This window comes from Rhodococcus sp. 4CII (assembly GCF_014256275.1).
Lineage (GTDB): Bacteria > Actinomycetota > Actinomycetes > Mycobacteriales > Mycobacteriaceae > Rhodococcus_F > Rhodococcus_F wratislaviensis_A.
This window is the reverse complement of sequence record NZ_JACCFE010000002.1, coordinates 2,518,163-2,746,082: the sequence shown is the minus strand read 5'-3', so window position 1 is coordinate 2,746,082 and position 227,920 is coordinate 2,518,163. Positions and strand designations below refer to the sequence as shown.

The window sequence follows — 227,920 nt, the reverse complement described above, 5'->3', positions numbered from 1 at the left end:
CCAACTTCATCAGCACCCCCTGACCGTCGAGCCCCGCAGCCAGGTGGTGCGGGGCTCGACCCCTGATTCCCGCAGGAGTGCGCACGATGCGGGCCTTTGGAACCATGAGACACGGCGATACACCCGTCCCTGGTGGGGTGAACTGGCGACTGGCGGCTCTGTACCGGATCGTCAGCCCCGCACTGTTCTTCCACCCCATCAACGAGCGCGGGCCCAAACGGCACAAGCGGATCGTAGAGGCGAAGAAAATCTGCTCCCAGTGCCCCGTCCAACAGGCATGCCGCGACCACGCGTTGACCCTCGGGACTGTCAGAACATCGGTGGATCCAGTTCTGGCGCATGAATCTAGATCACGGTTGGGGTGATTCGGCCTTCGAATGTGATAGCAAACGCGTTGAGGGCCGGCTTCCACCTCGTCACCCATCGTGCTCTTCCCTTACCCGTCGGGTCCAGCGACCGGGTGGCGAGGTAGAGGCACTTGAGCGCGGCCTGCTTATTAGTTACGTGGAATCAGAACGAGGCTGGAACGATCTCGGCCAAGGAAACCACGGAACTGGGAGGCAGGCTTGGGAACGGTGGTGCTGGAGGAGAAGTGGCCGGTGCTCGGCAGACACGAACGCGCGGCAGGCTGGTTGCGAGTGTGGGTCGATCTGGGTCGAGCACCGCGGACGATCGACGCGTATGCGCGCGGGCTGGCGGAGTTCCTGCAGGTCTGTGAGGACCATGGCATCGACCCGGTCGCCGCGAACCGGGCGGATGTCGCGGTGTTCGTTCGCGAGCTGACCGGGCGGGCCAGCCGTCGCGGCAGGAACGTGGTGTCGATCGATTCCGGGTGTGGATTGGCAAATGCCACGATCCAGCAGCGGCTGGTGCCGGTGCGGTTATTTTTCGACTTTTTGGTGGAGGAAGGTGTTCGGGAATCTAATCCTGTTGGTCGAGGCAGGTATACGCCAGGGCGGAAGTGGGGTGGACAGCAGCGTGGCCTGGTGCCACGGCTCGTGAAACTTCCGTGGATTCCAACCGAGCAGCAGTGGCTCGACATCCTCGCCGTCGCCGCGGCCGAGCCGCCGCGTAACCGGCTGATGCTCGCACTGGCCTACGACGCCGCGCTGCGCCGCGAGGAGTTGTGCTCCCTGCGCACCGACGACCTGGATCCAGCTCGTCGGATGTTACGAGTGCGGGCGGAGACGACGAAGAACCGGCTCGAGCGAATAGTGCCGTATTCGGCGCCAACCGGGGTGTTGCTGCAAAAGTATTTGACGCATCGAGCGACCATAAGCCAGGCCCGAGGACCGCTGTTTCTGTCCGAGTCACGCCGCAACCATGCCGATCCGTTGAGTTTGTGGACATGGTCGAAAGTGGTGCGACGCATCGCAGTCGATGCGGGAGTGCCGCAGTTCTCCACCCACACGACCCGGCATCTGTGCTTGACGGACCTGGCACGGACGGGTTGGGAACTACACGCGATCGCCACCTTCGCCGGACATCGCAGCACCGAAACCACACTCACCTATATCCACCTGTCCGGGCGGGAGCTGGCCGACAAGCTCGCTCTCGGCATGAACCACATCCACTCATGGCGGGTGGAGATGCTGGCTCGCCTCGACGAGCAGGAGACCAGTCGCCGATGACAATGATGATGAATTCGCAGACAGCACCATCCGTTTGGGAGTGGCCGCTACGGCTGGATCGTTTCCGTCGCCACGGGCGGCTCTCGAAGAACGAGTCCGATGCGCTGCAGACCCTCGGTTTCGACCTGCTACGGCTCGACCGGGAGCGCGAACACCCGCAGTGGCAGGCGATTGCGCGGTTGACCGCACCACTGGACGAGGCGATCGCGGCTCTGCACTGGCATCCCGACACCGTGTTCCAGCGACGGTTCGCCCGCTACGCCACCGCGATCGTCCTGCATCGCTGCGGTGAGCTGGGCCGCGACTTCTGGTCCTGGTCGACGCAGGAGTGGGCCGAGCTGCTGCGCCCACAGCAGCTGCGGGAGCGTTTCCGGGGGCAGGTCGGCATGCAGGCACGTCCCTATCTGCTCGTTCATGCCTATTTGCTCACCGGGTTCACCGCATTCGATCTGGTCGGCCCGTTCGCGCGGCAGACGTTGGCGCAGCGGATATTCGGTTCCGTCAGCGTCGATCAGGCGGTCGAGCCGGTTCGCGCGGTGCTGAACGGATGGGGATATCGTGCCGCGAATCTGGAGTCGATGATCTGCACCTTGTTGCTGCTCAACCGCAGCCCGATGCTGAACGAGCTCACCTCATCGGCGCTGGACCGGCTGCGGGCGGACGCGGCGATCGAACGGCACTTCCACGGCCGCCACCTGCACGGCGTTCACCGGGCTCTGGCCACGCTCGGCCACACCGGCCCTCCACCGGCACCGCGATACGGGGACGGGCCCGTCCCCATCACCGGCACCGCCCCGGGCTGGGCGCAGGCGGTCGAACGCTGGCACGCCACCGCGACGGTCCAACCGAGTACCCGCGACACCCATCGCGTCGTGCTGGCCAAGATCGGCCGTTGGCTCGCCGCCGACCATCCCGATATCACCGGGCCCGCTGACTGGACACGGCAGACCTGCTCGGCCTGGATCGCCGCCGTCGACCGCATGCATGTCGGCGACCACATCCAATCGGAGAGCTGGCGTGAGAGCCGCATCGAACAGCTCGGAAAACCATTGTCGGCGAAAACGAAACGCACCTACATCCGGATCGTCCGCACTTTCTTCCGCGATATCCAGGACTGGGACTGGATCCCGCGTCGATTCGACCCCGCGCGAGCATTGGAAACCCCGCGCAGCATCCGGGCACTGCAAGGACCCGACCCGCGAGTGATCGCCGATGACCTCTGGGCCAAACTTCTCTGGGCCGGCCTCAACCTCGATCCCGGCGACCTGCCCGCAGGACCCGGGGCCCACCCGGTCGACATGGTCCGCGCCGTCACGCTGACCTGGCTGTTCGCCGGCCAGCGCAGCGACGAAATCGCCCGGCTTCGGGTCGGCTGCATCCGCTGGCAACACGATCAGCCCGCCGTCGTCGATGACCGACAGCAGACCGACTCATCGGTCTGTCTGCTCGATATCCCTACCCACAAGACTGGCACCGCGTTCACCAAGCCCGTCGACCCGTTGTTGGGCCGGGCGATCGAAGCATGGCAGGCCCTGCGCCCCGCGCAACCACCGATGCTGGACCGGAAAACCGGTGAGAAGGTGCACTTCCTGTTCGCAGTCCGGGCCGGGCGGATCAGCAAGAACTACATCAACGACACGATCATCCCCGCGCTCTGCCGCAAGGCCGACATTCCTGCCGCCGACGTTCGCGGGCCGATCACCAGCCACCGCGCTCGCTCCACCATCGCGACACAGCTCTACAACGCCAAGGAACCGATGACGCTGTTCGAGCTGCAGGCTTGGCTCGGGCACCGCAGCCCGGAATCGACCCAGCACTACGCCAGAATTACCCCGAATACCCTGGCCAAGGCATACAACGACGCCGGTTACTTCGCGCGCAACGTCCGCACCATCGAAGTCCTCGTTGACCGCGACGCTGCGACTTCCGGCGCTGCCGCCGTTGGTGAGCCTTGGCAGCACTACGACCTCGGCCACGGATTCTGCAGCTACACCTTCTTCGAGCAATGCCCGCACCGCATGGCCTGCGCCCGCTGTGACTTCTACATACCCAAAGAGTCCAGCAAAAGTGAACTCTTGCAGGCGAAATCGAACCTTCAGCGCATGCTCGTCAGCATCCCACTCACCGACGATGAACAAGCAGCCGTCGAAGACGGCCAAGCCGCCCTCGACCAGCTACTGCAACGCCTCGCCGACGTTCCGACCCCGGCCGGAACAACACCACGCCAACTGACCGCCACCCCGTTGCCGATCGTCGCCGTCAACCATGGCCGACCAGCACGAACTTGACAATCTTGATTCCACAGAACGCTGGGGAAGTGGCCCCTCGCCCGCACCGCCCGCCGGTAGCGCGCGTTGAGGGACTCGATCGCGTTCGTCGAGCAAATGACCCGGCGGATCTCGGGGTCGTAGTCGAGGAAGGGCACGAACTCGCTCCAGGCGCTTTCCCACAGCCGGACGATCGCCGGATACCTCGGCCCCCATTTGTCGGCGAACTCGGTGAACTGCTCCTTGGCCGCGGCCTCGTTGACAGCGGTGTATATCGGCCGCAGGTCCCGTGACATTTCGTCCCAGTACTGACGCGATGCGTAACGAAAGGTGTTACGCAAGAGGTGAATCAGGCAGGTCTGCACCACCGTGAGTGGCCACACGGTAGTGATCGCGTCGGGCAGTCCCTTGAGTCCGTCGCAGACGGCGATGCACACGTCTGCGACCCCGCGGTTGCGGATTTCCGTCAGGACGGCGAGCCAGAACTTGGCCCCCTCCCCGCCGTCACCTGCCCACAGCCCGAGGATCTCGCGTTCCCCGGCGGTGGTGACGCCGATGGCGACATAGACGGGCCGGTTGGCGACCTGACCGTCGCGGATCTTGACGTGGATGGCATCGATGAACAGCACCGGATACACCGGGTCGAGGGGACGGACGGACCATTCGGCCATCTCCGTGAGGACCTTGTCGGTGATCTTGCTGATGGTCTCCTTCGAGACCGATGCGCCGTAGACGTCGTCGAAGTGTGCTGCGATTTCGCCTGTGGTCAGGCCTTTCGCCGAGAGGGACAAAATGATTTCGTCGACCCCGGTCAGGCGTCGCTGCCGTTTCTTGACGATCTGCGGATCGAACGAGGCATCGGTGTCTCGTGGCACCTGGATCTGTACCGGTCCGATTTCGGTGAGCACGGTCTTCGTCCGCCTCCCGTTCCGGGAGTTTTCTCTGTTTCGTCCCGTGACGTGGTGTTTCTCGTAGCCGAGGTGCTCGTCCATTTCGGCTTCGAGTGCGGTTTCGAGGACGTTCGCGGTGAGCTGGTTGAGTAGTCCGTTCGGTCCGACCAGCTCGACGCCCTCGGCTTTGGCCTGGGCCAACAGTTGTTGGGCCAGCTTCTGGTGGTCAATCTTCGACTGATCCATGTGATCAAGTGTTTCGGTCATCGTCTTGCCTTCTCGCCAAGAGAACTCGGCGTGTCGGCCAGATCCAGTTCAACCGTTATCCCGACAGTCCCTGACCCTCCGAGAACCCTTCGGCATCTGGGGTGGCATGTCCGAAGAGGACCGCGATTGTCTATCTCGGCGGAATTACGAGAACTGTGCCTGTTCCGGTGGCGACGAGTTGTCCGTCCTTGTCGGCGATTTCCGCTTCGGCGAAGACGATGCGTGATCCGTTTTTGATCACTCGACCGGTTCCGCGTAACGGGCCGCTGGTATCGAGGATGTTCCGCAGGTAGCTGACGTTGATGTCGATGGAGGTCATTGCGGTGCCGGCGGGCAGTGTGGTGCGGGCTGCGCAGCCGATGAGTGTGTCGAGAACTGCAACAGGATCGCGATCGGCGGCGGTGGCAGCTCGCCGCGGATCAGGGTCTGCATGATCTCGAGTCCGCTCCTGCGGGATGCCTCCCGCAGGACTTCGCCCGGGTCGACCCAGGGAATGTTTTCCGAGCGCTGATGTTCGGCGGTGATCGTGTGGAACCTCTCGGTGCGGTGCGGTGCGGTGCGGTGCGGTGCGGTGCGGTGCGAGCTGGAGCTCTAGTGGTGGCCGGCTTTGCCGGGGACGAGGAAGGCGGTGGGGATCGCGACGACGATGAATACGGCCGCGGCGACCACGGCGCAGGTATGGAAGGCGGAGGTGAAGGCGGTGTCCGCGGGTTGGGTCGGCAGGGCTGTCGACAGTTGCGCGGTCAGGATCGATCCCATGACGCTGGTGCCGAGAACGCTGCCGAGTTGCCTGAACAGGTTCAAGGTTCCACTGGCCATACCGTGCTCGGCCGGGGTGACACTGTTCATCGCCGCTGCGGTCGCTGGCGCGATGAGTGTTCCGATTCCGAGGCCCAGGACCACGAATGCGGTCGTCATCGTCGCCCAACCCTCGTGCGGTTGCACCCGTCCCAGCAGCAGGGCGCCAGCGGCGGTGATCACCAGTCCGCCGGTCAGCATGAATTTGAATCCGGTGCGCTGGTGAAGTCGCGGCGCTATCGCGCTGACGACGACGTAGGTCATCATCAGGGCCAACAGATGCAGGCCGGTGGTCCACGCGCTCAGCCCGCCGACGCGTTCGAAGTACAGCACCGAAATCAGGGACAGTCCCGTGAAGCCGAACAATGCGGTGGTGCTGACGAGCATGACGGCGGAGAACGATCGGGACCGGAACAGGTCGAGGTGGAGCATGGGCGCGCGGACAGATCTTTCGATGGTGACGAAAAGGCTGAGGGCGCAGACGAAGACGATCATCGAGATGACGGTGCGTGGGGATCGGAATCCGTTGTGGGAGCCGTCGATCACCCAGAATGTCAGCGCCGCGATTGCTGTCGTTGCGGTGATCAAACCGGGGAGATCCAGCCGGGCACCGGGCAGTGTGCTCGACGGGACCACTGCTGGCGACACCAGTGCGACGACCAGAGCCGCGACGGCGTTGACGAGGAAGACCGCGTTCCAGGAGAACGAGTCGATGACTGCGCCCGCCGACAGCGGCCCGATGGCCAGTCCGAGGCCGGAGCTCGCCGCCCAGATGCTGATCGCTTCTGTGCGCTCTCGGGGGTCGGCGAAGCTACTGCTGATGATGGTCAAACTATTCGGCAGGACCAGCGCCGCCCCGATGCCTGTGACGGCCTGTGCTGCGAGGAACCAGGCGCTGGTGTGGGCGAGGAAGGTGGCGAAGCTTCCGACGGCCATGGTCGCGGCGCCGCCGACGAAGGAGACTCGACGTCCGATCACGTCGCCCAGGGTGCCGGCTGAGAGCACCAGGCTCGCCACCACGAGCACGAACATGCTCGGAATCCACACCGTGGTCGCTGCGTCCGCGTTCAGGTCCGACCCGATCGCCGGTACGGAGGCGATGGTGGCGGTGGTGTTGAGGAAGGTCAGCATCATGCCGAAACACACAGCAGCAAGGGCGATCCACCGTGATCTGTCGGTATGGACCGGTACGGCGACCGAGGGCGGCGAGGTAGTCATCGGCTCACCGTAGAACCCTGGCTATGGTTTACGCAAGTCAGTATCTCGACGAGAAGATGCGCTCCCAGGTCCAACGGGTGGACCGGGCCATTCGGACCGCCGAACAATAGGGCGTGGCCACATCCTGTACTGCGCGGTCACCCTCCCGCATCAGGTGCCGCCTGCCCTCGACGCTGCAGCCGGGATCCCGTTTGGACTTCGACCGCCACTGCGGCCACCCACGGCGTCCACGAACTCGATGTCACGCTGGGGGAGCGGGATGTGGTGTTCGAGATCGAGACCGCGCGGGCCAACGCCGTGGGTTCCTTCGGGTTGAGCGATTACGAGTGGATTCTCGCCTTCGAAGCTCCTGCGGGACCTGCGGGTCACCGACGCGTGCCGGCACGTACGGCCCGAGGCGCCGTTCTCCCCTGGTGGGCGAATCGGCCTCGAACCCCTCGTTGCACGGCTACCGTGACGACCCCTCACTGACCAGGATAATTCGTGCAGTAATAGTTATTGCACGAATCATTCTGGTATCATGGTCGTATGACCGCAGACATCCGACAAGGTACGGCTGGCGACGACCTACTCGCGCTCGACCGGCAGGTGTGTTTCGCGCTCGCGATCGCGAATCGGGCAGTCCTCGCCGTCTACCGTCCCCTGCTCGAACCGATGGGGCTGACGCATCCGCAGTATCTGGTCATGCTCGCTCTCTGGGGGAAGGCCCCGATGGCGGTCAAGGAGATCGGGACCGCATTGCAGCTCGATTCCCCGACCCTCTCACCACTCCTCAAGCGACTCGAAGCGTCCGGACTGATCACGCGCACCCGCAGCCGGGCCGACGAGAGGCAATTGGAAGTCGAGCTGACCGAAGCCGGTGCCGCGCTGCGCGCGGAAGCCGAGAAGATTCCGCCCGCCGTGATCGATAAACTCGGGGTCAGCCTGGCCGAACTCGAAGAACTTCACGATGTTCTCACCCGCGTCAATCAGGCTGCACTCAAAGCGGGCGCGCTCGATCAATGAGGACAACCATGACGAATTCAGCTACAGCACAACATGAACAGGCAGTTGTCATGTCTCGAAACACGCAACGAACCAGGCCCGGACCCATCCAGTGGCTGGGCTATGCGGTCGGTCGCAAACTTCCCGACTCCATGCAGGACTGGGTCCGCAACGACCTGGTCGGTGACTGGGCGGTTCCCCGGCACCTCGTTCGTAGCATGGTCCCGTTCGTTCCGGTCTTCGCTGCGTTCTTCCTGTTCCCGGGACCGGTCGGTCTGCGAGCGTCGATGGTCTTGCTCGGAGTGCTGCTCGCCGTGTTCTATGCAGTGTCGTACATGGCGCAAAACCGGTCTCGACGCCTGGAGCGGCATGGATTGCCGCCCGATCTGGTAAACCCGAAGAAAGCGTCCCGGCATGACGCCGAAAAAACTGCGTATGAAAAGCTCCATGGGCCTTCTGTTTCAGGGGACATCGAACGGCCGAGCGGCAACGAACTCTCCTGAAGACAATTCGACCAACTGCTGCCAGGAACTCGGCACCTGTAACTTCCCGCGACGACGTCGACGAGTGTCACCCTGAGCGATCGAGGCTGGGGCAAATGGCGCCCAGCGACGCGACTGTCCCATGTCATGGCTGCGCCGCTTCCAACAGCGTTTCCTCGGCCGCGCCGTCCGTCTTACCGGGGATGACGTGCTCGTCCGCGGTGCCGGGGCGCAGGTGCTGGGCGGTGCTGATCCGTACGGTGATCAACGCGCCGAGAGAGAACACCATGACGGCTGTCGCGAACACGGTGATGGCCGCGCCGAAGGGCATGTTTTGGATCAGATAGCCCGTTCCCACAGGTAGCAGCGCCGCGGGAATGTAGCCGGCAATGTTCAAAGCCGCGTTTGCTTCGGCGCGATGATTCGTGGGGATCCGGGTGCCGATCAGCGTCAGTGCCGCAAGCTGGCCAAGGCCCTGTGCGGCGCCGGCTAGCAGTGCAGCGAGGACGAACAACGCCGGCGTCGGGGAGATGGTGACGCTCGCCGTCAGCGCCACCATCGAGGCAAACGCGGCAGAAGAGCTCAGCGCGAGATGGGTTCTGGTACGTAGATGCGCGAGGGCGAACTGGATTCCGGTCGCTACCAGAAACATGCCGCATGCCGTCGCACCCGCGAGCAGCGGGCTGGGGGAGTCGATGCCGGTGGCAAGGACTGAGGGTCCGAGGGAAAGGAAGAAGGAGGTCGACGTGATGCCCGCAGCAAATGCGGCTGCACCCCAAGCAAATTCACGGCGATTCGGGCGGGGCACGGAAGGCCACGACCAGAGTCGCTCGGCAGGTCGGTCCTGGTCGAATTCGCGGTGGAGTGGCAACCGTACTGCGATGACCAGTGTCAGCGCCGCCACCGTGAGCACGATTCCGAATATCCAGGGCTGAGGTGTGTCGATGAGCTGAGTGAGCGTCCCCGACAGAAGTGGTCCGAGCCCGGCACCGAATACCATTGCAGCGGAAGCGATCATGGATCCAGTCCGACGCCGGTGACCGGGTGTGAGGTCGATCGTCGCCGACATGCCCGCGGTGACGGCCGCGCCGACTGCGGCGCCCGCCAGCAATCTGGCCGCCAACAGCCATATCACGTTCGTGGCCAACAGGAGGAGCCCTGCTGCGATCACCGCGGCGATCAATCCGCCCGTATCGATCAGCGAGCTTGCCCGCGACGAGAAGCGTACCGATCAACCCGACCATGTACACGATCGTCAAGGGTCCGGAACTGAATCCCCATTCCCGCTGCACGAGCGCGCGCACCTATTGACGCTGGCGGGCGTCACAGAACCGTTGAGTGGGACGGAATGCAATGCCGTTGTGCCTTCGATGAAGGCGATGATGGCCAAGCTCGACCCATTTCGGTGAGCGTGCGCAATGCGCGGGCGGAGCACGTCAGTGAGCCCTCGTGGAAATCCTTGGTGAAGCGACTGACCGCGGAGTCGCCGGTGTTCGAGCAACTCGGGAATCGATGCGACGTGACCCGGGAGCCGGTAAGGACTCGGCGTTTCGTGCACCCGAGTGCGGGACCGCTGACCTTCGATGTGACCTACCTGAACGCTGGACTTCATTCGAGATCACGATGTCCACATTCACACCAGCGGACGCGGACGCGGCAGCGAAGCTGCCGATCCTCTCGCGATCATCCAGCGCATCACCAAAGCCGTCACGACCTGACGTCGTTGACGTTCGGGCGGCCGCTACCCTCGAGTGATGGCGGCGATCCCGGATTCGACGGTGGGTATGAACACAGCAGTAGCCGGCCTCGCGAGCACCTTCGCCGATGAGCTGGGTGCCCTGACGGTGCCGTGGCAGGGTGCGCACGTGCCGGAACCGAGGTTGCTCGTGCTCAACGAGCAACTCGCGGCGTCGCTGGGGTTGGACGTGGCGGCACTGCGCAGCGACGACGGGGTCGGGGTCCTGTCCGGATCGACGGCGCCGGCCGGGGCCAAGCCGGTGGCGATGGCGTATGCGGGTCATCAGTTCGGTGGGTACGCACCGTTGCTCGGGGATGGTCGGGCGTTGCTGCTCGGTGAGTTGGTGAACGGTGATGGTCGACGAGTGGATTTGCATCTCAAGGGCTCGGGGCGCACGCCGTTTTCTCGGGGCGGCGACGGGTTCGCGGTGGTCGGGCCGATGTTGCGCGAGTATCTGGTCAGCGAGGCGATGTATGCCCTCGGCATCCCGACTACCCGTGCGTTGTCGGTGGTCGCGACGGGCCGGCAGGTTGTCCGGGGCGGTGCCGAGCCCGGTGCCGTGCTCGCACGGGTCGCTGCCAGTCACCTGAGGGTGGGTACCTTCGAATTCGCGGTCCGTCAGGGCGACGTCTTGGTGCCGCTCGCCGACTACGCGATTGCCCGCCACTACCCGGAGCTCGCCGACCTCCCGGCGACGGGGGAGAGCTCTCGCTATGCGGCGTTCTTCGAGGCGGTGGTCGAGGCGCAGGCGTCGCTGGTGGCGAGGTGGATGCTCACCGGGTTTGTGCACGGAGTGATGAACACCGACAACACGACCATTTCGGGGGAGACGATCGACTACGGTCCGTGCGCTTTCCTCGACGCGTTCGACCCGGCCGCAGTGTTCAGTTCGATCGACCACAGCGGACGTTATGCGTACGGCAATCAGCCCGCGGTCCTGAAGTGGAACCTGGCGCGTTTGGCGGAGACGCTGCTGACGCTCATCGACTCCACGCCGGATGACGCGATTGCCGCGGTATCGGCAGTCCTCGATACCTTCGACGCGCGCTACGAGGGCCACTTCGCAGCCGGTATGGCAGCCAAGCTCGGCGTGGGCGAAATCGTCGATCGCACGCTGATCGACGATTTGCTGACGCTGATGGCCGAACACGGCGCCGACTGGACGGGCAGTTTCCGCGCCCTGGCGGACGAACTCCGTGGAAATCCGGTGCCTCTCGACGGTCTCGTACCGCGCGAGCACATCGGGCCGTGGCTACAGCGCTGGCGCGGTGCCGTGGCGCATCAGGGCCGCGCGGCAGCGCAGATCGCGGACGCGATGGACCGCATCAACCCGTTGTACATTCCGCGCAATCATCAGCTGGATGCTGCGTTGCGCGCCGCGACCGACGGTGAGCTCGCTCCGTTCGAGAAGTTGCTGGAGGTTGTCACGCATCCGTTCGACCGCCGCGACGAGTGGTCCGACTACACGACACCTGCACCGCGGCTGTTCAGTGAGACATTCCAAACCTTCTGCGGTACTTGATATCCAAGTGATCGGTCGCTGACTCAGCCTCACATTCCTGTCGAGCACATTTCGTGCCGACTATTGATTGCCGGAAAACGAGGAGTTCGGCCAGTGCGGGGTGGGGACTGTGCGCACCACCCGCCGCGGAGTGGCTGCTCTGAATCCTGTCTCCGCGGTGGACGACGAGCCGTGGGACGGTGGCAGCGTGAACTGAGAGTGGACTGCCGCTACTGTGTGGGTTCACGGTTGTCGGCGAATGGGGAAAGCAAGATGGCGGTATCAGCGAGGAGTTCTGAAGTTTTGACGAAGGCGGCAACGAAGGAAATTCGTGAATGGGCGGTCGCGGAAGGTCGCGAAATATCCTCTCGCGGCAGAATTTCGGCGGATATACAGCAAGCCTTCTATGACGCCCAGGCAAAGAATGCGCAGGCAAGCAAGATTCAGGACAAGGCGGCTCGGACGAAGAACGTAGCCGCGAAGAAGACCGTCGCGAAGACGGCCGCTGTGAAGAAGACCGTCGCGAAGAAGGCTGCCGTGAAATCGGCTCCGACGAAGAAGACGGCAGCCGCGACCAAGGCCCCGGCGAACAAGGCCCCGGCGATCAAGGCTCCGGTGACGAAGGCGGCCGCGAAGAAGGCTGCGGCGACGAAGCCGGCTGTGGAGGAGACTGCGGAGAGGAGGTCTCCGTCGAAGAGCGTGCCGGCGAGCAAGGCTCCGGTGCGGAAGACGACCAAGGAGATTCGTGAGTGGGCGCTGGGGGAGGGGCGTGCTGTGTCGGCCCGTGGCCGGGTCTCGGCGGAGATAGTGCAAGCCTTCTATGACTCTCAGGCCGTGAAGGTGCAAGCAAAAGCGGCGCCGGTGAAGACTGTCGCGAAGAAGGCCGCTGTGAAGAAGGCTGCCGTGAAATCGGCTCCGACGAAGAAGACGGCAGCCGCGACCAAGGCCCCGGCGAACAAGGCCCCGGCGATCAAGGCTCCGGTTAATAAGGCGCCCGTGAAGAAGGCTGCGGCGACGAAGCCGGCCGTGGAGAAGACTGCGGCGAGGAGGGCTCCGTCGAAGAGCGTGCCGGCGGCGAAGGCTCCGGTGCGGAAGACGACCAAGGAGATTCGTGAGTGGGCGCTGGGGGAGGGGCGCGGCGTGTCGGCCCGTGGCCGGGTCTCGGCGGAGATAGTGCAAGCCTTCTATGACTCTCAGGCCGTGAAGGTGCAAGCAAAAGCGGCGCCGGTGAACACTGTCGCGAAGAAGGCCGCTGTGAAGAAGGCTGCCGTGAAATCGGCTCCGACAAAGAAGACGGCAGCCGCGACCAAGGCCCCGGCGAACAAGGCCCCGGCGATCAAGGCTCCGGTTAATAAGGCGCCCGTGAAGAAGGCTGCGGCGACGAAGCCGGCCGTGGAGAAGACTGCGGCGAGGAGGGCTCCGTCGAAGAGCGTGCCGGCGGCGAAGGCTCCGGTGCGGAAGACGACCAAGGAGATTCGTGAGTGGGCGCTGGGGGAGGGACGTGTGGTGTCGTCCCGCGGCCGGATCTCGGCGGAGATCGAGCAAGCCTTCTATGACGCCCAAGCGAAGGAGTCGGCCGCCTGAGGGGCCTCACCCCCTAATGGTCCCCGAGTCGTCATGTCGCGACGAGGGCAGGTGCCGCGGGATATCCGTTCACTGCTCGGCGCCGAAGATCGTGAAGCGGGAGTCGACAGGTGAGCCACCGTCGTCGTCATCGACGCCGACGGTGGTGGTGCGGCGACCGGGTGTGAATGCCGGCATCGGGGTTGCCTAGCACGGCGGCCAATTCTCCGCCCTCCCCGTGACCACCACCGGCGGGGCAGGTCGGGGCCGAACCGGCCGCAGTGAGACGGCAGGCGCCTACGCGGCGCCGGCGCCGGCCTGTGTGCAGAGCGTTGCGGCGCGGGCTCTCCGATTGCGGGGATGGCATACTCTTGAAGTCGGCCATGGTGATGGCATACGGGATCCGGAGTTCCTGCGCCGCATCATATTTCAGCTGACAGCACCGTCTCGGGAATTCGGGCCGTCATCGTCGACTGAAGACGTCGATGGCGGTGGGTTGTAACCGCGGGTGCGGACGAGATCGCGGGTGAGCTGGGTGAAGGCGCGGGCGGCGGCGCTGCGGTAGGCGCCGCGTCGATGCAGGAGGGTGACCGTGCGGGTGGGCAGGGGCGGATCCAGGGGGATCGGGAGGAGATGGGGGTGGTCGTGGGTGATGGCGTCGGGCAGAACGGTGGCCACCGGTGTGCGTTGGACGACCTCGGTGAGGGCTTGAATGGAGTTGGCCTCGAACGTGGTTCGGGGGGTGATGCGGTGTTCGGCGAAGTAGGCGTCGATATGGCCGCGGGTGGCGAAGTCGCCACTGAGCAGCGCCAGTTGGCGGTCCTGCAGTTCCTGCACCGGTAGGGGTTCGGGCGTCGTCGGGGTGCGCGGGATGCTGGTGACGAGGCTGAGAGTTTCGGTGAAGAGCGCGGCGGCGGTGATGCCGGGGAGGTGGGAGCCCGCGAAGGCGATACCGAGGTCCAGGTCGTCGGCGAGGAGGGCTGCTTCGATGCGGTCCTGGGGCGATTCGGTGAGGGTCAGGCCGATACCGGGGTGGCTGGTGTGGAGTTCGGCGATGAGCGGGCCGATGAGGTAGGCGGTGAAGGTCGGGGTGATGCCCAGTCGTAGGTGGCCGCGGGAGAGGTGGTGGACGTCGTGGACCGCCCGTTCCGCGGCGTTCAGGTCACGCAGTGCGCGCCGGACGTGGTCGGTGTAGACGGAGCCGGCGTCGGTGAGCCGGACCGTGCGGCCGGTCCGGTCGAGCAGCTGCACGCCCACGATTTGCTCGAGTTGCTTGATCTGCTGGGAGAGCGTGGGCTGAGAGACGTGGAGGTCTTCGGCAGCGCGGGTGAAGTTGCCGTGCTCGGCGACGGCCAGCAGGTAGCGCAGGTGACGCAATTCGGGAACGGCCATGAACCCGACTATAGATGAGACCAATAGTGCCGATGGATAGTAAGTCTTGGACACTATAGGGCCAGGTCATGCACGATGGTTTTCGCCAGCCCATCCCGGGCCGATCACCACCGAAAGGGACGTGACCCATTGCAAACCCTCACCGACGGCGTCACCCGCTTCCAGAAGGATGTCTTCCCGGCGAAGGCGGAGCTCTTCGCCCACCTGGCCACCCATCACACACCGCACACGCTGTTCATCGGCTGCTCCGACGCCCGCGTCGTCCCCGAGATGATCACCGGCACCGAGCCGGGTGACCTTTTCGTCATCCGCACCGCCGGCAACCTCGTGCCCGCCTACACCCCCGAAGCCGACGGAGTGGCCGCGAGCATCGAGTACGCCGTCGCCGCGCTGGGCGTGAACGACATCGTCGTCTGCGGTCACTCCGCCTGCGGAGCGATGACCGCACTCGCTCAGGGGCACGACCTCAGCGCTGCCCCTGCGGTCGCCGCATGGCTGCGGCACGCGGACGCTTCCCAGGCCCGCACCACCGCGACCGCCGTCGGCGACGTCGACTCCCTGGTGCGCCAGAACGTGCACGCGCAGCTGGCGAACCTGTCCACCCACCCCTCCGTTGCCCGCGCCCTGGCCGAGCAGACACTCACCCTCCACGGCTGGGTCTTCGACATCGCCACCGGCCGTGTCGAAGAACTGTCCGCCACCGGCCCCGCGCTCACCGCCTGACCTACTACCACCCACGTCCCACTCCGCGATCCTCGTGAAGTGGTCCACCCGAGAAAGACGAGATACCGATCATGATCCAGGCCCAGTTCGACCCCACCGCCCGCCAGGCCCTCGCCGCCGCCGCTGTCGAGGCCAAGGCCCGCAGGGACCTTTCCTGGCAGCAGATCGCCGACGCCTCCGGCCTGTCGGTGGCGTTCACCACCGCCGCCGTCCTCGGCCAGCACCCGCTGCCGGAGGAGTCCGCCAAGTCCGTCGCCACGCTGCTCGGTCTCGACGAGGACGCGGCCCTGCTGCTCCAGTCCGTCCCGACCCGCGGCTCGATCCCCGGCGGCATCCCCACCGACCCGACCATCTACCGCTTCTACGAGATGCTCCAGGTCTACGGCACCACACTCAAGGCACTGGTGCACGAGCAGTTCGGGGACGGCATCATCTCCGCGATCAACTTCACCCTCGACGTGAAGAAGGTCGCCGACCCCGAGGGCGGAGAGCGTGCCGTCATCACCCTGAACGGCAAGTACCTGCCGACCAAGCCGTTCTGACCCGTATCCACCCACCTCCGGAGGACTCTTATGGACTTCGTCCAGCACACCATCGATATCGCCCGCCAGAACGTCACCGAGGGCGGTCGCCCGTTCGCGACCGTCATCGTCAAGGACGGCAAGATCCTCGCCGAGAGTCCGAACAAGGTCGCGCAGACCGGCGACCCCACCGCCCACGCCGAGATCCTCGCCATCCGTGAGGCCTGCACGGAGCTGGGCGCCGAGCACCTGACCGGCACCACCATCTACGCCCTCGCCCACCCCTGCCCGATGTGCCTGGGCGCGCTCTACTACTGCTCCCCGGACGAGGTCGTCTTCCTCACCACCCGCGACGCCTACGAGCCCTACTACGTCGACGACCGTAAGTACTTCGAACTCGCCACCTTCTACGACGAGTTCGCAAAGCCCTATCAGGATCGCCGCCTGCCCATGCGCTACGAGCCGCGCGAGGACGCCGTCGACGTATACCGGTTCTGGAAGGACACCTCGGCATGACCCAGGATTCCGCCGAGGCGAGGGTGGTATCGCCGATCCCTGGGTAGCCGGCGGCGACACCCCTAACGTGGAGCCATGGAACTTGGACTGCACATCGCCGACTTCACATTTCCGGGCGGCCCGTCGACCCTCGCACACGACTTGGGCCGCATTGCGGTCACCGCCGAGGATGCGGGCTTCACCAAGCTCAGCGTCATGGATCATCTTTGGCAGATAGAACCGGTGGGGCCGATCGACACCGAGATGCTCGAGGCCTACACCACTCTCGGTTACCTCGCCGCCGTCACGACCAAGGTGGATCTGCTGGCCTGGGTCACCGCCACCGTCTACCGCGAGCCGGGCCTGCTGGCCAAGGCCGTGACCACGCTGGACGTGCTGTCGAAGGGGCGGGCGTATCTGGGCATCGGTGCCGCCTGGAACGAGGACGAGAGTGTGGGGCTCGGGCTCGATTTCCCACCGACGGCCGAACGCTTCGAACGGCTGGAGGAGACACTGCGGATCTGTCTGCAGATGTGGAGCGAGGACGACGGGCCGTTCGAGGGAACGCACTACCGGCTCGGCCGCACGATGAATGTGCCACAGCCGCTGCGGCGTCCACACCCGCCGATTCTGATCGGCGGTGGGGGAGAGAAGAAGACGCTTCGGCTGGTCGCGCAGTACGCGCAGGCCTGCAACCTGTTCGGTGGACCCGAGGTCGCGCACAAGCTGGCGGTCTTGAAGGGGCACTGCGATGCGCTCGGAACCGACTACGACGCCATCGAGAAGACCGTGATGTTCCCCCTCGACCCGGGTGCGGACGGAGCGAACGTGGACAACCTGCTGGGTCAGCTCGAGGGCTTGTCGAAGTTGGGGGTCACTCACGTTCACGGGTGGGTGCCGCAGGTGGCGTCGATCACCCCGATCGAGATCTTGGGTGAGCGTGTGGTTCCGGTGATCGCGGACTGGTGATCCGAGCGTGCGCAACGAGGTCGATAACACCCGGCCCCGAGTCCCGCTTTCGGTGTCGGGTGGGCGGTTGAGCTGGGTGCCGTCCCGATGGGCTGTGTCGGATATTCTCACGCGATGAAGGTGGCGCCGTCACGGTTGCGTTCGTCCTGGGGGTCGTTGACGGTGCTGGCGGTGGCGATGACTGCCACCGGCTGTGTGGGGGCTGTCGACCGGGCCGATTTCGATACGGCGATGGAGTCGCGCGGTGGGGGGATGACCACGACCCTCGTCGGTGACGGACTCGCGGCGCTCGCCGTCCGGTACGGCGTCGACGAGGTGCAGGTGACGAGTGTGAATGTCGCGCCCGTCGAGACGCTGGATGTGACGGTCCGCAATCCGGCGAAGCCCGATCAGCTCGACAGGTTCACATTCGACGGCGAATGGCTGAGCGACCCGAGCCCGGTGATGGTCTCGGCTCTGGAGGATCTCGACGCGCGGGCGTTCGGGATCGGCGACGTTCCCGCGCTCGGTCGTGTCGAGGCCTTGGTCGATGATGCTCTCGCGCACACCGGTTTCGAGGAGGGACACGTAACCGGCATCGCGGTGAACAGGACGGAGGGGTTGTGGCCGACGGCGATGGTCGAGTCGCCGCGGTCGCGGTCACTCGTCGTGTTCGACGCCGAGGGAGCGGTGATCGGGGTGCAGCGGCTGTGACAGAACCCGTGGAATTGGGTGTGGAGTCCGCACGACCGAAACGGCCTCTCGTGATGCGGACGGTCGCGTGGGTGATCGGTGTCGTCGCGGCCGCCGGTATGTTCACGTTGATCCTCTCGGTGATCTGGCCGGGCCAGGCCGTCTACCTTGCCCCGGTGTTCTGTGAGCCACCGGTGAGCGAGGCAATGGTCGTATCGGACACCTACGCCACCGGAGACGGGACCTCTACCGACTTCGCGTTGTATTGCGTCGGAGAGCGTGGCCAGACCCTCGACGAGGGGTGGCTGCGGCCGTTCCTTCTGCTCTGGGCGGTGTATCTGGCGGTCGTGGCAATCGTGTTCGTGGTCGCACGCATATCGAGTTGGCAGCGGGCGGTACCTGAGGATCAGTTCAGAGGGCGTTGACGGGGTTCACCGGTCGGCAGGGGCCGTCGATGGGTCCGGCGATACCGGCGGCTGGCGACAACCTGCCGCCCGCGAGCGTGGTCGCCGGACTGATGCGCACCCCCGCCCGGCGGCCGGTGAGGAAGGCACGTACCGCGTCGCGGGCGGCCGGTTTGCCGGAGCGGATGACGGCGTCGGCCGGCAGGTGGTCGCGGCCGCGAAGGTGTCGGGCCGGGCACCGACAGCAGTAGCCAGGACCGGGCGTGCTCGGCCGGATTCGTTCGGCCTTCAGAGCGGGCGCGACCGTTCTATTCGGTGTGTTTCCGCACCGACGCCGAGTTTGGTGTTGGCCTTCCCGCTTGGGTGCGGCGTCTGCGGCGGAGACCTCACCGGTGCCCTGATCCTGCTGGACTTCCTCCGTCACGTCGACCTGACCGACTTCCGGTGTTAGGGGACTTGTCCGGACCCGCTGTGAGGCAGTCCGATTGGCGCAATGGGTCAGTGTGGTGTACAACATCCACACGCATGGATGTGAAGCAGATCACATCACCTGTAACCGATGGACACAGGCAACGCGTCGCAGGTTGCCTCGCCCCGGCGCCACAGTGAAAGAGGAGTACATGAACACAGCCTCGACCGTCCGGACGTCCCCGCTCGCCGCGCGCCCACTCCGTGGCGGCGGCTCGATGAGCACGGCGGAGATCAAATCCAGGATCGAGGCCATGTTCGCCGACCGCCGCCCGGCCGCTCAGACAAGCGCGCACTGAAAAGACGAGGAGAAGACATGAATGTGCTGCTCCTGCTCATGTTGCTGCTGACCGGGTTCGCTGCGGTTCTGGCGATGCAGACCGACGAACAATCCCGTTCTCGCCGCTGAGGACGGGTCGCGGACGCGATCCCAGGCCCAGCACCGGAGGTGCCGCATTCGAACGAGTGCAATGCGGAATCACCGAGAGGGGATGAGTCCCCGGTGAACAGTTTCCGAATTCCGCGGTTCGAGTCCTCTCGAACGCTTACCTGTCGGCGGGGCTGGGTAGGCGCGGTAGCGGTGCACGTTGCGCCGACCCGATGCCGTCAATGCCGAAGGGGCGAAACCCGCATGAGCACACCCGACACCACCACCTTGCTGGCGCAGCTGCGCACAGTCCTCGACCTGACCCACACCGAGATTCAAGTAGCCGAAACCCGGATCGTGCAGGCCCGGACGGATGCGGTGCGCCGGGAGTTGTCCGAGAATGCCGACAACGGTCGCGCCCGCGCACAGGCCATCGAGTCCGCGATCCGCGAACTCGGCGGTGTCCCCGAGTTGATCGGACCGTTCCTCGGGCGGGCCGCCGCCGCGGTCAAGGCGATGGTCGAGCAGGCGCAGCCGTTCGACGAGGCCTTGATCGGTGATCTCGCGCTCGAGCACCAACTCCTCGACCGAGCCCGATACATCAAGACCCTCGCCGTCGCGGCCGGGAACAAGGACGTCGAGAATCTGGCGTTCCGGTTGATCGCCGCTCACTCGGCGACCGTGGACTGGCTGACCACCGTCCTCGCGGAGGACGCGCTCGGCGGGCCGGCGGCGTTGCGTCGCACCCCGCTGCAGGCGGCCACCGGAACCGCGGTGCGACTGGTCAATGCGCCGGTCATTTGGTCGGCCCGCGGCCTGGACCGGGCACTCGACACCGTCCGCGCCACGCCGCCGGCGCTCAGCGAGTTACTGAACCGGGGCGCGCGCGCCGGCGACGTTGCCGTCAAAACTCTGACAGCGTCCCGCGATGCCGCCCTCGAGACCGCAGAGCAGGTCACCCGCCGCGAAGGGGCCGACGGGGCAGCGGGAGTGCTGCATTCGGCCCGTACCGCGGCCGGAGTTCTCGAACCGGGTGAGCTGCCCATCGACGGTTACGACGACCTCAATGTCTCCGAGGCGGTGGCGGCGGTCAAGGAGTTGACCGAGCCGGCGGATGTGCGCGCCATCGTCGCGTACGAGGAAGCGCACAAGAACAGGCACGGCGTCGTCTCCGCATCGCAAACTCGTCTCGCCGCGATCGCTCAGAAGGTCGCCGGCCTCAGCTGACCGGCCGGTAGGGCGTCCGATCGAGGTCCCGCGGGTTGACCGTTGAAACAGCCCGCGGGACCGTCTCCCCGATCCGTGAGGCCGGCGACGATCCGTTCGGCGACGGCCCCGTCGACGGTGCCCTTGCGGTCGCGGCGGCACAAGTCGGTTTGTGGAACGCGACGTCGGGGCACTCGCGCCAGAGCGGTGCGAAAGGTGTTCGAGCCGAGCGAATTTTGAGGTGGGATGGTTGTGAATCTACTCGAGCGAAGTGTGCGCCGACTCGAACACGCTCACTCCTTGGATCGACCCACCGGCGCGGTCGTGGACGCCATAAACAAGTGGCTACCGGCGGGCCGGGTCAAGGGTGCGCTGTCCGGCACCGATCTGGGGCACCCTCTGCACCCCCTCCTGGTCACGGTGCCCATCGGGGCATGGGTCAGCGCCGGCTTCCTCGATGCGATGGGCGGTCGGAGCGCACGGCCGGCCGCGACGAAACTCGTGGGGCTGGGCGCGCTTGCCGCGTTGCCGGCCACTCTCACGGGGGCGTCGGACTGGGCCGACACTCTCGGTGCCGAGCGCAGGATCGGCGCCGTCCACGCGGCCTCCAACTATGCGGCCATTGCCGCATATCTCGCGTCGTGGACGGCGCGACGTCGCGGTCGTCACGGCGTCGGCATCGGTCTGTCGGCAGCGGGGGCCGGACTGCTCGGAGTCGGCGGCTGGCTCGGTGGTCATCTGACCTATGCCGCCGGAGTCGGCGTCGACACCACCGCGTTCTCCACTCTGCCCTCGGAATGGACGGACGCGGCCCCGGAAACGGCATTGGCCGACAGAGAAGTGGTCGCCGTGCTGGTCGGTACCGTATCGGTGCTGTTGGTAAAGCGCACCGACTCCGTCGTCGCGTTGAGCAACCGCTGCACCCATCGCGGCGCTCCCCTCGACGACGGAACTCTCGCCGAGGGATGCATCGAATGCCCCTGGCACGGGAGTCGTTTCGGTATCGCGGACGGTGCAGTGCAGCGAGGTCCCGCGACCCGACCTCAACAGGTCTACGAGGCCCGGGTGCGGGACGGTCGTATCCAGGTCCGGCAACCGGACGAGCAGCGGACGCTACGGACAAATCCTGTTGCCAGCGGCAACGATTGACGGCGCAGTCCACACAGAACAACAGACCACACAGAACAAGTAGCGGACAGTCTCCCGCTAGTGATTGCGAAGCGAGTCGATGAGATCCTTCTTGTTCAGTTTCGAATAGCCTTCCAAACCCAACTCTTTGGCGCGCTTCTTCAGGTCGTCGACCGTCCAGTCCTCGTAGGAGTGGGACTTCCCGCCCGACTTTCCGACGTTCTTGCGACCACGATTGGCTGCCGCATTGGAGATGCGCGCCGCCTTCTCCTTGGAATCACCCTTGTCGCGTAATTCCTCGTACATCTTCTCGTCTTTGAGTTGGGGTTGCGAATCGCCGCGTGCCATCTCGTGCTCCTCCCATCATCGACCGTTCGGCGCCTCTTTTCCGCCTACCCGTGGACGTAAAGTTCCAAACGACGACTCGAGATGTGTCCGGTCGCGGGGATGTGCAATCTCCCCTCCTTTTCCTCGAACGCAATGTCCGGGAATCCAGTCGAAGACTCCGTGACCGATCGGCTGGCGCACCCCGGATAGTTCGACATGGCGAGAGGGCACGTGCCCGTCGCTGTTTTCGCGCAGGGATGCAGGGGTAACACTCGAGAAGGACATTCGAGTCCGGCACCGTCCCTTTCAGAAAGGCACTCCCATGACTCGGCCCGCTGCATCAGCCACGCGCTCCCCACTCCAACTCGCCGCCCTGATCGTCGGCGCAGTATTTCTCCTGGTCGGCGTCCTCGGCTTCATCCCGGGCATCACCGCTGATTACGACATGCTCACCGCCGCCGGTCACCACTCCGAGGCCAAGCTCCTGGGGGTGTTCGAGGTGTCCGTACTGCACAACATCGTGCACTTGGTGTTCGGTGTGGCCGGTATCGCGATGTCCAGACGGGCCGACACCGCAAAGTTGTTCCTCATCGCCGGTGGTGTCATCTACCTCGTTCTATGGATCTACGGCCTGCTCATCGACCAAAACAGTGACGTGAACTTCGTGCCCGTCAACAGTGCCGACAATTGGCTGCACTTCGCGCTCGGTGTCGTCATGGTTGCGCTCGGTTTCCTGCTCTCTCGCAACACCTCCGCGACCACACCGCGAGCCCGGACACTGTGAACACGACGACCGTGCTGATCGACAACGTCGAACTTGGAAGCCGGTCGACGTCATCCCGCAACAGGAAATCGAGCGACCGGAAGGATCGCGCCTTGTGGACCTGACAGAGCACACCCTCGACACGGTACGAACGGCGCTCGTGGTGGCGCCGTTCCGCGTCGCCGCCTCGTTGCGGGGCGGCGCCCGGGTCTTCCATCCGCGCGGCCTGGTGACCGCCGGGCACCTCGAACTCGACTCTCCGTGGTGGCCGCCGCCGACGCGTACCCCGGTCGACGTCGTGGCCCGGATGTCCGGCGGCGTGGGAACACCGGCCGGTCTGCCCGACGTGCTCGGACTTGCCGTGCGAGTACCGCTCGAACACCCGGGTACACACTGGGATCTACTCCTGGCAAGCTCCGGTACCGCAGCGGCGACACGACTGCTACCCCTCCCCGCACGGGGCTGGGCCGGCGCCCGCTACAGCAGCCTGATGCCGTACTCGTCGAGGGGAACGGACATCAGATGGATCGTCGCCACCCCGGTCGGCCCGCACCCGCCGTCTACGACTTTGAACGCGCTGCGTGATGCACTAGCTGCTGCGCCACTACGGTTCCGGCTCGAACTCGTCACTTTCGCCGGTTCCCCCGTCCCCGCCGGTCAGCTGACGCTGACGCAGGCCCTGGGACTTCCGGACGACGAGCAACCGACCTTCGATCCGGTACTGAACTGTCCGCCCGAGGTGGCGCTGCGACCCGGATGGCTCGCCGCCGTGCGGGTCGGCGCATATCGGGGAAGCCGACACGGCCGCGGCAACCCGCCCCCGTAAACCATTCCGCCGGAAGCAACACCACGAAATGGTGCATGCGGCGACGTGTGGTCGGACGGGGCGGAAGGGAGTCGGGCCGCCGCGCGGATTTCGCGTTCGCGCCTCGAACACGGGACGAATGCGTTGCGGCGGCCGGGGGTCGTGCGCGACGGTTCGGGGTACTTTGTGCGCTACCGCATGAGAAAGAGGGCTTTCGGGTATCCGTTGCTCGTGGAGATCATTGGGATACTTATTCTGGTCGGTGTCATCGCCTATGTCCTATACAAGAAGTGGGGACAGCGACGGCCGTCGGAGCGCGACTGAGCCACCACCCATCCGTCACCGCGGGGGAGGGGATGCGGGCATCGCTCGTGGGCGTTGCGGCAGGGGGTGTTTCGTGGACGCCACGAGTCCGTTTCTTCGGTATTGCCCGTCAGGAACTTCGACGACCGCGTTCTTCGTAGAGAGGATGTGCAGATGATCCGGGTCGCCTCGGTGCCGGCGTCGCACGTGTATGTGCGACACCTCGCGGATCCCGACGGCCATGATCAGGTGGTCCGGCTTCCGGATCCGGTGCCGGCGGATGGACGGAAGGTGCCGGGTGGATGGTGGCCGCCGGTGATGCTGGATCCGCGGTGGATCAGCCGGCACCACCGCGAATTCGATGTGTTTCATATCCATTTCGGCTTCGACGCCATCTCCCCGGACGTCATGAACGATGTTCTGCACGAATTGTCGGTTCGGCACGTCCCGGTGGTGTATTCCGTGCACGATCTGCGTAATCCGCACCAACGCGATCCCGAACAACATCTCGAATTGCTCGATGTGCTGGTTCCCGCCGCAGCACAGGTGATCACCCTCACCACCGGTGCGGCGGCGGCGATCGATCGGCGTTGGGCCCGCACGGCCGCGGTCCTTCGTCATCCGCATGTGGTCGAGCGCCCCCTCATCGACCGGCCCAGAGCCCGCGGCGGTGAGTTCGTGGTCGGCGTGCACGTGAAAAGTATGCGCGCGAACATGGATCCGTTTCCGATCCTAGACGTTCTGGCAGACACGGTTTCCCAGCTCGAGTGTGCCCGTCTGCGCATCAACGTCCATGACGAGATCTTCGAGCCGGCCAATTACTGGTACGCCCCCGACACGGGTGCGCGCCTCCTGCGCTACCGCGGTCGGAAGAACGTCGACGTGGTCGTCCACCCGTATTTCTCGGACGAGCAACTCTGGGACTACCTGTCGTCGCTGTCGGTGTCGGTGCTTCCGTACAGGTTCGGTACCCACTCCGGTTGGCTCGAGGCCTGTTACGACCTCGGCACGGCGGTAGCAGCACCGAGCTGCGGCTTCTACGGCGAACAACAGGACTGTGCGGTATTCGGATTCGACGAGGAGCATTTCGACGCGGACTCGTTGGACGGCTGCATCCGGACGCTCTACGACGCCGAACCGGTGCGGGCGACCGGGGCCGAGCGCGCATCACAGCGGCGCGCCCTGGCCCGCGCACACCATTCCATTTACCAGAAGGCTCTTTCATGAGCGGCCCACCACTGCGGATCGCCCTTGTGGCTTCCTGCCGATTCCCGATCCGGCAGCCCTTTGCCGGCGGCCTCGAATCGCACGTGTGGTGGTTGGCCCGCTCGTTGTCCGCGGACGGGCATCAGGTGACGTTGTTCGCCGGACCGGGCTCGGATCCGGCGCTCGGGTGCACGCACCTCGACGTCCGGACACTCGACGTCAGCGCTGCGGCACGCGCGGATACGTCGATGCCGTCTCACCAGTTCATGGCCGAGCATCATGCGTATCTGCAGCTGATGCTCGATCTCGCCGGACCGCTGGCGGGAGCGTTCGACGTGGTCCATAACCACAGCCTGCACTACCTGCCGGTGGCCATGGCGGCGACGGTGGCCACCCCCATCCTGTGCACGCTGCACACACCGCCGACGCCGTGGCTGGAGTCGGCCATCGCGGTCGGCGCCGGACCGGGCGCCTATTTCGCGGCGGTGAGCGCCCACACCGCCGCGGCGTGGCAGCACGTGGTCGGTGAGATCGACGTCATCCCCAATGGGGTCGATCTCGCGGGATGGCCGGCCGGTCCGGGTGGGCGGCAACTGATCTGGTTCGGTCGTCTGGTGCCCGAGAAGGGTGCGCACCTTGCGATTACGGCCGCGCAGCGGGCCGGGCGTCCTCTGGTGCTGGCCGGTCCGGTCAGCGACGCTGAGTACTTCGCACAAGCCATCAGGCCGCGTCTCGGAGCGGATGTCACGTATCTCGGTCACCTGGAGCAGCCTGCGCTGGCCGCGGCGATCGGCAGTTCCGCGGCGGCACTGGTGACGCCGGTATGGGACGAGCCCTACGGGCTGGTGGTGGCCGAAGCACTCGCGTGCGGGACGCCCGTCGCCGCGTTCGCGCGGGGCGGGATCCCGGAGGTGCTCACGCCCGACTGCGGCCGCCTGGTACCACCCGACGACCTCGACGCCCTGGTCAGGGCAATCCCAGTGACCGTCGGACTCTCGCGCACGGCGGCCCGCGCCCGGGCCCGGGAACAGTGTTCCGAACGGATCATGGTCGACGCGTACGTAAACACGTACCGGCGACTGACACAGGCGCACCACAGCGGCGCGACGGCGCGGCCCACCGGGGTGACACTGTGATCGGCTACTACATCCATCACCACGGGCAGGGGCACCGCGCGCGGGCGCAGAGTATCTGCGCCGCTCTCGCCACTCCCGTCACCGCGCTGTCGTCGGCACCGCAACCGCACCCCGAGCGTTTCGCCGATGTAGTCTGCCTGGCCCGGGACGACGACGGCGACGCGGCCGAGAATCCGACCGCGAACGGCGTTCTGCACTGGGCCCCCGCGCTGGATCGGGGACTTCGATCACGGATGAATCAAATAGCCTCCTGGGTCGATACCGTCCAGCCCAGTCTCCTGGTGGTGGACGTGTCGGTGGAAGTGACGGTGTTCGCCCGACTGCTGGGCGTGCCGGTCGTCGTCATGGCCATGCCCGGCGACCGAACCGATCCAGCCCATCGACTCGGCTATCAGCTTGCCGAGCACATCATCGCGGCGTGGCCGCAGGAGATGTACGACCCGTTGTGGCTCAGAGAATTTGCCGGCAAAACGACCTTCGTCGGCGGTATCACCCGGTTCGACGGTCGCGTGGCCGGCGACACCGGACCGTCACGGCGTCCTCGGGTCCTGGTGCTCAGCGGCACCGGCGGGACGGATCTGTCGATGGACGACGTCCGGTTGTGCACCCGTCGGCATCACGAGTACGAGTGGCAGGCGCTCGGCATCCCGGGTGCACCCTGGGTGGACGACCCGTGGCCACAGTTGTGCAGTGCCGACGTCGTCATCTCGCATGCCGGTCAGAACGCCGTCGCCGACATCGCCGCCGCGAGGCGGGCGGCGATCGTCATCGCCCAATCCCGTCCCTTCGGCGAGCAGGACGCCACTGCGGCGGCGCTCGCTGCCAACGGGCTGGCCGTGTCGGTGCCGCGGTGGCCGTCCGTCGCTGCGTGGCCGCACCTGATCGACGCTGCCATGACGCTGGGCGGTCGCCGGTGGGCTCGCTGGCACACCGCAGGGGCGGCGGCGCGTGCGGCACGGGTCATCGACAGCCTCGCATCGAGAGCCGGGGCAGTGCGATGAGGACCGCGCTCGTCACCATTGCCGCCCACCGGGACACCCATCTCCGGTTGCACCTGCAGTCCCTGCAGCGAAGCACCATGCCCCCGTACGTGCACGTGGTCGTCGCGATCGGCGACCCCGGGGTGGCGCACGTCGTGGCCGCCGAGAGCAACTCGGCGCGCGTGCTGTGGGTCGAGCACGACCGGGGCCCACTTCCACTTGCCCACGCCCGCAACGCCGGTGCGGCCTCGGCCGTGGCTGCGGGGGCCGAACTGCTGATCTTCCTCGACGTGGACTGCATCGCGGGGACCGCACTGCTCAGCCGATACGTCGACGCAGCACGACAGCGCCACAACCGCGCTGCACTGCTGTGCGGTCCGGTCACCTATCTGCCCCCGCCCGACCCGTCAGGGTACGACCTCGACCATGTTCATGAACTCCACCGCCCTCATCCGGCGCGGCCGGCCCCGTCGGCGGGAACAGTGCTGACCGGCACGGACTACGACCTGTTCTGGTCGCTGTCGTTTGCCGTCACCACCTCCGCCTGGAACCGGATCGGCGGATTCTGCACCGAGTACGCCGGCTACGGCGGCGAAGACACCGACCTCGCGTACACCGCCGCCGCTGCGGGGGTGGGTTTGCGGTGGGTGGGCGGCGCCGACGCGTTCCACCAGTACCATCCCGTGTCCGACCCACCCGTCGAGCATCTCGACGACATCCTCGTCAATGCGCAACTGTTTCATCGCCGTTGGGGCCGTTGGCCGATGCCGGGCTGGCTGCGGGCATTCGAGGAGCGAGGGCTGATCACTTACGATCCAGGATGCAGATGCTGGGTCCGGTCGACGTGATTGTCCCCCTTCGATATCCGACGTGTCAGCGGCTCCTGGTCGAGGCGAAACAAGCGCAGCCAGTCGGCCGTCACGCCGGCCACCGGTCATTCGACGAGTTCGGCCTTCGCGGTGGCCACGGAGGCGCAACCGGGGCACAAGACCATGTCGTCGATACTCCAACCGTTCAACCGGGCCTGCGTTGCGGCGGCCGTACGGTCGACGGCAGGGGAACGGTACAGGTGATCGCAACGGCTGCAGCCGAACACGTGCTGCGGGTGCGCCGATTTCCGTGACCCCGTCATGTCGACCGCCGCTCACCGAACAGGATCTGCTGCCACCACTTCGTCAGTGGACTCGGGTCCGGCCACAGCACCGGTTCCCCTGACAGAACCGCGTCGTCAGTGATGTAGTCGTCGGTTTTGCTGCGACGACGATCGTCCGTGCGCACAGCAGTACACCTCCCCTCGACGTCGTGTGCCCGCGAGCCGGCGGGCACCCCCACTGTGCACTCCTGAAATTAGCACTCTCCGTTGTGGAGTGCCATGGTCCGAGTGGACCGTCTCGGAGTGGTTACTGACTGATTGCGACGTCGGCCGCGGAAGATTGCCTCGTGCGCCGACCTGCTGAATCTTTGCTGTCGAAGCAGTCGATGCGGTTGACGTGATCTGTCCGACAGAATTGCCGGTCAGTAGCCTCATCGACCCTCGGCGACGGTCGCGCGGTGCCGGACTCGGCCTCCGTCCGGTGCGACGTGTCGTCGAAGCATTGTCTCGTCGATCCGATGAGGGACATTCATGTGCACCCGGTGGCCCGCGGTCGGGTATCGCCCCCGGGCTGATCTTCCCGGTCTCGGCGTTGCCCAATCGCTGACGCGTTCCGCCACTCGGAGCTCAGGCGGGTGTTGTCGGCGGTCAGTTGGTCGTTACGGGCGGTGAGCTGGTTGTTGTCGTGGGTCAGATCCGCGGTGCGCTGCTCGAGCGCGAGAATCTGACCGATGCCGACAAGGTTGACGCCGTCGCCGATGAGTTCGGCGACACGGCGCAATCGGGCGATGTCGAAGTCGCTGTAGCGGCGGGTGCCCCCGTCGGTCCGGGTAGGTGCGACGAGGCCGTGCTGCTCATACAGCCGAAGTGCGCCGACCGCGAACCCGGACAATTCCGCGGCCACCGAGATCCCGTACAGCGGGCGCCGCGACGGCCCGTCCGAACGCGGCTGCTCAGCGGGGTCGTCCGGCGATCGGATCGGCATCGCCGCACCTTCCGTCGAAAAATTCTCCAGAAATCTTGTCAACTTCTACTGCGAATGCTATACCAGATCTACAGAATCTGCTGAAGGTTAACCGTCACAACGAGGTTCTTCTGGAGGTGGTCACGATGTTGATGCGCACCGATCCGTTCCGCGATCTGGAACGACTCACCCAGCAAGTGCTCGGCACACCGGCGCGGCCGGCGGTCATGCCCCTCGACGCCTGGCGTGAAGGCGACCGGTTCGTCGTCGAGTTCGACCTTCCCGGAGTGCAACTCGATTCCCTCGATCTCGATGTCGAGCGCAACGTGGTCACAGTGCGGGCCGAGCGCCCCGCCCCCGACGAAAATCGGGAGATGGTCGCCGCCGAGCGGCCCCGCGGCATCTTCAGTCGGCAACTGATCCTCGGCGACAACCTCGATACCGACAAGATCGAGGCGCACTACGACGCCGGGGTGTTGCGCCTGGCAATCCCTGTCGCCGAGAAGGCGAAGCCGCACAAGATCGAAGTGACCGGCAACGGTCATCAGTCCCAAGCCATCAACGCCTGATCGACGCGAGTCGCAACCGGGAAGGAGGTCGAGAGGCGATGACGACCGCGATTCCGTTCGGTGCTATCGCCAGTTCTGCCGACCCCGCGATTCGGCCGTGGCACGAACTCGAATACGCTGTGCTCGAACTCGATTCCGACTTCATCCTGGCCGACGCGTTGACGCCGCGGGCCGTGGCTCTGCTCAGTCGGATCGGAAGCGCCCACCTCGACGGTGCCGTGCCCCGGCAGGGATGTTCCAAACGCTGGCCAGTCATCGCAGCGGATCCAGTGGAACGCTCTGCTACGCAACGCTCTCCGCCGACCAGGTGAGGTCGCGGCGTCGGTTCCACAGATTCGCGAAAGGACGGTGATTATTCGAAACGGCATCCGGCACACACATGCATCCGCGGCAGGCAATCGCCCGTCTCATGAATTCGTCCGGCGTCCAAGTCGGGGTCTCGAGGAGAGGGCGGTTCGCCTGCCGCTTCCGTGTTCCTCACGGGGTCGTGAACCCCGTCGGTTCGCTCAGTCGATCGAGTCGACGCGCGGTCTTGACACAGAGTTCGCCACGGCGTTTGACTTGGACGCAAGCTCGTGTTGGCTCGCCCGATGGTGTCCTGGGAGGTTGACGTATGCGCGGCATAGGGTTGGCGGGTTCCGGGCATCGACGCGGAGCGACTCCCCATCGCAGGACCGTCTGGGTACTGGCACTGGTGGGAGTGTGCCTTCTCCCTCTGGCGGCTACCGAGACGGCCGGCGGCGAACCGGCGGCTGACGTCGACACCGGGTTCGCGATCCCGTTCTCGGGGGCACCCGGCTACGAGCCCCTGGCACCCACGCAGATGACCCGTCCGGATCAGCTCAACCAGCCACTCGGTCAGCAAGCGGCGGACGAGATTGCCGGCCAGGTTGGGCTCAACCGGGCTGACGCTTTGTCCGAGCAGCAGTATCACGACCTCATCACCGGAGGCGGAGTCGGCGGCAGCCGCGACGCTGCCGAGGTGATCGAAGCATGCGCTGAGATCCTCACGAATACGACCGGCCGACCCCTCTATTCGAATGTCGATGGCAATTCCACACCGTCGGTGCTGGCCAGCTACGGGCTCTACGTGAACCCCAGCGGACTGCTGGAGAGCCCGGCGAACGCGGACGCGCCGACGAGGCAGGTGAACTCGCTGATCGCTCCGGGCGGTTTCGTGGGCACCTGGTTGCGGGACAACGGTGCGACACGAACCCTGATAGCGCTCTATCAGTCGGCATATACGGTGCAGGCGGTCTACGGCTTCGCAGCGCAACAGATCTCGGGCGCAGCACAATTGGTGACCAACACCAAGGGTGGCGTGAGTTCGGAGGTCGGCATGTCGATGGCGCCGCCGCTCTGGATAGTGAACTTCGCCCTGCTCTACATCTTGAATCCCTCCCTGGCAGCCGCGATGCCTGCCCATTGGGCTCCCATTCCGTCGGCGGTTGCCGACGCCGTGAAGGCGAGCCCCACCGGCCAGGTTCCGTTCAGCGACTACGCATCTTACTTCCAGTAATCGATCAGGAGCCTGGCGAGTCCTAGTCCTAGTCCTAGTCCTAGTCCTAGTCCTAGTCCTAGTCCTAGTCCTAGTCCTAGTCCGACCGGTAGGTGCAACGCGGCGGCTCTCGCCGCTGCGATGAGGCCGCCGCGTCCGTCGGATTCGCGGTTGCGATCAGCTGCCAAAAATTGTGCCGAGATCCGCGAGTCCGGGAAGGTTCTCGGCCGCGGGAGGTGCGGGGTCGACGCCGGGGATGGTCACGACGGTGGAGACTTGTTGGACCGTGTAGGCGGTCGTGGGAATCATATGCGTCCTGAATGTCCTGTTCGTCAGGTTGAAGTGTTCGGTGAGAATGGTGCAGGAAAAACCAACCGATCGGCATGGTTTGGGTGAAACTGCCCGCGAGCGAGCAAAGGTAGGTGACAGGATGGCCGGATGGGGAGGCAGATCGGGATTTTCGGGGGAGTGGGCTTGGTCGCCGGGCTGTCGCCGACCCTGATGTTGCTGTACGTCTGGTTCACGGCCGCTGTCGGAGTTGCGGTGGAGATGTCGCTGATGCTGGCGCTTTATGCGCTCAGTGCGCTCGCTGCGACCGCCGCAGGTGTCGCCGTGGCGGCATTCGGCTACTACACCGACCCGGTCACCTTCGTGTGCGTGATCCTGACAGTTGTGATGGTGTTGGTCGCGATTGTCGGTGCCGCGCGGGTCTCGGTGTCTCCGTGGAGGGAGTGGCTGCCATTTCGAGATTTCGACGTGATCCGCCGCGGACGAGTCGGATGGCGTGCTAGAACCAGATAGTGACTCTGTGCGAGCAGATCGAGATCGACGACCGAACACGCATGATCGTCGGTCAAGAGCTGGATATGGTCGCCGGCCAGCCGGACGTGTGCAATGTGATCGTTCACCGAGCCGGGGATCTGCTGGTGCTCGTCGACAGCGGTGTGACGTCGGTGTTCCGCGACGCGATTCGGTCCGCTGCCGACGATCTTGCTCCGTGGTCGAACATTCTGTTACTCACGACCCACGGTCACCCTGATCATGTCGGGAACAACGACCTCATTGCAGAGCTGGGCGACGGGATTGATCGCGCGAACGTGCATCATTTCGTCAGCGCGCATGACGCGGTCCAGTACCGCGATCACGGGATATCCTACTGGATAACGAGTTTGGGTCGGGTGTCCGGCTTGGTGCCGGGGTTCGAAGATCCTTCCGCGGCGGCTCGTCAGTTGCTCGCGATGTACCGGCCCTACGTTCCCGTCACCGACATCACCCGGACCTACGAGGAGCTCCCGCTCGAGCACCTCGTCATCGGCTCGCAACATGTGTCGGGCTGGTCGTTCGGCGACGGTGCCGTTCAGGTCATCCGCACCCAGGGGCACTGCGCCGGCCAGGTGGTCGTCCACCTTCCCGAGGCGCGGTTGTTGCACCTGTCCGACGAACCGAACGGCCCGTGCGGCGCCATGCACGACGCCAACCAGATGAACATCTTTGCCGCGATTGCCCAGGCTCTGACGCTGGTCGAGACCGGTGCCGTCGACGTTGTCACGGAGGGCCATGCGTTCGAGGTGTTCGATCGTCGGACCGCAGTCGAGCGCCTGTCGACGCTACTCGATCAGGCTGCGGCGCTCGACGGCGCCGCACAGGAACTGCTCGCCGGTGGCATCGACGACCTACCGGCGTTCGTGGAAGCCTTCATCGCGCGCTCGCAGGAGCTCGGCGCCTCGGGTGCGAACCCGAATCCCATGTTCAACACCATGATGACGATTGCCAAGCTCCGCGATCTCGGTCTCGTCGTGGAAGGTGAAGGCTCGCAACAGACATGGAGCCGACCCGTGCTCGGCGACACCCCGCGCGCACCCTGATCGCCGGAGCCCCTCCCGGCTCTATTTCGAGGTGATCCGCCCCGGGTCTCCAGCGCCCACACTTGCCCGGGCCGGGGTCGAACGGTGCAACTCGCACCATCCTCGTCCGGAACCCGGTGGGAGTTGACATAGATCGCAGCGCAAATGCGGTGCATGGTGGAGACCTTCGCCATACCAGTGCCGGAACCGCCCGCCACGGCGGAGCCCATCCACCGAGTCCGGTGACTGGGGCCGACGGAACAGAAGTCCCAGATGCTTTGGCGAGCACAGAGATCAGAGAGGCAATTTCCCATGACGAGCATCAAAGGCAGTATCCTTCGATCGGTGCCCAACTCGACACCCGTGAACGACATCATGACCATCGTTCACGAAGACGGCGGTGTCATCATCGAGGACTTCCTCACGGAAGGCCAGGTCAGGGCGCTCAACTCCGACATCGATGTCGCAATCGGCGCGATCGATCCCGGGGCGAAGTATGACGACTCGTTCATGATCGATTTTCATGGTCGCAATACGAAGCGTTTGACGCGGATGTTCGAAACCAGTGAGACCTTTCGGACCGAAGTTCTGGATCTCGACCTCTTTCACGCGCTGGGTGACGCTGTCTTCCTGGAGGAGTCCGGAACTTTCTGGATGACCACGGCGCAGGTGATCGAGATCGGCCCGGGAAACAGTGCCCAACCGCTGCACCGTGACCTCGAGAACTGGCCGTTGTTCGTCACCTTGGGCCCATCCGGCCCGGAGGCCGGAATCAATTTTTTGACTGCGCTGACCGACTTCACCGAGGAGAACGGCGCGACGCGCATCATTCCGGGCAGTCACACATGGCCGGACTTCGAGGATCGTGGCACGCCGGAGATGACAGTTCCGGTGGAGATGAAAGCCGGTTCCGCGGCGCTTTATCTCGGCAAGACCGTGCACGGTGGTGGTGAGAACCGCACCAAGAATCAGTACCGGCGCGCCATGTCCATTGCACTGCAGGCGAGTTACCTGACCCCCGAGGAGCCTTGGCCGTTCCTCGTCGATGTCGAAGACGTCCGCCCACTGCCCGAGCGAGTGCAGAGCATCCTCGGATTCCGCTCGCAGTACCCCAAGGGTTCGCCCGGTCTGTACAACGTGGACTTCGCTGACCTCGCCGACCATTTGAAGCTGACCAGCAGCGGCGGATAGCAGCGCCGCTCGCCTGCCGACAACCTCCGAGCGCGGGCCTAATGCCGGCAACGGGTGCGCGAGAACTACCGTGCCCCATGGCAACCGCGGCTCGCGCAGTCAGGCGCGCAAACCCACAGGCCACATGCCTCGATATGAGCCGTTCTTCCCAGAAGGATCGATCACATGATGTCCACCTCGGTAAGCAGCGTCGCTGCGCGAGCAACAGACCACGACGTGGCGGTCATCGACTGCGGGCTGATGGGGGCCGCGCTGGCGCGAACGCTCGTGGCCGGTGGATTCTCGGTTACCGCCTGGAACAGGACTCCCGAACGAGCTCAGGCACTCGTACCGGACGGCATTACCCCAGCACGATCTGCCGAGGCGGCGGTGCAATCGTCGCGACTGGTGATCGTGTGCACGACGAGTACCGAGTCGACACTGTCGGCGCTTGGTGCGGTTGACCTGGACGACGTCACGCTGGTGAATCTCACCAGCGGCACGCCGGACGAGGCCGAGGCGATGGAACGCTGGGCCGCCGAACAGGGCGCGGCATACCTTGATGGCGCGATCTTCTGCTACCCCCACGAGATCGGCGCGGCCTCTACGATGATCGCCTACTCCGGGACACCCAGTGTCTGGGCCGCGCATCGTCGCACCCTGATGTTTCTCGTCGGGGCTTCGGACCATGTGTCCGGCCAGGTCAGAGCCGCGAATCTACTCCTCCTTGGCAACCTTCCGTTCTTCGTGGGCGCGTTGGAAGCTTATGTGGAGGCGGCGACCTACCTGCAGCGCGAGGGTTTGTCGGCGGCCGAGATGCGCGTGACTACTCTCCAATGCCTCGACCTTCTACGGCATGCCACGGAGGAGGTGGCGTCAGCGATCGAGAGCGGGAACCACGCAACGGAGCAGGCGACGATCACCACCTTCGCCGAGGGAGCACGGTCGGCGCTTGCGGCTATCCGACAAGCCGGGGTGCACGCCCTGATGCTGGCGGTGGCCACCGAGAACATAGAGGGAGCGCAGGCTGCAGGCCTGGGGAGTCTCGGATTCTCCGCCCAAACCAGGCTGGCAATGCCCGACTCGCCGAGTTGTCCATGATCGCCGCATTGCCGGGGCAAAGTGTCAGTCGTCCTCTTGCAGTTCGACGAGGGCGAGCGCGGTGTCGACAGCAGTCTGATTCTGTGCCAGAGGGCGCGGCAACAGCTCATCGACCCGCGCGAGCCGTCGGTCGATTGTGTTCCGGTGTGCAAACAGCTTTTCGGCCGCCTTGGAGATGTTGGACTGCTCAGCGATGAAAACCCGCACTGTATGGCGAAGTGCGCGGTCTGCGGTCGCCAGTGCACCGAGCGTGTCGGTGATGAAGAGCTGTGCCTCTGGGACGTCGGACGTCAGCAGGGAGATCAGCTGGACGTCCTCGAATCGAACGGTACGGCGGCGGGATCCGAGACGCGCCAGGAGGTTCTGCGCCGCGGCGGCGTCGAGATGACTGCGCCGAAAGCCGTTGATATCCGGCCCGGCCCGGCCGAGGGCTATGCGAACCCCGGGGATGTCCGCGACGATTGCAGAGAGGTCGGCCCCGAGGGGCGCCTGGGTCACCGGTAGCCACACCCACAGAGCGGCGAAACCGGCAACCAGCGTCAACCGGCGCTCCGCGCCACACACGCGCATGAGTTGTTCCGCCGCCATCTCGAGCCCACCGACGTGGTCCTCCGAGTCGACCCACACGATCGCGGCGAGGTGGTGACCGGTCAGCGCGTAGCCGAGCTGCGCTTCTGCCCTACCACGGGTGATCGACGCTCCCTGAAGCAGCAGTTGCACCGTGGCAAGACGTTGGACCAGCGGTCCGCGAGCGAGCTCGGTCCGCACCTCGTCCACATGGGCGGACACCGCTGCCATCAAATCGTAGAAGTAGGTTATGAGCGAGTTCGCTGAGATCTCGACCAGCTCTCGCAGGTCCTCGAGGTCATCCGTAGCGTCGAAACACCCCTTCAACCACCAGCACCACGTGACCCATTGCGATGCGCGCCACGCATCGACGTCGTCGGTGTCGACGCCGCGCAGCACCAGGTCGCGCGTATGCGTCACCAAGTCCGGGATGAGCGTCGGCTCGACCAGCTGCCCCGGACGGTCGATGTTGGCCACGAGCCAATGGGCCAAAGTGGAGTGGGTGAAGCGTCGATCCAGCTCGGCGAGCATGGGGTCCTCGGCGAATGTCGGATCCTTTAGGCTGCGCTGCCCTGCGTCCCAGGCTTCGTCGGCGACCGCGGCCACGGTCGCCTGCATTCGCGTGGCGAGGTTCCGGAACAGCTCGCACACCCGAGGAGAGGGTGTCGGTCCCGGTTGGCCTGACTTCTTCACCATGCCTCCCTAGCCGGCGGATCCGAAATTGCGTGGTCCGCCTCGAACCTATCGCCCCGAAGCGCGCCCGAGGCGCCCTTCCGTGTGAAAACTGGACACGGGGTGGGCGTCCCGGGCGGGGCACTCAGGCGTTGTGAGATTCCGAGCGCGAACCGAGCGGCTCAGAGCTCCAGATAGTCTGCGAGCTCGTGGTAATCGCTCATCCAAAGGCCTGCGGTGCCCGTGGGATACTGGGAACGGAAACCGATGAGACTCTGCACCCGAGGCGAGAGTGAGCGGGCCGTGTCCATGGAGACGAGAAACGGGTAGGCCTCCTCGCCGGTGAGGATGCTCGGCCCCAAGCCGATGCTCAATGCGCGGCGGTGGAAGTCTGTGGTCAGGTTCGCGCCGCCACCGTGCGCCACCTTGCTGCTGAAGAGCAGGACATCACCGGCATTCATGGTCGCCGGAATCGTCTGTTCCGGGGTGCCGCGATCCTCGTAGTCCGGCCAGTGGTTGCTGCCAGGGATCACCCTGGTGGCGCCGTTCGCCTCGTTGAATTCGGTCAGGGCGATGAAGAAGTTGACCCCGGTCTGTGGTCCCTTGGGGCCCAGGCTGAGGAACGGGTACCAGTTCTCCAGGTCCCGGTGCAGGGGTTGTGCCGGGCTTCCGGGACCGATCTCGATCACCTGAGCCGTGACCATCCAGTAGCTCCCCGCCTCCTCGAGGAAGATGGCATCGCCGAGGGCGTGGAGGAGGTCGTGGTCGACGATCTCTTTCCGAAACACCTCGCTGTGGGTGACCATGTTGGTCAGCCGCTTGGTCTGGGAACCGAAGAACTCCTGGACGGTCTCGTCGTCGATCTTTGCCCCCGGCGCGATTGCGCCTATGGCGGGCTCGACCTCCGAGTTGAAGCGCTCGACCTGCTCGGGGGTCAGAAACCCCTCGATGATGACGCCGCCATCCTCGTGGACGACGCCGACGATCTCGTCGATCGGCGCGTCGCTACTCACCCTGCGCAGACTTGCTGTGGTGGTTCCAGTCATGGTCTCTTTCCAATCTCATTCGTGTCCAAGGCGAATCGGCTTCGCCTGACTACCGTCGTGCTGTGATGCCGCTCTCAGATTCGCGGTCCGACGCGCTGCGATCCACACCATTGCGCATCAGCCTGAGTGCAGAGTGCACCATCGCCCGATGCAGGGATTTCGACATGATCGGATGGCGTGAGCGGTTGGGCTGGCTAGTCCCAAGCCCGCGCCCTGTAGCTGTGGCCCGGATCTGGTGAAAGATGCTGTGCGCGTCAGTAATCAACCGAAATTGGGGGTGTGGCTAGCGGGAGGCCAGGACGTTGGCCGGCTCGGCGTCGGTCAGTGCAGCGACCTCGGTCGCCGCGCGTTCTCCGGCTATGACCGCACCCTCCATCGATCCGGGCCACGTGGGCGAGGCTTCCGATCCGGCGAAGTGCAGACGCCCGGCCGGGGCGGCGTAGCCCGGCCCGCACGTCGTGAGAAGTCCGGGCGGCCAGGTCGGGATGCACCCCGTCGTCCAGCGCTCATCGGTCCAGTTCATCTCGTGGTATTCGTCGGGGTGCAGGGCTTCCTCTCCGAACGCACGGGCCAAGCCCGCGAGGACGGCGTCGCGACGCCGGACCGCGTCGTGAGGCATCGGGTCGGGCAGATCGGCAGAACTCCCGCCATCGCCTCGCGCGAACCCGACGAGGACGCCCTGCTTCTCGCCGGGTGGAGTGTCATCGAAGGTCAGCATCAACGGCGCGGTGTCGCTCATGGTCGCGCCGCTGAGACCCTGGCTCCGCCAGAAGGGCTCCCGATAGACCACATGGACCTTGTAGGCGTGCATCATCGACATACGCTCGCCCATGGTCCGTTGGGGTAGCGGGAGCTGGGGATCCACGCTGATGGCGGCGCGGTCGGCAGGGCTCATCGCGATCACCACGCGGCGAGCGTGATGGGTGTGGCCGGGCGTGTCGACCTCGACGTGGTCGTCGTACTGGCGGATTGCGAGGATCGGAGAATCGAGCACGACTCGGTCTCCGAGATCGGCAGCCATCCTAAGGCTCAGTTCGGCTGAGCCGCCGGTGAACGAGCGCTCGTTGCCGCCGGAGAGAGACGCAAGAAGGGTCTCCACACCGCCGATCGAGCGCAGGTGGCGAAGGACGAAAAGCAGAGACAGGTCGCCCGGCCGAGCCCCGAGGGTCAACGTGGCGATGATTGCCCACAGTGTGCGCGCCGTACTCGACTTGGCAGTGCGGTGCACCCATGATGCGAAGGTGAGGCCGTCCAACCTCGCCGCCTCGGGCGCCGCCAGCGCGTCGTCTGCGGGGCTGTGCTTGCACAAACGGTCCAGACGGATCAAGGACTGGGTGAAGTCCGCCGAACCGATCGGGTCCGCTGACCACGGCATCGAACCGCTGAACTTGATGACGCGCCCGCGGCGCTCGAACACCGCCTTTCCGTGCTCGTGGTGGTGCCAGGTCGACACGCCGAGTTCTTCTCCGAGTGCGATGAGCCGTTTGTACTCGGGACCGACCAGCTGACCGCCTTCCTCGACGAACCGACCGTTCCCGAGCTGGTGGACCTTGGTACGCCCACCGACCCTGTCGCGGGCCTCGAGGACTCGCAAGGACTTGATGCCTGCCTGGTCGAGGCGACGTGCCGCGACCAGACCTGACAGGCCGGCCCCGACCACGATGACGTCGCCGGTTGCTGTCTCGCGTTTCATGAATACCTGCTCCATCCAAAAGCTGTGTGATTGTGTATTTTTCGGGCCGCGGCCGGTGCAGTCGGCAGACCTGCGGGGCGGTGGGAGGGCCGGGTTGAGGTTCAGGCGGCGATGAGATGAGGCGTCGGCGTCGGAGGCAGTCGAAGCGCCGCGAGGACGCCTGGGATCGACAGGGCGGCGAGGAGGACGAATATCACCCTCGGCGTGTCGAGGAACATCTGCGGGGCGAGCACGAAGACCACGCCGCCGAGATTGCCGACAATCGTGAGGAACGCGGTCGCTGATGCGGCGTTCGCGATGCCCGCGTGGATCTCCGACCACTCGAAGGCGATTGGCAAGGCGGCCATCATGAAGAAGCCGACGACGACGGCGAGCACCAGCAGGATCACCTGATTGCCTGTCGCCGCGAACGCCAGGAATCCGAAGACCTGGACCACGCTGATGACGATCAGGGCGGTGCGCCTGGCATCGCGCCTGGCCGCGAGACCGGGGATGGTGATGGCGCCCGTAACGCCTCCCAGGGTCAGGGCGATCACGAGTGGTCCGCCGAATCCGGCATTGCCGAGGTGGTCTTGGACCGTCTCGATCCACGTGATGAATGCGTTGAACAGGCCGAAGAGGACGAACATCACTCCTGCGAGCATCCAGAGTTCCCGGGTTCGGCGGAGGTGTCCCCGGGCGACGGCAGGCTCGGGGTCCACCACGGCCACGGGCACCCGGACCACCGTCACCATGATCAGTAGCGCAACGCCGGCAGCGGTGCCTACGGCCGCGTGGACTCCGACCAGGAGCGTGATTCCCCCGCATTCGTACAGTGGTTGTCCGGTGACGGCGGCCAGCAGTACACCGAGGTAGAACGCTGCCGAGAGTAGAGCGATCACTGTGGGCCGCTCCTGCGCGGAGAAGTACCGGGCCGGGTACTTGGTGATCGCGTTGGCGACGAACGGGGTGCCGGCGGTGATCAGAACCTGTCCGGCGAGGGCCCATCCGTAGGACGAGGGATCGACGAGGCGGAGCAGTGGTCCCACCGCGATCATGGCGGCGCCCACCGCGAGCGTTGTGTCGAACCGTCGGTCCAGGAAACGGCCGGAGACGGCGCCGAGGAGCACCAGGAAGAGAGGGGAGAGCAGCGCGAGGTTCCCGACCGACGCCTCGGAGACTCCGAAATCCACTCGTACTCCCGACGTGACCGTGGCGTAGGTCAGGAACGTCATGGTGCTGGTGGTGAGCGCCGCAGCGTAGGCGGCCATGACGGTCCATCGTATTGCCGACGGCTTGGTGGCGGTGTGGTGGTGATTCTTTGTGGCGCCCTGTGTCATCGGGCACTCCTTCCGGCGCAGCGAATGTGAAGTAGAACACTCCATCTGCGGCCCTACCTGGGACTACACCAATACGCCCCGTTCTCCTCCGCCGCGCGGTGCGATCTGCCCTCTGCGAACTGCCGCGCTGTCCAGCACCTCCCGATCGGGCGGGGACGAGGCGCACGGTGGACCGACCGAACCGAACCTGATGACGATCGGCGCGGTTCGTATCGGCACGGTGTTCAGGCGGTGATCTCCTCGACCGCGACCTCGACGACCTCGGTCGGGCGCTCGCGGTCGGGGTCGAGGCGCGCATGCTGGGCCAGGTTGCCGAAGAAGGTGCGAGCGGGGATGACCTCGGGGCCGTGGACGCCCGGTTTGTCGACCTGACCACGCGCTGCCATGAGCGTCGCCACGGCCAGGGGGATACCGGTCATCGTGCCCATGCTGTCGTCGGGTACGACGAGAGGCCGGGCGCCGACCCGGACGCGCTTGCCGTTCTTGGTCCCCTCCGCAAGCGCGAAGAGCACCGGCAGCGACGGCGCGGGACCCGCCGCGGATCCCATCGTGCTCGGCTCGAGCACCAGGGTTTGGCTTGCCGCAGCCACGTCGAGTTCACCGGAACGGACCCGGTCAGCCGTGCGGATCACGGCCTCCATCAATCGCGGGCGAGAAGTCATGAGGTTGAGGGATTCTCGTACGCCGCTGCGCGTCCGGGGAAGCGTCAGAGGCTCGGGATGACCACAAACCCAGACGGGCGCCTCGCCCCAACCCGGGTAGCTGATAGTGCGCTCCTCGAGCGGCCGAGCGTCGGCGAGGCCGCCGTCGCGCCATACCTTGATCGTCGCGGTGCAGTTGTGGATCCAGTGCTCGATCGCCGCGGAGGATTTCATGCTGGTGTCGACCTCGGCGCGCTGGAAACCAGATGCACGCCAGGACGTGTAGACGGTCTCCACCTCGTCGCATTCGTCCATTGCCAGGACGCCGAGGAGATTGCTGATGCCGGGACTCGCGCCGACCCCGATCACCGCAGTGATGCCGGCTTCGCGTGCTTCGGCGTCGAGTTCGAGCATCGCGAGCGTCGGCTCGAAATCGTCACAGATGTCGAGGTAGTGCGTACGCGTCGCGATCGCGGCGCGCAGAACGAGCGGCCCGAACCGGTAGAACGGTCCCGTCGTGTTGAGCACGATGTCGATGTCGGCGAGTGCGTCGGCGAGCCCGTCTGGGTCGGAGATGTCGAGCGCGAGCGGTGTCGCCCGGGGGCCGAGCTCGTCGGCGAGTGCTTTGGCGGCCTGCTCGTTCCGATCGGCGACGAGGACCTCGGCGATCTCTTCGGCGTTGGCCAGCACTCGGCAGGCGTGGGCACCCATCTCGCCCGCACCGCCTGTGACGAGAACCCTTGTTCTGGTGGGATATTCAGCAGTCATAGTGGATTTCTGTCTCCTGTGTGTCGGCAGGGATCGGACCCTGCGGAGGGTTGAGGGGCGGGCGTGTGATCGACGTCGTCCTCGAGCGCATCACGCTCGCCCGCGGTGAGAGGCCGCGGGCCGCGCGCCTCGACGTCCCAGGCCACGAGTGTCGCCTCCGAGCGGTTGCACACGGTGCCTTTGGCGTCGAGGAGCAACTCGGCGAGATCGATGCTCGATCGGCCCAGGCGCACCGGTCGGATCACGACCTGGAGCGGGGCGTCTTCCTCGAGGATCTCCCGGAGGTACCGCATTCGATGGGCGGCAACGACATACGCGGGACTGCGGGTCTTCCAACGACCGCGCAGGTACTCCACCCGCGCCTGTTCGAAGGCCTTGGGATAGACGGCGGCGGTCAGGTGGCCCAGGTAGTCGAAGTCATACGACCACGGGTGCACGGTCGTCGTCCAGGTCATGGCGATCTCCATCAGGTCTTGACAGCGGATGGTCGAGTACCGTTCTATAACAAACGTCTCAAATAAGAAACCCCCACAAAGAACGGAGCACCCCGTGAACGACGTCAGCAGGCCTCGACCGCTCACGGTCGACCGCGTCAGCCCGGTTGACGACCTGCTGCGCGCGGTCGCCAGGGACCCCGGTCGCCCGTTGCTGCGGTCCCACCACGAGGTCCTCTCCGTGGGTGAACTGGCCGACCGTGCGCGCCGCGTGGCAGCGCAACTCGGGCACCGCGGCGTCTCGGCAGGGGACCGGGTGGCCCTGGTCAGCGGCAACTCGATCGACCGGGTCGTGTGGATGTTCGGCGTCTGGTGGCTCGGAGCGGTCGAGGTGTCGGTCAACGTCGAGCTCCGCGGCCCGATGTTGTCCCATGTCCTGACCGACTCCGACCCCAGCCTGATCGCCTGTCAGGACGACCTCCTGGAGCCGGTCCGCGACGCGGCGGCCGGGGGCATCCTGCCGATGAGCGAACTGACGGCCGAGCCGATTCACCAGGCGATGCAGGAAGAACTCGATGTGGCGCAGCGCGGCTTCGGCCCCGGCGAGCTCGCGACCATCCTCTACACCTCGGGAACGACGGGCCCGGCCAAGGGGGTGATGCTCCCGCGGGCGTACTTCTCCAACCTCGCCGAGGTGTGGATCGACCGGCTCGACCTCCGCGCCGAGGACATCGGTTACTTCCCGCTCCCGTTCTTCCATGTCGATGGTCATGTCCAGCTCACGGCGTGTATACAGTCCGGCAGCTCGATGGCCTTCCGCGACAGGTTCTCCGTCTCGGAGTATTTCACCGACGTCCGCCGGTTCGGAGCGACGTGGGCATCGGGTGTGGGTGCGATGCTCTCGATGCTGGCCCAGGCAGAGTTGCCCGAGCCGGGCTCGCACCGCCTGACCCGTCTGGTCGGGGCCCCGGTTCCGCAGGTCGCCTACGAGACGTTCGAGGACCGGCTCGGTATTCCCGTGCTCACGCTCTTCGGTCAGACCGAGTGTGACGGCATCGCGATGGACAGCGTCGAGCAGCGGCGCCGCGGCGCCGCCGGGCGTATTCACGACGCGATCGACGTTCAGGTGGTCGACGAGAACGACCGACCGCTACCCGTGGGCGAGACGGGCGAGATCCTCTACCGCCCGCGGCGCCCGCACCTCTCAGCCCTGGGGTACTGGCGGCGTCCCGAGGCGACGGTCGAGGCGTGGCGCAACCTGTGGTTCCACACCGGCGATTCCGGACATCTAAACGGCGACGGCTTCCTCTACTTCGACGGACGCCGGACGGACAGTTTGCGCCGGCGCGGCGAGAACATCTCGGTGTGGGAGCTCGAGCACAGCCTGAAAACGGCTGGCGGTGTTCAGGACTGCGTAGTCATCGGTGTCCGCGACGAGCACGGCGGCGAGGACGAGATCAAGGTCTTCATCGTCCCGGACGGTGAGTCTCTGGTGCTCGAGGAGTTCATCGAGCACTGCCGCAAGGTGCTTCCCCGATTCGCCATGCCGAGATATCTCACTGTCACCGACGGCTCCGAGTTCGTCCGCAGCGCAGGAACCGGCGTGGTCCAGAAGCACCTGCTCTCCCGTGACATCACGTCGCCCGAAGTAATGGAAGTGCCCCGATGAGCGCATCTAATGGATTCAACTGGTCTGACGCATTGTCCGAGTTCGACGTTCGCCGCACCCAGGCTCGCAACCTTGGCGGCGAGCGCCGGGTGGGGCGTCAGAAAGAGCAGGGCCGGTACACAATTCGCGAGCGGATCGATGCCATCGCCGAGAGCTTCAGCGAGATCGGTGAGTTCGCCGTCTTCGAGGAGTACGACGCGCTCGGCAACAGGTTGGGCACCCTTCCTTCGAGCTACGTGTGCGGCCTGGCGAGAGTGGACGGCCGACCCGTTGCTCTGGGCGGTGAGGACTTCACGGTCCGCGCCGGCGCTCCGCAGTCCTATCTCGACCGCATGAAAGGCGGGATGGGTGGCTTCGTCGAGGACCTCGCCCACGAATACAAGATCCCGCTTCTGATGTTTGTCGAAGGCATCGGCGGCGACGTCGCGGCGCAGGAGGACAAGGGACACGCCTACCTCACCAGTTCCTTGAGCTGGACTCGTTCGTTCGAGCTCCTCGACGAGGTACCGGTCCTGACCATGGTGAGCGGCGCCGCCGTCGGTGCCAGCGCGGCACGGGCCGTGGCCAGCCATTTCTCGGTGATGACCAAGGATTCCGTGATCTTCGCCGGGGGCCCGCCGCTGGTTCGGCGCGCTCTGGGCCTCGACATCGACAAGCACGAGCTGGGCGGTGGGCCGGTGGCGACCAGCTCGGGCGCCGTCGACAACCTGGCGCGGGACGAGGACGACGCAATAGCTCAGATCCGCGCGGTGCTGAGCTATCTACCCCAGAACGTCTGGGAGCTCCCGGAGCGCACGACGTGCGAGGATCCCGTCGACCGCCGTGCGCCGGAACTCCTCGAGATCATCCCGGAGAACCGACGGCAGACCTATCGTGCGACCAAGGTGATCAAGGCTGTGGTCGACGAGGGGTCATTCTTCGAGATCGGCTCCAGGTGGGGCAAGAGCCTCGTCACCGGTCTCGCCCGGATCGATGGGATGCCCATCGGTGTTCTCGCGAGCAACCCGCTGCACCTCGGTGGCGCGATGGACTCGGCTGCTGCTGAGAAGCAGGTGCGGCTGATCAACCTCTGCAACACCTTCCACCTTCCCGTCCTCTACTTCGTCGACGTTCCCGGTTTCATGGTCGGTCCGCAGGCCGAGCGGGCGAACGTCATGCGATGGGGAGTCCGCGCGATCCAGTCGGTGGTCGAGGCGACGGTGCCCATCATCACGGTGCAGGTGCGCAAGGCGTACGGCCTGGCTGTTTCTGCGACGGCGAATCCCGACCGGCTCGGGCTGCGTCTGGCATGGCCCAGCGGCGAGTGGGGCGACCTTCCCATCGAGGGTGGCGTCGAGGCCGCCTACCGGCGAGAGATCGAGGCGGCGGACGACCCCGCCCGGATGCGGGCAGAGATCGAGGCCCGAATGGGCTCCCTCGTCGATCCGTGGCGGACCGTCGAGGCGTTCGGCGTGGAGCACATGATCGACCCGCGCGAGACCCGCGAGGTCGTGGCCTCATTCCTCGATGCCAGCCAGGGAGCGCTCGCGGCTGCCGTGAGCCCGGCGCGCCGAGACCGGCGCCGGGGCCGATGAAACCCAACAGGTGCGAACTGCGCACCATCGGAACGGAGAACAACCATGAATGAAATCGCTGCCGAATGCGCGGCTACCGTGTGGAAAGTCGTCGCCGCACCTGGTGACCAGGTCAGCGAAGGCGACGTGCTGCTCATCCTCGAGTCGATGAAGATGGAGATCCCGATCGAGGCCGAGGACGTCGGAGTCGTGGCGCAGATCCACGTCGCAGTCGGAGCCAGCATCTCCGAGGGCGACCTCCTCGTGACGCTGGAGGGCTGATCTCATGTTCGACAAGGTTCTCGTCGCGAACCGCGGAGAAATCGCCGTACGCGTCATCACGACATTGCGGCGTCTCGGCATTGCGAGCGTCGCCGTCCACTCCGACGTCGATGCGGACAGCCTGCATGTCCGGATGGCCGACGAGGGGGTGCCTATCGGTGCAGCCCCCGTCGCGGAGAGCTACCTGAGGATCGACCGCATCATCGAGGCAGCCCTCGCCACCGGCGCCCAGGCCATCCATCCCGGCTACGGCCTGCTGTCCGAGAATCCGGAGTTCGCCCGCGCGTGTGCGGCGGCCGGGCTGGTGTTCATCGGTCCTAACCCCGAGTCGATGGAGATGATGTCGTCGAAGATCCGGGCGCGGGAAACCGTGACGGCCGCCGGCGTCCCCGTCGTCCCCGGGGATACCGAGCCGATCCACCCCGGTCCCAAGGCCTATGCGATTGCGGAAGCCATCGGCTATCCCGTCGCCGCCAAGGCGGCGAGCGGTGGTGGCGGCAAGGGGTTCCGCGTGGCTCGTGGCCCCGACGAACTCGCTGCCGCGGTCGAAGGCGCGTCGGGTGAGGGCGAACGCTTCTTCGGCGACGCCACTGTCTACCTGGAGCGTTACCTCGAGAACCCACGTCATGTCGAAGTGCAGATCATCGCCGACACGCATGGCAACATGGTTCACCTGTTCGAGCGGGACTGCTCGGTGCAGCGGCGGCACCAGAAGCTGGTCGAGGAGGCGCCCTGTCCGCTGCTGACGGACGCCCAGCGCAGGCACCTCGGTGAGATCGCGGTGCGGGCAGCGCGAGCCGCGAACTACTACTCCCTCGGCACGGTCGAGGGACTGCTCGTCGGCGACGACTTCTACTTCCTCGAGATGAACACCCGCATCCAGGTCGAGCATCCGGTCACCGAGCTCGTCACGGGGCTTGACCTCGTGGCGGAGCAGATCCGCATCGCCGCAGGTGAGCCGCTGAGCTTCGGCCAATCCGACGTGCGGATCAACGGCCATGCGATCGAGTGCCGGGTCAATGCCGAGTCGGCCGCCAAGGGCTTTCGCCCAGGACCGGGCCGGATCGAGCGGTTCGTCGCACCGGTCGGAGATCGAGTGCGGGTCGACACCGGGGTGGCCGAAGGAGACGACGTCCACCCCTACTACGACCCGATGATCGCCAAGGTGATCACCTGGGGCGAAGACCGCCGCGCTGCCACCGATGCGATGCGCAAGGCACTCGACGAGACCGTGATCGCGGGCATACCGACGCTGATCCCGTTCCATCGCGCGCTGCTCGCAAGTGAGGAGTGGGAGCGCGCGAGCACATGCCGTGAGCTGGTCGAGAACCCGTCCTGGTTGAAGTCCACCGGCGCCTGGGACGACAGCTCCGGGTGAAGGGGTGCAGTGTGCACCACGGAGCGTCCCTGAACGCCCCAGATATGTGTGGCGCGAAGCATAGCCGCTGGCGAATCATTGCTACCGGGCCGGGCGATGGGCCCCGCGGATCGAACTCAGGAGTGCAACTATGGCCGGCAACGAGGCTCAGTGATGTGCCGAGTCGAGCGCACTCATCGCGAGCGCGGAGTCGACCCAAGTCCTGACAGGGGGCGGGACGGTGGGATCGCCTGTGTCCCAGAGGTTCGAACCGAGCACCGCATAGCTGGCGTAACCATCGATGAGCGCCACCAGGTAGTCACCGATCTCGCGCGCTCGGGACGTGGGCTGGTCGCGGGAGGCCAGCGCCACGCGCACGTGTTCCTCGACGGTCGAGCGCCACGACGCGAGATAGTTGATCATCTCTCGCCCCAGCTTCTCCGGGGAGCTTGCTGCCTCGGCGTAGAAGAACAGGGTGATCCGGCTGAAGGCCACCGACTGCCCGTCGAGCGGAATATGCGCGGTCAGTATGCGAACCAGCCGCTCGATCGGGTCCAGTCCGGTGTCCTCGGCGATCGCGGCCAGCCGACGGCCTGAGAGCCAGAAGGAATGCCGGAAGGCCAACTGCAGCAGGTCGTCTCGACCACCGACGTAGTGGCTCAGCACGCCGGTGGACCAGCCACTGCGGTTCGCGACGTCCCGCACGGTGACGCCGGAGACGCCGCCCTCGGCGACGATCGCGAGGACGGCGTCAGCGATCTCGGCACGCCGCTGGCGGTGGTCGACGATCTTCGGCATGCCCGTATTTAAACACAACCGATCGACTTAAATACCTACCCCACAAGGAGCGCGCTCATGACCATGACTGGCACGCCTGCCAGGAGCGACGTCGATGCGCTGATCATCGGCGCAGGTCCGTCCGGCGTCACTACTGCCCGACTGCTGGCCGAGAGCGGGTTCCGGGTGACCGTCCTGGAACAGGGTGACTGGCCCGATGTCGCCGACTACCCCAGCGAAAGGCTCGAACGGGAACTGCTCGTCGCCGGCCGCTGGAACCCCAACCCCAACCACCGCCGTGGACCGAGTGACTATCCCGTCAACGACGCCGACTCGGACGTGCACCCGTTCATGTTCAACGGAGTCGGCGGCAGCAGCGTCTTGTTCTGGGCGGAGTGGCCTCGAATGATCCCGTCCGACTTCCGGGTCCGCACCCTGGACGGTATCGCCGACGACTGGCCGATCACCTACGAAGATCTGCAGCCCTATTACGAGGCTGTCGACGAGATGATCGGCGTCTCGGGGCTGGGCGGCAACATTGCCTATCCGCCCGGCTACGTGCCTCCTCAACCGCCGCTACCCATCGGCCGCATGGGCCGGATCGCAGCCGAGGGCATGAACAAGTTGGGCATCGGCTGGTGGCCCGGTACGTCCGCGATCCTGTCCCAGGGCGTCGGCTCCCGCGGAGCGTGCGCTCGCTGGGGGACCTGCGGGAGCGGCTGCCCCGAGGGGGCGAAGGCGTCCTTCGACGTGGCGATGTGGCCCGGTGCACTGGCCGCGGGTGTGAACCTGGTGGTAGGGGCGCGGGTCAGGGAGATCACGGTTTCCGCCAAGGGTCTCGCGACCGGCGCCACGTGGATCGACCGCGAAGGAGTCGAGCAGCACACGTCTGCGCCGATCGTGATCGTGTGCGCCAACGGAATCGGCACGCCTCGCCTGCTGCAACTGTCCACCTCTTCGCTGTTCCCGGATGGGCTCGCGAACTCCTCCGGCTACGTCGGGCGCAACCTGATGATGCACCCGGTGGCGACGGTTCTGGGTGAGTACGAGCACGACGTCGAGCCCTGGCTCGGTCCGGAGAGCCACCCGATCTGGTCCATGCACTTTGCGGAGACCGACATCAGTCGCGGATTCCGCCGCGGCGCCAAGTGGACTTCGGTCGTGCTTCAGGGGCCGGTGAGCCTGCTCCAACGGTTCGGAGAGCTGCCGCTGTCCGAGCGGAGCGGTCTGGCCGGGCACGAACTCGTCGAGCGTCTGTACGGCAATTCGTTCGAACTCGCGGCCTCGATCGAGGACCTGCCCGTCTTCGAGAACAGGGTGACCCTCGACCCCGAACTCGTCGACAGCGACGGCATCCCGGCGCCGAAGATTCACTACAAGATGTCGGACGAGAGCAAGCGTGCCCTCGACTGGAACCTGGACCGGATCGTCGAGGTTCACGAGGCCGCCGGCGCCATCTCCACCAAGCGGGTGGACTTCATGGGCGAGACCGGGTGGCACCTGCTCGGCACCGCCCGTTGCGGCGATGATCCGAAAACGTCGGTGGTCGACGGCTACGGACGGTCGCACGACGTTCCCAACCTCTACATCTTCGACGGCAGCGTCTTCGTGACGTCGTCCGCCGTGAATCCGACCCCGACGATCACCGCCTTCGCACTGCGGGCTGCCGAGCACCTGATCGAAACCGCTGCCGAGCAAAGGACCCCGCTGTGATCGAACTTCCCGATGACAACGCCCGTAGCGGGGCGGCACGAATCGCCGACCTGTGGTTCCCCGGGAGCGCGCGGTCGCCCAGGTTGACTGCGCTGCCCGGCTATGACGCTCTCCTGAGCCGAGCGCTCCAGGCGGATCCCGCGCTCTCCGAGGCCTTCATTCAGGTCGCCGAGCTGGCCGCCGGGGTCGACGACCTCACCGCCGAGGTGGTCGCGGACTGGCCGGAGGAGCTCGCCGAGGCGGCCTTCTATTTCCTCAGCTGCACGTACTACATGGCGCCCGAGGCGCGACACGCAGTCGGCTATCCCGGTCAGACTCGGACGCCCTCATCGGAGGCCACGCCGGACCAGATGCTCGACGACGACCTGATCGCACCGGTGCTCGCGTTGGGCCCGACCTACGTCCCGACCCCCACCACCGACTGAAGGAACAACCTTATGACCCCCGAGAAGATCCTGGCAGATGCGCAGCGGCGGATCGACGACCTCGCGCCGGCCCACTACATCGGCGGAAGCTTCGTCGCGAGCACGGGCACCGAGACGATCGAGGTGACGAGTCCCGGTGACGGCGCACGGCTGGGTGCCACATCGAACGGCACCGCGGCCGACGTCGACGCCGCGGTCGCTGCGGCGCGCGCGGCACTTCCGGCCTGGGCGCGACTGACCCCCAGTTCCCGAGCTGAGGCGCTGTTCCGGCTCGCGGACGCCATCGACGAGCACGCCGATCTGCTGGCCGCACTCGAATCGCTCAACGTCGGCAAGTCCTATGCCTATGCGGCGTATGAGATTCCACTCATCTCCGACTGCTTCCGGTTCATGGCCGGTGCCGCGCGGACAACCCAGGCGCCGGCACCCGGCCAGTACGCCGAGGGCCGGCTCTCCTACGTTCGGCGTGAACCCGTCGGTGTGGTCGGTGCCATCACGCCGTGGAACTTTCCGCTCCTGATGGCGGCGTGGAAGATCGCGCCGGTGCTCGCTGCAGGAAACACCATCGTGCTCAAGCCGGCCGCGTTGACGCCGTTCAGCACGCTGATCCTCGCCGACCTCGCAACGGGCATCCTGCCGGACGGCGTGCTGAACATCGTGGTCGGCGAAGGCGCAACGGTCGGTGACGCGATGAGTCGTCACGACGACATCGACATGATGGCTCTGACCGGCAGCCTCCGCTCGGGCCGGCTGGTCGCGGAGGGCGCGGCGACCACAGTCAAACGGGTCCACCTCGAGCTCGGCGGCAAGGCGCCCGTCGTGGTGTTCCCGGACGCCGACCTCGACAATCTCGTCCAGACGCTGATAGAAGCGGGTTACGGAAACGCGGGCCAGGACTGTGGCGCGGCGACGCGGGTGATCTGCCACGAGGATGTGCGGGACAAACTCCTGGAGGCCCTCGTCGAGGCCGCAGGAGAGCTCCGCAGCGGAAATGCCTTATCGGGCGGAGATTTCGAACTCGGTCCCTTGATCAGCGCAGCCCAGCGCGACCGCGTCGCGGACATGGTGGACCGGGCACGAAAGGACGGTGCCCGAGTCGTCCTGGGCGGCGAGGTGCCCGACGGCCCCGGCTTCTTCTACCCCCCGACAATCCTCGCCGACGTCACCTCCGGATCGGAGATGTCGCGCGAGGAGGTCTTCGGTCCGGTGATCTCGGTGGAGACCTTTGCCGCCGACGCCGAGGCACTGGCCAAGGCCAACGACGTCGACTACGGCCTCGCGGCTTCGGTGTGGACCCACGACTCTGCGCGTGCTCTTCGCTTCACCGAGGACCTGAACTTCGGTTCGGTGTGGGTCAACACCCACCTGAACTTCACCAACGAAATGCCGTGGGCCGGTTTCGGGAAGTCGGGCTACGGCCGCGACAACTCCACGTACGCCCTCGACGACTACACCCGCACCAAGCACGTGATGCTCCCGATCGGGGCACCGCTCGACGCCTGAACGCAAACCCCGCGGGAACCCCCGACGGTGCACTCTGCACCGGGCGCCGTCCCAGAACACCACAGATGTGTGTGGCGGCGGTCATACCCGCTGGCAGACCATGACAACAGGGTCGAAGGTCCGGCCCGTGCAGATCGAAATTAGGAGTTCTCTATGACCGTCACCAGTGCCCCTACCGAGTCCGTGGACATCGTGATCATCGGAGCCGGGGTCTCCGGTGTGGGATCGGCGTGTTACCTCCGAGACGCCTTTCCCGGCAAGAAGATCGTCGTCCTCGAGGGGCGCGGCCGAATCGGTGGTACCTGGGACCTCTTCCGTTACCCGGGCGTCCGGTCCGACTCCGAACTCCACACCTACGGTTACCAGTTCAAGCCGTGGAGCCACGAACACGCGATCGCAGACGGACACCTGATCCGCGAGTACCTCGAGGAGACCGCTGCCGAGAACCATATCGATGACTTGATCCGGTACCACCATCAGGTCGTGTCGGCCGACTGGTCCAGCGCCGAGGGCGTGTGGACCCTCCAGGTTCGGGTCGCTGTTCCGGGGCAGAAGGCGAAAATCGTTTCGATCAAGACGAACTGGGTTTACGGCGCCACCGGCTACTACCGCTACGAGGAGGGATTCACGCCTCAGTTCGAAGGCCGCGAGGACTTCGCCGGCGACGTCCTGCACCCGCAGTTCTGGCCCGAGAACTACGACTACGCGGACAAGAAGGTCGTCGTGATCGGAAGCGGCGCGACCGCCATCACGATGGTTCCGGCGATGACGACGGGTCCCGGTGCAGCAGAGCATGTCACGATGCTGCAGCGCACCCCCACCTACGTCATGACGCTCCCGCGGATCGACAAGGTCGCCAAGTTCCTCTACCAAATCCTCGGGCAGGAGCGCGGATACGCCGTCACGCGGCTCAAGAACGTGTGGCGGGACTTCTTCTTCGTCGGCTACATGCTCAAGTTTCCCGACTCGGGCCGCAAGCTGATGCGCAGCCTCACCCGGAAGGCGTTACCCGACGGCTACGCCGTCGACACTCACTTCAACCCGCCGTACAAGCCCTGGGAGCAGCGGCTGTGCATGACACCCGACGGAGACTTCTTCGAGGCGATCTCCGACGGCAGGGCCTCCGTCGTGACCGACAAGATCGACCGCTTCACCAATACCGGCATCCGGCTGGCTTCGGGTGAGGAGATCACCGCGGACGTGATCGTCACCGCCACCGGGCTCAACATGCGCATGTTCGGCGGCATCCCGCAGACGGTCGACGGAGAGAAGCTCGCCATCGGCGACTCGGTCACCTACCGCGGAATGCTGCTGTCGGGTCTGCCGAACTGGTCCTTCGCGTTCGGTTACACGAAGTACTCGTCGTGGACCCTCAAGGTCGGCCTGACCGCGCAGTATGTCATCCAGCTGATTCGGCACATGGAGGCTCACGGATATAACCAGGTCGTGCCGGTGGCCGAACCCGGAATGGCGACCGAGCCGCTCCTCGACCTCAATGCGGGCTACGTGACCCGCACGGCAGACACCCTGCCCAAGCAGGGAACCGAATTGCCGTGGCGAATGCTCACGTCGTATCAGGCAGACAAGAGGCTGCTCAAGAGTGACGTCGCTGATGACCACTTGCAGTTCAGCTCAGGGAGCGATCGGCGGGGCCATGGACGAGCGGTGGCCGCCACGGGGTCCGCGAGCAGGGTGCAGGTGCGATGAGCACCGCAACTGCCGCGACCCGCATCTCGGTCGGGGAGTGGGTACAGCGACGCGTCGGGATCGGAATGGGTCAGCTTCCTGCATCGCTGCTGAAGCGTCTGGTCAAGGTGCCCGTGAACGTGGACGGTGAGCAGATGGCGCCCGAAATCGCGGTCCTCATGTCTGCCGTCGCAAAGGCCCCCGACTTCAGCGATCTCAGTCCCGGCGAAGCGCGAGCCGCCGAACTGAAGGATGCCGGGATCTACGGCGAGCGGCCCCTGCCGATGCGACAGGTGGAGGAGCTCGCGTTGCCAGGAGGCCTCGCAGCAACCCGATACCGCGCCGGCATCTCGTCCAATGGGCTCGTGGTGTTTTTCCACGGAGGCGGATTCGTGCTCGGCAGCAGGGCCGCGTACGACGGTCCCGTGCGTCTTCTTGCACAGCAGACGGGCATGGACATCCTTTCCGTCGAGTACCGGCTCGCGCCGGAGAACCCCTACCCAGCACCGCACGACGACGCAAAGGTCGCCTGGGAGTACGCCTTGGCCAACGCCGGCAGATGGGGCATCCCGCTTGACCGTATCGTCGTCGCGGGCGACAGTGCAGGAGGGAATGTCGCTGCGGCACTTGCCCAGAGGTTGCGCGCCTCCGCGCGGCAGCCTGCGCTTCAGGTGCTCATCTACCCGGTCACCGACCTCGCCGGCTCCCGTCCCTCGAACGAGGAGTTCGCCGACTCGCCGGCGCTGACCGCCAAGCAGATCGCATGGTTCCTCGACCAGTACCTGCCACCGGCCGTCGACCGCACCGACCCGCGCGTTTCACCACTGCTCGCCGCCGACCTGACCGGCCTGCCGCCGACTCTCGTCACAGTCGCAGGCTTCGACCCGCTCCGCGACGACGGCCTCGCCTACGCCGCCAGGCTGACCGAGAGCGGCGTCCCCACCGAGCTGATCAGGGAGCCGGGTCTCGTACACGGCTACCTCTCGCTCACCGCGCTGAGCACGACGAGTCGGGAAGCTGTCGAGCGAATCGCGTCGGCCATCGTGCGGGCCTTGGCGTAACTCACCGGGTGGGCCTCCCGGACAACTGACCCGTGCCTATGAAGAGGAGAACCCATGTCCACTTCCAAGTTGGCTCTATACACGCAGAAGATGAATGAGATCTGTGCTGCCGTTGCTGCACGCGACCTCCAGGCAGTGCTCGGCTACTTCGATGACGAGTGCGTTGTCGTCAACGGCGCGAGCGGGACCGTGGGTGACAAGTCGGCCCTCCTTCCCGGGTTCGAGGAGATGTTCGCGACCTTCCCCGACTGGACCCCGCGTGTGGCTACGTCTTTCCTGGAAGGCGATACCGTGGGTGTTCTATTCGAGGTGACGGGGACCGCTGGTGGGTCCGGTCCGAAGGTCACGTGGATCGGCACCGGGTATTCCACGTTCGATCCCCAGACGCTGAAGATCGTCCGTGACGTCTACTTCATGGACGAGGCCGCCCTGGAGCAGAAGATCAGCGACTCCGGGCTGGTCGGCTGATCCCCTCCCGCTCGAGGCCCACCGCTCAAATCGCCGGATCCAGCTTCAGCGCCGATCGATTACAGCATGCTTCTGCTCTGTCATCCGGCCGAATGCCTGAGTAGTCCAATATGTTCCGGGCGCATATATGGTCAGGATGGGAAACTGCGTGGGCCTCGCGCGTGGCCGCGGCGCCCGCGGCTCACCGCGCACCAAGACCGGGGCTCCCTTATTTTGACGACCCCTTTCTCAATAACTACCGAGGCATAACAAGCATGAGGCAAACAATCGTCGACAGCGAGATGCTGAATCTTGCACGCAGGTGGGCACCTTACGGAGGTGTCCCCGCCAGCGAAATTTGGATTACCTTCGGGATGGGCCCCGAGCGGTTCTTTGCACATCTCATCCGGATATTGGGCACGCTCACTGCTCGCGAGCTCTCACCAGATCAGCGCCAATCACTGCAGTACCTGGCCAAGCGTCACGTCCGAGGACCGTACCCGCCCGCAGGGGCGGCATCAATTGGCGAGAAGACAAGACGATAACCGACCGAAACACGCTTTGATGTTTGTCCATGGGCGACGGAGGCGTTCAAGGCGCGGGTGAGAGGACACATCCGCCATCGCGTGAGAACGATGTCATGCAGTGCCCGGTTGAGGTGGCGGTCGCCGCCTCGGCCGGGCACTGTCTTTGCTTGCGACCGCCCGGGCGTGAAGTACATCCATCTCCAACGCCGTCCACGTCCGTGATAGGACGTGCGAGATCTTTGTGGACGCTACTTTCCTACGGCCTCGCTCGCCCGCAGATCCTTGCGGAGGATCTTGCCCGCGGCGGACTTCGGGACGAGGTCGATGAACTCGACCTTGCGGACCTTCTTGTGCGGGGAGACCCGCTCGGCGACGAACGCGATGATCGCGGCTTCGTCCAATTCGGCGCCCTGCTGCTTGACGACGAACGCCTTCGGGACCTCCTCGCCCTCGTCGTCGAGGACACCGATGACGGCGGCGTCGGCGACCTGCGGATGGGTCAGCAGCAGTGCCTCGAGTTCGGCGGGCGGCACCTGGTAGCCCTTGTACTTGATCAGTTCCTTCATCCGGTCCACGATCGTCACCACCCCCTCGGCGTCGACGGTGGCGATGTCCCCGGTGTGCAGGTATCCGTCCGCGTCCAGGGTTTCCGCGGTCGCCTGCGCGTTGCCGAGGTAGCCGGCCATGATGTTCGGGCCCTTGCACCACAACTCCCCCGGTGCACTGACCCCCTCGGTGGGGTAGTCGATCTCCGCACCGGTGGCGGGGTCGACGAGTTTGCATTCCATGTTCGCCACCGACGGGCCGACCGAGTCCAGGGCGATGTCGTCGCGGTCGAACGGGATCGCGTGCGAGACCGGGCTCATCTCGGACATGCCGTAACCCTGCCGCACCCGGCAGCCGAGCCGGTTCGCGACGGCCTTGCCCAGTTCCTGATCGAGGGGGGCGGCGCCGGAGAAGATCGAATGCACCGACGACAGGTCGTACTCGTCGACCAGCGGATGCTTGGCCAACGCGACCGCGACCGGCGGGGCGATGAACACGTACGTGCACTTCTGCGCGGAGACGATGGACAAGAACTCGACCAGGTCGAATTTCGGCATGGTCACCAGCGCGGCCCGGTTGTAGAGGGCGGCGTTGAGCAGCACCGTCATCCCGTAGATGTGGAAGAACGGCAGCACCGCGAGGAGTTTGTCGTCGGCGCCGATGCCCATCCGCGGGTTGATCTGGCAGACGTTGGCGACCAGGTTGCGGTGGGTGAGCATCACCCCCTTCGGGCGGCCGGTGGTGCCGGACGAGTACGGCAGCACCGCCAACTGGGTCGCCGGGTCGAACGACACCTCCGGGGCGGGGGCACCGGCGGTCAGCAGATCGGCCAGCGACGGGTGCCCGTCGGCGCCGTCGAGGACGATCACGTTCTCCGCCGGGATCCCGACCCTCGCGGCGGCGTCCCGGGCCTGTGGGAGCAGCGGGGAGACGGTGAACAGGAACTTCGCGTGCGAGTCGGTGAGCTGCTTGGCGATGTCCTCGGCGGTGTAGAGGGCGTTGACGGTGGTGGCGACACCACCGGCGCGCAGGATCCCGTGGAACACCGACGCGAACGCGGGCACGTTCGGCGAATGCAGGCCGACGACCTCGCCGACCGCGAGCCCGCGTGCGGCCAGCGCCCCGGCCACCGCATCGATCTGGGTGGTGAGGGTCCGGTAGGTGGTGACCGCGCCGGAGGCACCGTCGATCAGCGCGGGCCGGTCCAGGTCCGCCGGGTCGACCCGGCCGAAGAGGAACTCGTAGACACTGAGGTTCGGAATCTCGACGTCCGGAAACGGGCTCTTGAAACTCACTGGGACATCCTTCGTTGACGTGGCAGCGCGCTCGAACACGCGAAATGCGATGGGCATTGTCGTGTGATCGAGCAACCATAGGCCGTGACGAGCGTCGCGGGCATCGTGGTGCGACGCAGAAGATACCTGTGGTCGAACCACAACGGGGCACCGCCGAATGTTCACGGGTGTGGTGCCGAGCTGTACTGTGTCACAGCGGAAACATCGGAGGTCGGTGGATGACGACGGAGAACGGCGCTATGTGGTCTTACGACGACGGCGCGGTCGGTCTCGCGACATGGGTGCAGGACCGCATTCCCACTATCGCGCGCGCCGCCACGGACGCGATCTGGGCGGAACTGCCCTCGTACCGCGCCACCGGCTTGTACGACGACGTGGTCACGCACGTCACCAGCATCTTCGGGGTGTTCACGACGAGCATCATCGAACGACGGGTTCCGTGCGTGGGCGATTTCGCGTTCACCTCGACGCATGCCTCGGAACGTGTCGCGAACGGTATCTCCCTGATCGACTTCCTGCAGGCTTTCCGCATCGGGCAGATGGTTCTCTGGTCGTATGTTCTCGAGTCCGTCCGGTCGACCGAGGGGCAGGAGGAAGCGGCACTCAATCTCGTCGAGCATCTCATGCGCACGATCGAGTTGGGCAGTTCCGCCGCAGCGACGACCTACTTTCAGGCGCAGCAGTATCTCGTGGCAGATCAGGAGCGCATCGCGCGCGACTGCCTCGAGGATTTGCTCGCGGGGAACCTGCCCCGGATATCGGTCCGCCTGGAGGCGATGCGCAGGGCCGGTCTCGAGCCCGGGGCCGATTTCGTCGTCATCGTGTGCCGGGCAACCTCGGAGGCTGCCGGAGCAGACCTGATTCTCGACGCGCGCAAAGCGCTCGCTCGGCATCTCCCGGGCATGTTGGTCCCGTGGCGGCAGGATCTCGTCGGGCTGGTCCCGTCCGGACGGTTCACCCTCGCCACGCTGTCGCAGAAGGTCGCGCGCGCGGTCAGAGACCTCGGGAAGGGCAAGATCGCTGCTTCGGTCGGGATCAGCTCGACACACGACGAGTTCGCCCAGACCGCGGCGGGGTTGCTCGAGGCGCAGGTTGCCTGTGACCACCTGGGGGGCCGAAGGGCGGTCCAGGTTTTCGATGATCTCTCGCCCCTGGACTACCTGGTGCGCCGTCCGGATCCGACCGCGCGCCGGCTCATCGATCCTCGGCTGCGCGCGTTCATTGCGGAAGACCTCTCGTCGGGCTCGATCTATATCGAGACGTTGTCGGCATACGTAGCCGCCGACATGAACGCGACGGAGGCCGCCGCGGCGCTACGGATCCACGTGAACACCATGTACTACCGGTTGGGTCGGATTGCCGAGCGCACCGGCAAGGATCTTCGGCACGTCGAGGACGTCGTCAATCTCCTTCTCGCGGTGAGGATTGCCTCGATAGCGCCGACACGCTGAGTTGGCCGACCGGCGTCGTGTGGTGCAACGTGCACCCAGCCCGGCCTGCACCCTGGTGAATGTGATGTAGCTCCCGACGTCGATGCAGCGCAAAGGTAGAGACCTCAGCCGCACCTGTGCTCGGGGCGTCTATGACGTCGATGAAGACCTCATGCAGGTCGCCGGCGGATGGATGGGCGACCGTGCCCTTGCGCCCCGGGCGATGGTGCTCTTCGGCGCCGCAGCGATCATGACGGGGCACGTGACCCTGTCGCTGATCCCGGGGATTCCTGGACTCGTGGCAGGGCTCGCCTTCATCACGGTCGGCACCGGCGCGCTCGAGGCGAATATCACGGCGATAATCGGTGCAACTCCGCCCGAGGACAGGTCGATACGCGATGCCGGGTTCTCGTACTTTGATGGCCGTGAACACCGGGTGCGTTCTGGGGCCGATTGTGACCGGCTGGGTGCGCAGTGTGTGGGGATTCCACATCGCCTTTCTCGTAGCCGCGGTCGGAATGGCAGTGGGGCTTTCGCAGTACATTATCGGCTACAAGAATCTTCCCGCAGAGTCGCGAACGGTGAATGAGTGTGCATTGCCGTTGCTGCCAGCGCAATGTTCGTCACGATTCTGCCTTCGCCCGCGGTGCATCCGAGGAGAAGCGGCGGGTCGCGGGGTATCTGCCGTTATGGATCGTCGGTGTTCTGTACTACGGAATCCTGTTGCAGACTTTCACGACGATGACGATATTTGTCACGGATCGCGTGGATCTGGAAATGTTCGGTTGGCAGCTCCCGGCCACGTGGCTGATAGCCAGTGATGCCACTGGTTGGTGTGGTTTCTACACCACTCATTACGCGAATGTGGGCACGCCAGGGTGCGCGCGAGCCGAGTGTGACCCGAAAATTCGCAATCGGATTGGTCATGGCGTCGAGCGCGTACGCACTCCTGATCTTCAGCGAGCTGACCCCGGGTAAGGGTATTCCTCCCGTACTCGTGTTCGTGTGCATGGCCATCGCAGGCCCCTCGGAGGTCATTGTCAATCCGGTGACGTTGTCGCTGGTTACCCGAATAGCACCACGACAGTACGCAACTCAGCTGACGGTGCTTGGCGTTCTCTACACGGTTATGCCGTTGACACCCTATCTGCTCATCATCGGGACCAGCTGTCTGGCGACAGCCGCGGCAATTCGGTTGATGTCTTGCCGGATCGAGTCGTTGATCGCCTGACGCTGCCGATTGGGTCCCGGGAGCCCGGGGTAGTCGCAAAGTGTGCATCACGTGCACCCACGCGTCCACCAGTCGACGACACGGCCGACGAGATGCGTAATCACGAACAACCGGCAAAGTGGGTTCGATCATGAAAATCAAGAAAATTGAGCTGGCCGCCGCTATCGGCGCGGGATACCTCCTGGGTCGCACCCGCCAGTTGAAAACGGCAGTGAAGATCGCGAGGGTGGGCGGACCCCAGGACCTGCTCTCCCAGGGCAGCAAGTTCCTCACCGCGACTCCGGAGACCGCTCAACTGAGCGAGCCCGCCCGGGAAGAGCTACTCGACACCACGGCGGCCGCCAACGAGCACGTCGAGTCGGTGCGAGCCCGTATTCGCTCGCGCGGGGAGACCGTCCGGGCCGGCGGTGCGCATCTCGCTACCGAAATGAGGAACAAGACCCGTCGCCACCGGCATCCCCCGAAGGATGCCGCCGAAGAGAAGGAAGCGAACAGCAACGGAACCGTCCGGACCGACTCCTGAGCGCGCAGTATCGCCTGGGCGATCCGCAGGCCTGATTCTCAGCCGTAGGTGGCGAAGAAGCGGTGCAGGCACTGGTCCCCATAGGAGCACAGGGTGGTACCCGAATGGGCGGGGGTTCCGATCGGAACGGCCCTCGGTCTCGGCGCGGGCCCGGTGTGTACAGGACTGTTCGCCTGGTGGTTGTCGTACCCGGTGCACTTCTTCGTGGGCAGCTACGAACCGCTCGGCGCCGGGGACAGTACCGGGCACATGGAATCGGTGGACCCGATCCCGTTCCTCGCCGGCGGCCTGGCCCTCAGCGCGGTTCTCGGGGCGGCCGCGGGCCTCGTCGCCGCGCGGCGCGGGTACCGGTTGGTGCGGTGAAGCGTCGTTGATCCGCACGACCACCACCGGAGAACCCCGAGGGCCCTATTTCGTGGAGGCCAGCGACCGGAGGAAGAAGGTCAGGTTGGCGGGACGTTCGGCGAGTCGGCGCATGAAGTAGCCGTACCACTGCTGGCCGTACGGCAGGTACACCCGCAGGTGCTTGTCGTCGCCGATCAGTCGAAGTTGCTCGGCGTCGCGGATGCCGTAGAGCATCTGGATTTCGAACTCGTCGTCGGTGCGGCCCGTGGCCTTCGCCTGTTGCAGGGCGGCCTCGATCATGGCCGGGTCGTGCGAGGCAACCATCGGGTAGCCCTGGCCGTTCATCAGAATGCGCAGGCAGCGCAGGTAGGCGTCGTCGACCGCCTCCTTACCCTGGTACGCGACCGAGGCGGGTTCCTTGTAGGCGCCCTTGCACAACCGGATGCGCGATCCGGGGCCGGACAGGTCCCGGCAGTCGTCCTCGGTGCGCTCGAGGTACGCCTGCAGCACGGTGCCGAGGGACGGGAAATCCTCGCGGAGTTCGCGGACGATCGACAACGTCGAGTCGGTGGTGGTGTGGTCCTCGGCGTCCACGGTCACCCACGCGCCGGCCTCCTCGGCGGTGGTGCAGATCTTGTGCGCGTTCTCGAGGGCCACCTTGTGTCCGTCCCGGGGCAGGAACTGGCCCAGAGCCGACAGCTTCAACGAGACCTCGACATTGCGAACGGAGGCGGGTGACGACGATGCAGTGTTCTGACTGAGGGCCGCCAGATCGGACAGCAGGGTCAGGTAGTGCGACACTGTGGCGTCGGCCTGTGCCGAATCGGTGGTGTCCTCGCCGAGGTGGTCGATGCTGATGTAGCGGCCGGAGCCCAGGATCGACCTGGTCGCGGCGATCGCCTGGTCCTCGGTCGCGCCGGCGACGAACCGGTCGACGAGGCTTCGGGTCACCGGGATCTTGGTGACGGTGCGCTCCATCTTCGGGGAACGCGCGGCGGCCAGCAGGGCGGGGCGAAGCAGGGCGGAGAATGCCATCAGATCTCCTCGGAGGTGTCGGCCGCCTGGTGCGGGTAGCGGTGGTCGGTGGCGGGGACAAACGTTTCCTTGATGGTGCGGGCGGACGCCCAGCGCAGCAGGTTCTGCGGGGATCCGGCCTTGTCGTTGGTACCCGACGCGCGAGCACCGCCGAACGGCTGCTGTCCGACGACGGCGCCGGTCGGCTTGTCGTTGATGTAGAAGTTGCCGGCCGCGAACCGCAGGTCGTCGGTGGCCTGGGCGATCGCGGTGCGGTCGTCGGCGATGATCGACCCGGTCAGCGCGTACGCGGACCCCTTGTCGACGAGGTCGAGGACCTTCTCGAACGATCCGGCGGCGGAGTCGTCGTAGACGTGCACGGACAGGATCGGTCCGAAGTACTCGGTGCGGAAGGCCTCGTCGGTGGGGTCGTCGCCGAGGAGCACAGTGGGGTCGACGAAGTAGCCGACGCTGTCGTCGACGTGGCCGCCGGCGGCGATGGTCAGGCTCGGGGTGGCCTTGGCGCGGGCGATGGCGTCGGCGTTGCGGTCGAAGGCCCGCTTGTCGATGACGGCGCCGCCGAAGTTCGAGAAGTCGGTGACGTCACCATATTTCAGCGTCGATGCCTTCTCGATGAAGTCGTCACCCATCCGCGCCCACACCGACTTCGGGACGAACGCACGGGAGGCCGCGGAGCACTTCTGGCCCTGGTAGTCGAACGCGCCACGCAGCAGCGCGGTGGTCAGGGTGTCGGGGTTCGCGGAGGAGTGGGCGAGGACGAAGTCCTTGCCGCCGGTCTCGCCGACCAGTCGCGGGTAGGAGTGGTAGTTCGAGATGTTGTTCCCGACCTGCTGCCACAGGTGCTGGAACGTGGCGGTGGAACCGGTGAAGTGGATTCCGGCGAGGCGAGGGTCGGCAAGAACGACGTCGGAGACCGCGGCGCCGGAGCCGTTGACGAGGTTGATCACACCGGACGGCAGGCCGGCGGCCTCGAGCAGCTTCATCGTCCAGTACGCGGCGACGGCCTGGGTCTGCGACGGCTTCCACACCACCGTGTTGCCCATCAGCGCGGGCGCGGTGGGCAGGTTACCGGCGATGGCGGTGAAGTTGAACGGGGTGATCGCGTAGACGAAACCCTCGAGTGAGCGGTACTCGAGCTTGTTCCACACGCCGGGGGAGGAGATCGGCTGGTCGGCGAGGATCTGGCGGGCGAAGTGGACGTTGAACCGCCAGAAGTCGATGAGCTCGCACGGGGTGTCGATCTCGGCCTGGTACGCAGTCTTCGACTGTCCGAGCATCGTTGCGGCAGCGAGGGTTTCGCGCCACGGCCCGGACAGCAGGTCGGCTGCGCGCAGGAACACCGCGGCCCGGTCCTCGAACGACAGTGCCCGCCAGGCCGGGGCGGCGGCGGTGGCCGCGGCGACCGCGTCCTGGATGTCCTGTGTGCCCGCGTTGTTGAAAGTGCCCAGTACCGCCGAATGCCGATGCGGCTGGACGACGTCGACGACCGGTCCGGCACCGCGGCGATGCGCCCCGCCGATCACGTGGTGGATCTCCGTCGGATTCGACCCCAGTTCGGACAGCTTCGCCTGCAGCCGCGCCCGCTCCGGGCTCCCCGGCGTGAAGAACCCCACCGGCTCGTTGACGGGCTGCGGGGTGGTGGTGATGGCGTCCATGAAAACCTCCTACGGGATGTGGCGGCGAATACGGCCGCCGCAACGAACTAGCCGTAGTCAACACCGGCACGGCGGCAAAAGAATGAGCCAGTAGAACAAATCTCTATAATCGAAGTTGTACTATCAGCCAACCACTCCTGTGATCCCGAAGTGAGATCGTCCTGTGAAAACTGATGGCGGAACCCGTACGGGTTCAACCGAATCGTCCGGACGTGCCGCCGGAAGCATTACGCTGCGTGAGCTTCTCAGCGCTCTCGACACCTCCGTCGTCGAGCTGATCGATGCGCCGGCAGGCACCGAGATCGCCCTGGCGTCGGTCGCACTGGTCGACAGCTCGGACCTGGCCACCGAGACCGATTCGCAATCTCCACTGCCGGACCTGTACCTGCACGTCGGAATCGGCAGGGCGGAGGCCGTGCGCTGGTTCGACGATGTTGCCCTCCGCCCGTCCGACCACCGGGCCCGGGCGGTGATGTCCAAGAATGCGGCGACGTCGACGGCGCTGCAGGCGGCGGCGCGCCGCGCCGGGGTCGCGTTGGTGGCCGTGCACCCGAAGGCCCGCTGGGACCACGTGTTCCCGCTGGTGCAACGCATGCTGGACCGCTCTCGCCGCAGCACGGGACTGGGGGATCCGGATCTGCTCGCCACCGACACCGACCTGTTCGGGCTGGCGCAGATCGTCGCCCAAAACGCCGGCGGCATGGTGTCGATCGAGGACGCGCAATCGCACGTGCTGGCCTACTCCGCCTCCGACGAGGCCGCCGACGAGTTGCGGACGCTGTCCATCCTCGGCCGCGAAGGACCCCGCGACTACCTGCGGGCATTGCAGCGGTGGGGAGTGTTCGACCGCCTCCGCAACAGCGACGAGGTGATCGACGTTCCCGCCCATCGCAAACTCGGCACCGAGCGGCGGCTGGTGGTCAGCATTCGGCAGCCCTCCGAGGACGCCACGACGTCGGCGCGCACGCTCGGGTCCATCTGGCTGCAACAGGGGGTGGCACCGTTCGCCGACGATGCCGAAGACGTGCTGCGGGGCGCGTCCGCGATCGCCGCGCGGATCATTTCCCGCAGTCTCAACGCGCCGTCCACGGAGGGCCTGCTGATCCAGCGGCTGTTCGGGGCCCGCGGGGGTGGTGTGGACGTCCCGTCCGTGGTCAGTGCCCTCAACCTGCCGGCGACCGGGCCTGCGGCGGTCGTGGGCTTCGCTGTCAGTGCCACCGAGACGGTCGGCGGCGGGCTCACGGGACTGGGCAGCATGTTGCGCCTGCAGGCCAGTTCCTTTCGCCGCGACTCCGTCGCGACGATCATCGGTGAGCGCGCCTACGTGCTGCTCCCGCGCTTCACGAGCGCGAAATCGGTGACCACCTGGACCCGGCAACTCGTCGAGCAGTTCGAGGCCAAGCGGTCGATCGCCTTGCGTGCCGCGATCGCGATCCCGGTGCCCGATCTCGGGCAGGTCGCGGGAGCGCGGGTGGAGGTCGACCGCGTTCTCGACGGCACCGCGGCGACGTTCCCCGAGGGCCGGGTGACCACGCTCGCCGAATCGCGGACCGCAGTGCTGTTCGGGGAGATTCTCGACCTCCTCGCCGAGCACCGGGAACTGCACGACCCGCGGCTCGACGCCCTCGTCGACTACGACGACAAGCACGCGTCGAATCTGCAGGACAGCGCCGAAGCCTATCTTGCGGCACACGGCGACGTCCGTGCCGCCGCCGCTGTCCTGCAAGTACATCCGAACACGTTGCGCTACCGGATTCGCCGCGTCGAGGAGATCGTCGGTATCGACCTGCACGACGCCTCCGACCGAATGCTGTTCGAACTGCAGCTCGCCTTGCGGCGCCGCGGCGAAGCGGATTCCACACACTACTGAGAGTTGGCCGAGAGAACAAAAACCGGAAAACCTTTTCTCACATCGAGCCCAAATCTTTCGACGGACGCAGTCGGTTTACCGACTGGGGCACCTGATTCGCGAGCACGAGTACCCGTCACACTCTCGCCGATGTGAGGGTCGACTCGACGGCTGGGCGACGACTCAGGAACCACTTGTTGGCAAAGAACAACACCAGGACCACGGCCCAGGACAGCAGGCTCAGGACCAGTTGCGACCGGGCGCTGTCTTCCACATACATCTGCAACAGCACGCCCAGGATCGCCGCAGTGGTCAGCAGCGACAACACCGGGAACAGCCACATCTTCACGCGCAACTCGGAGTCCGGGGTGCGGAAACGAAGCACGATGTGCGAGACCGCGATCAAGAGGTAGACGAACAGGATGATCGCGCCGCTCGAGTTCAGCAGGAACGTGAACACGGTGTCCGGGGAGATCGCGGCGGCAATGACACAGAGGAATCCGACGACCGAGGACACCAGGATCGCGGCGGCCGGCACGCCGCGCCGGGTGACTCGGGTGAGGTGAGGAGGTGCCTCGCGGCGTGCTGCCAGGACGAACAACATTCTCGAGGAGGTGTACATCCCCGAGTTGAGACAGCTCAGCACCGCCGTCAACACGACGGCATTCATGATGTTGTCGGCGTACGGAATGCCCATCTCGGTCATCGCGGCGACGAAGGGGGAGGCCGCCAAGCCGTTGTCATTCCAGGGGAGGATCGTGACCAGCAGGAATACCGCGCCGACGAAGAAGACCGCGATGCGCAGGATCACCGAGTTCGCGGCTTTGGCGACTGCCTTCTCCGGATTCTCCGACTCGGCAGCCGCGATCGTCGCGACCTCGGCTCCGACCATCGAGAAGATCACCGTCACCACGCCGACGGTGATCGCGGCGGGACCGTGCGGCAGGAAACCGTCGTGGGACCACAAGTTGGAGAAGTCCATCGTCTTGTCCGGCCAGATGCCGAACACATAGAGCGAGCCGAGCCCGATGAACAGACAGATCGCGCACACCTTCACGCCCGCGAACCAGTACTCGAACTCGCCGAAGGACGAGACGGAGAACAGATTGGTTGCGGTCATCAAGACCATCAGCACCAAGGCGCACAACCACAGCGGGACGTCGATCCAGAACTGGATGATCTTGGCGCCCGCGATCGCCTCGAAGCCGACGACGATCACCCAGAAATACCAATACAGCCAGCCGACGGAGAAGCCGGCCCAGTTGCCGAGTGCGGTGCGCGCATAGTCCGCGAACGATCCGGTCGACGGGTTCGCCACGGCCATCTCGGCCAGCATTCGCATGACCATGATGATCAAGATGCCGCTCGCGGCATAGGTGATGAAGGCCGCGGGGCCGGTGTCGGAGATGACGACGCCGGATCCGACGAACAGGCCGGCACCGATCACACCGCCGATGGCAATCATCGTCAGCTGCCGCTGGCTGAGCGCCTTCTTCAGTTCCGGTGCGCCGCTCATGACCGAGCGGTCCGGGTCGAAGTAGCGTGTCGCGAGAGTTGGTCGCGTAATTCGGCGATGGACATGGGGTGTTCCCTTTCGTCGTCTCCGCAAGACCTAGTTTGCAGAGAGGCACGTGACGTGCCTCATACCAAGCTCTCTGCTACTAAATACGATCACTACGGCAGTGTGATCGGCGGATCGGACGAAAATAATCGCAGCTACTTGGCCGATCGAACGGATCGGCTGGATTCCGCGAGGGTTGGAAGCGTCACCGGTGAAGTCGACTCACTCCGTTCGACGGCGTGCGCTCGAGTGGTTGCACCATGATCTCGGGATTGCCGGGGAGCGCGTCCGGCACGTCGCCTGTGGCGGTTACGGTCGGTTTCGGACAGCCCGCCCCAAATTCCGTAGGGTTCGGCGGCGGTGAAGGCGTGGGTGCGGCATTCGGTGAGCACCGGGCAGTCCTGGCAGATTTGTTTGGCGGCGCGTTCACGCCGGGCGCGGGCATGTCCGCGTTCACCTTCGGGGGAGAAGAACATGTCGGTGTCGGTGCCGCGGCAGGATCCGCGGTCTTGCCAGTCCGATGCGGAGACCGGGGTGGGTGCGGTCGGTCGGGATGCAAACGTGTTCATCATCGTCTTTCCAGCGAGAGCAGAGAACGGGATGCGTACCGGCCGCGATCTCGGAGTTGTTGTGCGACATGACCCCTCGACATATCGCACTTCGCTGGGTGTCGTCGAGGCATGCAGGCACGATCAGCGACGGGCGGGGGCACTTCGAGGATTCCGCGGCCGGTACACAACGAGGCCACGGCGAGAGTTCGCCGGGGTCGGTGTGCTGATGCCTGGTCTCGACATCGTTGACAGAAGCGGCACCGGTTGTCGGTACCGAACACCGTCGCCGAGTCGAGTAGGGAAAGGCTGCGACGAGGTGCGATATCTATGGTATCGAGACACTGTTTGAAGACTCAATGGATTCGACGAGGAGTAAGCGGCATCACACGTCTGGGCGCGTCCCGCGAAATGTTCTGACGACGCGGCGGCGGACGTCGGACTGCCGCACGGAACGCCGTGGGGAAGCCGTTCACCTGCGTTCGACGATCTGCTGCGCAACGGCGTTGAGACGGATGTTCATCTGCTGCGACAGTTTGGCGAGCAGATCGAAAGCCTCGATCGCGTCGATGCCGAACCGTTCCATCAGCATGCCCTTGGCCTGGCCGATGATGTCGCGGGACGAGATCGCGGACCGCAGCTGTTCCTCGGTACGCGCCGCTGTCAGCGCCAGCGCGGCATGAGCTGCCAGGACCTCGACCGTCGCTTCGTCCTCCGGAGCGAATGCGTTCGGTTCGAATGCGAAAAGGTTCAGCGCTCCCATCTTCTCCCGGGAGGTATACAGCTGGAAAGAGATGGAACTGAGGATTCCCACCTCGACGGCGGCCGCGGCGAATTCCGGCCAACGGGTCTCGGCTCGAAGATCGTCGCTGCGCACGACGAGATTCTTGATCGCGGCCACCACACAGGGCCCCTGCCCGAGTTGCTCCTGCACGGCGTCGAGTTTTCCGAGGAGCGGTGAGGTGGGTGCCACCGTCTCGAACCTATTTCCTTTGGACACGAGGAGTATGCCCGCACAGGTGTCGGACGGCATCAACTCGACCACGGAACCGGTGATCGCGCGGAGCCGCTCCTCGACCGTGCGGGGGGCGGAGAGGCTGCGTGCGAGCGCTGCCATGGACTGACCGAGGTCCCCGGTAACCGATTCGTTCATCACAACTCCCTTTGTCGAGCGTGGTCCACACCGTCCGGACGGACCTCCGTTGATCAGGCCAGTTGGGTGCGCAGGGTCGCGAGGGTGCGGGCGAGGATCCGCGAGATCTGCATCTGGGAGACGCCGATTCGGGCGGCGATCTGGGTCTGGGTCAGGTTCTCGTAGAAGCGCAGCAGCAGAACGGTGCGGTCGAGTTCCGGCAACTCCGCGAGGAGCGGTCGCAACGACATCTGTATGTCGACCCGGTCGAGTGCGGGGTCGACGGTGCCGACAGTGTCCGAGACCAGCTTGGAATCGGTTTCACCACCGATGGGGAAATCGATCGACAGTGTCTGGTATGCGTCGGCGACCCGCAATCCCTCCGCCACTTCCTCGATGGTCAGTGACAGAGCGTCCGCGAGCTCGCGGGCCGTCGGTGCGCGTCCGAGAGAGGTGCTCAGTTCGGTGGTGGCGGCGGTAAGTGCGAGGTGGCGTTCCTGCAGACGCCGGGGAACGTGCAGCGTCCAGCCGGTATCGCGGAAGTGGCGACGGATCTCGCCGGTGATGGTGAGTACCGCGAAAGCAACGAACATCGTGCCCCGCCGAATGTCGAAACGGTCGACGGCTTTGACGAGCGCCAACCGGGCTACCTGCTCGAGGTCCTCACCGGCTTCGCCACGATTGCGGAACTTGAGTGCGATGTGCGCCGCCATCGGCAGGCACCGTTCGATGATGTTCGTACGCAGCCGGATACGGTCACGGTCGGTGTCGGGGAGTGCCGCCATCGAAGAGAACAGCTCGAGCACGTCCTCGTAATCGTCGCGGTGTCGGGACGCCGTCGGTCCGCCTGGACGCCACCGCGACGTCGAGTCGGTGTCGGTGGACGTGCGGTCGGGTGACGAGGCGGTGAGCGTACTCATTCGTTCGGTCCCTTCGGCGGGCATTGGGCACTATTCGGTGTGCACGGTGGTTCGGTCGTCGGTCTCGTCGGCGAACATCGAAGCGAGATGGGCCTTGATCTCCTCGGTGCTCATCGATCCACCCGTTCGGGCAGGGGTGGTGGGGACAACGGGGGACGTCGACATCGGTCGGTGGTTCCTTCGGTAAGAGACGGGCAAGATTCAGTGGTTTTCGGTGGTCGGGACGAACCCGGGGTCATTCGGGATCTTCGAGGCGCTGGGCGGTGTTCCGGCGTGGGAGAGTTCGGCCGCCCGGTGTGCCAGTTCGGGTGTGATGTCGATGTCGGGAGCCGCCGTTGCCGCGTCGGTGAGTCGTGCCAGAACGTCCGGTGTCGGCCGCTCGGCGGCAGGGATGTGCGCGATCTGTTCGGCGGTGAGATCGCTGTCGAGCTTTCTGGCGGCCTTCGCGTTGAGTTCTGCATTCTCCGCGTGATCGAGGTGCGCGGCAGGCGTGTTCGGCTCGGCGGTCTCGTCCTCGGGGCCGAATTCGACGAGGGTCATTCGCGCTTCGTGAGGCGAACCCGGCCGACCGTGGACGGTCTCGCCGAGGACGGCGCCGACGACGCCGTCGAGCACATCGAGACTGCGTTGATAGAGCCGTCGGGCCGGGCCTTCGGGTGTCAAGCGGGACAGGAGTTGGTCATCGATCAAAGCCAGGGGAATGCGGACGATCGTGTATTGAATACGCAACACTGCGAGGGGCAGCGTGGTGACGATGTGCATGGGACGCTCCGTGGTTCGAATGACGGTCAGGGCTGGTCGGTGTCGTTCCCAGGGCTTCGGCGGCGGACGAACCGGGAGCGGGCGAGCGTGCTCCGTGAGGTGCTCGTGGTGAGGAGAAGCCGCATGGTGAAAACCTTTCTCGACATCAAGAGTCGATACGTGGAAGCAGTAGTGCGTACCGGACGGCGGCTGTCGTCATCACGGCCACGGCCACGGCCGCACCGACGGCCGCTGTCGTCGTCGACGCCAGTACGGTCAGGACGATCACGAGTGCGGCAAGCGCGGCGACGTCGAGGACCGTTCGCACGCCGGGTATATCGACAAGGCACGACGGCACCGTGTGCGCCGGGTCGTTACCGAATGCAGGCACGAGAGACTGCGATGCCGGAGGGCGGGGAACGTGCGCGATTTCGGTTTCGAGGGACCGGATTTCAGTCTCGGGCCAGGACGGCCGTGCGCGGGCGTCCGACGGAGAGCGGGCGAGCACGGCGGGTATGCACGGAGATCATCGATGACTCCTTCGGTTGGGCGCCCGATTCGCGATCGGATCGCCGTAGACGTCGTTTCGAACGAGCGGACGTGTGGCGAGTGCGACCCTCTGCTGGAGCGAACCCATACACCGTAAGTATACGGAGCAGTGCCTACAGTGCAAGCGTTAGGTGTAACTTTGGTTCCGACCGGTAGCGGCAGGTACTTCGAGATGGGGGCGACCACTATGGGGCGCGCTGACACAGCCGGGTCGGATACCGAGACGGGTGCAACGGTGCGCACCCGCCTGACCACGGAACGAGTTCTGACCACCGCTCTGCGCATCGTCGACGCCGAGGGAGTCGAGGCGCTGTCGATGCGCAGGCTGGCACAGGCACTCGACCGCGAGGCGATGACGCTGTACCGCTATGCCCGCAACAAGGCGGCACTGCTCGACGGTGTCGTCGAACTCGTCCTGAGCGAGCTCGTCATCGATCCCGGCGCCCCCGACTGGGCCGCCGAACTGCGCGGGCTGGCGCACAACTACCGCAACCTCGCCCTCGCGCATCCGCACGTGGTCCCGTTGCTCGTGACCCGGCCGTTGTCCACTCCGTTGGCGCTGCGGCCTGCCGGGACGGTGCGCCCTCTGGAGGATTTCCTCGAACTCCTCGTCCGCACCGGATTCGCCCCACGTGATGCGCTTCGCGCCTATCGGCTCTTCTTCGGATTCCTGCAAGGGCACATCCTCGACGAGTTGCAGGAACTGGTCGAGGACCCGGAGGAGTCCGAAGACATCCTCCGGCTCGGGTTGCACCGGTTACCGCGCAAACGATTTCCCCAGTTGCGCGGTCTCGCTTCCGAATTGGCGCACTACGACGGTGAAGGGCTTCTCGACGACGGTCTCGACCTCGTGCTCGGTGGCCTTCAAACCCGATTCACGACGCAGCGGGCGACGAATCTTCCCTGACTGCCACGCCATCGTGAGGGGTGCGGTTCGACGAGCCGGCCGGCACCTAACTGGCCTTCGGCGTCGAGGTCTACGACGCCGAAACCGCCGGCGTTCGCCGCGCAAACACACCCGTGCTGTCTACGGATGTGGTCGGTCTCCCCTGAGCCGGGCGTGCAGTTCGTCATCGGCGAGCAGGGCGGCGCGAAGGAGCGAGGCGCCGGACGGCGATGCGCGTCGATCGGGTTGTTCCAGCGCGCCAAGTCTGCGTGACTCTGAATGACTGGGGCGGTGGGTGCGTCCACGCCACCGCCACCGGCACATACGCCTGTCGGCCCGTCGGTGGTCGGGAGACCTCGCACACGCATGCGACCGCCACCCCGGGTGGGGTGGCGGTCGCGGTCTTCGCTTGTTCCTAGAACAGCGCCGGGGCGACGACCAGGATGAGCCAGCAGAGCGCCGGTGCGACGGCGACGACGATGCCCGCGTTGAGCAGGAGTTGGCGGTAGAAGGCGGGCCGCTCGATGTTCTGGGCGCTGGCGAGAACGAGCGCGCCGTTGGTCGAGAACGGGGATACGTCGACGACGGTCGCCGAAATGGCCAGGGCGGCGACGACACCGACGACGGGGAGCGCGCCGGTCTGCAGGAGCGGCAGGGCGAGGGGAATGATGGCGGTGAGCAGTGCGGTCGACGATGCGAATGCCGACGTGACTCCGATGACGTAGCAGAGGACGAACGCGACCAACAGCGGCGCGCCGACGGTGATCGCCATCTGGGCGAGATGATCGATGGTGCCCATGCCCTCCATCACCGAGATGTAGGTGACCATTCCGGCGACGAGCAGAACGGTGGACCAGCTGATGCCGGCGATGGCCTCGTTCTGCTTCGACAGGTCGGTGAAGGCGAGAATCGCCCCGGCAGCAATGGCGACGAAGCTGATCGGCAGGTGCAGGACCAGCACCAGGACGAGGACAGCCGCGATGAGGACGAGGGTGAGTTTCTGGACGGCGGTCACGGGGGCCGCGTCCGGAACGATGCTCGTCGACCTGCGCTCACGGGTGAGCACCTGCGTCCCGCCGGACGTGCCCGCACCGCCGGCCGGTGCCCAGTCGGGTGCCGTGCCTCCGGTGGGATTCGTTGGTGCACCGACGGTTCCGTCGCTGGTGCCGGTGGCGGTGTACTCCAGATCCCGCACTCGGGCGAGAACCGAGTATCCGACGACGGTCAGCACCGACAGCAGCAGGTTGATGCCGTAGCTGGCGAAGAACAGCGTCCACGGAGGGATCGACAGACCGCTGGACTTGACGATGTCGGTGACGAGGACACCGGAGACCGAGATGGGTGAAAATGCGCCGGCGTGTGCGCCGTTGATCGTCAGGATGCCCATCACGAGCGGGCTCATCCGGGTGCGGGCGGCAAAGGACATCGCGGCGGGCGAGATCAGCGCCACCGCAGCCGGACTGAACGTACCCAACGCGGTCAGTACCGACGCGGAGAAGAAGAACACCCAGGGAACGACGACCGTCCGGCCGCCGACCGCGCGAATGCAGGCATTGACGAGGAGATCGATCGTGCCGTTCCTCTTGGCCATGCCGAAGAAGTAGGTGACGCCGATGATCGTCAGGACGATCGAACTCGGGAACGCCTCCAGTATTTCCTTGTCGTCGTAGCCGAGAGCGAAGGCGCCGACGAGGAATGCGCCGATGAAGCCGAGGATTCCGATGTTGATGGGGAAGATCGTGGCGATCACGAACATCGCGACCAGAGCGATCAGGGGGACTATCTCAATGGAGGTCATGGTCGTTCTTTCGCTTGCAGTGCGGCAGGAGCGCCTGCCGGGTCGACGGCTGTTCCTGTTGAAGGAACTCGCAGGGCTCGCGACTTCCGACCGACACGTTCGCTGTCGGGCGACTGGCTCGGGATTCGCATGTCACATCCTCTCGTCGATCATGGCCTACATCACGTTAGAGACGACCGTTCTTCAGAACAATGTCGAGTTTCTAGCCGGGGGTTTAGTTCAGCTAAAGTCGGACTGCCTTGTGGGTCGGGGTGGTGGCCTGCCTGTCGTCCTGGCCGCCCGCAGCGTCCGGATGCCCTCGACATTTAAGTAGCTCTTAAGGGATGTCGATACTTTCGTAATTGTGCTCCAACCTGGGGTGGCGCAGGCTTGAGCTGTCACCGCTGGAGATTCAGTTCCTCTACCCGATCAGAGCCTTCGGCGGTGCCTCACACTTCGTCACGAACGAAAGGCGGCCGAACGGTGTTCACACTCCGTGGAACCTGGATGCGAGGGGGCACCAGCAAGTGCTGGCTCTTCAACGCGGTTGATGTCGACCCTCTGCTCGAGGAGGCGGGCGGGCTCGACGCCATTCTCACCTCCGCCTTCGGCTCGGGCGATCCCCGTCAGCTCGACGGCGTGGGCGGCGGCAGTTCGACCACGTCCAAAGCCGCGATCGTGCGGCGATCCGGGGAATCCGGCATCGACGTCGAGTACCTGTTCGCACAGGTGGCGATCGGCGACCGACGGGTGGAATGGGGCAGCAACTGTGGAAACTGCGCCACCGCGATCGGGTTGTATGCGCTGCAGTCCGGACTCGTCCCCGTCGACAGCACGACGACCACCGTGCGGATGCGCAACACCAACACCGGCGCAATCCTGACCGCCGAGATCGCCACCCCGGGCGGGATGGTCCCAACCGAAGGCGGCGCGGCCGTCCCGGGGACGAGCGCGCTCGGCGTTCCGGTCTCGCTGACCTTCACCGACCTCACGTCCGGTGCCGCTCTGCTGCCCACCGGTTCGGCGTCCGATTCGATCGCGCTCGGGAGGTCCCGCTACCGGGGCACCATGGTCGTCGCGGGCGCGCCCGCTGCGTTGTTCGATGCCGCGGATCTGGGGCTCACCGGGGCAGAAAGCAATTCGGAGATATCCGAACATCTCGACATTCTCATGGCCCTGCGGCGGGAATCGTCCCTGCGGATGGGACTGAGCAAGCCCGGTGACCCGATCTCCCATGCAATTCCGAAGGTCGGCGTGGTCGGTCCGCCGCGGGACTATCGCACCAGCGCGGGCATCGACGTCGCCGGAGAGGACTACGACATCTCGGTGCGGATGCTCTCGATGCTCGCACCCCATCCCGCGATCGGGCTGACCTCGGCAGTCGCCGTTGCTGCCGCCGCCACCGTGGCCGGGGGAGTGGTGGCCGACAACGCCCACGTGCGATGGCCCGGATCGCTGCGCCTGGGGACGGCCGCGGGGGTTCTCGACATCGACCTCACCACCTCGCCCGACGGGGTGGTGAAGGCAGTCTCGCTGCACCGGGCGGCACGGCGTATCGCTGCCGCCGAACTCTTCGTCGCCTCTCCCGCCGCCGTGCTGGCGGGGTCTGCTCGGTAACCGGTCGACCCGGAGTCCTAGACGTCGGCGAAACCCTCCTCGAGGCGCCGGGCCGCCGCCATACACTGCGTGATGGCTTCCTGAGCGGCCGGGCTCAGCCGCCGCTCGGTCAGGTGCGCCACCAGGATGCGACGCTGCGGAGAGCGGGTGGCGAGCGGGATGGACCGGACATCGGGGCGGGGATTGAGAACGGCCAGTCGCGGTGCGATGGCAACCCCCAGCTCGACTCCCACCATCGCCTGAACCTCACCGTAGTCGTGGGCGAGGAAACTCGTCCGTGGCGTGAATCCGCCTTCCTGGCACAGCCGTTCGAGGGTGTGGGCCACCGGGTGGTCGTCGGCGCGCACCACCCAGGATTCGTCCCGCAGTTCGGTGATCCTGATCGACTTCCGATCGGCGAGCCGGTGTTTTTCCGACACCAACAGCAGCGTCGGATCGTTCATCAGGTGGTGGTAGGTCAGCAGGGGATCGTCGATCCGATTCCACTCGTAATCCCACAGCAGCGACAATTCCGTCTCCCGGCGGCGCAGCGACTCGACCAGTTGCGCGAATCGTCCACTGAGGACGCGTAAGTCGATGCCGGGATGATGGGTCTTGAATTCCTTGACGACCAGCGGCAGCAGCGTCGATCCGGCGGTGGGGAAGGTTCCGATCGCCAGCATTCCCGCCCGCAGGCCGCGGATCTCCGCGAGCTCGGCGTCCGCGGCGTCGAGTTCGACGATGATCCGTTCGGTGTGTTTGACGATCGAGCGGCCGGCATCGGTGAGCATGATCCCCCGCGCGTGCCGTTCCAGCAGCGGCTGCCCGGCTTCCTTCTCGAGCTTGGTGATCTGCTGCGAGACCGCTGAGGTGGTGTAGCCGAGCGCTGCGGCGGCCGCGGTGATGGAGCCGTGTTTGGCGACCTCGCACAGCGTGAACATCCTCGTCGTGTCGAGCATGCCCGCCACCTGCCTTTAGAAGAAGTTAAAGGGAGTCAAGATAGTTGTGATTGTACTTCACTCAAGACGGTGAAAGGTTGGAGACCGCGCCACGCGGAGAACCATTTCGCCCTGCCCCCATCGCTCTCGACAACGCCGAGGACAGCCCATGACTGTGTACCCGCACGACGCCGCCCCCACCGCACCTTCCGCGGGAAACCCCGACGGTGCAGCATCGCCGAGCCCCGGCCCGCTGCACGGGGTCCGCGTCCTCGACATCAGCACCGTCTACGCCGCACCGATCACCGCCATGCTCCTCGGCGATTTCGGGGCCGAGGTGATCAAGGTCGAGCACCCGACGGGTGACCCCGCCCGCTCCCACGGAGCCGACAAGAACGGCCACGGCCTGTGGTGGAAAGTCATTTCACGCAACAAACGGTGCATCACCCTCGATCTCGGCACACCCGAAGGCCAACAGCTCCTGCGGGATCTCCTCGTAGACGCCGACGTGCTCGTCGAGAACTTCCGCCCCGGCGTGCTGGAGAAGTGGGGACTGGGGCCGGACCGGCTGAGTGACATCAACCCGGGGTTGATCACATTGCGTGTCACCGGCTTCGGCCAGGACGGCCCCTATGCCCACCGTCGCGCCTTCGGCACCCTCGCCGAGGCGATGAGCGGATTCGCGCACCAGACCGGCGAGGAAGCCCGCCCGCCGACACTGCCCCCGTTCGGCCTCGCCGACGGCGTAGCCGGCATCACCGGCGCGTTCGGTGTGGTCACCGCCCTGCTTCACCGCAACAGCCCCGAGGGCGACGGGCACGGGCAGGTGATCGACCTCTCGCTCCTCGAACCCCTCGTCGGGATCCTCGGCCCCGGACCCACCGCCTTCGACCAACTCGGCACGATCGCCGGCCGGCATGGCAACCGCTCGCCCAACAATGCTCCCCGCAACACGTTCCTGACCAAGGACGACCGGTGGGTGGCGATCTCGGCCAGTGCCACCTCCGTCGCCGAACGGGTCATGCGTCTGGTGGGACGAGCGGATCTGGTGGACGAACCGTGGTTCGCGTCCGCCGGTGAACGCAGCCGTAACGGCGACCTCCTCGACGAGGCGGTCGGCAAATGGATCGCCGCCCGCCCACTCGACGAGGTGGTCGCCGAGTTCGATCGCGTCGGCGCCGCACTCGCACCCATCTACGACGTCGAGCAGTTGATGAACGACCCGCACGTCATTGCCCGCGACACGATCACCACAGTCGAGGACGAGGATCTCGGCCCCCTGAAGATGCAGAACCTCATGCTCCGCATGCTCGGCACTCCCGGCGCCATCCGATTCCCCGGCCGCCGACTCGGGCAGGACAACACGCAAATCTATGGTGACACACTCGGTTTGGACGCCCCGAGTATCGAGGTCCTGCGCGAGAGAGGTGTTATCTGATGATCCGAAGTTACCTCTTCGCGCCCGGGCACAACGACAAACTGCTCGGCAAGGTCTTCGAAGCCGGCGCGGACGCTGTGATCCTCGATCTCGAGGACGCGGTCCCGCCCGAATACAAGCCCGCCGCCCGCGCACACGTCGCCGCCGCGCTTCCCGCTCACCCCGCATGGGTACGAATCAACGCAGTCGGCACCTCGCTCGCCGACGACGACCTGGCTGCGGTCGCGGCCCACGCCCATGGCATTCGAATCCCGAAGGTCGAATCGGCCGATGACGTGCGCTGGGTGATGGAACGGGCACCCGCGAAGCCTTTGATCTGCGCAATCGAGACCGCGAAGGGTGTTGCCAACGCCCTCGCCATCGCTGCCGTACCCGGAGTTCGACATCTCGCCCTCGGCGGCATCGACCTTCAGAAAGACCTCGGTGTCGACGATGGGGACGCGCCTCTGCAGTATGTGAGATCCCACCTCGTCATCGCGTCCCGGGCTGCCGGGATCGCACCCCCCATCGACAGCGTCTACCCGCACCTGAGGGACACCGACGGACTTGCCAGGCAGGCGGCTGGTGCGCGCTCTCTCGGCTTCGGTGGCAAATCCGCAATTCACCCCACGCAGTTGCCGACCATTCATGCCGCCTTCGGCCCGCGCGAGGACGACCTCGACTGGGCCCGTCGAGTCGTGCGCGCCTTCGAGAGGGCAGGCGGAGCTGCGGTGCAACTTCCCGACGGCGAATTCGTGGATCTACCGGTCGCCGAGCGGGCCCGCAGAATTCTGCAGTCCCGATAGTTCCCAGAATGGCCTCGCGTCGGCGGCAGTGCCGCGCCTCGCGTGGGTGGAGGAATTCAAGAGCGGGATCATCGTGTGGCGCAACCAAGCGCAGCCCCCGCCAACGATGGATATCAGCTGGCAGGGGCGCTACACGGACAGCCTGCACGTCGTGACGAGCGGCGTAATAGTGATCTTGGCGAGCCGGAGCGCGGAAGTCCAGCGAGTGTGATCCATGCCATTGCACTAATTTTCGCTCCCGAATTACCGACCGGTAAGTGCGATTTCGGAATCGATGTATTCGTGCGTGCGAGCACGGTTCGCCGGTGTCGCTCTGCCGCAGCGCGTCCGGCCGGAATTAGAACCGATTGTGTGATGTCTAACACATCGGTTTCTGTGGAGAAACCCGACATTCGGGAACGGGGTGTGGTGTCGGACCTGCGGTGGAGCAATTGCGGGTATGGGTGTAGGTATATCGGCCGCTGTGCGGGTACCGAGTTTGGTCGAAAATATGTGGTGCACCGTCATCGACGTGGCCGATAAACCAAACCCTGTACGTGAAGGAAGATCTGGCATGGCACGAATCAGCAAGAAACTGGGGGCCGACCTACTGCATACGTTGCGTGTCAGTGTTGTTGGCACCGTTGTATGGGCGGGACTGGTGATGGGCGTGATGGTCGTGGCGATGTGGAAATTCCCCATTCCCGGGGTGTAGACCCCGCACGACATGTGGTCCGTCGCCGGTGCCGCGGTTATCGGGATGCAACACCGGGCGTCGCTGCGGCGATATAGCTGACAGGGATCGGTTGTGCCCGTGGGTTCGGGTGACCGTGTGATGCGAAAGGAACGGAAAATGCTCGGGACTGGTATGGGCGCGATGGTTGGGCTACTGGTGGTTGCATTGCTGGTGGTCCCCGTCTCGTTCGGTGTGGCGGCACGGGCGGACGTGAAAGCCCGCCGCCTTTCGGAGTCGCGAGTGTCCGATACGAGTTCTCGACCCTTGGCGGTCGTGGAGGCGGACGGTCGGTGTGATCAGTGGCGGCAGCTCGCGACGCAGGCGTGGCTGATCTGCGGCGGCGCCTCGCTGATCGCGGTAGCGGTCGTGGGTATGCTGATCTGTTTCGGCTGAGGGCCGCACTGCCCGCACGCGCGTCGGGGGCGCCCGGGTTCCGAAGTCTCCGAAAACCATTCGGCCGTAGTCCAATACACGACGTGGGGTCGCCAAGGAATGCGCCGGTTGCGGTAGGCGACCCGAAGCAGCCCGGTCGGAGTGCATGTAGCGCTCCGGCCGGGCCTCGCCGGGACGTATTGGGGCAGTGAGGTTTCGGCTGTCCGGCTCGACTTCGGCACCGTGTGAGTTGTGTGTACCGGTGCCAGGAAATGGTAGATCCGCCGGCCGGCCGCCGAGTGAAGGTGTGATCCACGCCACACAGGTATTTAGCGGCGAGTTGGGTGCGCAAGGAGAAGCTAGCATTCGCTGGTGATTCTCGAACACGCAATTCTGCAGGTGAAACCGGGTGTCGCTACCGAATTCGAATCGGCATTCGGTCAGGCGAAGCACATGATCGCCGGCATGCCCGGTTTCCGGAGCCTGCGCCTGTCGCGTTGTCTCGAACGACCCGATTGCTTCCTGTTGCTCGTCGAGTGGGACACCCTGGAAGACCACACGGACGGGTTCCGCGGATCGGTGGAGTATCAGGAGTGGCGCCGGTTGTTGCACCACTTCTACGACCCGTTTCCGACGGTCGAACACTACGAGCAGGTGGACGGTGTCCGCGCAGTGTGAGAGGACCGCTGCGCGAGCGCGGCCGCTCGTAGCTGTCGACGTCGATCACCATCCAGCCGGCGATCAGGTCCTTGGTCTCCGCGAACGGACCGTCGGTGACCGGCGGGCGTCCCGCACCGTCGGACCGGACGAACGGCGATCGTGGACGTCTCACGCACCCTCGGCGGCGGCTCCGAACCAGGTCGGCAGGTGGCGGAGCAGGTCGTTCCGGTCTTCGCCGATCCACGCGACGTGGCCGTCCGGTCGGAGCAGGACCGCGGGCGCGTCCAGTTCTCCGCTGACGTCCGCGACGTAGTCGATCCGATCCGTCCACCCTGTCACGGACAGTGCGCCGGTCTGGTCCAGTAGGAGCCCGCGGCCGTCACGAGTGAGCTCGTAGAGACGGCCCCGTGACAGGGGGATGTCGCGCAGTCGTCTGCCGAGCAGCTCGGGTCCGTCGCCGAAGTCGTAGCGGATCCCGATCGCGGTGACCTTCTCGGCCAGGAAACGGCGGACGTCGTCGAAGTCCATCAGCTCGGTCAGCAGCCGGCGCACGGCCTGCGGGCCGGGCTCGGGGGAGAGCAGCACGCTCTGCGCGCGGGTGAGGGTCAGCACCTCTTCGGCGACCGGGTGTCGCTCGACGAAATAGCTGTCCAGCAGACCGTCCGGTGCCCACCCGTCGACCTCGGCGGCGAGCTTCCAGCCGAGGTTGAAGGCGTCCTGGATGCCGAGGTTCAGACCCTGCCCTCCCAGCGGCGGGTGAACGTGCGCCGCGTCGCCGGCGATGAGAACCCGGCCAACCCGATATCGTTCGGCAAGCCGGGTGGCGTCGCTGAAACGGGACAGCGAGCGCGGTGAGTGCACACCGAAGTCGGTGCCCGCGTATGCCCGCAACTGCGTCCGGAACTCCTCCAGGGTCGGCGGGACCGAGCGATCCTCGGCCACGGTCGCCGCGGGCACCACGGCGCGGTGCAGGCCGTCGCCCGCGGGACCGATGCCGAACCCCTTGTGGGTTTTGCGAACCTCCTCCGCCACCGCGGCCAGCACGTCCGGCGGCGCGGTCACCTCCATCTCACCGAGGATCCACTCGGTCGTGGCCGGCTCGCCGGGGAATCCGATGCCGAGCAGTCTGCGCACCTGGCTGCGTCCCCCGTCGCAGCCGACCATCCATCGCGAGCGCAGAAGTGTGCCGTCGGCGAGCTCGACCCTCACCCCGTCCTCGTCCTGCTCGACACCCGTCACCTCGCAGCCCCGGCGGACCTGTGTGCCGAGTTCGCCTGCGCGCTCGGCCAGCAGACGGTCGGTGACCGGCTGGGGGATTCCGAGGATGTAGCCGTGGGCGGTGTCCAGGTTCGCCGGCGGGGGCTTGCCGATCCCGGCGAAGCGCCCGGCGCCGCCGGGATACTGCTTCCCGTGGGCGAGGAACCGGTCCAGCAGACCCCGCTGGTCCATGATCTCGATGCTGCGCGGGTGCAGGCCGAGCGAACGGACCAGCCGGGTCGGCTCCGTGTCCTTCTCCAGCACGAGCACGTCCACGCCATGCAGCCGCAACTCGGCGGCCAGCATCATCCCCGTCGGCCCGCCGCCGCTGATGATCACGTCGAACATGTGAAACCCCAATCCGAAACCCACCTTCCGGCCTGCGACTCCAAATCGCGGACGCGACCGGAGCAGTCCCCATTTCCGCAGGTTTTTGGCCGCGGCCCGACCATTCTGGTCGTGGGTAGGGGCCTTGCGGCAAGCCCCCCGTCGAGCGATATCCTGAAAGTGGCAGGGAGAGTCATTCTCCCGGCCACGATCGAACCTAACTGGACCCGATCAGTCCGGCGAGGGGGTTGGTCGTCGGGGCCGGGTCTGATTGTCGGTCTGTGGAGACCAGGGGACGAGGTCCTGCCAATCCGGGTGCTGGTCGTCCGGCCAGTTCTGGTCTTGGTTGCCGCGGTAGTTGTCGTCATGGTGGTCTTGTCCTTCGTGCCAACCTCGGTCTACCTGTACCTGCACCTCGGTCTACCTGTACCTGCGCTGTCGTGGCGGCGAATGCCGGCGCCGTGACCGCGGCCATGGGAATCGCCGCGAGCACCCCCGACGACCGCAATCCGTGAGAGACGTCGCCGTGTTCCTGTGCTCGTGAAATGGGTGATCATCATCGATCCTTTCACTGAGCAGTGCACGCCCGGATCCTGGCGGTCGGCTGACATGACCCCGGCAATCTCCTGGCAGCATTCGCTGTTGTCAAAACCGCAGTGCTGCAATGTTGTTCGCGGGTGGAGCGAGTGCGAGTCCCTACGTCGGGCGGGAGGCGGTGACCAGGGTGATCGAGGGCAGCATCGAGGCGCCCACGGTTCCGGGTTCGGTGGGGATGTCGGCACCGATGACCGTGAGGTAGTCGGTCAGGACGGTGCGGTGGGCGTACCAGCCGTGTTCACCGAACCAGTGCGTCGCCTCGCTGCGCGGCTCGTTGTAGATCAGGCCCGCCCACTGAGCGCCCGCGTGGTCGTCGCCGTCGTCCGGTGCGGTCATGGCGGTATACGAGTCGGTGTCGAGCATCTCCATCTGTTCGATACCGGCGAAACTGCCTGGTGTCGAGAGGGTGTCGACGGCGGCGAACAGCTGGTCCTGTGCGGCCGGAGGCAGGTACAGCAGGAGCCCTTCGGCCAGCCAGGCGGACGGGACGGCGGGGTCGAAGCCGCTCTCGCGGAGCGCTCGCGCCCAGTCCTCGCGCAGATCTGTCGCAACCTCGCGGCGTTCAGCGATCGGCCGGGCACCGTGGTCGGCCAGGGCGCGGCGCTTGAAATCGAGTACCTGGGGCCGATCGAGTTCGTACACGACGGTGCCGTCCCGCCACGACAACCGGTACGCCCGCGAGTCGAGGCCCGCCGCCAGGATCACCACCTGTCGCACGCCGGCGTCGATCGCGGCATCGAAATAGGCGTCGAAATACTTCGTCCGGGCCGCCTGAAATACCTGAAACGATTCGCCGAAATCGGGTGACCGCAGGGGGTGATCCCGCGTCTGTTCCTCATCGGCATCGAACAGTGCGGCCCATTCGTCGCCGGCGGCGCGGCAGAACACCTCGGCGAACTGATCGACGACAATAGGGTTCGGTCGGCGTGCCGCCAGCCCGCGGGCCGCCGCGACCATCAGCGCCGTCGAGCCGACGCCGGTCCTGATATCCCAGCTGTCGCCTTCGGCGCGCATGCTCCCAGCGCCGTCGGGTGAAGTCATCGGCCGCTCCAATCACCGGGGAGGCATTTCAGACTATCGCGATGTGACTGCCGCTCGGGGTCCACCATCGCCGACGCGGATGGCTCGGGGCGCGTCCTGGTCGGTCAGGTGTTGATGCCGGCGAGGGCTTCGAGAAGGGCGGCGGCCGCATCCTCGGCGGCGGACAGGTCTCTGGCCGGCGAGTGGTGGAGAACGTGCAGTGTCGCATTCGACGACCTCGTCGGTGCTTCTCGTCGAGAGTGTGACGCATCCACCCGGCGGTGCCAATGGCGCCGTCGGGCAGGTGTGCGGTGAGTGATCGGTTATGCGGCAGCGAGATTCGTGGATGGCGCGGTGTGCCTGTGCCAGGCCGGGTCGTACACGTAGGCCAACCGGCCGAGCGTGAGCGCGCCGAGCATCAGTCCGAAATCACGCAGTGCGACGTCGTAGAAGCCCGGGTAGGTCAGCAGGTTGATCACGATTCCCGCGAGCCAGGCGGCGACGATGTAGGCGGCATAACGCGGTTTGACCGCGACGGCGATGCCGGCGACGATCTCGATCACCCCGACGACCAGCATGGTCTGGTGCGCGCTGAGCGGGCTGAGATCGGCGATCCAGGGCGCCAGGTAGTCCTCCCAGGTGGTGAGCACATTGGTGAACTTGTCGATGCCCATGACGATCGGGAGCACGCTGAATCCGATACGCAGTAACAGGAATGCGCTGTATGCGGGGTCGCTGCGAGCGCGTTGCAGAGTCTGCCCGGGTGAGTGTGCGGTTGTCTCCGAGTGAGGTGTGGGAGTGGTCATCACGAAACCCCTTTGTAAAAATAATGGGAACTATTTTTAGAATCTGCCCATCACCCCGTATTTGTCAATACTTTTTGGTGTTACAGTCGAGATATGTCCACGCCCCGGTCTGTCCCGCCGGCGGTTCTCGCGGCGCTGAGCAACCTCGACGATCCGCTGCGACGCAGGCTCTACGAATACGTCTCCGAGAGCGAGGCACCGGTCTCGCGGGAGCAGGCGGCCGCCGCCGTCGACGTCGGCCGAACCCTCGCGGCGTATCACCTCGACAAGCTGGCCGATGCCGAACTGCTGACGGTCAGCTATCAGCGGCCGGCAGGCCGCGGCGGGCCCGGTGCGGGACGTCCGGCGAAGTTGTACACGCGGGCCGCCACGGAATTAAGCGTCAGCGTGCCGCCCCGCGACTACGAACTGCTCGCCCGGTTACTTGTCTCCTCGGTCGAACAGGACGCGAGCGGCGCCGTGCGGGCGGCGGTGAACGAGGCCGCTGTCGATGCCGGCAAACGGGCCGCCGCTGCCACCGGGGGAGACCTGCTGGAGGCGCTTCGCGGCTGCGGCTACCTGCCTCAGGTCGACGCCGACGGTCGTGTCGACCTCCGCAACTGCCCCTTTCATCGCGTTGCCCGCGACCACCTGGACGTGGTGTGCGGGTTGAACTTACGACTCGTCGAGGGTGTGATCGCCGGAAGTACGCAGCGAGACGCGCGCGCCGAACTGGCCCCGGGGCCGGGCCGGTGCTGCGTGGTGGTCCACTACGTAGCGTCCGGTCAGGAGGTCAGTGCGAAGCCGTAGCGACGGCGGCGCGGTCGAATTCGTGGGACACGTTCGACCACAGGCTGACCCGGCGGCCGCGGGTTTCGAAGAACGTGATCTCCCGCTTGATACCGGAGCTCTGATCCCAGCCCGGCAGGTCGAGGATGATCAGCTCGTCGAGCATGTCCATGAACACTTCGTCGACGGGGGCCCACAGGGCGCCGATCTCGCCCTTGTCCTTGCCGTCGAAGGTGAGGTTGATCGGGTGGGACATCGAGACCTGGCTGAAGACGGTGTGACCGGCTTCGATGATGGTCGCGGCTACCTTGTTCGACTCGATGAACCGGTCGTGGGTGATCGACGGGTCGGTGTGGCTGTAGGGGCAGGCCAGGAAGATCTTACGCATGGTGTTCCTTCAGGTGGTGGGTACGAACGGGGATCAGCCGAGCGAGACGGTGACGGGTCCGCCCTGGCTGTCGGCCTTGTCGAGCACGCTGGACGGCACCCGGAACACGCGTCCGGGCGAGGCAGGCCACGGGAGCGTTTTGCGGGCGATGATCAGGCGGTCCTGGCGCACCACGATCTTCGGGATCCGCACCAGGGTGTCGGTCCACAGCAGCAGCCGGTTGCGGGCGGGGGCGGTGTCGCCGGGGCGGAGCACTCCGGGGGAGATCCATCGCAGCGGTGCGCCGACCGGGACGTCGCCGCCGAACGCGGAGGTGGTCCCGACGATCGTGTCGTTGGCAACGATGTCGGGCAGTCGTTCGCCCTCGAGCCCGAACAGGGACAGCAGTTCTCCGTTCCACCGGCGGTCGTCGAGGTCGACCGCGAGGGATCGGCTGGCCGTGGTGACGTCGGTGACAAAGGCGCCGGTGAGCTGATGCAGCAGCCAGGTGTCCGAGGTGGTGACCACGCCCGCTGTCTCGACGTTGCGGCGCAGCCACGCCATCTTCGGGGCCGAGAAGTACGATTCGAGCAACAGACCGGTGCGGGCCGCGATCATGTCCTTGTGGGCGTCGAGGTCCCGGCACAACCCTTCGGCGCGCCGGTCCTGCCAGACGAGGGCCTGGGTCCGAGCCTTGCCGGACTGCGACCCCGGGACCGGTATCCACCCCACCGTCGTCTCCGGGACGCCACCGCCTGGTCCATCCTTCTGGCCTGATCGATCGCGAGATCACCGGATTCAATACGCACATGCGCTGAACCTGGACACGCGGGACGATCGCAGCCGACGACCGGCACGATCAGCCGTCGGTGTCGCGTCCGCTCGTGTCCTCGTCCGCCACGATTCCACGGAGGAGTGCGTCGACCAATCGCGTCGGTAGGCCCGGGTCGAGCGGTTCGCGGCTGAGTACGACCTTGAAATGCAGCGGTGCGACAAGCATTTCCACCGCAAGGCGGGGATCGGTGGTGCCCGGTAATTCTCCGCGGTCGATTCCGCGCGTGATGATCTCGCCGGAGCGTGTGTGCCGAGTGTCCCAGTACTGCTTGCGGGCCTGACTGGCCGCCGGGTCGTCGCCGGCGGCGGCCAGTGCTCGGTCGAAGGCGTTGCCCTGGGGGGTGCTGAGGTACGCCGCCAGCGACGTGAGGTAGGCGATCAGGTCGTCGCGCAGTGATCCGGTGTCGGGAATGGGGAGCAGTTCCTCGGCTTCTTCGAGCAGGGCGTCGATCATCAGGTTTTCGCGAGTGCCCCAGCGGCGGTAGATCGAGGTCTCGTGCACTCCGGCCCGGGTCGAGACCTCGGCCACGGTCAACCCGTCCATTCCGTGCAGGTGCAGCAGGTCGAGGGTGGCGTCGAGCACGGCGCGGCGAACTCGCGCGGATCTGCCGCCGGGGCGTGGCCGGCTCCCGGGTTCGGTCATGCCCCACTTTAACGCAAGTCTCTTGCGTTTGTGGTGTGACCCAGCGCATACTGCTAATGCAAGTAACTTGCGTTTAGAGGAGGCAGTCATGTGTTCACAACAATCGGTCGCCGTCGACGACGGGGTCACCGCACGCAGCGAGACGGCGGACGGCATGCGCATCGAATGGGATGTGCCCGTGCCGATGCCGGATGGCACCGTGCTGCGGGCAGATGTCTTCCGCCCGGACGACGATGGTGAGTATCCGGTGCTGATGACCCTCGGTCCCTACGGCAAGGGTCTGGCCTTCCAGGAGGGGTTCGCGGGGATGTGGCAGCGTCTGGCCGCCGTGTATCCCGATGCGGTGGCCGGATCGACCAACGCCTATCAGGTGTGGGAGACCGTCGATCCGGAGAAGTGGGTGCCGGACGGTTACGTCTGCATTCGAGTCGACTCCCGTGGTACCGGGCGTTCGGCCGGACTGCTGGACATGCTCAGCGAGCAGGAGGCCCGCGACTACTACGAGGCCATCGAGTGGGCGGCGACCCAGGTCTGGTCGAACGGTCGAGTGGGCCTGCTCGGGATTTCCTACTACGCCGCCAACCAATGGCTGGTCGCGGCACTGCGGCCGCCGCACCTGACGGCGATCTGCCCATGGGAGGGGTTCACGGATTTCTACCGGGACTTCAACCGGCACGGCGGCATCCTGTCCCGCTTCGGTCAGGCCTGGCAGGACCGTCAGATCTTCACCGTCCAACACGGTGTGGGCGAGCGCGGCCGGCGCAACCCGAACAACGGCGAACTCGTCGCCGGACCTCCGACCCTGGACGAGGACGCTCTCGCCACGAACCGCGTGGAGACGGTCGCGGAGGCCAAACGCCGGGTCCTGCTCGACGAGTTCAGCCGAGCGCGCACGCCGGATCTGACGCGCATCGAGGTCCCGGTGCTGTCGGCGGGGAACTGGGCACACCACCTGCACACCCGTGGCAATTTCGACGGCTACACCCAGGTGTCGTCACCGCAGAAATGGCTGGAAGTGCATGGTCACGAGCACTACGCCGAGTTCTACACCGACTACGGCGTGGGTCTGCAGAAGCAGTTCTTCGGCCACTTCCTCAAGGATGAGGCGACCGGCTGGGACCGGCAGCCCCCGGTGCGCCTGAACGTGCGCCACGTCGACGGATCCTTCGAGGGTCGCGACGAACAGGAGTGGCCGCTGGCCCGCACCCGGTGGACGCGGTTCCACCTCGACGCCGCGTCCGCCGCGTTGAGCACCACCGAACCGAGCGCCGAGCATGCGGTCGACTTCCCGGCGCTGGGGCCCGGCGTCGATTTCTGGACCGAACCGCTGTCCGAGCCCCTGGAGATCACCGGGCCGGCCTCCGCTCGGGTCCGTCTCGCGTCCACGACTACCGACGCAGATCTCTTCGTCACACTGCGCGTGCAGGACCTCGACGGAAAGGAGGTCACGCTCGTGTCCGCGATCGACGAACACGGTGTGCTCGCCGTGGGGTGGCTGCGTGCCTCCCACCGGGAACTGGACGAGGACCGCAGCCTGCCCCACCGGCCCTGGCACCCGCACACCCGCATCCTGCCGCTCACCCCCGGGCAGGCGGTCGAGCTCGATGTCGAGATCTGGCCCACCTCGATCGTCGTCCCGCCCGGCTACCGGCTCGGCGTCACGCTGTCGGGCTGTGACTTCCAGGTGCCCGGCGACGGGCCGTGGCCGGAGGCGTACGGCATCGAGCAACGCGGCAACGGTGTGTTCGTCCACGACGACCCGGACGATCGACCGGCCGGAACCTTCGACGGGCTGACCACCCTGCACACCGGTCCGGACTCGGGCACCTCGCTGCTGCTGCCCGTGATCCCGGCGAAGTGAGCCGACCGAATCCATCCCCGAACAGTTGAGGACATCCACATCATGCGACGAATAGTCGACCTGTCCGTGTCATTGCAGGCAGGAATTCCTTCCGATCCACCCGGTCACCTGCCCGAGATCGACTACCTGGACCACGAGCACACCCGAGGCGATCTGCTGCAGTTCTTTCCCGGAGCCGTTGTCGACGACCTGCCCGAGGGTGAAGGGTGGGCCATCGAGCGCGTGCGCCTGTCCACCCACAACGGCACTCACCTCGACGCCCCTTATCACTACGCGTCCACCATGAACGGCGGGCAGCGGGCCGCCACCATCGACGAGGTCCCACTCGACTGGTGCTTCGGACGCGGCGTCAAACTCGATTTCCGCCACTTCGACGACGGCTACGTCGTCACCGCCGACGACATCGACCGCGAACTGGACCGGATCGGATTCACCCTCGCGCCGTTGGACATCGTCGTCGTCAACACCCGTGCGGGAGACCGCTACGGCCACGACGACTACGTGAACAGCGGCTGCGGCATGGGACGAGAGGCGACACTGCACCTCTTGCGTCAAGGTGTGCGGGTGACCGGCACCGATGCCTGGAGTTGGGATGCGCCGTTCGTCTACACCGCCGAGCGATACGCCGAGAACCATGACGCCGGCATCATCTGGGAAGGCCACCGCGCCGGACGGGAGATCGGCTACTGCCACATCGAGAAACTCGGCAATCTCGACTCGATCCCATCCTCGGGATTCCAGGTGGCGTGCTTCCCCGTGAAGATCCATCAAGCGTCTGCCGGGTGGACCCGCGCGGTCGCGATCTTCGACGAGGAGCAGCAATGAGAATCGGTTCACTGTTCGTGGACGGCGTCCAGCGCTACGGTGTCGTCGTCGACGACCACCTCGACCTACTGACGGAGTCTGCCGACGTCTTCGCCGTGCTCGCGGCCGGCCACCCGAGTGGAGCGCTGACCGGTCGCCGCCTGCCGTGGGACCCAGCCGCGGAACTGGCAGTGCCGGTCCCGGTCGCCAGCCTCCGGGACTTCATCACCTTCGAGCAACACACCCTCGGCTCGCTGCGTTCGGTCACCGGCGCCGGTGAGATACCGGAGGACTGGTATGCCGCACCCGCCTTCTACTTCACCAACCCTCACGCCGCGATCGGCTCAGGCGCGACGGTTCCGATGCCGCCGGGTTGCGAAATGTTCGACTTCGAACTGGAAGTCGCGGTCGTGATCGGCCGCGCCGGCTACAACCTGGCCGTCGAGGAGGCGTTCGATCATGTCGCCGGGTTCACCATTCTCAACGACTGGTCTGCTCGCGACGTGCAGGGTCGCGAGATGCGGGTAGGCCTCGGACCCGCGAAGGGCAAGGACACCGCCACCACCCTCGGGCCGGTGATGGTCACCGTGGACGAACTCGCCGGCTACGAGGTCGATGGCCGTTTCGATCTCGGCATGGAAGTCTTCGTCAACGACACCCGCATCGGCGGCGACACCCTGGCGAACATGGCCTGGACCTTCGCCGAATTGATCTCCTACGCCAGCCGCGGCACATGGGTGCGGCCCGGCGACGTGCTCGGCTCCGGAACCTGCGGCGGCGGCTGTCTCGCCGAACTGTGGGGATGGCGCGGCGAGCGACAACCGCCACCCCTCCGGATCGGTGACACCGTCACCATGGCCGTGGACGGAATCGGCACCATTCACAACACCGTCGTCGCCGGGCCGCCCCTGCACCCCATCCCCGCGGCGACCCGAGGGGCGACCCTCCGTTCCGGGTAGCGCGACAGAGGGCACCGTATCGGGGATCGAGACCGGTTCGAACTTTTCCGCGAACAGTCCTTTGTCGAATTGCTCAGTCATATCCGATTTTTGGCCGCTTGATTTCACTCGGTTCCGGGTAGTCCTGTTCGGGTACGGCGATGGTCGGGAGCCGGAGCGAAGGAGTGCGAGTGATGACAACAGCCGGAGGGGGTCCGAGTTCGAGCAGTCTCGCCGATGTCATCGACACGATCCTCGACAAGGGTCTGGTGATCGACGCCTACGTGCGGGTGTCGCTGGTCGGAATCGAACTGCTGACCGTCGACGCCCGCATCGTGGTCGCGAGTGTCGACACCTATCTGCGCTTCGCCGAGGCCGCCAATCGCCTCGCGATCGGAAGCGAACCCAAGGGTCTGACAGACCTGGTGTCCGACGTGAAGGGCAGCGGAAGCACGAAATCGAAGACGAAGGGCGCACTCGAAGCGGTGGGCGAGACCCTCGGTGAGCTGCTCGGTGGGTCGGACGACGAGCGCGAGCCTGCACGGCGCTCCGCTCGGAGGCGGAAGTGACGACGGGCGATTCCATATTCACTTGTCACCGCAGGTCATAATGCGAGAATGGCGTCTCATTTCATATCGAGATGGTCGGTTGTTCAATTTCACCATGTGAGAATTATGTGAATTTGCGAAACGCGCCACCACGGTCGCTGCGATGTACGGGATAAGCGGGCGGAAACAATCCCGTGGTTGCCCGACAACAGAAGGAGTGGAATTCTCATGGGTTCTGCAGGAATCGACTTCAATGTAGCGCTCGACGCGTTCCTGAAGTGGCTGAGTGTCACGTTCAACCTCGGCGGTGGCATCGGCTGATCGCGCCCGGACCTGGGGTAGATGGTGGCTCGGCTCACCAGGTGGGAGCCGAGCCACCGCTGTGATCGGCGCACGAACGGCACCGCATCAACACCGTCGGAAAATGCCGATGGCAATTCTCCGATGGAGAATTCGGGTTCTGCATTTCGCACGGAACGCCCTCTGTATCGATTTGTGGAGTCGGACGGAATCGACCGGCGTGACGACTCTCGAATGAAAAGAAAAGTATTGGCATGCGCTTGGATACCGAAGATCGAGAACCCACCCCTGGTGGCAGCTTCGAACGCCGGTTGCGGATCGAACTCGAACAAATCGCGCGGGACATGCGGGCCGAACACGGCAGCCTCCAAGGATGCCTGGAGGTGATCGCCAAGTCCGCTCGAGACGTCGTTCCCGGCACCGAGGACGCCGGGATCACCCTGATCGCCCGTGGCAGGGCCCTCGAACCCCGGGCGGCGACGTCGGATGTGCAGAGGAAGATCGACGAGTTGCAACACCGGCTCGGGGAGGGCCCGTGTGTGCAGGCGATCTGGGAGCACGAGACCGTGCTCGTCACCGACATGCGGACGGAGCAGCGATGGCCGGGCTTCGCGCCGGAAGCGTCGCGGATCGGCGTGCAGTCGATGCTGGCGTTCCAGCTCTACACCACCGAAGACAGGCTGGGTGCGTTGAACCTGCACTCGAGCCGCCCGAACGCATTCGGTGACACCTCGCTCAGCATCGGCAGCACCCTGTCGACGCATGCCGCGATCGCGCTCATCGCGTCCGAACGCGAGGAACAGTTTCGCAACGCCCTCGCCTCTCGCGACATCATCGGACAGGCCAAAGGCATGCTGATGCAGCGGTATTCGATCGATGCCGCGCAGGCGTTCGCGATTCTCACGGAACATTCCCAGCACGTCAACGAACCGCTCAGCGAGGTCGCCCGGACGTTGGTCGAGCGCGGGCTCCCGGATTGACATGGGCGCGGACCTGCGGGGCCGTTGATGCCGACCGTCTCGCGGCGCACAATGGCATCGGTGAAAGCAGTCACGGCGTATCGCTTTCGGAATTGGGTGCGAGCGGCGTGGACGTACGTTCGGCGGGCGCCCGGCACGTTCGTGTGGCTCGCGGTGCTCCTGGCGACAACTGTGGTGTCGCGGTATCTCTCGGCGGAGCAACTTCAGGTCGTGCTCGGTGACCGGTCGACGAACCTGCACCATCTCGCGGAGGACCCGGTCAGGGTGCTGATCGCGAGTGCCTTCTGGCTCGCCGGCGGCGGTTGGGTCACCTACTTTTTTCTCTTCAATGTTTTCCACGTCCCGGCCGAGCGATGGCTGGGCACTCTGCGATGGGTGACCGTCGTGGCGATCGCGCACGTCGGCGCCACCTACCTCAGCGAGGGCGCCCTGTACTGGGCGATCCGCCACGGTCACGCGCCGGTCTCCGCGGTCGACACCCTCGACGTCGGGGTCAGTTACGGCCTGGCCGGAGTCGTCGCGGTACTCACCTACCGAATCGCACCGCCGTGGCGCTATCCGTATCTTGCCGCAGTTTTGGTGTTCTACCTGGTTCCGTTGTTCGTGCACCTGAACTTCACCGCGGTCGGACACTTCACTGCCGTACTGCTCGGCCTGTGCTGCTACCCGATTACCCGTTCCCGGAAGGGGGTGTGGTCGCCGGTCGCCGCCGTCCGTCGTATGCGCCGAACCACAGCGACAGCCTGAAACGAGGCGCTCCGCGCCCGTGAGCCTTTTTGGTAGCTGGAGCAACCAGAAAGGCGCACGGGCGCGAAGCGCCTACAGCCCGGCGGCCGTCGCCAGCTGAGGAAGGAACTCCCGCGGCTGCCCGAAGAGCTGGGCACTGCCGTGGGCGCGTTTGAAGTACAGCTGCGCGTCGTGTTCCCAGGTGATGGCGATGCCGCCGTGCAACTGGATGGCCTCGGCCGCGACGTGCTGCAGTGCCTCGGAGCAGTACACCTTCGCGATGACGGCGTCCTCGTGCGTTCCCGACAGCGCCGCGGCGTAGGACATCGACCGGGCCGTTTCGACGAGGGCGTACATGTCGGCCATGCGATGCTTCAGCGCCTGGAACGACCCGATGGCGCGTCCGAACTGCTTGCGCGACTTGGCATACTCGACCGTCTGTTCCAGCGCCGCGGACGCCGCACCCACCTGTTCCGCCGACAGCGCGACCAGCGCGATCGTGCGCAACTGCTCGACGAGGTCGGTGGGGGAGACCAGCCGACGGGCCGCGACGCCGTCGAACGTGACCTCCGACAGCGACCGCGTCGGGTCCATCGCCGCAACGCGGGAACGGCTCACACCCTCGGACGACGGATCCACCTCGAACAGGCCGTCGGACGTGAGGACGAGCAGCACGTCCGCGACGTCGCCGCCGAGCACGTACGACGCCGTCCCCGACAGCGCCTCGCCCGACGCCGTGACGCCGAAGCTGCTCCACCCGTCCGCGCCGGCCCAGCACAGTGCCGCCACCGAGCCCGCCGCGATGCCGGGCAGCAACCGGGCGCACGCGTCGTCGTCCCCCGACAGCACCAGCGCCTGCGCGGCCAGCACGGCGCTGCCCAGCATCGGCGACGGTGCCAGCGTGCGGCCCAGCTCCTCCTGCACCACGTGGACTTCCAGCAGCGACGCCCCGACCCCGTCGTACTTCTCCGGGATCGCGAGCGCGGCGACGCCGATCTGCTCGCACAACGTGGTCCACAGGGCGTCGTCGTATCCGTGCTCGGTGGTGATCGCCCGGCGGACCGCGGCGGAGTCGGAGTGCTTGCCCAGCAGGTCGCGGACCGATTCGCGGAGTGCGGCTCGCTCGTCGTTGTCGAAACTCATGACGCCTCCACGAGCGAATCGACGACGCGGCAGCGGTGGAACGCCGGCGTGCCCCAGGCCGTGACCAGGGCCCGGACCTTCGGGAGCCACAGCGACAGGTCGTGCTCCTGCGTGTATCCGATGGCGCCGTGCACCTGGAGAGCCACCCGCGCCGCCCGGTACGCCGCGTCACCGCAGGCAACCTTGGCCGCCGACACGTCCCGGGAACTGTCGGCCGACCCGTCCCGCACGGACAGCGCCGCGCCGTGCAGCAGCGGCCTCGACATCTCCAGCCCGACCGCCACTTCCGCGAGGTGATGCTTGATCGCCTGGAACTGTCCGATCACCTTGCCGAACTGCTTGCGCTGCTTGGCATAGTCGGTGGTGACGTCGAGCAGCGTCTGTCCGAGGCCCTGCAACTGGGCCGCGGTGGCGAGGGCGCCGAGGTCGAACGCGGGCCCGAAGTCGGCGTCACCGAGTGCGTCGCCGGCGGTCAGTGGGAACAACCGGCGCGACTGGTCTACCGACTTATTCACCGCCCCGGGCCTACCGACGCTCACGGTCGACCCGTCGACGAGGAGGACCAGATCGGCCGAGTCGGCGTCGACGGCGAACGGCACATGCGGGGCGGCGGCAACGGTGGCGAGCGATCCGGATGCCAACGAGGACAGTCGGTCCGGGGAAAACTGCGCGAGGAGCGCCGGTACGACGGCGACGGTCTCGGCCACCGGACCGGGCACCGCGTGACGTCCGAGTTGTTCGACGGCCACGACGAGGTCGACGGCGTCGGCACCGAGGCCGTCGTGTTGGTCCGCGATGAGCAGTCCGTTGATGCCGGTCTCGGCCAGGCGCTGCCACACCTTCAGGCCCGGGCCCGTGTCCCCGGTGTTCCACGACCGGATCACCGACGGCATGTCGGCCTTCGACAGCAGCGCATCGATGCTGGACGCGAAGTCCTGGTGGGAGGAGTCGAGTGTGAATCTCATCGATCCGCCTTCGGTAGGCCGAGCAGCCGCTCGGCGATCACGTTCTTCTGAATCTCGTTGGTACCGGCATAGATCGGACCGGACAGGGAGAACAGGTAGCCGTCCATCCAGTCGTCCGCGAGTTCCGCGGAGGCGCCCTGCAGTTCGAGGGCGGTCTCGTGGGTGGCGATGTCCCACTCCGACCAGAACACCTTGTTGATCGACGACTCGGCGCCCAACTGCCCACCGTCGGCGAGCCGGGTGACGGTGCCGAACGTGTTCAGCTGGTAGGCGCGGGCCCCGATCCAGGCGTCGGCGACGCGCTTCCGCAGGGCGGTGTCGTCGGTGCGTTCACTCGCCCGGAACAGGTCGACTAGCCGGTCCACCGTCGCGAGGAACCGGCCCGGACTACGCAGCGACAGCCCGCGTTCGTTGGACGCCGTGCTCATCGCGACCCGCCAGCCCTCGTTGACGCCGCCGATCACCCCCGACGCACCGGGGTTCGCGGGGTCGTCCGGGACGAACACGTCCTCCAGGAAGATTTCCGCGAAACCGGGTTCGCCGTCCAGCTGATCGATCGGCCGCACGGTGACGCCCTCCGACCGCAGGTCGAACATGAAGTACGTGATGCCCCTGTGCCGCTGCGCGTCCGGGTCGGACCGGAACAGCCCGAATCCCCAGTCCGCGAAGCTCGCCCGCGAACTCCACGTCTTCTGGCCGTTCAGCACCCAGCCGCCGTCGACGCGCCGGGCGGTGGAGCGGAGGGACGCGAGGTCGCTGCCCGACTCGGGCTCCGACCAGGCCTGCGCCCAGATGTCGTCGGCGCGGGCCATCCGCGGCATGATGCGAGCGAGTTGCCCGGGGTTCGCGTGCTCGAACAGGGTCGGGGCGAGCAGGAAGATGCCGTTCTGGCTGACGCGTCCGGGCGCCCCGGAACGGTAGTACTCCTCCTCGAACACCACCCACTGCAACAGGGACGCGTCCCGTCCGCCGAGTTCCTCCGGCCACGACACGACCGACAGCCGGGCGTCCGCGAGGGTGCGCTCCCACGCGCGGTGCGCCTCGAACCCTGCGGCCGTGTCCATCGACGGCAGCGGTTCGGCGGGGACGTTGTCCGTGAGGAACGCGCGGACCTCGTCGCGGAACGCGAGGGTGGCGTCGTCGTACTCCAGATCCACTTACTTGGCCCCGTTCTCCGAGTTGCGGGCGCTCGCCGCCATCGACTTGGCATCCATGCCGCCGAGCGGATCGGTGTCGATCTCGGCGTTGTGGGCGTGCGCGAAGTGGTGTAGGCCGAAGACGGAGTCCATGCCGTTCCGCATTCCCATCTGGTCCTCACACTGGTTGACGGCCTTCTTGGTGAGGGCGAGACCGAACCGGGGCATGGCGGAGATCCGGCCGGCGATGGCGAGGGTCTCCTTCTCCAGGTCCTCGCGGGGCACGACGCGGTTGACCATGCCCACCTCGTAGGCGCGCTGAGCCGTGAAACGGTCGCCGGTGTACAGGATTTCCTTCGCGAACCGCGGTCCGAGCATCCACGGGTGAGCGAAATACTCGACACCCGGGATGCCCATACGTACGACTGGATCGGAGAAGAAGGCGTCGTCCGATGCGACGATGAGGTCGCAGACCCACGCCAGCATGAGTCCACCGGCGATACAGGCGCCCTGGACCATCGCGATGGTCGGCTTCGGGATCTCCCGCCACCGCCGGCACATCCCGAGATAGACCTCCATCTCGCGCGCGTACCGCTGGTCGCCGCCGGGCTTGTCGACGTGGTCCCACCACATGACGGCCTTGTTGTCGTAGTGGACGTGGTGGTCCCGGCCGGGGGTGCCGATGTCGTGCCCGGCGCTGAAGTGCTTGCCGTTGCCCGCGAGGACGATCACCTTCACGTCGTCGTCCTCGACGGCACGCTCGAACGCGGCGTCGAGGGCATACGTCATCACCGAGTTCTGGGCGTTGCGGTAATCGGGGCGGTTGAGCGTCACGAATGCCACGCCGTCGCGCACGTCGTAGGTGACCACGTCACCCTCGTCCGGAACCGTCATTTCTTCTCCTCACGCAGAACGTTTTTCATGACCTTCCCGGAGGGGTTCCGGGGGAGGGAGTCGACGAAGCGCACCGATCGGGGCACCTTGAAGTTGGCGAGGTGCTCCTTGCAGTACGCGATCACCGTGTCCTCGGTGATTTCGGCCTTGGCCACGATGTACGCGCACCCGACCTCACCCATCCGCGCGTCGGGAACACCGATGACTGCAGACTCGGCGACGCCGTCGAGTCGGGCAAGTGCGTTCTCCACCTCAGCGGGATACACGTTGAATCCGCCGGAGATGTACATGTCCTTGAGGCGGTCGGTGATGTCGACGTAGCCGCGGTCGTCGAGGGTGCCGACGTCGCCGGTGTGCAGCCAGCCGTCGGCGTCGACGGTCTTGGCGGTGGCCTCCGGATCGTCGAGGTAGCCGAGCATCACGTTCTCGCCGCGGACGAGGATCTCGCCCTGATCGCCGATGCGGATCTCCATGCCGGGGATCGCGCGACCGGATGTCGTGGAGACGGTCACCGGGTCGTCGTCGGTGCGGCACATGGTGACCACCACCGCCTCGGTCTGCCCGTAGGCGGTGAGGACGGCGTCGAAACTCAGTTCCGACTGCATCCGTTCGACGAGCGCCACCGGGACGGCTGCCGCGCCCGTGACCGCGACCCGCAGGCTGGACAGGTCGTACTGCGGACGGTCCGGGTGGTCGAGGATCGACTGGAAGATCGTGGGGGCGCCGGGGAGCACGGTGATCTGCTCGTCGTGCACCGTCGCCATCACCTTCGGCACGTCGAACACCGCCATCGGCACCACGGTCGCGCCGTTCAGGAGGCAGACGAGGAACCCGGCCTTGTATCCGAACGTGTGGAAGAAGGGATTGATGATGAGGTAGTTGTCGTCGGCGGTCACCTCCGCGCACTCACCCCACGCCCGGGCGATACCGACCGTCTGCCGGTGCGCCGACATCACACCCTTGCTGCGTCCCGTGGTGCCCGACGTGAACATGACGTCCGAGACGTCGTCGGGGGAGACGGCCTCGGCGCGGGCGTCCGCCTCGGCCCGGGTGTCCTCGTCGGCGAGGGCGAGGAAGTCGTCGAAGTCGTACACGCCGGGTGTCGGGGCGTCGCCGCCGTCGACGGGAACGCGCACGACGGTCGGCACGTCGAGAGTGCTCGACGCGTCCCGCAGTGCCGCGTAGCGGTCGGCGCCGAGGAACTTGCCCGCGACCATTAGCGCGGTGGCCTTGGTGCGGTCGAGGAGGTCGACCGCCTCGGTCGGCGTGTACCGCGTGTTGATCGGTACCAGCGTCGCACCGGCGTAGTGAATGCCGAGCGCGGCGACAACCCAGTGGTACGTATTGGGCGACCACACGGCGACATGCGCTCCCGGCTGCACGCCCTGGGAACAGAGCGCGGCGGCGAAATCGCGGACACGGTCGTGCAGTTGTGTGAAGGTCAGACGGACGTCGCCGTCCGCCACGGCTGTGAGCTCGCCGAATTCATGTGCGGCCCGTTTCAGGGCGGACGGGGTGGTTGTCGGTTGTTCGGTCACTGGGCTCCCTACCTACCTAGCAAGTGCTTGGTAGGTTATCTTACAGACGTGGACCAGAGCGAGAGCCCGGACGGGCTGATCACCGACGACGACTTCGCGCAGGCCGTCAGGACGTGGCTGAACGACAACCTGACCGGCGACTTCGCCCGGCTGAAAGGCAGGGGCGGCCCCGGCAGCGAGCACGAGTTCTTCGACGAACGGCTCGCCTGGGACCGGCACCTCGCCGCCGCGGGATGGACGTGCCTCGGCTGGCCGAAGGAATACGGCGGACGCGGCGCCACCCTCGCGCAGCAGGTCGTGTTCCATCAGGAATACGCCAGGGCGGGCGCCCCGGCGCGAGTCAGTCACGTCGGTGAGGAACTGCTCGGCCCGACGCTCATCGCGTTCGGCACCGAGGAACAGAAGCGCCGCTTCCTGCCCGGAATCAACACCGTGACGGAACTGTGGGCGCAGGGCTACTCGGAGCCGGGCGCCGGTTCCGACCTTGCCAACGTCGCGACCACCGCCCGCCGCGACGGCGACAAATGGGTGATCAACGGGCAGAAGGTCTGGACGTCCCTCGCGCACGTCGCCCAGTGGGCGTTCGTACTGTGCCGCACCGAACCGGGGTCGAAGCGGCACCAGGGCCTGAGCTTCCTGCTCGTCCCCCTCGACCAGCCCGGCGTCACGGTCCGGCCCATCCAGCAACTCACCGGCACGTCCGAGTTCAACGAGGTGTTCTTCGACGACGCCGTCACCGACGCCGATCTGGTGGTCGGGGAACCCGGCGACGGCTGGCGGGTCGCGATGGGCCTGCTCACTTTCGAGCGCGGCGTCTCCACACTCGGGCAGCAGATCGGGTTCGCCCGCGAACTGCAGGGTGTCGTCGACCTCGCGAAAGCCACCGGCGCCGCATCCGACCCGAACATTCGCGAGAAGATCGCCCGCGCCTGGGTCGGCCTGCGGGTGATGCGCGCGCACGCGCTGCGCACCCTCGAGGCGGTCGACGCCGGAACGTCCGGGGCGGAGGCGTCCGTCGCGAAACTGCTGTGGGCCAACTGGCACCGCGACCTCGGGCAGCTGGCGATGGAGGTGCAGGGTGCGGCATCGCTGCTCGCCCCGGCCGGACCCTCGTCCGACATCACCGATTCCGAACACCTCGAACTCGGCGAATGGCAGCGGCTGTTCCTCTTCACCCGCGCCGACACCATCTACGGCGGATCCAACGAGATCCAGCGAAACATCATCTCCGAGCGCGTGCTCGGACTTCCCCGAGAGGCACGACCGTGACCGACACTTCACCACTCGCCACCGCGCCCGTCGAGACGCCGGGACACGATCTGCTGAAAGGAAAGAAGGTCGTCGTCACCGCGGCCGCCGGCACCGGCATCGGATTCGCGTCCGCACGTCGCGCCCTGCTCGAGGGCGCCGACGTCCTGGTGTCGGACTGGCACGAGCGGCGTCTGCTCGAGACCAGGGACAAGCTGGCCGCCGAGTTCCCCGGGCAGGCGGTCGCGGCGCTGACGTGCGACGTGTCCAGCACGGAGCAGGTGGACGCCCTGATCGCCGGGGCTGCCGACGCGCTGGGCCGGATCGACGTCCTGGTCAACAATGCCGGACTCGGCGGCGAGACGCCGCTCGTCGACATGACGGACGAGGAGTGGGACCGCGTCCTCGACATCACGCTGAACGGAACGTTCCGGGCCACCCGCGCCGCGCTGCGCTACTTCAAGGGAGTGGAGCACAACGGTGTGCTGGTCAACAACGCGTCCGTCCTCGGGTGGCGGGCACAGCACTCGCAGGCACACTACGCGGCGGCGAAGGCCGGCGTCATGGCGCTGACCCGGTGCAGCGCGATCGAGGCCGCGGAGTACGGGGTCCGGATCAACGCCGTCGCGCCGTCCATCGCGCGGCACGCGTTCCTGGCGAAGGTGACCAGCGAGGAACTGCTCGACAAGCTGGCGTCCGACGAGGCGTTCGGCCGGGCCGCGGAGGTGTGGGAAATCGCCGCCACCATCGCCATGCTCGCCAGCGACTACACCACTTACCTCACCGGCGAGGTCGTGTCGATCTCGTCGCAGAGGGCGTAGCCGTCCTGTGCGCCTTTTTGGTAGCTGGAATAACCAGAAAGGCGCACAGGGCCGAAGGCCCTAACAAGCGCTTGGTTGATAGGATGGCACGATGACTCCACCCCAGGGCGCCGACGATTCGGCCAGCAAATCCGGACGCAGGGCCGAACTCCTCGACATCGCGGCCACCCTGTTCGCCGAACGCGGCCTGCGGGCCACCACCGTGCGGGACATCGCCGACGCCGCGGGCATCCTGTCGGGCAGCCTGTACCACCACTTCGATTCCAAGGAATCGATGGTCGACGAGATCCTACGGGGCTTCCTCGACGACCTGTTCGGCAAGTACCGCGAGATCGTCGCGTCCGGACTCGACAGCCGCGCGGCGCTCGAAGCGCTGGTCACCACGTCGTACGAGGCGATCGACGCGTCGCATTCGGCAGTCGCGATCTATCAGGACGAGGTGAAGCATCTCGTCGCCAACGAGCGTTTCGAATATTTGTCCGAATTGAACACGGAGTTCCGCGGGCTGTGGATGGGTGTGCTCGAGGCGGGTGTGAAGGACGGCAGCTTCCGGGCCGACATCGACGTCGAGCTCGCCTTCCGGTTCCTCCGCGACACCGCCTGGGTGGCCGTCCGCTGGTACCGGCCCGGCGGCTCGGTCACGGTCGACACCGTCGCCAAGCAATACCTCTCGATCGTCCTGGACGGACTTGCGAGTCCCCACAATTGACTAGGAGTTTCACATGACCGAGGCCTACATCGTCGACGCCGTTCGCACGCCGATCGGCAAGAAGAACGGTGGCCTGTCCGGCGTCCACCCCGCTGATCTGGGTGCGCACGTCATCAAGGCCCTCGTCGAGCGCACGGGCATCGACCCGGCGGGTGTCGACGACGTCGTCTTCGGTTGCGTCGACGCGATCGGCGGGCAGGCCGGCAACATCGCCCGCACCGCGTGGCTCGCCGCCGGCTACCCGGAAGAGGTTCCCGGTGTCACCGTCGACCGGCAGTGCGGGTCCAGCCAGCAGGCCGTGCACTTCGGGGCGCAGGCGATCCTGAGCGGCACCGCCGACCTGATCGTCGCAGGCGGCGTACAAAACATGAGTCAGATCCCGATCGCGTCGGCGATGGTCGTCGGACAGCAGTACGGATTCGACACCCCGTTCGGCGGGTCGACGGGCTGGACGGAACGCTACGGCGACCAGGAGGTGTCGCAGTTCAACGGCGCCGAACTGATCGCGGACAAGTGGGACATCAGCCGCGAGGAACTCGAACGCTGGGCGTTGCAGAGCCACGAGCGGGCCCGGACGGCCATGGCCGAGGGGCGCTTCGACCGCGAAATCGTTCCGTTCGGTGACGTGACGACGGACGAGGGTCCCCGCGAGACCAGCCTCGAGAAGATGGCGGCGCTGAAGACCCTCACCGACGGTGGACGTCTGACGGCGGCGGTGGCGAGTCAGATCTCCGACGGTGCGAGCGCGGTCCTGCTGGCCTCGCCGGACGCGGTCGAGCGGTACGGCCTGACGCCCCGCGCCCGCATCCACCACCTCAGCGCCCGCGGCGCCGACCCGATCTTCATGCTCAGCGCCCCGATCCCGGCCACCCGCTACGCGCTCGACAAGTCGGGTCTGAGCATCGACGACATCGACCTGATCGAGATCAACGAGGCCTTCGCGCCCGTCGTCCTCGCGTGGATCAAGGAGATCGGCGCCGACCCGGCGAAGGTCAACGTCAACGGCGGCGCGATCGCCCTCGGCCATCCACTCGGCGCCACCGGCACCAAGTTGCTGGCCACACTCCTCAACGAACTCGAACGCACCGGCGGTCGCTACGGTCTGCTGACCATCTGCGAGGGCGGCGGCACCGCCAATGCCACCGTCATCGAACGGCTGTGAGTCCTTGTCAACCGCAGCGGTTGACAAGTACTCACGGGCGCGAAGCGCTACCCTCGAATCGACAGGTGCCGAGTCCTGAACGAGGCCGTGATGCACGAGTTGGCAATCACCCAGAGCGTCGTCGACGCCGTCTGCGAAACCGCCGCGGGACGGACGGTCCGCAGCGTGCGCGTGCAGGTGGGCGCGTTGACGGCGGTGGTCGCTGATTCGATGCAGTTCTGTTTCGAACTGGTCACCGAAGGGACCGTCGCGCACGGCGCCCGCCTCGACATCGACCACACCCCGGGCGGTGCACACTGCCGGGAATGCGGTGACGACTTCGTGCTCACGGACCTGGTGTTGTTGTGCCCGTGCGGAAGTGCGGACGTGGAGGTCACGTCGGGCCGGGAATTGCGAATCCTCTCGATGGAAGTGAGCTGACGGATATGTGTGCCACCTGTGGATGCGGAGACGAGACCGGAACCAGAATCACGGTGCCCCACGACCACGAGCACCCGCACGACCACGAGCACCCGCACGACCACGAGCACCCGCACGACCACGAGCACTTGCACTCTCACGAACACCCCCACGAGCACCCGATAGAGACGATCACGCTCGAGCAGAAGGTGCTGGCGAAGAACGACCTCACGGCCGAGCGCAACCGCGGCTGGCTGGCCGGACGCGGGGTGCTCGCGCTGAATGTGATGAGCTCGCCGGGGTCGGGGAAGACGACGCTGCTCGAGCGGACCATCGCCGACATCGGTGGGCAGCGGCCCGTCTCGGTGGTCGAGGGCGATCAGGAGACGATGCTCGACGCCGACCGCATCAAGGCGACGGGTTGTGCTGTGGTGCAAGTGAACACGGGGGCCGGGTGTCATCTCGACGCGGAGATGATGCGCGACGCACTGACCGCCCTCGACCCCGAGCCGAACTCGTTGCTGTTCATCGAGAACGTGGGCAACCTCGTCTGTCCGGCACTGTTCGATCTCGGCGAGAAGAGCAGGGTGGTGGTGATCTCGGTGACCGAGGGGACGGACAAGCCGCTCAAGTATCCGCACATGTTCGCTGCGGCGAACCTGGTGATCGTGAACAAGGCGGACCTGTTGCCGTACGTGGACTTCGACGTCGACCTGTGCACGAAATATGCCCGGTCGGTGAACCCCGACCTGCAGATGATCACGCTGTCGGCGACGACCGGCCAGGGCATGCAGCGGTGGTACGACTGGATTGCGTCGCAGTGAGACCTCTACACGACCTCCTCGCCACGTGCGGTGCGACGCGCCGGGGACCGTTGACATCCGCTCGACGGCGGAGCTAAATAAATATCAGCGCCACACAGGTGGGCCGACGGTCGACTCCGGTGGCGACAGGAGTTGTGTTCACTCCGGAAAGCGACCTGATATGCCGACACAGGAAGCAATCAACGCCGAGGACACCCTGATTCACGTGCTGTGGATCAATGCGGGACTCAGTTGCGACGGCGATTCGGTGGCCTTGACAGCGGCGACGCAGCCCAGTGTCGAGGAGATTGCCCTGGGGGCCCTGCCGGGCCTGCCCAAAGTGGCCGTGCACTGGCCGCTTATCGACTTCGAAAATGGCCCAGAGGGCGGCGCCGACGACTTCCTGGAATGGTTCTGGAAGGCGGACCGCGGTGAGCTCGAACCCTTCGTCCTGGTGGTGGAGGGCTCGATCCCCAACGAGCAACTTCACGACGAGGGCTACTGGTGCGGTTTCGGCAACAATCCCGAGACGGGCCAACCGGTGACGACGAGCGAATGGCTCGATCGTCTCGCTCCGAAGGCGACGGCGGTCGTCGCGGTGGGGACGTGCGCGACGTACGGCGGTATCCATGCGATGGCGGGTAATCCGACCGGTGCGATGGGTGTTCCCGATTATCTCGGCTGGGACTGGAAGTCGAAGGCCGGCATCCCGATCGTCTGCGTTCCCGGGTGCCCGATCCAGCCGGACAATCTGTCGGAGACGCTGACGTATCTCCTGTACATGGCCACCGATCAGGCGCCGATGATTCCGCTCGACGATGCGTTGCGTCCGCAGTGGCTGTTCGGGGCCACGGTGCACGAGGGCTGCGACCGCGCCGGTTACTACGAGCAGGGTGATTTCGCCACCGAGTACGGGTCGCCCAAGTGCATCGTGAAGCTGGGGTGCTGGGGTCCCGTCGTGAAGTGCAACGTCCCGAAGCGGGGCTGGATCAACGGTGTCGGTGGGTGCCCGAATGTGGGTGGTATCTGCATCGGATGCACGATGCCGGGCTTCCCGGACAAGTTCATGCCGTTCATGGACGAGCCGCCCGGCGGCAGGTTGTCGACCGCCGCATCCGGGTTGTACGGATCCGCGATCCGGAGTCTGCGCAAGATCACCAAGCGCACCTTGGACCAGGAACCGCACTGGCGCAGTCGCGGTACGAAACTGACCACGGGCGCCACACGCACCTGGTAGTCCCGCTCGAGGTACCGGCGGGGCGTCCGCCGACCTCGAAACCTCAGCCGTGGAGCATTGAGAGGCACGTCGATGACAACGATCATTCCGGAACCCTCGCACAAGTCCGAATCCGACGGCCTGGTCGAAATGGCGTGGGATCCGATCACGCGCATCGTGGGCAGCCTGGGCATCTACACGAAGATCGACTTCAAGCAGAAGGAAGTGGTGGAGTGCCACAGCACCTCGTCGATCTTCCGCGGCTATTCGATCTTCATGAAGGGTAAGGATCCCCGCGACGCCCACTTCATCACGAGCCGCATCTGCGGCATCTGTGGTGACAACCACGCGACGTGTTCGTGTTACACCCAGAACATGGCGTACGGTGTGAAGCCCCCGCATATCGGCGAGTGGATCGTCAACCTCGGTGAGGCCGCGGAATACATGTTCGACCACAACATCTTCCAGGAGAATCTGGTCGGCGTGGACTTCTGCGAGAAGATGGTCTCCGAGACCAATCCGGGGGTACTCGCGCAGGCCGAGAAGGCCCAGGCGCCGCATGCCGGCGAGCACGGCTACAAGACCATCGCCGACATCATGCGCTCGCTCAACCCGTTCACGGGTGAGTTCTATCGGGAGGCCCTGCAGGTCAGCCGGTGGACACGAGAGATGTTCTGTCTCATGGAAGGTCGGCACGTGCACCCGTCCACCCTGTATCCGGGTGGTGTCGGCACGGTGGCGACGATCCAGCTGATGACCGACTACACGACGCGGCTGATGCGGTACGTGGAGTTCATGAAGAAGGTCGTGCCCATGCACGACGACCTGTTCGACTTCTTCTACGAGGCGATGCCGGGGTACGAGAAGGTCGGCTTGCGCCGCACCCTCCTCGGCTGCTGGGGGTCGTTCCAGGATCCGGCGGTGTGCAACTTCTCTTACAAGGACATGGAGAAGTGGGGGCGGGCCATGTTCGTGACACCGGGCGTCATCGTGGACGGCAAACTGGTGACCACGTCGCTCGTCGACATCAATCTCGGTATCCGAATCCTGTTGGGCAGTTCGTATTACGACGACTGGACCGATCAGGAAATGTTCGTGAAGAACGATCCGCTGGGAAACCCGGTGGACCGCAGGCACCCGTGGAATCAGCACACCAACCCGCACCCGCAGAAACGCGACATGGAAGACAAGTACAGCTGGGTGATGTCGCCGCGGTGGTTCGACGGCACCGACCATCTCGCGCTGGACACCGGTGGCGGACCGCTGGCCCGGCTCTGGAGCACGGCCCTCGCGGGGCTCGTCGACATCGGGTACGTGCAGTCGACGGGGCACAGCGTGAAGATCAACCTGCCGAAGACCGCGCTGAAGGGCCCGGTCGAACTGGAATGGAAGATTCCGCAGTACGGCAGCAACACGATCGAGCGGGACCGGGCGCGAACCTACTTCCAGGCTTACGCGGCGGCGTGCGCGCTGCACTTCGCGGAGAAGGCGATCGCCGAGATCCGGGCCGGGCACACGAAGACGTGGGAGAAGTTCGAGGTCCCCGACGAGGGCATCGGCTGCGGCTTCACGGAGGCGGTGCGCGGAGTCCTGTCGCACCACATGGTGATTCGCGACGGCAAGATCGCGAACTACCACCCCTATCCGCCGACCCCGTGGAACGCGAACCCCCGCGACAGCTTCGGGACACCGGGACCGTACGAGGATGCGGTGCAGGGTCAGCCGATCTTCGAGGAGAACGACCGCGAGCACTTCAAGGGCATCGACATCATGCGGACCGTCCGCAGTTTCGATCCGTGCCTGCCGTGCGGCGTGCACATGTACCTGGGTGAGGGAAAGACGCTGGAGAAGTTGCATTCGCCCACCCAGTCCGTGACCGGCGAGTGACGAGGGACGCATGGAGAGTGCTGGATCGGAGACGTGGGGGAGTGACGCAGTAGAGGAAGCCCCCGATCGGTGGCGGACAGCCGGCGAACGCATCGACAGCCTGTTGGACGCGAGTTCGACAGGCGGTTCGGTGGCGCGTGAGCGTGCGGAACAACTGGTCCGTGAAGTCGTCGAACTGTACGGCGCCGGGTTGGAGCGGATCCTCGAGATCATCGGCGACCGCGACGACGAACTCGTCGACAGGCTGGCAGGCGACGAACTCGTGGCCAGCCTGCTGCTGGTCAACGGGCTTCATCCGCACGACGTCGAGTCGAGGGTGGCGACCGCGCTCGACAGTGTCCGCCCGTACCTGGGCTCGCACGGCGGTGACGTCGAACTGCTCGGTGTGGTGGACGGGGTGGTGCGGCTGCGGTTGACCGGGAGCTGTCAGAGCTGCCCGTCGTCGGCGGTGACGTTGGAACTCGCGGTCAAGGACGCGGTCCTCGCCGCCGCACCGGAAACCGTCGACATCGAGGTGGTGGGTGCGACACCCGCGGCCGGATCCGGACTGATCGCCGCGGAATCGCTCTTCTCCCATGTGCATTCGAATGGGTCGGACGGACCCGGTGGCACCGGGACGTGGGTGTCGGCTCCCGAACTCGAGGAGCTCGCGCCGGGCGAGGTCGCCGGGTTCTCCGTGGCCGGGTTGCCGATCCTGGTGTGCCGAATCGGGGAGCAGCTGTTCGCGTACCGGGACCGGTGCGCCGCCTGCACGCGTTCGCTGGCCGGGGCCACCCTGCAGCGGAGGGCGGGCGGGCAGGTCGGTGACGCGGTGCTGCGCTGCCCGTCGTGCCGGGCGCACTTCGACCCCCGCCGTGCGGGTCTCCGGCTCGACGGCGACGCCGACGCCGAGACGCTGGCGCCGCTTCCGGTCCTCGTCCGCGACGGCGTCGTCTCCGTCGCGGTGCCCGCCGCGGAGGTGGCGTGATGAGCCCGTCGGGTAACGGGCTGCGGATTCTGCAGCGCATCGCGTCGGAGCGGCCGAAGCCGGTGGTCGGGGAGCGGTGCGACATGTGCGCCGAACCGATCGCCGACGCGCATCAGCACGTGGTCAATGTGCAGGACCGGCAGCTCATGTGCGTGTGCCGTGGGTGCTATCTGCTGTTCACCGACGAGAACGCCGAACTGCGCTTCCGGGCCGTCCCGGAACGCTACCTGTCGTTTCCGAACTTCGAACTCGCACCGGGACGCTGGGACGAATTGGAGATCCCCGTCGGGCTCGCGTTCGTGTTCCGGAACTCGCTGCTGGCCAAGACCGTCGCGTTCTATCCGGGACCGGCGGGGGCCACCGAATCGGAGCTTCCACTCGATGCCTGGGATGGTGTGCTCGCCGCCAACCCGGCGCTCGGCCAACTCGCCGCCGATACCGAAGCGCTGTTGCTGAGGGTCCCCGAGCACGGCGACGGCGACCCCGAGTGCTATCTCGTCCCCATCGATGCCTGTTATCAGCTGGTGGGTGAATTGCGGCAGGTGTGGCGGGGATTCGACGGCGGCCAGGACGCTCGCCGGGTCATCGACACGTTCTTCGAGACGGTGCGTGCGCGTAGTCGCGTCGCGAAGGAGCCGACGTGACCGAGTTGTCGTTCCACGTCGAGGACGTGTTTCCGGAGCCGTTCGCGGTTGCGCCGAATCTCACTGCGCGCGTGGCGGTGACAGAGTCGACGGGTGCCGTCGTGCATGCGATGGCCGTCCGGTGCCAGGTGCGCATCGACCCGCAGCGCCGCCGGTACACGGACGCCGAGGTGGAGGGCCTCCTCGATCTGTTCGGGCCCCGTGAGCGGTGGACGTCGACCCTGAAACCCTTCCAGTGGATGCAGACCAGCACCGTGGCCCAGGGGTTCACCGGGTCGAGCGTGGTGGAGTTGCCGCTGCCGTGTACGTACGACTTCGAGGTGACCGCCTCGAAGTATCTGCACGCCCTGGACGGCGCCGGGTCGACGGTGCCGCTGGTGTTTCTGTTCAGCGGAACGGTGTTCACCCGGGGGGTCGCGGGTTTCGGGGTGGAGCGAATTCCCTGGGACCGGGAATCGACGTTCGACCTGCCGGTCGCCGTGTGGCGCGAACTCGTGCAGGCGCACTACCCGAACACGGGGTGGGTGCGTCTCGACCACGACACGCTCGCCGCGCTGGCGCGGTACAAGGCGGCGCACGGGCTGATCGGCCTCGATGTCGCCATCGCAGACCTGCTGCAGGGAGCCGGGGAGGTGATCGCGTGATCTCCCCGGCGTCCCTGCAGCGTGTACGTGCCGTGGCCGACGCGGTGCTCTACGAGGGTTACCTGCTGTATCCGTATCGCGCGAGCTCGTCGAAGAATCAGTCGCGGTGGCAATTCGGAGTGCTCGGGCCGCCCGGGGCGATGGAGTCGGGGGTCGGTGAGGACCCCCGGATGTCCTGCCAGACGCTGATGCGGGCCGGTGACCGGGTTGGGGTGAACGTCACGGTGCGATTCCTGCAGCTTCAGGTGCGGAGCGTCGAGCGCGTGGTCGACGGATCGCCGGACTTCGTTCCCGTCGACGAACTGACCGTCGCGGGAACGAGCTGGCTCAGCTGGGACGAGGCGGTGGAACGCGAGATCGATCTGGGCACGGTGTACCCGGCCGGGGAGCTCGAGGACTGCCGGCTCGACGTCGACGTCGAGGGCGGCGTGGACGTCGAGGAGTTGCGTGAGGCGGACGGCACCGTCGCCGGGCGCGTGGTGCGGACCCGGTGGCCGCTGCGGGCGGTCGTGCGCGTCGGCAGTGACCGGCACGGCGGACTGGACCTGCTGCGGGTGTCGACCGCGAACGTGAAGATCGACGCGATCGGCACGTGGTCGAAGGATTCGGCCATCAGGCACTCGTTGATCGGGGCGCACCTGATCCTGGCGGCCGAGAACAGCGAATTCGTCTCGCTCCTCGAACCCCCTTCCGCAGCCGAGCAATTGGCGGGCACGTGTGTGCAGCACCGGTGCTACCCGGTGCTCGCCGGCCTGCCGGGGGAAACGGATCTGGTGCTGGTGTCGCCGATCATCCTGTACGACCACCCCGAGGTGGCCGAGCAGAGCGACGGAGCCCTGTTCGACGCCACCGAGATCGACGAAATCCTCACCCTCCGGGTCATGACGCTCACCGAGGAGGAGAAGCGGCAGGCCCGCGCCACCGACCCGCTGGCCGCCCAGATCATCGACCGCTGCGAGCAGATGTCGCCGGCGACGCTCGCCCAGATGCACGGCGTCCTCCGGGACCCGCGTCTCCCCGACCCGCACCCGCAGGGCCCGGGCGTCCCCGACATGGGGCTCGTCCCGGAACTGACCGACGACGTGCCGTGGTGGGACCCGGACGCCGACACCGCCGTCCGTCCCGACGTCGACGGCGTCATCGTGAACGGGGTCCGGGTGGCGAAGGGCACCGTGGTGCGGATCCACCCGTCGCGCCGGGCCGACGCGCAGGACCTCTTCTTCGCGGGACAGCTGGCTCGGGTCGTGACCGTGCACGCCGACGTGGACGGCGGCACCCACGTCGGTGTCGTCATGATCGACGACCCTGCCTCGGAGTTGCACGAGTGGTACGGACGGTATCTGTACTTCGCCCCGGACGAGGTGGAGCCCGTATCGGCCGACACCGGAAAGGATGAACAATCATGAAGATTCTCGGAGAGGCCACCACCGCTGCGCTGGCGTTGGTCGCGGTGGCCGGAGTGGCGGTCGCCATCATCGCGCTCCCCGACATCAAGCGGTATCTGCGTATGCGGCAGATGTGAGCTGCACGTGACGGTGGACAGGCGGCTGCTGGTTGCCGGTGTGGGCAACATCTTCTTCGGAGACGACGGTTTCGGACCCGAAGTGCTGCGAGGTGTCGCGACGAGGTCGCTGCCGCCGGGTGTCCGTGCCGTCGATTTCGGCATCCGTGGAACGCATCTGGCGTACGAGCTGCTCGACGGGTGGGGTGCGCTCCTCCTGGTGGACGCCGTTCCGGATCGGGGTGAGCCCGGTGCGCTGCGTGTGTTCGAGGTCGGGCCCGAGGCGGGTCCGGTGGCGCCGCTCGACGCCCACAGCATGGATCCGGCAGCGGTCTTCGCGAGTCTGCGCGCCCTCGGCGGAACCCCGCCCCGGACCGTGGTGCTCGGCTGTCAGGTGGCGACCACCGACGAGGGGATCGGGCTGTCGCCGCGGGTCGAGGCCGCCGTCGGGCCGGCCGTCGACGCGGTGTTCGAGATCGTGGATCAACTGCTGACGTCCGACTCCACTGCCACGGTGCTACCGGACGGGACGGAGGGCTGAATCGTGTGTCTCGGTATTCCCGGTCGGGTGGTGCGCATGCTGGAGGGCTACGGAAACCAGCTCGCGCTCGTCGACGTCGTCGGCGAACAACGCAAGGTGAACGTCGGGATGCTCCCCGAAGACGTCCGACTGGAGCCGGGCGACTGGATCGTCATCCACATGGGTTTCGCCATGGAGAAGGTGGACGAGGCGGGCGCGGAGAAGGCGATGGCGGGGCTGGAGATGATGGGGCGCTCGCGGGCGGCCGACGACAGCTAGTGTTGCGTGCCGGCGTGATGGGGGTCCGGCGTCCCGGCCACGAAGTCCCGTGCCCGGTTCCAGCGCGCGTGGTAACGCTCGTCGAATCGTGCCTCGGAGCGGGCCATCCGCTTCGGCCTGGTCCGGTAGCGGCGCACCGCCCACCATGAATCGGGTTTGGCCAGGCGGATCGCGCCGACGATCGCGACCGGCTGGAAGACCACCCCGACGATCCCCGTGACGAACTTGCCCTTCAGCAGGCAGATCACCGAGATGCCGAGCGCGACGAACAGGTACCCGATCGACGCCCACCATTCGGCGGTGCCGATCCGTCCGGTCACGAGTTCGGCGCCGCCGATCATCAGTCCGGTGATCATCAGCGCGCAGAAGATCGCATCCACCGACTTTCGGCCGGCGGTGCTCCAGTACACGTCGTCGAGGTGCACCCACAGCGCGAACTCGTCGAAGGTGAGCGCGAGGCCGACCCCGAACGCCGCCGCGAAGATGTTCAGCGCCGTGCCCTCCGGAGTGGTGGCGATGAGCGCCACTCCGGCGAGGGTCATGAGGAGGATTCCGAGAACCTGGTGGTGGACGTGTACGCCGCCGACGGTGATGTCGCCGATCAGACCGCCTCCCGGCTCCGGGTCGTCCGCGTCCGCCGCTCCCGTCTTCACACGGATCCGGCGGGTGATGATCCGGGTGACGACGAACGTGACCAGGACCGCGACGAACAGCCACATCACCGGATACAGCACCACTACCCGGCTGTCGCCGTCGGTGTCCACGATGATCTCGGCGAGAAGGGCCATCTCGACACTCCGTCAGGTGGGGGACATGATCCTCAATCTGGGTATACACCTCGTGCGGGGGCGGCGGACGAAGACGGGGCGTTCCGTGCGACGGAGAATGCGTCAGGTCGGGAACCGGTGCAGGGCGCCGTGGTCGACGCCCGTGCCGGTGGCGGCCCAGATGCGGGTCGGGTCGTACCAGTGATCGCGGCCGATCAGGTCGAGGTGTCGTTCGGTCAGGCCGTGCCCGGCGCCGGTCACGACTGCTTCGTCGAAGGTGAGGCTGGTCGCCGGTAGCGCCAGCAGGCCCGCGTCCGCGAGTGCCTGCCCGAGTTCGCGGACGGTCACCGGGTCCGGGTGGCAGGCGTGGAACACGGCGCCGGGGTGCGCGGGCGACAGCACGGCGAGGTCCGCGACGAGTCGGGCGAGGTCGGTCACCGCGATGATCGACACCCGGGACCGTCCCTCGTCGACCCAGGCACCGAGCGTCCCGAGGATCCGGACCAGTCCGGGGACGAACCAGCGGTCGCCGGGACCGTGGACGAACCCGGGACGGACGACGCAGCCGCCCTGGGCGAGGACCCGCTGTTCGGCGGTCAGCCTGGACGCGCTCACCGCGGAGACGGGCGCGGGGCCGGCCTCGTTCTCGCCGATTCCGCTGTGCGGTCCGGGACCGTAGACGCCGATCGTGCTGATGTAGAGAACCCGGCTGACGCCGTTTCGCGCCGCGGCGGTGAGAAGGTTCTCGGTGCCGTCGACGTTGACGGTGACGCATCGCGCCGCGTCGTCGCCGGTGTAGGACGCGGCGTGGATCACCACATCGGCTCCCGCGAGCGCCGCGGTGAGACCCCCCGGGTCGGTCAGATCCGCACGCGCGAACGTCACGCCCGGAACGTCCGGGTGCCACGGGCCGCGGGCGACCGCGATGCAGCGGATTCCGGACGCGGCCAACGCCGTCACGACGGCGGATCCGACGAACCCCGTGGCTCCCACGACCGCGACACGTAACGGGGTCGACAGTGTTCGACCGTTCTCCGACACGGTCGACGCTGGTACCGTCTCTCCGGGCAACGGGCGAGTGTTCCGTCCTTGCATCGTCATCGTTCTTCTCTCGTGCGGCAGGGAAAGGTGTGAACGTGGTTCAGCAGGCGCGTGCTGCGGCGACCCGACAGCAGATCGTCCGCGGGGCGGCGGAGATGTTCGAGAAGTCGGGGTTCGAAGGTGCCCGGCTCGGCAACATCGTCGAGAACGCCGGAATCACGAAGGGGGCCTTGTACTTCCATTTCCGTTCGAAAGAGGATCTGGCGCGTTTCATCATCGGCGAGCAACACCGGATCTCCATCGCCTCGGTCGAGGCGATCGGCCGCGAGCAGGTGTCGGCGATCGAGCAGATCGTGATGCTGTGCCATGAAATGGCCCGGCAGATCGTGAACGACCCCATCGTGCGAGCCGGTATCCGGATCACCCTCGAACTCAGCGCCGACGACCAGGGCCCCGCAGATCCCTATCTCGACTGGATCAACAGTTGCGAGATGCTCGCGAGGCGGGCCGTCGAGCAGGGGGACCTCCTCGCCGACATCGACCCACCGAGGCTGGCAAGGTTCGTCATCGGTGCCTTCACCGGTGTGCAGACCGTCTCCCAGGTGCTGACGCAGCGCACCGACCTCGAACAGCGCGTCGACGACATGTGGGGGTTCCTGCTCCCCGGGATCATGCCCGCGACCCGGCACCAGGACATCGCCCGGATCCGGCGGGCACGCTGGATACCCGTCGACGACGACTAGACCCGCGGGCACGCGTTCACCACGGTAGGGACTGTGGTAGCCAGCGCCGCGTAGCCCCGGACGACCGCCACGCCGCCCTGACGTATCGATCCCCGCACGGACGTGGCGTCGTCGTCGAGCACGTCCAGCCGGATCGTCGTTCGCTCGTCGAGTTCGGCGAATCGGTGGAACGTGGCGCCGAGCGATTCGAGGTGCACGTCGGGCAAACCGAGCCGGGCGCAGGCACCCTGCCGCAGCGCCTCCAGCAGGAGCATCCCCGGAATGTGGTCACACGGATGGTCGAACAGGACGGGATGCACGGTGTCGACCCGCAACTCCCACTCGTCACGCGCGACCTGCGGTCCCAGGACCACGTGCGCGTCGTCGAGATGACCGACCAGACCGGACCGGATGGGGTTCGGGCACCGGGGCGCCCCGACGGTCCGTGGCCCGCGATCACCCCACCGGGCGCGCGTGTACGCGGCCGACGGGAAGACGGCCGCGTCACCGGTTGCGGCGCCGACCTGCCGCCCGCCGTGCCGGAACCGCAGGTCGACGCGGAACGCGGCGAGCGCGTCGCCCCGGTAGGCGTGCCGCGACACGTCGACCTCGACGATCACGTCGGCAGCCGCGCCGCCGACCGCGAGCGCGTCCGGCATCGCGGAAACCTGCAGGTGCTGCATGACGAACCGGTTCGGCAACGGGACGCGGTAGCGGGTATGACCCAGGTAGATCGCGGCCTGCCGGAGCGTTTCCGCCAACAGCATCGTGTCGTAGCGCCCCCCGCGCGTCCGGTAGAAGCCGTGCAGGCGGGGCCACTGCGCTGCGAGAACGAACCGGTCCGGCACCGGCAGCGGAACGCAGTCGGTGAGGAAGACCTCGGACACGGATTGCCGATGCACATACCTGCGTGGCACGGTCCGCTCGAACGACAGCGGGGGATGCGCATCGGGAACCGGCAGGGAAACTCGTGCCACAACCCCACTCCCCACAGAACCGGTCGGCCCGATGCCGCGGACCGCCCGAACTATAGAACACAGACCGAGCGGTTTGTGATGGGGGGAGGGCTGTCGGTGGTCAGCTGCTGGAGAGCTGTTCCGAAGCCTGCTCCTCGGCGGTCTGCGCGGAGATCAGCGCCCCGGACGCGGCACCTCCAACTCGCGGACGCCAGCGTGGACCAGTGTCTTCCACACTGCACCGCTGGTGGACCTTGGATGCGGTTGGTGGAAGCGCTGCCACCGCGAGGTTCGATCTAAATATTTCCGGTCAGTTTCAACTCTGCCGACGACAGTCCCTGCGGGGCGGTGCGGAGCGAGCGGCGCAGAATCTTTCCGCTTGCGGTTTTGGGCAGTTCGGGAAGGATTTCGATCGTTCCAGGTCGCTTGTACGCTGCGAGCCGGTCGACGAGGAACTCGCGCAGTGACTCCGGCGTCGCGACAGCGCCCGCCTTGAGGGAGACGAACGCCTTCACCGACTCGCCGCGGTAGGCGTCCGGGATGCCGACGACCGCTGATTCTCTCACCGCGGGGTTCTCGTTGAGCGCGTCCTCCACCTCACGGGGCCACACTTTGAAGCCCGAGCAGTTGATCAGGTCCTTCTTGCGGTCGACCAGGAAGACCCAGCCGTCATCGTTGATCACTCCGACGTCGCCCGAGTACAGCAGCCCGTCCCGGATGGTCTCGGCCGTCGCGTCGGGTCGGTTCCAGTAGCCGGGAATCACGCCGGGGCCCTCGAACACGACCTCACCGGAGATGCCTGCCGGTACTTCGTTTCCTTCGTCGTCGACGATGCGGACCGTGGTGCCCGGGATCGGGATTCCGACGGCGAGCGCCCCTGTGCCCGGATCGACCGGTGCGGAGTACCCGGCCGGGCCGAGGCACGTCGCACCCGTCGCCTCGGTCATCCCGTACGCGCCGAGCAGTTGGTGGCCGGTGAACTGCTTGAAGGCACTCGCCGTGGCCGGTGAGATCGGGGCGCCGCCACTGTAGATCCGGACGAAGGAAGCGAAGTCCTCGCGCGTGGTGCCGGGGACCTGAGTGAGGGCGACGTACGCGGTGATCGCTCCTACCGCGTGCGTGGGTCGATACTCGCGGATGGAGTCGAGCATGACGTTCGGCTGGAACCGGTGACTGAGGATGATCGGGCTTCGCGACAGAAGGCACGGGATGAGCTGCACGACGAGGCCGGTGATGTGGAACAGCGGGGCCAGGCCCAGCACGGCACTGTCGGGCGTCAACTCAAAGACGTCGCGCACGACCAGTGACAGGACGACCACGTTTCGGTGGGTGCTCATCGCGCCCTTCGCAGTGCCCGTCGTGCCGGAGGTGTAGCAGAGAAAAGCGGGATCCTCGAGTGCCGGTGTGAACGGTTGCGGACGGTGCCCGTCGAATGAACGAAGCACCTCGAGCATGTCCTCGGCATCGCCGATGGTCCGCCGATCCCGATCGGGGAAGAGTCGAACGTCGTTGCGGGTCTGCATGTCCTGCGCGGATGTGGTGATCACGTTCCGCACGGGCGTCGACGAGACCGCACCCCGCGCGACCTCCTCCCACAGTGAATCGAGGACGACCAGTACGACTGCCCCGCAGTCGCCGAGGTGGTACCGCAGCTCGGTCTCACGCAGCATCGGGTTCAGTGGTACGTGGACCGCGCCGATCTTCCAGGCCGCGAGCAGTGAGACGACGTATTGCGGATTGTTCTGCATGTAGACCGCTACCCGGTCGCCGCGTCGCACGCCGCGCTCGGTGAGGGCAACCGCGAACGCGTCGGACAGTCGATCGACCTCGCCGAAGGTCAATTCGGTATCGAAGTACGTCAGGAGCCGGGCACCAGGCGCCGCCTCGGCGTTCCGACGAAAGGCCTCCAGGGCTGAGCCCCCCTCGGGTTCGACGACGTCGGGAAACGGCCTGGAGTACATCGACAGCCACGGGCGGTCGGCAGGTCTGGTCATCACGGCTCTTCTTTCTCGGATACGACTGCGCGCCAACGCGCCTTTGAAGGTTGATCAACTGGAGACCCGTTTCCGGTGGATGCACTGTGTGTCGCAGCGGGACGGGCCGGCTGCCGAAGCAGCATGGTTCTCGGTCGCCGGCCTGATCGTCTGAATGCCGGCACCCTTATCGCATCAGGTGAATATTTGTGTCCATCAATATCTTTCGATATTGGGACTGCGCTCGATGGGTCTTTTCAACGGGTGCGAGGTGGGTTACAGTGCGATCATGACTTTAGACACTTATACCGACGCGGTCAATGTTTTCGTCACGGATTCTGTGGCGACCGTGACTCTCAACCGCCCCCGAGTCCACAATGCGTGGGACGACAGCCTGGGCGCCGGGTTGGAACGGGCGTTCACCGACCTGTGTGCTGCTCCCGAGGTCCGTGCGATCGTGCTGACCGGAACCGGCCCGACGTTCTGCTCGGGGGCCGATCTCGCCACCGGGTTCCCCCAGCTGCCCAACGGCGACGACGATCTGCGTGGCACGCTGCGGCGACGGTTCAATCCCGGCTTCATGGCCCTGGTCGATGCCCAGAAACCGGTGATCACAGCAGTCAACGGGCCGGCGATCGGAGCCGGGGCTTGCCTGGCCCTGGCCAGCGATATCGCGATCATGGGTCCTGCGACTTACATGCAGTTCCGATTCAGCGCGATCGGGCTGATGCCCGATGTCGGCGCGACTGCACTACTGGCGGAGACCGTCGGGCCGGCCCGCGCGATGGAGATCTTCATGCTCGCCGACAAGCTCGGAGCGGAACAGTGCCGAGAGTTCGGGCTGGTGAGCCGTGTCGCGGACGATCCGCTGGACGCCGCGACCGAGTTGGCGCAGCGGATCGCTCAGGGGCCCACTCGCGCGTACGGCGCGACCAAGACGGCACTGCGCCGGTGGTCCCGGCGGGCGTTCGCCGACCAGCTCGAACTCGAGGGCGAGTTGCAGCAGACACTCGTCGCCTCGGCTGACTGGGCCGAGGGACGATCCGCATTTCTCGAACGCCGCACACCGAAGTTCCGGGGCGAGTAGAGGGGGTCGGGTTCGCGGCCGCGGGCTCGTGGGAAGATTTCGATGATGACGACGACACCGGACCACGCTGCGACGGCGCCGTCCCGCCAGCTCGGCCCCGGGACGGCGCGTGCCACCGTGCTCGACATTCTCGGCGACCTGGTGTTCCCGTCCGCGGAACTCGCCCCGACAACCGCGGTCATCGAGCTGATGCGGCATCTTGGATTCACCGAACACGCAGTCCGGCAGGCGCTGACCCGCTGCGCCGCCGAGGGCTGGATCGCGGGCATTCGCGAGGGCCGCACCACGTCGTGGTCGCTGACGGAGTCGGGGAGTCAGCTCGTCGCCGATGGCATCGCCGGGGTCGAGCGACTGTGCCACGATCACGCCGATTGGGACGGCCGCTGGCTCGTGCTGATCGTCTCGATTCCGCGGGAGAACCGCGCGAGCCGCGATCAGGTGTACCGGTCGCTCCGCTGGGACGGATTCGGGAACCCCGCGCCTGCGGTGTGGCTGAGCCCGCACCCGGAGCGGCGTCGGCGGACGGCCCAGACTCTCGCGCGGCTCGGGGTCGCCGACACCTTGGCGTTCTGTGGGGAGACCGACCCGCTCGGGCTGCCGGAGGATGAACTCGTCGCCAAGGGCTGGGACATCGGTGCCGTCACTGATCACTACCGGGAATGCCGCGCCGAGTTCGAGGCGATGACGCCCAGCTCCGGTAAGGACCGCACTGCGGCGCTGCTGCAGCTGAATGCCCAGCTGCAGCAGCTACTGGTGACCGATCCCCAACTCCCCAGTGCTCTGCTGCCGGGCTGGTCCGGGCGCACCGACGCCGCCGCGCTGTTGGAGATCCGCCAACAGTGGCGACCGGACGCTCGTGCGTACTGGCACGAATTGGTTCAGTCCTGCAGCTGACGGTTCCCGCGCACGTCGGCTCGTAGTTCGCCGAGGTGATGCCCCGGTGCATCGCCTCGTGGGCGGATGATCGACGCCCATACGGGGAGAGAACAATTCGATCACATCGACTCTTCAGTCCGCCTCATTCTCATGGAGCAGGAGCGCACATGTCACCAGAGGTGATCACCGCAACCGGTAGTACGGTCGCGACCGCCGTGCGTCGGCGAGCGATCTCTGCCGCATGCTTCGGAACCTTCGTCGAGTATTACGATTTCGTCATCTACGGCTACGTGGCGACCTACATTGCCCAGGCATGCTTCCCGACCGGGAACTCGTTCGTCAGCCTGCTGCTGACGTTCGGTGCGTTCGCGGTGAGCTACGTCGCGCGCCCACTCGGTGCGGTGATCTTCGCGCCGTTGGGGGACCGGTACGGCCGGCGCACCGTCCTCTCCGTCGTCATTCTCTTGATGACGCTCGCCTCGACGGGTATCGGGGTACTGCCGGCGTACTCGCAGATCGGTGTCGCTGCACCGGTTCTGCTGATCGGTTTGCGCCTCGTGCAGGGGATTTCTGCGGGTGGCGAGTTCGGCGGAGCGACCTCGTTGATTGCGGAGTTCGCACCGGCGTCGCGACGAGGATTCTTCGTCGGCTTCATCTCGCTGACCGTCGGTGGGGCGATGCTGTTCGGATCGGGGACGGCGATGTTGCTGACCCGGACACTGTCCGCCGAGTCGATGGCGCAGTGGGGGTGGCGGTTGCCGCTGCTTCTGTCGTTGCCGCTGGGGCTGATCGGACTCTACATCCGATTCAAGCTCGAGGAGACACCGGCATTCACCGCGCTGTCCCGGGAAGGGGGCGTACAGAAGTCGCCGCTGCGGACCACGTTGCGCCGAGACTACCGATCCGTCCTGATCGGGATCGGGATCGCGGCGACGAACTCCTGCATGATGGCGTTGTACTTCATCTACCTGCCCTCCGCGCTGAAGGAATTCACGGACTTCTCCGCCGCAGACGCCCAACTGATCACTTTCGTCGGCCTCGTGGCGTACTGCGCCGCGGTCCTACCGTTCGCACGGCTGTCGGACCGGGTGGGCCGGATTCCGCTCCTACTTGTCTCGTCGGCAGCACTGATCGTGCTCGTTTACCCGTCCCTCGTGCTCCTGTCGAATGGCGTACTCGCACTCGCTGTCGCCGCGATGGTGGTCGTCACCCCGGTGGTCGCCGCGAACATCGCCGCGGTGACCCCACTGCTGTCCGAAATGTTCGCCACCGACACCCGGTACACCGGATTGTCACTCGGATGGCAGATGGCAACAACATTATTCGCAGGTCCCACCCCGATCATCCTCGCGGCCCTCGCTGGACTCCGTGGGGCGACCGCACCTGCGTTCTACGCGATCGGCGTCGTCGCCCTCACCATGGTGGCCGGCACCGTTGCCGCACGCAGCGTGGCGCGACCCGGACCTCACTGACCCAGGGACGATAGGGAATGGCTTCGGGCCGGCTTCAGGTGAAGCCGGCCCGAAGCCATGCAGTATGTCAATGCTCAGCTCGGCTCGGCGGTCCAACGGTAGATCTGGTCGGTGAGTGACTCGCTGAGCGGCGCGACGGGGGTGGCGGTCGGGGTGCGTGAGAACCTCGGCGCCGGCAGTGGCTGATCGATACCGTCGACCGATCCGAAGGTTTTGCGGTCTGACAGGTGTGGATGCGTGAGTGCCTCGTCATAGGTGAGCACCGGGGTGACGCAGGCATCGGTGCCCTCGAAGACCTGGGCCCACTCGTTCCGCGTTCGCGCGGCGAAGGCGACCGCGAATCGCGTGCGCAGTTCGTCCCACCGATCGCGATCCCACTGCTCGGGTAGGTCGTTTTCGTCGAGCTGCAGACCATGCACGAGTTGCGCATAGAACCGGGGTTCGAGAGCACCTACGGCGACGTGTTTGCCGTCGGCGCAGAGGTAGGTGTCGTAGAAGGGGTGCGATCCGTCGAGAAGGTTTTCGCCGCGCCCGGTCGCCCAGAGTCCGTTGCCGCGCATCGACCACATCATCTGGGCCAGGACACTGACCCCGTCGACCATGGCCGCGTCGACGACTTGACCCCTGCCTGATCGTTCTCGTTCCCAGAGTGCGGCCATCACGCCGAGCACCAGGAACATCGACCCACCTCCGAAGTCACCGACGAGATTCAAAGGCGGGACCGGGCGTTCACCGGCACGGCCGATGGAGTCGAGGACTCCGGTGAGGGAGATGTAGTTGATGTCATGGCCGGCCCGGTCGGCCAGCGGGCCGGTCTGTCCCCACCCGGACATCCTCGCGTAAACCAGCCGGGGATTGCGTGTCAGACACGTGTCCGGCCCGAGTCCGAGCCGTTCGGTGACCCCGGGACGGAATCCTTCGACCAGCACATCGGCGCACTCGATCAACTGCAGAAGTGTCTCATTGTCGGTGGCGTCTTTGAGATCGGCGGTAACCGTGCGGCGCCCACGCAGCGTCGCATCGGATCCCACGGAAATGCCGGCGTTACCGTTGTCGGTACGGCGTTCGACCCGGACGACGTCGGCGCCGAGATCGGTGAGCAACATGCAGGCATGAGGTCCGGGGCCAATACCTGCGAGTTCGATCACGCGCAGTCCGGTAAGTGGTCCGGCCATGCGACGGCTCCCTTCGTGGAGCATCGACCGTCCAGGTCAGAGCGTTCGAGGATGCCCACATGGTGGTTGCGGATGTATGAGGTGACGGGGTGACAGGGCGTCCGACTCAGAAGGGGAGTGGCCCACCGCTTCGGTAGTAGCCGTCCTGTCCGGGAAACCCGACGCGGACCCGCTCGCCGTCCATCACGATCTCGGGCAGAATCACGGGAATGTCCGGGGTGGCCTCGAGGACCTCAGCCACCGACCGGTACTTGCTCAGTTCGGTGAGCTGGCTCCAGGTGGGCGGCATCAGCATGCTTTCACCCGCGCACCATTGACCGATGGCAGCCGACGGCGTCTGCCAGACCACCTCGTCCGCCTCGGTGGTGGCTCCATCCGCGGACTGCCCCTCCGGTGCCACGGCAATGAAGAACCGGGTGTCGTATCTGCGTGGCTCTCCGACGGGAGTGATCCAATGTGCCCACGGGCGGAGCAGATCGGTCCGGACGACCAGGCCCTCGTCCTCGAGGAATCGACCGAAGGTGATGTGCCTGCTCTCGAGTGCCTGCCGCGCCTGGGTGAACCGTGTGGTATCCGCGACTACCGACTCCGTCGTCGGGCCTGCCAACAGCACGCCGCATTCCTCGAACGTCTCTCGGACAGCGGCAAGAACCAACGCCCGCGCTGTCTCGGGGTCGGTTCCGAGTCGACCGGCCCACCATGTGTCGGGTGGACCGGCCCAGGTGACCGTGGCCGCGGCGTCGGTGGCGTCGACTCCGCCACCCGGAAACACGGTCGCCCCGCCCGCGAAGGGCATGCCTTTCACCCGGCGCAATAGGAATACTTCGATCCCGGTGTCTCCGTCGCGCACCAGCATGACGGTGGCGGCGTCCTTGGTGGGTACCGCCTCGTACTGAAAAGTGGCCTGACTTATGGTCGACATCTTCGTTTCTCACTTCCCTTCTGGGGTGGTCGATTCCTCCGCGACAGCGTGGTCACTCGGTACTGAGGTGTTCGTCGGCCAAGGAGCGCAGGGACTCGCCGGAATCAGACCTCTGGGTAATCGTATCGCGGAGCTCGAACTTCTTGATCTTGCCGGAGGGGGTTTGCGGGAACCGATCGGTGACGTACCAGTGCACCGGCACCTTGTACCGCGCCAGGCGATCCCGGCAGAAGCTGGTCAGATCCTGTTCGGAAGGTTCGTTGGTTCCGTTCCGGAGCCGCAGCACAGCGGCGACTGTCTCTCCCCACTTCTGGTCCGGGACACCCAGCACGGCCACGTCGGCGATCTCCGGGCGGTCGAACAACACGTCTTCGACCTCACGGGGATAGACCTTCTCGCCACCCCGGATGATGATGTCCTTCATCCGGCCGGTGATCCGGATGTACCCCGCCTCGTCCATCGCGCCGAGGTCGCCCGAGTGCAGCCATCCGTCGTCGTCGAGCGCGGCGACGGTTTCCTCGGGTTGGCCGAAGTACCCGGTCATGACCTGGGGGCCTCGGAAACACACCTCGCCCGGCACGCCGACGGGAGCAGGTTCACCCGTGACCGTGTCGAGAATTCGAATTTCCGCGTGCGGCAGTGCCCGTCCCACGGTTTCGGCCTGCTCGCGGATGGTGTCGGTCGGCGCGGTCTCGGTGATCGGGCCGCAGGTTTCGGTCTGCCCGTAGGTGATGGTGAACCGGCACCCGAAGGTGTCCCTGACGCGCCGCACCAATTCCGCAGGCACGATCGAGCCACCCGAGACGACCAGCGACAGACTTGAAAGGTCACGGCGCGGCCGGTCGGGATGATCGAGCAGAGCGAGCAGCATGGTCGGTACGGTGAGGGTCACTGCGCCCTTGTAGGTCTCGATCAACTCCAGCACGTGCGCCGGGTCGAATGCCGGCGCGAGGACATAGGTACCACCGACGCTGAAGGTCCCCAACTCCATCGTTCCGCATCCGCCGATGTGGAACAACGGCATCGAGTTGATCGAGGTCCAGCCGTCCTCGAAACCCCCGCGTTGCGCAACGAACCGGGCGGAATTGACCATGCCCCGGTGGTGGATGAGTACACCCTTCGGATATCCGGTCGTTCCGGAGGTGAACTGGATCTGGGCGATGCCGCCCGGGTCCACCTCTGGCAGCTCGGTATCCGGGTGCGCGTCGCCGAGGAAGTTGTTCCAGTCGGTCAGGCAACACGAGAAGGTCATGTCCGGGATCGCCGCGAGTGCGGCCGCGACGGCGCTCGTCAGGTCGGTCCCGCGGTAGTCGTCCGCGTAGAAAATTCCCGACACTCGTGCCTGCCGCAGCGCGTACTCGAGCTCGTGGGCGGTGTAGGCGGGGTTGATTGTCACGAGCACGACTCCTGCCAGCGCGGCCCCGTGCTGCAACAGGACCCACTCGGCACAATTCGGCGCCCACAGAGCGATCCGGTCGCCCGGTCGAAACCGGGTCAGCAGAGCCCGGGCGACCCGCGCGGCCGTCGCGTGCAACTCGGCGTAGGTCCAGGACTGCGCCGGCCCGGCCGGCGGGGCGAACACGAACGCCGTCCGGTCCGGAACCTGCTGCGCGAGATCGGACATCATGCGGCCGACGGTCGTCTCCGCGAGGTCCGAATCGGTGCGAGCTGCCCAGTACGAGGAGCGCAGTGTATCGGTCGGGGTCATGGCAATCCGTTTCATCGGTGGACGGCAGAGGGGGTGGCGCGTTGGGGCGCCGAAGAACTCAGGGGGCGTAGCGTCGGCCGAGCAGTTCCCGCGCGACCACGAGCTTCGCGATCTGCGCGGTGCCGTCGGCGATCTCGAAACCCATGGTGTCGCGGAGTCGCTGCATCTGCGGGTTGTCTTCGGACCACGCGGCATGACCGAAGGTCAACAGCGACTGGTGGATCGTGTCGACACCGACGACCGGTGCCCACCACTTGACCATGTTCGCCTGAACCGCGTGATCGAGCCCCTGGTCCTTGCGCCACAGTGCCTCGTAGCACAGATGGCGGGCGCCGGCGAGATAGGTCGCCTGCTCGACCAGGGGAAAGGCGACACCTTGCCGGGTCCCGATCGGCGCCCCGAACGTGGTCCGTTCGCGGGCATACGCGAAAGCATCGGCCAGGGCGGCCTGGGCGGCGCCCAGTGCCATCAGCCCGATGACGGCACGGGAGTACTCGAAGCCCTGCATGACCGAAATGAACCCCTGGCCTTCCCCGCCGATGAGTTCGTCCGGTGTGACAACGACGCCGTCGAAGTACAACGAGCAGCGTCCCACCGCGCGGTTCGCCACATCGGCCAGGCGTGCGATGGACAGCCCCTCGCGATGGGAGTCGATGTAGAAGGCACTGATTCCCCGCGCCCCCTCACCACCGGTCCGCGCGAACACGACGACACGATCGCCCTCGTCGGCGAACGTGATGGAGGTCTTCTCCCCGTACAGCTTCCAGCCATCGCCCTCCCGCCGTGCCTCGAGGGTCAGGTGCGCCGCATCAGAGCCGTGGTCGGGCTCGGTGAGTGCGAGAGTGGGATACACCGACCCGTCCGCGATCGACGGCAGCCAGGTTTCCTGCTGCTGTCGGGTGCAGTTGTTCATCAGGATGTCGGACACCAGCGCAGTCGACAGAATCATGTAGGCGGCGTTGATGTTCGCGCGGGAGACCTCCTCGGCGGCCAGTCCCACGGTGACTGCGTCGGCGCCCTGTCCGCCGTACTCGTCGGAAATGCGGAGACCGAACAGTCCCGCGTCCGCCATGACCTTGCGGACCTCGCCGTTCATCTGGCCGTTCCGGTCATCTTCCTGGTAGTGCGGGGCGAGGTGCTTCGCCGCCAGTCTGCCGACTTCGGCGACGAACTGTTCCTGCTCGTCCGTCAATGAGAAATCCATGATGCTCCTGCCCGTTTCGATCGCTGTGACGGGCGCGACGCCCTGCTTTGAACTTAGACACTAGATACGACCGGGTCAATATTTTCGTCCGAAGTTTCGCGACGGCGGCTTCGCCGAGGAAATTTCACTCTGGCGGAACGTGTGATATCCGCTACACTTGGCCTACTTCGGACGCATACCAAGTCTTGGTCAGTCGAAATGTCTCATGTATTAGGTCGGTGCTGCCCGTCTTCCCTCGCATCGCCATCCCTCACCTGCCGCCTCGCCGCGGCCCACGAAGGAGTACCAATGAGTTTCGCGGATCCGCTCGACGAGCACACTGAAGTGGCACTTCCCGGAGCGTTGTCGCCGAATCCGGCGCCCCCGCTTCGGAAGGTCCTATCCGGTGGGATAGTCGGAACTGCCGTCGAGTACTACGATTTCGGACTCTACGGTTACATGGCCACAGTTTTGGCCGCCCTGTTCTTCCATTCTGACGACCCGGCGGTGGGACTTCTCAGCACACTCGCCAGTTTCGCCGTCGCCTTCTTCCTCCGGATTCCCGGCGGGATACTGTTCGGCCACATCGGGGACAGATACGGCCGAAAACGCGCACTGTCACTGACGATCCTGCTCATGTGCGCGGCAACGCTCGGAGTGGGCGTTCTTCCCACCTACGCGACTCTGGGAATCTGGGCAACAGTGTCCCTGGTGGCCCTTCGATGCCTTCAGGGGTTGGCGGCCGGCGGTGAACTGGGCGGCGCCACGGCCTACGTGGCCGAATCCGCCCCGCCGAGACACCGGGCCCGGTACACGTCGAGCGTGAACGTCGGATCGAATGTCGCCCTCCTCCTGGCCTCCCTCTCAGCGCTATTCGTCAACGCCGTCTTCACGTCCGAGCAGGTTCTGTCATGGGCATGGCGAATTCCGTTCATCCTCAGCCTGCCTCTCGCATTCGTCGGAATCTGGATCCGGTCGAGGTTGGATGACACACCCGAGTTCCGAAAGCTCGAGCGCAGTGGAGACACCTCGAAGGTCCCGGTAGCAGAATTGCTTCGCACCGATAGGGGGACCATCGTCCGGATCGCTTGCCTGATGGGAATGGTGTCGGGCGGTTTCTATGTGACCTTCACCTATGGCGCGATCTACTTGCAGACCGTCGGTGGTCACAACCCGCAACTGTCGTTCCTCTCCACCTGCATCGCGCTGCTCGTGGCGTCCGGGGTCATGCTCTTCTCCGGTGAACTGGCCGATCGAGTCGGCCGCCGTCCGGTGTACATCGGTGCGGCGGTCTCCGGAATCGTTCTCGCCGTTCCGTGCCTGAGTCTGATGTCGGGAAGCTCGTCGATCGCCGCAGTGGTCGCCCACAGCGTCCTCGGAATTCCGGTCGCGATGTCCGTCGGCCCCGCTTACGCGTCCTTCACCGAGATGCTCTCCGCCCGTATCCGGTACAGCGGCGTCGCGCTGGGGACCAATCTCTCCCAGACTCTTCTCGGCGGTACCGCACCGTTCGTCTGCGCGTGGCTGGTCTCGGCCACGGGAATGCCCCTGGCGCCGGCAGGCTACTTCATCGGATGCTCGGTTCTCGTCCTCCTCGGCGCACTCCGCCTGAAGGAAACGGCAGGCACCAAGCTCCCCGAGTAGGCGGCGCGGCGCGGAGCCGGGTACTAGTTGTGTCGCAGTCGGGCGAGCACCTCGTTCGCAACGACGAGATCCTCGTCGAGGGCGACCGACCGGACACGCACACCGCCGGAATCGGACTCAGAAGCCCCGCCGACGGTCACAACGGTTCCGTGGCCGAGTGCACGCATGGAATTCAGTACAACATCAGTGACGGCATTGTCGCCGGGAAGACAGTTGATGAGAATGTCGGCGTCACCGAGTGACGCTGCGAGTTCCGCCACCATTCGACAGGCGTCCTCGTTCGATGATAGATCCCCGGCTCCCGACAGCGCCCAAATACCCGACGCCGATTCGAACAGCCCTCTCGCCGCAATTTCACCTTGTTCGACAGCGCGGCCGATCAGACCGATGCGCTGCGCGCCGAGTTCGACGAGTCGATGCGCAATCAGCAAACCGGCTCCATGATCACCACCCACGATGAAGGTCGTGGCGTCATGCACGGGGCTCATGTCGTGGTCCGCACCGTCAGCGGAATCGAGACGTGGCTGTGGTCACCGGCGGTTCCGTCGCAACCGGCGCATTGGGGAACTATTCCCGCTGCCCGCGTGGCCAGCTGCTGCTTGGCTGCGCCATCACGCGATTCGGTCGAGGCGACCGATCCTGCGTACTCGTCCCGTGCCAGAAGGCCGGCGCCGTAGGCCCCTGCGATCTGTGGCTGCTCGAGCAGTTCGAGAGGGTGACGCAATGCCAATTCGATGTAATGCCTGGCTGCCGCATTCTGGGCGACACCGCCGGTCATGACGGTCGGCGTCGCCTTGCCGACCTGGGCGACCAAACCGAGGGTTCTCGCGGCAACAGCTTTGTGGACCGAGGCGGCGATATCAGACTTGGCTTGCCCCTGAGCCAGGAGGGAGATCACCTCCGTCTCGGCGAAGGTGGCGCACATGCTACTGACTTCCAGGCCGTCGGCACCCGCCAGCGCAAGACTGCCCACCTCCTCGACATCGACTTCCAGTGCGCGGGCGAGCACGTCGAAGAATCGCCCGGTCCCGCTCGCACACCGATCGTTCATGGCGAAGCGATCCACCAAACCGTCGGAGTCGACCGCAATGACTTTGCTGTCCTGCCCGCCGATATCGATGACCAATCGGACCCCCGGGTGCAGAGCTGCTGCTCCGCGCGCATGGCAGGTGATCTCGGTGAACGACCGGTCGGCGCCGGGAACGAGCTTGCGCCCGTATCCTGTGCTGATGGTTCGTCTGATGTCGTCCTGAGTGACATCTGCGGCCGTCAGCGCCCGGTTCATTGCGCGGGTCACCGCATCTCTACTGACGGCACCCATCTGGACAACACTCGAGCCGACCAGGCCACCGTCCTGGTCGACGACGGTGGCCTTGGCCGTCGTCGAGCCGAGGTCCACGCCCATCACGTACCAGTTCATCAGACCATCGTCTTCATCCGCTGCACGTCGATGGCCTCCAACATCGCCTCGAGGCGGCTGTCGAACAGCTCATCGTTGTAGAACGAAGCGTCCGCGACGTCGCCCTCGAAGACGAACGACTTGACCCCGCGTTCCCGTTCGGCTGCCTTGGCCAGCATCGACTGTGGATTCGTCATTGCTCGGCACGTGCGAGTCGAGTGGAATGCGATACCGTCGATGGAGTACTGGTCGAGGCGCTTGAGCAGCAATTCCTGAAGATTCTTGAGCCCATGGTTCAGTGGGCACAGCAGGTAGTGTTGGCCCATCCCGCGCAGCGGATTGTCGACATCGATGAGTTGCGGTTCCTGCCAGAAGGATTCATGCGTGTAGCGACCGGCGACCACAGCGACGTCGTACTCGGCGAACTTGCGGGTGAGGAATCCGAGTTTGTTCCAGTTCATTATGCCGTCGAAGTACACGCGGTACCGCTCATTTGCGACGGCGGAGACGCCGTCGACGATTCGCTGCTGGATCTCGGCTTTCACACCCGCGAAGTAGTCGACGAGTGCCTGATTACCGGGGAGGAAGTTGATGGGTGCGATGCTGGCGACCCAGTCCCAATAAGTTGCCGGCGTCGGAGCGAGCGTGCACAGTTCCATCGCGTCGAGGCGCAGTCGCGATGCCTTCTTGATGTAGGACATGCTCTCGCTCAGCGCATCCCAGTCGAACGGTCGCCCGGTTTGCTGCTCGAGGAATTTGACCAATTCCCGCAGCTGGCCTTCCACGTAGGTGCTGGCCTCGTTCCACTCTTCACCGCGCATGTATCCGGCGTCCGGCTTGTTGCCCCACAGCATCGGAATCGACACGTTGAAGATGGGGAGCTTTCGGTCGAAGACTCGATACGTCATCGCGTCCCATTGCTGACCGGTGCTGCAGCCTGCATATCCGTTGACGAAGAAATCTGGTGCGGGAAGTTTGGCTGCGAGTTCCTGTTGGTCGAGCATTCCTACGACGCCGCTTTCGCGTTCGTTGACGTTCTTCTGCGTCAAGACGGCACACCCGAGATGAGTTCGGGCATACGAGCAGAGCTCACCGATATAGCCGTACTCGGAACCAGCAGCCTGGGCCGGCTCCTCGAGGTGCTGTGCGGCGAGGCGGGCGGCGAACGCCTCACCGTGGCACCATTCGAGGCCCGCTGCCTGAAAGATGGGGTTGAGGGCGGAACCGTTGTACCAGACAACGTGCTTGCCACGCTCCTTGGCGGTGAAGATGTTGTCCCAGTAATCGGCGGTCATCTTTCCGCCGACTCGAGTGCTCGACAATCGGTTGGTCTTGTCTCGGGGCGTTGCGATCGACACTACGAACTCCTTCGAACGTGGGTTACGAATCAGGCAGGGACGGGTGCAGAATGACGGCGGATGCGCTCGATGAATGTCTCCATCTTGGTCCGCAACGTCTCCACCGGAATGCCCTCGTGTTCGGTCTCGATCAACAGCGATGGCACATCGTGCTCTTCGAGCGCCTTGCGTAACTCCGGGTAGTACAGCATGTGCGGCTCGCAGAATTTGGCCATCAGCACGACGACCCCGACCGAGCGGCTTTCCGCAAGCGAATTCAGTAGGTACGTATCCCAGTCAACCTTGCTGGTAACACGAGTAGGGCACGGTGCGTTGATGTTTCGCTGCATGTACCACGTCGACAGCGCCTTCAGTGGATCGTCACTTTCGGGGACATCGGTAGAAATGTATCGGTAGCCGGTGTACAGGTCGTCGTCCACGACGAGTCCGCCGGATTCCTCGATGACGTCGAGGATCTCAGGTTTGGGTGCGTGGCAGAAATGGCCCGAAAGATGCAGCCGCACCAGGTCATCCGGTGCCTGATCGCGCAACACGAGTCGATCGAGCAATGTCTCGAGGACGGACGTGTGCTCCTCGATATCCATGACCATGCTCGATTTGACGAGAAGTTGCATCTCGCCGGCAGTGATGCGTATCAGGCCTGATCGGCGCAAGTCGTAGAACCGGCGGAGCAGGCGACGGTTCGCATTGAACAGTCCGATGCTGCGTGCGAGGTCCTCGGCGGTCACGGCAGTGCCGACGACGGTTTCGATCTCGGTCTTCAGGTCGCCGATTCGACTGTCGACGCGCGGTTTGGTCCAGGCGTCATCCATCGCGCTGGTGAACTGCGCGAAATGCACCGGCTTTTCGGGCCGTACATAGCGGATGGCATCGACGGCGCCCAGAAGTTGTACGCAGTGGTCGGCAGCGACGAATCCGTCGAACACGTCGAGTTCGCCGAGGGCCGCCTGGTCGGCGACGCTCCTGGTGTATCCGCAGTAGAACTCGGCGAGCATGCTACGACCCTCGGTGATCGGTGTCTTGCTCTCTTGAACGATCACCGGCAAGGCGCCTGCAGCATGCACGATCTCCGACGGAAAGTTCATGGGGAACGAGCCGATGACGGGTCGTCGATGTGTGTCTTTCCAATTCTGTGCGTACGAAACCGGATCGTCGGCGGCAGTTCGCAGCGTGGCCAGCGAGGGTGCGTGGAGTTCGCTCACTGTTCTCCTTCAACTTCCTCAAGTGAAACGCACCGCAACGGCGCTGCCCGGAACTATACATTTCAGGACATGTGCTGTCGAGAAATGTAAAACTAGATAGGCGCAGAGGTGTGCCCGAACGTGTCGAGCCGGTGTTTCAGTCGAGGCGCGCTATCGACAGCCAGTGCGCGTGCGCTGCAGGTGCCCACTCGGTGCGGAAATCCTGGAGTCGTTTCACGACCCCGAGACCGGGCCAGTCGGGCAGGAGGACGTCCGGCAGGTGCGGGTCCATGTAGGGCGTCTGTCGGAGTGCATCCACCAACTCCAGGTGGGCGAACAGTGCGGCCTCGCCCGACAGGCCTTTCTTGTCTGCGAACCTGGTCAAGAGGTCGTCGTAGTCGTGGGCGATCTTCTCCAGATCCCACGAGCGGTGCACCAACTCGTCCTCCGAGATGCCGGCGGCTGCGGGCGACCCGATGAAGGAGACGGTGTTCGGCGACAGTCCGAGGGAATCGATCACCTTCGTGGCTTCGGCCAGTCGATCAACGTGCGGGGTGACCCACACGCCGGGACTGGGGTTGCCGAAACCGGCCCATCGGAACGCGGCATACAGCTTCTTCCGTACTGCCCGGTGCGACTCGGGAACAGGAGCGATGACGACGAGCCACCGGCCGTCCCATCGCCCGGCCTGGGACGCGTCCGGGAACACCCGCATCGTGCCTTCGATGAACAGCTGATGGCCCCGCTCGGTGAGGCTCCACTTCGTCTCGCGACCGTCTCGTTTGGCGGTGATCAGACCGGATGCACCTGCGCGAGCGATTGCCTGCCTACTGGCAGCCTCCCCGAAGCCCAGGCCGGTGAGGGCATAGAGCAGCGCCGCCGTCCGCACCGGTCGACGGTACGGAGCGACGAACTCGCCGAGAATCGAGATGAGTGCGGAACGCGCGCTGCCAACCGAGCTCGACCCACCCGCCGCCGGCTTCGACATTGATTCGGTCACGGACGACATGCTATCCGCGACCATTCGAACCACCGCTGCCGGAATCTGTTCAGGCCGGCGTCGGCACCGGTGTCGGCAACGCGGATGCGAGTCGGCGAAGGATGTCGGCCGCCTCGGACGCCATGCGAGGGACGAACTCGGCGATATCGATGACGTCGTTGATCGCGGACGCCACCTGTCCGGTCAGGACCAGGCCGTCGGTGACATCCCCGTCTGTCTGAGCGCGCTGCATCGATTCGATCTTCCACCGTGTGAGTTCGACGGTATCGAGGATTTCACCCGCCGACTCCTGGTGATTCGTGAGCCTCTTCGATGCCGCATTGCGCAGGCCTCGGCACGGTCCGTAGACACCGTCGAATGCGACGTCGTCTCCCTCCCCGGCGCCGAGAATCGCCTGGATATACGCCGGATGCCAGTCGGAGTTCGCGGTGCTGGCGATGAACCGGGTTCCCATCGCCACACCGTCCGCACCCATCGCCAGCGCCGATGCGAGTCCCCGGGCATCGCGGGCGCCGCCGGTGAGCAGAACCGGAACGTCGACAGCTTCGGTGACGCTGGGAATCAATACATACGAGTGAACGGCTTTGCTGGGTGCGTGGCCGCCCATCTCGAATCCCGCAGCTATGACGACGTCGACACCGGCGTCTGCGGCCTTGACGGCCTGCCTCGTGGACCCCACCTTGTGTTGGTGGATCATGCCGGCGTCTTTGATCGGCCCGATGTAGTCGCCGGGGAAGCCCGCCGAGGTGGTGAGTACGGTCAACTGGTCGGTCAGTGCCGAATCTGATCGCCGAGCCTCGAGCACCGTGCGGATGTAGACGTCGGTGAACGGCAGTACGACGCCGTTGCCGTCGACACCGACCGGAATGTTCACTGCGAACGGATTGCTGGTCAGGGACGCGCACTCCTCGATATGTTCGCGGAACGTGCGTGCGCCCGCCTCGAGGTCGGTAGGCATGCCGGGCATCGAGACCGTCCCCAACCCACCTGCGTTGGAGACAGCGGCCGCGAGTTTGGGAGTCCGGAACGGGCCGAGTCCTTCCTGGACGATCGGGTGGTCGATTCCGATCAGGCGGGTATACCGGTTGGTGAGGGGATGCATATGGGACTCCTGCCGAATGGGGTGTGCGTAGTTCTACAAAGTAGGTGCGTTAGCACCTCGATACGTCAACTGACGTCCGCGTGTTCGGAGGCCGACGCCAACTCGCCGGCGATGATTTGGTCGCGCAGCCGGAACTTCTGAATCTTGCCGCTGGGCGTCATCGGGAACTGGTCGGTGAAATACCAGAGTGAAGGCGCCTTGTGTGCCGAAATGCGTTCGCGACACCAGGCTTTGAGTGCAGAAGGGTCTGGCCGATCGTGGCCGTCGTGGAGTCGGATAACCGCCCCCACCTGCTCGCCCCACCGTTCGTCTGGCACGCCCACGACGATGACGTCGGCGATCGACGGGTGCTGGAACAGCAGCTCCTCGATCTCGCGAGGATACAGGTTCACGCCGCCGCGGATAATCACCTCGGTGAGGCGTCCGGTGACCTTGATGAAGCCACGGGTATCCATGGTGCCGAGATCTCCCATGTGCAGCCATCCCTCGGCGTCGATGGTCGCGGAGGTGGCATCGGGCATTTCGTAGTAGCCGAGCATGTTCTGGTAACCGCGGCAACAGATTTCACCCTGTTCGCCGATTGGCAGTGCTTCACTCGTCAGCGGGTCCGCGATTTTTACCTCGAGCTCGGGTAAGGGCTGACCGACGGTGGTGGCCTGATCGACCGGATCGTCCGTGACGCGCGTCTGGCTGATCACTCCGTGCATCTCGGTCTGTCCGAACAGGATGGTGAACCGGCAGTCGAGGCGGTCGATGACTCGGTGGATCAGGCTCTCGGGCACGATTGCGGCTCCGGACAGTACCGTGCGCAGGCTGGAAATGTCCCTCGTCTCCAGATCTGGGTGTTCAAGCAGTGCAATGAGCATCGTGGGGACCATCAGCGAGTGCGTGCCGTTGTAGGCTTCGATCATTTCCAGAGTCTGCGCGGCATCGAATGCAGGGAGTACGACGTAGGTGCCTCGCTTTGAGAAAGTCCCCAACTCGGTGACCGCGCCGCCGCCGATGTGGTACATCGGCATCGCATTGATGCACACGCCGCCCTCTTCCATGTCGGCGCGGTCGAATACGAAGTTGGCCTCGTTGATGATGCCCTTGTGGTGCAGTAGGGCACCCTTCGGGAAACCCGTTGTTCCCGAGGTGTATTGGATCTGCACGGGATCCCGAGGGTATACGTCGGGCAATTCCTTCATGCTGTCAGCGGCGTCGACGAACGACCGCCACGTGCTGGTGCTGACGATCGTATGCAGCCCGGGAAGATTGGGCCGGATCTCGTCGATGATCGATCGGAGGTCGACTCCTCTGTAGGAGTCGCGATAGAACAGCGCAACGGCGCCGGCCTGCTTCAGCACGTATTCGAGTTCATGGGCGCGGTAGGCGGGATTCGCCGCGACGACGACCATCCCTGCCATCGCGACGGCCTGCTGCAGGATGACCCAATCGGCACTGTTCGGAGCCCAGATGCCGATCCGATCTCCAGGCTCGCACTTGGTCAGCAGTGCCTTGGCAACCGACTCGACCTCGGCCAGCAGTTCGCTGTAGGTCCACGAGGTCCGCTCGCTGGGGTCCGGAACGGCGTCGACGAGGGCGATACGGTCGGGCACTGTGCTTGCAGCCTCGCGAAGCAACCCACCGAGGGTGATGTCGCGAACTCCTGTGCTGGGCGTCGACGGCCACAGTGACAATTCTGGGTGCATGGTGCGTAATCCTGTCTTCAGCGTTTGAGAGTTGAAGTGTCGTTTCGATACGCGGTACACGAGGCATCTCGAAACCTTGTTGCCTCTATCACACACTGAAGTAATACATCGAAAACCGAGATTCGTCCAGCATTGTCATATGACTGGAACGCCGAGCCGGGCACCGCTGTGGATACCTCCAGTGCCGGCGAGGATGGAACGTTTACCTCATCATCAATCGAAAACAACCAAGCCCGCCGAATTCCTGAAGCCCTTCCGGAGATGCGTTGTGCTGTGTCTATACTATACATAGATGTCCACATCACATCAATATCTGTCAATTAAGGTGCGGTAGCGCCGTCTCTGGAGGTAAGTGCATGTCCTCATCCACGCTGGTCCGACACTACGAAGACTCGGGAGTATTGATCGCCGGTGGTACGTCGGGTGTCGGCCTCGCGACGGCGCTCGGCTTTGTTGACGCGGGCGTACGCCGAATCGTGTTGCTCGGTCGGAACGAAGAGCGAGGGAAAGCCGCAGAGCGAACGGTCCAGGATCGGTGTTCGGATGTCGACGTAACCTTCATCGCAACTGATGCATCCGACATCGGTCAGGTGGAATCTTCGGTCGTCGCGGCTCACCGGGCGTTGGGATCGATCGACGTTCTTGTGAACTCCACAACCACGTCCTACCGGCCCGAGCTGCTGCACCGTACTCCAGTCGCCGACATCGCGGGCATCCTGATGGGGCAGGCCCTACCCCCGATGCTGATGACCCGGACAGTGTTGCCGTTGATGCAGCAACAGGGAGGGGGAAGCATCGTCAACATCGCGTCCGATGCAGCCAAGGTGCCGACGCCCGGTGAGAGTGCCCTCGGGGCCGCGATGGCCGCGATCGTGATGTTCACGCGGGTTACCGCGATCGAAGCCAAGCGCAATGGTGTGCGAGTGAACGCGGTGACTCCCTCGTTGATCGATGGCACACCAACAGCGGCCAATGTGCTCAGCGATGGTTTCAGCAAATCGCTTTTCGAGAAGGCGTCAGCTCAAGCTCATCTCGGGGTGGCTGTGCCCGAGGATCTCGCATCCCTCATCGTGTTTCTCGGCGGCCCCGATGCAGCTCGCCTGACCGGTCAGACGATCAGTGTCAACGGCGGCATCTCCGCCTTCTGACACACCATGAACCCCACCGTCGCCCACCTGCCGCGGGGAGCGATCGCGGCCAGGGGCGGTGGGGCGGTGGGGCGGTGATGGCGTAGCGTCAGGAAATTTGGGCCCGAACAAGCATGCCGTCGATGTCGACGATCTTGACCCGTGGGCGTCCCGCCTGCTTCCCCGCAGTCCGTTCGAACTGATCGATGGCTCGCCAGCCTTCGAAGTCGATCGATTCCGGTCTTCGTTCTCGCACGAGATCCAGCAACGATCGACTGCCGCTCGCTGGAGCTGTGAGTCGCCCGTTCGCGTGGTCGTCGAGAAGACTAGTCACCGTTTCGATCGAGCAGTGCTTGTTCGTGCCGATGACGCCGGAAGGGCCACGTTTGATCCACCCGGTCACGTACACACCCGTCCGAGTTTCTCCTGTATTCGGATCCACAACCTGACCGTTGTGGTTCGGAATGATTCCGCGGTCGATGTCGAATGGAAGGCCGGGCATCGGGCGGCCTCGGTAACCGACCGACCGTACGACGAGTCCGCATTCGAGCACATCTGTGGTCTTCGTGGGCCGGATGCCGGAGCGGTCGTTACCATCGGCGACCATCGCATTGCGTCGCAACCGTATTCCTCGCACGCGATCGTCGCCGAGGATCTCCACCGGTGATGCCAGATAGCGCAGCACTATCCTGCGTGGGGCGCTACCTGCGGGTCGTGACGCGAGCTCATCTGCAACGTGCGCCTTCAGCGTCGGCGGTGAACAGGCCGTCTGATCGGTGTCATTCTCGGCAGGGTCGACTTCCGTCGCGGGACAGTCGAGGGTCAGCTCGACCTCGGTTGTCAACCCGGCGAGCCCCAGCAACTCGGGTGTCGTGTAAGCGGCATGCGCCGGATCACGGCGACCTACTACGACGACCTCTCGGATGCCGCTGCCGGCCAGCGCCGACAGGGCGTGTCCGGCGATATCCGTACGTGCCAATTCCTTGACGTCGCGTGTGAGGAGCCGTGCGATATCCAGCGCCACATTCCCGTTGCCCAGTATCACCGCCCGCTCGGGGGACAGGTCGAAGGCATGGTCTGCGTGATCGGGATGGCCGTTGTACCACCCGACCAGATCGGTTGCCGACACACTGCCCGGCAGGTCTTCTCCGGGAAGGTCCAGTCGCTTGTCGGCGGGCGCACCTACCGCGTAGATCACCGCATGATGGTGGGCAAGGAGTTCGTTGTGGGTGAGGTGCGTGCCAATCTCTACCCCGAGGTGGAAGAACACTCCCGGTCGACTTGCCATGCGCTCGAATGTCCGTGTTGCGGACTTGGTGTGTTGATGGTCCGGTGCAACTCCGTAGCGAACCAGGCCCCACGGCGTGGGCAGACGGTCGAAGATGTGAACCTCGACGTCGAGACCCGGCGTGGTCGTCAACTCGTCCGCCGCGTAGCAGGCGCTCGGCCCGGACCCCACGATGGCCACACGCAGCGGGCCTACGGATGACCCGTTGTGGTCGGATCGCTCGCGCGCAACTCTTTCGCGCCTGTATTGCGTGCGTGTCGAGTCGTCGAAGAAGCGCGCGTTGAGGTCCGCGTACCGGATGGTCTCGGGTGTGAGGGCCGAGTCCGGGACGATCGCGTCCACCGGGCAGACGTCGACATCCGTGCATGCCCCGCAGTCGATGCAGGTCGCCGGGTCGATGTAGAGCATTTCGGCGCGTGTGTAGTCAGGCTCGTCAGGGGTGGGGTGGATGCAGTTGACGGGGCAGAGGCTGACACAGCTCGCATCGTTGCAGCACTGTTGGGTGATCACGTGTGGCATGGAGGGTCGATTCTGTCGATCGAGACGGGAATGTTCGTCATTCGCGGCTGCCCGGTGTATCGGTCGAACTTCTCGGAGAGGGACACGAGGCGGCTGGGGCTGCTGCCGACTGCCCATACTTCGTCGGCGTCACCAGTGGGTCCGTAGCCGAACGCCATCGACACCATTCCGGTTCGTAGTGCTGGATCTCTCATTGCCACAGCGATGATGGAAGAAAGGTCCGAGCTGATACGGACGAGCGCGCCGTCGGACACACCGATGTCGGTCATGTCGTCGGGGTGCAGGAACGCCGGGTTGTAGGGGACGCCGCGGTGGGTTCGATCGATGTTGCAGGAGGAGTTGTAGACGTGGAGGTGTCGTCGGCACAGGAGACGGTACGGCCGGTCCGACCGGGGTAGCTCGACGACTCCGGCATGTCCGGTCAATTGGGCGAGCATCAGGTCGTTGCCTATGTCGAGGCGATCGAGCACGTCGGGGTCACCTGGTTGCACCTGTAGGAGGCGGGTCGTCCGGGTCATTCCGTCGGGATGGGATTTGACCTCCGACAGGGGGATGGCGGAACCCTCGGTCAGGATGTCGATGAGTTCGTCGGTTGTCGAGACGCCGTCGATCGGCCGAGGGGGAGACGACGGGCATCCGAACGGCGATACCTCGATCGGATACCCGAGTCGTGTCATGAGCCCGTGAAAGAACCGCCACTCTTCGATGACATCGGAACCTTCGGGGCGCTCGACGACGGCAGGCGAATACTGTGCGTAGGCTTGCCCGATTCCATAGCCCGTTCCCCTCGCTGCGAGCGCATCGAGAAACACGGTCGTCGACGGCGCCTCCAACGGCATCGTCGGTGCGATCACGTAATCGGCCACACGGGCCGAAGCGGAATACCACGGATCGATCTGGACGAACAATTCCAGGGACTCGAGCGCCTCGACAGTCCGCCGTTGGTCGGGGAACGCTACGGCCGGATTACCTCCCCAGCTGATCAGGGCACGCACCTGCCCCTCACCCGGGGTGAGAATCTCCTCCGGCAGCGTTGCCGTCGGCATGCCCGCCCGGGTCTTACGCAATCCGCGGACCCGCACCCTGCCCGGCAACGCCCAGTCGGCATCCGGCGATGTGGCCTGGGCGACAGGAACATAGGACGGGAGCAACGTGGGTGAGGCCGACACGGTCTCGCCCGCGCGCAGCCAGCGTCCGCACAAGGTCTCGAGGGCGAGTACCAGGTACTCGACCAGCGTGCCCTCGCCCGCCATGTTCGGTCCGGTTCCCGCCATGGTGTAGCCACGTTTCGCGCTGGCGTAGCAGCGGGCAGCGGCGACGAGGTCCGCGCCGGATATCCCCGCCCGCCGCGCCACCTCGTAAGGATCGAACCGGTGCACCGCGGCGGTCAACTCCGGAAGGCCGCGCACGTGCCGGGCGACGAAGTCCCGGTCGAACAGGCCCTCGTCGATGACGATCCTGATCATGGCCGCGAGAATTGGGATGTCGTGCCCGGGTGCCGCCTGCAGGTACCAATCGGCGTGTCGTGCCACATCGGTCCGGCGCGGATCGACGACGATGAGTTTGCACCCCCGGGCAAGGGTGTCCAGGAGCCAACGTTTGGGCGAGCCTGCTGGAAAGCCCGTGCAGGTAACCACCGGGTTGATCCCGATCAGCAGGATGGCCTCCGGTGCGTCGAATCCTTGGGACGGGGCGGACCAGTACCCGAGGAGGGACTGCGCGACCTGTTTCCCGCCTTTGTCGATGGTGTTCGGGTCGAACCTCATGTCGGAGCCGAGGGCATCGAACAGGGCGTTGTGGACGGGTGCTGCAGTCGGCGCGGTGGTGATGTGCGCCATGGTCCCTGCGTAGCTGGCGATCGCGCGAGGTTCATACCGATCGCGTATGTCCGCAAGTTTGGCGGCGATCTCGTCCATGGCCTGCTCGACGGGGACACGCAAATGGCCGTCCGGTGTCCGCACCAGCGAGTGCACGAGACGATCGGCGTGCCGGAGGTATTCGTGCTGTGATCGTCCTTTGACGCAGGTGTATCCGCCGTACACCTGATTGCGACTGTTCCCGTGGATCGCGGTCGCGACTCCCTGGTCAACGTCGACACGTATCGAACAGTGGTTGATGCAGATCCGGCAGAACGAATTACGCGTGTGCTTCATTGATCTCCGTACATCGTGGACATGGCTCGATCGTCAGGTGGTTGGTGCAGCTACGGTCTGTTCAGCAGGTGGGCGGCAGGGTTATGACGCCGGTACGGCCGGCATGTGTAGCTCGATCGAACCGGTGCAGTCTCCGCACGAGTGGGCAGCGGGCGGGCCGGTGGGGGAGAGCTCGACGTCCGGGGGCGAAGCCACGGTGCCGCACGTTTCGAGCGCGAGGAGAGCTGCACCGTAGGCGCCGGTGATCTGCGGGTCCGGCGGGACATCCATCTGCACCCCCAGTGCCGAGCTCAAGAAATGGACCGCCGCGGCATTCTTCGCCACCCCACCGGTCATGACCACCGGCGTCTTCTTGCCCACCTGAGCAATCAAACCGAGCGTCCGGGCGGAAACGGCCCGGTGAACGGAGGCGGCTACGTCCGTCCGCTCGCACCCGCTCGCGAGCAGCGACACGATCTCGGTTTCGGCGAAGGTCGCGCACATGCTGCTGACCTCCAGGTTCTTGTCACCCGACATGGCGAGATCGGCCAGTTCCTCGACCTCGCACTCGATGGCCCTCGCGAGTACCTCGAAGAATCGCCCCGTGCCGCTGGCACATCGGTCGTTCATTGCGAAGTCCTCGACGAGTCCCTCTTCGTCCACAGCGATGACCTTGCTGTCCTGCCCACCGATGTCGACGATCAAGCGGACACCGGGGCACAGTGCTGCGACGCCGCGCGCATGACAGGTGATCTCGGTGAACGTCCGCCCGATGCCAGGGACAAGTCGGCGACCGTAGCCGGTGCTGATGGTGGCCGTGATCTGCGACGGCGCCACCGAGGCCCGGCCGAGGGCGTCGTCGATTGCCTGCCGCATTCCAGCTCGGCTCACGGCGCCCATCTGAATGGCGCTCGCGCCCAGAAATACTGCGGACCCGTCGAGGATGACGGCTTTGGCGGACGTCGATCCGAGGTCGACTCCCATGAAGTATTCCGTCACGTCGATCAGACCCGGCTTCGGCGAACGTCGATGCCCTCGAGCATGGCTGCCAGACGGCTTTCGAGGATCTCGTCCTTGTAGAAGGATGCGTCGGCGACGTCACCTTCGAAGAACATCGAAGGGATTCCGAGTTCCTTCTGCGCCGACTTCGCGAGTAGGTGCTGGGGGTTGGTGAATGCTCGGCAGGTACGCGAGGCGTGGAAGACGATTCCGTCGATTCCGTAGTCGACACAATCGCGGTTGGTGAGGTGCTTGAGCGTCTTGACGCCGTGGTTCGTCGGGCACAGCAAATAGTGCTGCGCCATACCGAGAATGGGATCTTCCGTGTCGATCAGGTGCGGTTCCTGCCAGAACGCATTGTGCGTGTATCTTCCGCAGACCACGGCGACGTCGGCGTCGGCGAATTTGCGCGAGAGCCAGCCGAGCTTGTTCCAGTTCATGATGCCGTCGAAGTAGAGGCGGTAGCGCTCGTTGCGGACGCCGGGGATGGCGTGGTCGAGACGGTACTGCACTTCGGTTTTGACGTCGGCGAAGTACTGGACCAGTTCCGGTCCGGCGGGCATGAAGTTGATGTGCGCGATGCTGGCGATCCAGTCCCAGTAGGTGGCAGGTGTCGGGGCGGCACGGCACAGCGCCATCGCCTCGCGACGTAGTTCCGAGGCGCGTTTGATGTAGGACATGTTCTGCCGTAGCGCATCCCAGTCGAACGGCCGGCCCGTCATGGTCTCCAGGAAGGCGATCAGCTTGTGCAGTTGATCGGCCACATAACGTGATGCCTGCTCCCACTCCTCGCCGCGAAGGTAGCCTGCGTCGGGTTTGTTGCTGGGCAGGAAGGGGAGGGAGACGTTGAAGATCGGTACCTGTTTTCCGAAGACGCGGTACGAAATCTCGTCCCACTGCTGGCCGGTGCTGCAGCCGGCGTACGCGTTGACGAAGAAGTCCGGTGCAGGCAGGCGGGAGGCGAGTTGCTGTTGGTCGACGAGTCCGACGATGCCGTTCTCATCCTCGGACTTGGCCTGCTTGGTGAGTACGGCGCAGCCGAGATGTGTTCTTGCATATGAACACAACTCGCCGATGTACCCGTATTCCTCGCCGGCGAGCTGAGCCGGCTTCTCGAGTTGTTGTGCGGCCAGGCGTGCCGAGAACGCCTCACCGTGGCACCACTCGAGGCCGGCGGCCTGGAAGATTGGGTTCACGGCCGAGCCGTTGTACCAGACCACCTGCTTGCCGCGTTCCTTCGCCGTGAACAGGTTCTCCCAGTAGTCGCCCACCATGTTGGTGGCGGTCGGGATGACGATCTTGTTGGAATTGCCGAGCGTGGGGGCTGACACAGTAAATTCCTCCGAAGGTAGGTGTGGGTGCTAGACGGTGGACAGTTGCTTGCGTCTGATTCGCTCCACCAGCGCTTCCACCCGGGTGCGGATGGATTCCATCGGTAGACCCTCGTGTTCGGTTTCGATGAGCAGCAGCGGAATCGACCTGGCTTCCAATGCTTTCCGCAGCTCCGGGTAGAAGAGCATGTGCGGTTCGCAAAACTTCGCCATCAGGACGATGACGCCCTGCGCGCCGCTGGCGTCGACCGAGTCGACGAGGAATCGGTCCCAATCCACCTCGTGCTGAACCCGGGTCGGGCAGGGTACGGCGGTGTTGCGCCGGAGGTACACCGACGCGAGAGCTTCGAGGGGATTGCTCTCAGATCCGACATCTGTTGATACGTACCGGGTTCCGTGAAAGAGGTCGTCGTCGACGACGATGGCTCCGCAGTCCTCGATGACGTCCAGGAGTTCCGGTTTGGGGGCGTGGCAGAAGTGGCCGGAGAGGTGGATGCGGATGCGGTCGTCGCGCGGCACATGGCTCGAGTCGCCCATCACGTCGCGAAGCAGTTCTGTGTGTTCCTCCTTGTCCATGATCATGCTGGACTTGACGAGGACCTGGAGCTGGGCGGATGTCAGTGCGGCGTCGCCGGACCGCCTGTTCTCGAAGATCGTCCGCATCAGGCGCCGGTTGGCGTCGAAGATGTCGATGCTTCGCGAGAGATTCGCGTCGGAGATCCTGCAATCGACGAACTTCTCGAGTTCGCTGCGAAAATCCTCCATTTTTCCCAGTACCTGCGGGAATGCCCACTCATCGCTCATCGAGGACATCAATTGGCCGAAGTAGACCGGCTTGTCCGATGCATCCTCGCGCACGACATCGATGGCACCCAGCAACTGGATGCAATGGTCGGCATGGAAGAAGCCGTCGTAGACGTCCAATCGGCCGAGTGCTGCTTGATCGGCGACGTTTCGGGTGTACCCACAGTTGAACTCACCCAACAGATTACGACCGACGGTGATCGGTTGCCGGTCTTCTTGGATGATCACGGGAAGTACACCTGCGGCGTGCGCGAGTTCGGCGGGGAAGTTCATCGGAAATACTCCGAGTGCCTTTCTCCCGGTTCGTTTTTTCCACTGTGCGACATAGTCGTTCGGACTATCGGCGACAGCGCTCATGGTGCGCATTGCCTGTGTGAATGTCGACGGCATGGTTCTCGCCCGTCCTTTTCTCGTGTAACTCATGGCGCTGGACCCAGGCACGCGTCTTCGGCTGTGACGTACCCGACAGGAGCGATCATGCGCCCATTTTTCACAAGTTGCAACTAGATGTTTAAAAATTTGTACAACGTTGCAGCTAGATGGGCTACTCTGATGAGTGCGAGACGGATGTGGAGGCTACGAATGTGCGAACCGAGATCATGGGAGCGATGTGCGGCGGCTTGCTGCCGGCTCGCGCGAAATGACGAAATACGTTTGCATGCAACAGGCCTCACACGAATCCGTCCGGCCGGTCCACTTGACGAGATGCACGTCACATTTTATGGTCATTCCATTCGCGGACCGCTCGGCAATCGACGTCGCGGTCGACCCTTCGTCGCGATCCCTCCTCTTCCAGTGCTCCAGGAGCAGATATGACTTCGTCCCTGCCTCTCGACATAGTCACGCCACCATCGAAAACAACGTCCCGGCGTGCATCTCTTGCCGCCTTCTCGGGATCGGCGATCGAGTACTACGACCTCGTCGCCTACGGAACTGCCGCAGCCCTCGTCTTCAGCGACCTCTTCTTCCGCGACGTCAGCACCCACGTCGCACTGCTGCTGTCCTTCGCCACCTTCGCCGCAGGATACGTAGCTCGCCCACTCGGCGGGTTGCTGTTCGGCTACATCGGCGACAAGTACGGCCGCCGGACCGCGGTGTTGCTCACGATTTCCGTCATGGGCGCCGCGACCGTGTGCATCGGTTTGCTCCCGACGTACGACTCGATCGGTTCGTTTGCCCCGGTTCTCCTCGTCGTCCTGCGGGTCCTGCAGGGACTCGCAGTCGGCGGTGAACTGGGTGGCGCTGTCCTGATCTCGGTCGAACATGCCCCGAAGGACAAGCGTGGCTTCTACGGCAGTTTCTCTACCGCGGGCGCCCAGGGCGGAACCCTCCTCGCGACGATCGTCTTCGCCGTCGTCACGTTGATGCCGGACGAACGGTTCAATTCGTGGGGTTGGCGGATTCCGTTCCTGCTCAGTGCCGTCATCGTCCTCGTCGGAATGTTGATCCGCCGCGGTCTGGACGAGACGCCCGACTTCAAGCAGAGTCAGGCCGACCGTGCCGCTTCGTCCTCTGACGCGGCTGCGGTCAAGCACAATCCGATCCGCGACGCGCTGTCCAAGCATCCGATGACGATCCTCGGTATCACGTTCATCATGGCCGGAATGATGTCCATCTGGTACGTCATCACCGTGTACAGCCTCAGTTATGCCGTCAACCAGTCGGGTATCCCTCGAACGAGCATGTTGTGGGTGGTCTCTGCAGCCACGCTGGTCGTCGTCCTCATGAACCCGGTATGGGGGGCACTCTCCGACAAGGTCAGCCGGAGCAGACTCATCGTCTTCGGTTTGCTCAGCGAGGCCGTACTTCTGTTCTTCTACTTCGCCATGCTCGGCGTCGGCAACCTGGCGCTGGTGTTCATCTCACTCATCCTCGTCGCGGGGCTGGGGCACGCGGTGGTCAACGGTATCTTCCCGGCCTTCGTCGTCGAGAGCCTGCCCGCCGCTGTGCGATACACCGCAGGATCGTTCGGAATGCAACTGGCGGCGCTGGTTGCCGGATTCGCACCACTGGTCGCGACCGCGCTCGAGCCCACCGCCGGCGGTGTCTGGACCGTCAGCGCGCTGTGCCTCGCACTATGCGCTCTCGGTGCCGTCAGCGCCGCCTACATCGTCAAGATTCACGCTCCGCAGCAGGACTCGGCAATCACACAGACGTCTCCGTCACCTTCAATGAAAGCGAGCAACACACAGTGAACGCTCCCCACACATCGCAACTGTCCGCGCAGCGCGGGTACGACTTCTCCGGCTCAGGCATTCTCATTGCGGGTGGGACGTCGGGGGTGGGTCTCGCCACCGCGAGATACTTCGCCGACGCAGGAGCGACGAAGCAGGTACTGGTCGGCCGCAACGAACGTCGCGGCAAGGACGCACTTGCCCGGCTCGCAGAGACCAATCCCGGATGCGACGTCCTGTTCGTCGCCGCAGATGTCAACGAAGCCGGGGCAGCGGACGAAGTCGTCCGGCAGGCACACGAACATCTGGGCGCAGTCGATGTTCTCGTCAACTCTACGGTCGCGCAATATCAGCCCACGTTGCTGCACGACATCGAACCCGGCAAGTTGATCGACATCTTGGTTCAGCAGGCAATCGGGCCGATCTTGATGAGCAGGGCCGTCGTGCCCGTGATGCGCGAGCGCGGACACGGCGCGATCGTCACCATCGCGTCGGACGCAGCGAAGGTCCCCACCCCGGGAGAGACCGGAATCGGTGCCGCGATGGCTGCGATCGTGACATTCTCGCAAACCCTCGCTGTCGAAGCCAAGCGATACGGCGTTCGTGTCAATGTTCTGACACCGTCACTCATCGTCAACACCGGATCGTACGATCGGGCCATGAATGCCGAGTTCAGCAAGAAGATCTTCGACAAGATCGTTTCTCAGGCTCAGCTGGGTCTGACCGAGCCCGAGGATCTGGCCGACGCAATTCTGTTCCTCGCCTCTCCACTCTCGCGCAGAATCACAGGACAGGTGATCAGTGTGAACGGTGGTATCTCCGTTGCCTGAGATGAGCACACGTGCGCCCTTGGTGCGCCGTCGTGTCCGGTCGAGCGAGGACATCCTCGACGTGGAACAGCAGCGACACCAGCACCTGCTACCCGGCTCGACCATTCACGCATGTCTTTCCGAATCGGCTCGTCGGCACCCCGACAAGAGTGCGATTCTGCATCTCGACGGTCCGGACTTCATGACGCCGACCCGAGAGGTCACCTATCGCGAGCTGCTCGGAGGGGTGGAGGCATCGGCATCGGTGTTCCTCGAGCGTGCTGCGGACGCACCGAGTGTCGTCGCCGTGATGGTTCCGATGGTGCCCGAGGGATTGTTCGCCACCTGGGGTGCTCAGCGGGTGGGTACGGCCGTGCCGCTGAACCCCTTTCTCGAACTCGCCTCGCTCGTCAACATCCTGAAGCTCACCTCGGCGACCGTTCTGGTCACGACCGACGAGATCCTTCGAGAACGCGGTGTGGACGCCAATGCGGTTCTGACCAGTGTCCCGACGCTTCGGGATGTCCTTCTCGTCGGCGGTGACAACAGCACGTTCACTGAAGCATTGACCGAACATCGCGGCCGCACCGTCGACGTCGAGGACGACCCCCATCGGGATGCGATGGTCATGCCTACCGGTGGCACGACGGGTGCGCCGAAATTGGTGCGCATGTCGCAGAGCGGTCAACTCGTCGTGGCGTGGAACGTCGGAGCACTGATGGGGTGCGAGGAAGGTGCCGTGGTCGGCCACGGTATGCCGAACTTTCACTGCGGCGGAAGCATCGCGCTTGCACTTCGATCGGTTGTCTACGGACAGACGTTGCTGACTTTGACGTCCGGTGGCTTCCGGTCACGGGACGTTGTCGAGAATTTCTGGGCGATCGTCGAGCGCTACGGTATGACATCGACGATGGCCACCCCGACGACAGCATTCGCGATCTTGAACGCCGCGGACGCACCGAAGGGCTCGACGACGCTGACCGACTTCCACGTCGGCGGAAGCACGGTGTCCACTGCTCTGATCCGGACTTTCCACGATCGGTTCGGCATCTGGCTGCGCGAATGTTGGGGCGGCACAGAGTTTCACGGAACGATCACCGGGCATCCGAACGACGGTGTCGAACCGCGCGTGGGCTCTGCCGGCCGGCCCCTGCCGCACTCCCAGGTGCGCGCTGTCATTCTCGATATCGACGGCCAGTGGATTCGTGACTGCAATCCAGGGGAGCAGGGCGAGTTGCTGATCGGCGGACCGACTGTAAGCCCCGGATACCACGATGCGCATCTCGATGCCGGCTTCTTCGTGGCCGGTGTGCCCGGCGGGGGAGTGTGGGGACGGACGGGCGACCTGGGAACCGTGGACGACGCGGGATTCGTCTGGGTGTCGGGACGCAGCAAGGATCTGATCATTCGTGGTGGTCACAATATCGATCCACGAGACATCGAGGAGGCGCTGGGCTCGCATCCGGCGGTAGAGGTGGTGGCTGCCGTGGGTCGACCGGACCAGGCGAAGGGGGAGATGCCGGTCGCGTATGTTCAGCTCAAGGCGGGCTATGTTGCCGAGTCCGCCGACCTGTTGCAGTTCTGCCGCGAACATGTGCAGGAGAAAGCGGCTACCCCGGTCCATGTCACGGTGCTGGATCGGCTGCCGCTGACTCCCGTCGGTAAGATATCGAAGCCTGCGCTCCGCGCACTGGCTTTGAAGGACGAGGTTCGTCACGTCGTGTCGAGCTCGAGCCGGGCACCCGTAGTCTGCGATATCGCGCTCGACGACACCGGTCTGCGTCGAGAAGTGACCGTGACGCTGACACCCGCATCCGCGTCGAGCGTCGACATCGAGTCGTTGGAGGAGAAGTTGGGGGCCTACGAGTTCTTTTCACGGGTCGAAGTGAGTACGTTCGTTGCGACACAGTAGGAGGACTCATTGATAGCGTCGAACCGTCTTGCTCGGCAGCCACTGCCGCCGCCGAGTGCGCGGTCGATGCTGTTGACGGTCATCGGCGAGTTCTTGTACGACGCCGAAGAGGGAGCGTGGACCGCCGCATTGATGAAGGTCCTCGGTGGGATGGGGATCGAGGATCACGCTGCGCGGCAATTGCTCTCGCGCGCAGCATCGGCCAAGTGGATCAAGCGGGAACGCGTCGGTCGTGGGGTGCGCTGGCATCTCGCCGACCACGGTCGGGCGCTGGCCGCCGACGGTATCAAGCGGTCGCATGCGTTCCTCGACGGGCCATCGCCGTGGAACGACGAATGGCTCGTGCTGACGATAACGGTGCCCCAGCGCAAGAACTCGGTTCGCAACCGTCTCAACGGAGGCCTGACCTGGTTGGGGATGGGCAATCCGACCCCAGGAGTCTGGGTTACACCGCACGTCGACAGGGCACGAGAACTGAGCGAATTGATCTCGACGCTCGGTCTGACCGAATCGGCACTCGTTCTCACCGGCAATCTTCGCCCGGGAGGGCTGGGCAACCACGAAGTCGTGGATCGAGCGTGGGATCTGACCGACCTAGCCGAAAGCTACCAAACACTGCTCACACAGGACGGTGCATCCGAGCCGGGCGACGACGATGAACTCCTGCTTGCCTACATCGAACTCGTGAGTCTGCAACAGAGGTTCATGAGGCTCGACCCACAACTCCCCAAGGAACTCTTGCCGGAATGGATCGGCCGTGACGGCGCGGTGCTCTTCCAGCGACGCCGCGAACAGTGGTCGGCGCAGGCGCATGCGCACTGGCTCAGGGTCGTCGAGGAATCCGCACCGAAATAGCCGCGGTGGTGACGCGTCCGCCGTCGGCGCCGCCCTAGTCGATATAGCTCTCGACGCGGTGCCGTGCGAACTCGTCCGGTGCTCCTGGGATCTGGAAGCCGCCGAGAAGGAGTACGACGAGCTGCTCGACCGCTCCGACACCCGCACCTTCGAGCCCGGCGACGAGTTGCTGTTCGTGCAGGTCGCCGAGTTTCGGTCAGGATCGGTGGGGAGGCGTGCGGGCGGCGGGCTGGAAGAGTTCGATCAGATTGCCGGCGGGGTCGGCGATCAGGATCTGGCGGCCGCCGGGGCCGGTGACGACGTCGCTGCGGAATGCGACGTCGGCATCGCGCAGGCGGGCGATCTCGGCGTCGAGGTCGCTGACGATGAGGTGGATGCGGTTGCCGCCCGGGCCGGTGATGTCGGTGGGGGTGGCGCGAGCGCCGGAGGTGGCCGGGCCGGACAGCAGTAGGCGCAGGGAGCCGCGGATCACGTCGGCGAAGGCGGGGGCCGGGTTGGTGTGCAGGGTGAAGCCGAGGTGGCGGGTGTAGAAGGCGATGGCGGCGGGCACGTCGTCGACGAGGTAGCGGACGCTGGCGTATTGGTCCGGGGTGGTCATCGGGCACTCCTTTTCACGGTTCGGCGGTAAGGGTCGGCAGCAGGTACCGGATGCGGGTGTCGATCTCGGTGGCGGTGGCCTGGAAGGCTGGGTAGGTGTCCGCGTCGGTGTCCCCTGCCGACGCCGGATCGGGAATGCTCCAATGGATCCAGCGTGTGTCGTCGCCGAACTCCGGACAGACCTCGCGGGCCCTGTCGCACAGGGTGATTACGGTGTCGAACCGGAGGTCGGCGAGGGTATCGAGGTGGCGGGGATCCTGGTCGGAGATGTCGATTCCGAACTCTTCTCGTAGCACCCGGACCGCATTGGGGTGCATGTGCGATTTAGGGCGGGTGCCGGCGCTGATTGTTTCGACGAGGCCGTCGGTGTGGCGGCGCAGCAGTGCTTCCGCGATGGCGGAGCGGGCGCTGTTCCCGGTGCACACGAACAACACCGCCAGGTGTGTAGTCGGGTCGAGCGGCGCGGTTGTGGGGATCAGGTCGAGCGCCGGGTGGAGTGCGGCGCCCGTTCCGGCCAGCATCTGAGCGCAGAGGCTCAGGTTCAGGTGGTAGTAGCTGTCGCGGCCGTCGAAACTGCTGCGGGTGGCCTTCACCAGTCCGCCGTCGCGCAGCAGGCGCAGGTGGTAGGAAATCAGGTTCTGCGGCTCACCGATCAGCGTCACCATCTCCCGCACCCGGTAGTCACTGCCGGACAGGGTCGTCAACAGCTGCCAGCGCAACGGATGAGCGGCCAGCTGCACGAAGGACGGGACGGGTTGACGGACCGATACCACGACACGAGCATACCACCAGATACATCAAAGTAGATTGATGTAATTTTCCGATCGGTCTGCGATGGGAGCATGGTGCCGAAGACGACGGTGGCGGTAGGCCGGATGGGCTGCCGAGAACTTTCGAGGGACGAACTACGTTGTGACTGAGATCTTCTGTGAAGGTGTCACCTGGTTCGTGCCGGAGACGTGCTCGAGCGCGCGGTCCGGACCCGCGAGTACGACCGCTTCCTGCCCGTCGGTGCGGGCGCGAGTTTGTTCGTGCACAGCTCGTCGAGCCGCAGCCTGACGCTGTCGTCGACGGTGGCGTGGCGGGCGAGGAGACGCTGCAACCGGCGATAGAACACGGCCGGAAAGATCCCGAATTCGGGGAGGATGTGTTCGTCGCCGCCGCCGAAGGGTGCCCATTTGACCGCGAAGTCGAGCATGTCGAGTTCTTCCCTGGTCACGACGTCTCCTTCTCTCTTTTGCCGGGGTATGCGGGTGCGGCCGTGCGAAAAATCGCACGGCCGCACCCGGTGGGTTATCGCACGTCGAGGTAGATGCTTTTGAGCTGCTGGTAGCTCGCGAGTCCTTCGGGTCCGAGTTCGCGGCCGAGGCCGCTGCTCTTGATCCCGCCGAAGGGGGCGGTGGGATCGTTGGAATAGCCGTTGATGCCGACGGTTCCGCTGGCGACGTTGCGGGCGAACTGGGCGCCGCGCTCGGGGTCGGCGGTCCAGATCGAGCCGCCGAGTCCGTAGTCGGAGTCGTTGGCGATGGCGATGGCCTCGGCGTCGTCGGTGTAGGGGATGACCGACAGGACGGGTCCGAAGATCTCTTCCTGGGCGATGGTGTGACCGGTGTCGACGTCGGCGAACACGGTGGGTTCGACGAACCAGCCGTGGTCGATGTTGCCGGGTCGGCGGCCGCCGGTGGTGACGCGCCCGCCGTCGGCGCGGCCCTTGTCGATGTAGCTTTCGACGCGGTGCCGTTGTCGGGCGGAGACGAGTGGTCCCATCTGCGTGCTGTCGGACAGGGGGTCGCCGACCGACAGGCCCCTCGCGAGATCGGTGATGGTGTCGACGATCTCGTCGTACCGTGAGCGGGGTGCGAGGACGCGGGTGCCGAGCCAGCAGATCTGCCCGTTGTTCAGCAGCGTGGCCGCGAAGAAGGATTCGAGGTTCGCGGCGAGGTCCGCGTCGTCGAGGACCACGGCAGCGGATTTGCCGCCGAGTTCGAGGGTGACCGGGCGGAGCAGTTCGCCGCAGGTGCGGGCGATGGCGCGGCCGGCCCCGGTGGAGCCGGTAAAGGACACCTTGTCGATGCCGGGATGGGCGACGAGGTAGGCGCCGAGTTCCCGTCCGCCGGGAACGATGTTCAGCACGCCGGCGGGGAGCCCGGCGGCGATGGCGGCCTCGGCCATGAGGAACGCGTCGAGCACCGTCTCGGGTGAGGGTTTGAGGACGACGGTGCACCCGGCGGCGAGGGCGGGGGCGAGTTTGAGGAACGTGATGGCCTGCGGCACGTTCCACGGGACGATGGCGCCCACGACGCCGATCGGGGAGCGGGTGACGAGGGTCGAGCCGCCGAGCATGCCGGGCCGGATCTCGTCTTCCTGCTTCGCCGCCATCTCGGCGTAATAGCGGAGCAGGACGGGCGGGAAGCCACCCTCGAACTGCCGCGCGAGGGTGATGGGCATGCCGTTCTGGCTGCTCACCCGGGTCGCGGTGTCCTCGGCGCGGGCTTCGAGTTCGTCGGCGAAGCGGCCCAGCACCTCGGCGCGCTGCGCGGCGGTCCACGACGCCCACTCGGTGAGTGCGGCGCGCGCGGCGTCGACGGCGTCGTCGATGTCGGTCTCGGCGCCCTCCGGTACCGAGCCGATCTGCTGCTCGGTGGTCGGGGAGATGACCGGGATGGTGGAGGCGCCGGACGGCCGGGCCCATCCGCCGCGGATGTAGAGATCGGTGTAGTCGATCGTCATCGGGTGTCCTTCTCGGGAAGTTCGGTGAGGGGGTGGTCAGTCCTGCACGAGCACGGGTTTGAGGACCTCGCCGCGGTGCTGCGCGTCGACCGCGTCGTTGATCTTGGCGAACGGGAACGTGGTGACGAGCTTGTCGAGCGGGAACCGGCCGGCCTTGTACAGCTCGACAAGTTCGGGGATGAACTCGTCGGGGACGCTGTCGCCCTCGATGATTCCGGTGATCGTGAGACCCATGGCGAGGGAGTTGATGATGTTCAGCGGCACCGAGGACTCCGGGTCGGCCGGCACGCCGATCAGACCGACCTTGCCGTGGAAGGTCATGGAGCCGATGAGCGATTCGATCACGGCGGGTATCCCGGACGTGTCGATCGCGTAGTCCACGCCGGCGGGGATGATGGCGCGGACCTGTTCGGCGACCGGGCCTGCGGCGGGATCGAGGGCGTGGGTGGCGCCGAGTTCGAGGGCGAGATCGCGCCTCGACTGGTGGGGTTCGACGGCGATGATGGTGGTGCAGCCTTGCACGACGGCGCCCATGACGGCGGCCAGTCCGACAGATCCGGCGCCGGCGACGAGGATCGCGGATCCGGGCCGGCAGTTCAGGGAGCGCATGACGGCGCCCGCGCCGGTCTGAATGCCGCAGCCCAGTGGGGCGAGGAGTTCGGCGGGAACGTCGGTGGGAACCTTCACCACGTTGCGTTCGAACGCGAGGCTGTAGGTGGCAAACGAGGACTGCCCGAAGAACAGACCGGTCAGGGATTCACCGTCGGAGGTGGTGATCGGGCCGGTGCCGTCTTCGCGGACGCCGTCGTAGGCGAGGTGCATGAACTGGTGACAGTAGGAGGGCGCCCCGGTGGTGCACGACGGACAGGTTCCGCAACTGTTGAAGGTGATGGCGACGCGGTCGCCGGGTGCGACCTTGGTGACGCCGTCGCCGACTTCCCGGACGACACCGCATCCTTCGTGCCCGAGGACGGCGGGCAGTGCGGTCGGGAGGGCGCCGTCGCGGGCGGCGAGGTCGGTGTGGCAGATGCCGACGGCCTCGATTTCGACGAGTACCTCGCCGGCCCTCGGTCCGTCGATGGTGATCGGCTCGAGGGTGAACTCGGTGTGCGGTTCTCTCGCGACTGCTGCGAGTGCTTCCATCATCAATACTCCCTGTGGTGTGGGCCGGCCCCGGCAGGACCGGTAGAAATCGAATGATCAGAGAACGGTTTCCCGCAACGGCGTCGTGGGATCGGCGAGGGCGGTGCGGTCGACCTTGGTGCGGTTGCCGATGAACTTTTTTCCGGCCATGAATTCGCCCGGGGCATTCACGGTCTCGACAGCCACCGGTATCCCGTCGCTGTCGACGTGGAACAGCGCGAACGAGGTGTCGGAGGCATTTCCGCGCAGGATCGCCTGCGTATCCGGACCGATCATGCCCGCCATCTTCATCTTCAGGTCGAACTGATCCGACCAGAACCACGGCACCTCGTGCGGTGGCATCGGCGCGCCCATGATGACCGCCGCCGCCTGCTTCGCCTGCTCGACCGCACTCGGAATGCTTTCCAGCCGCACCATCTTTCCGAGCGTGTCGTGCAGTCGATAGGTCACGTCGCCGATCGCCAGAACGTGCGGATCACTCGTGTGGGCCGACCCGTCGACGACGATTCCCGCGAGGCACTCGAGGCCGGACTCGCGTGCCAGCGCGTCGTTCGGGATGGCGCCGACACCGACCAGGACGACGTCGCAGGCGATCTCGGTTCCGTCACCGAGTTCGACCCCGGCCACCCGGCCGTCGGAGCCGGTGATTCCCCGGACCTCGGCCCCGGTGAGAATGCGGGTTCCGCGGTTCCGGTGGAAGTCGGTGAGCGCCGTCGACAGTTCCCGGCTCGCGACCCGGGCCAGCACCCGGTCCTCCCGTTCGATCACCGTGACGTCGCATCCACGGGCGCGGGCCGACGCCGCGACCTCGAGTCCCACGTACCCACCGCCGATGATCGCCAGCGCCGATCCGGTGTGCACGGCCTCACGCAGCATCGTGGCGTCGGCGAGGGTGCGCAGGCTGAGTACACCCTCGAGATCGCTTCCCAGGAGGGTCAGCGTCCGCGGCGCGGCGCCCGTCGCGAGCACGAGTGTCGTGTACTCGAGAACCGTGCCGGACGCCGTCGTCGCAGTCCGGGCGTCGCGGTCGATTCGGACGACCGGATCACCGAGCAGCGTGTCGATCTCGTTGTCGGCGTAGAACGATTCCGGCTTGAGCCACTGGACGAACTCCTCGTCGGCGTACTTCTTCGACAGCGGCGGGCGGTGATAGGGCGGATGGGTTTCGTCCCCGCACAGGACGATGCGACCGTCGAATTTCTGCTGCCGCAGCATGCCGGCGAGGGTGCCGCCGGCATGCCCGGCCCCGACGATCACCACGGTGTGTGACGGATGTGAGGTGACCATCTTGTTACCTGGTGAATTCGATCTGGACGGGCATGTTCTTGAGCCCGCCGACGAAGTTGGTCTGGATCATCTTCGTGTCGTCGGCAAGCTCGAGCGACTCGATGTGGGGGAGCAATTCCTCGAACATGATCCGCAGTTCCAGCTTCGCCAGGTGCTGGCCGATGCACATGTGCGGGCCGTAGCCGAACGCGATGTGCTTGTTGGGCCTGCGGGTGATGTCGAAGGTGTCGGGGTCCGGAATCACGTCCGCGTCGCGGTTGCCCGACTGGTACAGCAGCATGAAGCGGTCGCCCTTCTTGATGTCGCGGCCGCGCAGCGTGTAGTCCTGCGTCGCCTGACGCATGAAGTGCTTGACCGGCGACGCCCAGCGCAGCGACTCGTTGACGATGTGCGGCGCGAGCGCCGGATCCGCCTTCGCCTTGGCGAGGAGTTCCGGGTTCCGCCCGAGTTCGAGCATGCCGCCCGCGAGGGTGCTCGAGGTGGTGTCGTGACCCGCGGTGGCGATGGCGATGAAGTAGCCGTAGGCCACCTCGTTCGGGTAGTACTCGCCACTCTCGTCACGTGCCACCGAGATGATCGTTGCGAGATCGTCCCGGGGGTTGGCCCGCCGGTCCTGCAGCAGCCTCTCGAAGTAGGCGTAGAAGTCCTGAATCGTGGCCACCCACTGCTTCGCGGCAGCGTCCGGGGTGAGCGGTTCGACGTCTTCACGTGCCGCGTCGGGATCCGCCGTGCCGAAGAATTCCTGGGTGAGGGCCATCATGCGGGGCTCGTCCGATTCCGGTACCCCGAACAGGCTCATGATGACGTGCAGGGGGTAGTGGAGGGCGAAATCCTTGACGAAGTCGATCCGGCCGTCCGTCTTCAGAAGCCGGGCGACGGCAGCCTTGGCGAGGTCGCGGATGACGCTCTCCCACTGGGCGAGGTTGGTGGGGCGGAACCAGTCCAGCGCGATGTCCTTGATCGCGGTGTGCTCCGGCGGGTCGAGGTAGGTGAGGGTCTCGAGGATGCGGAGGCTGCCGTTGTTGATGCTCTTGGTGAACGCGTCGCCGGCCTGATTCGCCAGGATCGGATTGACGGAGCCCTTGTCCTCACCGCCGGCACTGGTGAAGATGTCGGGCTGGCGCTCGATCTCCATGATGTCGGAGTGCTTGCTCACCAGCCAGATCGGGTCGTATCCCTCGACCTGCGCACGCCCGAGCGGGTTGTTCTCACGCAGCCAGCGGTAGGCCTCGAACAGCGCGTCATTGTCCCGGTGCCCCTCGGGCAGAACGATCTGACGGGCGATGGTGTCCGGAATCAGTTCCGTGGTCTGCTCTGTAGTGCTCATCGATTCCCCTTCGTGGTGCAGTGAGGTGCGGCGCCGAAACGTTGCGGCGCCCTCGCCGACTGGAGTGACTTCAGCCTGGCAGCCAGAAGAGTGAGGGGCATCACACCATTGATCGAAAGTTGTCCACCTAACGGGGGATGTGTGCCGGGTCACCCCAGCGCGCAGCGCGGTCGGCGCGGCAAGAATCACCCCACGGGAGGGGGGTAATCAGTCGAAGTGGTGATGCGCCCCGGCAGTGACCGGCGACACAATTTTCGATACGGAGAACGCGGCCGGACCTTTACCGGGTTCGGCGAGCCGCCCGGGAAGACGGCCGCGGAGATGTTTCATCGGTCAATCTGAAGGAGATCGCCATGCCCACCGTTGTTTACCAGCTCCCGGACGGCTCGACGTCGTCCGTCGATGTCCCCGCCGGCCAGAGCGTGATGGACGGGTCGGTACGCAACAACCTCCCCGGCATCGTTGCCGAATGCGGCGGTAGCTGCTCGTGCGCCACCTGCCATGTGTACCTGGACGACGGTTCCAGTGCGGCGTTCGGCGAGCCGACGCTGGAGGAACAGGACCTCCTCGAGTTCCTCGACGGTGTCCAGCCGTGTTCGCGTCTCGCCTGCCAGCTCGTGCTCACGCCGGACGTGGACACCGTCACCGTGACCGTCCCGTCCTCGGACGCCTGACAGTTCCGGTCCGGTTCACCGGGTCGGGGACTGATATTTCGCGATCAGCTCGGCGCGGTTGGTCGCGCCGAGTTTGCGGAGGATCCGTTTCACGTGGGACTTGACCGTGTCGACGGTGATGACCAGTTCGGTGGCGATCGTGGAATTCGACGCCCCGGTGAGGAGCAATCGGACGACGTCGGCCTCGCGGTCGGTCAGCGGGTCGAGCAGGCGTTGCTCGGCGGCGTCGCGGTCGGCCTGCGCCGGTGCGACTTCGTACGTGCCGCGGGGAGGCGGTGCGTCGAGGTCGGTGTCGTCGGTCCACCGCCGGGCGCTCTCCTGCAGCAGGACGTTCTGGCGCTCGCGACGCGATTCCAGCCCAACCCGCTCGAAGCACCCGCCGAGCACTTCGGCGAACACCCCCAGGGCGTGGCGAAGAGTGTCGTCCACGGAGGTGTTCAGGTGCATCAGCGCGGCCGCAGCGCCACCGACCACGATGGGAAGGACCGTGACACCATTGGTGCCCAGCAACTCTCGCAGCGCGGCGGGGGTGTCGGCGCCGATCTCGACCGTGTTCGTGGCGAGCGACTGCGCCTCCGGCGAACCGTCCACGAGGTCGAAGGCGGAGGGTGGGGACGGCATCGTGCCGGGGTCGGCGCCGAACCAGGTCGCGGGAACAATGCGGTCCCCGTCGAGGAGGGACAGGACAACTGCTCTCGCAGAGCACAATTCCGCGACGCGCTCACACGCGCGCTGCATGAGTTCTGCACTCGAGGCGGCGTCGTCCAACGCCCGCACGGCGCGATCGATGCCGGTCGCGACAGCGCCGAGCTCGGCGGTCCGGGTCGCGTCGGCGGCGTTTCTGCGGTCGAGGAGCTCGACGAGGCACTTCCCGAGCTCGGTCGCGCGGGCCGGATCGGCCGTCCGCATCTCGGTGAGGATGTCCGCGACGGCGCGATCGAGCTCGGTGTCCGTGGTGTTCTCGTCGGCGTGGGGAGCGTCAGCCACCGGACACCGTCTTGGTGTTGGCGCACAGCGCCGCCACCTCGGCCCGTGTGGAGACGCCGAGCTTCTTGAAGATCCGCTGGACATGGGATTTCACGGTGCCGTCGGAAATGCACAGCCGGCGGGAGATGGCCGCGTTGGTGGCTCCCGTCGCCATCAGGGTGAGCACTTCGCGCTCGCGGGCGGTCAGGGTGTGCGCGCGCGGAACGATCGGCGCCGTGTCGGCGACGTTCGGCGTGCCGGCGCGGGGGAGGTCGCAGTCGAGTTCCGGCATCGTCAGGGGCTGTTCGAGGTGCCGCAGTGCCTGGGTGAGCCGCTGTATCTCGGCGTCGACGTGCTCGTTGCGGGTGGAGATCTGCCGCCGCAGTTCGGCGCGTTCCTTCGACGAGGCGCAGGCGCCGGCCAGCACCGCGACGAGGTGGACGTCGGTGTCGGACAGGCTGTCGCTCTGGCGGTCGACGTGGATCATCGCGACTGCGCGGGCGTCGACGACGACCGGCACGGCGAGGTATCCGGCCGGACGCGAGAGGTCGATCAGGGGGCGGTAGGTGTGCCGATAGGTGTCGACGGCGTCCACGGCGTACGGCTTGCGGCGGCGGACCAGTTCCGCCTCGCGCGGGGCCTCACGCAGCGAGATCTCGCGGCCGTCGATGGCCGTGATGAGGTCGTGGAAGTCCCCGCTCAGCTCCGGGTTGACGGCTAACGCGATGGGGGACCACGTGGAACCGCGGACCACGGAGAACATCGCCTTGCCGTATCCCAGGCTGGTGCACAGTTCCTGGGTCACGACCTCCGCGAGACGGTCCGTACCGCTGTCGAGTGCGCGGACGACCTGCTGCAGAGCCTCGAATTGGGCGGTGTGCACGCGCAGTCGGCGGGCGATGTCGTCGCGACTCGCGGCGTCGAGTCGGGTCACTAGTTCTGCGAGGCGCAGGGTGTGCTCGGGGGAGGCGACGCCCTCACGCAACTTCCTGGCCGCGAACGCACGGATCACCGTGAGATCGGGTTCGCCGTCCGCCAGACGGATCAGGTTCGGCTCGCTGCCGAGAAGCTCCTGCAACTCTGCAACTGCCTGCTCGGCAAGCTCGAACGAACTCGTCGAAATGACCACTCACCACTCCTCGCGCCGTGGCCGCCGCACGGATGACGAAGACACCGTCGCCCATTTCTGTGACCCAACGCACAGTATAGAGAAGGTGTCACCTGGGACGTTGCTGCACCGTCCGCGGCCTCCCCCTAATGTATATGGTCAGTCCAAATACGTCACGCTTTCCGGAAAACGATTCGCACGGGTTTCTTGTCCCGGGTGCGGCCATCGTACTAGGGTCGAATGGTACGACCAAAATGGAAGGATCGGCCCTATGGCGCACCCCGTGCGATACGACGTCGACGAGCATGTCGCCGTCCTCACTCTCGATCGCCCCGAAACCCGCAACGCGCTGTCCGACGACCTGCTCGACGAGCTCCTCGCCGCGCTCGAACGCGCTCGGGAAGACGACGACGTGCGGGTCGTCGTGCTGGCCTCGTCGCACGAGAAGGTCTTCTCGGCGGGCGGCGACCTCAAGGCGTTCGCGAGCGAGACGCCGACGATCGTCAAATATGCCGGGCTGGATCGCTTCCCGCGCCTGTATCAACTCATCGGCGGCCTCGGGAAGCCGGTGATCTGCGCGGCGGGCGGCGACGTGCTGGCGGGTGCGTTCGGTCTCGCGCTGGCGTGCGATTTCGTGCTCGCCAAGGAGTCGGTCCGGTTCGGGTGCCCGGAGATCAATGTCGGTGTCTTCCCGTTCATGATCTCCGCCCTCATCTATCGGAACGTCGGGCGCCTCAAGGCGAACGAGCTGATGATGTACGGCGAGCTCATCACGGCCACGGATGCACTCGAGCTGGGGCTCGTGAACCGCGTGATTCCGGACGACGACTTCGAGGCGGAGGTCCGGGCGTGGGCGAAGCGGCTCGCGGGCAAATCGCCGCTGCTCATGCGTCTGGGCAAGGAGGCGATCAACAACACCCGGGACATGTCGCTGCCGGACGCGCTCACAGCCCTGCAGTCCCAGCTCGCTCTCGCATTCACGACCGAGGACATCGTCGAGGGAGTCACAGCGTTTCGCGAAAAGCGTTCTCCCGTATGGAGCCTGCGCTGATCACCGACTCCCGAACTCGTTGCACTTTCGGTCTAACCATTATATTGTGAGGGCCAACACAGGGTTTTCTATTCCCTCTTTACATCTGCGCTCAGAGGAAGGCTTCTCATGGCGTTCGCATCGGTCACCGATCGCTATTCGGACGAACAGATCCGAGAGTTCTATGCCACCGGGCAGTGGCACCGCGACACCTTCTTCGACATGCTCGAGGTCCAGGTTGCCGAGCGGGGCGACCGCATCTTTCTGACCGACGACACCAGCGGTGGCATCACCTTCCGGCAGCTGCGTGACAGAGCGCTGAGCCTGGCCGTGGGGCTGCGGCGCCACGGAATCACCACCGGCGACCGCGTGTCGGTGCAGGTTCCGAACTGGATCGAATTCGCGATCATCGCCGTGGCGCTGTCGAGATTGGGCGCCGTTCTGGTGCCGATCATGCCGATCTACCGCCGCGACGACGTCGAGTACATCCTGGGTAACGCGGGTGTGCGGCTGGCGATTACGCCGCAGAGCTTCAAGAAGTTCGATTATGCGGGCATGTACACCGACATCCTGGGTGCCGTCGACTCGCTCGAGGATGTCGTCGTCGTCCGCGGGAGCGGCGAACTACCGAACGGAGCGGTGTCGTTCGAGTCGCTGTTCGCGGAGATCGGCCCCGAGGAGGCGATCGCCGAACTCGGGCCGGGTGTCGGGCCGGACGAGCCGTTCGTCATCGTCTACAGCAGCGGCACCACGTCCCGACCCAAGGGCTGCATCCACACGTTCAACACGATCGCCTGTGGATCCCGTCTGCTGGCCAAGGGATTTGCCTACACACCCGACGACGTGCAGTTCGGCCCCTCGCCGATCACGCACACCACCGGCCTGGTCACCAGCATCGTCCTTCCGCTCATGCACGGAGCGGCGTCGCATCTCATCGAGGTGTGGGAGCCGGTCCGGGGGATGGCGCAGATCAAGGAACGCGGCTGCACGGTCGCGGTGAGTGCCACGACGTTCCTGCAGATGCTCATGGACGCCTACGACCCCGCCTTGCACGACATCGGCAGCATGCGGCTGTGGGTGGCGGCCGGTGCCCCGATCCCCGCCAGCTTCGTCACGAAGGCGGCCGAACTCTTCCCGAGTCTGCAGGTACTCAGCCTGTACGGCCGCTCGGAGAATGTCACGACCACCATGTGCACGGTGCACGACGATCCCGAGCGGTCGCTCACCTCGGACGGGCGTCCGCTGCCGATGCAGTCGGTGAAGATCGTCGACGAACTCGGTAACGAGGTTCCGCGCGGCGAAGAGGGCGACGTCGCCTACAAGGGCGCCATGCACATGCTCGGGTATCTCCACAACCCCGAGGAGACGGCCAAGCTGTTCACTCCCGACGGCTATTCCCTCTCGGGAGATCTCGGCCGGATGGACGAGGACGGCTACGTGCGCGTCACCGGCCGCACCAAGGACATCGTGATCCGCGGCGGCATGAACATCAGCGTCCGTCAGGTGGAAGATCTCCTGGCCGCGCACCCCGCCGTCCGCGGTGTCGCCGCGGTCGCGATGCCCGACCAGAGACTCGGCGAGGCGGTGTGTCTCTACCTCGTCCCGGCGCCGGGATACGACGACATCACGCTCGAGAAGATCAAGACCTACCTCCTCGAGCAGGGAGTGGCGATCCAGAAGGTTCCGGAGCGGCTGGAGATCGTCGAGGCACTGCCGACGACTGCCACGGGCAAGATCCAGAAGAACGTGCTCCGTGCGCAGATCGCCGCGAAGATCGAGGCCGACCGGCAGCAGCGGGCACAAGCCGTCAGCTGATCGGAAAGGAAAGGGGGCGAAGCCGATCGGCTTCGCCCCCTTTCTCGTGGTTCGAGAAGAATGATCAGGTCGCGGCCACCACGACCGTCGCCGATCCGGTGACGACCGGGCCCTTGTCGCCGGAGGCGACGAGATCGAGTGTCGCCAGCGACTCGCCATTCGCCTCGGCGATCGTTACCACCGTGCCGCCCAGGGTCAGGGTGTCGCCCAGGAAGACCGGCGCGACGAACCGGACACCGAAGGAGCGCACGTGCTCGACGCCGAACGTGTCGGACAGCCATCCCGCCAGGATCCCGGCCTGCATCTGCCCCATCGCGATGACACCGGGAAAACCCGATGTGGCGACGAACCCGGGATCGTGGTGCAGGGGATTGAAATCGCCTCCGGCGCCGGCGAATCGGACGATGTCGGTCTGGCTGACGGGGCCGACCACTCGGGTATCGGGGGCATCGCCGACGCGGACCTTGGCCGGTGTTCTCATCGCTGTTCTCCTCGTTCGATCAGGACCTCTTCGAGGCGCACCACGGGTTCGCCGTCGGCGTCGACGTACTCGGTCTCGAGGGTCACCACGCGCATCGTCCCGCCGCGCTTGCCCTCTCGCTGTACGTCATCGACGACGCGCCGGGTGCCGATCACGTGGTCGCCGGCGGTGAGCGGTCGCAGGTACGTCCACGTGACCGAACCGACCACCACCCGCGCGAGGGCCAGGCCCAGCGAGTCGACGAACGCGCGCTGGTCGCGCTGGTGTCCGGCGACGACCGTGTGCGTGAGAGTCGCGGGCACGTAGTCGAATCCGGCGTCGCGCGCGGCGGCCGGATCGGTGTGCACGGGATCGGTGGTGAACGTGGCGCGCGTGAATTCGCGGATCTTGCCGCGTTCGACGTCGTATTCGACGCGGTCGACGACGCCGGCGGGAAGTGGGTCGGACATCCGGTCCTCCTTTTTGGACTGACCTATAGTATCATTGAGCCTAAATTCGTGAGGAGGGTGCAATGGAGCTCGCTGATTCCCCAGACGAGGCCACATTCCGTGCAGAAGTCCGGGAGTGGGCCGAGAAAGCGGTCCCGACGCTGCCGTGGCCGGAACCGGTCGATCTGGTCGACAAGGTGCCGTTCTGGCAGCAATGGCAGCGGCTGCTCTTCGACGCAGGCTACGGCGGGATGTCGTGGCCGCAGGAGTACGGCGGCCAGGCCGCCGACCCGATCCGCAAGGCCATCTTCACTGAAGAGATGGACCGGGTGGGTGCACCGGAGCGCCTCAACACCATCGGTGAGGATTTCGCGGGCCCGACCATCATCGACTTCGGGACACCCGCTCAGAAGGAGCGGTTCCTCCGCCCCATCCTGACCGGCGAGGAAATCTGGTGCCAGCTGTTCTCCGAGCCGGAGGCAGGGTCGGACCTCGCGTCGCTGCGCACCAAGGCCACGAAGGTGGACGGGGGCTGGAAGGTCAACGGGCAGAAGATCTGGACCAGCCGCGCACACATCGCCGCCCACGCCATCCTGCTCGCCCGCACCGGCGGCGGGCCGCGGCACAAGGGCATCACCTACTTCCTGGTGCCCATGGACAGTGAGGGCATCACGGTGCGGCCGCTCGCCCACATGCTCGGCGAAGCGGAATTCAACGAGGTGTTCCTCGACGACGTGTTCATTCCCGACGACCTCGTCGTCGGCGAGGTCGACGGCGGCTGGAAGGTCGCGATGGGCACGCTCGCCTACGAGCGGGTGGCGATCGCGACGGGTCGCGTCAACACCAAGCGCGCCGTCGGTGACATCGTGTCGGACATCGCGGGAATGACCGACGACACGGGCCGCCCGCTCGGCGAAGACCCGGTGATCCGGCAGAAGGTCGCCGACCTGTACGGCCGCGCCCTCGTGCACTACCTCATCGGCCAGCGCGTCATCACGCTCGCGGCCAACGACGGCCCACCGGGACCGGTCACGTCCATCGGCAAGCTGTTCTTCTGCCCCCTCGTCGAGGAACTCGCCGACTTCCGGTTGTCCCTCGAACCGGTCGGCGGGCAATTCGCCCTCGACGACGACCAGCAGAAGACGGCGCGGTGGCAGCGGCTCGCGTACCAGGCCCGCGGCACCGCCATCGCCGGCGGATCCACCTTCATCCAGCGCAATATCGTCGCCGAGCGCATGCTCGACATGCCGAGGAGCTGACCGTGTCCGACTACACCTGGCACCCCACCGACGAGTACGTCGAGAACGCCAACGTCACCCGCCTCGCCCGCGCCCACGGGCTCTCGGGTCTGGGCGAACTCCGCGCCCGCTCCGTCGCCGACGTGCGGTGGTACTGGGACGCAGTGGTCCGCGATCTGGGCTTGCCGTTCCAGACCCCGTACCGCGAGGTGCTCGACACCTCCCGCGGAATCGAGCATCCGGACTGGTTCGTCGGGGGCAAGACGAACGTCGTCGACGCGTGTCTCGGGCGGTGGCTCACCGACCCGGCGGCCGCCGACCGGACGGCCGTCGCGCATGAGGCGGAGGACGGCACGGTCCGCAGCCTGTCGTATCGCGAACTCGCGGCGGACGTCGAACGCGCTGCGGCAGGGTTGCGGGAACTCGGTGTCGGAAAGGGTGACGCCGTCGCCCTGTTCCTGCCGATGATCCCCGAGGCGGTCGTGTCGGTGTACGCCGTCGCGCGGCTCGGGGCGGTGCTGGTTCCGCTGTTCTCCGGTTTCGCGCCGAGCGCGATCGCGTCCCGCATCGTGGACGCGGACGCGAAGGTGGTGATCGTCGCGGACGGAACGGTGCGGCGTCGCAAGTCCGTCACGATGAAGCCTGCTCTCGACGAGGCGCTCGCTTCGTGCCCGACGGTGCAGTCGGTCGTCGTGGTCGAAAACATCGGCGCCGACGTGGAATCCACCGGCCGCGACATCTCCTGGGCGAAGCTGCTCGGAAACGGCGGCGACCCGGGTCCGGTCGAGGCGATGGACGCCGCCGAGCCGTTCGCGCTGGCGTACACCTCGGGCACGACCGGTAAGCCGAAGGGCGCCGTGCACACGCACGCCGGGTTCCTCGTGAAGACGGCCAGCGAGGTGGCGTACTCGTTCGATCTGACGCCCGGTGGGGTGTTCTGCTGGATCACCGACATGGGCTGGATCATGGGGCCGCTGTCGATCATCGGCACCCACGCCAACGGCGGCACCCTGGTGTTGTACGAGGGCTCGCCGGACGTGCCGGACACCGACCGGTTGTGGCAGCTCGCGCAGCGGCATCGGGTGACGATGCTCGGGGTCTCGCCGACGCTGATCCGGACCCTGCGCGGGCGGGAGACGGACGTCGCGGCACGGTACGACTTGTCCTCGGTACACACGATCGGGTCCACCGGTGAGCCGTGGGACCCGGACTCCTACGAGTGGCTCGCGCGGGACGTCTTCGGCGGCCGGGTGCCGGTCATCAACTTCTCCGGTGGCACCGAGGTCGGCGGCTCGTTCCTGGCACCGTATCCGGTGGAGCCGATCCGCAGCTGCTCGTTGGGCGGTCCGTCCCTGGGTATGGATGTCGACGTCGTCGACGACGCGGGACGGTCGTTGCGCGGCGAACAGGGTGAACTCGTCTGCCGGCAGCCGTGGCCGTCGATGACGCGGGGGTGTGGAAGGACGAGGAGCGCTATCTGGAGGCGTACTGGTCGACGTTCCCCGGCATGTGGCGGCACGGCGACTACGCCCTCGTCGACGACGATGGCCAGTGGTACATCCGGGGCCGCTCGGACGACGTGATGAACGTGGCGGGAAAGCGTCTCGCGCCGGCGGAGGTCGAGGCCGTCCTGACGGCGCACCCGGCGGTGTCCGAGGCGGCGGCGGTCGGTGTCCCGGACCCGAAGAAGGGCGAGGCGGTGTGGGCGTTCTGGGTTCCCCGCGCGGACGCGGACACGGACGACATCTCGGCCGAACTGATCGCCAGCGTTGCCGCGGAACTCGGAAAACCTTTCGCCCCCAGCGTGGTTCATCGCGTGTCGCGACTGCCGAAGACCCGGTCGGCGAAGATCCTGCGTCGGGCGGTGCGCGCTGCCGCCCTGGGGACCGACCCGGGTGACCTGTCGGGTGCCGAGAACCCGGAGGCGATCGACGAGATCCGCGCAGTGGTGGCGGGCGGTAGCGACCAAGCGTCGTGAGTAACGACGAAGGCCCCACATCGCACGGTGTGGGGCCTTTGTCGTCGACACAGCAAACGGGACTGCTATTCGTCGAGTGGGATATCGGTGCGCTTCTCGAAGTCCTTGATCGACTCGGCGTAGGAGTGGACGTGCCGGCTCATGCGACGCACGGCGGCGTCGGCGTCCTTGTCACGAATGGCCTTGGTGACGGAGCGGTGCGCCTTGACGGTGATCTCGCGGACCTTGTCGTCGATGAAACCTTCGTTCTCGGTCGCGGCGTAGATGGCCCGCGAGAGCGAGATCATCAGACCCGACAACAGTTCGTTGTGGCTGGCGCTCGCGACGGCGACGTGCCAGTCGATGTTCGCCTGAAGGAAGTCGTCGAGGCTGTCGCCTGCGCCGGCGATGTCCTCGTTGGCGGCGTCGAGCCGCGCGAGATCCTCGTCGGTGCGATGACGGGCGGCGAGTTGCGCGCAGAACGGCTCGATCGCCTCGCGGGTCTCGAGCAGGGCGGCGAGGCGGATCTGGCGACCGCGGATGAGCAGGGCCACCGTGTCGGCCATCGACTGCTCGCCCGGTCGCTGCACGAAGGCGCCACCGGCCCGGCCGGCCTTGATGCGGACGAGTCCCTGCACCTCGAGGATGCGCAGGGCCTCGCGCACGGTGGTGCGGCTCATCTTCGTCTGGACGACGAGTTCGCGCTCCGGCGGCAGCGGTGTGCCTTCGACGTAATCACCGCTGAGAATGCGCTCACGCAATTCGTTGGCGAGGACGTCCGACGCCTTCGGTACCTCCATCGGGGTCAGCTGAATGGAGGAACGTCCGTTCCGGGTGGTGTTCGGCACGGCTGGTGGCATGGCTCCCCGCCCTCTCTGGTCTAACGGTCAGACCTAATATACCATTGGGTTCTCGCTGCATTCGTCTTGCAGCCTATTCTTCGTCTCATCGAGAGGACCAGTTCTATGCGCTGGGAACTGTCAGAAGAGCAGGAAATGTTCACCGAAGCCCTGGACGGCTGGCTCGGGCGGTTTGCCGCTCCGGCGAATGTCCGCAAATGGGGTGAATCGGGAGATCCTGCCGAATTCGAGCAGAAGTTCGTCGAGGAAGGCTGGTTCTCCGCCGGCCTTGCCGAGGGCATCGGTGGTCAGGGCGGTGGTCTGCTCGAACTGGCGTTGACCGCCGAGGCACTGGGCCGGTACGCCGCGCCGTCGAGTGCCTGGACCGCGTCCGTCCTCGCCGCACCCCTTCTGCCCGCCGATGTCGCCACCGACGTCCTGGCGGGCGGTGGGTTCGCGGCCGTGGCCGTCGACGCGACCCGACCGTTCGGACTCGCCGACTCGGTAAGCGTCGACGCCGGTAAGTTGACCGGTCGCGTCACGACGGTGCTCGGCGCCGAACGAGCGAAACTACTGGTCGTCCCGGTGGCGGCGGCCGAAGGAACCGCTGCCCTGTACCTCGTGCGCGCCGACGACGCCGGTGTCACGGTCGAACCGCGCCGCTTCCTCGACCCGTCCCGCGCGGCCGCCGACGTCCGGTTCGACGGCGTCGCCGGGCAACGCCTCGACATCGAGGCGGCCGCGGCGCTCGAGGACGCGGGGCTGCGCGCGGCCGTGCTCGTCGCCGCGGACTCGCTCGGCGCGATGGACCGCATGCTGCGCCTCGCCGTGGACTACAGCAAGCAGCGCCAGCAGTTCGGTGTCCCGATCGGGTCGTTCCAGGCTGTGAAGCACGCTGCGGCAGGCATTCTCGTCTCCGTCGAGGCTGGGCGGTCCATTGCCTACTACGCCGCGGCGTCGGTCGATCTCGGTCTGGACGACCGTGCGATACATGCCGCCGTCGCCAAGGCTCAGGTGCCGCGCGATGCGGTGCTGGCGGCCGACAGTGCTCTCGTGATGCACGGCGCCATCGGCTACACGTGGGAACACGATCTGCACCTCTACTACAAGCGCGCCAAGCTGAACGAGAAGTTGTTCGGTGGCCCGGGCATCTGGAACGAGCGCCTCGCACGGGATCTGCCCCTGCTGCCGGCCGCTGGCTGATTGGTCGTTGACTTTTTGGTCTGTCCTTTAGTAACTTAAGTCCAAACGGAACCAACGACGACGGGACGTGCTGTGGACTTTGATCTGACCGAGGATCAGGCGACGATCCGAGATGCGGTGCGAGAGCTCGCCGGCAAGTTCGACGAGCAGTACTGGGTGGAGAAGGACAGCGAGCACGAGTTCCCCACCGAGTTCTACGACGCGTTCGCCAAGGGCGGCTGGCTCGGCATCACCACGCCGGAGGCGTACGGCGGGCACGGGATGGGCATCACCGAGGCCTCGATCCTGCTCGAGGAGGTCGCCGCATCCGGCGCCGGCATGAACGGCGCGAGTTCGATGCACCTGTCGATCTTCGGGATGCACCCGGTGATCGTGCACGGCTCCGAGGAACTCAAGCAGCGCACGCTCCCGCGGATCGTCGACGGCGACCTGCACGTGTGCTTCGGTGTCACCGAGCCCGGTGCCGGCCTGGACACCACCAAGATCACCACCTTCGCGCGGCGCGAGGGCGACAAGTACATTGTCAACGGCCGCAAGGTCTGGATCTCCAAGGCGATGGAATCGGAGAAGATCCTTCTCCTCACGCGCACCACGAAGTTCGAGGACGCGAAGAAGAAGACGGACGGACTCACGCTCTTCCTCACCGACCTGGACCGCTCGAAGGTCGACATCCGCCCGATCAAGAAGATGGGGCGCAACGCGGTCACGTCGAACGAGTTGTTCATCGACAACCTCGAGATTCCCATCGAGGACCGCGTGGGTGAGGAAGGCAAGGGCTTCAAGTACATTCTCGACGGCCTCAACCCGGAGCGCATGCTCGTCGCGTCGGAGGCACTCGGCATCGGCCGGGCCGCGCTGCGCCGGGGCGTCCAGTACGCCAACGAGCGTGAGGTGTTCGGCCGGCCCATCGGCATGAATCAGGGCCTGCAGTTCCCGCTCGCGGATTCGCTCGCCCGACTCGACGCCGCGGAACTCGTCCTGCGCAAGGCGACATGGCTCTACGACAACGGAAAGCCGTGCGCCCGTGAGGCCAACATGGCCAAGTATCTCTGCGCCGACGCCGGTTTCCAGGCCGCGGACCGCGCCCTGCAGACCCACGGTGGGATGGGTTACTCGGAGGAGTACCACGTGGCCCGGTACTTCCGCGAAGCCCGCCTGACCAAGATCGCCCCGCTCAGCCAGGAGATGGTCCTCAACTACCTCGGCGAGCACGTCCTCGGCCTCCCCAGGAGCTACTGATGTTCGAACTCACCGGAAAGTCCGCACTCGTCACCGGTGCCGGCAGCGGCATCGGCGCGTCGGTCGCGCACGCCTACGCGCGCGCGGGTGCGGCCGTGCTCGTCACCGACGTCGACGGCGACGCCGCCGCGGCGGTGGCCGCGGAGATCACCGCTGCCGGTGGCTCGGCGAAGTCCGCGGCCCTCGACGTCCGCGACGGCGAGGCCGCCGCCGCTGCGGCGGAGCAGGCCGCCGCGCTGAACGACGGCACACTCAACATCCTGGTCAACAACGCGGGCGCCATCGCGCCCGCGATGTTCCCGAACCTCGAAGAAGAGGACTTCCGCCGCATCGTCGACATCCACCTCGTCGGCAGCTTCGTGTGCAGCAAGGCCGTCCTTCCGTACCTGCCTACCGACGGCAGCGGGCGCATCATCAACGTGACCTCCGCGGCCGGCCTGGTGGGCACCATCGGGCAGGCCAACTACGGTGCCGCGAAGGCCGGCATCATCGGTCTCACGAAGTCGCTGGCGCGTGAACTCGCCAAGAAGCAGGTGACGGTCAACGCGCTCGCCCCGCTGGCCGCCACCAAGATGACGGAGAACATCCGCAGCAACGAGAAGCTCGCCGCCAAGACGCTCGCGCGGATCCCGCTGGGCCGCTGGGCCGAACCGGACGAGATCTCGGCCAGCTTCGTGTTCTTCGCGTCCGACGGCGCGGCGTACATCACGGGCCAGGTGCTGCCCGTCGACGGAGGAACGGTGATCTGATGGCCGACAAGCGCAACCCTTTCCAGCGCTCCGCCCGTGAAGTGATCATCGCGGAAGCCGCCCGTACGCCGATGGGCAAGTCGCACCCCGACCGCGGCTGGTTCCGCGACACCCATCCCAACGACATGCTCGGCGCGGTGTACACCGACCTGATCCGCCGCAGCGGCCTCGACCCGGCCGTCGTCGAAGACCTCGTGATCGGCTGCACCGCACCGTTCGGCGAGCAGTCCCGCAACATCGGCCGCAACGCCTGGCTGCAGGTGGGCTACCCGCCGGAGGTCCCGGCCGTCGTCCTGGACCGTCGCTGCGGGTCCGCCCAGACCGCGGTCGAGATGGGCGCCGCCCTCGTCGGTTCCGGCACCCACGACGTCGTCGTGGCCGGCGGTGTCGAACACATGGGCCACGTGCCGATGAACTCACCGGCCAAGATCTCCGAACTGTACGGCGACCCGTGGCCGGACGCGCTGCGCGACCGGTACGACTTCGTGAACCAGGGCGAGAGCGCCGAACTCATCGCGGATCGATGGGAGATCTCCCGGCAGGAGATGGACGAGTTCGCCGTCCGCTCCCATCGTCTGGCGACCGAGGCCGTCGAGGCAGGCCGTTTCGACGCCGAGATGATCCCCCTCGACCTCGCCGGCGAGACGCGGTCCAGCGACCAGACCATCCGCCCCGGCACGAGCCTCGACAGCCTGGGCGGGCTGAAGACGGCGTTCCGGGAGAACGGCCGCATCACGGCGGGCAGTTCGTCGCCGATCTCGGACGGGGCGGCCGGTGTCCTGCTGGCCTCCCGCGAGGCGGTCGACGCGCACGGACTGCGGGCCCGGGCGCGGATCCTCGATCAGACCACCGTCGGGGTGGACCCGATCATCATGCTGACCGGTCCGATCCCGGCAACCCGGAAGTTGCTCGACCGCAACGGGATGAGCATGAACGACATCGATCTGTTCGAGGTCAACGAGGCGTTCAGTTCGGTCGTCCTGGCCTGGGAGCGGGAACTGAAGCCCGACATGGACCGGGTCAACGTCAACGGCGGTGCGATCGCGCTCGGTCACCCGGTCGGCGCGACCGGCGCCCGGCTCATCGCCACGATCGTCGCGGAACTCGAGCGGCGCGACGCCGAAATCGGCCTGGTGACCATGTGCTGCGGCGGCGGCCTGGGAACTGCCACACTGATCCAGCGGATCGACTGATGATCGACCTGACACCGCACATCCGGCCCGGCGACGGGATCTGGTGGAGCCAGACGAGCGCGGAACCTACCCCGCTCGTCCACGCCCTGCTCGACCAGGTCTCGTCGATCGGCCCTGTCCGGGCGTTCGTGGGACTCACCTGGAATCGGCGGTTGACGAGCGAACTGCCGGACGAACTGTCCGTCGTCTCCTACGGTGGCCTCGGCGAACTCCGCCGTCTCGCCCGCCTCGAGGTCGTGCCCTGCCATTACGGGGCGCTGCCGCGGCTGTTCGCCGAACGGCGGCTGCCGTGCGACGTCGGCTTCGTGCAGGTGTCACCGCCGGACTCGGCCGGGAACTGCTCGCTCGGGGTCGGTGTCGACTACATCGCGGACGCTCTCGACCACACACCGGTGCTCATCGCCGAGATCAACCGGCGTATGCCCGTCACTCTCGGCGCGCCACGAATTCCGTTGTCGCGGTTTGCCGCGGTGATGGAGACCGACCGGCCGCTGCTCGAGGCGCCGGACCGCGAGCCCGCCGCGGTGGAACTGGCGATCGCACGGAACGTCGCCGATCTCGTGGCGGACGGAGACACGATCCAGATCGGCGTCGGGACGCTGCCGTCCGCCGTTCTCACCGCCCTCGATGGACACAAGGACCTGGGGCTGCATTCGGGCATGATCTCCGACGCGGCGCTCCGGCTGATCGACCGCGGCGTCCTCACCGGGGCGCGGAAGGAGATCGACCCGGGACTGCACGTGACCGGAGCCGCGCTGGGAACGGCGGCGCTGTACGACAGGCTGCCGGTGCTTCCGGTGGCCTTCCGGCCGGCGAGTTACACCCATGCGCCGCAGGTGCTCTCGCAGTTGCGGTCGTTCGTGTCGATCAACTCGGCGATCGAGGTGGACCTGACCGGGCAGGTCGGCGCGGAGCTGCGCAACACGACCTACTCCGGTGCAGTCGGGGGCCAGGTGGACTTCTCCCGGGCCGCGGCGATGACCGGCGGCCGCTCGATCATCGCGATGCGCGCCGATTCGCGCGGGGAGTCGACGATCAAGACGGCTCTGGAGTACGGCGCGGTCACCACCGCCCGCGCCGACGTGGACTTCGTGGTCACCGAACACGGTGCCGCGGCGCTGCGCGGGTGTTCCCTCACCGAGCGTGCGCGGCGCATGATCGCGGTGGCGGCACCCGAGCACCGCGAGAAACTGGAATTCGAACTCGAGGAGTACGACCTTGCGTCCGCAACGGAGTGAGGGGAAAGGAGTCGACGCCATGGCGCGTCCCCAGCAGGTCCAGATTCGTGAGGTCGGTCCGCGCGACGGTTTCCAGAACGAACCGGAGCGCATCCCGACCGACGACAAGGTCCGGTTGATCAACGCTCTCGGACGGGCGGGATTCACCCGGATCGAGGTCGCCAGTTTCGTGCGACCCGACGTCATCCCTCAACTCGCGGACGGGGTCGAGGTGCTCGAGCGTATCGACGTGCCGGACACCACGAAGCTGATGGTGCTCGTCCCCAACAGCAAGGGTCTGGACAACGCACTGAAGGTGCGCGACAAGTTCCACGAGGTCGCGATCTTCGTCAGTGCGTCGGAGACCCACAACAAGAAGAACGTCAATCGCACCGTCGACGAGACCATGGCAGACAACGACGTCATGGCCAAGCGGATCGTTGCCGAGGGCCTCGACTGCGCCGCGGTGATCGCGACGTCGTTCGGGTGCCCGTTCGAGGGCAAGGTGGAGCTGACCCGTGTGCTCGACCTCGCCGAACGGTTCGCCGAGGCCGGGGCCACCGAAATCGGTTTCGGCGACACCACCGGCATGTGCAATCCGGCGTACGCGTCGGAGTTCTTCGCCGCGGCACTCGACCGGCTGCCCGGCGTCGAGGTGACCGCGCACTTCCACAACACCCGCGGTCAGGGTCTCGCCAATGCGTACGCGGCACTCGAGGCCGGGTGTGCGAGCTTCGAATCGAGCTTCGGGGAGCTGGGCGGCTGCCCCGTTCCGGCCGGTTCGACGGGCAACATCGCCACCGAGGACCTGGTGAGCATGTTCCACGAGATGGGCGTCGAGACGGGACTCGACCTTCCACGCGTCATCGACGCGGCGCGGGAAGCGCAGACGGTGCTGGGCCGCAAGCTCACCAGCCACTCCATCGTCGCCGGCCCCATCGAGTGGGCCCGGCGCTGACACCGGCCGACCATCAATTCACGAAAGACACAGACGGAGAAGAACATGAGTAATCGAGTTGCATTCGTGACCGGCGGTGCGCAGGGCATCGGCAAGGGCATTTCCGACGCTCTGGGCGCCGCGGGCTTCCGCGTGGCGGTCGCCGACCTCAACCTCGAGGTCGCCGAGCAGACCGCAGCCGGCATCCGCGACGCCGGTGGCGAGGCGATCGCCGTGCCCGTCGACGTCACCGACACGGCGTCCGTGCAGGCCGCGGTGAAGCAGGTCGCCGAGCAGTTCGGCCCCGTCGAGATCGTCGTCAACAACGCCGGATGGGACGACTTCATGCCGTTCCTGAAGACGGACGAGGCGTTCTGGGACCGGATCCTCGACATCAACTTCAAGGGCCAGCTGCGGGTCATCCAGGCGACCGTCCCGGGCATGGTCGAGCGCGGCTTCGGCCGGGTCATCAACATCGGTTCCGACGCCGGCCGCGTCGGCTCGTCGCTCGAGGCCGTCTACTCGGGTGCCAAGGGCGGCATCATCGCCTTCACCAAGACCCTCGCCCGTGAGGTCGCGACCAAGGGTGTCACCGCGAACACGGTGTGCCCCGGCCCGACCGACACCCCGGCGCTGCGCAAATTCGCCGACAGCTCGGGACAGGACGCCGACAAGGTGATCGGCGGCATGACCCGCGCCGTGCCGATGAAGCGGCTCGGCCAGGCGACCGACATCGGTGCCGCGGTGGCGTACTTCGCGTCCGATGCAGCCGAATTCGTCACCGGACAGACCCTGTCGGTCAGCGGTGGCCTGACGATGTCCTGACGGACACCGATTCGAAAGGTGCGGCCCGGTTTCCGGGCCGCACCTTCGGCATTCGCGGGGTCGGGCGGTAACGATCGTTTACAGATGTGCCTATGATCGTGGCATGACGAACAATGGTGAATCGACGGATTTCGTGTCCTGGACGGCGGTCGGGGAGTTCGAGGACATCCGGTACGAGCACAGCGGCGACGGGATCGCGAAGATCACGATCTGCCGGCCGGAGGTGCGCAACGCGTTCCGTCCGCAGACGTTGATGGAAATCTCGGAGGCGTTGGTCGACGCCCGCGAGGACTCCTCGGTCGGCGTCATCGTGCTCACGGGGGAGGGGCCCGACGCGTTCTGTTCGGGCGGCGATCAGCGGGTGCGCGGAGACACCGGCTACCTCACCGAGCCGGGGAAGGCCGGCGGTGTCGGCCGGTTCCACGTCACCGACCTGCAGATTCAGATCCGGCGCCTGCCGAAGCCGGTCGTGGCGATGGTCGCCGGCTACGCGATCGGCGGCGGGCACATCCTGCACCTGGTCTGCGACCTGTCCATCGCCGCGGACAATGCCCGGTTCGGTCAGGTCGGCCCGAAGGTCGGGTCGTTCGACGGCGGCTACGGCGCGGGATTGCTCGCCGAACTGGTCGGGGTCAAGAAGGCCAAGGAGATCTGGTTCCTGTGCCGACAGTACGACGCTCAGGAGGCGCGTGAGATGGGGCTGGTCAATACCGTGGTCCCGCTCGCCGACCTGGAACGGGAAACCGTGCAGTGGTGCCGCGAGATGCTCGAGCTCTCACCGTTCGCGCTGCGGCTCATGAAGGCGAGCTTCAACGCCGCCGAGGACGGCATGGCCGGTATTCAGCAGCTCGCCCACGATGCGAATCTGCTCTTCTACTCGACGGACGAGGCGAAGGAAGGCCGGGAGGCGTACAAGGCCAAGCGGCGCCCCGAGTTCGAGAAGTTTCCGCGTCGACCCTGATCTTCCATTTCGGTCCGACAATTAGTATGGTTGGGTCAATTCCCCACTCGCTGGGACTGGACCGAGAAGGATGGTGTGCATGTCGGAAACCGCAACGCCCGCAGTCGCGTGGAGCGACGTCGATGCCGGCGTCGTGACGATCACTCTGCAGCGGAGGCCGGCGAACGCCCTCGGACTGCCGATCATCGACGGCCTGAACGCGGCGCTCGACGCGGCGGACGCCGACGGCTCCGTGAAGGTCGTCGTCGTCCGCTCGGACATTCCGGGATTCTTCGCGGCCGGCGCGGACATCAAGCATATGTCGTCCGTGGACGCGGAATCGTTTACTGCGTACGGGGATCGGCTCCGTGGGGCACTGGACCGACTTGCATCGGCCGACCGCATCTCGATCGCCGCGGTGGACGGCCTCGCGCTCGGCGGTGGCCTCGAACTCGCCATGGCCTGCACCCTGCGGGTCGGCGGCGCGGACGCGAAGTTCGGACTGCCCGAGGTGAAACTGGGCCTGATTCCCGGAGCCGGTGGAACACAGCGACTTCCGCGCCTCGTGGGCCGCGGCCGCGCGCTGGATATCATGCTGAGTGCGCGTCAGGTCCTCGCCCCGGAGGCGCACGCGATCGGTCTGATCGACCGGCTCGTCGACGCCGGTGGCGCCACGGAGGCCGCGCAGGCGCTCGCGGCCGAACTGTGCACGATGTCGTTGCCCGCGCAGCGCGCCGTCATCCGCACGGTCGACGCCTCCTTCGACACGCCGCTCGAGGAGGGCTTCCGGTTCGAGGTCGCCCAGGAGCAGGACCTGTTCGAGAACGGAGAGGCGAAGGAGGGCATCACCGCCTTCCTCGAGAAGCGCGCTCCGCGCTTCTCCTGAGCGCCATGTCGTCCGGGCGTGCCGGACGGGGTGCGATCGGGCTCGCCCTGTTCCTCGTCTATGTGATCTGGGGATCGATCTACCTCGCGATCCGGCTCGTGATCGAGGAGGCCCCGCCGCTCGGCTCGATGGGTGCACGGTTCCTGCTCGCCGCTGTGTTGATGGCCGCCTTCCTGGCCTTTCGCGGCGGTTGGCGGCGGCTGCGCCTCACCTGGCGGGAGACGGCGGGGGCCACGTTCCTGGGCGTGCTGCTGCTCGCCTGCGGAAACGGCCTGACCTCGGTCGGCCAACTGCACGGAGTGCCCTCCGGGGTGACGGCACTCCTCATCGCCATGGTGCCGCTGTGGATCTGCCTCTACCGCACCCTGGCCGGTGACCGCCCCCGGGTTCTCGAATTGGCCGGTGTCGGTGTCGGACTGATCGGTCTCGCAATCCTGGTGCTGCCGCACGGTGGTGCGCAGTCCGGACTCCCGCTCTTCGGCGTGGCGGTCATCGTGCTGTCCAGTCTCTCGTGGTCGTTCGGGTCGTGGATCAAGCCGCGAATTTGGTTGCCTCGAGACGTGTATGTCAGTGCGACGTACCAGCTTCTGGCCGCCGGTGTGGCGATGGCGCTCGCATCGGTCGCGACAGGGGAGCGGCTGGACGGTGAGATCGGACCCCGCGCGTGGGGTGCGTTCGGCTACCTCGTGGTGTTCGGCTCGATCATCGGCTTCACCGCGTACGCGTGGCTGCTTCACCACGCACCGCTGCCGCTGGTGGCCACCCATACGTATGTGAATCCGGTGGTGGCCGTGGCGCTCGGTTCGGTCGTGCTGTCCGAGCCCGTCACTCCGGCGCTGGTGGCCGGGGGAGCGGTGGTACTGCTGTCGGTCGTGCTGGTCGCCAGCGCACATGCCCGGTCGCGACCGGTGGGGGATTCCTCCCCGAACCATTTCAAGGTATTATTATCGGACCAAAGATCGACGGGAGGCGGGTAGATGGTGGCGGACACCGCAAAACGCTCGTTCACCGGACCGCTGTCGGGTCTGAGGGTGGTCGAGATCGGTTCGATCGGCCCCGGACCGTTCTGTGCCATGCTGCTGGCCGATCTCGGTGCCGACGTGATTCGCGTGGACCGTGCCGCCGGTGCCGGGCTGGTCGGGCCGAACGCCGACTTCCGCGCCGAACTGCTGCACCGTGGCCGTCGTTCGCTCGCCGTCGACCTCAAGCACCCGGACGGTGCGGAGGTGGTGCTCTCGCTCGTAGCCGACGCCGACGTCCTGATCGAGGGCTTCCGCCCCGGGGTCGCCGAGCGACTCGGCATCGGGCCGGACGACTGCGCTGCACGTAATCCCGGGCTGATCTACGGCCGCATGACGGGTTTCGGGCAGGACGGACCGCTCGCGCAGCACGTCGGTCACGACATCAACTACGTTGCACTGAGCGGCGCCCTGTCGCTGATCGGGCGACAGGGTCAACCGCCCACACCGCCGCTCAGTCTGGTCGGCGACTTCGGTGGCGGGGGAATGCTTCTCGCCCTCGGCGTCGTGTCGGCTCTCTTCGAAAGGCAACGCTCGGGACTCGGTCAGGTGGTCGATGCGGCCATGGTCGAGGGTGCCGCACTGCTCGCAACGCCCTTCTTCGGGTTCGCGCAGAACGGGACCTGGGACAGGGAGCGCGGCACCAACATCGTCGACAGCGGTGCGCCCTATTACGACGCCTACGAGACGGCCGACGGAAAGTGGCTGGCCGTCGGTGCAATGGAACCCCACTTCTACGCCGACCTGGTGACACTGCTCGACCTGCCCGACGACCTGCCGGATCAGAACGACCGCTCCCAGTGGCCGCAGATGAAGAAGATCTTCGCCGACGCCGTGCGCGGCCGCACATTGACGGACTGGCTCGACGCTGCTGAGGGGCTCACGCCGTGCATCGCGCCCGTCCTCGACGTCGACGAGGCGCCGTCCCACCCGCACCACGTCGCCCGCGGCTCTTTCGTCGACGTCGACGGGCTCGTCCAGCCGGCGCCCGCACCCCGATTCAGCCGGACAGCGGCGACGGTGGATCGCCGTCCGCCTCTGCCGGGCGAGCACACCACCGAGATCCTGACCGACTGGGAGATCGACACCGGCCGCGTCGCCGACTGGCTGCGCTCGGGCGCGGTGCGTGAGGCCGCCGCGGAGACCTGACCTGCCGGACGCCCCGCGTCCGGACCACCACGACACTTGCGGCGACCACCTGGGATCGCCGAACTGAGAAGGAGTGAACTCGTGACCGAGCCCACCACATGGGAAACGTTCACGCTCGAGCGGCCGGAACCCGGCATCGCCGTCGTGACGTTGAATCGCCCCGAACGGATGAACTCGATGACGAACACCATGTTCGTCGAACTGGAAAAGGTGGCGCTGCAACTCGATCACGAGCACGACCTGCGCGTCGTGATCCTCACCGGTGCCGGTAAGGCGTTCTGCGGCGGATTCGACCTCGACGACGCCGACGGCTTGTCGTCGCTGACGCCGATGGGCATGCTGGACCAGCAGGAGCTGGCGGCGCGGGCGCTCGCGGCGATCCGCAGCATCCGCGTCCCGGTGATCGCGGCGGTCAACGGCGCGGCCGCGGGCGGTGGACTGTCGCTGTCCCTCGCCGCCGACATCCGGATCGGCTCGCCGGCGGCGCGGTTCAACGCGGCGTTCGTGCGGATCGGCCTGTCCGCCGGCGACCTGGGCGCCTCCTGGCACCTGCCCCGGCTCATCGGTCCCGCCCGGGCGGCGGAGTTCGCCTACACCGGCCGCTTCATCGAGGCCGTCGAGGCCGAGTCCCTCGGACTGCTGAATGCGGTCGTTCCGGCCGAGTCCCTGCTCGACGAGGCGCTCGCGATGGCCCGCCTCATCAGTGCGAATTCTCCTGCCGGAGTGCAGCTGTCGAAGCGCGCGCTCCACGCGAACATGGAAGTGTCCTCGTATGCCGCCGCGCTCGAACTCGAGAATCGCGGGCAGGCGCTGCTCACTCGCGGCGACGACATGCCCGAAGCCCTGGCCGCGTTCAAGGAAAAGCGCAGCCCGAAATTCACAGGACGGTGACCGGCATGACGCAGACGGAAACGCGGGAGAATACGGCGGTGCTCAACAATTACACGCCACCGAAACTGGAGACCCTCACCCTCGAGGTGCTCGAGGGCAAGATTGCCGTCCTCACGATCGACCGGCCCGACCGGATGAACTCGATGACCGTGAAGATGTTCGAGGAGTTCAACACCGCCGCATACGCTTTGCGTGACACCGATGCGCGGGCGCTGATCATCCGGGGCGCGGGCGATCGGGTGTTCTGTGCCGGGTTCGATCTGGACGAGATTTCCGTCATCACCGAGATGGGTGTCCGCGAGTTCCTGCGGTTCCAGGAGACCGCGACCGGTGGACTGGCTGCGCTGTACCACCTGCCGTTCCCGGTGATCGCGGCGATTCACGGTGCGGCGTCCGGTGGTGGGTTGGCTCTCGCGCTCGCCGCAGACATTCGGCTCGCGGCACCGACGGCCAAGTTGAACGCGGCGTTCGTCAAGGTCGGCCTGTCCGTGGGTGAATTGGGCACATCGTGGAAGCTCACCCGACTGGTCGGGCCGGGCCGCGCGGCGGAGATCGCCTACACGGCGCGCTTCGTCGGCGCCGAGGAAGCCGCCCGGATCGGGTTGGTGAACCGGGTGGTGCCGAGCGAGGACCTGTTCGACGAGGCCGTCGCGGTGGCCGAGGCCATTGCGACGAACTCCCCGGGCGGTGTCCGGATGTCGAAGCGGGCACTGCAGCGGAACCAGGAAGTCACGTCGTACTCGGCGGCCCTGGAGCTGGAGAACCGGGGACAGGCGCTGCTCACCCGGTGCGCCGACATGCCGGAGGCGCTTGCCGCGTTCAAGGAGAAGCGGGCGCCGCGCTTCACCGGCCAGTAGGTATCAACGAATGAGAACACGGATGGAGGCGAGCGCATGACCTGGGAATGGACGCCCGACACGCTCGGTGCGCTGGAGACGTTCCTGCGCGATCGGGGCATCACCGACGGCCCGCTGACGACGTCCCGGATCGGCGACGGGCACTCCAACCTGACGTTCCTGGTGTCCGACGGGGTCCGTCAGGTGATCGTCCGCCGTCCCCCGCCTCCGCCGGTTCCGCCCGGCGCCCACGACATGCTGCGGGAGGCACGCCTCGTGGGCGGTCTCGCGGGCAGTGGCGTGCCGGTGGCGGACGTCCTCGCCGTCGGCCAGACCGGTGACGTGCTCGATGTCCCGTTCTACGTGATGGATTACGTTGCAGGGCCGGTGGTCACCATCGAGACCCCGTCCGCGTTGAGCGCGCCCGCAGATCGGCGTCGCATCGGTGAGGCGCTGATCGACACCCTCGCCGCGCTGCACGCGGTGGACTGGCAGGCCGCCGGGCTGGGTGATCTGGGCCGTCCGGACGGATTCAACGAGCGTCACCTGCGCCGCATGGGCAGGTTGGTGGCGGCCGAGGACGGCACACCGCCGCCGGAGTTCGCGGACATCGACGCGTGGCTCGGAGCCAACGTGCCCGCCGAGTCCGGTGCGGCGATCATCCACAACGACTACCGCATCGGCAACGTCATCCTCGCCCCGGACTCGCCGGGACGTATTGCCGCAGTGTTGGACTGGGAGCTCGCGACGATCGGCGACCCCCTGTTCGATCTCGGCTATTTCCTCGCGTCCTATCCGGTCGAGGGGGAGCAGCGGACCCCGACCGAAGACCTCGGTGTGGCGGTCCTCGAGGAGGGGTACCCGACCCGCGACGAACTGGCCCAGCGGTACGCGGCCGCCACCGGCGCCGACCTGTCGAACCTGAACTGGTACACGGCACTGGCCCTGTGGAAGCTGGCGGTGCTGTACGAATACGGGCGCCGCCGGGCCGTCGCCGGAGTCGGTGATCAGTACTACCGCGACGGGGCACTCGTGCGTGCCTTCCTCGACGCCGCCCACCGCGCGGCCGGGCTGGCATCGTCCGTGGTCTGACCTCTGTGTCAACGCTGTCTCAGAAGGGAAGTGTGCATGGATCCGATCGGTCTGGCCACGTGGCTGCGTCGCCGCGCCGAGCGGGACGGAGACCGGGCCGCACTCAGCTTCGCCGGTGAGACCCTGTCGTTCGCCGAACTGCAGCACCAGATCGAAGGCTTCGCGGACGTGCTGGCCGCGTGCGAAGTCGGCGCGGGCGACCGCGTGGCCTACGTCGGTTTCAACCACAGCCGGTTCCTCGTGGCACTCTTCGCCACCGCTCGACTCGGTGCGGTATTCGTGCCGCTCAACTTCCGGTTCACGGGTAGCGAACTCGCGCACAATATTCAGGACAGTGACGCCCGCCTGCTCATCGCCGACCCCGCGCACACGTCCCCCGTCGACGACGTGCGCGACGGGCTCGGCGTGCAGCGCTGGCTGCGGATCGGCGAGGGCACGGACGGCTGGGAAGGAATCGACGACCTGCTGGCGCAGCGACCCCGCCACGTCGGCGAAGTCGCCGTCGACGCAGATTCGGCCGCCCTGATCCTGTACACCTCGGGAACGACCGGGCGACCGAAGGGCGCCATACTCACGCACCGGAACCTGTGGACCAACAACGTCAACTGGATGTTGGCGGTGAACTACAACGCCGAGCACGTGGCGCTCACGTCGGCGCCCCTCTTCCATTCCGGCGGAATGTGCGTCATGACGCTTCCGACACTGATGGCCGGTGGCCACGTCGTCGTCCACGAGCAGTTCGACGCGGGGACGCTGCTCGACGATATCGAGCGGTATCGGGTGACATCGCTGTTCATGGTGCCGGCCATGATGCTGTTCGCGAGCAAGCACGAGCGCTTCGACTCAGCCGACCTGTCCAGCGTCCGCATCATCGTCGCGGGCGCCGCGCCGGTCCCGGAACCGATGCTGCGGCTGTACGGGGCACGCGGGATTCCCGTCAGCCAGTGCTGGGGTCTCACCGAGGCGGCGACCGGTGCGACGTTCCTGGGCACCGATCGCGCGCTCGACAAACTCGGGTCCTGCGGCACCGCCGGCATGCTGAACGAGGTGCGACTGATCGACGTCGCCGGAAACGTGGTCACGACGCCGGGCGTGCACGGAGAGCTATGCGTGCGCGGCGACACCGTGACCCCGGGATACTGGAACATGCCGGAGGAAACTGCCGCCGCACTCGGCCCGGATGGCTGGTTGCGAACCGGTGACGTCGCCTACCAGGACGAGGACGGCTATTACTACATCGCGGACCGGCTCAAGGACATGATCATCAGCGGTGGTGAGAACGTCTACCCCGCCGAGGTCGAGAGCGTGCTGTACGGCCACCCGGCCGTCGCCGAGGTCGCGGTGATCGGCGCCCCGGACGATCGCTGGGGAGAACGTGTGGTGGCGGTGGTGGTGCTCGCACATGGAGCGCATCTCGACCTGGAGGAACTCCGGGAATTCGCCGGCGCCGAACTGGCCCGGTACAAGCTTCCCCTCGAATTGCGCATCGTCGACCTTCTCCCGCGGAACACGACCGGGAAGGTCCTCAAGCACGAGTTGCGTGCGATGAGCGGTACCGGCGCCTGACTGTTGGCACGAAGACGGTCACACGCGATGGCACGTGACCGTCGCTGTGGTGCATGTCTTTCCAGACCGATTGCGTCCGGCGATCTGGACGACGGTGAAGGTGCGGCCGCGGTATATCACTCTAGGGGCGAAGGTGATCGGTTCGTTGCCCGGGCAGGGCCGAACGAACGCCATGGCGATCGACGTGGTCTGGAACTCGGCCTCGGGTGCCACGGCGGAGTGGCCGGCGATCTCGGAGGCGCACAGGAGGATCCCGCCGTGGACGTTGCCCAGCGGATTGCGAAGCAATTCCGACGGTTCGAGTTCCAGCCCGGCAGAGGCGTTGTCCCGTCGGTGGTGAGCGCCGAGCAGTTCGATGATCGAGGTCGCGTTCACTCGGGCTGGGATGATATCGACGGGCGCCGAACCCGTTGGCATCTCGGCGTCGACGAAGCGGAGCCGGGCACTTGCGATCGCCACTACCCGTCCGGACTCGTCGACGATCCGCCCACTCGCCAGGCCCCCGTTCGGATCGACGGCGACGACGTCGCTCTCTGCGCGGAGGATCGACCCGTCGAGGGCGGGGCTGCGGGAGAAGTCCAGGTGAAGTTCCGTGGTGACGGACCAGTGCCCGGCCCGGGCGCGGGCGGTGGTCGGGTATCCCGTTACGTCGTCCATCAGCACACCGAGGGCGCCGCGGCACGGCATCCCCCGTTCGTCGGAGAGCCACGGTCCGGTCGTCATCGTGGAGGTGCCGTGGGTGGCGTCGCCGGTGACGGGTGCTACCCGGAACAGTGCTTCGGCACCGGTTGCGATGAATGGGAGTGCGGTGACGTCCTCGATGGTCATGTCTCTCCTGGACAGACGGAGAAGGCCTGCCGACGGACGCGAGTCTCGTCGGCAGGCCTCCCTCGTACGGTGTGGTCAGACGCCGCGCTGCGCCTTCGCGGCTTCGCTTGCGGCTTTGCTCTTTTCCCGGGCGGCGGCCCAGTCTTCGTTGCTCATCGACGTCAGTCCGGCGAAAGTGCCGGGGCCGGCGAGCATCTGGCCGCCGTCCATGGCGATGGTCTGGCCGGTGAGGTAGTCGCAGGCGTCGGAGAGCAGGAAGATGGTGAGGTTGGCGAGTTCCTCCATGGTGCCCATCCGGCCCATCGGCACCTGGTCGGCCTGGGTGGCGCCGACGGCGCTCTTCTCGGTGGGGTTGAGCATCTCCCACGCGTAGTCCGTCGGAATCGGTCCGGGGGCCAGCGCATTGAGGCGGATGCCGTAGCGCGCCCATTCGACGGCGAGCGACATCGTCATCGAGTGCACGGCGGCCTTCGCCATCGCGGACGGGACGACGAACGCGGAGCCGCTCCACACCCAGGTGGTGAGCGTGGACAGGACGACGCCCTTGGTTCCGCCTTCGATCCAGCGGCGGCCCGCGGCGTGGGTGGTGTTGAACGACCCGTTCATCACGGTGGAGGTGACGGCCTCGAAGGCGCGGGGGCTGAGCGATTCGGTGGGGGCGATGAAGTTCGCGGCGGCGTTGTTGATCACACCCGTCAGTGGGCCGTGCAGCGTCCAGATCTCGTCCATCGCGGACGACACGAGTTCGGCGTTGCGGACGTCGACGGTCTGCCAGTGCACCGAGCCCGGTCGGGAGACGGATGCCTCCGCGGCGGCCTCTTCGAGGACGGCGGGCCGGCGGCCCCACAGGTGGACTTCGGCGCCGTGGTCGACGAGGTGGCGGGCGACGCCGCGACCGAGTCCGGTGCCGCCGCCGGTGATGAGCACGCGCTTGCCCGCGAGGGCGTCGGACGCGAAGGGGGATGTGGTCATGCGCTGGTCCTAATGGTCGGGAACGAGGGCTACAGGCCCAGGCTCTTGCTGATGATCTCGCGCTGAATCTCGTTGGTACCGCCGTAGATCGGCGGCGCCAGGGAGCGGCGGACCTGTTCCTCCATGCCGTATTCGCGGGTGTAGCCGTAGCCGCCCATCATCTGCATCGCCTCGAGTGCGGTCTTCTTCGCGATCTCGGTACACCTCAGCTTAGCCATCGAGCCCTCGCGGTTGAGGTTGTCTTCCTCGCCCGCGTCGATCCGCTCTGCGACTTCGTACACGAAGGACTTCGCGAAGGCGATGTCCGTGGCTAGATCGGCGATCCGGTGCCGGATGGCCTGGAAACTGCTGATCTTCTGGCCGAACTGCTCGCGCTCGGTGACGAAGGCGATCACGTCGTCGAGTGAGCGCTGGGCGCCGCCGAGTGCCATTGCTGCGATGATGAGGCGTTCGACGCTGAGTCCCCGCATGAGGTGGCGCCACGCCTGGTTCGGTGTGCCGACGACGGCGCTCGCAGGGACGGCGACGTCGGTGAAGTACAGGTCGTTGCAGGTCCGGGCCTCCATGGTCTTGATTTCGTGAATTTCGAGGCCTGGCGTATCGGTCGGGACCATGAACAGGGTCAGGCCCTGGTGTTTGCTGCCGGTGTTGTCGGTCCGGGCGAGAAGCAGGATGTGCTCGGCGATGTGGGCCGCGGAGATCCATGTCTTCTGGCCGTTGATGACGTAGTGGTCGTCGACCAGTTCCGCCTTGATCCGGACACCACCGAGGTCGGAACCCGCGCCGGGCTCGCTGAGGGCGATCGCCTCGAGCTTGCCTGCGGCCATGTTCCCGACGATGGTGCGCTTCTGCTCCTCGGTGCCGTAGCGCAGGTAGGTCTGAGCTGCCGTGAGGCCGGTGGAATAGGCGGTGATGGGTGCGAGGCCGCGTGCGGATTCTTCGAGGAAGATGCATTCCTCGACCATTCCGGCGCCGCCACCGCCATACTCCTCCGGTAGTGAGACGGCGAGCCAGCCGAGGCCGGCGAACTTGTCGAGGATGAGAGGGCTGTTCGCCAGGGTGCCGCCCTCGGTCAGCAGGTCACGTTGCTGGAGGGTCTTGCATTCGGCGTCGCAGAACTCGCGGACGGCGACCGCGAACTCTCGTTGCTCTGGGGTGAAACGCATGTGGCCTGCTGCTCTCTGTGACGAGTCCTGGGAAGTGAGTTGCCGGACGGCGAGGCGGGAGACAGCCCCGCCGTCCGGAAGTCATGGGTCAGGCGCCGCGGAACTTGGAGAAGTCGGGCTTGCGCTTCTCGTTGAATGCGCTGATGCCCTCGATCGCCTCGGCGGACTCACCGAACAGCTTGAGGGTCGAGTAGGCCATGTTGCCCTGTGCGATGAAGTGCTCGGTGTCGGCGTTGAGGGACTGCTTGAGCACCTTCAGCGACGTCGGCGACAGCTGCAGGATCTCGTCCGCCCACGCCCGGACCTCGGCCCGCAACTGGTCACCGGGCACGACCTTGTTGACCAACCCCCAGTCGAGGGCCTGCTCGGCGCTGTAGCGGCGGCAGAGGAACCAGATCTCCCGGGCGCGCTTCTCGCCGATCGCGCGGGCCAGGTAGCCGGTGCCGAGGCCGGCGTCGAATGATCCCACGCGCGGGCCGTTCTGCCCGAAGATGGCGTGGTCGGCGGCGATGGACAGGTCGCACAGCAGGTGCAGCACGTGGCCGCCACCGACCGCGACGCCGTTGACCGCGGCGATCACGGGCTTGGGCACATCGCGGAGCACGCGGTGCAGCGCCTCGACCTCGAACAGGCCGCTGTCGGACGGGCCGTAGTCGCCCGTCTCCATGCGCTGCTTCTGGTCGCCACCCGAGCAGAAGGCCTTCTCGCCGGCGCCGGTGAGCGCGATCGCTCCGACCTCGGAGCTGCCCCAGGCCTTCTTGAACGACTTCACCAACTCGTCGACCGTCTTCGCGCGGAACGCGTTGTACCGCTCGGGCCGGTTGATCGTGATCCAGGCGAGTCCGTTCTCGACCTCGTACGTCACATCCGTGAAGTCACTCGTGAAGTCACTCATCGACCTGTTGGTCCTTTCGTGTTGCCCGCGGAACGCCAGCCCCGCGAAGTTCTTTTGGTCTTACCTTATGACGAAGGTAGCGCTGATAACGAGCGTTTTCAAGAGGGACGGTGAAGAACTCTGTGACCTGCGCCGATGGTGCGACGTTGGTCTGCAATATCTGTCGAGGACCTGGTTGCCGCAATCCCATCCTCTGCACAGCAGAACCTTCTGTACGTGTGTGCCCGGTCACATTAGTGTTCCGGACGTCGAGGCGACGACCGCCCGACTCGCAAGGCCCAATCTCCCGGAGAGCCGTGCCGTAGCGCTCCGGTCACGGCGTGTCCCGCCATGAGCGTGATGAGGAAAACATGAGTGCAACCATCCACCGGGATCGGCAGATACCCGGACTGATCGCAGACGCCGATCGCGACGCGCCCACGCCCGAGGTCATCAAGGGGCTTCGCGCGCGGTTCCCCACCGAAGCCGAATACGACAGGATGCTGACCCGCAAGATGGAGCGGCGGGCGGGCGACGGGTACCGCAGCTTCGATCTCGGCCTTCTCGCTGCGGCACTCGAGAACATGCTGAGAGACGTACTGCCGTCTTCACGATTCGAAGTGCGGAACGCGCGGTGGCTGACGGGCGGAGCGTCGAAGATCCAGATGGGATTCACCCTCCGGTACGACCACGCTGTGGACGGCGAAGTGACCGAGAACCTCGTTCTGCGCATGGAGCCGCCGGAGTCCCTGAATGCCACCAGCAGGATGCGGGAATTCGAGGTGATCAACGCCCTCGCCGGAACGGTGCCGGTGCCGACCGTCCGATGGGTCGACGAGGACGGGAGGTGGTTCCCGGAGCCGGCGCTCGTCTATACCTGGGTGCACGGATCCGCGAAGCCGAGCCGCGCCCAGAGCCGGATCGCCGGCATCGGCATCAACTTCGGTCCCGAACTCCGCGACGTCCTGGCGCCGCAGTTCGTTGATCTGCTGGCGCGTATTCACACGTTCGATGTCGCGGCAGCCCCACTGGACCACTACGAGATGCCCGCGGTGGGCGGCACCGAGAGCGCCCTGTGGCAGTTGAATCGGGCGAGACGGGTGTGGGAGGAGGACAGAGGCGAATACCTTCCGCTACTCGATGTGGCGGAGGGCTGGCTCGAGGACAACCTGCCCGTCCTCGACCGTGTCAGTCTCGTCCACGGCGACTATCGCGGTGGGAACTTCCTGTTCGACGAGGGCAGCGGATCCGTCACGGCCGTCCTCGACTGGGAGCGCAGCTTCCTTGGCGACCGCCACCGCGACCTGGCGTGGGCGACGCTGTACCCGTTCGGCCACCTGTCCGAGGACGGTGCGGAGTTCCTCGCGACGGGTCTGCTGCCGACCGCCGACTTCTTCGAGCAGTACGAGGCGGCATCCGGCCTCACCGTCGAACCGGACAAACTGACGTTCTACCGGATCCTGAACGAATATCAGTCCGTCGTCACCGCGCTCGGCTCGGCCTACCGCGTCTCGAAGCTCGGGAAGACCCACCAGGACGTCCTGCTGACGGGACTCGAGGCGACCGGATATCTGATGGCGCATCAACTCGGCACGGATCTCGAGGAGGTTCTCTGATGGTGAACAAGTCCGCGAACACATTCGACGCGGCCGCCCGCTCGCTACGCACGACGGTGACACCGGCGCTGGGCGAATCGAACTCGTTGGCCGCCGAGCAGGTGCGGGTCATCGCCGGCGTGCTCGACTTCTACCGCGACCGCGCGCACCACGAGTATCCGCGGAAGCTGTACGAGTTCCGAACGTATCTCGCTCTGGCAGAGCGGCTCAGCGGCTACCGGGAAGTCGATCACGATGCCCGGTCACTGCTCGTGGACGCCCTCGAGGAGGCGCGTACCACCGACCGGCTCGCCGTCCCGGAATACGGACAACTCGACCGGGCGACGGACGAGTTGACACGAGCGATCGCCGGAATCGTCCGATCGGCGCGAACCACGGACCCGGCCTTGGGCGTCGAGGTCGGCCGCGTTGTGCTCGACCAGTCACGACCACTCGTCGAGATGCAGCGGTCGTGGTTCCTGCCCCAGGGTGTCGATCCGGACCCGGCTGCAGTCCCGCCGCTCCGCTCTCTGCTCGGCACCGCCGCCACGTCCCGCGTCCGCTAGCCGACGCACCGTCTGCCCCATGGATCAGGAGAAAGCATGTCATCCGAGGTGATTTCCACCGCCCCCGACAGTACGGTCTCGAAAGACGTGCGTCGGCGCGCGATCATAGCCGCCAGTTTCGGAACTTTCGTCGAGTACTACGATTTCGTCATCTACGGCTACGTGGCGACGTGCATCGCGCAGGCCTTCTTTCCCACGGGGAACTCGTTCGTCAGCCTGTTGCTGACCTTCGGAGCCTTTGCCGCCAGCTTCGTGGCACGCCCCCTCGGCGCGGTGATCTTCGCGCCGCTGGGCGACCGGTACGGCAGGAGAGTCGTGCTCTCCGTCGTCATCACGCTGATGACCCTCGCCACGGCAGGCATCGGTGTGCTGCCCACGTATTACCAGATCGGTGTCGCCGCACCGGTTCTCCTGACAACGCTGCGTCTCGTGCAGGGACTCTCCGCGGGCGGTGAATACGGCGGGGCGACGTCGCTCATCGCCGAATTCGCGCCGCCTTCCCGGCGGGGCTTCTTCGTCGGATTCATTTCGCTGACAGTGGGTGGGGCGATGCTGTTCGGATCGGGAACGGCGATGGCGCTGACCCGGACCCTGTCGCCCGAGGCGATGTCCTCGTGGGGATGGCGATTGCCACTGCTGCTGTCGCTGCCGCTCGGGTTGATCGGCCTCTACATCCGCTTCCGGCTCGAGGAAACCCCGGCGTTCACCGCCCTGTCCAGGGAGGGGCGCGTGCAGAAGTCTCCGCTGCTGACGACGCTGCGACGGGACTACCGTTCGGTGCTCATCGGCATCGGTATCGCGGCGACCAACTCGTGCATGATGGCGTTGTACTTCATTTACATGCCGTCAGCGCTGAAGCAGTTCACGGACTTCTCGGCCGCCGACGCGCAGTTGATCACCTTCGTCGGTCTGGTCGCGTATTGCGTTGCAGTGCTTCCCTTTGCGCGACTGTCCGACCGGGTGGGACGGATCCCTCAACTGCTCGTCTCGTCGGTCACGCTGATAGTGCTGATCTATCCGTCGCTGGTGATGCTGTCGAGCGGTGTGCTTCCACTCGCGGTCGGCGCGATGGTGGTCGTCACGCCCGTCGTCGCCGCGAATATCGCGGCGGTGACCCCACTGCTGTCCGAAATGTTCGCGACCGACACCCGGTACACGGGACTGTCGCTCGGATGGCAGATGGCGACGACCCTCTTCGCGGGCCCCACCCCGATCATCCTGGCGGCACTCGCCGGCCTCGGCGGTGCGACCGTCCCGGCCTACTACGCGATGGCGGTGGTCGCACTCACAGTGATCGCGGGCATTTTCGCCGCCCGTACGGCCGCACGATCCCGAACCCACTCGATCAATCAGAACTGAGGAATGAGAACAATGGCATTTGGCGCCGAGCATTTCGAGTACCAGAATCCCCCTGAAGCAGATCATCTGTGGGTCGAAACGATCCTGTTTCCGATCGTGATACCGGAGGCGAATCTTTACACGCTGATCTACACGAACGTGCGCCCGAGCCTCGGGGTGATGTGGAACCAGGTCATGGTCTGCGGCTCGCTCACCGACACCCGAGCGGAACTGTTGCACTACAACGAGAATCCGCATCTTCCCGCGCCGGCATCGTTCACGCGGATCGATTCGCCGATCGGACTGTCGATCGATGCGGTCGACGCGCCGCGCAAGTTCCGCATCGACTACGTCGCCGACGACGGCACCGAGATCCACGTCGACTGGGTGAATCTCATGGACCCGTTCGACATTCACGATCCGCAGCACAGCCCACAAGCGGGCACGGCCGCCGATATCCACGCCGACCTGGAGCCGGGCGCACGCAAGGTGATCGGACACGGGGACGCCACCGGCCGTGCGACCGGCACCATGATCGTCCGCGGCCGCGAGTACGTCGTGGACTCCATCGAGCGGATGGATCGGAGCTGGGGACCGCGTGACCCCATGAAGGCCGGGAAGCCGAACCACATCGTCTCGGCGACCTTCGGCGAAGACCTCGCCTTCCACATGATCTGCCCCTGGAACCCCGAGGCGGCGAATCCGGACGCATTCCAGCTCTCGCACGGATACGTGATGGACAACGGCGAGGTGTATGGGCTCACCGACGAACTCGAGATGACCAGCACACACCTCGGGATGGTGTGTACCGGCATCGACATGACGGTCACCGACGTGCGCGGGAGGAAGTTCCGACTCCAGGCCACGCCGAACGTCGGGGCGCCCTGGATCGCGGCGCCGACCGCGATGGTGCACAACGCCATGATGCGGTGGACATGCGCGGGCCGCGACGGGTACGGGGTGGTCATGAGTACCCGGCACCTGTCCGAGTTGAACAGGAACTTCGGCCGGTTCCAGGCCGACACCCGCGGGCTTGTCTCCGTCTGAGTGTCCTTCTCGGATGCTGCGACGCCGGACTATCATCCCGGTATGAAGACGAGGCCGATCAGTAAGCCGACTTACATGATCGAGTCCGTGCACAATGCGCTTCTGTTGCTGAACGCAGTCCGCGACCACGGCAGCCTCCGGTTGAAAGACGCCGCCGAGGAGATCGGCGTGGCCGAGTCGACCGCCCATCGGTTGCTCGCCATGCTGATCTACCACGGCTTCGTCGTGCAGGACGAGTCGCGGAGGTACCTCCCGGGGCCGTCGATCGGGGTCGGACCCACCGGGTCGTCCTGGACCCGGACATTCCGCGATGCGTGCCTCGACTCGATGCACGAATTAGCCTCGCTGACGGGGGAGACGGTAAATCTCGTCGTGCGCACCGGCATCGAATCCCGGGTGATCGGAGCCGTCGAGTCGGAGAAACTGCTCAGGGTCGGTAATCGTCAGGGGCATGTTCCACCTGCCCGCACGTCGGCCGGCGGCCGAGTGCTGCTTGCGCAACTCGACGACTGTGCATTTGCGGATCTGTACCAGTCGGACCATGCGCTGTCGGCCGACCGGCTGGCGCCTGCGGAGTTCGCCCTACTGCAGAGGGAATTACGGGCTGTGTCCGAGAAGGGGTACGCAACAGCGGTGGATGCGGTCGAGGTCGGCTTGTCGTCCGTCGCGGTCTGTCTCCGCAACGGTGAGGGGGACGCTCTCGGCGCCCTGGTCGTCGCGTTGCCGACGACCCGCCTCCGGGCCGGCATGGAGGCGGGACTCGTTTCCCAGATGCGCAGAGCGGCAGCGGGAATCGAGTCACGAATCCGTGACCTGAGGCCGTCCGACACCATGTGAGTTGGACACCGACCACGTCATCGACGTGGACCGGGAAGATGCGCATCTGCCCCGAGCGGTCGGAACGACGCTCAGGCCCGGGCCCGGGCGCGGATGCCCATCGCCCCGCAAACGGGGGCGGGCCAGTCGACGTCGGTGCGGGCGACCTCCAGGTCGACCGCACCGGCGACGTCGTCCGCGAAGGGCACCACCCGGCGACTGGTGAGGTCGACGTGGGTGGCGGTGACCTCGAGGGTGCTGGCGAGGCGTTCGGTGGTGTCGTCGACGAGGAACGCCATGGCGTGCACGACCTTGTCGGAGCGTGCGACGATCCGTGCGTGCACGGACACCCGGTCGCCGACGTGCACCTCCGCGTAGTAGCGGATGTGGTGCTCCGCGGTGAAGAACCCCTGGCCGCGGGTGGCGCGGTAGTCGTCGGTGATGCCCATCCGGTCGAACACCTCCGCGATCGCCTGCGCCTCGAGGTCGAAGTAGTGGCGGATGTTCATGTGGCCGTTCTCGTCCTCGTAGGCGGACGGAACGAGCACCGGCCCGCACTCGCGGGGCAGGGCGACCACCTGCAGGTAGGAGGGGATTTCGGCTGGTATCGTCATCGATCCATTATAACGATCGTTCACAACCGGTGCTAGAATGGCGCGGTGGACCGGAACCGGAAGATCCTCGACACTGCCGCAGAGCTGTTCTACGAAAAAGGCTTTCACGGTACGAGTGTCGATGAACTGGGGTCTCGTGCCGGCCTGAGCGGTCCCGCCATCTACCGCCATTTCTCGGGCAAGGACGAGATCCTGGCCACCCTGTTCGACGAGGCGATGGACGAGTTGATCGGCGCCACCGAACCGGTGCTCGAGGATGCGGACGACGATCTGCGGCGGATGATCCGCCACCACGCCCTCTTCGCGGCCCGGCACCGCCATCTCGTGAACGTCAGCCAGCGTGAGGACCGGTCGCTGGTGGATCCGTGGCGGAAGGCGATCAATCGCCGGCGCAAGCAGTACGTCCAGGGCTGGGAGGCTGCGGTGGCGCGGTCGATCCCCGCCGCGTCACCGGCGGAGGTGTCGGTGGCCACCCAGTCGTGCCTGGGCATGATCTTCTCGATCGCGTACTGGCCGGCCAAGGTGACCCGCACGGCCGGTCTGGCCGACCACATGGTCCGGATGGCCAGCGAGGGCCTGGACGCTTTCCGTGAATAGCGCACTGCCCCTGCACTGTCGGAGGGTGCAGGGGCAGTGACACGCGTCGGACTACGCCGCGATGCTGGCGCGGTACGCGTAGGACGAGGACCGCGACAGCGCGAACTCGAAGATCCCGTATCCGGTCTGCCCATTCCAGTCGAACGTGCAGCAGCGGTCGGTCAGGGCCGAGTCGAGAGTCTTCGGCCCCACGGTCCCGTCCAGCGGGTAGACGTCGAACTCCTCGAAGTCGCGGCCACGGACCTTTCCGTGGTGCCCGCCGTAGCCGCCGCCCGCCATGAAGCCGCCGCCGGCCGAGGCGTTCGCGTCGACGCGATAGGTGGCGCCGCCGGCCGTCACGACCTCCACCGTGCCGGAGACGAGGTCGTTGCCCGACGTGAATACCAGGTCGTGCCGGACGTCGGTGATGTCGTCGAGGCGGCCGTCGTCGTGCATGACGGCGCCCTCCAACAGGATCCGTCCGCCATCGCGGTCCTCGACGAGGAGGAATCCGAACGTGCGGTCCGGGAACTGGGCCTGGTACCAGATGTGCAGACCCTGACCCCCGGACATCGTGCGCACCCCGCGGGAGCGGTCCCGCAGGCCGTACCAACCGCCGACGTCCGTTGTGGTTCCGTCGAGGGTGAGAGTGCCTTCGTAGCGACCGGGCTGGAAGAGGTGATCGAACGCGGTGACGTTGCCGTCCGTGTTCTTCACGTCCACCGATCCGAGCCAGTACGGCGCCCGTGCGCGCCAGAGTAGATCCAGTTCGAGTCCGGTCTTGTTCTCGCCTAGCTGAATTCGCCAGGTCGTGTTGTCCTCCACGGTTTCCCACTTCAACGGTCCGACGGAGGCACCGTCGGTGTCGGAGTGCTCGGTGGAGAAGCGGAGATTGCGCTGTTCGGACTCCGTGGTGAGGACGACGAAACCGTCCACGACGTTCCGCGGCGGATAGACGCCCGCACCGAGGATCACCGACGGTGCAGCTGCTCCGTCCGGGTGGAGATTGAACATGAACCGGTCGAAGAACTTCTCCGGCATGTCCTCGGCGGTGCGCGTCACCAGGGCGTCGTGAAATCCGTCGGTCATACGTGCTCCTTCTGTTCTACGGTCTCATTGTCGGCGCCGATCTCGCGGTGGTCCAGCGTGAAGCGGTAGGAACCCATCATCAGCAGGCACGCGATGCCGATGCCGACCAGGACGATGATCGGAAGCGCGCCGGCACTGTAGGAACCGGTGGCGCTGTAGACCTGTCCGAGCAGGAAGATGCCGAACGCCGACCCCTGCGCGTACAGGAAGTAGATGAATCCCAGCACCCGGCCGTAGGAGTGCTTGGGGAAGTACCGGCTCACCATGTAGGCGGCCAGATCGCCCTCGGAGCCCAGACCCAGACCGATGAGGGCGGCGCCGACGAACAGCAGACCGATCTGCGACGACGTGATCATGAGGAAGACCCCGACAGCGCACAGGGCGAAGATGATCGAGCCGATCGCGGGGGCGTAGAACCTGTCCAGCAGGTAGCCGACCAGCAGTCGTGCGCCGACCGACGCGAGGCTCAGCACCGACAGGATGGAGACGGCGGTGCCCTGGCTGATCCCCTTGTCCGTGGTCATGGGCACGATCTGGGACATCAGGCCGAACGTCGCCGACGACACGAAGAAGATGGCGACGGACAGCAACCAGAACTGCCGGTACTTCCTCGCCACGGTCAGCAGCGACTCGCCGGCCATCCGGCCCTGCAGACGCGCGGCCACGCGCTCGGCCTCGTGTTCGGCCGGCATCCGGGTGACGAAGGCGTAGACCGAGGCCGGAATGACCGTGCACAGGGCGCCGATGACCAGGAATGCCAGGCGCCATCCGCCGACGCCGAGCATCCAGTTGGCCAGATACGGCATGAGCACACCGCACGAGCCGAGGCCGGCCATGAGGATGCCCAGTGCCATGCCGCGACGGTCCTGGAACCACGCACTCACCACGGTTGAGTGCGCCACCGGGTTCACGGCGCCCGCTCCGGCGCCGATCACCACACAGAGCAGGTAGAAGACGAGTTGGTTGTTCGGAAGCGCGGCCATCAGCATGAGGCCGATTCCGAACGCCAGCGACATCGGAACCGAGGGAATCTTGGGCCCGAACCGGTCGATGAGGAAGCCCAGGATGACGATGCTGATCCCCACCAGCATCGTTTCGATGGACAGACCGTTGCTGATTACGCTTCGTTCCCAGCCGAACTCCTGGGTCATGGGCTTGCCCAGAATGTTGAACAGGACGTTGACCGCTGTCGTGCCGAACAGCAGAGTCACGAAACCTGTGACGACGTACCACCAGCGGTTCAGGTGCCGCGTGGACGCTGTGCTCATGGGAGCTCCTGTCGATCGATGTCGATGGTCGGACAGTGGACTTGGGGGTGCGGGCGAGCCACCGGAGTGGCGCTCGTCACAGCATGAGAGCATATGGACAGGCCAAATGCAAAGGCCAGACCAAACAGCCTCAGGCGGTTCCCACAGCCGTTCTCCTCGGTACTCCGAAGTCGAACATCCTGCTCGCGATGCGGCGCAGCTGGAGCTCGTCGGTGCCCTCGGTGATGCGGTAGCGGCGGTGGTGGCGGTAGATGTGCTCGAACTGCTTGTGGCGGGTGTATCCGACGCCGCCGTGGATCTGGATCGCGCGGTCGGCGGCCCGGCACGCGAGCTGGTTGCTGCGCAGATTCACCATCGCGACCTTGTCGGTGACGGCCGTCTTCCCGAGCTCGTCCATCATCGCCGCGGTCTTGTAGATGGTGTTGCGGATCAGCTCGGCGTCCGTCTGCAGTTCCACCAGCTGCCACTGGATGCCCTGATGTTCGTGCAGCGGCTTGCCGAAGACCACCCGTTCCTGCGCGTACCGCACACTCTCGTCGATGCAGTACTGCGCGGCGCCGAGCGACGACGCCGCCTGCCGGATGCGGTTCTCGTGGACGAACAACTGGGCGCAGTCGAGTCCGCGGCCGACCTCGCCGACCACGGCGCTCGCGGGGACCCGCACGTCGTCGAGATGGACCTCCGAATGGTCGCTGGGCATGTTGAACGTCCAGTGGTTGAACGGCACCGAGAACCCGGGGGAGTTCGTCGGCACGAGGAACGCGGTGATGCCGTCCGCCTTGCCTGCCTGCCCGGACGTGCGCGCGAACACGAGGTCGACCTGGGAACAGTCGACGAGGCTGTTGAAGCGCTTCGCCCCGGTGATCACCCAGTCGTCGCCGTCGCGCCGGGCCGTCGTCTCCAGGTACGTCGCGTCGCTGCCGTGGCCCGGCTCGGTGAGGCCGAACGCGATCTCGATGTCACCGCGGATCAGCGGCTCGAGGTACTGCTCCCGCTGCTCGTCGGTGCCGTATTCGTGCAGCACGAGGGCGAGGGGGAGATTCGCGACCACCGATGCCTCGTCGGAATGGGGGAAGTGCAGACCCGACCCCCGGGTGAGGAGGTGCTCGCGGACGACGGCCATCGCAAGGTTGCTGCCGTCGTTGCCGCCGAGCGCCCGGGGCAGCGGAAACCGGAAGAAGCCGGCGGCGTCGGATCGACGTCGCGCCTCGAGAAGCAACTCACGCCATTCCTGCTTCGGAAACCCGTCCCGTTCCCAGTCCGTGCGGGCGTACTCGCGGCGGTGGTCGAAGAACTGCGGGTGCTTGGCCTCGAGCGGTGCGATCTCACGGTCGATGAACGCGTCGAGGTCGGTGACGAACTGCTGCACGTCGTCGGGAATGGTCCAGTCCATGGGGCGTCCTCCGATTCGGGTACCGATGCGTCGGACGGTAGGGAGCGAGGGGGCGCGCGGCCACGACATCGCCGCCGCGCACTGTTGATTTCTCCAGTGCCGGATCTCCGGTCCCTGTGGACCGGGTGGTTGCCGTGGTTGCATGCGGTCATGCTGAAGCTGAACGGGATCGACGAGTTGGTCGCGAGGGTCGGCACCGACCTCGGCACGACGGACTGGTACGACGTGACCCAGGACCGCATCACGGCGTTCGCGCACGACACCCAGGACTTCGAGCGAATCCACCTCGACCCCGAGCGGGGCCGGGAGGCCGGATTCGGCGGCACGATCGCCCACGGGATGTTCACCCTGTCGCTCGGGCCGAAGTTCCTCTACGAGATCTTCGAGATGAACGGGCACTCGTTGGGCCTCAACTACGGGTTCGACACGGTGCGGTTCCTGAATCCCGTCCGGGTCGGTGCACGGATCCGCATGACGGCGCGACTGCAGGATGCGCGGCCGATCGACGGCGGATACCGGTTCACGATCCGGCAGACCTTCCAGATCGAGGATTCCGACAAGCCCGCCTGCGTCGCGGACGCGGTCGTGGCCTACTTCCACTGAACACGAGGAGAGTGACGTCCATGCGCGCAGTCGTCGTCGAGGAACTGACCGGCCCGGAGGCCGTCACCTTGGCAGAAGTACCGGAACCTGTCGGCGCCCACCCCCGGGCGGACGGGCAGCGGCTTCTGGTCGACGTGCACGCCGCCGGTCTGTCGTTCATCGACCCGTTGCAGACCTGGGGCAAATACCAGAACGGCGTGCCGACACCATACGTATGTGGTAGCGAGTTCGCGGGTGTCGTGGTCGAGGCACCGGCCGGCACCGACTTCCGGCCGGGCGACCGGGTCGGGGGAATCGTCTGGCACGGAGCGCTCGCCGACCGTGCCCTGGCTCTGCCCGACTACACGGTGAAGCTCCCGGCGACGCTGTCGTTCGTGGAAGGGGCTGCCCTGTACATGAATTACTCGACGGCCTGGTACGCGCTGCATCGAGCGCAGGTGCAGCCGGGGGAGTACGTCCTCGTCCACGGCGCCGCGGGCGGAGTGGGCACTGCCGCGCTCGATCTCGCGGACACCTTCGGGGTGAAGGCGATCGCGGTCGTCTCCAGCGACGGGAAGGAAGAGGTCGCGCGCGGATGCGGTGCACACGCGGTGGTCCGGTCGGACGGGACCTGGCTCGACGACGTCCGCGATCTGACCGACGGGCGGGGCGTCCACGTGGTGATCGACCCGGTAGGCGGCGACCGGTTCACCGACTCGCTCCGCGCGCTGCGTCAGGGCGGCCGACTCGTCGTCGTCGGATTCACCGGAGGCTCGATTCCCACCGTGAAGGTCAATCGCCTCCTCCACCGCAACCTCACCGTCACGGGAATCACCATGGACAACATGGAAACCGAGTATCCCGGGACGCTACGGATGGTCCGGGACGCCGTCGAGACGCTCGCCGCCGAGGGACGGATCCGGCCGTACGTCGGGGCGACCTTCCCGCTCGACCAGGCATCGAGCGCCCTCCGCGCGCTCGACGACCGCGCCGCGGTCGGGAAGGTCGTCGTCGAGGTGGTACCTCACAATGTCACGGAGGTGGTGGCGGCCGGAGGTGTCAGGCCTGAGGAGCCACCGGTGCCCCGAGGACGGTGAGGCCGCGCTCGATCACCTCGGCGAGGCTGTCGGCGGCGACGACGAGCGCCGGGTCCGGATCGGTGCGCCTCCGGTTGCGCTTGACGAAGACCGAGATGGTCGACGCCGTCTTGTAGTGGCAGTAGGCGAGGAACCAGTCCAGGTCCGGAAGCGGCACATCACGCTCGGCGAGGTAGGCGCCCAACAGTTCGCTGCGGGACGGCATCCCGGTGCCGGCCTCGACATCGGGCGCGGGACGGGACCGCCGGAACCGGTGGACCGGGTCGGTGTGCATCAGCAACCACGCCAGGTCGGTACGGGGATCGCCGATCGACCAGATTTCCCAGTCGATGACCGCGGCGAGGTCTTCGCCGGAAAAGAGCATGTTCGCGAGTCGGTAGTCGCCGTGCAGCAGGGTGGGTGCGACCGGTGCCGGGATCCGGTCCACCAGCGCCGCATGGAGTTCGGCGTGCCGCGGTGCGATGTCGTCGTCGACGGTGTCGAGGAGTCGCTGCCAGCGCGCGAGTTCGTCCGCGACCGTCACGACGGGTTCGTCTCCCACGCCCAGCGCGAGGGGGTCGAGGTTCTGCATCCGCGCGAGCATCCCGGCGGCCGCGCGGGCACGGACGGCGACCGTGCCGGAGGAGGGGGGAGAATCGGCGACGTCGAGGAGTGGTTCGTAGGACTGGCCGTCCACCAGCGTCATGGCGAAGAACGGTGGCCGTTCGGGTGTCCCGTCCTCCTCGAAGAGAATCGACGGTACGCGGACACCGGGCGCGGCGCAGAGCAGGCGGATGATGCGCGCCTGGCGGAGGACGTCGCGGTTGCGGACCGGTTCCAGTCCGGGCGGTGCCATCTTGAGGACGATGCCGGTGTCGGGCAGGCCCGGTCGGGTCAGCGTGGCCCGGTAGGTCAGACTCGACACGCCACCCGGCAGCGGCGTTGGCGCGGACACCACAGATCCCGGCCACACGCGGCCTGCCGTCGCGGTTGCCCGTGTGGTCAGCGAGTTCACGTCGAATTCCGTCACGAATCCACCATCGGACCGGCCCGTCGGTCCCGCAAGCACGGGCACGGCTGTCGCTGAAGAAATCTCCAGTGGCGTTTCGTGTGACTCTTCGGCAGTCACCCGAGGCCGTGATAGAGCTTGACAATGCCGAATACCGCCGATGACCGAAACATGCTGGAGCGATTCTCCTTGCGCGGGAAGGTGGCGATCGTGACAGGAGCATCCTCCGGTCTCGGCGTGGCCTACGCACTCGCGCTGGCGCAGGCGGGCGCGGACGTCGTCCTCGGCGCCCGGCGCGGCGACAAACTGGCCGCGACCGCGGAGTTGGTGCGGCAATACAACCCCCGCGCGGTGGCGGTCGAGACCGACGTCACGCAGGTGGATCAGTGCAATCGGCTCGTCGACGCCGCCGTCGAGGCATTCGGAACGGTTGACGTCCTCGTCAACAATGCGGGCACCGGCGGCGAGTACCACCACGTGACGCAGGATCCGCCCGACCACTTCCGGTCCGTCGTCGACGTCAACCTGCACGGCTCCTACTGGATGATCCAGGCGTGCGCGCGGGTGATGGGGGCAGGCAGTTCGATCGTGAACGTCTCCAGCGTCATGGCACTCACGACGGCGAAGATGCCCGCCGCCGCATACAGCGCGAGCAAGGCGGCCGTCCTCGGCCTGACCCGCGACCTCGCCGCGCAACTCGGGCCGAGTGGAATTCGCGTCAATGCCATTCTGCCGGGGGTCTTTCCGTCGGAGGCGACCGCGCACTACAGCGAGAATTACAAGCGCAAGATCATCGACGCCAAGATTCCCCTCGGACGCATCGGCGACCCCGAAGACATCGCCGCGGTCGTGGTGTTCCTGGCGGGCGACGCGTCCGCGTATCTGACCGGGGTGAGTCTCCCCGTCGACGGCGGCGTGCTGGTGAACTGAGCACCCCCGCTCACTCCCGGACCGTGACCACGACTTTCCCGGTGGCCTGCCGATCGTCGAGGAGACGCAGAGCCCGGCCACCGTCCTCGAGGGGGAGCACGTGTCCGACGACGGGGCGGATGGCGTCGCGGGAGAGCAGTTCTTCGATTTCTCGGGTCATTCGCTCGGCCACCTCGGGGAACCGGGAGACGTACGGCGCGAGCGCGACACCCACCACACCGAGATCGCGTAGCAGCAGTCGATTGACCTTGACCGTGGGGATCTCTCCCGACGTGAACCCCACAACGGCGAGTCGGCCACCCACGTCGAGTGCCCGCAGCGAGTCGGTGAACCGGTCTCCGCCCACCGGGTCGACGACGATCTGCACCCCGAGCCCGTTGGTGAGTTCCTTGACCCGGGAGAGCCAGTCGCCGTCACTCCGGACCACCGACTGTGCGCCCGCCCCACGCGCGACCTCCTCCTTCGCGTCCGTGGAGACGACCCCGATCACGGTGCCTCCTAGCGCCGACGCGACCTGCACCGTGGCGGTCCCGACACCGCCCGCGGCACCGTGCACGAGAACGGTGTCGCCGGAGCGGAACCCGGTCCGGTACAGCGAGAACCACGCCGTCGAATAATTGAGGACGATCGCGGCACCGTCGGTGAAACTCATGGTGTCGGGAAGACGGGCGGTGTACTGCTCGAGGCCGAGAGCGCGCTCGGCCATCCCGCCCCACAGTGTCAGACTGGCGACGCGGTCGCCGGGCCCGAATCGGGATCCCTCCGGAGCCTCCAGGACGATGCCGGCGACCTCGCCGCCCGGCGCATACGGCGGCGGGGTGGCGTGCTGGTACTCCCCACGGCTCTGGAGGAGGTCCGGGAACGACACACCCGCGGCGTGCACGTCGATCAGGAGCCGCCTTCCGTCCGCCCAGGGATGCGCGGCGACGGGTTCCGGAAGGTTGCCGACGCGCCCCGTGCCGGGGCCCGTCGTGTCGTCCAGCACGAATGCACGCATCCCCGCGGACGCCATCAGCGCTGCGCCACCGAGGATGTGACCGTGCGGGTGTTCAGGCCGTCGCCGGCGTCGACGGTGAGGAACTGACCGGTGACACTGCGGGCGGTGGGGGAGGCGAAGAACGCGACGGCGTCCGCGATGTCGGCCGGCTCGACGAAGCCATTGGGCATCGACGCGAGCCACGCGTCCTGGATGTCCTGCGGCATGGACAGGATGCCGGAACTGGCGGTCATGCCAGGAAGGACGGCGTTGGCGGTGATGCCCAGGGCGACGTTCTCGGCCGCAACGGTCTTGACCAGACCGAGCAGGCCGGCCTTCGTGGTGCTGTAGGACACCTGGGCCGGCATGCCCTGCGTGCCTGCGGTACTGGAGATGACGACGACGCGTCCGTACCGCCGCTCCCGCATCCCCGGAAGACACTGCTGGAGCACTCGAAAGGTCCCGGTGAGATTGACGTCGAGATCCTTCCGCCACTTATCGATCGACATGCTGTGTGCGGCACCGAACATCGTCGTCAGCCCCGCGTTCGCGACGTAGACGTCGATGTCGTCGAGTGGCGGCAACTCGTCGGCGGAGATGTCGGCCTGATACGTGCATCCAGGTGAGCGGTCGAGAGTGATCACGTCCAACCCGTCGGCCTCGAGCCGCGTAACGATGGCCTTGCCGATACTGCCTTCGCGTGCGGCACCGGTCACCAGTGCCTTGCGGCGGCGCGAGTCGGTCATGCGGATCTCCGTTCGTCGGGAAGGGCCGCGGCGTCGTTCCCCGTGTCGGCGCAACGGTTTTCGATGTGGAAGGCCGGATGGTCGCGCAATCGGAGGACGAGGAGCGCGGTCTGGATACTCAATTGATGTGATGCGTCACCGGTGACGTCGAGTCCGGTGAGGGCATGCACCCGCGACAACCGGAGCCGGACCGTGTTCTCGTGCACGCTCAGCCGGCTGGCCGTGCGACGCATGCTGCGATTCTCCTCGAACCAGACGGCCAGGGTGCGAATCAGTTCCGTCGACACCGCGTCGTCGTCCAGGAGTGGCCCGAGCATGTCGTCGATGAAGTGCCGGAGCGCCGAGACCTCGCCGTTCGCGAGGAACAGCCGGGCCGGTCCCAGATCGTCGACGGCGAGAACCCGGTGCCGCGTTCCGTGAGTGAACCGGTCGATGCAGCGCACCACCTCCCGTGCCTCCCGGTATGCGCGGGCGAACGAATCGGGTTCGTAGACCGACGACACCCCGGCGATCAGACCGCTCGCCGGGCACAACTCGGCGGCCGCGGTCTCGAGCACCGACGTGATGCGCCCGACGACAGCGGGGGACGCGACCTGCGGTGGTGCCTCGATGAGCAGGAGGATTCCCTCCGACCCCCGCGTCGACAGCACCTCCAGGCCGAGGGCCCGCTCGGTGTACTCGGCGAGCGAACGGTCGAGATCTTCGGGTGCGCGCTCGGAATCGCGGACGTAGACCAGGGCGCGGTGTGCGTGGACGTTCACGCCGAGATACTCGGCGCCGGCCGCGAGATCCTTCCAGGCGCCGGAACCCCGGACGAGTTGCCGGGCGAAGTTCGACCGCGCGTTCCAGGCCACTCGGGTGATGCGACGCTGGGTGAGGAACTGCGCTCCGATGCGGCGGGCGCAGCGCAATGTCACGTACTCGTCCGTGGGCTGGAACGGCGTGGGGTACTCGTCCACGACAAGCCATCCGAGGTGTTCGCCGCGTTCGACGACGGCGCTGAGGAGCTTCCGCCGAGACAATCCGGTGCCGAGTTCGGCCGCCAGCAACACGGGATCTGCGGTGGGCGGCGAGGCGACGGTGTGCCCACGCAGAATCTCTCGGAGTGGCGGGAACGTCGCCTGTCTACTGGCTCCGGGCCGGGTGGACGCGACGGAATGTCCCTGACGATCGAAGAGGGTCACCGTTTTGCCGGTGGTCTCCGAGCAGACCCGGACGATCGCGGACAGGCAGTCGACCGCGACGGCGGCGTCGTCGAGAAGTTCGTCGAACACGCTCAGCGGCAGATGCTTACGGCCGGCGCCCTCGTCTGCGGTGGACATCGACGTCAGCGATGATGCTCGAGGAGCAGCGCGCGGACCGAGGCCGTGTGCTCGATGGCCGCTTCCATCGACGTGGTTGCCGGCACCAGGGTGATGTTGTCGGCGCCTGCCTCGACGAAGGCACTGAGCCACTCGGCGACCTGCTCGGGCGTGCCGGCGGGGGCCAGGTGGCGGAACTTCTCCCGCGGCAACTGGTACAACGCCTGCATCTTGTCGCCGACGAGTCGATCCGCGGTCTCGGCGTCGGTGTCGAGTCCGCACCAGACGTTGACGCCGAACGAGTCGGGAGTCCGGTTCTCCCGCGCGGCCGCGTCGAGGATGGCGGTACGGGTTTCGGCGAAGCGTCGCGGTGTGCAGAAGATGCCGAGCCAGCCGTCGCCGTAGCGCGCGGTCCGGCGGATCGCGGAGTCGCCGCGGCCGCCGATCAGGATCGGGACAGCCGGTTGCGGCGCCGGCAGGATGCGTGCCCGGTCGAGGGTGAAGAACTCACCGTGATGCGTCATTTCCTCACCGGTGAGGACGGCGCGCAGCACCTCGAGGGTCTCGTCGAGTCGACGGCCGCGGGTGCTGGGGTCGACGCCGCTGTTCGAGATCTCGGAGCGGTCTTCGCCGCCCACGCCGGCACCCAGGACCAGCCGGCCGGGCGCGATCTGCGACAGCGTCGCGATCTGGCGGGCGGCGAGCATCGGGTGCCGCAGTCCGAGCAGGTACACACCGATGATCACCGACAACGTGTCGTGGGTCGACAGCACGGACGTGGCCGACACCATGCCGTCGAACCCGGTCCCACCGTGGAAGCTGATGTGGTCACCGACCGTGATGTGGTCGATTCCCGCCTCTGCTGCGGAATCGAGAAGAAGCCGCCGATCTGCGGGTTTCGGCACGAGGAGTGCGTCGGTGACCGACAATCCCACTCTGATCGACACGCTGATCTCCTCTCTCATGCGAATGGACTGACCATAAACTTTCTACCCTGGCTGTGGCAAGGGCGGGGTGGACACCGGGCACGTCGCGGTCACAGCATCGAGCTGCCGCCGTTCACGCTGATCACCTGACCGGTCACGTAGGAGGCCTCCTCCGAAGCGACGAAGGCAACCGCCGCAGCGACCTCCTCGACTGTTCCCGGTCGATCCATCGGGATGAGGTTGCGCATCTGGGCGCCGAAGACCGCCATGTCCTCTTTCACTTCGGGGGCTGCGGACGCCAACTTCGCGGCCGCCTCCGGCGTCTCGATCCACGCCGGAGCGACCGTGTTCACGGTGATGCCGGAATCCGCGAACTCCCGCGCGAGACCGGTTCCGAACGCATGGACTCCGCCCTTCGCGGCGTTGTAGATCGCGTGCCGGTACAGCCCGTTCCGTACGGATTCCGCCCCGATGTGGACGATCCGGCCGTATCCGGCGTCGACCATGTGGGGGAGTGCTTCGAGCGTGGTGTACAGGGTCGTCCAGAGATTGCGGTCGATGGTGGCCCGCAGCGTCTCCTCGGTGTGGTCGAACGTCGGCAGGATGACACCGCCGCCCGCGCAGTTCACCAGCACGTCCACTGCGCCACGGTCGGTGACCGCCCGTCGGATGAGATCGGCGGCGTCCTCCCGCCGCGATAGGTCCCCGACCACCGTGGTCACCGACGCCGCGTTGCCGGGCCGGAGGTGTTCGGCCACCGCCTCCACCGCGTTCGCACTGAGATCTCCGAGGACGAGATCCGCGCCCTCGTCTGCAAGTCGCACGGCGATGGCGCGGCCGATTCCGCTGCCGGCCCCGGTGACGATCGCGGTCCGGCCTTTGAACCTGTTCATGTGGGGGTACTACCTTCCGCTGGAATGCGCTGGGCGCGAGGCTGTTCAGTCTTCGTTCGGTGCGACGTACACCCGGCCGTCGGTCACCACGGTGCGGTACTTCTTCAGCGCCAGCACGGCGGGAAAGCACAGAGGCGCCCCGGTGCGGACGTCGAAGCGGGCCATGTGGAGCGTGCAGAGCACCTCGTGCCCCTCGAGTTCGCCCTCCTCGCCCAGCGACCACTTCTCGTGGCTGCAGGAATCGGACGTGGCGAAGAACTCGCCGTCGACGCGATAGACGGCGATCCCGCCATCCGCGTCCAACCGAAGGTTTTCGCCGTCGGTCAGATCGTCCTCGTTGCACGCGAAGATCAGTGCTTCGGTGGACATTTCTGGTGCCATGGTCGGCCTTTCGTACAGCGGGGATGCGTTCAGATGATGAAGCTGATCTTGCCCTGGGGATCGAGCATGTCGTGGGCCAGGACGGCCCGTTTCCGGCGGATCATGAACGACGAATTCCGGGGTACCAAGTCGTAGTCGTAGCGGCCCACGTAGGTGTCGAACTTGCCGGCCTTGGCCCGGTTGATGATGAAATTGGCGGTGACGGAGATCGATTCGTCGGTTTCGTCCAGAATCTGCACGTTGCCGACGATCCGGCTCGTCTGCGAATGCGGAAACTCGGCGTGCGCTTCCGGCTTCTTGAGGCGGATCACGCGCTGTTCGAGCATGGTGCGACCGTCGTGGATGAGCGACCACGTGAGTCCTGGGTCTGCATCCGGACGGTCCGTGGCGGGCACTTCGTACGTGCAATCGAGTGTGAACAGGTCGAGCCACTCCTCGAGCCGCCATCGATCGATCAGGGCGGCTTCGTGGAAGAGGAACTCCTCTACTGCACTACGAGTGGTGATGGAGGGGGTCTCCGACAGGGAAGTCATAGGGATGTCTTTCTGAGATGACTAGCTGCATTGTGGATGATTCGGTGTGGTCCAGCCAGGTCAGGCATCGACACCCTGTTTGTCGAAGGGAACGAAGGACGTTCCCTCGGTGGGGAGCTGTTCTCCGGTAATGCGCCTGTTCCATTCTCGCCACCACGACCGCATCTGCAGTTCGTCGTTGGCCGCCGGGACCGGCTTGCCCATTCCCTTCGACACGTCGGACCAGCCGATCTCGCCGCGTGCGCCGAACCCCTTCTGGGCCTGCTCGAGCGCCTCGACGTCGTCCGGGGTTGCGAGCCCCGCCGGTCCCCAGAACGTGAGCGCGTTGTTGATGCGATATTTGACGAACTCTTCGTCGACACCCTTGGGGATGATCTGCCAGCCGGTGACGAGGGTTTCCGAAGCGCTGACCGGGTAGAAGGTGCGCAGCGTCAGTCCGAAGCTGAGGTCGATCAAAATGAGGCTGGGAAAGAACACCGAGTTTCGTGCGAGACCGAACATCGCGTTGGCGTAGTTCTCACCGAAGGCCTGCTCTGCCTGTGCTCGAAGGCCGGCGAGGGTGCGCTTGACACTGTCGGTCGCCAGCGGGAGCCCGTTGGCCGGATACATCAGTGTGGCATGCCCGTTCGGGAATTCGGTGCCCATACCGGCCGGCGCGACCCCGTTTACGGTGTCCTGGCCCAGCATCGGGGGCGTGGCACCCAGTTCCATCATCATCTCGAAATAGGTGTGATGCACGGACTTGGCGTGGTATCCGTCGATGCTGTTCTCGACGAGGAGCTTCCAGTTGGCCTTCAGCGAATACTTGTGCGTGCCCTCGAGGATGGCGACGCCTTCGGGGGATTGATCGGCCGCGAGGTCGATGAAGTAGCGGGCTTCACCGAGGAACGTCAGCAGATCGGGTGCGTCGGGATCGAAGTTCACGAAGTAGAGCCCGCGGTAGGAGTCGACCTGTGCCGGAGACTTCAGACCCTTGTACACCGCTGCCGGCTCGCTCTTGTAGTCCTCGTTACCGGGCACGTTGACCAGCTCACCCGAGTTCCGGTACGCCCAGCCGTGATAGAAGCACGTGAAGATCTTGGCGTTGCCCGAGGAGTGCCGGCAGACGGAGGACCCGCGGTGCAGGCAGGTGTTGAGCAGCACCCGCACGTCACCGTTGCGGTCGCGGTTGAAGATCACCGGCCGGCCGCCGACGTCGCGGGTTTGGAAATCGTTCTTGCCGGGAATCTCGGACTCGTGACCCACATAGAGCCACGTCTTGCCGAAAATCTCTTTTCGCTCGCGCTGCAACACGTCTTCAGAAGTGAAGGCCTCCCGGTTGACCCGGAAGAGGTTGTTCTCGCGGTCGTCGATGACGAATTGCTCTGCGGTCATGAGGATGATCCGTTCTGGTGAGGTGTCGGATTGGCTGCGGCGATATCCCTGAAGAGCCAACTGTCGGGATCGGAGCCGGTGGCCGGAACGACCAGCACGGCAGTGGGACCGATTGCCATCCAGTTCCTTCCGTCGTCGTCCGGTTCGGCGGGCAGAATCTCCACGGTCGTGAAGACCTCGTTGCTCAGGTCGTGGGTTCCGATGATCACGTTGACCTTGCAACCCTCGGTCTCGATGTGAAGGATCTTGTCGGGGCCACCTTTGAAATGCTGGATCTGACGCATGAGTGCCTTCCTTATCGGGCGGGAGTGCTTTCGCCGACGAGGTCCTCGAGACTCCCGCCGCGACGGTGGTTCTTGCGAAATGCAGCGACGACTCGGGCGTCGTTGACGCTGACCTGCGCTATCGGGGTGTTGTCGGCGTCGGTGTACACGGCACGGAATCGGCCCTCCGACATCGACCCTTCGCGATGGGCGAGATCGCCGAGTGAGGGCCTTCCGACGATCTGGATCCGGGAGCCGTACTGGTCCGACCACACGTAGGGAAGCTGCGGTGCAGGCGGTTCGGCGCCGGTCAGGATCGCAGCGGCCGCGTCGGCCTGCTCGCCCGCACTGGTCCAATGCTCGATCCGTGCGGTGACATCCAACAACGGGTGGCGACGCAGGGCGAGATCTCCGATGGCGAAGATCGAGGGGAAGCCTTCGACCTCGAAGCGGTCGTTGCACGGCACCCCGCCGTCGATGGGAAGTCCACTGCCCTCGAGCCACTGCGTATTCGGTTCTGCACCGACGCCGACGACCACCAGGTCGGCGGGTACTTCACGCCCGTCGGCAAGGGCCACGCCTTCGACCTGCTTGCTGCCGAGGAATCGCTCGACACGCGCTCCGGTGACGAGTTCGGTGCCGTGGAGCGCATGGATCGAGGAGACTTCGCGTCCCACTTCTTCGCCCAGAATCTGGCTCATGGGGACGGCGAGTGTCTCGATGACGGTGACGTCGAGACCGCGGCGTCGCGCCGCGGAGGCGAATTCGGCGCCGATGAACCCGGCCCCCACCACCGCCACCCGGGGTCTGCCGGCGAGACCTTCTCGTAGAGCCGTCGCATCGTCGAGTGTTCGTAGCGTGTGGACACCGGCCAGGCCGGAGGGCACCGGCAAGGTGCGGGCTCGCGCGCCGGTCGCGATGACCAACCGCTCGTAAGTGATTTCCTCGCCGGTGTGGGTGACCACGACCTGCCGCTCCGGGTCAAGGGTGGTGGCGTGCACGCCCAGCCGGACGTCGAGGTCGAACTCCGCTGCGAGTTCGGGAGTGAGGAGGCGCGGAACGTCCGGGACATCTCCCTCGGCCAAGAGATCCTTGGACAGCGGGGGCTTGTCGTACGGCCAGTGCTCCTCGCTCTCCAGGAGCACGATGCGCCCGGCGAAACCGCGCTGTCGCAGAGCGATTGCTGTTCTGGTGCCTGCAACCGAGGCGCCGACGATCAGGAAGGACATAGTCGAAACGTAGCCACCCGCCGCATCCGGAGTGTGCGTGGTTCCGGCCGCTGGAACACCTCACGGCGATGGACAGAAACGGCCGAAGGGCCGACACCGGATCCTGAGATCCGGTGTCGGCCCTTCGGCGGGAAGGTCAGGCAGTAACCAGGGAGCGATCGATCAGCGGCAATTCGGGGCGGCGGTCGGAGACGCCCGCGGCATCGGCGAGATCCCCGGACACCTTGCCGTCCCGGAAGAACTCCAGGAAGACCGGGTTGAACAGGTCGGGCCGGTCGGTCTGGCCCTGGTGGCCGCACTCGTCGGGATAGAAGAACTGGACGTTGGGCAGGTGATCTTCCTGGACGTATCCCCACTCGACCGGAGTCAGGATGTCCTGTCGGCCGTAGAGGTAGAGCCCGGGTGTGCTCAACCGGTCCAGGCGCCCCTTCGTCACCAGACGGGCGGCGCGATTTTCGTCCGTCCAGTCGGTGATTCGACGGTACTGCAGGAGGGTGGGCCAGAACTTGGCGTGTGCATCCATGCGGTCCCTCGCCGAGAGGTAACGCATGTCGATCAGATCTTCGCTGATTGCCTCTCCTCGATGGATGATCGCCTCCATCATCGTGCGCATTCCGTCACGGGTGCCGTCGTAGGCGGTGAGGCGGAACTCGCCGGCCGGCGGGGTCAGGTGTTCCGGGACCACGTCGCCGACATCTCCCGCGATCAGGATGAAGCTCTTGACCTTGTCCGGGTGTGCAACCGTGTAGTTGACCGTGTTCATGCAGCCCATGGAATTTCCGGCGAGGTGGAACTCGTCGAGGCACAGTGCGGTGGCGAACTGGTCGATGAAGTCGACGAAGGACTCCATGCCGTCCGGCCAGTACTCTTCCCGCGTGTCCGACAAGCCGAAGCCGGGCATGTCGGGACAGTAGACGCGGAAACCGTGCTCCGCGAGGTAGGGCGCCATGAAGCGCCACCCCGCGAGGCCTGACGACCCGGGCAGACCGCCGTGGAGCAGGACCACGGCGGGGCCCGAAGTGCCGGCAGTCATGTAATGCGCGCGGGCGCCGTTCGCGAGTCGTACCCAGCGGCTGGCGAGCCCGGGAACGTCGACGAGGTTTTCATCAGTGAGTGCCATAGTGATCTTCCTTTATCGGTGAGAAGTGATCGGTGACGAGCTCGCCGGAAGACAGACCGAGGAACTCGAGCGCGTTGTCGCGCAGGATTCTGGGAACCGCTCCGGGAGGCAAATGCTCTGCCGCAGAATCCAAGTCCGTCAGGCCGCCTTCGGGTTGGCCCGGGATGAACGGGTGATCGCTACCGAGCAGCACCCTGTTCGGGCCGAAGCGATGCACCAAGGCCGGCAGGTGCGCCGCATCGAACACCAACGTGTCTGCATACAGTCGCGATACGAGGAGGTCCAGCTCCTCCGGTGTGTGCGTGCCGGCGATCTGTGCGCCGAGGCGCAGTCTCGGGTATGCCCAGGGGAAGGTGCCGCATCCATGGACCATGGCGATGCGGAGGCCACGGTGGCGGTCCAGGACCCCTCCGAAGACGAGGGCCGTCGCCGCCAACGCGGTGTCCGACGGCATCCCCAATCCGAAGTCGTAAGTGAATCCGGAACGGCGCACCGCGCCGCCGCCACCGTCGACGGGATGGACCAGGACCGCGAGTCCGAGGCCGTCGACGGCGTCGAAGAAGTACTCCAACGCGGTATCGTCCAATTCCATTCCGTCGATACGGGTGCCGATCTCGATGCCACGAAGCCCCAGAACTTCCGAAAGATAACGTAATTCGGCCACGCATTCGGGAGGAGACCCCAGGGGAACAGTGCCGATTCCGACGAGCCTGCCGTCGCCGTCTTCCACCGCACGAGCGACGGATTCGTTCACCCATCGGCAGTAGCCGGCGAATGGTGCCGCTGGAGCTCCGTATTCCAGCATGACTGGTACCGGGGAGATCGCCTGCACCGCCACGCCTGCGCGGTCCATGTCCGCCAATCGTGCCGGCACATCCCAGAGGGCGCGCCGGACGGTGCGGAAGTCGTCGGTCCCGCGGACCAGGCGACCGGTCTCCGGCGAGTCGATCACCAATCGAGGTGCTCGCGGGAAACCTGCGATGACCTCGGAGGGAGGCGCGTCCCGGGGGAAGTAGTGCGCATGCACATCGATGGTGCCGGGTGGAACCACGAGGGCCTCCTGTCGCATGCATCCGTCATTTCGCCGACTCACCCACGTCGTCGGGTGCGCCGGATTCGAGGAACGTTAGGGGCCTCCGCGCGGTGGCTGCCGGGGATGTTCCGGGGGCTGGAACCGGGTGGTGAAACCCGTACCCTGAATACCGGCACATTGTGACCGCCGTTACAGTGGGTTCCCCGTGGGTCGGCGGAGCGGAGAGTGCGGAGGCCCGGATGGTGCACATGGCAGAAGACAAGCAAGACGTCGGTGGCGCGGAGGGTACGCCTCCCTCCATCCTGGCGAAGGCGTTCTCGGTCATCGGAGCGTTCAACGAGCGTGATCGGGTTCTGACACTGACTCAGATCAGCCGCAAGACAGGCTTGCCCAAGTCGACGGTCCACCGATTGCTGCAGCGATTGGGTGAGCTGGATGTGATCGAGGAACACGGTGCGGGGTACCGACTCGGCATCCGCCTGCTGCAGCTGGTTTCCTCCATGCCGGTGGACGGAATGCGCGAGGTCGCGTTGCCGCACTTGGCACAGTTGCAGGCGTGGTCGAAGGAATCGGTGCACTTCGGCGTCCTCAGGGGCAACGAGGTCGTCGTGTTGCAGGCCCTCTTCGCCGTGGATCACGCGCGGCCTATCGGTGAGGTGGGCACCCGGATCCCCGCGCACCTGTCGGCGATGGGCCGGGCGATGATGGCCTACCTCCCCGAGGACGAACTCACCGAACTGCTCGCGGCCCCTCTCGTGGGGATGACGCCCAAGTCGGTGACGGATCCGGTGCAGATTTCCGACGAATTGAATCGCATACGGGTGTCGGGGGCAGCGATCACGAAGGACGGTGTGGTACTCGGCCTCGGAAACATCGCTGCGCCAGTCCTGATCAAAGGCCGGCCGATGGGGGCGATCGCCGTCCAGTTCGACTCGTCGAAGCCGGTCTCCGAGTCGATGATCAACGCCGTCAAACTGACTGCTCACCGCATCAGCCGCGACACGGCCCAGATGCTTTCCCAGGGCAGAGGAGATCTGTTCCCGTTCGACGACTGACGCCGCGTTCCGGGCAGTGGAACTTGTGGTGCGTGCGGCATCGGCACATCACACGATGAGGGAGCGATCCGCCCGGCGCGTGTGACGGCGCCGCGGCGTCACCTCAGAAAGGACGGCCCATGGGAAAATTCCTCGCCTGCGGCATGACCCATTACCCATTGTTGGCGGGAACCGACGAGCATATGGCGGGCCTGCTGCGATGGACCCTCACCGACCCGGACATCCCGGCAGAGGAGAAGGACCCGGCCAACTGGCCGGACCGCATGCGGCGCGAGTGGTCGGACGACGGCGGCACGGCCGCCGCAGCCGCACACCGTGCGGAACTGGTGGCGGATCTGAGTCGGGTCCGTGAAGCAATCGACGAATTCGCCCCCGACGTCGTCGTGGTGTGGGGCGACGACCAGTACGAGAACTTTCGCGAAGAGGTGGTGCCACCGTTCTGCGTGCTCGCCTACGGCGACCTCGAGGTACCCGCGTTCGAGGTGATGAACGAAAGGGGGAGCCCGAACTTCTGGGGCAAGCCCGACGACTTCGAGATCGTGATGCACGGTGACGTTGCTCGAGCCAGGCAACTCACGGACGGCCTGATCGAGCGCGGATTCGACATGGCCTACTCATACAAGAAACGTGCCGGCGCACACTTTCCGCACGCCATCCTCAACACACAGCTATTCCTCGACTACGAGAACGCCGGCGCGGAGATGTCGTACCCCTTCATCCCGATGACCGTCAATTGCTATGGGCAGCACGCCATCGCACGAAAGGGCGGATTGGCCAGATTCGCCGATATCGAGTCGGAGGTTCTCGACCCGGCGGGCCCGACGCCGGCGCGCTGTTTCCAGGTGGGTCGAGCGGTCGCGCAACATTTCCGCGACCGCGACCTCCGAGTGGCGTTCGTCGCCTCCTCGAGCTGGTCGCATGCCTTCCTGGCGGACAAGCTGTGGCATATGCGTCCCGACACCGAGGCCGACATGCGCATCTACAAGGCCCTGCTCGAAGACGACTTCGCGCTGATGCGCAACTACACCAGCGCAGAAGTCGTCGACGCCGGCCAGCACGAGATCCTGAACTGGTTCTGCATGCTCGGTGCGGTCGAGGAACTCGGCTTGCGCCGGGAATGGTCGGACCTCGTGGTGACCGATGTCTTCAACTCCAACAAGGCATTTGCCGTGTACGCATAGGCGCGGCAGGGGGCCGGTGGTCCAGCGACCACCGGCCACTCCCGTATCCGCGGGACTCACGCCGCGGATATTCCTCCGTTGACGCTGATGGCCTGTCCGGTGAGGCGCCGCGCGCCGGGGGAGGCGAGGAAGACGGCCAGGGCCGCGAGGTCTTCCGACTCGGGAACGCCGAGGTGAGCCTGCTGAGCGGCCTTGGCGAACAGTTTGGCGCTGAATCCGTCGGAGGTGATGCGTTCGGTCGACCCGGTTCCGTTGACGAGGGACGGAGTCAGGACGTTCACGCGGATTCCGCTGCGTTTGGCTTCGATGGCCAGGGCGCGGGTGAACATGACGATCGCCGCCTTTGCAGCGCCGATCACGGACTCGCCCGGCGTGGCGGTCTTGGCCGCATCCGACGCGACGTTGATGATCACGCCGCCCTTCCGCGTTGTCATGTGCGGGACGATCTCGCTCGCGAGATACATGGACGGCAACGCCAGTTGGTTGAAGGTCCGCGCGATGTCGTCGGTGGGGATGTTCGCGAAGAGTTCCGGCCGGACGTCGGCGGCTGTGGTGGATACCAGGATGTCCACGCCGTCCAGAATACGTTCGGCTTCAGAAGCGATATGCGCTGCACCGACGACGGTGGTGGCGTCGGCAGACAGGAAGGTCACCTCGCACGACGAGTTATAAGACGAGATGCGTTCGACGGCAGTCTGTCCGCGCTCGGTGCTACGTCCGACCACCAGAACGCGCGGAGCGCCGGCCTGGGCGAGGCCGACGGCGGTCGCGAGACCGATCCCGGCCGTGCCGCCCACGATGAGCGCACTGCTTTCCTTCAATTCCTTCGGCGGCGCAATTTCGTGCGTTCCCATTGGTGTACTCCGTTTCGGGTGAGGTGGGTCAGAGGGAGACGGTGCCGCGAGCGAAGATGTCCTTGGCGATGATTCGCTTCTGGATTTCGGCGGTGCCGTCCGCGACGAGGTACGCGGTGACGTCGCGGTAGCGCTGCTGCAGCGGTGATTCCGTGGAGTAGCCCAGATTTCCGTGCACTCGCATGGCGAACTCGATCGCGTTCTTGGCCACGACGGGCGGCCACCACTTGCTCATCGATGCCAGTGACGTGTGGGGCTGGGAGGTCTCACGGAGCCACAGGGCTCGGTAGCAGATCCAGCGTGCGCCCTCCAGATAGGTGGCGTGCTCGGAGAATTGGAATGCCAGTCCCTGGTGCTCGGAGAGTGGCTGCCCGAATGTCTCGCGCTGCTGGGCGTACGCGGCGGCTTCCTCCAGGCTCTGCTTCGCCGCTCCGAGGCACATCAGACCGAGGGCGGCGCGACTGAAGTCGAAGTGATCCATGACCGAATGGAATCCCTTGCCGAATTCACCGACGACGTGCGATTCGGGAATGAAGACGTCGGACAGGTGGATGCTGCCCCACCCCAGGGGAAGGCAGCCCATGCCGGGCATGTGGCTGACGCTGACCCCCTCCGCGTCGAGTGGCACGACGAAGCAGCTGACGCCCCGTGCACGGCTGGAACCGGGCTCGCGCGCGTAGACGAGTGCGGCGGTGGCATTCATTGCCCAGGAAATCGCGGTCTTCTCGCCGTTGAGAAGCCATCCGCCGTCGACTGCCGTTGCCGTGGTAGTCAGCGCGCTTGCGTCGGAACCCGACCCGGGTTCCGTCAGTGCGATCGCGATGGTCTGCTCACCGCTGATGAGGGGAGGGAGATAGCGCTCCTGAATCTCGTCCCGGCACAGTGCCAGTTGGGAGGCGACGAGACCGATCTGGACGGGCGCCGACGCCATGTTCACGTCGCCGTAGGCCAGTGTTTCGGTCGCGATTCCGAGCAGAACCGGATCTTCGGCGCCGGTTCCGCCGTACTGCTCGGGCAGGCCGATGCCGAGCAGACCGAGGTCGCCGATTTTCTTCATGATGTCGAAGGGGAACTCGGTTGATGCCGCTCGGTCGCGGTAACCGGGGAGGAGGACGCGATCGCTGAACGTTGCCAGCGTCTTTCGAAACTCTTCGTGTTCGTCGGTGAAGGCGAAAGAAACCATCGGAATGTGCTCCTGTGCGTTGCTTGGCTTGGGGATGCGGAAGAGGAAGCGCCGGCGTGCAGTGAGAATGCCGGGCGGTCGTCCGTCCCCGTGAGAAGTATTCTAGGTTTGAATAGTAGGTCGCCAAAGCATTTGAGGCAAGAGGTGTCCGACGGGTAGCTGCAGGCCGTCGCCGTCGGCCTGTCAGCAGAGAAGAGGTGCTCGACTCAGTGCCCGGTTTCGACGTCGCCGACCGCGCGACGGACGAGTTGCAGTTGTTCGACGAGGGATTCGAGCGTCTCGGTATCGACCGAGGCCAGGCCGAAGCGGACGCCCGCGAGTCGAGCGTTGGCGTCCTCGACCACGTCCACGCCGGCCGGGGTGAGCGTGGCGAGAACGGTGCGGCGATCCGTCGTGTGCGCTCGGCGTTCGACCAGGCCGGCCTTCACGAGTTGATCGACCGCCATCGAGACCGTGGTGGGATGGACCATGAGGTATTTGCTCAACTTGCCGAGCGTCCGAGTGTGATCCTCGGACAGTTGTAGCGAAGTGAGAATGAGATAGGCATTGCGCGACAATCGAAGTGAGCGCAACTCCTGGTCCATCGCCCGGACCACCCATTGGTGGGTGCGCAGCAACGCCATCGTGGTGGCGAACTCCAGTTCGGCCGAATCCTGCGACCCCGCCCATTCGGTGCGCATCCAGTCGACCACATCACCGCGATCGTCGTCGGCGGGCGCCGGCGGTTCACTCGCCACTGCGCGTCCTCTCCTCGTCACCGAACCACGTTGCGGTCGATGATAGACACCGCTCTCAGCCGTGGGACAGAACGACCTTGCCGAACCCGCTTCCCTGCTCGAGATGCTTGTGTGCCGCCGCAGCCTCCGCGAGCGGGAATACGGCACTGATGGGGACCGGAGGGACGTCCTTCGCGTCGAGCAGCGTCAGAAGCCCGGCGAAATCCTTTGGGCTGCCCATAGTGGTTCCGATCAGTTCGTACTGGCCGAAGTAGAACGGCCGGACGTCGAGGCTGGCGAGTTCGCTGCGCGACGCCCCCAGAACGACCAGCCGGCCACCCGGTCGCAGAGCTGCGATGGACTGTTCCCACGTCCCCACGGAGTCGAGGACGAGATCGAACCCCTGCCCGTCCGGGGAAAGCTCTCGCGCGGCTTCCGGCCACTCGGGGTCGGTATAGAGCACGCCGTTCGCCGCGCCGAGCTCCTGGGCCTGCGCGATCTTGGACGCCGACGACGACGTGACGGTCACGTGCGCCCCCACCGCGGATGCCAGCATCACGGCCATGGTTGCGACGCCGCCGCCTGCGCCCAGGACGAGGAGATTCTCGCCGGCGCGGAGGCGTCCGCGAGTGAAGAGGGCGCGATAGGTCGTGAGTCCGACCAGGGGCAGGGCGGCCGACTGTTCCCAGCTGAGGCCGCGCGGCTTCGGAGCGACGCAATTTTCCGGGACGCGGACCAGTTCGGCGTAGGTGCCGCGCTGGTGGTCACCGAGGATCTCCCACTGCGCGCCGGGGGCCGCCTCGCGGTCACCCCACCACAGCGACGGGAGGACGAGAACCTCCTCGCCGGTGTCCGTGCGGATACCCGCGCCGTCGGCGCCGAGGACGTGCGGCAGTGGGGACGAGTACTTGCCCTGGCGAACGAGAACGTCGTGCCAATTGAGCGCGGCGGCCTTCAGTCGGACGGTGACCCAGCCCGAGCTCGCAGCCGGATCGGGAATCGACTCCATCCTCAAGACGTCCGGCTCCCCGAACTCTTGCAACACCACGGCGTCCATCGAAGTCCTTTCGGTCGTACCTTTTCAATGGTAACATTGTTTTAGTAACGAGCACTGTGCCGAACGGTTGGGCGCACAGTGTCGGGTCCGACCTATGGAACATGCTCCCTCTCAACGCTATTGGCGACCCATCCTGTGTATGACGCGCCTTGCCTGCAGCGCGCGAATCGTGTTAAGTGATGGCAGTCACATATAACGAGTTGTCGGATGAGGAACGTCTGCCCTGCGACGCAATCCGCGTCGTGAGGCAACTGAACTACGGAGCGTGATGAGTCGGACGGCGCAATCAGTCGCAGTGCGGGACGAGGACCTTGTTCAGCACGCGCATGAGTATGCAGAACTGGCAGCGAAGATCCTCGGCCCGGGTTTTCGTGCTTGCACTTCCGATGATGCCTACGTCGCACTCGCCGCCGCCCGACATCAACTCGGGCAGGCGCTGACCGAGGGAAGCCTGCCCGAGGCCGACATCGAGGAGGCATGCTTCCTCTTGGTCCGGATCGAAGAACACCAGGAGCAGTGTGCCGAGAGCGCGGCCATCAGCCGTGCCGCCGAGTTGCGTGCCGTCCACGATGCCGCGGCAGGGCTACGTGATCTCGCATCCGATGACATCGTCCAGGCGGCACCTCTGGCGATCTGTTCGGCGCTCCCGTTCGCGCGCGCCATGATCTCGGCGATCAGTGGATCGCTGTGGCGGCCGCAGAGACTTTACGTACAGCCCGAGTTCGACGGGTCGCCGATGGATTTCTCGGACTTCGTGGATTGCGCGGAGTTTTCGTTGTCGGAGGCGCGGCTGGAGACGGAACTCGTTCGCAGGCGAGTGCCCGCCCTTGTCCCAGCGCCGGCAGACGACGACCGGACGTTCAAAGAGATCGTGATTGCATCACAATGCTCCAGCTATGTCGCCGCACCCATTGTCTCCAAAGGCAGAGTGATAGGCCTCGTTCATGCCGATCGTCCTGGCGTGCGGGAGTCGCTCGACCCGGACGACCGCGACCGATTGGACGCTTTCGCGACATTCTTCGCTCTCGTGTACGAGCACGCGGTATTGCGGGAACGGATCTGCGCGCAGAGGTCGCGACTGGCAGCCTCCTTCGATGCCACCGATACGATGCTCGAACGCATGCAGAAAACGGAGCTGGCCCTGCGTCCTCGTCTGAATGAGCATCCTCGCAACCCTCTGCGGGCCGTCGACGAGATGTCCGCGGTCGAGGTCGATGCGGTGTTGACGTTCCGCGAGCGCGAGATCCTGTCGCACATCGCGACCGGGGCCACCAACAATCAGATTGCGCAAACACTCGTGATTTCGGAGGGAACGGTGAAGTCACACGTCAAGCACATCCTCAAGAAGCTGCGTGTGCCGACCCGGGCGGCGGCGGCAGTGCTCTATTCCCACCAGACTCGACGATGACCCCGGCACAGAGCTCTGCACGATCGCGAGGCGATGCCGAAGTCATGAAGACGGCCGTCTCGCTGCTCGGACGCATGCGTCACGAATACGGTTTCGGGCCAGAGGCTCCGACGGAGACGCGGAAGGCGTCACCGGGCCTCGTGCTCGCCATGCTGGACGAGGCGACGGAGGCAGGACTCCGGGGACTGTCGTCGATCCCAGCGGACAAAAAGGTGCTCCTCGGGCGGCTCCTCGTCGAGATTCGAGATGTCCGCCGCCGTCTGCACAGGGCACCGTCCTCGTCCGGGGTTGTCGGTGCCGCCGACTTCGCGGGCGCCATCCGTCGTCTGCGCGGTGCCGAAACGGTGGCCGGGTTGTCCAGGAGCGTGTGTTCCGAGGCCGCCGCGATGACCGGCCTCGGCTGTGTGCTGCTCTCGGAAGTCCACGACAACGCGTGGACGATCGTGGAGACACAGTTCGAGCAGGGCTCTGCGCCCGACGTGAGTGCACTCGCGTCGACAGCGATAGCGCCGGGGTCGCCTGAGGAAGAGGCAGTCCACAAACGCGCTGCAGTCCTGGTACTGCCGACTCCGCAGCTTTCGACGGGGAATTCCACGGCCGTCGCAGGTGTCTCGGTCTTTGGTGCCGGAGGGTATGTCGTGGCTCCGATTGCGGTCTCCACCGGGGTCATCGGCCTGATTCACGCGTGTCGCGCGGACGAGCGAAAGCCGAGTGTCGCCGAACGAGATCTTCTCGATGCTTTCGCCGATAGCTTCGGGACGCTCTTCGAACGGGCACTTGTCTCCGAACGGCTCAGCGAGCAGAAACGGTTGATCGTCGAACGCCTGCAAGAGGAAAGTCGTGAGGCGGAGGGACTGTCGACCGCCGAAGTCGTCTTCGGAAAGCCGCGTGGCGCCGGTGTCGCGTCGTTGTCCCCGGGGCCGCTGCCTTCCCATCTTCGCGCACCGGGCCTGGAGGAACTCACCAGGCGCGAGCGCGAAGTCTTCCAGCTCTTGGCGGCGGGAAAATCCAACACGGAAATTGCGGATGAACTCGTGATCAGTGTTTTCACCGTGAAATCGCACGTCAAGAAGATCCTGCGGAAGCTGGGGGCGATGAACCGGTCGGAGGCGATCTACCGATACCTCGAGATGATCGACTCCGGCTCCGACGCCTCGTCCCGCCGCACCACCTGAATCAACCGTTGGTGTCCGGTACGACGACTCGGACACCGTCGCACTGCCCGTTGACGATCAATTGGCATGACAGGCGTGAATGTGACCGCGCCCCTTCGAGATATTCGAGCAGATCGCGTTCCTCGTCGGTGGCCTCGTCGAACAGGCCCGCGGAGTCCTCGTCGAGAATGACGTGACACGTTGCGCAGGAGCAACTCCCTCCGCATTCGGCGATGATCTCCGGAAGGTTGTTGCGGACCGAGCCGTCCATGATGCTCCGGCCGGCCGGGACGTCGATCGTCGACTCGCTTCCGTCGGGCAGCACGTAGGTGATCCGTGAATCTCTCGGCGCAAGACCCGGTCCTTCAGATCCGGGATAGCCGATCTGGTCTTGTCGGACCGTGGGGCTAGTGTCTGCGTTATGGCGGGGAGAGTGGTGAGGCGGGCGTTCAAGTACCGTTTCTATCCGACTGCGGTGCAGGCGGAACAGCTAGCTCGGACGTTCGGGTGCACCCGGTATGTCTACAACCGGGCGTTGGCGGAGCGTACGCGGGCCTGGTCGCAGGAGGGGCGGCGGGTGAGCTATGCGGATACCTCGAAGATGTTCACCGGATGGAAGCGGGATGCGGAGACCGCGTGGTTGTCGGAGCCGTCGAAGGGGCCGTTGCAGGAGTCGCTGCGGCAGTTGCAGGGCGCCTACGACAGGTTCTGGCGCAAGCAGTCCCGCTACCCACAATTCAAGAGGAAGGGACAGTCGAAGGATTCGGCGACCTACTTCTCGAACTGCTTCACCTACCGCGGCGGGCAGATCCGGTTGGCCAAGCAGTCCGAACCGCTGGATATTCGGTGGTCGCGGCCGCTCCCGGACGGGGCGACGCCGTCGCAGGTGACGGTGTCGCGTAACGCTCGCGGGCAGTACCACATCTCGATTCTCGTCGAGGACACGATTCCCGAACTCGAACCGGTCGATCGGGTGGTCGGACTCGATGCCGGGATCACGAGCCTGTACACGCTGTCGACGGGGGAGAAGATCACCAACCCGCGTCATGAGCGCAGGGACCGTGCGCGGTTGGCGAAGGCGCAGCGGGTGCTGGCCAAGAAGCAGAAAGGATCCCGTAACCGGGCCAAGGCCCGACTGAAGGTCGCGAAGATTCATGGCCGGATCGCCGATCGGCGGCGCGATTATATGCACACACTCTCCACTCGGCTGGTGCGCGAAAATCAAGTGATCGCCATCGAGGATCTGAGTGTGCGGACCATGGTCAGGAATCGAAAGTTGTCTCGGGCGATCTCGGATGCGGGTTGGTCCGAGTTCCGGTCGATGCTCGAGTACAAGGCCGACTGGTACGGGCGGCGGGTGGTGGCGGTCGACCGGTTTCATCCGTCGTCGAAGACCTGCTCGGTGTGTGGGGTGATCGTCTCGGCGATGCCGCTGAATGTGCGGGAGTGGACGTGCCGGTGCGGCACCGTCCACGATCGGGATGTGAACGCGGCGAGGAACATTTTGGCCGTCGGACTGACGGTGGCAGCCTGCGGAGATGGTATGAGACCGCCCCGCACCTAAGGTGTGGGGTGGCAACTGTCGGTGAAACAGGAACCTCGGGACGCGAGTCTCGAGGGGATTCTCGGTCGTTCACGGCCGAGAGGACGTCAACTAAGTCTCTCCTTTACCCGGCCGGTGACACGTCACCTCGACGAGTGATCTTCGTACGCCCTTGGAGTGAGATTGCTTCGTCGGGGGCCGGGGGGAACGAAATGGGGGCTGCCGCAACATCGTTGCGACAGCCCCCTGCTCGGGGTACTCGGCAGTGCCGGGTGGCCCTACTCGTTGCCGGTCAGTTCGGCCGCCCGCTTGCGAAGCAAGAACTTCTGAATCTTTCCGGTGGCGGTGGTGGGAAGCTGATCGACGACGACCACCTTCTCGGGAATCTTTTGCATCATGGCCTTCCGCTCGTTTCGGAGGAAGTCGGCCAGCTCGTCCAAGGTCGGCGCGGGACCGTTCACCTCGATGAAGGCGCACACCTTCTCGCCGAGGCGGGGATCCGGCATGGACACCGCGGCCGCGCCCGTGATACGCGGATGTGCCAGAAGGTGTTCTTCCACCTCACGCGCGGAGATATTCATACCGCCGCGGATGATCAGGTCCTTGATCCGTCCCGTGACCCGCAGATAACCCTCTGCGTCGACCCGCCCCAGATCACCCGAGGCGAGGAAGCCTCGACTATCGATCGATGCCGCCGTGCGCTCGGAATCGCGCCAGTAGCCGAGGAAGATACCCGGCCCACCGTAGAACATCTGGCCTTCCTCGCCGGCCGTCACGACGGCGCCCTCCTCGTCGCGGATCTCGAGCTCGACCCCGTCGAAGGCCCGTCCGTCGGAGGAAAGTACTTTCTCGATAGGGTCGTCGGCGCGCACAGCGGTAACCAGCAGTCCCTCGCTGCTGCCGTACACCGGGAGCAGTGTGCAAGCGGGCAGAGCTTTCTTCCACTCCCTCAGAAGGCTTTCCGGGATGGGAGCCCCGGCGCTGACCCACATTCGCATCGTGCTGACGTCGTGGTCGGCGCCGGCATCGAAGGCACCGAGGGCCATCTGGAGGAACGGTGTTGCGGCCATGCTGATCGTCGCCTTGTACTCCGCGATACGTCGGAGCGCCTCGCCCGGTTCCCACACGTCGAGGAGATGGATGCCGCTGCCGAGGATCAGCGGTGCCGCAACACCCACGGCGAGTCCGGTCGCATGCGTGACGGGGGAGGGCATGAACATCACATCGTCCGGGTTCAGGCCCATCACGTGCCCGCCGAGTCCGTAGACGGTGAACGAGAGCGTGTTGAAGGTGTGCTGGCAGCCCTTCGGCCGCGACTCGGTTCCCGAGGTGTAGATGATGGCGTGGGCCGCATCGGCGGACGGCGGCGGCCCGAGTTCGTCGTCACCGGGGACGTGGTCGCCGGCGGTGAGTGAATCGAACGCGATCTCGTCTGCCCCCGCTGCTCCGCGCACGACGACGACATGCTCGAGTCCGGGCACCTCCGGGCGGACCTCGGCCAGCATGTCGGTGTACCGGAATTTCCGGAATTCCTCTGTGACGAAGGAGATCTTGGCACCGGAGTGCTCGAGAACGTACCGGACTTCGTCGTGCCGGTACACCGGCATCGTCGGCACGAGCACGGCGCCGATCCTGGCGAGTGCCACGTAGATGACGACGAATTCGTTCCAGTTCGGCAACTGGACCTGGACGCGATCACCGCTGACGACGCCGAGCTTTTTCAGTGACGCCGCGAGACGGTACGCCTGCGCCCGCAGCTCGGCTCGGGTGAGTGATCCGTAGCCGTCGGTGACGGCGACGAAGTCCGGGTCGACCGTCGCCCAGCGGTCCACGTGCTCGGCCAGGCTCTCGTCGCGCCAATAGCCGTTCGATCGGAACGCCTCGAGGGTGCCCGCACTGTAGCGGTCCTCGGGGAGAATGGCTCCCGCGTATTCCATTACATCCATGCGCGGATCCTTGCTTTCAGGTGCCTCTCCTCGACAGGAGGCAGGCCAGAGTGATTGGTCTAATCATAATGCCGACCGGCGTGCGATAGAAGGTATGAACGGACGCGTTCTCCTCCTTCAGGATGAGGGAAATACCCCGTCGGGATGAGTGCTCCGTGGAGGGTGCAGGTACGGCGCGTCTGCCGCACCCGCACCCGGGGTGTCACAAGTAGATCGACTTCTGCACGAGGTAGGCGGAGAGTGCTTCCGGGCCCAGTTCGCGGCCGAGACCGCTGGATTTGACACCACCGAAGGGTGCCGTGGGATCGGGCAGGTAGCCGTTGATGCCGATCGTTCCCGTCTGGACGCGCCGGGCGACGGCGACCCCATGGTCGTGATCGGCCGTGAAGACGGTGCCACCGAGCCCGAAGTCGCTGTCGTTCGCGATACGGATCGCCTCCTCGTCGTCGCGGTACGAAATGATCGACAGCACCGGGCCGAAGATCTCCTCCTGGGCGATGGTGTAGTTGTTGTCCACGTCCGCGAAGATGGTCGGCTCGACGAACCATCCCTTGTCGAGGGCTGCGGGACGTCCGCCACCGACCGTGATGCGGGCGCCGTCGCCCTTGCCCTTCGCGATGTAGGACTCCACGCGGTCACGCTGCCGGGCGCTCGCCATGGGGCCGATCATCGTGGCGGGGTCGAGGGAACTTCCCACGGTCAGCGATCCGGCCAGAGCGCTGAAGGTATCGACCACTTCCTGGTAACGCGACTGCGGTGCGAGTACACGGGTGCCGAGGTAGCAGACCTGTCCGTTGTTCAACATGGTCGCGCCGAACAACTGCTCCCCGACGGTGGCAAGATCCAGGTTCGCGTCGTCGAGGATGATGGCCGCCGATTTTCCACCCAGTTCCAGCGTGACCGGCCTGAGCAGTCGACCGCAGGCCTCGGCGATGTTGCGACCGGCAGCCGACGACCCGGTGAACGCGACCTTGTCGATGCCGGGGTGCGAGACCAGGTACGCGCCCAGGTCGCGGCCACCGGGCACGATGTTGATCACGCCGGCCGGAAGGGCCGCCTCTTCGATGGCTTCCGCGAGAACATAGCTGTCGAGGACCGTTTCGGGAGACGGCTTGATGACGATCGTGCACCCGGCAGCGAGAGCCGGCGCATACTTGAATGCCGCGAGCGTCTGCGGAAAGTTCCAGGGAACGATAGCGCCGACCACACCGATCGGGGCCTTGGTCACGAGAGTCGATCCGCCCAGCAGGCCCGGACGAGTTTCCTCGAACCCGTCGTTCTCGATCAGGCCCGCGTAATAGCGGAGCAGGATCTGAGGAAAGACCGCTTCCAGCCTTTCGGCGACGGCGACGGGCATGCCGTTCTGTGAGCTCACAGCCTGGACCATTTCGGGTGCGCGCTTGTCGAGCGCGTCAGCCAGGCGGTTCAGTGCCTGTGCTCGCCGCGACGGCTCCCACTGCGACCACCCGGTCGGATCGTCGAAGGCCTGGCGCGCCGCAACGACAGCGGCGTCCATATCGGCCTCGGCCCCGTCGGGGGCGTGACCGACCACCTGCTCGTCGTTGGGTGACACGACCGTGATCACGCCACTGGAAGTGGGCGCGTGCCACTCGCCTCCGATGAAGAAGGCGTTGTTGTTCGTCGTCATGACGGGTTCCTCTCGTTGATCTGAGTTGTGTTGCTGTTCTTGCCGATTCGTTCGCTGGGGCGGTGGATTACACGGATTCGAGGGGTTCCTCGTACAGCGGGAATTCCTCGGTGTCGTAGGTCCCGAAGCCCTCCTCGAAGCTTTCCTGGATGGCGATCTGGGCGCTCTCGGGCAGGGTGTGCATGATCTCGCGGACACGTTCCTGGCGGCGGGCGACGGCCTGTCGGAACGGCATTCCGGGGGTTGCTTTCATCTGCGGGACGATGCCTTCGACGTCGTCGACACCGCCGGCGTGGTGGCCGGCGTCGACCATGGCCTGCTCGGCGGCCATGGTCGCTTCGTCCTTTTCCTCGGACATGCCGATCGGGCCGATCATGGTGCCGTTGAGGAATTGCTTGACCACCGGTTCATCCGAGGTGAGCAGCACTTCGCGGGGTCCGAACATCACCAGTTTCCGGCGGAAGAGCATCCCGATGTTGTCCGGGACCGTGCGTGCGAGGTTGATGTTGTGCGAGACGATCAGGATCGTCGCGTCGATCTCGGCGTTGATGTCGATCAGCGTCTGGGAGATGTAGGTGGTGCGGACGGGATCCAGACCGGAGTCGGGTTCGTCGACGAGGATGATCTGCGGGTCGAGCACCAGGGCGCGGGCGAGGCCGGCGCGTTTGCGCATACCTCCGGAGATCTCGCCGGGCAGTTTGTCCTCGGCCCCTAGCAGACCGACGAGTTCCATCTTCTCCATGACGATCTTGCGGACGTCGGATTCGGATTTCTTGGTGTGCTCCCGCAGCGGGAACGCGACGTTGTCGTACAGGTTCATCGACCCGAACAAGGCACCGTCCTGGAACAGCACCCCGAACAGTTTGCGGATCTCGTACAGCTCCTTGGAAGAGCACTCGAGAATGTTGGTGCCGTCGATCACGATCGACCCCTGCTCCGGGCGGAGCAACCCGATCAGCGATTTCAGGAACACCGACTTACCCGTACCCGACGGCCCGAGCAACGCACTGACCTCGCCGGCGGGAAGGGTCAATGAGACGTCCTGCCAAATCTTCTGCGAGCCGAACGACTTGGTCAGTCCTTCGACGGATACCTCGACACCCACGACTACCTCCTACTATTGCGAAAACATCGGCTGATCCCCATGTTTCGGGGAACTGGTCAGACCGGGGTCATTTCCGTCATGACCCACGCGCCCTCCTGTTCGGTCATGCCGACTCGGACGCGGCTTCCGTCCAATTTCGGGGCGGCGCTGTCGGTGCTGGTGGTTGACTGGTTGACGAAGAACAGCAGCGTCACTGCGTGTTCCGATGCGGAGACGACGGAGGATTCGACGACGGTCGCCGAGGTCACGACCTGGCGTTGTTTCGCCGACGGGATGATGACCTCTTTGCCGACGCTGTCGAACTGGCCGCGCAGGTCGCCGCCAAGACTGGGCAGGATGTCGGCGAAGTGGGCGTCGATGGTGTTGAAGTCGTACGAGAGCACGTCCGCGACCAGTTGGGTGGCGCGGTCGCGCGCCTGTGCCTGCGCGATGCTCACCTGCCGGCGATCGTGAACCTGGAGTGTGATGGCGACGGCCGCCGCGACGAGCCCACCGGCGAGGAGCACGGCGAGGTATCGGGTGGCCCGCCGCCGCGCGAAGGACCAGGAGGCGACCGCTTCCGGTATCCGGGCGAGTGTGTTTCTCATGCTACGAACTCCACATCTGAGACGAGCCAGCGGCCGTCTACCGAATCGAGAGAGACCTTCATGCGGTACACCCGGATCTCTCCGTCGGGTGCCTCGGTGTTCTTCACCGTGGAGGTCACGGCGGCGAGGACTACTCCGTGGTCGTCGTCGGACGTGACGAGGCCGGCTTCCTTCACTTCGCCGGTCGACTCCACCTGTCCCTGGTTCAGCACGTCACCGAAACTTCCCGACGCACTGGTGAACTGGTCCCGGAACGGCCCGGTGGTGCCGTCGGCGACGCGCTGGATGTCCTCGTCCACGCTCTGATGCCTCAGCGTGACCAGATTGACGACCACTTGGCGGGCCGTCTCGAGTATCTGTTCGTCTCGTGATTGTGCTGCTTGCTCCGCTCGCAGGTTCGTCCACGAGACGCCGCCGACGACAAGGGCGGCGAGGGCGACGAGTGCGATTGCCGCCATCGTCGCGATGAACCCTCGGGTACTGTTACGCACCTCGGAGTCGGCTGTCGCGGCCGCGGCATCGTTTCCGGCGTGATCGAGGTCCGGTTCGACCTCTACCGGAGCAGTAGTGCCTGCCATGTCAATTCCTCCTCTAGCTTTGGTGCAGAAACGCTGGCGATCGAGTACAGATCGCCGTTCGGTGCCCGGAAGTTCCCGGTGATCGGGTCATACGGGACGCTGGTGGTGCCGTCGGAAACAATCGCCTGCGGGGGCGTCCATGAAGCCGGTGCGACGGTCAGGGGTTCGGGAACTTCGGGAGCCGGCAGGCTCGCGATCGGTCCCGTGTTCGGTGCGCCGGTGTCGGTCGACGGGGGCGAATACGGTTGTCCGGGCCGTGCCAGCATTTCCGGCCAGGTGGACGGCAGGCCGCCGGGGCAGTTCGCGATCTCGGCGGTGCGCACCGCGGGATTCGTCGCGCAGGGGATGTTCCGTGCTCCGCGTGCGACCCGCGGATCTGCCTGCGGGAGCTTGCAGTAGGAATTTTCCGGCGCCGGAGCCGAACTGACGTCGCTGGGGTCGCGGCGCTGCGTTTCCTGGTAACCCTCGGTGCAGGGGACCGGGTTCGCGGAGTTGCCGAGTTTGACGTCCAGGGCGCCCTGGCCGTACACCCGGTCGTCGGTTTGGACTCCCCGGTGCATGTAGTTGATCGACGCGGACACCGCCGGATAGATCACCAGGATTTGCTGTATCCCGGGAATGTTGACCCGTGCCACCTCACCCACGGTCTGGAGATTCGCCAGCAGCAGCGGAACGGTGGGGCGGACGTCGTCGAGGGTACCGCTGACGGTGTCGAAGAACTGCGATCCGTTGTCGAGGACACCGCGAAGCTGTGCGTCGCTCATCACCAACTGCTCGGAGAACGAGGACAGATCGCGGGAGAAGCTCGCGATGTCGGCACGGGAGTCGACCCCGGCGGCGAGGACTGGCTCGGCGTCGTCGAGCAGGGTTCGGGTGGAACCGATCTTGGCCTGCGCGAGGTCGATCAGGGGGCGGGATGAGTCGATGAGCCGCGACAGGGCCGGTCCCGCCCCGTTGAAGGCGGTGTATGCCTCGTCGACGGTGACTCGGAGGTCGTCCTTGGGCAGCTCGGAGAGGAGCACGTTCACCTTGTCGACGACCTCGGAGGCGGGCACCGGGATCTCAGTGTTCGCCTCGGTGATCACGTCACCGTCCGCGAGGAAGGGGCCTTCGGAGGACTCCGGAACGATGTCCAGATATTGCTCGCCGATGGCCGAGACGCTGCGGACGAATGCCTGGCTGTTCGCCGGAACAGCGAAGTCGGAATTGAGCTGTAATTCTGCGGACGCCCGATCAGGGCGAACGACGATCGACTTCACGACGCCGACGTCGACGCCGCGATACGTCACCAGGGAGTTCACATAGAGTCCTCCGGCGCGGTCGAACTCCGCCGTGATCGTGTACATGCCGATCCCGGTGACCCGTTTGAGCCCGAGGTAGTTGACCGCGGCGTTGCCCACGGCGAGAACTGCCACGACACTGAAGACGATGAGCTGGAAGCGAACGAGTTTCGATCT

General features: G+C 65.9%; 220 protein-coding genes and 8 pseudogenes (2 of these 228 cut by a window edge). 121 read left to right on the top strand and 107 right to left on the bottom strand.

Annotated elements, in window-relative coordinates; genetic code table 11:
- Window positions 1–23: the end of an alcohol dehydrogenase catalytic domain-containing protein gene (locus tag H0B43_RS13305; RefSeq protein WP_185727465.1), read on the top strand. Its footprint begins 1,087 nt before the window's first position; the window shows 23 of its 1,110 coding nt (coding positions 1,088–1,110); its start codon lies off the left edge, out of view; the stop codon is at window positions 21–23.
- Between the two features lie 63 nt (window positions 24–86).
- Window positions 87–365 carry a WhiB family transcriptional regulator gene (locus tag H0B43_RS13300; protein WP_185727466.1) on the top strand — a complete coding sequence of 93 codons (279 nt, stop codon included), beginning with the start codon at window positions 87–89 and terminating at the stop codon, window positions 363–365.
- On the opposite strand, the pseudogene H0B43_RS13295 reads toward H0B43_RS13300, so the two are convergent.
- Window positions 346–507 (bottom strand): annotated as a pseudogene (locus H0B43_RS13295) (IS256 family transposase); the annotation flags it as partial. The gene H0B43_RS13300 and the pseudogene H0B43_RS13295 sit on opposite strands and share 20 nt — an antisense overlap.
- A gap of 68 nt (window positions 508–575) precedes the next feature.
- Here H0B43_RS13295 and H0B43_RS13290 point away from each other — a divergent pair.
- The gene (locus tag H0B43_RS13290; protein WP_312037639.1) at window positions 576–1,631 is read left to right on the top strand and encodes a tyrosine-type recombinase/integrase; all 1,056 of its coding nucleotides are present in this window, start codon (window positions 576–578) and stop codon (window positions 1,629–1,631) included.
- On the top strand, window positions 1,628–3,919 hold the full coding sequence (locus tag H0B43_RS42830) for a tyrosine-type recombinase/integrase (protein WP_185726419.1): 2,292 nt from the start codon (window positions 1,628–1,630) through the stop codon (window positions 3,917–3,919). The genes H0B43_RS13290 and H0B43_RS42830 overlap by 4 nt, the downstream gene beginning before the upstream one ends.
- 20 nt (window positions 3,920–3,939) lie before the next feature.
- Here H0B43_RS42830 and H0B43_RS13280 read toward each other — a convergent pair.
- The 3 genes and pseudogenes from H0B43_RS13280 to H0B43_RS13270 form a co-directional block, all read right to left on the bottom strand.
- Window positions 3,940–5,055, bottom strand: a pseudogene (locus H0B43_RS13280) (IS256 family transposase); the annotation flags it as partial.
- A 130-nt stretch (window positions 5,056–5,185) separates the two neighbouring features.
- On the bottom strand, window positions 5,186–5,392 hold the full coding sequence (locus tag H0B43_RS41480; RefSeq protein WP_252190190.1) for a PaaI family thioesterase: 207 nt from the start codon (window positions 5,390–5,392) through the stop codon (window positions 5,186–5,188).
- A gap of 254 nt (window positions 5,393–5,646) precedes the next feature.
- Complete coding sequence (locus H0B43_RS13270) at window positions 5,647–7,071, bottom strand: MFS transporter (protein ID WP_185727467.1); 1,425 nt, start codon at window positions 7,069–7,071, stop codon at window positions 5,647–5,649.
- A gap of 285 nt (window positions 7,072–7,356) precedes the next feature.
- Here H0B43_RS13270 and H0B43_RS41475 point away from each other — a divergent pair.
- The 3 genes and pseudogenes from H0B43_RS41475 to H0B43_RS13260 form a co-directional block, all read left to right on the top strand.
- Window positions 7,357–7,528, top strand: a pseudogene (locus H0B43_RS41475) (chlorite dismutase family protein); the annotation flags it as partial.
- Window positions 7,529–7,599: 71 nt separating this feature from the next.
- Window positions 7,600–8,076 carry a MarR family winged helix-turn-helix transcriptional regulator gene (locus tag H0B43_RS13265; protein ID WP_185727468.1) on the top strand — a complete coding sequence of 159 codons (477 nt, stop codon included), beginning with the start codon at window positions 7,600–7,602 and terminating at the stop codon, window positions 8,074–8,076.
- Window positions 8,077–8,126: 50 nt separating this feature from the next.
- Window positions 8,127–8,558: a DUF5313 family protein gene (locus H0B43_RS13260; protein ID WP_185729980.1), complete on the top strand. Its 432-nt coding sequence runs from the start codon at window positions 8,127–8,129 to the stop codon at window positions 8,556–8,558.
- A 124-nt stretch (window positions 8,559–8,682) separates the two neighbouring features.
- On the opposite strand, the gene H0B43_RS13255 is transcribed toward H0B43_RS13260, so the two are convergent.
- The gene (locus tag H0B43_RS13255; RefSeq protein WP_312034025.1) at window positions 8,683–9,672 is read right to left on the bottom strand and encodes an MFS transporter; all 990 of its coding nucleotides are present in this window, start codon (window positions 9,670–9,672) and stop codon (window positions 8,683–8,685) included.
- On the opposite strand from H0B43_RS13255, the gene H0B43_RS41470 reads away from it, so the two are divergent.
- The 4 genes from H0B43_RS41470 (at window position 9,605) to H0B43_RS13240 (ending at window position 13,360) form a co-directional block, all read left to right on the top strand.
- Window positions 9,605–9,946: a hypothetical protein gene (locus H0B43_RS41470; protein WP_252190968.1), complete on the top strand. Its 342-nt coding sequence runs from the start codon at window positions 9,605–9,607 to the stop codon at window positions 9,944–9,946. The genes H0B43_RS13255 and H0B43_RS41470 overlap by 68 nt on opposite strands.
- Window positions 9,886–10,365 (top strand): hypothetical protein, encoded by a 480-nt coding sequence (locus H0B43_RS43125; RefSeq protein WP_397517470.1) that lies wholly within the window; start codon window positions 9,886–9,888, stop codon window positions 10,363–10,365. Before H0B43_RS41470 ends, H0B43_RS43125 begins: the two co-directional genes overlap by 61 nt.
- Window positions 10,292–11,797, top strand: coding sequence for a YdiU family protein (locus tag H0B43_RS13245; RefSeq protein ID WP_185727470.1), 1,506 nt, complete (start codon window positions 10,292–10,294; stop codon window positions 11,795–11,797). The genes H0B43_RS43125 and H0B43_RS13245 overlap by 74 nt, the downstream gene beginning before the upstream one ends.
- A 252-nt stretch (window positions 11,798–12,049) precedes the next feature.
- Window positions 12,050–13,360: a histone-like nucleoid-structuring protein Lsr2 gene (locus tag H0B43_RS13240; RefSeq protein ID WP_185727471.1), complete on the top strand. Its 1,311-nt coding sequence runs from the start codon at window positions 12,050–12,052 to the stop codon at window positions 13,358–13,360.
- Window positions 13,361–13,768: 408 nt separating this feature from the next.
- Here the strand turns inward: H0B43_RS13240 and cynR are convergent, their stop codons facing one another.
- Window positions 13,769–14,731, bottom strand: coding sequence for a transcriptional regulator CynR (gene cynR / locus H0B43_RS13235; RefSeq protein WP_185727472.1), 963 nt, complete (start codon window positions 14,729–14,731; stop codon window positions 13,769–13,771).
- Window positions 14,732–14,860: 129 nt separating this feature from the next.
- On the opposite strand from cynR, the gene H0B43_RS13230 reads away from it, so the two are divergent.
- The 6 genes from H0B43_RS13230 (at window position 14,861) to H0B43_RS13205 (ending at window position 18,536) form a co-directional block, all read left to right on the top strand.
- Entirely contained in the window at window positions 14,861–15,454 is a 594-nt protein-coding gene (locus H0B43_RS13230) for a carbonic anhydrase (RefSeq protein ID WP_185727473.1), read from the top strand.
- A 71-nt stretch (window positions 15,455–15,525) separates the two neighbouring features.
- Window positions 15,526–15,996 carry a cyanase gene (gene cynS, locus H0B43_RS13225; RefSeq protein WP_185727474.1) on the top strand — a complete coding sequence of 157 codons (471 nt, stop codon included), beginning with the start codon at window positions 15,526–15,528 and terminating at the stop codon, window positions 15,994–15,996.
- A 30-nt stretch (window positions 15,997–16,026) separates the two neighbouring features.
- A complete protein-coding gene (locus H0B43_RS13220) occupies window positions 16,027–16,491 on the top strand; it encodes a nucleoside deaminase (protein ID WP_185727475.1) in 465 nt (154 codons plus the stop codon).
- A 75-nt stretch (window positions 16,492–16,566) separates the two neighbouring features.
- Window positions 16,567–17,439, top strand: coding sequence for an LLM class F420-dependent oxidoreductase (locus H0B43_RS13215; RefSeq protein WP_185727476.1), 873 nt, complete (start codon window positions 16,567–16,569; stop codon window positions 17,437–17,439).
- A gap of 114 nt (window positions 17,440–17,553) precedes the next feature.
- Window positions 17,554–18,132, top strand: coding sequence for a hypothetical protein (locus H0B43_RS13210; RefSeq protein WP_185727477.1), 579 nt, complete (start codon window positions 17,554–17,556; stop codon window positions 18,130–18,132).
- The gene (locus H0B43_RS13205; RefSeq protein ID WP_312033781.1) at window positions 18,129–18,536 is read left to right on the top strand and encodes a hypothetical protein; all 408 of its coding nucleotides are present in this window, start codon (window positions 18,129–18,131) and stop codon (window positions 18,534–18,536) included. The genes H0B43_RS13210 and H0B43_RS13205 overlap by 4 nt, the downstream gene beginning before the upstream one ends.
- Here H0B43_RS13205 and H0B43_RS13200 read toward each other — a convergent pair.
- Entirely contained in the window at window positions 18,523–18,939 is a 417-nt protein-coding gene (locus H0B43_RS13200) for a hypothetical protein (protein ID WP_185727478.1), read from the bottom strand. The genes H0B43_RS13205 and H0B43_RS13200 overlap by 14 nt on opposite strands.
- 196 nt (window positions 18,940–19,135) lie before the next feature.
- On the opposite strand from H0B43_RS13200, the gene H0B43_RS13195 reads away from it, so the two are divergent.
- The 3 genes from H0B43_RS13195 to H0B43_RS13185 all read left to right on the top strand — a co-directional run bounded on the left by H0B43_RS13195 (window position 19,136) and on the right by H0B43_RS13185 (window position 21,705).
- Window positions 19,136–19,282, top strand: coding sequence for a hypothetical protein (locus H0B43_RS13195; RefSeq protein WP_185727479.1), 147 nt, complete (start codon window positions 19,136–19,138; stop codon window positions 19,280–19,282).
- A gap of 332 nt (window positions 19,283–19,614) precedes the next feature.
- On the top strand, window positions 19,615–20,577 hold the full coding sequence (locus H0B43_RS13190; RefSeq protein WP_185727480.1) for a ferritin-like domain-containing protein: 963 nt from the start codon (window positions 19,615–19,617) through the stop codon (window positions 20,575–20,577).
- A 279-nt stretch (window positions 20,578–20,856) separates the two neighbouring features.
- On the top strand, window positions 20,857–21,705 hold the full coding sequence (locus tag H0B43_RS13185; RefSeq protein WP_252189801.1) for a Rieske (2Fe-2S) protein: 849 nt from the start codon (window positions 20,857–20,859) through the stop codon (window positions 21,703–21,705).
- 57 nt (window positions 21,706–21,762) lie between these two features.
- Here H0B43_RS13185 and H0B43_RS13180 read toward each other — a convergent pair whose 3' ends face one another.
- Entirely contained in the window at window positions 21,763–22,032 is a 270-nt protein-coding gene (locus H0B43_RS13180; protein ID WP_185727481.1) for a Rho termination factor N-terminal domain-containing protein, read from the bottom strand.
- Between the two features lie 301 nt (window positions 22,033–22,333).
- Here H0B43_RS13180 and H0B43_RS13175 point away from each other — a divergent pair, with 301 nt between their 5' ends.
- The 6 genes from H0B43_RS13175 to H0B43_RS13150 all read left to right on the top strand — a co-directional run bounded on the left by H0B43_RS13175 (window position 22,334) and on the right by H0B43_RS13150 (window position 28,052).
- Window positions 22,334–22,795, top strand: coding sequence for a DUF4383 domain-containing protein (locus H0B43_RS13175; protein ID WP_185727482.1), 462 nt, complete (start codon window positions 22,334–22,336; stop codon window positions 22,793–22,795).
- A 94-nt stretch (window positions 22,796–22,889) separates the two neighbouring features.
- On the top strand, window positions 22,890–23,600 hold the full coding sequence (locus tag H0B43_RS13170; RefSeq protein WP_312033782.1) for a hypothetical protein: 711 nt from the start codon (window positions 22,890–22,892) through the stop codon (window positions 23,598–23,600).
- Between the two features lie 456 nt (window positions 23,601–24,056).
- The gene (locus H0B43_RS13165) at window positions 24,057–25,109 is read left to right on the top strand and encodes a glycosyltransferase family 1 protein (protein WP_185727483.1); all 1,053 of its coding nucleotides are present in this window, start codon (window positions 24,057–24,059) and stop codon (window positions 25,107–25,109) included.
- Window positions 25,106–26,224, top strand: coding sequence for a glycosyltransferase (locus H0B43_RS13160; RefSeq protein ID WP_185727484.1), 1,119 nt, complete (start codon window positions 25,106–25,108; stop codon window positions 26,222–26,224). Before H0B43_RS13165 ends, H0B43_RS13160 begins: the two co-directional genes overlap by 4 nt.
- Window positions 26,221–27,225, top strand: coding sequence for a glycosyltransferase (locus H0B43_RS13155; RefSeq protein WP_185727485.1), 1,005 nt, complete (start codon window positions 26,221–26,223; stop codon window positions 27,223–27,225). Before H0B43_RS13160 ends, H0B43_RS13155 begins: the two co-directional genes overlap by 4 nt.
- Complete coding sequence (locus H0B43_RS13150; RefSeq protein ID WP_185727486.1) at window positions 27,222–28,052, top strand: glycosyltransferase family 2 protein; 831 nt, start codon at window positions 27,222–27,224, stop codon at window positions 28,050–28,052. The genes H0B43_RS13155 and H0B43_RS13150 overlap by 4 nt, the downstream gene beginning before the upstream one ends.
- Before the next feature lie 280 nt (window positions 28,053–28,332).
- On the opposite strand, the gene H0B43_RS13145 is transcribed toward H0B43_RS13150, so the two are convergent.
- Together H0B43_RS13145 and H0B43_RS13140 are read right to left on the bottom strand one after the other, a co-directional pair.
- On the bottom strand, window positions 28,333–28,482 hold the full coding sequence (locus H0B43_RS13145; RefSeq protein WP_185727487.1) for a hypothetical protein: 150 nt from the start codon (window positions 28,480–28,482) through the stop codon (window positions 28,333–28,335).
- Between the two features lie 344 nt (window positions 28,483–28,826).
- Window positions 28,827–29,282, bottom strand: coding sequence for a MerR family transcriptional regulator (locus H0B43_RS13140; RefSeq protein ID WP_185727488.1), 456 nt, complete (start codon window positions 29,280–29,282; stop codon window positions 28,827–28,829).
- A gap of 125 nt (window positions 29,283–29,407) precedes the next feature.
- Here H0B43_RS13140 and H0B43_RS13135 point away from each other — a divergent pair, with 125 nt between their 5' ends.
- Window positions 29,408–29,830, top strand: coding sequence for an Hsp20/alpha crystallin family protein (locus H0B43_RS13135; RefSeq protein WP_185727489.1), 423 nt, complete (start codon window positions 29,408–29,410; stop codon window positions 29,828–29,830).
- 613 nt (window positions 29,831–30,443) lie between these two features.
- Complete coding sequence (locus tag H0B43_RS13130; RefSeq protein ID WP_185727490.1) at window positions 30,444–31,349, top strand: hypothetical protein; 906 nt, start codon at window positions 30,444–30,446, stop codon at window positions 31,347–31,349.
- Window positions 31,350–31,505: 156 nt separating this feature from the next.
- Here the strand turns inward: H0B43_RS13130 and H0B43_RS42495 are convergent, their stop codons facing one another.
- Entirely contained in the window at window positions 31,506–31,637 is a 132-nt protein-coding gene (locus H0B43_RS42495) for a hypothetical protein (protein ID WP_282555438.1), read from the bottom strand.
- Between the two features lie 165 nt (window positions 31,638–31,802).
- On the opposite strand from H0B43_RS42495, the gene H0B43_RS13125 reads away from it, so the two are divergent.
- The 4 genes from H0B43_RS13125 to H0B43_RS13110 all read left to right on the top strand — a co-directional run bounded on the left by H0B43_RS13125 (window position 31,803) and on the right by H0B43_RS13110 (window position 35,443).
- Window positions 31,803–32,129: a hypothetical protein gene (locus H0B43_RS13125; protein WP_185727491.1), complete on the top strand. Its 327-nt coding sequence runs from the start codon at window positions 31,803–31,805 to the stop codon at window positions 32,127–32,129.
- Window positions 32,129–33,193, top strand: coding sequence for an MBL fold metallo-hydrolase (locus H0B43_RS13120; protein ID WP_185950065.1), 1,065 nt, complete (start codon window positions 32,129–32,131; stop codon window positions 33,191–33,193). The genes H0B43_RS13125 and H0B43_RS13120 overlap by 1 nt, the downstream gene beginning before the upstream one ends.
- Window positions 33,194–33,517: 324 nt before the next feature.
- Window positions 33,518–34,363, top strand: coding sequence for a phytanoyl-CoA dioxygenase family protein (locus tag H0B43_RS13115; protein ID WP_312037618.1), 846 nt, complete (start codon window positions 33,518–33,520; stop codon window positions 34,361–34,363).
- Window positions 34,364–34,528: 165 nt separating this feature from the next.
- Window positions 34,529–35,443 carry an NAD(P)-dependent oxidoreductase gene (locus H0B43_RS13110; protein ID WP_185727493.1) on the top strand — a complete coding sequence of 305 codons (915 nt, stop codon included), beginning with the start codon at window positions 34,529–34,531 and terminating at the stop codon, window positions 35,441–35,443.
- A 24-nt stretch (window positions 35,444–35,467) separates the two neighbouring features.
- On the opposite strand, the gene H0B43_RS13105 is transcribed toward H0B43_RS13110, so the two are convergent.
- The 6 genes from H0B43_RS13105 to H0B43_RS13080 all read right to left on the bottom strand — a co-directional run bounded on the left by H0B43_RS13105 (window position 35,468) and on the right by H0B43_RS13080 (window position 42,604).
- A complete protein-coding gene (locus H0B43_RS13105) occupies window positions 35,468–36,616 on the bottom strand; it encodes a helix-turn-helix domain-containing protein (RefSeq protein WP_312033783.1) in 1,149 nt (382 codons plus the stop codon).
- 248 nt (window positions 36,617–36,864) lie between these two features.
- Window positions 36,865–37,728 (bottom strand): phytanoyl-CoA dioxygenase family protein, encoded by an 864-nt coding sequence (locus tag H0B43_RS13100; protein ID WP_185727495.1) that lies wholly within the window; start codon window positions 37,726–37,728, stop codon window positions 36,865–36,867.
- A 283-nt stretch (window positions 37,729–38,011) separates the two neighbouring features.
- Window positions 38,012–39,421 (bottom strand): FAD-dependent oxidoreductase, encoded by a 1,410-nt coding sequence (locus H0B43_RS13095; protein WP_185727496.1) that lies wholly within the window; start codon window positions 39,419–39,421, stop codon window positions 38,012–38,014.
- Window positions 39,422–39,522: 101 nt separating this feature from the next.
- Window positions 39,523–40,740, bottom strand: a complete 1,218-nt coding sequence (locus tag H0B43_RS13090; protein WP_185727497.1) for an MFS transporter — start codon at window positions 40,738–40,740, stop codon at window positions 39,523–39,525.
- Window positions 40,741–40,964: 224 nt separating this feature from the next.
- Complete coding sequence (locus H0B43_RS13085) at window positions 40,965–42,149, bottom strand: saccharopine dehydrogenase family protein (protein ID WP_185727498.1); 1,185 nt, start codon at window positions 42,147–42,149, stop codon at window positions 40,965–40,967.
- The gene (locus H0B43_RS13080) at window positions 42,146–42,604 is read right to left on the bottom strand and encodes a thioesterase family protein (protein ID WP_185727499.1); all 459 of its coding nucleotides are present in this window, start codon (window positions 42,602–42,604) and stop codon (window positions 42,146–42,148) included. Before H0B43_RS13080 ends, H0B43_RS13085 begins: the two co-directional genes overlap by 4 nt.
- 94 nt (window positions 42,605–42,698) lie before the next feature.
- Here H0B43_RS13080 and H0B43_RS13075 point away from each other — a divergent pair, with 94 nt between their 5' ends.
- The 4 genes from H0B43_RS13075 to H0B43_RS13060 are packed head-to-tail and all read left to right on the top strand — an operon-like array spanning window position 42,699 to window position 47,465.
- Window positions 42,699–44,252 carry an AMP-binding protein gene (locus H0B43_RS13075; RefSeq protein WP_185727500.1) on the top strand — a complete coding sequence of 518 codons (1,554 nt, stop codon included), beginning with the start codon at window positions 42,699–42,701 and terminating at the stop codon, window positions 44,250–44,252.
- Window positions 44,249–45,826 (top strand): acyl-CoA carboxylase subunit beta, encoded by a 1,578-nt coding sequence (locus H0B43_RS13070; RefSeq protein WP_185727501.1) that lies wholly within the window; start codon window positions 44,249–44,251, stop codon window positions 45,824–45,826. Before H0B43_RS13075 ends, H0B43_RS13070 begins: the two co-directional genes overlap by 4 nt.
- 45 nt (window positions 45,827–45,871) lie before the next feature.
- Window positions 45,872–46,087 (top strand): biotin/lipoyl-binding carrier protein, encoded by a 216-nt coding sequence (locus tag H0B43_RS13065; protein WP_185727502.1) that lies wholly within the window; start codon window positions 45,872–45,874, stop codon window positions 46,085–46,087.
- Between the two features lie 4 nt (window positions 46,088–46,091).
- Entirely contained in the window at window positions 46,092–47,465 is a 1,374-nt protein-coding gene (locus tag H0B43_RS13060; protein WP_185727503.1) for an acetyl/propionyl/methylcrotonyl-CoA carboxylase subunit alpha, read from the top strand.
- 147 nt (window positions 47,466–47,612) lie between these two features.
- Here the strand turns inward: H0B43_RS13060 and H0B43_RS13055 are convergent, their stop codons facing one another.
- Window positions 47,613–48,242: a TetR/AcrR family transcriptional regulator gene (locus H0B43_RS13055; protein ID WP_185727504.1), complete on the bottom strand. Its 630-nt coding sequence runs from the start codon at window positions 48,240–48,242 to the stop codon at window positions 47,613–47,615.
- A gap of 57 nt (window positions 48,243–48,299) precedes the next feature.
- Between H0B43_RS13055 and H0B43_RS13050 the strand changes: the two genes are divergently transcribed.
- The 6 genes from H0B43_RS13050 to H0B43_RS13025 all read left to right on the top strand — a co-directional run bounded on the left by H0B43_RS13050 (window position 48,300) and on the right by H0B43_RS13025 (window position 55,077).
- Complete coding sequence (locus H0B43_RS13050) at window positions 48,300–49,934, top strand: FAD-dependent oxidoreductase (protein ID WP_185727505.1); 1,635 nt, start codon at window positions 48,300–48,302, stop codon at window positions 49,932–49,934.
- Window positions 49,931–50,359 carry a hypothetical protein gene (locus tag H0B43_RS13045; protein WP_185727506.1) on the top strand — a complete coding sequence of 143 codons (429 nt, stop codon included), beginning with the start codon at window positions 49,931–49,933 and terminating at the stop codon, window positions 50,357–50,359. Before H0B43_RS13050 ends, H0B43_RS13045 begins: the two co-directional genes overlap by 4 nt.
- A gap of 12 nt (window positions 50,360–50,371) precedes the next feature.
- Entirely contained in the window at window positions 50,372–51,862 is a 1,491-nt protein-coding gene (locus tag H0B43_RS13040) for an aminobutyraldehyde dehydrogenase (RefSeq protein ID WP_185727507.1), read from the top strand.
- A gap of 153 nt (window positions 51,863–52,015) precedes the next feature.
- Entirely contained in the window at window positions 52,016–53,569 is a 1,554-nt protein-coding gene (locus H0B43_RS13035; RefSeq protein WP_185727508.1) for an NAD(P)/FAD-dependent oxidoreductase, read from the top strand.
- On the top strand, window positions 53,566–54,609 hold the full coding sequence (locus tag H0B43_RS13030; protein ID WP_185727509.1) for an alpha/beta hydrolase: 1,044 nt from the start codon (window positions 53,566–53,568) through the stop codon (window positions 54,607–54,609). The genes H0B43_RS13035 and H0B43_RS13030 overlap by 4 nt, the downstream gene beginning before the upstream one ends.
- Before the next feature lie 54 nt (window positions 54,610–54,663).
- A complete protein-coding gene (locus H0B43_RS13025; protein WP_185727510.1) occupies window positions 54,664–55,077 on the top strand; it encodes a nuclear transport factor 2 family protein in 414 nt (137 codons plus the stop codon).
- A gap of 754 nt (window positions 55,078–55,831) precedes the next feature.
- On the opposite strand, the gene H0B43_RS13020 is transcribed toward H0B43_RS13025, so the two are convergent.
- Entirely contained in the window at window positions 55,832–57,424 is a 1,593-nt protein-coding gene (locus tag H0B43_RS13020) for an AMP-binding protein (protein WP_185727511.1), read from the bottom strand.
- 218 nt (window positions 57,425–57,642) lie between these two features.
- On the opposite strand from H0B43_RS13020, the gene H0B43_RS13015 reads away from it, so the two are divergent.
- Together H0B43_RS13015 and H0B43_RS43120 are read left to right on the top strand one after the other, a co-directional pair.
- Window positions 57,643–58,875: a CdaR family transcriptional regulator gene (locus H0B43_RS13015; RefSeq protein WP_185727512.1), complete on the top strand. Its 1,233-nt coding sequence runs from the start codon at window positions 57,643–57,645 to the stop codon at window positions 58,873–58,875.
- Between the two features lie 377 nt (window positions 58,876–59,252).
- A pseudogene (locus tag H0B43_RS43120) lies at window positions 59,253–59,402 on the top strand (hypothetical protein); the annotation flags it as partial.
- A 139-nt stretch (window positions 59,403–59,541) separates the two neighbouring features.
- Here H0B43_RS43120 and H0B43_RS41465 read toward each other — a convergent pair.
- Window positions 59,542–59,871, bottom strand: a complete 330-nt coding sequence (locus tag H0B43_RS41465; protein WP_252189805.1) for a hypothetical protein — start codon at window positions 59,869–59,871, stop codon at window positions 59,542–59,544.
- Here H0B43_RS41465 and H0B43_RS43115 point away from each other — a divergent pair.
- The 3 genes from H0B43_RS43115 to H0B43_RS13000 all read left to right on the top strand — a co-directional run bounded on the left by H0B43_RS43115 (window position 59,780) and on the right by H0B43_RS13000 (window position 60,971).
- Entirely contained in the window at window positions 59,780–60,085 is a 306-nt protein-coding gene (locus tag H0B43_RS43115; protein WP_397517471.1) for a hypothetical protein, read from the top strand. The genes H0B43_RS41465 and H0B43_RS43115 overlap by 92 nt on opposite strands.
- A 130-nt stretch (window positions 60,086–60,215) precedes the next feature.
- Entirely contained in the window at window positions 60,216–60,608 is a 393-nt protein-coding gene (locus H0B43_RS13005; RefSeq protein ID WP_185727514.1) for a hypothetical protein, read from the top strand.
- 93 nt (window positions 60,609–60,701) lie between these two features.
- The gene (locus tag H0B43_RS13000; RefSeq protein ID WP_252189806.1) at window positions 60,702–60,971 is read left to right on the top strand and encodes a hypothetical protein; all 270 of its coding nucleotides are present in this window, start codon (window positions 60,702–60,704) and stop codon (window positions 60,969–60,971) included.
- A 45-nt stretch (window positions 60,972–61,016) separates the two neighbouring features.
- On the opposite strand, the gene H0B43_RS12995 is transcribed toward H0B43_RS13000, so the two are convergent.
- Together H0B43_RS12995 and pruA are read right to left on the bottom strand one after the other, a co-directional pair.
- Window positions 61,017–61,988, bottom strand: coding sequence for a proline dehydrogenase family protein (locus H0B43_RS12995; RefSeq protein WP_185727515.1), 972 nt, complete (start codon window positions 61,986–61,988; stop codon window positions 61,017–61,019).
- Window positions 61,988–63,643 (bottom strand): L-glutamate gamma-semialdehyde dehydrogenase, encoded by a 1,656-nt coding sequence (gene pruA / locus H0B43_RS12990; protein ID WP_185727516.1) that lies wholly within the window; start codon window positions 63,641–63,643, stop codon window positions 61,988–61,990. The genes H0B43_RS12995 and pruA overlap by 1 nt, the downstream gene beginning before the upstream one ends.
- A gap of 163 nt (window positions 63,644–63,806) precedes the next feature.
- On the opposite strand from pruA, the gene H0B43_RS12985 reads away from it, so the two are divergent.
- The gene (locus H0B43_RS12985; RefSeq protein WP_185727517.1) at window positions 63,807–65,513 is read left to right on the top strand and encodes a CdaR family transcriptional regulator; all 1,707 of its coding nucleotides are present in this window, start codon (window positions 63,807–63,809) and stop codon (window positions 65,511–65,513) included.
- A gap of 118 nt (window positions 65,514–65,631) precedes the next feature.
- Here H0B43_RS12985 and H0B43_RS12980 read toward each other — a convergent pair.
- The 7 genes and pseudogenes from H0B43_RS12980 to H0B43_RS12955 all read right to left on the bottom strand — a co-directional run.
- A pseudogene (locus tag H0B43_RS12980) lies at window positions 65,632–67,008 on the bottom strand (amino acid permease); the annotation flags it as partial.
- 200 nt (window positions 67,009–67,208) lie between these two features.
- Window positions 67,209–67,622: a WhiB family transcriptional regulator gene (locus H0B43_RS12975; protein WP_185729986.1), complete on the bottom strand. Its 414-nt coding sequence runs from the start codon at window positions 67,620–67,622 to the stop codon at window positions 67,209–67,211.
- A 451-nt stretch (window positions 67,623–68,073) separates the two neighbouring features.
- Window positions 68,074–68,754 carry a GAF and ANTAR domain-containing protein gene (locus H0B43_RS12970; RefSeq protein ID WP_185727519.1) on the bottom strand — a complete coding sequence of 227 codons (681 nt, stop codon included), beginning with the start codon at window positions 68,752–68,754 and terminating at the stop codon, window positions 68,074–68,076.
- Window positions 68,755–68,807: 53 nt separating this feature from the next.
- Complete coding sequence (locus H0B43_RS12965) at window positions 68,808–69,653, bottom strand: SigB/SigF/SigG family RNA polymerase sigma factor (protein WP_185727520.1); 846 nt, start codon at window positions 69,651–69,653, stop codon at window positions 68,808–68,810.
- A 30-nt stretch (window positions 69,654–69,683) separates the two neighbouring features.
- Window positions 69,684–69,818 (bottom strand): hypothetical protein, encoded by a 135-nt coding sequence (locus tag H0B43_RS42490; protein WP_282555439.1) that lies wholly within the window; start codon window positions 69,816–69,818, stop codon window positions 69,684–69,686.
- A gap of 36 nt (window positions 69,819–69,854) precedes the next feature.
- Window positions 69,855–70,415, bottom strand: coding sequence for a hypothetical protein (locus H0B43_RS12960; protein ID WP_185727521.1), 561 nt, complete (start codon window positions 70,413–70,415; stop codon window positions 69,855–69,857).
- 145 nt (window positions 70,416–70,560) lie between these two features.
- A complete protein-coding gene (locus H0B43_RS12955; RefSeq protein WP_185727522.1) occupies window positions 70,561–70,722 on the bottom strand; it encodes a hypothetical protein in 162 nt (53 codons plus the stop codon).
- Window positions 70,723–71,130: 408 nt separating this feature from the next.
- Between H0B43_RS12955 and H0B43_RS12950 the strand changes: the two genes are divergently transcribed.
- Window positions 71,131–71,850 carry a TetR/AcrR family transcriptional regulator gene (locus tag H0B43_RS12950; protein WP_185729987.1) on the top strand — a complete coding sequence of 240 codons (720 nt, stop codon included), beginning with the start codon at window positions 71,131–71,133 and terminating at the stop codon, window positions 71,848–71,850.
- Window positions 71,851–72,244: 394 nt separating this feature from the next.
- Here the strand turns inward: H0B43_RS12950 and H0B43_RS12945 are convergent, their stop codons facing one another.
- Window positions 72,245–73,627 carry an SLC13 family permease gene (locus tag H0B43_RS12945; protein ID WP_185727523.1) on the bottom strand — a complete coding sequence of 461 codons (1,383 nt, stop codon included), beginning with the start codon at window positions 73,625–73,627 and terminating at the stop codon, window positions 72,245–72,247.
- 486 nt (window positions 73,628–74,113) lie between these two features.
- Here H0B43_RS12945 and H0B43_RS12940 point away from each other — a divergent pair, with 486 nt between their 5' ends.
- On the top strand, window positions 74,114–75,223 hold the full coding sequence (locus H0B43_RS12940; protein ID WP_185727524.1) for a PrpF domain-containing protein: 1,110 nt from the start codon (window positions 74,114–74,116) through the stop codon (window positions 75,221–75,223).
- A gap of 17 nt (window positions 75,224–75,240) precedes the next feature.
- Here the strand turns inward: H0B43_RS12940 and H0B43_RS12935 are convergent, their stop codons facing one another.
- Window positions 75,241–76,161: a LysR family transcriptional regulator gene (locus H0B43_RS12935; RefSeq protein ID WP_185727525.1), complete on the bottom strand. Its 921-nt coding sequence runs from the start codon at window positions 76,159–76,161 to the stop codon at window positions 75,241–75,243.
- 148 nt (window positions 76,162–76,309) lie between these two features.
- Here H0B43_RS12935 and H0B43_RS12930 point away from each other — a divergent pair, with 148 nt between their 5' ends.
- The 5 genes from H0B43_RS12930 (at window position 76,310) to H0B43_RS12910 (ending at window position 80,128) form a co-directional block, all read left to right on the top strand.
- Window positions 76,310–77,578, top strand: coding sequence for a CaiB/BaiF CoA-transferase family protein (locus H0B43_RS12930; RefSeq protein ID WP_185727526.1), 1,269 nt, complete (start codon window positions 76,310–76,312; stop codon window positions 77,576–77,578).
- Window positions 77,578–78,363, top strand: coding sequence for a CoA ester lyase (locus H0B43_RS12925; protein WP_185727527.1), 786 nt, complete (start codon window positions 77,578–77,580; stop codon window positions 78,361–78,363). The genes H0B43_RS12930 and H0B43_RS12925 overlap by 1 nt, the downstream gene beginning before the upstream one ends.
- A 553-nt stretch (window positions 78,364–78,916) precedes the next feature.
- Window positions 78,917–79,057, top strand: coding sequence for a hypothetical protein (locus H0B43_RS12920; RefSeq protein WP_185727528.1), 141 nt, complete (start codon window positions 78,917–78,919; stop codon window positions 79,055–79,057).
- A gap of 138 nt (window positions 79,058–79,195) precedes the next feature.
- Window positions 79,196–79,471, top strand: coding sequence for a hypothetical protein (locus tag H0B43_RS12915; RefSeq protein ID WP_185727529.1), 276 nt, complete (start codon window positions 79,196–79,198; stop codon window positions 79,469–79,471).
- Window positions 79,472–79,822: 351 nt separating this feature from the next.
- Window positions 79,823–80,128 carry an antibiotic biosynthesis monooxygenase gene (locus H0B43_RS12910; protein ID WP_185727530.1) on the top strand — a complete coding sequence of 102 codons (306 nt, stop codon included), beginning with the start codon at window positions 79,823–79,825 and terminating at the stop codon, window positions 80,126–80,128.
- On the opposite strand, the pseudogene H0B43_RS12905 reads toward H0B43_RS12910, so the two are convergent.
- The 4 genes and pseudogenes from H0B43_RS12905 to H0B43_RS12890 all read right to left on the bottom strand — a co-directional run.
- Window positions 80,124–80,273: pseudogene (locus H0B43_RS12905) on the bottom strand (YciI family protein); the annotation flags it as partial. The gene H0B43_RS12910 and the pseudogene H0B43_RS12905 overlap by 5 nt on opposite strands.
- Window positions 80,274–80,278: 5 nt before the next feature.
- Entirely contained in the window at window positions 80,279–81,715 is a 1,437-nt protein-coding gene (gene rox, locus H0B43_RS12900) for a rifampin monooxygenase (RefSeq protein WP_185727531.1), read from the bottom strand.
- A 675-nt stretch (window positions 81,716–82,390) separates the two neighbouring features.
- Window positions 82,391–83,305: an SAM-dependent methyltransferase gene (locus tag H0B43_RS12895; RefSeq protein WP_185729988.1), complete on the bottom strand. Its 915-nt coding sequence runs from the start codon at window positions 83,303–83,305 to the stop codon at window positions 82,391–82,393.
- 329 nt (window positions 83,306–83,634) lie between these two features.
- Window positions 83,635–84,117 carry a DoxX family membrane protein gene (locus H0B43_RS12890; protein WP_185727532.1) on the bottom strand — a complete coding sequence of 161 codons (483 nt, stop codon included), beginning with the start codon at window positions 84,115–84,117 and terminating at the stop codon, window positions 83,635–83,637.
- A 93-nt stretch (window positions 84,118–84,210) separates the two neighbouring features.
- Between H0B43_RS12890 and H0B43_RS12885 the strand changes: the two genes are divergently transcribed.
- Window positions 84,211–84,906 carry a metalloregulator ArsR/SmtB family transcription factor gene (locus tag H0B43_RS12885; protein WP_185727533.1) on the top strand — a complete coding sequence of 232 codons (696 nt, stop codon included), beginning with the start codon at window positions 84,211–84,213 and terminating at the stop codon, window positions 84,904–84,906.
- Here H0B43_RS12885 and H0B43_RS12880 read toward each other — a convergent pair.
- From H0B43_RS12880 to H0B43_RS12870, 3 genes and pseudogenes are all read right to left on the bottom strand, one after another.
- Window positions 84,890–85,273 carry a DUF1937 family protein gene (locus tag H0B43_RS12880; RefSeq protein WP_185727534.1) on the bottom strand — a complete coding sequence of 128 codons (384 nt, stop codon included), beginning with the start codon at window positions 85,271–85,273 and terminating at the stop codon, window positions 84,890–84,892. The genes H0B43_RS12885 and H0B43_RS12880 overlap by 17 nt on opposite strands.
- Before the next feature lie 33 nt (window positions 85,274–85,306).
- Window positions 85,307–85,993 (bottom strand): annotated as a pseudogene (locus H0B43_RS41460) (FGGY family carbohydrate kinase); the annotation flags it as partial.
- A 118-nt stretch (window positions 85,994–86,111) separates the two neighbouring features.
- Entirely contained in the window at window positions 86,112–86,729 is a 618-nt protein-coding gene (locus tag H0B43_RS12870; protein ID WP_185727536.1) for a TetR/AcrR family transcriptional regulator, read from the bottom strand.
- Between the two features lie 88 nt (window positions 86,730–86,817).
- Here H0B43_RS12870 and H0B43_RS12865 point away from each other — a divergent pair, with 88 nt between their 5' ends.
- The 6 genes from H0B43_RS12865 (at window position 86,818) to H0B43_RS12840 (ending at window position 92,907) form a co-directional block, all read left to right on the top strand.
- Window positions 86,818–88,590, top strand: coding sequence for a CocE/NonD family hydrolase (locus H0B43_RS12865; protein ID WP_252189807.1), 1,773 nt, complete (start codon window positions 86,818–86,820; stop codon window positions 88,588–88,590).
- Window positions 88,591–88,632: 42 nt separating this feature from the next.
- A complete protein-coding gene (locus H0B43_RS12860) occupies window positions 88,633–89,415 on the top strand; it encodes a cyclase family protein (RefSeq protein ID WP_185727537.1) in 783 nt (260 codons plus the stop codon).
- Complete coding sequence (locus H0B43_RS12855; RefSeq protein WP_185727538.1) at window positions 89,412–90,353, top strand: fumarylacetoacetate hydrolase family protein; 942 nt, start codon at window positions 89,412–89,414, stop codon at window positions 90,351–90,353. Before H0B43_RS12860 ends, H0B43_RS12855 begins: the two co-directional genes overlap by 4 nt.
- Window positions 90,354–90,526: 173 nt before the next feature.
- Window positions 90,527–90,901, top strand: a complete 375-nt coding sequence (gene gvpJ / locus H0B43_RS12850; RefSeq protein ID WP_185727539.1) for a gas vesicle protein GvpJ — start codon at window positions 90,527–90,529, stop codon at window positions 90,899–90,901.
- A gap of 533 nt (window positions 90,902–91,434) precedes the next feature.
- A complete protein-coding gene (locus H0B43_RS12845) occupies window positions 91,435–92,160 on the top strand; it encodes a GAF and ANTAR domain-containing protein (RefSeq protein WP_252189808.1) in 726 nt (241 codons plus the stop codon).
- A 60-nt stretch (window positions 92,161–92,220) separates the two neighbouring features.
- Entirely contained in the window at window positions 92,221–92,907 is a 687-nt protein-coding gene (locus H0B43_RS12840; protein WP_312033789.1) for a rhomboid-like protein, read from the top strand.
- A 72-nt stretch (window positions 92,908–92,979) separates the two neighbouring features.
- Here H0B43_RS12840 and H0B43_RS12835 read toward each other — a convergent pair whose 3' ends face one another.
- From H0B43_RS12835 to fadD3, 5 genes are read right to left on the bottom strand one after another with little or no spacing between them, the layout of a single operon-like run.
- The gene (locus H0B43_RS12835; RefSeq protein ID WP_185727541.1) at window positions 92,980–94,029 is read right to left on the bottom strand and encodes an acyl-CoA dehydrogenase family protein; all 1,050 of its coding nucleotides are present in this window, start codon (window positions 94,027–94,029) and stop codon (window positions 92,980–92,982) included.
- Window positions 94,026–94,994, bottom strand: a complete 969-nt coding sequence (locus H0B43_RS12830) for an acyl-CoA dehydrogenase family protein (protein WP_185727542.1) — start codon at window positions 94,992–94,994, stop codon at window positions 94,026–94,028. Before H0B43_RS12830 ends, H0B43_RS12835 begins: the two co-directional genes overlap by 4 nt.
- Window positions 94,991–96,151, bottom strand: a complete 1,161-nt coding sequence (locus H0B43_RS12825; RefSeq protein ID WP_185727543.1) for an acyl-CoA dehydrogenase family protein — start codon at window positions 96,149–96,151, stop codon at window positions 94,991–94,993. The genes H0B43_RS12830 and H0B43_RS12825 overlap by 4 nt, the downstream gene beginning before the upstream one ends.
- A complete protein-coding gene (locus H0B43_RS12820) occupies window positions 96,152–97,024 on the bottom strand; it encodes an enoyl-CoA hydratase (RefSeq protein WP_185727544.1) in 873 nt (290 codons plus the stop codon). It lies immediately after the preceding gene.
- Window positions 97,021–98,562 carry a 3-[(3aS,4S,7aS)-7a-methyl-1,5-dioxo-octahydro-1H-inden-4-yl]propanoyl:CoA ligase gene (fadD3, locus tag H0B43_RS12815; protein WP_185727545.1) on the bottom strand — a complete coding sequence of 514 codons (1,542 nt, stop codon included), beginning with the start codon at window positions 98,560–98,562 and terminating at the stop codon, window positions 97,021–97,023. The genes H0B43_RS12820 and fadD3 overlap by 4 nt, the downstream gene beginning before the upstream one ends.
- Window positions 98,563–98,610: 48 nt before the next feature.
- Between fadD3 and H0B43_RS12810 the strand changes: the two genes are divergently transcribed.
- The 15 genes from H0B43_RS12810 (at window position 98,611) to H0B43_RS12745 (ending at window position 111,362) form a co-directional block, all read left to right on the top strand.
- Window positions 98,611–99,831, top strand: coding sequence for an acyl-CoA dehydrogenase family protein (locus tag H0B43_RS12810; protein WP_185727546.1), 1,221 nt, complete (start codon window positions 98,611–98,613; stop codon window positions 99,829–99,831).
- Window positions 99,828–100,631 (top strand): SDR family oxidoreductase, encoded by an 804-nt coding sequence (locus tag H0B43_RS12805; protein ID WP_185727547.1) that lies wholly within the window; start codon window positions 99,828–99,830, stop codon window positions 100,629–100,631. The genes H0B43_RS12810 and H0B43_RS12805 overlap by 4 nt, the downstream gene beginning before the upstream one ends.
- Window positions 100,632–100,722: 91 nt before the next feature.
- Window positions 100,723–101,340, top strand: coding sequence for a TetR/AcrR family transcriptional regulator (locus tag H0B43_RS12800; RefSeq protein WP_185727548.1), 618 nt, complete (start codon window positions 100,723–100,725; stop codon window positions 101,338–101,340).
- Between the two features lie 13 nt (window positions 101,341–101,353).
- Complete coding sequence (locus H0B43_RS12795) at window positions 101,354–102,502, top strand: acetyl-CoA C-acetyltransferase (RefSeq protein WP_185727549.1); 1,149 nt, start codon at window positions 101,354–101,356, stop codon at window positions 102,500–102,502.
- 90 nt (window positions 102,503–102,592) lie between these two features.
- Window positions 102,593–102,922, top strand: coding sequence for a hydrogenase maturation nickel metallochaperone HypA (locus H0B43_RS12790; RefSeq protein ID WP_185727550.1), 330 nt, complete (start codon window positions 102,593–102,595; stop codon window positions 102,920–102,922).
- A gap of 5 nt (window positions 102,923–102,927) precedes the next feature.
- On the top strand, window positions 102,928–103,725 hold the full coding sequence (gene hypB / locus H0B43_RS12785) for a hydrogenase nickel incorporation protein HypB (RefSeq protein WP_185950064.1): 798 nt from the start codon (window positions 102,928–102,930) through the stop codon (window positions 103,723–103,725).
- Between the two features lie 160 nt (window positions 103,726–103,885).
- The gene (locus tag H0B43_RS12780) at window positions 103,886–104,941 is read left to right on the top strand and encodes a hydrogenase expression protein HypE (protein ID WP_185727552.1); all 1,056 of its coding nucleotides are present in this window, start codon (window positions 103,886–103,888) and stop codon (window positions 104,939–104,941) included.
- 72 nt (window positions 104,942–105,013) lie between these two features.
- Window positions 105,014–106,807 (top strand): nickel-dependent hydrogenase large subunit, encoded by a 1,794-nt coding sequence (locus tag H0B43_RS12775; protein ID WP_185727553.1) that lies wholly within the window; start codon window positions 105,014–105,016, stop codon window positions 106,805–106,807.
- A gap of 10 nt (window positions 106,808–106,817) precedes the next feature.
- Window positions 106,818–107,774 carry a NifU family protein gene (locus H0B43_RS12770; RefSeq protein ID WP_185727554.1) on the top strand — a complete coding sequence of 319 codons (957 nt, stop codon included), beginning with the start codon at window positions 106,818–106,820 and terminating at the stop codon, window positions 107,772–107,774.
- Window positions 107,774–108,418 (top strand): DUF5947 family protein, encoded by a 645-nt coding sequence (locus tag H0B43_RS12765; RefSeq protein ID WP_185727555.1) that lies wholly within the window; start codon window positions 107,774–107,776, stop codon window positions 108,416–108,418. The genes H0B43_RS12770 and H0B43_RS12765 overlap by 1 nt, the downstream gene beginning before the upstream one ends.
- Complete coding sequence (locus H0B43_RS12760; RefSeq protein WP_185727556.1) at window positions 108,415–109,062, top strand: DUF6084 family protein; 648 nt, start codon at window positions 108,415–108,417, stop codon at window positions 109,060–109,062. Before H0B43_RS12765 ends, H0B43_RS12760 begins: the two co-directional genes overlap by 4 nt.
- Complete coding sequence (locus H0B43_RS12755) at window positions 109,059–110,468, top strand: hypothetical protein (protein WP_185727557.1); 1,410 nt, start codon at window positions 109,059–109,061, stop codon at window positions 110,466–110,468. The genes H0B43_RS12760 and H0B43_RS12755 overlap by 4 nt, the downstream gene beginning before the upstream one ends.
- Entirely contained in the window at window positions 110,465–110,584 is a 120-nt protein-coding gene (locus H0B43_RS43110) for a DUF6893 family small protein (RefSeq protein ID WP_397517472.1), read from the top strand. Before H0B43_RS12755 ends, H0B43_RS43110 begins: the two co-directional genes overlap by 4 nt.
- Before the next feature lie 7 nt (window positions 110,585–110,591).
- Entirely contained in the window at window positions 110,592–111,104 is a 513-nt protein-coding gene (locus H0B43_RS12750; RefSeq protein ID WP_185727558.1) for a hydrogenase maturation protease, read from the top strand.
- Window positions 111,105–111,107: 3 nt separating this feature from the next.
- On the top strand, window positions 111,108–111,362 hold the full coding sequence (locus tag H0B43_RS12745; RefSeq protein ID WP_185727559.1) for a HypC/HybG/HupF family hydrogenase formation chaperone: 255 nt from the start codon (window positions 111,108–111,110) through the stop codon (window positions 111,360–111,362).
- On the opposite strand, the gene H0B43_RS12740 is transcribed toward H0B43_RS12745, so the two are convergent.
- Together H0B43_RS12740 and H0B43_RS12735 are read right to left on the bottom strand one after the other, a co-directional pair.
- On the bottom strand, window positions 111,359–112,150 hold the full coding sequence (locus H0B43_RS12740) for a hypothetical protein (protein WP_185727560.1): 792 nt from the start codon (window positions 112,148–112,150) through the stop codon (window positions 111,359–111,361). The genes H0B43_RS12745 and H0B43_RS12740 overlap by 4 nt on opposite strands.
- A gap of 102 nt (window positions 112,151–112,252) precedes the next feature.
- Window positions 112,253–113,230: an NAD(P)-dependent oxidoreductase gene (locus tag H0B43_RS12735; protein ID WP_185727561.1), complete on the bottom strand. Its 978-nt coding sequence runs from the start codon at window positions 113,228–113,230 to the stop codon at window positions 112,253–112,255.
- A gap of 35 nt (window positions 113,231–113,265) precedes the next feature.
- Here H0B43_RS12735 and H0B43_RS12730 point away from each other — a divergent pair, with 35 nt between their 5' ends.
- Complete coding sequence (locus H0B43_RS12730; protein ID WP_185727562.1) at window positions 113,266–113,913, top strand: ScbR family autoregulator-binding transcription factor; 648 nt, start codon at window positions 113,266–113,268, stop codon at window positions 113,911–113,913.
- Here H0B43_RS12730 and H0B43_RS12725 read toward each other — a convergent pair.
- Together H0B43_RS12725 and H0B43_RS12720 are read right to left on the bottom strand one after the other, a co-directional pair.
- Window positions 113,910–114,869, bottom strand: a complete 960-nt coding sequence (locus H0B43_RS12725) for a ScbA/BarX family gamma-butyrolactone biosynthesis protein (protein WP_185727563.1) — start codon at window positions 114,867–114,869, stop codon at window positions 113,910–113,912. The genes H0B43_RS12730 and H0B43_RS12725 overlap by 4 nt on opposite strands.
- A gap of 275 nt (window positions 114,870–115,144) precedes the next feature.
- Window positions 115,145–116,842 (bottom strand): class I adenylate-forming enzyme family protein, encoded by a 1,698-nt coding sequence (locus H0B43_RS12720; RefSeq protein WP_185727564.1) that lies wholly within the window; start codon window positions 116,840–116,842, stop codon window positions 115,145–115,147.
- A 268-nt stretch (window positions 116,843–117,110) separates the two neighbouring features.
- On the opposite strand from H0B43_RS12720, the gene H0B43_RS12715 reads away from it, so the two are divergent.
- The 3 genes from H0B43_RS12715 to H0B43_RS12705 all read left to right on the top strand — a co-directional run bounded on the left by H0B43_RS12715 (window position 117,111) and on the right by H0B43_RS12705 (window position 120,256).
- A complete protein-coding gene (locus tag H0B43_RS12715; protein WP_185727565.1) occupies window positions 117,111–117,908 on the top strand; it encodes an enoyl-CoA hydratase/isomerase family protein in 798 nt (265 codons plus the stop codon).
- Window positions 117,909–117,953: 45 nt separating this feature from the next.
- Window positions 117,954–118,802 (top strand): PaaX family transcriptional regulator C-terminal domain-containing protein, encoded by an 849-nt coding sequence (locus tag H0B43_RS12710; protein WP_185950063.1) that lies wholly within the window; start codon window positions 117,954–117,956, stop codon window positions 118,800–118,802.
- A gap of 149 nt (window positions 118,803–118,951) precedes the next feature.
- Complete coding sequence (locus H0B43_RS12705; RefSeq protein ID WP_185727567.1) at window positions 118,952–120,256, top strand: MFS transporter; 1,305 nt, start codon at window positions 118,952–118,954, stop codon at window positions 120,254–120,256.
- Between the two features lie 74 nt (window positions 120,257–120,330).
- On the opposite strand, the gene H0B43_RS12700 is transcribed toward H0B43_RS12705, so the two are convergent.
- The 4 genes from H0B43_RS12700 to H0B43_RS12685 form a co-directional block, all read right to left on the bottom strand.
- Window positions 120,331–121,431: a CaiB/BaiF CoA-transferase family protein gene (locus H0B43_RS12700; RefSeq protein ID WP_185727568.1), complete on the bottom strand. Its 1,101-nt coding sequence runs from the start codon at window positions 121,429–121,431 to the stop codon at window positions 120,331–120,333.
- Between the two features lie 106 nt (window positions 121,432–121,537).
- Window positions 121,538–122,353, bottom strand: a complete 816-nt coding sequence (locus tag H0B43_RS12695) for an NUDIX domain-containing protein (RefSeq protein WP_185727569.1) — start codon at window positions 122,351–122,353, stop codon at window positions 121,538–121,540.
- Between the two features lie 52 nt (window positions 122,354–122,405).
- Complete coding sequence (locus H0B43_RS12690; protein WP_185727570.1) at window positions 122,406–124,061, bottom strand: AMP-binding protein; 1,656 nt, start codon at window positions 124,059–124,061, stop codon at window positions 122,406–122,408.
- A gap of 58 nt (window positions 124,062–124,119) precedes the next feature.
- Window positions 124,120–125,265 carry an acyl-CoA dehydrogenase family protein gene (locus H0B43_RS12685; RefSeq protein ID WP_185727571.1) on the bottom strand — a complete coding sequence of 382 codons (1,146 nt, stop codon included), beginning with the start codon at window positions 125,263–125,265 and terminating at the stop codon, window positions 124,120–124,122.
- A gap of 288 nt (window positions 125,266–125,553) precedes the next feature.
- Between H0B43_RS12685 and H0B43_RS12680 the strand changes: the two genes are divergently transcribed.
- Window positions 125,554–126,888, top strand: a complete 1,335-nt coding sequence (locus H0B43_RS12680; protein WP_185727572.1) for an MFS transporter — start codon at window positions 125,554–125,556, stop codon at window positions 126,886–126,888.
- A gap of 23 nt (window positions 126,889–126,911) precedes the next feature.
- Here the strand turns inward: H0B43_RS12680 and H0B43_RS12675 are convergent, their stop codons facing one another.
- The 7 genes from H0B43_RS12675 to H0B43_RS12645 all read right to left on the bottom strand — a co-directional run bounded on the left by H0B43_RS12675 (window position 126,912) and on the right by H0B43_RS12645 (window position 134,622).
- Window positions 126,912–127,376, bottom strand: coding sequence for an SDR family NAD(P)-dependent oxidoreductase (locus H0B43_RS12675; protein ID WP_185727573.1), 465 nt, complete (start codon window positions 127,374–127,376; stop codon window positions 126,912–126,914).
- A complete protein-coding gene (locus H0B43_RS12670) occupies window positions 127,373–128,308 on the bottom strand; it encodes an acyl-CoA dehydratase activase (RefSeq protein WP_185727574.1) in 936 nt (311 codons plus the stop codon). Before H0B43_RS12670 ends, H0B43_RS12675 begins: the two co-directional genes overlap by 4 nt.
- A complete protein-coding gene (locus tag H0B43_RS12665) occupies window positions 128,308–129,645 on the bottom strand; it encodes a 2-hydroxyacyl-CoA dehydratase family protein (RefSeq protein WP_312033792.1) in 1,338 nt (445 codons plus the stop codon). The genes H0B43_RS12670 and H0B43_RS12665 overlap by 1 nt, the downstream gene beginning before the upstream one ends.
- Before the next feature lie 29 nt (window positions 129,646–129,674).
- Window positions 129,675–130,847, bottom strand: a complete 1,173-nt coding sequence (locus H0B43_RS12660; protein WP_185727575.1) for a 2-hydroxyacyl-CoA dehydratase subunit D — start codon at window positions 130,845–130,847, stop codon at window positions 129,675–129,677.
- Window positions 130,848–130,983: 136 nt separating this feature from the next.
- The gene (locus tag H0B43_RS12655) at window positions 130,984–131,835 is read right to left on the bottom strand and encodes a PaaX family transcriptional regulator C-terminal domain-containing protein (RefSeq protein ID WP_252189810.1); all 852 of its coding nucleotides are present in this window, start codon (window positions 131,833–131,835) and stop codon (window positions 130,984–130,986) included.
- A gap of 40 nt (window positions 131,836–131,875) precedes the next feature.
- Window positions 131,876–132,928: a nitronate monooxygenase family protein gene (locus H0B43_RS12650; protein WP_185727576.1), complete on the bottom strand. Its 1,053-nt coding sequence runs from the start codon at window positions 132,926–132,928 to the stop codon at window positions 131,876–131,878.
- Window positions 132,929–132,993: 65 nt separating this feature from the next.
- Window positions 132,994–134,622 carry an AMP-binding protein gene (locus H0B43_RS12645; protein ID WP_185729993.1) on the bottom strand — a complete coding sequence of 543 codons (1,629 nt, stop codon included), beginning with the start codon at window positions 134,620–134,622 and terminating at the stop codon, window positions 132,994–132,996.
- 356 nt (window positions 134,623–134,978) lie between these two features.
- Between H0B43_RS12645 and H0B43_RS12640 the strand changes: the two genes are divergently transcribed.
- A complete protein-coding gene (locus tag H0B43_RS12640; protein ID WP_185727577.1) occupies window positions 134,979–135,770 on the top strand; it encodes an SDR family NAD(P)-dependent oxidoreductase in 792 nt (263 codons plus the stop codon).
- Between the two features lie 88 nt (window positions 135,771–135,858).
- On the opposite strand, the gene H0B43_RS12635 is transcribed toward H0B43_RS12640, so the two are convergent.
- From H0B43_RS12635 to H0B43_RS12615, 5 genes are all read right to left on the bottom strand, one after another.
- Window positions 135,859–137,556 carry a ferredoxin gene (locus H0B43_RS12635; protein WP_252189811.1) on the bottom strand — a complete coding sequence of 566 codons (1,698 nt, stop codon included), beginning with the start codon at window positions 137,554–137,556 and terminating at the stop codon, window positions 135,859–135,861.
- On the bottom strand, window positions 137,544–139,709 hold the full coding sequence (locus tag H0B43_RS12630; RefSeq protein ID WP_185727578.1) for a molybdopterin-dependent oxidoreductase: 2,166 nt from the start codon (window positions 139,707–139,709) through the stop codon (window positions 137,544–137,546). The genes H0B43_RS12635 and H0B43_RS12630 overlap by 13 nt, the downstream gene beginning before the upstream one ends.
- 81 nt (window positions 139,710–139,790) lie before the next feature.
- Window positions 139,791–140,672 (bottom strand): acyl-CoA dehydratase activase, encoded by an 882-nt coding sequence (locus tag H0B43_RS12625; protein ID WP_185727579.1) that lies wholly within the window; start codon window positions 140,670–140,672, stop codon window positions 139,791–139,793.
- A 20-nt stretch (window positions 140,673–140,692) separates the two neighbouring features.
- A complete protein-coding gene (locus tag H0B43_RS12620) occupies window positions 140,693–142,018 on the bottom strand; it encodes a 2-hydroxyacyl-CoA dehydratase subunit D (protein ID WP_185727580.1) in 1,326 nt (441 codons plus the stop codon).
- Window positions 142,019–142,048: 30 nt separating this feature from the next.
- A complete protein-coding gene (locus H0B43_RS12615) occupies window positions 142,049–143,212 on the bottom strand; it encodes a 2-hydroxyacyl-CoA dehydratase family protein (protein ID WP_185727581.1) in 1,164 nt (387 codons plus the stop codon).
- A gap of 422 nt (window positions 143,213–143,634) precedes the next feature.
- Here H0B43_RS12615 and H0B43_RS12610 point away from each other — a divergent pair, with 422 nt between their 5' ends.
- The 4 genes from H0B43_RS12610 (at window position 143,635) to H0B43_RS12595 (ending at window position 148,572) form a co-directional block, all read left to right on the top strand.
- Complete coding sequence (locus H0B43_RS12610) at window positions 143,635–145,017, top strand: MFS transporter (RefSeq protein WP_185727582.1); 1,383 nt, start codon at window positions 143,635–143,637, stop codon at window positions 145,015–145,017.
- A complete protein-coding gene (locus H0B43_RS12605) occupies window positions 145,014–145,826 on the top strand; it encodes an SDR family oxidoreductase (protein WP_312033793.1) in 813 nt (270 codons plus the stop codon). Before H0B43_RS12610 ends, H0B43_RS12605 begins: the two co-directional genes overlap by 4 nt.
- Window position 145,827: 1 nt before the next feature.
- Window positions 145,828–147,717 (top strand): AMP-binding protein, encoded by a 1,890-nt coding sequence (locus H0B43_RS12600; protein ID WP_213015131.1) that lies wholly within the window; start codon window positions 145,828–145,830, stop codon window positions 147,715–147,717.
- 66 nt (window positions 147,718–147,783) lie between these two features.
- Window positions 147,784–148,572 (top strand): PaaX family transcriptional regulator C-terminal domain-containing protein, encoded by a 789-nt coding sequence (locus tag H0B43_RS12595; RefSeq protein WP_252189813.1) that lies wholly within the window; start codon window positions 147,784–147,786, stop codon window positions 148,570–148,572.
- A gap of 196 nt (window positions 148,573–148,768) precedes the next feature.
- Here the strand turns inward: H0B43_RS12595 and H0B43_RS12590 are convergent, their stop codons facing one another.
- From H0B43_RS12590 to H0B43_RS12560, 7 genes are all read right to left on the bottom strand, one after another.
- Window positions 148,769–149,170, bottom strand: coding sequence for a VOC family protein (locus tag H0B43_RS12590; protein WP_185727584.1), 402 nt, complete (start codon window positions 149,168–149,170; stop codon window positions 148,769–148,771).
- 13 nt (window positions 149,171–149,183) lie between these two features.
- Entirely contained in the window at window positions 149,184–149,942 is a 759-nt protein-coding gene (locus H0B43_RS12585; protein WP_185727585.1) for an ArsR family transcriptional regulator, read from the bottom strand.
- A gap of 164 nt (window positions 149,943–150,106) precedes the next feature.
- Window positions 150,107–150,388 (bottom strand): hypothetical protein, encoded by a 282-nt coding sequence (locus H0B43_RS12580; RefSeq protein WP_185727586.1) that lies wholly within the window; start codon window positions 150,386–150,388, stop codon window positions 150,107–150,109.
- Between the two features lie 74 nt (window positions 150,389–150,462).
- Window positions 150,463–151,899 (bottom strand): aldehyde dehydrogenase, encoded by a 1,437-nt coding sequence (locus tag H0B43_RS12575; protein WP_185727587.1) that lies wholly within the window; start codon window positions 151,897–151,899, stop codon window positions 150,463–150,465.
- A 36-nt stretch (window positions 151,900–151,935) separates the two neighbouring features.
- Complete coding sequence (locus H0B43_RS12570) at window positions 151,936–153,042, bottom strand: NAD(P)-dependent alcohol dehydrogenase (RefSeq protein ID WP_185729997.1); 1,107 nt, start codon at window positions 153,040–153,042, stop codon at window positions 151,936–151,938.
- Window positions 153,043–153,099: 57 nt separating this feature from the next.
- Window positions 153,100–154,329, bottom strand: coding sequence for an NAD(P)/FAD-dependent oxidoreductase (locus tag H0B43_RS12565; RefSeq protein ID WP_185727588.1), 1,230 nt, complete (start codon window positions 154,327–154,329; stop codon window positions 153,100–153,102).
- A 4-nt stretch (window positions 154,330–154,333) separates the two neighbouring features.
- Window positions 154,334–155,656, bottom strand: coding sequence for a cytochrome P450 (locus tag H0B43_RS12560; RefSeq protein ID WP_185950062.1), 1,323 nt, complete (start codon window positions 155,654–155,656; stop codon window positions 154,334–154,336).
- Between the two features lie 353 nt (window positions 155,657–156,009).
- On the opposite strand from H0B43_RS12560, the gene H0B43_RS12555 reads away from it, so the two are divergent.
- Entirely contained in the window at window positions 156,010–156,330 is a 321-nt protein-coding gene (locus H0B43_RS12555; protein WP_185727589.1) for a 2Fe-2S iron-sulfur cluster-binding protein, read from the top strand.
- A gap of 15 nt (window positions 156,331–156,345) precedes the next feature.
- Here H0B43_RS12555 and H0B43_RS12550 read toward each other — a convergent pair whose 3' ends face one another.
- Together H0B43_RS12550 and H0B43_RS12545 are read right to left on the bottom strand one after the other, a co-directional pair.
- A complete protein-coding gene (locus H0B43_RS12550; protein ID WP_312033795.1) occupies window positions 156,346–157,317 on the bottom strand; it encodes a LuxR C-terminal-related transcriptional regulator in 972 nt (323 codons plus the stop codon).
- Window positions 157,310–158,425, bottom strand: a complete 1,116-nt coding sequence (locus H0B43_RS12545; protein ID WP_185727591.1) for a LuxR C-terminal-related transcriptional regulator — start codon at window positions 158,423–158,425, stop codon at window positions 157,310–157,312. The genes H0B43_RS12550 and H0B43_RS12545 overlap by 8 nt, the downstream gene beginning before the upstream one ends.
- Before the next feature lie 250 nt (window positions 158,426–158,675).
- Here H0B43_RS12545 and H0B43_RS12540 point away from each other — a divergent pair, with 250 nt between their 5' ends.
- Both H0B43_RS12540 and H0B43_RS12535 read left to right on the top strand, forming a co-directional pair.
- Window positions 158,676–159,455, top strand: coding sequence for an enoyl-CoA hydratase/isomerase family protein (locus H0B43_RS12540; RefSeq protein ID WP_185727592.1), 780 nt, complete (start codon window positions 158,676–158,678; stop codon window positions 159,453–159,455).
- A 108-nt stretch (window positions 159,456–159,563) separates the two neighbouring features.
- A complete protein-coding gene (locus H0B43_RS12535; protein ID WP_185727593.1) occupies window positions 159,564–161,249 on the top strand; it encodes an AMP-binding protein in 1,686 nt (561 codons plus the stop codon).
- A gap of 64 nt (window positions 161,250–161,313) precedes the next feature.
- Here the strand turns inward: H0B43_RS12535 and H0B43_RS12530 are convergent, their stop codons facing one another.
- On the bottom strand, window positions 161,314–161,730 hold the full coding sequence (locus H0B43_RS12530; protein ID WP_144285021.1) for a MaoC/PaaZ C-terminal domain-containing protein: 417 nt from the start codon (window positions 161,728–161,730) through the stop codon (window positions 161,314–161,316).
- Window positions 161,727–162,179 (bottom strand): MaoC family dehydratase N-terminal domain-containing protein, encoded by a 453-nt coding sequence (locus H0B43_RS12525; RefSeq protein ID WP_185727594.1) that lies wholly within the window; start codon window positions 162,177–162,179, stop codon window positions 161,727–161,729. The genes H0B43_RS12530 and H0B43_RS12525 overlap by 4 nt, the downstream gene beginning before the upstream one ends.
- Window positions 162,180–162,241: 62 nt before the next feature.
- On the opposite strand from H0B43_RS12525, the gene H0B43_RS12520 reads away from it, so the two are divergent.
- Window positions 162,242–163,417, top strand: a complete 1,176-nt coding sequence (locus H0B43_RS12520; protein WP_185727595.1) for an acyl-CoA dehydrogenase family protein — start codon at window positions 162,242–162,244, stop codon at window positions 163,415–163,417.
- A 2-nt stretch (window positions 163,418–163,419) separates the two neighbouring features.
- Window positions 163,420–165,374: pseudogene (locus tag H0B43_RS12515) on the top strand (AMP-binding protein).
- Window positions 165,375–165,439: 65 nt separating this feature from the next.
- Here H0B43_RS12515 and H0B43_RS12510 read toward each other — a convergent pair.
- Window positions 165,440–166,201 carry a FadR/GntR family transcriptional regulator gene (locus H0B43_RS12510; protein ID WP_185727597.1) on the bottom strand — a complete coding sequence of 254 codons (762 nt, stop codon included), beginning with the start codon at window positions 166,199–166,201 and terminating at the stop codon, window positions 165,440–165,442.
- Window positions 166,202–166,318: 117 nt separating this feature from the next.
- On the opposite strand from H0B43_RS12510, the gene H0B43_RS12505 reads away from it, so the two are divergent.
- The 15 genes from H0B43_RS12505 to H0B43_RS12435 all read left to right on the top strand — a co-directional run bounded on the left by H0B43_RS12505 (window position 166,319) and on the right by H0B43_RS12435 (window position 181,934).
- Entirely contained in the window at window positions 166,319–167,395 is a 1,077-nt protein-coding gene (locus tag H0B43_RS12505) for an acyl-CoA dehydrogenase family protein (protein ID WP_185727598.1), read from the top strand.
- 72 nt (window positions 167,396–167,467) lie between these two features.
- Complete coding sequence (locus H0B43_RS12500; RefSeq protein ID WP_054245954.1) at window positions 167,468–168,634, top strand: acyl-CoA dehydrogenase family protein; 1,167 nt, start codon at window positions 167,468–167,470, stop codon at window positions 168,632–168,634.
- Complete coding sequence (locus H0B43_RS12495) at window positions 168,634–169,383, top strand: SDR family NAD(P)-dependent oxidoreductase (RefSeq protein WP_185727599.1); 750 nt, start codon at window positions 168,634–168,636, stop codon at window positions 169,381–169,383. The genes H0B43_RS12500 and H0B43_RS12495 overlap by 1 nt, the downstream gene beginning before the upstream one ends.
- On the top strand, window positions 169,383–170,576 hold the full coding sequence (locus H0B43_RS12490; protein WP_185727600.1) for a thiolase family protein: 1,194 nt from the start codon (window positions 169,383–169,385) through the stop codon (window positions 170,574–170,576). Before H0B43_RS12495 ends, H0B43_RS12490 begins: the two co-directional genes overlap by 1 nt.
- Window positions 170,576–171,814: an acetyl-CoA hydrolase/transferase family protein gene (locus H0B43_RS12485; RefSeq protein ID WP_185727601.1), complete on the top strand. Its 1,239-nt coding sequence runs from the start codon at window positions 170,576–170,578 to the stop codon at window positions 171,812–171,814. The genes H0B43_RS12490 and H0B43_RS12485 overlap by 1 nt, the downstream gene beginning before the upstream one ends.
- Window positions 171,815–171,833: 19 nt before the next feature.
- Window positions 171,834–172,751, top strand: coding sequence for a hydroxymethylglutaryl-CoA lyase (locus tag H0B43_RS12480; RefSeq protein ID WP_185727602.1), 918 nt, complete (start codon window positions 171,834–171,836; stop codon window positions 172,749–172,751).
- 45 nt (window positions 172,752–172,796) lie between these two features.
- Window positions 172,797–173,555 (top strand): SDR family NAD(P)-dependent oxidoreductase, encoded by a 759-nt coding sequence (locus H0B43_RS12475; RefSeq protein ID WP_185727603.1) that lies wholly within the window; start codon window positions 172,797–172,799, stop codon window positions 173,553–173,555.
- Between the two features lie 103 nt (window positions 173,556–173,658).
- Window positions 173,659–174,516 carry a 1,4-dihydroxy-2-naphthoyl-CoA synthase gene (gene menB, locus H0B43_RS12470; protein ID WP_185727604.1) on the top strand — a complete coding sequence of 286 codons (858 nt, stop codon included), beginning with the start codon at window positions 173,659–173,661 and terminating at the stop codon, window positions 174,514–174,516.
- Window positions 174,517–174,595: 79 nt separating this feature from the next.
- A complete protein-coding gene (locus tag H0B43_RS12465) occupies window positions 174,596–175,381 on the top strand; it encodes an enoyl-CoA hydratase-related protein (protein WP_185727605.1) in 786 nt (261 codons plus the stop codon).
- 5 nt (window positions 175,382–175,386) lie between these two features.
- Complete coding sequence (locus H0B43_RS12460; protein ID WP_185727606.1) at window positions 175,387–176,358, top strand: EamA family transporter; 972 nt, start codon at window positions 175,387–175,389, stop codon at window positions 176,356–176,358.
- The gene (locus H0B43_RS12455) at window positions 176,359–177,549 is read left to right on the top strand and encodes a CaiB/BaiF CoA-transferase family protein (RefSeq protein WP_185727607.1); all 1,191 of its coding nucleotides are present in this window, start codon (window positions 176,359–176,361) and stop codon (window positions 177,547–177,549) included.
- An 81-nt stretch (window positions 177,550–177,630) separates the two neighbouring features.
- Complete coding sequence (locus H0B43_RS12450) at window positions 177,631–178,440, top strand: enoyl-CoA hydratase/isomerase family protein (protein WP_185727608.1); 810 nt, start codon at window positions 177,631–177,633, stop codon at window positions 178,438–178,440.
- A 5-nt stretch (window positions 178,441–178,445) separates the two neighbouring features.
- Complete coding sequence (locus H0B43_RS12445; RefSeq protein WP_185727609.1) at window positions 178,446–179,297, top strand: enoyl-CoA hydratase/isomerase family protein; 852 nt, start codon at window positions 178,446–178,448, stop codon at window positions 179,295–179,297.
- 36 nt (window positions 179,298–179,333) lie between these two features.
- Entirely contained in the window at window positions 179,334–180,368 is a 1,035-nt protein-coding gene (locus H0B43_RS12440; protein ID WP_185727610.1) for a phosphotransferase family protein, read from the top strand.
- Window positions 180,369–180,404: 36 nt separating this feature from the next.
- On the top strand, window positions 180,405–181,934 hold the full coding sequence (locus H0B43_RS12435) for a long-chain fatty acid--CoA ligase (protein WP_185727611.1): 1,530 nt from the start codon (window positions 180,405–180,407) through the stop codon (window positions 181,932–181,934).
- An 18-nt stretch (window positions 181,935–181,952) separates the two neighbouring features.
- Here H0B43_RS12435 and H0B43_RS12430 read toward each other — a convergent pair whose 3' ends face one another.
- The 4 genes from H0B43_RS12430 to H0B43_RS12415 form a co-directional block, all read right to left on the bottom strand.
- The gene (locus tag H0B43_RS12430) at window positions 181,953–182,762 is read right to left on the bottom strand and encodes a PaaI family thioesterase (RefSeq protein ID WP_185727612.1); all 810 of its coding nucleotides are present in this window, start codon (window positions 182,760–182,762) and stop codon (window positions 181,953–181,955) included.
- A 75-nt stretch (window positions 182,763–182,837) separates the two neighbouring features.
- Entirely contained in the window at window positions 182,838–183,734 is an 897-nt protein-coding gene (locus tag H0B43_RS12425; RefSeq protein WP_144285038.1) for an SDR family oxidoreductase, read from the bottom strand.
- A 29-nt stretch (window positions 183,735–183,763) separates the two neighbouring features.
- On the bottom strand, window positions 183,764–184,900 hold the full coding sequence (locus H0B43_RS12420; protein WP_185727613.1) for an acyl-CoA dehydrogenase family protein: 1,137 nt from the start codon (window positions 184,898–184,900) through the stop codon (window positions 183,764–183,766).
- A gap of 88 nt (window positions 184,901–184,988) precedes the next feature.
- Complete coding sequence (locus tag H0B43_RS12415; RefSeq protein WP_144285040.1) at window positions 184,989–185,795, bottom strand: enoyl-CoA hydratase-related protein; 807 nt, start codon at window positions 185,793–185,795, stop codon at window positions 184,989–184,991.
- A 350-nt stretch (window positions 185,796–186,145) separates the two neighbouring features.
- Here H0B43_RS12415 and H0B43_RS12410 point away from each other — a divergent pair, with 350 nt between their 5' ends.
- Genes H0B43_RS12410 through H0B43_RS12390 form a run of 5 tightly spaced genes read left to right on the top strand, consistent with a single transcriptional unit; the run spans window position 186,146 to window position 191,157 of the window.
- Window positions 186,146–187,390, top strand: coding sequence for a phosphotransferase family protein (locus H0B43_RS12410; protein ID WP_185727614.1), 1,245 nt, complete (start codon window positions 186,146–186,148; stop codon window positions 187,388–187,390).
- Window positions 187,390–187,935 carry a hypothetical protein gene (locus H0B43_RS12405; RefSeq protein ID WP_185727615.1) on the top strand — a complete coding sequence of 182 codons (546 nt, stop codon included), beginning with the start codon at window positions 187,390–187,392 and terminating at the stop codon, window positions 187,933–187,935. Before H0B43_RS12410 ends, H0B43_RS12405 begins: the two co-directional genes overlap by 1 nt.
- A 36-nt stretch (window positions 187,936–187,971) precedes the next feature.
- On the top strand, window positions 187,972–189,294 hold the full coding sequence (locus H0B43_RS12400; RefSeq protein ID WP_185727616.1) for an MFS transporter: 1,323 nt from the start codon (window positions 187,972–187,974) through the stop codon (window positions 189,292–189,294).
- Window positions 189,295–189,306: 12 nt separating this feature from the next.
- Window positions 189,307–190,320: a hypothetical protein gene (locus H0B43_RS12395; RefSeq protein ID WP_185727617.1), complete on the top strand. Its 1,014-nt coding sequence runs from the start codon at window positions 189,307–189,309 to the stop codon at window positions 190,318–190,320.
- Window positions 190,321–190,362: 42 nt separating this feature from the next.
- Window positions 190,363–191,157 (top strand): IclR family transcriptional regulator, encoded by a 795-nt coding sequence (locus H0B43_RS12390; RefSeq protein ID WP_185727618.1) that lies wholly within the window; start codon window positions 190,363–190,365, stop codon window positions 191,155–191,157.
- A 71-nt stretch (window positions 191,158–191,228) separates the two neighbouring features.
- Here the strand turns inward: H0B43_RS12390 and H0B43_RS12385 are convergent, their stop codons facing one another.
- Window positions 191,229–191,750, bottom strand: coding sequence for a thioesterase family protein (locus H0B43_RS12385; protein ID WP_185727619.1), 522 nt, complete (start codon window positions 191,748–191,750; stop codon window positions 191,229–191,231).
- A 45-nt stretch (window positions 191,751–191,795) separates the two neighbouring features.
- On the opposite strand from H0B43_RS12385, the gene H0B43_RS12380 reads away from it, so the two are divergent.
- Window positions 191,796–192,347, top strand: coding sequence for a TetR/AcrR family transcriptional regulator (locus tag H0B43_RS12380; protein WP_185727620.1), 552 nt, complete (start codon window positions 191,796–191,798; stop codon window positions 192,345–192,347).
- A gap of 51 nt (window positions 192,348–192,398) precedes the next feature.
- Here the strand turns inward: H0B43_RS12380 and H0B43_RS12375 are convergent, their stop codons facing one another.
- From H0B43_RS12375 to H0B43_RS12365, 3 genes are all read right to left on the bottom strand, one after another.
- Window positions 192,399–193,415, bottom strand: a complete 1,017-nt coding sequence (locus H0B43_RS12375) for a hypothetical protein (protein ID WP_185727621.1) — start codon at window positions 193,413–193,415, stop codon at window positions 192,399–192,401.
- Window positions 193,412–194,683, bottom strand: coding sequence for an MFS transporter (locus tag H0B43_RS12370; RefSeq protein ID WP_185727622.1), 1,272 nt, complete (start codon window positions 194,681–194,683; stop codon window positions 193,412–193,414). The genes H0B43_RS12375 and H0B43_RS12370 overlap by 4 nt, the downstream gene beginning before the upstream one ends.
- A 130-nt stretch (window positions 194,684–194,813) precedes the next feature.
- A complete protein-coding gene (locus H0B43_RS12365; RefSeq protein ID WP_185727623.1) occupies window positions 194,814–196,076 on the bottom strand; it encodes an acyl-CoA dehydrogenase family protein in 1,263 nt (420 codons plus the stop codon).
- A gap of 150 nt (window positions 196,077–196,226) precedes the next feature.
- On the opposite strand from H0B43_RS12365, the gene H0B43_RS12360 reads away from it, so the two are divergent.
- Window positions 196,227–196,679: a MaoC family dehydratase gene (locus H0B43_RS12360; RefSeq protein WP_185727624.1), complete on the top strand. Its 453-nt coding sequence runs from the start codon at window positions 196,227–196,229 to the stop codon at window positions 196,677–196,679.
- 20 nt (window positions 196,680–196,699) lie between these two features.
- On the top strand, window positions 196,700–197,755 hold the full coding sequence (locus tag H0B43_RS12355; protein ID WP_185727625.1) for an NADPH:quinone oxidoreductase family protein: 1,056 nt from the start codon (window positions 196,700–196,702) through the stop codon (window positions 197,753–197,755).
- Here H0B43_RS12355 and H0B43_RS12350 read toward each other — a convergent pair.
- Complete coding sequence (locus H0B43_RS12350) at window positions 197,718–198,764, bottom strand: phosphotransferase family protein (RefSeq protein ID WP_185727626.1); 1,047 nt, start codon at window positions 198,762–198,764, stop codon at window positions 197,718–197,720. The genes H0B43_RS12355 and H0B43_RS12350 overlap by 38 nt on opposite strands.
- Before the next feature lie 123 nt (window positions 198,765–198,887).
- Here H0B43_RS12350 and H0B43_RS12345 point away from each other — a divergent pair, with 123 nt between their 5' ends.
- Window positions 198,888–199,673, top strand: a complete 786-nt coding sequence (locus H0B43_RS12345) for an SDR family NAD(P)-dependent oxidoreductase (protein ID WP_185727627.1) — start codon at window positions 198,888–198,890, stop codon at window positions 199,671–199,673.
- Between the two features lie 10 nt (window positions 199,674–199,683).
- Here H0B43_RS12345 and H0B43_RS12340 read toward each other — a convergent pair whose 3' ends face one another.
- From H0B43_RS12340 to H0B43_RS12285, 12 genes are all read right to left on the bottom strand, one after another.
- Entirely contained in the window at window positions 199,684–200,670 is a 987-nt protein-coding gene (locus H0B43_RS12340) for an NADPH:quinone oxidoreductase family protein (RefSeq protein WP_185727628.1), read from the bottom strand.
- Between the two features lie 14 nt (window positions 200,671–200,684).
- Window positions 200,685–201,395, bottom strand: coding sequence for an SDR family NAD(P)-dependent oxidoreductase (locus H0B43_RS12335; RefSeq protein WP_185727629.1), 711 nt, complete (start codon window positions 201,393–201,395; stop codon window positions 200,685–200,687).
- Complete coding sequence (locus tag H0B43_RS12330) at window positions 201,392–202,717, bottom strand: CdaR family transcriptional regulator (protein WP_185727630.1); 1,326 nt, start codon at window positions 202,715–202,717, stop codon at window positions 201,392–201,394. The genes H0B43_RS12335 and H0B43_RS12330 overlap by 4 nt, the downstream gene beginning before the upstream one ends.
- A 5-nt stretch (window positions 202,718–202,722) precedes the next feature.
- Window positions 202,723–203,643 carry an LLM class flavin-dependent oxidoreductase gene (locus H0B43_RS12325; protein ID WP_185727631.1) on the bottom strand — a complete coding sequence of 307 codons (921 nt, stop codon included), beginning with the start codon at window positions 203,641–203,643 and terminating at the stop codon, window positions 202,723–202,725.
- Window positions 203,644–203,732: 89 nt separating this feature from the next.
- Window positions 203,733–204,515, bottom strand: a complete 783-nt coding sequence (locus tag H0B43_RS12320) for an SDR family NAD(P)-dependent oxidoreductase (protein WP_185727632.1) — start codon at window positions 204,513–204,515, stop codon at window positions 203,733–203,735.
- 45 nt (window positions 204,516–204,560) lie between these two features.
- Complete coding sequence (locus H0B43_RS12315; protein ID WP_252189814.1) at window positions 204,561–204,884, bottom strand: non-heme iron oxygenase ferredoxin subunit; 324 nt, start codon at window positions 204,882–204,884, stop codon at window positions 204,561–204,563.
- A gap of 41 nt (window positions 204,885–204,925) precedes the next feature.
- A complete protein-coding gene (locus H0B43_RS12310) occupies window positions 204,926–205,429 on the bottom strand; it encodes an aromatic-ring-hydroxylating dioxygenase subunit beta (protein ID WP_185727634.1) in 504 nt (167 codons plus the stop codon).
- Between the two features lie 60 nt (window positions 205,430–205,489).
- The gene (locus H0B43_RS12305; RefSeq protein ID WP_185727635.1) at window positions 205,490–206,803 is read right to left on the bottom strand and encodes a Rieske 2Fe-2S domain-containing protein; all 1,314 of its coding nucleotides are present in this window, start codon (window positions 206,801–206,803) and stop codon (window positions 205,490–205,492) included.
- Window positions 206,800–207,087 carry a hypothetical protein gene (locus tag H0B43_RS12300; RefSeq protein ID WP_185727636.1) on the bottom strand — a complete coding sequence of 96 codons (288 nt, stop codon included), beginning with the start codon at window positions 207,085–207,087 and terminating at the stop codon, window positions 206,800–206,802. The genes H0B43_RS12305 and H0B43_RS12300 overlap by 4 nt, the downstream gene beginning before the upstream one ends.
- An 11-nt stretch (window positions 207,088–207,098) precedes the next feature.
- Window positions 207,099–208,295, bottom strand: a complete 1,197-nt coding sequence (locus H0B43_RS12295; RefSeq protein ID WP_185727637.1) for an NAD(P)/FAD-dependent oxidoreductase — start codon at window positions 208,293–208,295, stop codon at window positions 207,099–207,101.
- A gap of 136 nt (window positions 208,296–208,431) precedes the next feature.
- Window positions 208,432–209,415, bottom strand: a complete 984-nt coding sequence (locus tag H0B43_RS12290) for an alpha/beta fold hydrolase (RefSeq protein ID WP_185727638.1) — start codon at window positions 209,413–209,415, stop codon at window positions 208,432–208,434.
- Entirely contained in the window at window positions 209,402–210,484 is a 1,083-nt protein-coding gene (locus tag H0B43_RS12285) for an amidohydrolase family protein (RefSeq protein WP_213015129.1), read from the bottom strand. The genes H0B43_RS12290 and H0B43_RS12285 overlap by 14 nt, the downstream gene beginning before the upstream one ends.
- A gap of 143 nt (window positions 210,485–210,627) precedes the next feature.
- On the opposite strand from H0B43_RS12285, the gene H0B43_RS12280 reads away from it, so the two are divergent.
- A complete protein-coding gene (locus H0B43_RS12280) occupies window positions 210,628–211,503 on the top strand; it encodes an IclR family transcriptional regulator (RefSeq protein WP_312033801.1) in 876 nt (291 codons plus the stop codon).
- Window positions 211,504–211,622: 119 nt separating this feature from the next.
- Window positions 211,623–212,684 (top strand): extradiol ring-cleavage dioxygenase, encoded by a 1,062-nt coding sequence (locus H0B43_RS12275; protein ID WP_185727639.1) that lies wholly within the window; start codon window positions 211,623–211,625, stop codon window positions 212,682–212,684.
- A gap of 56 nt (window positions 212,685–212,740) precedes the next feature.
- Here the strand turns inward: H0B43_RS12275 and H0B43_RS12270 are convergent, their stop codons facing one another.
- The 4 genes from H0B43_RS12270 to H0B43_RS12255 form a co-directional block, all read right to left on the bottom strand.
- Window positions 212,741–213,538 carry an SDR family NAD(P)-dependent oxidoreductase gene (locus tag H0B43_RS12270; protein ID WP_185727640.1) on the bottom strand — a complete coding sequence of 266 codons (798 nt, stop codon included), beginning with the start codon at window positions 213,536–213,538 and terminating at the stop codon, window positions 212,741–212,743.
- Window positions 213,539–213,566: 28 nt separating this feature from the next.
- Window positions 213,567–214,721, bottom strand: a complete 1,155-nt coding sequence (locus H0B43_RS12265) for an acyl-CoA dehydrogenase family protein (protein WP_185727641.1) — start codon at window positions 214,719–214,721, stop codon at window positions 213,567–213,569.
- A gap of 206 nt (window positions 214,722–214,927) precedes the next feature.
- Complete coding sequence (locus H0B43_RS12260) at window positions 214,928–215,458, bottom strand: MarR family winged helix-turn-helix transcriptional regulator (RefSeq protein WP_185727642.1); 531 nt, start codon at window positions 215,456–215,458, stop codon at window positions 214,928–214,930.
- A 55-nt stretch (window positions 215,459–215,513) separates the two neighbouring features.
- On the bottom strand, window positions 215,514–216,494 hold the full coding sequence (locus H0B43_RS12255) for a zinc-binding dehydrogenase (RefSeq protein WP_185727643.1): 981 nt from the start codon (window positions 216,492–216,494) through the stop codon (window positions 215,514–215,516).
- A 295-nt stretch (window positions 216,495–216,789) separates the two neighbouring features.
- Here H0B43_RS12255 and H0B43_RS12250 point away from each other — a divergent pair, with 295 nt between their 5' ends.
- Complete coding sequence (locus H0B43_RS12250) at window positions 216,790–217,902, top strand: LuxR C-terminal-related transcriptional regulator (RefSeq protein WP_312033802.1); 1,113 nt, start codon at window positions 216,790–216,792, stop codon at window positions 217,900–217,902.
- Window positions 217,903–217,946: 44 nt separating this feature from the next.
- Window positions 217,947–219,077 (top strand): helix-turn-helix transcriptional regulator, encoded by a 1,131-nt coding sequence (locus tag H0B43_RS42485; RefSeq protein ID WP_282555440.1) that lies wholly within the window; start codon window positions 217,947–217,949, stop codon window positions 219,075–219,077.
- Window position 219,078: 1 nt separating this feature from the next.
- Here the strand turns inward: H0B43_RS42485 and H0B43_RS12240 are convergent, their stop codons facing one another.
- The gene (locus H0B43_RS12240; RefSeq protein WP_185730001.1) at window positions 219,079–219,390 is read right to left on the bottom strand and encodes a 2Fe-2S iron-sulfur cluster-binding protein; all 312 of its coding nucleotides are present in this window, start codon (window positions 219,388–219,390) and stop codon (window positions 219,079–219,081) included.
- A gap of 87 nt (window positions 219,391–219,477) precedes the next feature.
- Between H0B43_RS12240 and H0B43_RS12235 the strand changes: the two genes are divergently transcribed.
- The gene (locus tag H0B43_RS12235; RefSeq protein ID WP_185727645.1) at window positions 219,478–220,620 is read left to right on the top strand and encodes an RNA-guided endonuclease TnpB family protein; all 1,143 of its coding nucleotides are present in this window, start codon (window positions 219,478–219,480) and stop codon (window positions 220,618–220,620) included.
- Between the two features lie 257 nt (window positions 220,621–220,877).
- On the opposite strand, the gene H0B43_RS12230 is transcribed toward H0B43_RS12235, so the two are convergent.
- The 6 genes from H0B43_RS12230 to H0B43_RS12205 form a co-directional block, all read right to left on the bottom strand.
- A complete protein-coding gene (locus tag H0B43_RS12230) occupies window positions 220,878–222,545 on the bottom strand; it encodes an AMP-binding protein (RefSeq protein ID WP_185727646.1) in 1,668 nt (555 codons plus the stop codon).
- Between the two features lie 202 nt (window positions 222,546–222,747).
- On the bottom strand, window positions 222,748–224,193 hold the full coding sequence (locus H0B43_RS12225; RefSeq protein ID WP_185727647.1) for an aldehyde dehydrogenase: 1,446 nt from the start codon (window positions 224,191–224,193) through the stop codon (window positions 222,748–222,750).
- 67 nt (window positions 224,194–224,260) lie between these two features.
- Entirely contained in the window at window positions 224,261–225,298 is a 1,038-nt protein-coding gene (locus tag H0B43_RS12220; RefSeq protein WP_185727648.1) for an ABC transporter ATP-binding protein, read from the bottom strand.
- Window positions 225,299–225,354: 56 nt separating this feature from the next.
- Window positions 225,355–225,885 (bottom strand): hypothetical protein, encoded by a 531-nt coding sequence (locus H0B43_RS12215; protein WP_185727649.1) that lies wholly within the window; start codon window positions 225,883–225,885, stop codon window positions 225,355–225,357.
- Window positions 225,882–226,463 (bottom strand): hypothetical protein, encoded by a 582-nt coding sequence (locus tag H0B43_RS12210; RefSeq protein ID WP_185727650.1) that lies wholly within the window; start codon window positions 226,461–226,463, stop codon window positions 225,882–225,884. The genes H0B43_RS12215 and H0B43_RS12210 overlap by 4 nt, the downstream gene beginning before the upstream one ends.
- Window positions 226,439–227,920: the 3' portion of an MCE family protein gene (locus H0B43_RS12205; protein ID WP_185727651.1), read on the bottom strand. 3 nt of this gene lie beyond the right edge of the window; the window shows 1,482 of its 1,485 coding nt (coding positions 4–1,485); the start codon falls outside the window, past its right edge — the gene reads right to left on this strand; the stop codon is at window positions 226,439–226,441. The genes H0B43_RS12210 and H0B43_RS12205 overlap by 25 nt, the downstream gene beginning before the upstream one ends.

Coding starts and splice junctions, on each gene's coding strand:
- H0B43_RS12800 (WP_185727548.1), top strand. CDS start 100,723: ATGACTCCACCCCAGGGCGCCGACGATTCGGCCAGCAAATCCGGACGC.
- H0B43_RS13080 (WP_185727499.1), bottom strand. CDS start 42,604: ATGACCTGGACGACGACCGTGCACCCGTGGTCGTATGACTTCGACTAC.
- hypB (WP_185950064.1), top strand. CDS start 102,928: ATGTGTGCCACCTGTGGATGCGGAGACGAGACCGGAACCAGAATCACG.
- H0B43_RS12465 (WP_185727605.1), top strand. CDS start 174,596: ATGTCGGAAACCGCAACGCCCGCAGTCGCGTGGAGCGACGTCGATGCC.
- H0B43_RS41470 (WP_252190968.1), top strand. CDS start 9,605: ATGCCCGCGGTGACGGCCGCGCCGACTGCGGCGCCCGCCAGCAATCTG.
- H0B43_RS12590 (WP_185727584.1), bottom strand. CDS start 149,170: ATGACCACCCCGGACCAATACGCCAGCGTCCGCTACCTCGTCGACGAC.
- H0B43_RS12680 (WP_185727572.1), top strand. CDS start 125,554: ATGAGTTTCGCGGATCCGCTCGACGAGCACACTGAAGTGGCACTTCCC.
- H0B43_RS13210 (WP_185727477.1), top strand. CDS start 17,554: ATGAAGGTGGCGCCGTCACGGTTGCGTTCGTCCTGGGGGTCGTTGACG.
- H0B43_RS13300 (WP_185727466.1), top strand. CDS start 87: ATGCGGGCCTTTGGAACCATGAGACACGGCGATACACCCGTCCCTGGT.
- H0B43_RS12970 (WP_185727519.1), bottom strand. CDS start 68,754: ATGAACGAATCGGTTACCGGGGACCTCGGTCAGTCCATGGCAGCGCTC.
- H0B43_RS12290 (WP_185727638.1), bottom strand. CDS start 209,415: ATGGCACTCACTGATGAAAACCTCGTCGACGTTCCCGGGCTCGCCAGC.
- H0B43_RS13270 (WP_185727467.1), bottom strand. CDS start 7,071: ATGACTACCTCGCCGCCCTCGGTCGCCGTACCGGTCCATACCGACAGA.
- H0B43_RS12870 (WP_185727536.1), bottom strand. CDS start 86,729: ATGACCGAACCCGGGAGCCGGCCACGCCCCGGCGGCAGATCCGCGCGA.
- H0B43_RS42485 (WP_282555440.1), top strand. CDS start 217,947: ATGAAGACGGCCGTCTCGCTGCTCGGACGCATGCGTCACGAATACGGT.
- H0B43_RS12370 (WP_185727622.1), bottom strand. CDS start 194,683: ATGAGCACAGCGTCCACGCGGCACCTGAACCGCTGGTGGTACGTCGTC.
- H0B43_RS12555 (WP_185727589.1), top strand. CDS start 156,010: ATGCCCACCGTTGTTTACCAGCTCCCGGACGGCTCGACGTCGTCCGTC.
- H0B43_RS12935 (WP_185727525.1), bottom strand. CDS start 76,161: ATGCTCGACACGACGAGGATGTTCACGCTGTGCGAGGTCGCCAAACAC.
- H0B43_RS12270 (WP_185727640.1), bottom strand. CDS start 213,538: ATGGGAACGCACGAAATTGCGCCGCCGAAGGAATTGAAGGAAAGCAGT.
- H0B43_RS12295 (WP_185727637.1), bottom strand. CDS start 208,295: ATGTCCTTCCTGATCGTCGGCGCCTCGGTTGCAGGCACCAGAACAGCA.
- H0B43_RS13060 (WP_185727503.1), top strand. CDS start 46,092: ATGTTCGACAAGGTTCTCGTCGCGAACCGCGGAGAAATCGCCGTACGC.
- H0B43_RS12440 (WP_185727610.1), top strand. CDS start 179,334: ATGACCTGGGAATGGACGCCCGACACGCTCGGTGCGCTGGAGACGTTC.
- H0B43_RS13085 (WP_185727498.1), bottom strand. CDS start 42,149: ATGACTGCTGAATATCCCACCAGAACAAGGGTTCTCGTCACAGGCGGT.
- H0B43_RS12210 (WP_185727650.1), bottom strand. CDS start 226,463: ATGGCAGGCACTACTGCTCCGGTAGAGGTCGAACCGGACCTCGATCAC.
- H0B43_RS12835 (WP_185727541.1), bottom strand. CDS start 94,029: ATGAGTTTCGACAACGACGAGCGAGCCGCACTCCGCGAATCGGTCCGC.
- H0B43_RS12265 (WP_185727641.1), bottom strand. CDS start 214,721: ATGGTTTCTTTCGCCTTCACCGACGAACACGAAGAGTTTCGAAAGACG.
- H0B43_RS12490 (WP_185727600.1), top strand. CDS start 169,383: ATGGCCGACAAGCGCAACCCTTTCCAGCGCTCCGCCCGTGAAGTGATC.
- H0B43_RS13265 (WP_185727468.1), top strand. CDS start 7,600: ATGACCGCAGACATCCGACAAGGTACGGCTGGCGACGACCTACTCGCG.
- H0B43_RS13110 (WP_185727493.1), top strand. CDS start 34,529: ATGATGTCCACCTCGGTAAGCAGCGTCGCTGCGCGAGCAACAGACCAC.
- H0B43_RS12255 (WP_185727643.1), bottom strand. CDS start 216,494: ATGGACGCCGTGGTGTTGCAAGAGTTCGGGGAGCCGGACGTCTTGAGG.
- H0B43_RS12340 (WP_185727628.1), bottom strand. CDS start 200,670: ATGCGTGCATTCGTGCTGGACGACACGACGGGCCCCGGCACGGGGCGC.
- H0B43_RS13175 (WP_185727482.1), top strand. CDS start 22,334: ATGACTCGGCCCGCTGCATCAGCCACGCGCTCCCCACTCCAACTCGCC.
- H0B43_RS12475 (WP_185727603.1), top strand. CDS start 172,797: ATGAGTAATCGAGTTGCATTCGTGACCGGCGGTGCGCAGGGCATCGGC.
- H0B43_RS12420 (WP_185727613.1), bottom strand. CDS start 184,900: ATGCGTTTCACCCCAGAGCAACGAGAGTTCGCGGTCGCCGTCCGCGAG.
- H0B43_RS13040 (WP_185727507.1), top strand. CDS start 50,372: ATGACCCCCGAGAAGATCCTGGCAGATGCGCAGCGGCGGATCGACGAC.
- H0B43_RS12790 (WP_185727550.1), top strand. CDS start 102,593: ATGCACGAGTTGGCAATCACCCAGAGCGTCGTCGACGCCGTCTGCGAA.
- H0B43_RS13055 (WP_185727504.1), bottom strand. CDS start 48,242: ATGCCGAAGATCGTCGACCACCGCCAGCGGCGTGCCGAGATCGCTGAC.
- H0B43_RS12395 (WP_185727617.1), top strand. CDS start 189,307: ATGGCATTTGGCGCCGAGCATTTCGAGTACCAGAATCCCCCTGAAGCA.
- H0B43_RS12480 (WP_185727602.1), top strand. CDS start 171,834: ATGGCGCGTCCCCAGCAGGTCCAGATTCGTGAGGTCGGTCCGCGCGAC.
- H0B43_RS12630 (WP_185727578.1), bottom strand. CDS start 139,709: ATGAAGCACACGCGTAATTCGTTCTGCCGGATCTGCATCAACCACTGT.
- H0B43_RS13190 (WP_185727480.1), top strand. CDS start 19,615: ATGAGCACACCCGACACCACCACCTTGCTGGCGCAGCTGCGCACAGTC.
- H0B43_RS12430 (WP_185727612.1), bottom strand. CDS start 182,762: ATGACCATCGAGGACGTCACCGCACTCCCATTCATCGCAACCGGTGCC.
- H0B43_RS12285 (WP_213015129.1), bottom strand. CDS start 210,484: ATGCGACAGGAGGCCCTCGTGGTTCCACCCGGCACCATCGATGTGCAT.
- H0B43_RS12230 (WP_185727646.1), bottom strand. CDS start 222,545: ATGGATGTAATGGAATACGCGGGAGCCATTCTCCCCGAGGACCGCTAC.
- H0B43_RS12865 (WP_252189807.1), top strand. CDS start 86,818: ATGTGTTCACAACAATCGGTCGCCGTCGACGACGGGGTCACCGCACGC.
- H0B43_RS12705 (WP_185727567.1), top strand. CDS start 118,952: ATGTCACCAGAGGTGATCACCGCAACCGGTAGTACGGTCGCGACCGCC.
- H0B43_RS12655 (WP_252189810.1), bottom strand. CDS start 131,835: ATGTCGTCCGTGACCGAATCAATGTCGAAGCCGGCGGCGGGTGGGTCG.
- H0B43_RS12390 (WP_185727618.1), top strand. CDS start 190,363: ATGAAGACGAGGCCGATCAGTAAGCCGACTTACATGATCGAGTCCGTG.
- H0B43_RS13245 (WP_185727470.1), top strand. CDS start 10,292: ATGGCGGCGATCCCGGATTCGACGGTGGGTATGAACACAGCAGTAGCC.
- H0B43_RS13140 (WP_185727488.1), bottom strand. CDS start 29,282: ATGCCGATCCGATCGCCGGACGACCCCGCTGAGCAGCCGCGTTCGGAC.
- H0B43_RS13095 (WP_185727496.1), bottom strand. CDS start 39,421: ATGAAACGCGAGACAGCAACCGGCGACGTCATCGTGGTCGGGGCCGGC.
- H0B43_RS12830 (WP_185727542.1), bottom strand. CDS start 94,994: ATGAGATTCACACTCGACTCCTCCCACCAGGACTTCGCGTCCAGCATC.
- H0B43_RS12670 (WP_185727574.1), bottom strand. CDS start 128,308: ATGAACTGGTACGTGATGGGCGTGGACCTCGGCTCGACGACGGCCAAG.
- H0B43_RS12925 (WP_185727527.1), top strand. CDS start 77,578: ATGATCCGAAGTTACCTCTTCGCGCCCGGGCACAACGACAAACTGCTC.
- H0B43_RS12775 (WP_185727553.1), top strand. CDS start 105,014: ATGACAACGATCATTCCGGAACCCTCGCACAAGTCCGAATCCGACGGC.
- H0B43_RS12540 (WP_185727592.1), top strand. CDS start 158,676: ATGGCGCACCCCGTGCGATACGACGTCGACGAGCATGTCGCCGTCCTC.
- H0B43_RS12950 (WP_185729987.1), top strand. CDS start 71,131: ATGGGGCGCGCTGACACAGCCGGGTCGGATACCGAGACGGGTGCAACG.
- H0B43_RS12315 (WP_252189814.1), bottom strand. CDS start 204,884: ATGTCCACCGAAGCACTGATCTTCGCGTGCAACGAGGACGATCTGACC.
- H0B43_RS13025 (WP_185727510.1), top strand. CDS start 54,664: ATGTCCACTTCCAAGTTGGCTCTATACACGCAGAAGATGAATGAGATC.
- H0B43_RS12735 (WP_185727561.1), bottom strand. CDS start 113,230: ATGACGATGCAAGGACGGAACACTCGCCCGTTGCCCGGAGAGACGGTA.
- H0B43_RS13220 (WP_185727475.1), top strand. CDS start 16,027: ATGGACTTCGTCCAGCACACCATCGATATCGCCCGCCAGAACGTCACC.
- H0B43_RS12600 (WP_213015131.1), top strand. CDS start 145,828: ATGAGCACACGTGCGCCCTTGGTGCGCCGTCGTGTCCGGTCGAGCGAG.
- H0B43_RS12300 (WP_185727636.1), bottom strand. CDS start 207,087: ATGCGTCAGATCCAGCATTTCAAAGGTGGCCCCGACAAGATCCTTCAC.
- H0B43_RS12945 (WP_185727523.1), bottom strand. CDS start 73,627: ATGACCTCCATTGAGATAGTCCCCCTGATCGCTCTGGTCGCGATGTTC.
- H0B43_RS43125 (WP_397517470.1), top strand. CDS start 9,886: ATGCAATGCCGTTGTGCCTTCGATGAAGGCGATGATGGCCAAGCTCGA.
- H0B43_RS12895 (WP_185729988.1), bottom strand. CDS start 83,305: ATGCGCGCCGAAGGCGACAGCTGGGATATCAGGACCGGCGTCGGCTCG.
- H0B43_RS12575 (WP_185727587.1), bottom strand. CDS start 151,899: ATGACGATCGACTACACCGATCTCTACATCCGCGGCGGATGGGCCCGG.
- H0B43_RS12320 (WP_185727632.1), bottom strand. CDS start 204,515: ATGAACAGGTTCAAAGGCCGGACCGCGATCGTCACCGGGGCCGGCAGC.
- H0B43_RS12675 (WP_185727573.1), bottom strand. CDS start 127,376: ATGAGCCCCGTGCATGACGCCACGACCTTCATCGTGGGTGGTGATCAT.
- H0B43_RS12485 (WP_185727601.1), top strand. CDS start 170,576: ATGATCGACCTGACACCGCACATCCGGCCCGGCGACGGGATCTGGTGG.
- H0B43_RS12765 (WP_185727555.1), top strand. CDS start 107,774: ATGAGCCCGTCGGGTAACGGGCTGCGGATTCTGCAGCGCATCGCGTCG.
- H0B43_RS12940 (WP_185727524.1), top strand. CDS start 74,114: ATGCGAGGGGGCACCAGCAAGTGCTGGCTCTTCAACGCGGTTGATGTC.
- H0B43_RS13180 (WP_185727481.1), bottom strand. CDS start 22,032: ATGGCACGCGGCGATTCGCAACCCCAACTCAAAGACGAGAAGATGTAC.
- H0B43_RS12995 (WP_185727515.1), bottom strand. CDS start 61,988: ATGGCATTCTCCGCCCTGCTTCGCCCCGCCCTGCTGGCCGCCGCGCGT.
- H0B43_RS13090 (WP_185727497.1), bottom strand. CDS start 40,740: ATGACACAGGGCGCCACAAAGAATCACCACCACACCGCCACCAAGCCG.
- H0B43_RS12410 (WP_185727614.1), top strand. CDS start 186,146: ATGAGTGCAACCATCCACCGGGATCGGCAGATACCCGGACTGATCGCA.
- H0B43_RS42495 (WP_282555438.1), bottom strand. CDS start 31,637: ATGATTCCCACGACCGCCTACACGGTCCAACAAGTCTCCACCGTCGTG.
- H0B43_RS12345 (WP_185727627.1), top strand. CDS start 198,888: ATGCCGAATACCGCCGATGACCGAAACATGCTGGAGCGATTCTCCTTG.
- H0B43_RS13100 (WP_185727495.1), bottom strand. CDS start 37,728: ATGACTGGAACCACCACAGCAAGTCTGCGCAGGGTGAGTAGCGACGCG.
- H0B43_RS12375 (WP_185727621.1), bottom strand. CDS start 193,415: ATGACCGACGGATTTCACGACGCCCTGGTGACGCGCACCGCCGAGGAC.
- H0B43_RS12455 (WP_185727607.1), top strand. CDS start 176,359: ATGGTGGCGGACACCGCAAAACGCTCGTTCACCGGACCGCTGTCGGGT.
- H0B43_RS12625 (WP_185727579.1), bottom strand. CDS start 140,672: ATGGGAGTCGACCTCGGATCGACGTCCGCCAAAGCCGTCATCCTCGAC.
- H0B43_RS13160 (WP_185727484.1), top strand. CDS start 25,106: ATGAGCGGCCCACCACTGCGGATCGCCCTTGTGGCTTCCTGCCGATTC.
- H0B43_RS12305 (WP_185727635.1), bottom strand. CDS start 206,803: ATGACCGCAGAGCAATTCGTCATCGACGACCGCGAGAACAACCTCTTC.
- H0B43_RS12215 (WP_185727649.1), bottom strand. CDS start 225,885: ATGAGAAACACACTCGCCCGGATACCGGAAGCGGTCGCCTCCTGGTCC.
- H0B43_RS12330 (WP_185727630.1), bottom strand. CDS start 202,717: ATGTCCACCGCAGACGAGGGCGCCGGCCGTAAGCATCTGCCGCTGAGC.
- H0B43_RS12860 (WP_185727537.1), top strand. CDS start 88,633: ATGCGACGAATAGTCGACCTGTCCGTGTCATTGCAGGCAGGAATTCCT.
- H0B43_RS13035 (WP_185727508.1), top strand. CDS start 52,016: ATGACCGTCACCAGTGCCCCTACCGAGTCCGTGGACATCGTGATCATC.
- H0B43_RS12365 (WP_185727623.1), bottom strand. CDS start 196,076: ATGGACTGGACCATTCCCGACGACGTGCAGCAGTTCGTCACCGACCTC.
- H0B43_RS12695 (WP_185727569.1), bottom strand. CDS start 122,353: ATGTCGACCATAAGTCAGGCCACTTTTCAGTACGAGGCGGTACCCACC.
- H0B43_RS13215 (WP_185727476.1), top strand. CDS start 16,567: ATGGAACTTGGACTGCACATCGCCGACTTCACATTTCCGGGCGGCCCG.
- H0B43_RS43115 (WP_397517471.1), top strand. CDS start 59,780: ATGGCGTCGAGCGCGTACGCACTCCTGATCTTCAGCGAGCTGACCCCG.
- H0B43_RS12310 (WP_185727634.1), bottom strand. CDS start 205,429: ATGACTTCCCTGTCGGAGACCCCCTCCATCACCACTCGTAGTGCAGTA.
- H0B43_RS13195 (WP_185727479.1), top strand. CDS start 19,136: ATGAACACAGCCTCGACCGTCCGGACGTCCCCGCTCGCCGCGCGCCCA.
- H0B43_RS12435 (WP_185727611.1), top strand. CDS start 180,405: ATGGATCCGATCGGTCTGGCCACGTGGCTGCGTCGCCGCGCCGAGCGG.
- H0B43_RS12445 (WP_185727609.1), top strand. CDS start 178,446: ATGACGCAGACGGAAACGCGGGAGAATACGGCGGTGCTCAACAATTAC.
- H0B43_RS12610 (WP_185727582.1), top strand. CDS start 143,635: ATGACTTCGTCCCTGCCTCTCGACATAGTCACGCCACCATCGAAAACA.
- H0B43_RS12385 (WP_185727619.1), bottom strand. CDS start 191,750: ATGACGATACCAGCCGAAATCCCCTCCTACCTGCAGGTGGTCGCCCTG.
- H0B43_RS13030 (WP_185727509.1), top strand. CDS start 53,566: ATGAGCACCGCAACTGCCGCGACCCGCATCTCGGTCGGGGAGTGGGTA.
- pruA (WP_185727516.1), bottom strand. CDS start 63,643: ATGGACGCCATCACCACCACCCCGCAGCCCGTCAACGAGCCGGTGGGG.
- H0B43_RS12855 (WP_185727538.1), top strand. CDS start 89,412: ATGAGAATCGGTTCACTGTTCGTGGACGGCGTCCAGCGCTACGGTGTC.
- H0B43_RS13065 (WP_185727502.1), top strand. CDS start 45,872: ATGAATGAAATCGCTGCCGAATGCGCGGCTACCGTGTGGAAAGTCGTC.
- H0B43_RS43110 (WP_397517472.1), top strand. CDS start 110,465: ATGAAGATTCTCGGAGAGGCCACCACCGCTGCGCTGGCGTTGGTCGCG.
- H0B43_RS13005 (WP_185727514.1), top strand. CDS start 60,216: ATGAAAATCAAGAAAATTGAGCTGGCCGCCGCTATCGGCGCGGGATAC.
- H0B43_RS12650 (WP_185727576.1), bottom strand. CDS start 132,928: ATGCATCCCCTCACCAACCGGTATACCCGCCTGATCGGAATCGACCAC.
- H0B43_RS13135 (WP_185727489.1), top strand. CDS start 29,408: ATGTTGATGCGCACCGATCCGTTCCGCGATCTGGAACGACTCACCCAG.
- H0B43_RS12635 (WP_252189811.1), bottom strand. CDS start 137,556: ATGCCACACGTGATCACCCAACAGTGCTGCAACGATGCGAGCTGTGTC.
- H0B43_RS12225 (WP_185727647.1), bottom strand. CDS start 224,193: ATGACGACGAACAACAACGCCTTCTTCATCGGAGGCGAGTGGCACGCG.
- H0B43_RS13050 (WP_185727505.1), top strand. CDS start 48,300: ATGACCATGACTGGCACGCCTGCCAGGAGCGACGTCGATGCGCTGATC.
- H0B43_RS13070 (WP_185727501.1), top strand. CDS start 44,249: ATGAGCGCATCTAATGGATTCAACTGGTCTGACGCATTGTCCGAGTTC.
- H0B43_RS12570 (WP_185729997.1), bottom strand. CDS start 153,042: ATGGAAGCACTCGCAGCAGTCGCGAGAGAACCGCACACCGAGTTCACC.
- H0B43_RS13130 (WP_185727490.1), top strand. CDS start 30,444: ATGCGCGGCATAGGGTTGGCGGGTTCCGGGCATCGACGCGGAGCGACT.
- cynR (WP_185727472.1), bottom strand. CDS start 14,731: ATGGCCGTTCCCGAATTGCGTCACCTGCGCTACCTGCTGGCCGTCGCC.
- H0B43_RS13015 (WP_185727512.1), top strand. CDS start 57,643: ATGACGACGGAGAACGGCGCTATGTGGTCTTACGACGACGGCGCGGTC.
- H0B43_RS12845 (WP_252189808.1), top strand. CDS start 91,435: ATGCGCTTGGATACCGAAGATCGAGAACCCACCCCTGGTGGCAGCTTC.
- H0B43_RS12425 (WP_144285038.1), bottom strand. CDS start 183,734: ATGACCACATCCCCCTTCGCGTCCGACGCCCTCGCGGGCAAGCGCGTG.
- H0B43_RS13260 (WP_185729980.1), top strand. CDS start 8,127: ATGTCTCGAAACACGCAACGAACCAGGCCCGGACCCATCCAGTGGCTG.
- H0B43_RS12535 (WP_185727593.1), top strand. CDS start 159,564: ATGGCGTTCGCATCGGTCACCGATCGCTATTCGGACGAACAGATCCGA.
- gvpJ (WP_185727539.1), top strand. CDS start 90,527: ATGACAACAGCCGGAGGGGGTCCGAGTTCGAGCAGTCTCGCCGATGTC.
- H0B43_RS12920 (WP_185727528.1), top strand. CDS start 78,917: ATGGCACGAATCAGCAAGAAACTGGGGGCCGACCTACTGCATACGTTG.
- H0B43_RS12235 (WP_185727645.1), top strand. CDS start 219,478: ATGGCGGGGAGAGTGGTGAGGCGGGCGTTCAAGTACCGTTTCTATCCG.
- H0B43_RS13165 (WP_185727483.1), top strand. CDS start 24,057: ATGATCCGGGTCGCCTCGGTGCCGGCGTCGCACGTGTATGTGCGACAC.
- H0B43_RS12615 (WP_185727581.1), bottom strand. CDS start 143,212: ATGCCGTCGACATTCACACAGGCAATGCGCACCATGAGCGCTGTCGCC.
- H0B43_RS12530 (WP_144285021.1), bottom strand. CDS start 161,730: ATGAGAACACCGGCCAAGGTCCGCGTCGGCGATGCCCCCGATACCCGA.
- H0B43_RS12715 (WP_185727565.1), top strand. CDS start 117,111: ATGACTTTAGACACTTATACCGACGCGGTCAATGTTTTCGTCACGGAT.
- H0B43_RS12795 (WP_185727549.1), top strand. CDS start 101,354: ATGACCGAGGCCTACATCGTCGACGCCGTTCGCACGCCGATCGGCAAG.
- H0B43_RS12525 (WP_185727594.1), bottom strand. CDS start 162,179: ATGTCCGACCCACTTCCCGCCGGCGTCGTCGACCGCGTCGAATACGAC.
- H0B43_RS12405 (WP_185727615.1), top strand. CDS start 187,390: ATGGTGAACAAGTCCGCGAACACATTCGACGCGGCCGCCCGCTCGCTA.
- H0B43_RS42490 (WP_282555439.1), bottom strand. CDS start 69,818: ATGTCGACGTCCCCCGTTGTCCCCACCACCCCTGCCCGAACGGGTGGA.
- H0B43_RS12505 (WP_185727598.1), top strand. CDS start 166,319: ATGCGCTGGGAACTGTCAGAAGAGCAGGAAATGTTCACCGAAGCCCTG.
- H0B43_RS13150 (WP_185727486.1), top strand. CDS start 27,222: ATGAGGACCGCGCTCGTCACCATTGCCGCCCACCGGGACACCCATCTC.
- H0B43_RS12880 (WP_185727534.1), bottom strand. CDS start 85,273: ATGCGTAAGATCTTCCTGGCCTGCCCCTACAGCCACACCGACCCGTCG.
- H0B43_RS42830 (WP_185726419.1), top strand. CDS start 1,628: ATGACAATGATGATGAATTCGCAGACAGCACCATCCGTTTGGGAGTGG.
- H0B43_RS12720 (WP_185727564.1), bottom strand. CDS start 116,842: ATGACCAGACCTGCCGACCGCCCGTGGCTGTCGATGTACTCCAGGCCG.
- H0B43_RS12820 (WP_185727544.1), bottom strand. CDS start 97,024: ATGACGGTTCCGGACGAGGGTGACGTGGTCACCTACGACGTGCGCGAC.
- H0B43_RS12560 (WP_185950062.1), bottom strand. CDS start 155,656: ATGAGCACTACAGAGCAGACCACGGAACTGATTCCGGACACCATCGCC.
- H0B43_RS12645 (WP_185729993.1), bottom strand. CDS start 134,622: ATGCACCCAGAATTGTCACTGTGGCCGTCGACGCCCAGCACAGGAGTT.
- H0B43_RS12415 (WP_144285040.1), bottom strand. CDS start 185,795: ATGAGTGACTTCACGAGTGACTTCACGGATGTGACGTACGAGGTCGAG.
- H0B43_RS12930 (WP_185727526.1), top strand. CDS start 76,310: ATGACTGTGTACCCGCACGACGCCGCCCCCACCGCACCTTCCGCGGGA.
- H0B43_RS12355 (WP_185727625.1), top strand. CDS start 196,700: ATGCGCGCAGTCGTCGTCGAGGAACTGACCGGCCCGGAGGCCGTCACC.
- H0B43_RS12770 (WP_185727554.1), top strand. CDS start 106,818: ATGGAGAGTGCTGGATCGGAGACGTGGGGGAGTGACGCAGTAGAGGAA.
- H0B43_RS13240 (WP_185727471.1), top strand. CDS start 12,050: ATGGCGGTATCAGCGAGGAGTTCTGAAGTTTTGACGAAGGCGGCAACG.
- H0B43_RS12960 (WP_185727521.1), bottom strand. CDS start 70,415: ATGCACATCGTCACCACGCTGCCCCTCGCAGTGTTGCGTATTCAATAC.
- H0B43_RS12685 (WP_185727571.1), bottom strand. CDS start 125,265: ATGGATTTCTCATTGACGGACGAGCAGGAACAGTTCGTCGCCGAAGTC.
- H0B43_RS12965 (WP_185727520.1), bottom strand. CDS start 69,653: ATGAGTACGCTCACCGCCTCGTCACCCGACCGCACGTCCACCGACACC.
- H0B43_RS12400 (WP_185727616.1), top strand. CDS start 187,972: ATGTCATCCGAGGTGATTTCCACCGCCCCCGACAGTACGGTCTCGAAA.
- H0B43_RS12885 (WP_185727533.1), top strand. CDS start 84,211: ATGTCCACGCCCCGGTCTGTCCCGCCGGCGGTTCTCGCGGCGCTGAGC.
- cynS (WP_185727474.1), top strand. CDS start 15,526: ATGATCCAGGCCCAGTTCGACCCCACCGCCCGCCAGGCCCTCGCCGCC.
- H0B43_RS12360 (WP_185727624.1), top strand. CDS start 196,227: ATGCTGAAGCTGAACGGGATCGACGAGTTGGTCGCGAGGGTCGGCACC.
- H0B43_RS12780 (WP_185727552.1), top strand. CDS start 103,886: ATGCCGACACAGGAAGCAATCAACGCCGAGGACACCCTGATTCACGTG.
- H0B43_RS12740 (WP_185727560.1), bottom strand. CDS start 112,150: ATGGCCCTTCTCGCCGAGATCATCGTGGACACCGACGGCGACAGCCGG.
- H0B43_RS12690 (WP_185727570.1), bottom strand. CDS start 124,061: ATGACCCCGACCGATACACTGCGCTCCTCGTACTGGGCAGCTCGCACC.
- H0B43_RS41465 (WP_252189805.1), bottom strand. CDS start 59,871: ATGGCCATGCACACGAACACGAGTACGGGAGGAATACCCTTACCCGGG.
- H0B43_RS12710 (WP_185950063.1), top strand. CDS start 117,954: ATGACGACGACACCGGACCACGCTGCGACGGCGCCGTCCCGCCAGCTC.
- H0B43_RS12275 (WP_185727639.1), top strand. CDS start 211,623: ATGGGAAAATTCCTCGCCTGCGGCATGACCCATTACCCATTGTTGGCG.
- H0B43_RS12915 (WP_185727529.1), top strand. CDS start 79,196: ATGCTCGGGACTGGTATGGGCGCGATGGTTGGGCTACTGGTGGTTGCA.
- menB (WP_185727604.1), top strand. CDS start 173,659: ATGACGAACAATGGTGAATCGACGGATTTCGTGTCCTGGACGGCGGTC.
- H0B43_RS12595 (WP_252189813.1), top strand. CDS start 147,784: ATGCTGTTGACGGTCATCGGCGAGTTCTTGTACGACGCCGAAGAGGGA.
- H0B43_RS12975 (WP_185729986.1), bottom strand. CDS start 67,622: ATGAACACGTTTGCATCCCGACCGACCGCACCCACCCCGGTCTCCGCA.
- H0B43_RS12890 (WP_185727532.1), bottom strand. CDS start 84,117: ATGACCACTCCCACACCTCACTCGGAGACAACCGCACACTCACCCGGG.
- rox (WP_185727531.1), bottom strand. CDS start 81,715: ATGTTCGACGTGATCATCAGCGGCGGCGGGCCGACGGGGATGATGCTG.
- H0B43_RS12520 (WP_185727595.1), top strand. CDS start 162,242: ATGGAGCTCGCTGATTCCCCAGACGAGGCCACATTCCGTGCAGAAGTC.
- H0B43_RS12335 (WP_185727629.1), bottom strand. CDS start 201,395: ATGACCGACTCGCGCCGCCGCAAGGCACTGGTGACCGGTGCCGCACGC.
- H0B43_RS12565 (WP_185727588.1), bottom strand. CDS start 154,329: ATGGTCACCTCACATCCGTCACACACCGTGGTGATCGTCGGGGCCGGG.
- H0B43_RS12460 (WP_185727606.1), top strand. CDS start 175,387: ATGTCGTCCGGGCGTGCCGGACGGGGTGCGATCGGGCTCGCCCTGTTC.
- H0B43_RS12640 (WP_185727577.1), top strand. CDS start 134,979: ATGTCCTCATCCACGCTGGTCCGACACTACGAAGACTCGGGAGTATTG.
- H0B43_RS12495 (WP_185727599.1), top strand. CDS start 168,634: ATGTTCGAACTCACCGGAAAGTCCGCACTCGTCACCGGTGCCGGCAGC.
- H0B43_RS12700 (WP_185727568.1), bottom strand. CDS start 121,431: ATGGCCGGACCACTTACCGGACTGCGCGTGATCGAACTCGCAGGTATT.